The following is a 227286-nucleotide window of genomic DNA, read 5'->3' as shown; positions in this document are numbered from 1 at the left end:
GTCGTGGTCAACAACTCCACCTCCGACGACCAGCGCCGCTCGGACTCCAACTGGGGTGCCTGCACCGATCTGTTCGCCCCCGGCACCGGCATCGTCTCGGCGTGGAACTCCGGCGACAGCGACAGCCACACCCTGACCGGGACCTCGATGGCCGCGCCGCACGTCGCCGGGGCCGCCGCGCTCTACCTCTCCGCCCACCCGCGGGCGACCCCCGCCCAGGTCCAGGACGCCCTGGTCAGGTCCGCCACCGCCGGGAAGATCGGCAAGGCCGGCACCGACACCCCCAACCGGCTGCTCTACGTCGGAGGCCTGGGCGACAACCCCACCCCGTGACCGCCGAGCTCCGGCGGGCGAGGCCGCCGCCGGGTCCGCCGCGACCCCCAGTGCCCCTGCCGATCCCCACCCAGGAGACAGACATGTCCACCGGAACCCCCGGACGCCCCCGCACCACCCGGACGAAGAAGACCGTGCTCGCCGCCGCCCTGGCGGCCACCGTCGGCGCCACCCTGACCGCCCTCGACACCGGCTCGGCCTCGGCCGCGGCGACCCTGCCGAGGCCGGACCACATCGTCGTGGTGATGATGGAGAACCACGCGTACAAGCAGATCATCGGCAGCAGCAGCGCGCCGTACCTGAACTCGCTCGCCAAGGGCGGCGCCGTCCTCAAGGCCTCCTACGGCATCACCCACCCCAGCCAGCCGAACTACTTCGCCGTCTTCTCCGGCAGCACCCAGGGCATCACCGGCGACGGCTGCTACAGCGTCGGCTCGATGTCCGCCCCCAACCTGGCCTCCGAGCTGATCGCGGCGGGCCGGACCTGGGGCAGCTACAACGAGTCGCTGCCCAGCGAGGGCTCCACCACCTGCAAGAGCGGCAAGTACGCGCAGAAGCACAACCCCTGGTTCGCGTTCAAGAACGTGCCGACCGGATCCGGGCACACCTTCGCGCAGTTCCCGAGCGACTACGGCAAGCTGCCCACGGTCTCCTTCGTCGTCCCCAACCTCTGCAACGACATGCACGACTGCAGCGTGGGCACCGGCGACAGCTGGATCAAGAACAACCTCGCCGGGTACGCCGACTGGGCCAGGACGCACAACAGCCTCCTCGTCGTCACCTACGACGAGGACGACCGCAACAGCGGCAACCAGATCCCCACCGTGCTGTACGGGCAGCCGGTCAAGGCCGGAACCGCGCCGACCGCCAAGTACAACCACTACGACATGCTCCGCACCCTGGAGGACCTCGCCGCGGTCGGCAAGCACGCCGGAAAGGCCGCCGACGCCACCGACATCGCCGGCATCTGGAACTGACCGTGTACATCGCGGACAGCCGACTCCCCGCGGCGTCCGCCGCCGCCCCGGCCCCAGGGCCGGGGCGGTCCGCGCGGATCGCCCCCACCGTGCTGGCCCTCGGCACGGTCAGCCTGATCACCGACGTCTCCTCCGAGATGGTCACCGCCGTCCTGCCGCTGTACCTGGTCACCGTTCTCGGGGTCTCCCCGCTCGGGTTCGGCCTGCTGGACGGCGTCTTCAACGGCGCCTCCGCCACCCTGCGGATGCTCGGCGGCCTGCTCGGCGACCGCGGCGGCGGCCGCCACAAGGCCGTGGCCACCGTCGGCTACGGCCTCTCCGCACTCTGCCGACCGGCGCTCCTGCTGGTCCGCACCGCGCCACTGATCGGCCTCGTCCTCGCCGTCGACCGGGTCGGCAAGGGACTGCGGACCGCACCCCGCGACGCCATGATCTCCCTCGCCGCGCCGCCCGAACGGCGCGGCCGGGCGTTCGGGGTGCACCGGGCCATGGACACCGCCGGAGCGCTGACCGGCCCGCTGCTCGCCTTCCTCGTCCTGCGCAGCGCACCCGGCGGCTACCACGCCGTCTTCACCGTCAGCTCGTACGTCGCGGCGCTCGGCGTGCTCGTGCTGGTCCTGCTCGTCCCCGGGCGCAGCCTGCGCTCCGCGCCGCCCGTCCCCGGCGGGCGACCGCGCCCGGGTGAGCTGCTCCGGCTGCCGGCCCTGCGCCGGATCACCGGGTGCGCCACCCTGCTCGGGCTCGCCACGGTCAGCGACTCCTTCGTCTACCTGCTGCTGCAGCGGCGGCTGGAGCTGCCCACGGCCTGGTTCCCGCTGCTGCCGCTGGGCACCGCCGGCGTCTACCTGCTGCTCGCCGTCCCGTTCGGCGCGATCGCCGATCGGATCGGCCGCCGGCGGATGTTCGTACTCGGACACGTCGCGCTGCTCGCCGGCTACGGCCTGCTGCTGGCCCGGCCGGGCAGCGGTGCGCCGCTCGCCGCCGCGGTCCTCGTCCTGCACGGGCTCTTCTACGCCGCGACCGACGGCGTCCTCGCCGCCGCCGCGGCGGAAGCGGTGCCCGAACGACGGCGCGGCGCCGGACTCGCCCTGGTCGGCACCGGCCAGGCCGCCGGCCGGTTCGCCTGCTCGGTCGCGGTCGGCGCGCTCTGGACGCGCTGGGGCGACACGGTCGCGCTGGCCGTGATGACCGCGGTCCTGGCCGCCGCGGTCGCCGCCGCCGCCCACCTGCCGGCCCCGGCGAAGGAGGGTCCCGCATGACGCCCCGCCGCCGTCTGGCCCTCCTGCTCACCGCCGTCGCCGTCCTCGTCGCAGCCGGCACCTGGACCGTCCTGCACGCCGCCGCCGAGGCCCGGGGCGGCCACCGGACGGGCGCCGCGCCGCCGGCCAGGACGGGGACCGTCACCCTCGGACCGCACCCCGACGGAGCGCGACTGGTCTTCCGCAGCATGACGTGGGGACCCCAGCGGGACCGGCTCGCCGCCGTCCCGCTCGACGCTCCCGGGAGCACCCGGACCGTGGCCGCGCCGGTCTGCCTGCGCTTCCACGCGGCCGCCGGCACCGGGATCTGCCTGCAGGCCGTGCACGGAGTCCTGGAGGACCACTACCGGGCGGTGGTCCTCGACGCCGACCTGAACGAACAGCGCCACTACGACCTCGCCGGCATCCCCACCCGGGCCCGGGTGTCGCCCTCGGGACGCCTGGTCGCCTGGACGGTGTTCGTCGGCGGCGACTCGTACGCGGGGACGGACTTCTCCACCCGCACCACGATCCTGGACACCCGCACCTGGACCGTGCAGGACAACCTGGAGACCTACACCGTCACGCTCGAAGGGCACCCGTACCGGGCCGCCGACACCAACGTCTGGGGCGTCACCTTCGCCGACGACCGGCACTTCTACGCCACCCTGGCCGGCGGCGGTCGGACCTGGCTGGTCGCCGGGGACGCCGTCGGACACACCCTCACCACCCTGCACGGCAACGTCGAATGCCCGTCCCTGTCACCCGACGGAACCCGGATCGCCTACAAGAAGCGCGTCCCCGGGCTGCCCGACGACGCCCCCTGGCGGCTCTACGTCCTCGATCTGGCGACCCTGGCGGAGACCCCGACCGCCGAGGAACGCACCATGGACGACCAGGCGCTGTGGCTGGACGACCGGACGCTCGCCTACGCGCTCCCCGGTGACGAGGGAAGCGACCTGTGGCGCGTCCCCGCCGACGGTACCGGGAGCCCGGCGCTGCTCGCCGCCGCCGCGCTCGCCCCCGCCGTCGTCCGGTGAGGACACGGTGGGTGGTGACGCCCCGGCGGGTCGGTCGTCGTTCAGTCGCCGGACGGCGGGAGCGGCTCGGCGTGCATCGGCGTGCGCGGGGTCTGGTGGCCGCCGGTGGCGAGCATCCGCACCTCGCCGCGGTCGCTGATCTCTGCCCGGACGATGCCGGAGGCGTCCGCGTAGACCGGGTGACCGCCAGGTCCGGTCGCGCCGGTGGGCTCCACCACGACCACGTCCTGCTTGGCGTGGCCGCCGGGCTCGCCCGGGAAGGTGAGTGCGAAACGTCGGGCCATCACGAGCCTCCTTGTCGGCCTCGGTCCCATCGTAGGCGTACCGGGGCGGACCGGCCGGGAGGAGCGGGCGCGCGGCGGGGCGGGACGGGGGCGGAGCCGGTGGCCTCCGGTCGTGCCGGTCGTGGCCGTCAGGGCAGCAGGCGCAGGTGCTGCGGGGCGATCGCCAGGTGGACGGTCTGGCCCCAGGTGAGGTGCAGGGCGTCGGACTCGATGCCGTCACCGAACGCCACCAGGTGGTCGGACTCCACGGTGAGCGCGAGCCGGTCACCACCGGTGAGCAGCCCCTGGACGTGGGTGGTGCCGGTGACCGGCGAGGGCCACGCCTCGCGGACGAACCAGCTGAGAGCCGGGGTCGTCGGGTCGGGCAGGGCCAGCCGGCTGCCCCGCTCCAGCCAGGTGGAGCGGCACCAGCCGGTCGCGCCGGTGCCGGTGCCGACCAGCACCCCCGAGGACGCCTGGGGCTCGTCCGCGCCGCCCGGCGGGGAGAGCCGGTAGCGGGCCGTCTGGTGGCCGCTCTGGCCGAAGTAGATCTCGTTGAGCGCCAGCAGCCGCTGGGTGTCGTCCGCCACCGCCTCGACCATGGTGCGTTCCTCCAGCCGGGCGTCCGCGCCGGGCGAGGCCGCCGCACGCAGCAGCGCGGCGGCCCGCTCGGGCCGGTGGCGGACCAGCACGCCGGCGTTGCGGCCCGGATCGGCGTCCACCCCGATCACCGGCTGCCCGGTGAGGTACTTGGCGGTGTTGGCGACCAGCCCGTCCTGGCCGACCACCACGACGACGTCCTCCGGCCCGAAGAGGAAGCGGTCGAGGTCGGAGCGCTCCACCCGGGTGCGGCGCCAGTCGAGCGGGATCGCCGCGGCCACCTCGGCCAGCGCGGCGTGCGTCCGGTGGTGGCGCTGCTCCGTCTCGGCGAGCGAGCGGCCGCGGGAGTTCAGGAAGAACTCGGCCTGGCCGCGCGAACCGTGGTGGGCCAGCAGCTCCTCGTACTCGGTGCGGCGGTGGACCAGCACCACCCGGGGCGCGAGGCTCACCGCTGCTCCCCGGCGGCGGGCGCGGCGCCGAGCCGGCCGAGCAGGCCGGTGAGGACGTCCGGGGTGAGGGTGATGCTGTCGATCCGGGGCAGGTGCTCGGCCAGCCGGATCAGGGCCAGTGCCTGGAGGACCTCCGGGCCCGCGGTGCGGTGCGCCTCCAGCCAGGCGGCCTCGGTGGCGGCCTTCGCCTCGCCGAGCGCGCGGTCGGCCTCGGCCTTGGCGGCGGCGAGCAGCCGGGCGGCGTCCGCCTCGGCGGTGGCGAGGCGGGTGCGGCGGGCCGCCTCGGCCTCGGCGCGGACCGCGTCGGCGGCCGCGTTCTGCTCCGCCTCGTGGCGTGCGTTGGCACCCTGCTGGTCGACCAACTGCTCCTCACGACGGGCGAGTTCGATGCGGTTGGCGAGCTCGTTCTCGGCGATGGCACGCTCCCGCTCGACCGCGAGGGCGCGGCGCTCGTAGGTCGCGCGGTCGGCCTCCTGCTGGACCAGCTCGCGGGCCGGGGTGCGCAGCGCGCGCTCCATCTCGGCCTCCGGGCGGACCGAGGTGACGCGGACGGCGATCACCGCGACGCCGATCTCGGCGAGCCGGGGCTCGGCGGCCAGCCCCTCGGAGACCCGGGCGCGGACGGCGGTGACGCCGTCCACCAGGGCGGTGGCCAGCGGGGTGCGGGCGATCAGCTCCAGCGCGTGCTGCTGGGCGGTCTCGGTGAGCAGCGTGCCGAGCTGGTCGAGCGGCTCGCCGCGCCACACGCCGGTGTCCGGGTCGATGCCGAAGTCCAGGCGGGTGGCGGCCGTCGTGGGGTCGCTGATCCGGTAGGTGACGGTCGCCTGGACGGTGAGGTCCTGGAAGTCGGCGGTGCTCGCGTGGAACAGCATCGCCAACTCGCGGTCGTCCGCCGGGATCTCCGAGATGGCGGAGGTGAGCGGGCGGAACCAGAAGGTCAGTCCGGTGCCCTCGTGGGCGAGTTGGCCGCGCCGGAGGTGGCGGACGTGGGCGGTGGGTGCGGCGCGCAGGTGGCGGAAGCCGAAGCGGCGGGTGATGTCGGCCATCGGGACTCCTCTTTTCGTCGCTATGACGATAAGTGGCCGCAGTGGTTCTCGTCAAGAGGACGATAAGGAAGATGTGGGGATCGACTCCGGAGAGGGTGGGGGCCGACGGTGCGGGTGGGGGAGGAGGGGCCCGGTTGCGGCGCTCCGGGGGTGGGACCTTCTGTGCGGGTGTCGACCCGGAGGCGGTGGGGACGGATCGGGATGTTCCGGCGGCCGGGGGGTGCCACTCAGGGTGGGGGCATGTCGAACCCTCCCGGCGACGGTGGCGAGTACGCGGACATCCTGGTCGTGATCGGACACCCGTTCGGCGATGTCGAGTGCCCGCTCGCGCGGTGGACCGCCACGGGCCCGGGAGCTCGCCCGTACGTGGCGCCCTGTCGGGCCCGGTCGCGGACGACGGGCGAGGAACTCCCGCTCACCGTGGTGCCGTTGCAGTACCGCAACACCCCGGAGGCCCGCCGGGCCATCCGGGCGGGCCTCCTGCCGAACCCCTGGCCGGGGAGGTGGACTCCGCCGGACGGCCCGGAGTGACTCCCTGTCGCGCGGGGGCTGGATCCGGCCGTTCGGGTCAGGCCTTGCGGGCGCGGGCCGTCTCGGCGAGGGCGGCCAGGTCGTGGTCGGCGCGGCCGTCGGCGATCGCGTGCCGGAGGGACTCGCGGAGGACCTCGGCGAAGGGGAGGGCGACGTCGGAGGCGGTGGCCGTGTCGAGCGCGAGGGTGACGTCCTTGAGGCCGAGGGCGAGCCGGAAACCTGCCGGCTCGTACCGCCGTTCGGCGATCAGGGCGCCGTAGCCGGAGTAGACCGGGCCGGGGAAGACGGTGTTGGTGACCACGTCGAGCAGGTCGGTGGCGGGGATGCCGTTGGCCTCGGCGAGGGCGGTGGCCTCGGAGAAGGCCTCGATGGCGGAGGTCAGCATGAAGTTGGTGCAGATCTTGGCGACGTTCGCGGCCTCCGGGCGGTCTCCGAGGTGCCAGGTGCGCTGCCCCATGGCCTCGAACAGCGGGGCGGCCAGGTCGAGGTCCGAAGTGGAGCCCGCCGCGAGGATGTTGAGCCGGCCGGCGGCGGCGACGTCGCTGCGGCCGAGGACGGGCGCGGCGAGGTAGCCGACCCCGTGCCGGGCGTGGAGCTCGGCGGCGCGGCGGGCCAGGTCGGGGGAGACGGTCGCCATGTTGACGTGGACCGCGGCCGTCGCGGCGGCGAGCAGCTCGTCGTGGAGCAGCAGGTCCGCCACGGCCCGGTCGTCGGCGAGCATCGAGACCACGGCGTCGCAGGCGAAGGCGTCCGCGGGGGAGTCGGCCCGCCCGGCGCCGTCCGCGACCAGGGCCTCGACGGGCTCGGGCGAGCGGTTCCAGACGGTCAGGGTGTGGCCGGCGGACAGCAACTGACGGGCCATGCCGCGGCCCATGGCGCCGAGGCCGACGAATCCGACGTGCACGGTGACGCTCCCGGTGGTGGAAATGGTACGGGCACCGATCAGCCTACGGCGTCGGGCGCGAGGGGCGAGGATGGACGGCATGAGTCTTGTGGTGAGGACCGTGCACACCGCCGACCTGACGCCCGGCGAGCGGGCCGAGGCGCGGCGCCTGATGGAGGACGTCTTCGAGGGCGGGCTGACGCCCGAGGACTGGGACCACTGCCTCGGCGGGCTGCACGTGCTCGGCCGGGAGGGCGGGGAACTGGTCGGCCACGCCGCGCTGGTGCAGCGGCACCTCGGGTACGACGGCCGGGTGCTGCGGGCCGGTTACGTCGAGGGCCTGGGAGTGCGGGCGGACCGGCGGCGGCGCGGGTACGCGGGAGTGCTGATGGCCGAGGCCGAGCGGGTGATCGACGCGGCGTACGACCTGGGCGCGCTCGGGGCGAGCGAGGACGGGATGCCGTTCTACCGGCAGCGCGGCTGGCTGCCGTGGACCGGGCCGACCTCGGCGCTCACCCCCGGCGGGGTGGTGCGGACCGAGGAGGAGGACGGCTGGATCCTGGTCCGGCCGGGAGCGGTGGCGCTGGACACTGCGGGCGGGGCGCTGACGGTGTACGACTGGCGGGACGGGGACGTCTGGTGACGGCCCGTCGGAACTCAGGATGTTCGCCGTCGGCGGAATTATAGGTCGTGTGCACGTCAGAACGGGTGTGGTGCCGGATCGGGTGACCCCGGCCGGGTCCGAGGCCCGGACCCGGTCCAACCGGGGCTGTTCAGCGGCACGTTGACCCCGTTAGGTTCGCCGCGACCGAAGTGGACCCAGAGGAGGGTGCATGCGCAGGACGCTCGGATGGCTGCTGTCGCTCGTGGTGCTGATCGGCACCGTGGGCGCGGCCGGCTCCACGGCACAAGCGGCCACCGCCGCGCAGTCGGCCGCCGCGGTGGACATCAAGGACCGGATCCTCGGCATTCCCGGGATGAGCCTGGTCGAGGAGAAGCCGTACCCCGGTTACCGCTTCTTCGTACTGAATTTCGAGCAGCCGGTCGACCACCGGCAGCCGTGGAGGGGCACCTTCCAGCAGCGCCTGACCCTGCTACACAAGGACGTGTCGCGTCCGACGGTGTTCTACACCTCCGGCTACAACGTCAACACCAGCCCCCGGCGCAGTGAGCCGACGACGATCGTCGACGGCAACCAGGTGTCGCTGGAGTACCGCTTCTTCACGCCCTCGCGGCCCGATCCGGCCCACTGGGACGACCTGACGATCTGGCAGGCCGCGGCCGACCAGCACCGTCTCTTCACGGCCCTGAAGCGGATCTACGGCAAGAACTGGCTCGCCACCGGCGGCAGCAAGGGCGGCATGACCGCGACGTACTACGAGCGCTTCTTCCCGCGTGACATGGACGGCGTCGTCGCCTACGTGGCACCCAACGACGTCGTGAACAAGGAGGACTCGGCCTACGACCGGTTCTTCGCCACCGTCGGCACCAAGGAGTGCCGCGACCGCCTGAACGCCGTGCAGCGCGAGGCGCTCGTGCGCCGCGAGCCGCTGGAGGCGAAGTACGCGGCGGCCGCCGCCGAGAACGGCTGGACCTTCGGCACCGTCGGCAGCCTCGACAAGGCCTACGAAGCCGTCGTGCTCGACTACGTGTGGGCCTTCTGGCAGTACAGCCTGCTCGCCGACTGCGCGACGATCCCCGCCGCCGCCACCGCGAGCGACCAGGAGATCTGGGACACGGTCGACGCGATCTCCGGGTTCTCCGCCTACACCGACCAGGGCGTGGAGGCCTTCACGCCGTACTACTACCAGGCGGGCACGCAGCTCGGTTCGCCCGACATCGAGCAGCCGCACCTGGCCGGCCTGAGCCGCTACGGCTACCAGCCGCCGCGCAGCTTCGTGCCCCGCGACATCCCGATGACCTTCCAGCCCGCGGCCATGCGGGACGTGGACACCTGGGTGCGGAACAACGCGGACCGGATGCTGTTCGTCTACGGGCAGAACGACCCGTGGGGCGCCGAGCCGTTCCGCCTCGGCCGCGGGGCGCACGACAGCTACGTGATGATCGCGCCGGGCGCCAACCACGGGGCGAGGGTCGCCGGACTCGTCGACGGCGAGCGGGCGCTGGCCACCGCGAGGATCCAGCAGTGGGCCGGGGTCGCCCCCGCCTCCGTGCCCTCCCTCACGGGTGGCGCGACGCCGACGGCACAGCCGCTCGCCGCGCCGGACGCCGTGCTCGACCAGGTCGACCTGAGGCGAGAGCCGCAGCTCCGGCCGTAGTCCGCGGGGCCGGCGCCCGCGTCGCCGGTGCGAGGAGCGGGGTCTTCCGGGTCCGTCGGCGACGACGGTCCGGGGGCCCCGGCCCCGGCCCCGGCCCGGCCCCGCCCGGCCCTCAGGCCGAGGCGACCGGGGTGTCGGGCCGGTCGGAAGCGGCTCGCGCCGGGCGCGGCAGGCGGCCGAGGGCGGCCGCGGTGCGCCGGTCGGCGGCGGCGTCGAGGCGGGCGGCGGTGCCCCGCAGCAGGTGACGGGCCTCGCCGGCGGCGAGGGCGAGCAGGCCGGGCAGCAGGTCGGTGGAGCGGGCGGCGACCCAGCGGGTGCCCCGGGTGGCCATCCACCACAGGTCGGCGGCCGCGCCCGGCGCGGTGGTGGTGACCGGGCCGACCGGCGGACCGACCGGGTGGCCGGCGGCGGCGAGCAGGGCGTGGAACTCGGCGGCGATCAGCCGGTGGCCGGTGGCACTGGGATGCAGGCGGTCCACGCTGAGCAGGGCGCGCTCGCGGTGCCAGGGGAGGTCGGCGAGGTGCAGGTGGATCGCCCCGTGGCGGGTGGAGAGCTCGTGCACCACGGCGTTGACGGCGCGCATCCGGCGGGCCAGCGGCCGGGAGAGCAGCGCGGGCAGGCCGAGCAGCCGCCCCGGGTCGGGCAGGCACCCGGTCAGCACCACGGCCCCGGCGGCGGTGAGCGAGGAGAGCGCGGCGTCGAGGTGGCGGGCCGTCAGGTCGAGGTCGAAGGAGGCGCGCAGGGTGTCGTTGCCGCCGATCAGCACGGCGGCGACGTCCGGGCGCAGGGCGAGCGCGGCGGGGACCTGGCCGACCAGCAGGTCGCGGCTGAGCGCGCCGCTGGTGGCGAGGTTGCGGAACTCCACCGGCCCGGGGGAGAGCGCCGGGGCGAGCATGGTCGCCCAGCCGCGCCAGCCCGAGGGGACCGGGTCGCCGATCCCCTCGGTGAGCGAGTCGCCGAGGGCCGCGAAGCGGACCGCCGTCATCGCTGCTCCCCGGCGGCGGGGGCGGGAATGGCGGGGCGGGGCGCGGTGGCTCCGGGTGCGGGTGCGGGCACGGTGGTGAGGCGAGGCGGGGCGTCGTGCGCGGCGAGGAAGGCGGCGGTGGCCGCCGCCCAGCCGAACGTCTCGGCACGGGCCCGGGCGGCGGTGCGCCGACCGCTCTCCGGCCGCTTCAGCAACTCCCGTACCGCGCGGGCGAATCCGGGCCCGTCGTCGGACGCGGCCAGGCCGCCGTCGCCGATCACCTGCGGCAGGGCGGAGGAGCGGCTGACCGCCACCGGGGTGCCGCAGGCCAGGGTCTCCAGCGCGGCCAGGCCGAAGGTCTCCACCGGCCCGGGCGCGATCACCGCGTCCGCGGTGGCCAGCAGCGCGGCGACCTCGGACCGGTCGGCGAGGTGGCCCAGGAACCTTACCGGGAGCCGCAGTTGCCGGGCCCGGTGCTCCAGGCGGCGGCGCAGCGGGCCGGTGCCGGCGACGGCGAGGACGGCCGGGATCCGGTAGCGGCGGCGCAGTTCGGCGAGCGCCTCCAGGGCGCGTTCGGGCTTCTTCTCGCCGGAGAGGCGGGAGCACATGACCAGGAGCACCTGGCCCGGTTCGGCGAGGCGGGCGCGCAGCTCCGGGTCGTACCGGTCGGGGTGCATCACGTCCAGGTCGACGCCGAGCGGGGCGTGCACCAGGTTGGTCGCGGCGATCCGGCGGAACTCCTCGGCGGCCCAGTCGGTGGTGCACAGCACGGTGTCGTACGCGGCGGCCGTGCGGGTGTTGAGGCGGTCGGCGATCCGGCGGGCGAGCAGCGGGGGCAGGCCGTTGGCGCCCAGGACGCCGGTCGCGGACTCGTGGGAGACCATCATCGCGCGGACGCCCCGCTCCCGGGCCCAGTGCCCGGTCCAGCGCAGGGTGGTGCGGTCGGAGACCTCCAGCCGGTCGGGCAGCAGGTCGGCGAGGACGCGGGCGACCCGGCGGCGGTCGGTGAGCACCCGGTAGCCGCCGCTCGCCGGGACGCGGCGGCCGGGCAGGGTGATCACCCGGCCCTGTTCGGTCCACTCGTCGCGGTGCTCGGGGCCGGGGACGATCAGGGTCGGCTGGTGGCCGGCGGCCAGGTAGCCGGCGCCGAGGTGGCGCAGGGCGGTGCGGAGGCCGCCCGAGACCGGGGTGACGAAGTTCGCCACCCGGACGATGCGCAGCGGTCTGCTCACGCCGGCTGCTCCTCGGCGAGCGGGGGGAGGGCCGAGACGGGGGCGGGGATGGGGTCGGAGGGAAGGGAGGAGGCGGTGCGAGAGGGAGGAATGGCCGGCGAGGCGGGCGAGGGAACGGCGGCGGGGACGGCAGCGGGGGCGGTGTCGGCGAGCGGTGCGGGGGAGGCGGCGGACCCGGCGGTGCGCGGGGCGGGGATCGCGGGGACGCAGGCGGTGGCCACGGGGGCGCCGGCTGCGGCGAGGACGTCGTGGTAGTGCTGGATCAGCTGGTCGCCGACGGCCTCCCAGGTGCGGTCGGTGACGTCGGCGCGGCCGGCGGCGCCGTACTCGGCGCGCAGCTCGGGGTCGGCGGCGAGGGCGGCGACGGCGTGGGCGACGGCGGCTCCGTCGCGGGGTGCGACCAGCAGGCCGGTGCGGTGGTGGCCGACCAGGTCGAGCGGGCCGCCGACGGCGGGGGCGACCACGGGCAGGCCGCTGGCCATCGCCTCCTGGATGGTCTGGCAGAAGGTCTCCAGCGGGCCGGTGTGCACGAAGACGTCCAGCGAGGCGTACAGCCGGGCGAGTTCCTCGCCGGTGCGGCGGCCGAGGAAGAGCGCGCCGGGCATCGCGGAGCGCAGCGCGGGGCCGCTCGGGCCGTCGCCGATCACGACGACCCGGACGCCGGGGAGGCGGGAGGCCTCGGCGAGCAGGTCGACGCGCTTCTCGGGGGCGAGCCGGCCGACGTAGCCGACCAGGACCTCGCCGCCGGGGGCGAGGCTGCGGCGCAGGGCCTCGTCGCGGCCGGAGGGGTGGAAGCGGGCGGAGTCGACGCCGCGGGCCCACAGCCGGACGTCGGGGACGCCGTGCGCGGTGAGGTCCTGTGCGGCGGGGGTGGAGGGGGCGAGGGTGCGGGCGGCGGAGCGGTGCACCGAGCGGATCCGCTGCCAGGCGAGGGCGGAGCCGACGCCGCTGCCGAACCGGTACGCCTGGGCGTAGCCCGCGAGGTCGGTCTGGTAGACGGCGACGGTGGGCAGGCCGAGGCGCTCGGTGATCCGTGCGGCCCGGGCGCCGAGGACGAACGGGCTGGCGAGGTGGACGATGTCCGGCCGGTGCTCGGTGATCGCGGCGGCCAGCGTGCGGCTGGGCAGGGCGATCCGCACCTGCGGGTAGCGGGGCATCGGTACGGAGGGGATCCGCACCACGGGCAGCGGGGTCTCGTGGGGCCCGAAGGAGTGCGGCGGGCAGTGGGCGCCACGGGCCGGGGCCGGGGTGATCACCAGCGGCTGGTGACCCCGGCGGACGAGGTGTTCGGCGGCCCGCAGCACGCTGTGGGCCACGCCGTTGACCTCGGGCGGGAAGGATTCGGTGACGATGGCGACTCGCATGCCAACGTTGTTGCCGCAGCGGGCGTGCGGCCAGCCAAGGGGACCTTTCGCGCAGGCGAACGTCTGCCAGCCATTTCGCACACGGGTCTGGGGTGGCCCGGCGATTCGCGCACGAGGGCTGCTCGTTCTGCGCGAAAGTGCTCGAAAGTGTGCTTGATCGAGCACTTGACGGCAGGATCGCGCGCTGGTGCGATGTGTACCGCTCAAGCTGACTGCCCATCGGAATCCGCAGCCCTCCGAGGAGGAACCCCCGCATGCGATCCGTCCTGCCGCGACCCGGCAGCCCCGGTTTCCGCCACACCGCCACGAGTCTGGCCGTCCTGCTGGTGGCGGCCGTCTTCGCCGTCCTCGGCCCGGTCCCGACCGCCGGCGCCACCACGGCCGGAAACGTCTCTGGCGTCACCCGCTCCGGCGACACCTTCACGGTCACCACCACCGGCAAGCCCACCGCCCGGATCACCATGGCCCGGGCCGACATCTTCCGGATCTGGCTCTCGCCGGACGGCACCTTCACCAACGACCCGGCCGGCTCCGACCTGGCGGTCAAGACCTCGTTCGGCACCGTCGGCGCCACCCTGACCGACGCCGGCGCGTACTGGCGGATCGGCACCTCCGCGATCAGCCTGCGGATCAACAAGGCGCCGCTGACCTTCGCGCTCTACCGGGCCGACGACACCACCCTGGTCTGGGCCGAGTCCCAGCCCACCAGTTGGACCAACCAGCAGACCACCCAGTACCTGGCGCGCGGCGCGGACGAGCAGTTCTACGGCACCGGCCTGCACCTCGGCGAGTGGGCGCTGCGCGACAAGACCGTGCCGGTCGCCGTCTCCAACCAGTGGACCGAGGGCACCAACGCCAGCCCGGCGCCCTTCTACATGTCCACCAACGGCTACGGCGTGATGCGCAACACCTGGGCCGCCGGCTCGTACAACTTCGGTGCCCCCACGGCGCTGACGCACAACGAGAGCCGCTTCGACGCCTGGTACTTCGCCGGGAACTCGCTCAAGGACGTGCTGAACGGCTACACCGACGTCAGTGGAAAGCCGTTCCTCGCCCCCATCTGGGGGCTGGAGTTGGGCAACGCGGACTGCTTCAACGCCTCCAACCCGACCTATCAGGGCGACCACAACCGGCTGCGCCACCAGACCACGCCGGACGTGGTCGGCTACGCGACGGACGCCCGCAACGCGGACATGCCGTCCGGCTGGTTCCTGCCCAACGACGGCTACGGCTGCGGGTACACCGACCTGCCGAGCGCGGTGAGCGGGCTGAAGACGAAGGGCTTCAACACCGGCCTGTGGACCTCGACCGGCCTGTCGAGCATCAACTGGGAGGTGGGGAGCGCCGGTTCGCGCGCGGTGAAGACCGACGTGGCGTGGATCGGTGGCGGCTACAAGACCGCCTTCACCGGCGTCCAGCAGGCCGTGAACGGCATCGAGAACAACTCGGACGCGCGCCGCTTCGTCTGGACCGTGGACGGCTGGGCCGGCACCCAGCGCAACGCCGTGGTGTGGACCGGTGACACCAGCGGGACGTGGGACGCGATGCGCTGGCACGTGCCGTCGATCGCGGGTGCGGGCCTGTCGGGCCTCAACTACGCCTCCGGCGACATCGACGGCATCTTCGGAGGCAGTCCGCAGACCTACGTCCGCGACCTGCAGTGGAAGGCCTTCACCCCGGCGTTCATGACGATGTCCGGGTGGGGTCCGACCAACCCCTCGACGGGTTACAGCGACAAGGAGCCGTGGCGGTTCGCGGACCCGTACCTGTCGATCAACCGCAAGTACCTGCAGCTGAAGATGCGGCTGATGCCGTACATGTACACCATGAGCAAGACCGCCACCGACACCGGCGTGCCCGCCACCCGGGCGATGGTGCTGGAGTACCCGAACGACCCGGTGGCGCGCGGCAACCAGACCAGCGGTCAGTTCATGGCCGGCGACTCCTTCCTGGTCGCGCCGGTGGTCAGCGACACGGCGGTGAAGGACGGCATCTACCTGCCGGCCGGCAACTGGACCGACTACTGGACCGGCAAGGTCTACGCCGGTCCGGGCTGGCTGAACGGGTACGCGGCGCCGCTCGACACCCTGCCGCTGTTCGTCAAGGCCGGTGCGATCGTGCCGATGTGGCCGCAGATGAACTACACCGGTGAGAAGCCGGTCTCCACGCTGACGTACGACGTGTACGCGCGCGGCAACTCCTCGTTCAGCCTGTACGAGGACGACGGCCTCACCCGGGCCTACCAGACCGGCTCGTCCGCCCGGCAGCAGGTGGACGTCACCGCGCCGGCCGCCGGCAGCGGCGACGTGGTGGTGTCGGTCGGCGCCAGCACCGGCAGCTACACCGGCAAGCCGGCCGCGCGCGGCTACGAGTTCAGCGTGCACAGCGCCGCCGCGCCGAGCGCGGTGCGGGTCGGCGGCAGCACGCTGCCCGCGCTGAGCGGCAAGGCGGCGTACGACGCGGCGAGCACCGGCTGGTACTTCGACGCGGCCGACCGCGGCGGCGTGGTGTGGGTGAAGGCCGGCAGCCAGTCCGGCGCGTTCACGGTCACCCTGAACGGGGTCACCGTGCCGGCCGGCACCGCGATCCCGCAGACGAGCGGCCCGATCGCGCAGAGCGCCTGGAAGCTGGTCTACGCCGACAGCCAGGAGACCGTGGGCGAGAACGGCGCCGCCGCCAACGCCTTCGACGGCAACAGCGGCACCATCTGGCACACCAAGTGGTACAACGGCGCCGCCGCGCTGCCGCACGAGATCCAGATCGACCTCGGCGCGCGCTACGACGTCGACAGCATGACCTACCTGCCCCGGCAGGACGGCGGTGTGAACGGTCGGATCGGCCAGTACGAGGTGTACGTCTCCGACTCCACCACGAGCTGGGGGACACCGGTCGCCACCGGCACCTTCGCGGATACCGCCGCGGCGAAGAAGGTCGCGTTCACCGCCAAGAGCGGGCGTTACCTGCGGCTGCGGGCGCTGACCGAGGCCGGCAACCGCGGGCCGTGGACCAGCGTCGCGGAGATCACCGCGACCGGGCGGCCCACGCCGTAGCCGGTGCACCGAGATGGTGCCGCCGGGGTCCGGCCGCCCGTGTCACGGGCGGCCGGACCCCGGCGCCGTCGTGTGGCGAGAGCGCCCGCGGTGGCTAGGTTGGGGACATGGCAGCAGCTGAGGTGGCGGAGCGGGAGGGGCGCTGGCGGAACGCCGGCCTGGCCCTGCGGGCCGCGGCGCACGACCCCAAGCACCTCCCGGAGTACCTCGCGCTGCTCGCCGTCCGGGCGGAGGGTCCGCTGGCGAAGGCCGAGGCCGAGGACCGGGACGTCGCCGAGGTGATGAAGCGGGGCATCCGGGTCACCGTCGCCGAGGGCTCGATGATCGGCGGGCCGTTCATCCTGCTGGTCCCGGTGGCGTTCTGCGCCTCGCTGCTCGCGCAGTTGCGGATGGTGCTGGAGCTGGCCGCGCTCTCCGGGGCCGACCCGGAGGACGAGGCGCGGGCCGCGGAGCTGCTGGTGCTGCAGGGCGTCTACCCCGACGAGGACGCGGCCCGGGCCGGCCTGGTCGGCATCACCCTGCCGGAGGAGGACCCGGAGGAAGCGGAGGGCGAGCAGCCCAAGGTGTCGATGGGACTGCTGCGGCGGATGGCCTACCTGCTGGGGCTGCTCGGGGTGGACGACCCCGGCAAGGGCCGGGTGCGGCGGGCCTTCGGGTGGCTGGGGATCGGCATCCTGCTGCTGATCGGGTTCGTGCTGCCGATGGTGTGGATCCCCGCGATGGGGTACTTCACCCTGCAGGCCACCCAGTCGATGGGGCACCGGGCGCAAGCCTATTACGGGCACCCCGAGACGCGCGGGCAGGGACGGGGGAAGGCGTACTGGCGGCCCGGCGCGGTGGCGCTGGCGACCCGGACGCTGATCGCGGCGATCCTGCCGGCGATCGCCTTCCTGGCGGTGATCACGGCGGGGATCGACCTGGTCGGCAGCCGGTGGGGCACGGCACTGGTGATCGCGGCGGCCGTCGGCATCGCGTGGGAGCTGCGGCGGGTCGTCCACCGCTGGTCGAAGTCGAAGCCGAAGTCGAAGAAGGACCCGAAGCGGGAGCCGAAGGAGCCGGAGGAGGCGCCGAAGGAGTAGCCGGAGGAATGACGGCGGATCGCCGGACAGCAGGGCCCGGCCGCCCGCACCGCCCACGTCCTCGACGGCACCCCCGCCGACCTGGGCACCAGGGAGTGGCGCGCGCTCAGGGCGGTCTGAGGCCGGGCGGCGCCGGCCGGGGCGTCAGGAAGCCGAGTCGGAGCCGCGGCCGGGGCCGGGCGGGGCTCCGGTGAGGTGGCGCAGGCCGGTCAGGGTGAGGTCGAGGGCGGCGAGGAACTGCTGCTTGTCGTCGTGGCCGTCGAACTCGTCGACGATGTCGTGAAGGAAGGGGTACTCCGCGGCGTCGAGGGTGCGCCAGGTGTCGGCGTAGCGGCCGAGGTACTCGTCCCGCTCGACCATGCCGTCGAGCACGGCCTCGGGGGGCTCCTCCTGGCCGAGGCCGACGGCGCTGCTGACGAGGACGCCGGCGATGGCCGTCACGGCGTGGAAGCGCTGCAGCGGGGTGAGCGGGAGCCGGAGGAGCTGCTGCCCCAGGACCTCGTAGATCCGCAGGGAGTTGCCCGGGGCGTCGATGTTGCGCATGAAGCGCGAGCCGAGCCAGGGGCGGTCCACGACCGCGTCGAACAGGGTGGCGGCCATCGTCCGCAGGTTGTCGACCGGGTCGCCGTCGCCGTCGCCGGTCCGGCGTTCGATCTCGGTCAGCACGCCGCCGAGGACGTGGTCGACGGCGCGGTCGAGCAGGTCGTCCCGGCTCGACACGTACCAGTAGATGCTGCCGACGCCGGTGCCGAGCCGGCTCGCGAGGGCCCGGAGGGTGAGGGCGGGTTCGCCCGACTCGTCCAGCAGGGCCACGGCGGCGGTGAGGACGGTCTCCATGGAGTGCGAGGCGCGCCGGCGTTCCCGGGACGGACGGTCGGCGGGGCGCGAACGCGGACGTGTCATGCCCAACATCCAATCACATTTGCAGAATTATCGAACCTGGTTCTAGTGTAGAACACAGTTCGATAATCCGCTGTGCTCCCGCCCCGAGAGGAGGCCGCCATGACCGGCACCGGTACCGTCACCGCCACTGCCGCCGCACCCGCGGCACCGCGCACCTACCCGTCGCTCCGCGCGGCATGGATCCCGCTGGCCGCGCTCTGCCTGGCCTTCTTCGTCGAGATGGTCGACAACACGCTGCTGTCGATCGCGCTCCCCACCATCGGCCGGGACCTCGGCGGCGGCACCACCGCGCTGCAGTGGGTCACCGGCGCGTACTCGCTGACCTTCGGCGGCCTGCTGCTGACCGCCGGATCGATCGCCGACCGGTTCGGCCGCCGGCGCGTGCTGCTGATCGGCCTCGCCCTGTTCGGGCTGCTGAGCCTGTGCGTCGTCGCGGTCACCGGCGCCGGGCAGTTGATCGCCCTGCGGGCCGGACTCGGCATCGCCGCCGCGGCGATGGCGCCCATCACCAACTCGCTGGTCTTCCGCCTCTTCGACGACCAGGCGCTGCGGATGCGGGCGATGACCGTGATGATCGTCGTCGGCATGTCCGGCTTCGTCCTCGGCCCGCTGCTGGGCGGCACCGCCCTGGCCCACGTGAGCTGGCAGTGGCTGCTGCTGGTCAACGCCCCGGTCGCGCTGATCGCGGCGATCGGCGTGCGCCTCGGCGTGTCGCCCGACCGGCCCGAGGACCTCACCCGCGACCGGCTCGACCTGCCGGGCGCCGTGCTGAGCGTCGCCGCCATCGGCCTCGCCTGCTACTCGCTCACCAGCGGGGTCGACCACGGCTGGCTCTCCGTCCCCACGGTGGCCTCGGTGCTCGGTGCCCTCGCCGCGGGCACCGCCTTCGTGTGGCACGAGCGGCGCACCCCCTCGCCCATGCTGGACCTGGGGTTCTTCTCCGACGGCACGGTCCGCGGCGCCGCGATCGCGCAGATCGGCACGGCCATCGCGATGGCCGCCGTGATGTTCGGCCTGATCCTGCACTTCCAGTACGCCTACGGCTGGAGCCCGGTCCGGGCCGGACTGGCGAACCTCCCGATCATCGTCACCATGCTCGCCGCGACACCGCTCTCCGAAGGGCTCGCGAAGCGCTTCGGCCACCGGGTCGCCTGCCTGGTCGGCGCGGCCTGCCTGTCCGGCGCGCTGGCCGGCCTCGCCTGGGGCGTCTCGCACGGGTACCTCGCGATCGCGCTCTGCATGGTCGTGATGACCATCGGGCTGCGCACCGTCATGACGATCTGCGCGATCGCCCTGGTCGAGGCGGTGCCGAGCAACCGCACCTCGATCGGCACCGCCCTCAACGACACCGCGCAGGAGGTCGGCAGCAGCGTCGGCACGGCCGTGGTCGGCACCCTGATCGCCGTCCTGGTCACCACCCGGCTGCCCGCCGGCACCTGGGACGGCGGCCTGGTGACCTCGTTCTTCCACGGGGAGCGGATCACCTACGCCGTGCTCGCGGTGGTCGTCGGACTGGTCACGGCCGGCGGCGCGCTCACCCTGACCGACTCCCGCAGCACGGACGAGCACCCGGCCGAGGCCGATTAGCGGCGGGTGAAGGTGTCCTGGCCGACCATGGTGGACTCCCAGCTGTCGGGGGCGTCCGCGGAGCGGGTGAGCAGCCAGCCGGCGGTGATCCGCTCCTGGTCGCCGGCCCGGTACTCGCCGCTCCAGGAGGTGACCGAGCCGGCGTCGGCGTCCTCGTTGCGCCAGGCGACAGTCCAGCCGATCGCGGTGCCCCGGCCGGCCTCGCGCAGCGGGTCGAACCGGCCGACCAGCGGGTACGTGCCGGCGGCCCGGCCGAGGGCCGAGGTGTAGGTCCCGGTGACGCCTCCGGACGGGTCGGTCTCCAGGTGCATGTGCGAGCCCTGCTCGCTGTACCAGTCGCCGGCGATGCCCACGGGTCTCCTCCTGGGTTCGGTGCGGGTTCGGTGTCGTTTCCGGGAACCACTGTGCCGGTTCGGGGCGCCCGCGTGGGGGCGGCGCGCGGTCGGGGACAATGGACCGTCGACCACGAGAGGGAGTGCGCGTACCGTGTCCGAGAACCGCGAGGCCAGGCGGCTCGATCTGTTGTCCGACTGCGGAAGCTGCTTCGGGCTGTGCTGCGTGGCGCTGCCGTTCGCCCGCTCGGCGGACTTCGCGGTGAACAAGGACGCCGGCAAGCCCTGCGGCAACCTCGGCCAGGACTTCCGCTGCGGCATCCACCCGCAGCTGCGGGAGAAGGGCTTCACCGGCTGCACGGTCTTCGACTGCTTCGGCGCCGGCCAGAAGGTCTCCCAGGTGACCTTCGGCGGCACCTCCTGGCGGGAGGCGCCGCAGAGCGCCCCGCTGATGTTCGAGGTGTTCCCGGTGGTCCGGCAGCTGCACGAGCTGCTCTGGTACCTGGACGAGGCGCTCGGGCTGGCCGCCGCGCGCAAGGTCCACGGTGAGCTGCGCCGCGCCCAGGACGAGGTGGACCGGCTGGCGGGGGGCAGCGCCGAGGAGCTCGCCCGGGCGGACGTCGGCGAGGTCCGGGCGCGGGTCAGCGAGCTGCTGCTGAAGGCCAGTGAGCTGGCCCGGGCCGCCGTGCCCGGCAAGAAGCGCAACCACCGCGGCGCCGACCTGATCGGCGCCCGGCTGCGCGGGGCCGACCTGCGCGGGGCGAACCTGCGCGGGGCGTACCTGATCGCGGCCGACCTCGCCGGCGCCGACCTGCGGCTGGCCGACGTGGTCGGCGCGGACTTCCGCGACGCCGACCTGCGCGGGGCCGACCTGACCGGCGCGCTCTTCCTCACCCAGGCGCAGCTCAACGCCGCGCGCGGTGACGCCGCCACCCGCCTCCCGGACCACTTGGCGCGTCCCGCGCACTGGTGACCCGCGGGGGGTGAAGGGGGCGCGCGGTGTCCTTTCGCGCGCCACCCGGCGCACGGGGGCGCTAATTCGCGGCGATCAAGTCCGGTGGGGCGTATGGTCATGAACTTCCCGATGGGGACAGGAGGTTCACCTGCGATGGGACTGTTCAAGGACACACCGCCCAGCGAGCACCCCGACTACACCCAGCTGCGGTTCATGGCGGCCGGCTCGCCGTCCTGGTGGAAGCAGAACCGGCACAAGGTGCTGGCCGTCGGCGGGCTGCTGGTCGGCTTCTGGCTGGCCGGCCACCACGACGCGGCGCCGGACACCGGCGTCCCGGCCGCGACCTGCAACGCGGTTCGCTAGCAAGACAGTTGCGCAGCCGGCCGGTGCTGTTCCGGCTGCTCGACCAGCCGCGCACGGTGTGGACGCCGGCGCGGCGCAGCGGGACCGAGCCCGGCCGCCTCGCGGCGATCGGCACCCGGCTGGAGGGGGCGCCGGTGGACGCCGTACCGGCCGGGCTGCACGCCGAACTCGCGGAGGCGCGGCTGGTCGCCCGGCACGGTGCGACGCCGTGGTGGCTGCCGCCCCTGCCGCCGCTGCCGCACCCGGTCCGGCGCCGGCCGTTCGGCTCCGAGGAGCTCCGAGTCGGCGCCGGACCGGGACGTCACGCGGCGGTGCGGAGGGCGGCCAGGGTCTCCTCCAGCGCCGCCTCGGCATCGCCGCGCGGACGGTTGAACGGCAGCCGGGAGAGCGCCGCGCCCATCGCACACGTGTTGCTGACCGCCGAGAACACCAGACCCGCGCCGACCGCCGCACCCAGCCGGCGCAGACCCGGCACGGCCCGGTCGCCGAGGACCGCGAGCACCACCAGCGCACCGGCCGCGAAGCGTACCTGCCGGTCCATCGCCCACACGGCGCGGGCACCCGGCGTACGGGCCAGGGCCTTGCCCGCCGACGCCCAGGCGGAGGTGCCGCCCTCCACCGAGCGGGCCTCGACGCCGGCCGCCGCGAGTTGCGCGCAGGCGGTGGCGGCGCGGGCGCCGGAGGCGCAGACCACGGCGATCGGCCGCCGCGCGGCGGCCCCGCGCAGCGTCGGGAGCGCACGTTCCAGGCGGTCCAGCGGGATGTTCAGGGCACCGGGGATGTGACCGGCCGCGTACTCGGCCGGGGTGCGGACGTCGATCACGGTGGCGCCGGTCAGCTGGGTGACGGTCAGGAAGGAGGACACGGGGGGCCTTTCGGGGAGCTACCGGGGTACCGGTGGCTGGGAGAGGGGTCAGAGGACGGCGTCGGCGAGCATCAGGGCGGCGACGGCCAGCAGGGCGGACGCGAACACCCGCTGCAGGGCGCGGCCGGAGACCTTGGCGGCCAGCCGCTTGCCGTCCCACGCGCCGAGTACGGCGGCCGCCGCGAACGGGCCGACCACCGCCCACGGCACGTCGCCGGCCGCGCCGAGCCGCGGGACGAGCGCGGCGAGGGAGTTGGCGGCGATCACCAGCAGGCTGGTGCCGGTGGCCTCCGCCATGGAGAGCGCCAGGCCGGAGACCAGTGCAGGCACGGCCAGGAAGCCGCCGCCGACACCGAGCAGCCCGGTGGTCAGGCCGAGCCCGGCGCCGGTCAGCGCCGTCCGCCCCCGGCCTGGCGTGCCGGAACGGGCGGAGGTGGGACGCGGCTCGGACACGTCGGCCGCTGCCGCTGCCGCTGCCAGTCGTGCTGTGTCGGACGCCGCCGTGCGGGTCGGTCGGGCGGGGTTCGCAGGGGTGTCGGAGGCGTCGGTGCGCGCCGTCTGCGACGTCGCTGCGGGGGCTGTGCCGGTGGCCGGCTCGGCGAGCGGGGCGAGGCCCGGCGCCGGGGCGGCCCCGGCGGGGGCCGTCGCGTGGTCCGGCCGGGCGATGCCGGGGGCGGCGTGCGGGGCGTCGCTGCGCGCGGTGTCCGACGTCGCTGCGCGGGTGGCGGCACCGGCCGGTACAGGCTGGAGCTGCCGGGGTGCGGGCGCCGGTGTGCCGGGGGCTGTCGCGTTGCGGGCCGCCGGGGTGCGGGTCGCCGAGGTGCGGGTCGCCGGTTTGCGGGTCGCGGCGAGCATGCGCCAGGCGGCGAGGGCCGCGAGGGCGGCGAAGGCGGCGGTGAGCAGGGCGGCGGGGGCGTGACCGGAGAGGGTGCCGCCGAGGGCGGCGGCGGGGAGTCCGGTGGCGGTGAAGAGGGCGCCGGTGCGCCAGCGGACGCGGCCGGCACGGGCGTGGGCGAGGAGACCGGACGCCGCGGTGGCGGCGACGATCAGCAGGCCGGCGGTGGCGGCGGTGGCCGGTCCGACGCCGAGCAGGTAGATCAGGGCCGGGACGGCCAGCATGCTGCCGCCGCCGCCCAGTCCGCCGAGCGCGAGGCCGACCACCGCGCCGGCGGCGAGCGCCAGCAGGACGGCTGTCATGTCGCGGGCCCGCAGGGACAGCCGGTGCCGGAGTGCGTGGGCAGGCCGGCCTGCCGCCAGGCGCGCATGCCGCCGGTGACGTCGAGCACGTCGATGCCGTGCGCGGCGAGGAGCCCGGCGGCGACCAGGGACCGGTTGCCGGAGCGGCAGATCGCCAGCACGGTTCGCCGTCGCGGGAGCCGGGTGCGGGGGGTGAGCTGTCCGAGGGGCAGCAGCAGGGCGCCGGGGGCGTGCTCGCGGGCGTACTCCTCGGGTTCGCGGACGTCGAGCAGGAGGGCGTGGCCGCCCTGGGCGAGCCGGTGGGCCTCGGCGGGGGTGATCCCGCCGGGGCCGGTCGGGGGACCGGACCGGGACATGGGGGCTCCTGGTGGTTCGGGTGGTTCCGGGTGGTTCGGGTGTCGATCCCCCGTGGTCCGGTGTCCCGGGGGAGGCTCGGGAAGATACCGGTGGGGGTATATCGTTGGGCCGAGCATATACCCCCACCGGTATCGGACGACGAGGCCGGACGCATCACACCGAGACGAGGACGCCGTGTACTTCGCCCAGCACTACCTGGACTGCCTCTCCCAGGCCTCCTACCTGATCGCCGACGAGACCACCGGACGGGCCGTCGTCGTCGACCCGCGCCGCGACGTGGACGAGTACCTGGCCGACGCCGAGGCGCGCGGCTTCACCGTCGAAGGCGTGATCAACACGCACTTCCACGCCGACTTCCTGGCCGGCCACCTCGAACTCGCCGCCCGCACCGGCGCCTGGATCGGCTACGGGCGGCGCGCCGAGACCGAGTACCCGATCCGCCGGCTCGCCGACGGCGAGCGGATCGGCCTCGGCGAGGTGACCCTGGAGATCCTCGACACACCCGGCCACACCCCCGAGTCGATCAGCATCCTGGTCCGCGAGCGGGCCGCCGACCCCGTCCCGTACGGGGTGCTCACCGGCGACGCGCTGTTCGTCGGCGACGTCGGCCGCCCCGACCTGCTGGCCTCGGTCGGCGTCACGGCGGACGAACTCGGCCGGATGCTGTACGACAGCGTGCAGCGGCGGCTGATGGCGCTGCCGGACGCCGTCCGGGTCTTCCCCGCGCACGGCGCCGGCTCCGCCTGCGGCAAGAACCTCTCCGCCGAGCTGTCCTCGACCATCGGCGAGCAGCGGCGCACCAATTACGCCTGCGCGCCGATGGACGAGGACGCGTTCGTGGCCATCGTCACCGCCGGCCAACCCGCCGCACCCGGCTACTTCGGCTACGACGCCGACCTGAACCGGCGCGAGCGCTCCCTGTTCGACGCCGGCGCCGCCCGGGCGGGGGCGCTGACGGCGCAGGAGTTCCTGGCCGCGCGGGACGGCGGCGCGGTACTCGTCGACGCCCGCGATCCGCAGGCGTTCGCCGCCGGCCACCTGCGCGGCGCTCTGAACGTCCCCGCCGACGGCCGGTTCGCCGAGCAGGCGGGCACCGTGCTGGACCCGGCCGCGACCCTGCTGGTGCTGGCCCCCGAGGGCCGCGAGCCGGAGACCGTCACCCGGCTGGCCCGGATCGGCTTCGACCGGGTCGCCGGGTACGCCGCCGACGCCGAGGCGGTGCTGCGGGCGGCCGGCGGCGAGGTGCGGCCCGCGCCGCGCGTCACCGTCGCCGAGCTGCGCAGCGGTCTCGACCGCGCGGAGGACCGGCCGGTGGTGGTCGACGTCCGCGGCGAGGGGGAGCGGGCGCAGGGCCGGATCGAGGGCTCGCTGCACCTGCCGCTGGCCGAACTCCCGCGCCGGCTGGCCGAGATCCCGGCCGACCGGCCGGTGGTGGTGCACTGCGCCGGCGGGCACCGCTCCTCGATCGCGGCGAGCCTGCTGCGCCACCACGGACGCGCCGACGTGGCCGACCTGCTGGGCGGCTACGGGGCGTGGGAAGCGGCGGGCGGCCGTTGAGGGAATCGTCCGGGACGGGCCTCGGTTGATACCCGTACGGGTATGTCCCGGATCAGGTGAGGAGAGAAGCGATGCAGGTGGACGAGGAGGCGGTCGGCCCGGTGCTCAACCGGCTGCGGCGGGCCCAGGGCCAGCTGGCCGGTGTGATCGCGATGATCGAGGCCGGCCGGGACTGCAAGGACGTGGTCACCCAGCTCGCCGCGGTCTCCCGCGCCCTGGACCGGGCCGGCTTCAAGATCGTCGCGAGCGGGATGCGGCAGTGCCTCGCCGAGGCGGAGCAGGGCGGCGCCCCGATGAGCGAGGCCGAACTCGAGAAGCTCTTCCTGGCTCTCGCCTGAGGCCTCCTGCTCGGCTCCTGCGCCACGCACCTGCCGGGACCACGCAGCCGAAGACGGCAGTGTCGGTGCCGCCCTCCAGGTGGGGGAGCACCCGGCGCAGGTCCCCGTCGACCGAGGTGGTCGCCTTGACGGCGATCAGTCCTTCAGCGCTTCAGGGCGCGGTAGTGGCGGGCGAGTCGGGTGAGGCGGGCGGGGTCGGCGGTGGAGTTGAGCTCGTGGACCAGGTCGTCGGGGCAGAGCTGGTAGTGCTCGCCCCAGTAGCGGCGGACCTTGTTGTCCCAGATGCGGTAGCCACCGGGCACGCCGCGGGCGACGTAGCGGCGGCGGCTCATCGGCGGGGCCGCGTGCGGGGGGAACGCATGGCGGTCAGTATGGCGGGACTGCCCCTGGGTGCCCAGCGAATTCGGCGGCGTTCAGGCCAGGGTGAGGAAGAGCTTCTCGAGTTCCGCCTCGGTCATGGGCGGGGTGCCGGCGTCGGCGTTGGCCAGGCACTGGCGCATGCCGCTGGCCAGGATCTTGAATCCGGCGCGGTCCAATGCCCTTGAGACGGCGGCGAGTTGGGTGACCACGTCCTTGCAGTCCCGGCCGGCCTCGATCATCGCGATCACGCCGGCCAGCTGGCCCTGGGCGCGGCGCAGCCGGTTGAGCACCGCGCCGACCGCCTCCTCGTCGACCTGCATGGCCTTGTCCCTCCTCGCGTCACGCTCCGGATTCAGATCATACGTGAGGGGGTATTCGCCCCGACCGGCCGCGGGGCCCCGCCGTCCGGGCCGGGGCGGCGCGGTGCGGGGACCGGGGGGTGCGACTCGGCGCAGGTCCGGCCGGCCGGTCCGGTCGGGAAGCGCTGGGCGTCCACGGCGGCCTGGGCGGCGGTCGCGAGCGAGCGGCGGTCCGGGTGGGTGCCGCCGGGGATCGGCGGGCACAGCTCCAGTTCGGCTTCCAGTCCGCGTACCGCGGCGACCCGCCAGAGCGAGGGGAGCAGCCCGTCCTCGCCGACGAAGGCGGGCGCGGTGGTCTCCCGGCCGTCGGCGAGCCGGTAGGTGATGACCATCGGCTGCACCGCGGCGCCGGACCGGACGGCCGCCTCGAACAGTGCCGGCCGGAACCGTCCGCCGTACCGGCCGCACCAGGTGGAGCCCTCGGGGAAGACCACCACCCGTTCGCCCGCGGTCAGCGCCGCCGCGACCTCGGCGACCGTGCGGGGCAGGGCCCGCAGCCGGTCGCGGTCGATGTAGACGGTGCCGCCCCAGGCGGTGACCGGTCCGAGCAGCGGCCAGCGGCCGACCTCGGTCTTGGCCAGCATCCGGCCGGGCCGCACCGCGGCGACCAGCAGGATGTCCAGCCAGGAGATGTGGTTGGCGACCATCAGCGCGGCCCCGGACGCCGGGGGCACGCGGCCCGCCCGGACCCGGATGCCGAGTGCGCCCAGCAGCAGCCGCGCCCAGCTCCGCACCAGCCGTTCCACCGGCAGCGGCGGCAGCGGGCGGCGCCAGACGCGGACCACCGGCGCCGCCGCGATGCCCAGCAGCAGGACGGTCAGCAGCGCGACGAGGCGCAGCACCCGCCGGGGTGCCGCGACGGTCGGCCCGGCGGCCGCCCCGGCGACGCACCCGCCGGGTGTGCACGGGGCGGTCGGCAGCCAGGCGCTCACGGCGCCGGCGTCCCTGCGGCGGTGTCGCCGACGGTGCCGACGGTCGCGGCGGCGGACAGGAAGTGCCGCAGGTAGCGCGGGTCGGTGCGCTCCAGGGAGAGCAGCACGTACAGGTCGGCGACGTCGAAGTCCGGGTCGTGGGCGGGCTCGCCGCACACCCAGGCGCCGAGCCGCAGGTAGCCGCGGAGCAGGGCGGGCACCGGGGTGCGCCCGGCGCGGGCGATGCCGGTCGGGTCCCACGGGCGGTGCGGGGTGACCCGGTACTCCTCGGGCGCCAGGTACTTGGCGGAGACCGCGTCCCACACTCCGGCGGCGGTGGCGCCGCCGTCCGCGAGCGGGACGGAGCAGCAGCCGGCGATCCAGGTGTTGCCGGTGTCGGTCAGGTAGCGGGCGATGCCGCCCCACATCAGGTTGATCACCGCGCCGTTGCCGCGGTGCTCGAGCCGGATGCAGGAACGGCCGACCTCGACCAGTCCGCTGCGCAGGCCCGCGAGGCGGGTCAGGTCGAACTCGGTGTCGGAGTAGAGGCGGCCGGCGCGGACGGCCTGCTCCGGACGCAGCAGCCGGTAGGTGCCGACGACCTCCTCGGTCTCCCGGTCGCGGACCAGCAGGTGGTCGCAGAACGCGTCGAACGCGTCGACGTCCAGGCCCGGGACGGGGGTGTCCAGCACCGCGCCCATCTCCTCGGCGAACACCTGGTGGCGCAGCCGCTGGGCCGCGCGCACGTCGTCCTCGTCGCGGGCCAGCGAGACGGTGTACCCGGAGATCGGCCGGTCGGCGGCCGGGCGGTCGGCGGCGCGCGCCGGGCGGGCGCCGGGCTGCGCGGGGATCCGCGCGGCGGGGGCGGCGCCAGTGGTGGGGGCGGCGGTCCCCGCCGGATCGACGGGACGTACGGTGGGGCGGGCGGGCGCAGTGGTCATGGCGGACTCTCCGTGATCGGACGGCGGGCTCGGTGGACCTCGATGGACCCCGGTGGAAGCGGGCGGACGGCGCGAACCTGACGCGGGAACCGGCCGCGGGGACCGCCCGGATCGGGCCGGTGTGCGGGCCGGGCGGTTCGCGTCCCCCGTATGTCTCCCCGATCCGGCTGGAATCGAGATGGCCGCCCGAGGGATTTCGGATGTGCACCCGCTGAATGGCAGGAAGTGCCCTCCGGGCCGTCCGCGCAGGCCCGAGTGATCCGGTCAACCTCCGGTCACCTGGCGGTCGTTGGCGCTTCCACCGGTGGACATCGGGGCCTGTCACCGTTCCCCGCATGCCGAACTGGGCCCTGACTGCCGAGCCGCGCTGGTGCCGATGGTCGGGGCTGGCGGGTTCGCTCGCGCTGGCCGCCGGCGGCCAGCGCTCCGGCGCCCTCCCGCGAGGCCCGGGCGCCTCCCTGGACGGGCCGCCGTACCTCGGCGGAGGGGTGGCGCTCACCTGGTTCGGGGTCGCCCTGCTCACCGCTGCCTGGCTGCTGCTCGGCCGCTCGGTCGCCTCCGGCCGTACCCCGCCGGTCGCCTCCGGCCGTACCCCGTCGGTCGGTTGGCTGTGCGCCACGCTGGCCTGCTGGGCCGCGCCGCTGCTGCTCGCCCCGCCGCTGTTCAGCCGCGACGTCTACAGCTACCTCGCCCAGGGCGCGCTGCTGGACGCCGGACTCGACGTCTACACCCACGGCCCGGCCGACCTCGGCGGCCCCGAGGCCGACCAGGTCCCCGAGGTGTGGCGGCACACCCCCACGCCGTACGGGCCGCTGTTCCTGCTGCTGGCCCGGGCCGCGCACGGCTGGGCGGGCAGCGATCCGGTCGTCGGGCCGATCGCGCTGCGGGCGACCGCGCTCGTCGGCACGCTCGCCCTGGTGGCGCTGCTGCCCCGGCTCGCCCGGGCCTGCCGGGTGGCGCCGCAGACCGCGCTGTGGCTCGGCGCGCTCAACCCGCTGCTGCTGCTCCACCTGGTCGCCGGCGCCCACAACGAGGCGCTGCTGCTGCCGCTGCTGCTCGGCGGGCTGCTCGCCGCCCGCCGCTCGCCGGTGCTCGGCGCCGTCCTGGTCACCCTGGCCGCCCTGGTGAAGGTCCCGGCGGTGCTCGCGCTGCCGGCGGTGTGGTGGCTGGGCCACGGGCGCACCGGCCGGCGCGGCGGGCTGCTGGCCGGCGCCGACGCCGCGTTCGCCGTCCTGGTGGCGGCGGTCGCCACCACGGTGCTGGTGACCGCGGTCAGCGGCACCGGTTTCGGCTGGCTGGACGCGCTCGGCACCCCCGCCTCGGCGGGCAGCTGGTCGCCGGTGACCGCCGTCGGCCGGCTGGTCGCCCGCGGCTTCGCCGAACCGGACCGGGTGGTCACCGTCGCCCGCTGGGCCGGCTCGGCGGTGGCCGCGGCGGTCTGCGCGGTGCTCGCCCACCGGGTGGGGACGGGCCGGCTCGGAGCCGTGCACGCCACCGGCCTCGCGCTCGCCGCGGTGGTCGTCCTCGGACCGGCCGTCCGGCCCTGGTACGCCCTGTGGGCGGTGCCGCTGCTCGCCGCGGCGGCCGGCGGCACGGTCCGGATCCGGTGGTGGACCGCGGGCGCCTGCGCGGCGCTGGCGTTCAGCGTCTTCCCCGACGGCTGGACCCCCGGCGGCCGGGCACTCGGGCTGGCCGCCGCCGGGGTGGTGACCGCCCTGCTGGTGGCCGCCGGCGCGGTGCTGCGACCGGACCGCGCCGTCGCCGACGTGAAGCAGCCCGTCGACGTGGAGCAGCCCGTCAAGGTGGAGCAGGCCGTCGGGATGCCGCTGGTCCGGGCCGCCGGGCGGGCCGCCCGTTGAGGATCGCACCCACCACCACCGCCGGCCGGATCACCACCCTGGCCGCCGCCGTCACCGCGACCGCCGTGGTCCTCGCGGTCATCCCGGGCCACCGCGGCTGGTTCGACGTCGGCGTCTACTACGGCACCGTGCACCACTGGCAGCAGACCGGCGCGATCTACGACTACCTGCGGCCCGGCACCGTCTACGGCTTCACCTACCCGCCGTTCGCCGCGTTCTGCATGCTGCCGATGCTGCTGCTCGGCTGGCACCCGGCCGTCGCGGTCAGCGTCGCGCTCAGCACGGTCGCCACCGCCCTGCTGCTGTACTGGACGGTCGACCCGATCGCCCGCCGCCAGGGCTGGAACCGCTGGTACGCCTTCGGTCTGAGCGCCTGCCTGTGCGCCCTGCTCAACCCGGTCCGCGACACCGTCAGCTTCGGCCAGGTCAACCTGCTGCTGGTGGCCCTGGTGCTCGCCGACTGGAAGCTGGCGCAGGGACGGTGGAGCCGGTGCGCCGGCATCGGGATCGGGCTGGCCGCCGCGTTCAAGCTGACCCCCGCGCTGTTCATCGGGTACCTGCTGCTCACCCGGCGGCGCGCCGCCGGGGTGGCGCTGCTGGTGGCCGTGGCCGCGACCGCCGTGGGCCACCTCGCGGCGCCGCGCGAGTCCGGCGCGTTCTGGACCCGGGCGCTGTGGGACACCGACCGGGTCGGCGCCTTCGGCTACATCTCCAACCAGTCGCTGCAGGGCGGCATCGCCCGCCTCGGCCCCGAACTGCCCGGCCGGGCCATCTGGTTGGCGTCCTCGCTGGTGGTACTGGCGGTCTGGGCGTACCGGGTGCGGCTCGCCCACCGGGCCGGCGACCGGCTCGCCGGGTACGCGCTCACCGGCACCGCCTGCTGCCTGGTCAGCCCGATCACCTGGGTGCACCACCTGGTCTGGCTGCTGCCCGCCCTGGTGGTCCTCGCCGACACCGGCCTGCGAAGCCCGCAACGGGCCAGGCGCCGAAGGCTGTTGACCGCCTTCTGGACGGCCCAGGCGGTGCTGTGCAGCGGTGTGGTCTGGCTCTGGTGGAACGTCCCGGGGCACGGGATCGGTGTCCTGCTCGGCGGCAACGCCTACCTGCTGATCGCACTCGCGCTGCTGGTCGGCATGCCGATCCGCGGCCGGACCGGGGAGCCGGCGGTCGTGTCCGCCGGGGAAGCGGTGGACGCGGTGGCCGGCGCCGGAGGCGGCGCGGCGCCGGCGGCGGTACCCGAACCCGTCGGCGTCCCGGCGCGGCGCTGAAGGGGAACCGGAACCCGTGACCGCCGGGCGGGCCGCCGACAGCCCCGGACAACGCGCGGGCGCGCGACGGCGTTTCGCGCCCGCCAGGCGGGTACGAGCGGCGGAGGCGGCGTGGGACTGCGGGACCGCCGGGGGAGTGGGAGGGAGTCGGGCATGACGCACCACAGCATCTTCGCAACGGCCGGGAGGTGGGGCCGGTGACGGTCGAACTCTTCCCGTCCTCCCTGCCGGTGGCCAGCGTGCTCGCCCGCAAGGAGAGCGGACGCGAATGGCTGGCCCGACTGCCCGCGCTGGTCGCCGAATTACGGGACCGCTGGCAGCTCGTGCTCAAGGAGCCCTACCACGGCGGAAGTTGCTCCTGGGTCGCACCCGCCCGGCTGCCCGACGGGCGCGACGCGGTGCTCAAGGTCGCCTGGCCGCACCGCGAGGCCGCCGGCGAGGCCGAGGCGTTGCGCCTGTGGGACGGCCGCGGCGCCGTCCGCCTGCTGCGCGAGGACGCCGCCAACTCCGCGATGCTGCTGGAACTCTGCGAACCCGGCGGCACCCTCGACGCCGCCCGCGGCATTCCCGCCGAACGCCGCCTGCTGGCCGGGGCCGAACTGCTGGACACCCTGTGGCGCACCCCCGTGCCGCCGCACACCGCCCTCGAACCGCTGGCCGTCGTCGCGGGCGAGCGGGCCGCCCTGGCCGAGCTGCGGATGGCCCGCCTGCGGTCCGCCACCGACGGCGGGCCGCACGGCGCCCAGCCGGTGGACGCCGGGCTCGACGGCGGTCTGGTGGCGTACGGGGTGCGGCTGATGCGCGAACTGCCCGCGAGCGCCGCCCGACAGGTCGTGCTGCACGGCGACTTCAATCCCGGCAACGTGGTGGCCGCCCGGCGCCGTCCCTGGCTCGCGATCGACGCCAAACCGCTGATCGGCGACCCGGCGTACGACCCGTGGCCGCTGATCGAGCAGGTCGACGACCCCTTCGACCACGGCTCCTCCTCCCGGGTCCTCGGGCGCCGGCTCGCGCTGGTCGCCGACACCCTCGGCGAGCAGCCGCAGCGGCTCGCCGCCTGGGCCGTCGCCCGCCGGGTCGAGACCGCCCTGCAGGCCGCCGCGCGCGGCGAACTCCCGGCCGCCCGCGCGATCCTGGGCGAGGCCCGGCTGCTCGCCGACCACAGCGAGCGGTGAGTCCGGCCGCGCCGGTCAGGGGAGGAGGTCGAGCCAGCGGGTGTACCAGGTGTGGAAGTCCGGGCCGGGGGTGAGGCCGGCCCACACCTGGTCGTCGTGCCAGACCTGGCCGGCGCACGGACCGTTCACCACCAGCCGGGCGTAGTCGCCACCGCCGTAGTCGGTGATCACCAGGGCGCCCGGCGGGCACAGCGTCTCGCGGGGCGGACGGGGCACGGCGGCACGGTACGGGAAGGGCGCGGCGAGGAAGCCGGGACGCAGGCAGTCCACGCGCTCGCCGTACAGCGCCTCCTCCTCGTCCTCCGGAAGCTGCTCGAGGCCGAGCACGCCGAAACCGGGCCCGGCGCCGCCGTCGCCGACCTCGATGAGGAAGGCCCGGTAGGACGGCGGGAGCCGCACGCCGTGGCGTTGCTCGAAGGCGCGCACCTCGGGCTCGCCCAGCGCGGGGCGGAGCACGTCCCCCAGGTGGCCCTCGCGGCCGCGGAAGCCGTCGGGGGCGCCCGCCGCCGCGCGGGCGGCGAGGGCGGCGTGGACGGCGGGGCCGTTCCAGTTGCTGGGCGAGGGATCCATCGCGGTGCGTGCTCCGGTCGGTGCTGGACGTCGTGGGGCCGATCCGGGTGGGCAGGCCCCCGGGCGGGGGTGGGGACAGCCACCCCCGGAGTCCGGGGGGCGGCCGGATGGGGCGGGCGGCGACAGGAGCCTAGCGTCGTCGGTATGACGATGCATGCGCACGGACTCCTCCGCTCGGTCACGGCAACTCTCGTGGCAGCGGCCGCGGTCGGCGTGCTGGCCGGGGTCTCCCCGGCCGCCGCCCACCGGCCCGACCGCGGCGAGGTCCTCTCGGTGGTCCCGGTCTCCGACCTGACCACGGCCCAGACCGCGGCGTTCGTCGGCGGGATGGGCGTCGACACCGCCGGGGTCGAGTACGGCGTGCGGGGCTACCGGATCACCTACCGCACCATCGCCCCCGACCGCACGCCCACCACCGCCACCGGCCTGCTGGTCCTGCCCAAGGACGGCCGGCACGGCCGCCTCGACCTGGTCGCCGACACCCACGGCACCATGGTCAACCGGGCCTACGCGCCCTCCGTGGGCGAGGACTTCGGCCGGCTCTCGCCCTACCTCCAGGCCTCCGCCGGCCGGGCCGTCGCCGCCCCCGACTACCTGGGCCTCGGCCAAGGGCCCGGCCGCCACCCCTACATGGACACCGCGTCCTCCGTATCCGCCTCGCTCGACCTGCTGCGCGCCGCCCGCACCGCCGCGCGCGGCCTCGGCCGCCCGCTGACCGGCGACGTCTACGCCACCGGCTTCTCCCAGGGCGGCCAGGTCGCCGCCGCCCTCGCGAAGGAGCTCGACCGCGGCGCCGACCGCGCCTTCCGCCTCAAGGCGCTGGCCCCGGTCTCCGGTCCGTACGACGTCGAGCACGCCGAGATGGCCGGACTGCTCGACGGCAGCGTCAACCCGATCAGCGGCGTCTTCTACCTGTCCTACTGGCTCACCGCGCAGAACCGCCTGCACCCCATCTACAAGGACCCGGCCGAGGTGTTCGAGCCGCCCTACGCGGCAGTGGTGGAAGGACTCTTCGACGGCGGGCACCAGGAGGAGGAGATCGTCGCCGCCCTGGCTCCCGACGTGCGGTCGCTGCTCACGCCCGCGTTCCACGAGCGGCTCGTCCACCCGGACGGCGCGCTGCTCGACGCGATCCGCAGCAATGACGGCACCTGCGACTGGAAGCCCCGGGTGCCCGTCCGGCTGTACACCGCCTCCGGCGACACCGACGTGGTGATCGCCAACTCTCGTTCCTGCGCGGCCCGGTTCGCCGCCCACGGGGTCCAGGTCCCGGTGGTCGACCAGGGCGCGACGGACCACTTCGGTGCCTTCCGGGCCTCCGGCCCGCAGGTCGTGGAGTTCTTCGACTCGGTCGCCCGCGGCAACCGCTAGCACCGCGGATCCCCGGCTCCTCACGGGGGTGGGAGCCGGGGATCCGGGTGGGGGCGTGTGCGGGCCTAGTTGACGTGGACGAGGGGGCTGCCGGGCTGGGTGGTGTCGGCGACCGGACCGTACGTCGCGGAGAAGTAGCCGTCGGCCGGGCAGAGACCCGAGCCGCCGCTCTTGGCGAAGTGGGCGTTGCTGAAGGACAGCGTGTGGTTGGCGTTGTCGGCGGCGCCGGTGAAGGCGCCGCTGAGCTGGTAGCTGCAGGTGAGGGTGCCGAACCAGCTGTTCAGCACCGCGGTCGCCTGCACCGCGCCGGCCGTGCCCGCCGTGATGGTGACCGGGTTGCCGGGGGTGTCGGCGACGCTGATCGCGTACGGCAGGTGGTCGACGGTGAGGCTCTTCACCGAGGTCACGCCGGTGACGTTGCTGGTGCAGGAGGAGAAGGTCTGCCCGGTGAGGGACTCGGTGGCGGTGCCGGGGGCGGCCGGGTTGGTCACCGCGCGGGCGGTGAACTGGGAGACCGCGCAGGTCACGCCGGTGGTGCTGGTGGCGGAGGAGTAGAAGGTGGCGCGGGCGCCGGCGGCGAGCGGGGCGCTGAGCACGTCGCCGGGGGCGACGGCCGTGCCGCCGGCGCCGCCGGTGGTGAGCACGCTGGTGGCGGCCAGGCCGGTGGGGGCGGTCGGGCCGGTGGGGGCGGCGGCCGAGGCGGGGACGGCGCCGAGGACGAGCGGGGCGACGGCGGCGGACAGGGCGAGGGCACGGCGCAGGCGCATGGGAAAGCCTCTTTCTCGGTGAGGGTGGACGAGAAGGTGAACTTTCGCTGCTCCCCGGCGAGCTGGGGCGCTCGGGAAGGGCTCTGCTTTCGGTTGTAGGTCAGTGGCGGTACACCGTCAAGGTGTTCCGCGAGACTTGCTGACAAGGTGTCAGCAATGGGCCCGGCTCAGTGCCGGGAGAGCCGGCGCGTACGCGCACACCGCCCCCGCCGCGGCCCGGGACCGCTCACGAGGCGCTGCCGTACTTCGCCGCGTACTCGCGGGCCAGCCCCAGCAGTCCGGACTCCATCCACTCCGCGGCGACCAGCGTCTCGGCCAGCCGCGTGCGGTCGAGCGTCGCCGCGTGGAACAGGGTGCCGACGGTCACCGCGTGCGCGGGCCGGTGCACGACCGCGATCGGGTCGCCCGCGCGGACCTCGCCCTCCTCGAGCACCCGCAGCAGCGCGCCCGGCCGCCCGGCCCGGGTGAAGCGCTTGACCCAGCCCTGCTCGGCCAGGAAGCCCTGGAACGTCCGGCACGGGATCCGGCCGCCGGTCACCTCGACCAGTACGCCGCCGACCTGCCAGCGTTCGCCGATCAGCGCGTTGGTGACGTCCACGCCCTCGGTGGTGAGGTTCTCGCCGAAGGAGCCGGCGGCGAAGGCGCGGCCCGCCTCGTCCTCCCAGAAGTCCAGGTCCTCGCGGGCGTAGGCGTACGCGGCCCGGTCGGGCCCGCCGTGGAAGCGCAGGTCGCAGACGTCGTCCCCGGCGACCCCGCTCGCCCCGACCCCCTTCGGGCCGGGCCGGGACAGCCGCACCGGACCGTCGACGGGCCGCTTGTCGACACCCGTGGTGCCCGACGGGGCGTCGGTGTACTCGACCGGGACGGCCTTGCCGACGTTCACGCTCAGCAGCTTCATGGGCCACACCGTACTCGACCCGTCCGCCCCCGCCCCGGCCCGGGCTCAGCCCTCCGGCGGCCGGACGGCGTCGCGCAGGGCGCGCGGCGCGACCAGGCAGTACGCGTCGACCAGCAGGTCCTCGACCTGCGGCCAGTCCACGGCCGGGACGTCCAGGTACACGCCGACCCAGCCGCGGTGGCCGACGTACGGCGGCCGGAAGTAGCGCTCGGGCCCGGTGGCGACCAGGTGCTCCTGCACACCCGCCGGGGCGGCCGCCCAGATCGCCACCCGGTCGTCGTGGTGGTGGTCGGCGCCCATGGCGAAGAGCTTCTTGCCGCGGACGAACCAGCCGGGTTCGCCGTGGCTCGGCCGCTCCTCCACCTCCGGCAGCCCGAGGCAGACCGCCCGGACCCGCTCCACCCCGTCCACCGTCACCGCTCCCCTCCGCACCCGGTACCCGCCATCCGCCACGGCCATCCTGCCACCGCCCGGCCGCCCCTGACCGGCGCGACGCACCACCCCGCCGCGGGTCGGCGGCGGACCTCAGCGGTCGGCCGCCCGCGCCGCCCGCGCAGCCAGTTCGGCGCCGGCCGCGTGCAGCCAGCGGGCCGGGTCGGTGCGGGCGGCGTGCGCGGAGCCGGCCAGCGCGGTGAGGGTGAGCGCCGCACCGGGTTCGGCGGACTCGCCCGCGACCACGGCCGCCCGCACTCCGTGCCGGCCGGCCCGGGTCAGGACCTCGCCGACCGCCTTGCCGCGCAGGCTGGTCGCGTCGAACCGGCCCTCCCCGGTCACCACCAGGTCCGCCCCGGCGAGCGCGGCGTCCAGGCCGAGCAGGTCGGCCACGGCGGCCGCCCCGGGCGCGATCGCCGCACCCCAGGCCGCCGCCAGCCCGTACCCGGTGCCGCCGGCCGCGCCCGCGCCCGGCTGCTCGGGATCGCCGCCGAGCAGGTCGGCGAGCCGGGCCAGGCCGCGGTCGAGCAGGTCGACCTGCGCCGGATCGGCGCCCTTCTGCGGACCGTAGACGGCCGCTGCGCCGTCCGGCCCGAGCAGCGGGTTGGTGACGTCGGTGAGCAGCAGGACGCCGCCCGCCGGAGCGGGCCGCAGGGCGCCCCGGTCGACGCGGGCCGCGGCGGTGAGGGAGGAGCCGCCGTCCGGCAGGTCGCGGCCGTCGGCGTCGGTGAGGCGCAGGCCGAGCGCGCTCAGCAACCCGGCGCCGCCGTCGGTGGACGCGGATCCGCCGAGGGTGACGATCAGCCGGCGGGCGCCGGCGTCGAGCGCGGCGGCGACCGTCTCGCCGGTGCCCCGGGTGGTGGCGGTGAGCGGCGCGGGCCGGGCCATCAGCGGCAGCCCGCTGGCGACGGCCAGTTCGACCAGTGCGGTGCCGTCCGGCAGCAGCGCGTACCGGCCGGTGACCGGTCGGCCGTCCGGCCCGGTGCAGCCCGGCACCTCGTGCAGGACGGCGCCGGGCGTGGCCGCCGCGACGGCGGCGAGGGTGCCCTCGCCGCCGTCGGCCATCGGACGCGCCAGCAGCTCGTCGCCCGGCCGGACGGAACGCCAGCCGTCGGCGAGGGCGCGCGCGGCGTCCGGGGCGTCGATGGTGCCCTTGAACGAGTCCGGGGCGAGCACCACTCTCATCGGCGGACCACGTGGGCGAGGTGTCGGCTCTTCATGGTCTCCAGGGTCTCGCGTCCGGGGGCGTCCCACACCCGCTGGTTGAAGATCTCCACCTCCACCCAGCCGTCGTACCCGGCCCCGGCGACCAGGTCGGTGAGCCGGCCGAAGTCGATGTGGCCGTCGCCCACGTGCCCGCGGCCGAGCAACGGGTCGGCGGGCAGCGGCAGCGTCCAGTCGCAGACCTGGTACGCGGCGATCCGGCCGCCGGCGCCGGCGCGGGCGATCTGCGCGGCCAACTCCGGATCCCACCAGACGTGGTAGCTGTCCACCACAACGCCGACCCGGTCCGCCGGATGCGGCTCGGCGAGGTCCAGGGCCTGGCCGAGGGTGGAGACCACCGCGCGGTCCGCGCAGAACATCGGGTGCAGCGGCTCGATCGCCAGCCGGACGCCGAAGTCACCCGCGTGCGGTGCGAGTTCACCGATCAGGTCGGCCACCTGTGCGCGGGCCCCGACCAGGTCTCGGCTGCCCTCCGGCAGACCGCCGACGACCAGCACCAGGGTGTCGGTGCCCAGTTCGGCCGCCTCCTCGATCGCCTGCAGGTTGTCGGCGAGCGCGGCCCGCCGGGCCGCCGGGCCGGCGGCGGTCAGGAAACCGCCCCGGCACAGGCTGCTGACCGCAAGGCCCGCGTCCCGGCACAGCTTCGCCGACCGGGCCAGGCCGGTCTCGGCGACCTTGTCCCGCCACAGCCCGATCGCCGGGACGCCGGCTTCCGCACAGCCCCGGACGGCCTCCGGCAGCGACCAGCCCTTGGTGCTGATCTGGTTCAGCGACAGCCGGTCCTCGTACGTGGGAAGGGAGTTCACGCCGCCACCCCCGCCAGCGCGAGGTACTTCCGCATCCGGTCCACCGCCAGCTCCGGATCGGGGAGCACCCCGGCCGCGTCCGCCAGCCGGAACAGCTCCACCAGGTGCGGCACCGAGCGGCCGCTCTGCGCGCCCGCCACCATGGTGAAGTGCTCCTGGTGCCCGGCCAGCCAGGCCAGGAAGACGATGCCGGTCTTGTAGTGGAAGGTCGGCGCCGCGAACAGGTGCCGGGCCAGCGGCAGGGTCGGCGCGAACAGCTCTTCGTAGCGTTCGAGTTCGCCCGCGTCCAGGGCGTGCAGCGCGGCCGCCGCGACGCCCGCGATCGGGTCGAACACGCCCAACAGGGCGTCGCTGTAGCCCAGTTCGTCACCCCGGATCAGCTCCGGGTAGTGGAAGTCGTCGCCGGTGTACAGCCGCACCCCCGCGGGCAGTGCCCGGCGCAGCGCCACCTCCCGGTCCGCGTCCAGCAGCGAGACCTTGATGCCGTCGATCCGCTCCGCGTGGTCCTTGATCAGGGTCAGCACCGTGTCGGTCGCGAGGTCCAGGTCCGCCGACCCCCAGTAGCCCGCCAGCGCCGGGTCGAACATCTCGCCCAGCCAGTGCAGCACCACCGGCCGCTCGGCCTCCGCGATCAGCTCGCCGTACACCCGCAGGTAGTCCTCCGGGCCGCGGGCCGTCGCGGCCAGCGCCCGGCTCGCCATCAGGATCGGCTGCGCCCCGGCCGCCTGCACCACGGCCAGCTGTTCGCGGTACGCGCCCAGCACCCGGTCGAGGCCACTCGCCGGGCCGGTCAGCTGGTCGGTGCCGACGCCGCAGGCCAGCCGACCGCCGACGGCGCGGGCCTCCGCGCCGGAACGGGTGATCAGCTCGCGGGTCGCAGCCCAGTCCAGGCCCATGCCGCGCTGCGCGGTGTCCATCGCGTCCGCGACGCCCAGGCCCAGTGCCCACAGGTGGTGCCGGAAGGCGAGGGTGGCGTCCCAGTCGACGACCGCCGGCGCGCCCGGGGCGTTGGCGCCGAGCGGATCGGCGACCACGTGCGCCGCCGCGAAGGCGGTCCGGGAGGTCGGCGGGCGGTGGGCGGGGGAGAGGGCGGCGGGTTCCCGGAGGGTGAGCCGGCCGCTGCCGGGGAGGGTGATCGAGGGCATCATCGTGCTTTCCGTCGGTCGGTCGGGTCGGCCGCGCGGCGGCCGGGTCGGCAGGTGGTCGGTCGGGTCGGCTACGGGGCAGCCGGGTGGCCGGTCGGGTCGGGCGGGTGGTCGGCCGGGCTCAGAGGGTCAGCTCGGGGACGTCCAGGCGGCGGCCCTCGCGGGCCGAGCGCAGGCCCAACTCGGCGAGCTGCACGCCCTTGGCGCCCTCCAGCAGGTCCCAGCGGTACGGCGCGTCGCTGACCACGTGCCGCAGGAACAGCTCCCACTGCACCTTGAAGCCGTTGTCGAACTCGCCGTTGTCCGGCACCTGCTGCCACTGCGCGCGGAACGGCTCGGTGGCCGGCAGGTCCGGGTTCCACACCGGCTTCGGGGTCGAGGCCCGGTGCTGGATCCGGCAGTTGCGCAGACCCGCCACCGCGCTGCCCTCGGTCCCGTCGACCTGGAACTCGACCAACTCGTCGCGGTCCACCCGCACCGCCCAGGAGGAGTTGATCTGCGCGGTGATCCCGCCCTCCAGCTCGAACACGCCGTACGCCGCGTCGTCGGCGGTCGCCGCGTAGGGCTCGCCCCGCTCGTCGACCCGCTGCGGGATGTGCGTCGCCGCGTGCGCGTACACCGAGCGGACCGGCGCGACGATCCCGTCCAGCACGTACCGCCAGTGCGGGAACATGTCGAGGATCATGCCGCCGCCGTCCTCGGCCCGGTAGTTCCACGAGGGGCGCTGCGCGTCCTGCCAGTCGCCCTCGAACACCCAGTAGCCGAACTCGCCGCGCACGGACAGGATCCGGCCGAAGAAGCCGCCGTCGACCAGGCGCTTGAGCTTCAGCAGGCCCGGGAGGAAGAGCTTGTCCTGGACGGCGCCGCTGCGCACCCCGGCCTCGCGGGCCAGCCGGGCCAGCTCCAGCGCGCCCTCCAGCGACTCGGCGGTGGGCTTCTCGGTGTAGACGTGCTTGCCGGCGGCGATCGCCGCCTTGATCGCCTGCTCACGGGCCGGGGTGACCTGGGAGTCGAAGTAGATCTCGGCGAGCGGGTGGGCGAGGGCCTCGTCGAGCGAGGTGGTCCAGTGGGTCAGGCCGTGGCGGTCGGCCAGCTCCTTGAGCTTGTCGGCGCTGCGGCCGACCAGGATCGGCTCCGGCCAGAGCGTCCCGCCGCCGTCCAGCGGGAGGCCGCCCTGCTCGCGGATGGCGAGGATCGAGCGCACCAGGTGCTGGCGGTAGCCCATCCGGCCGGTGACGCCGTTCATCACGATGCCGATCACCCTGCGGGTCATGGGGCTGGTTCCTTCCGTCGGTCCTTGGAAAACTAGGGTGGAAAGCGCTTTCCACAACTGAGGCTAAGGCCCTCGCCGGGCCGGGTCAAGGCCCCCGAGCAGGGCGGTACGCTCGGGCGGTACGCATTCCGGGACGGAAGGAGCACCACCCGTGGCGGTCACCCTCGGCGACGTCGCCCGGCACGCGGGCGTCTCGCTCGCCACGGCCTCGCGCGTCCTCAACGGCTCCGCCCGGACCGTCACCGAAGAGCTCTCCGCCAAGGTCCGCGCCAGCGCCGACGCCCTCGGCTACCTCCCCAACGCCCCCGCGCAGGCCCTCGCCCGCGCCACCGGCGCCACCATCGGCGTCCTCCTCCACGACGTCGCCGACCCCTACTTCGGCGCCATCGCCCGCGGCGTCGGCGACGCCGCCGCCCGTGCCGGCCTGCTCTCCCTCGTCACCAGCACCGACGGCGACCCCGAGCGCGAACTCCACGCCATCCGGATGCTGCACGCCCAGCGCGTCCGCGCCATCGTCCTGGCCGGCTCCGGCTACACCGACCCCGATGCCGGACGCCGCATCGACGAGGCCCTCGCCGCCTACCGCGACCAGGGCGGCATCGTCACCGCCATCACCGACCACGGGCCCGGGTACGGCACCGTGCTCCCCGACAACCGGGGCGGCGCGGCCGAGTTGACGACCGCCCTGCTCGGCCTCGGGCACCGGCGGATCGCCGTCGTGACCGGACCGGAGCGGATGCGGGTCGCGCAGGAGCGCCTGGAGGGGGTGCTGGAAGCCGCCGCCGCGGCTGGGCTCGGCGGGGAGGAAGTCCTGGTCGAGAGGGCCGAGTTCACCCGCGACGGCGGTCGCGCGGCGGTCGCGCGGATCCTCGACCGGGCGGACCGGGCGGACCGGGCGGGCGGGGCGGGTGTCCGTCCGAGCGTGGTCGTCGCGCTGTCCGACATCTGCGCGGCGGGCGTCCTCGCCGAGCTGCGCGAGCGCGGCATCGCGGTGCCCGAGGAGATCTCGGTGGCCGGCTTCGACGACATCCCGCTCGCCACCGACCTGGCGCCCGCGCTCAGCACCGTCCGCCTGCCGCTCGCCGACATGGGCGCCGAGGCCGTCCGCCTCGCCCTCGACCCCGCCGCCGGATCCGGCGATGGTCGGCAGGTCCTGGTCGCCGCCGAGGTCGTGCTCCGGGCCAGCACCGCGCAGGCACCGTAAGGGAGTTCGGCCAGAGGCGCGGGCCTAGCTGTCGGCGTAGCCGCCGGCCTCCCAGACCATCGCGCGGAACTCCGGCAGGGTGAGCGCCCGGGACTCCCGGCCCCGCTCGGCGCGGAAGTGGACGCAGCCGCAGCGCCGGCAGTACCAGCCCTGGGACCAGAGCCGCTCGGCGTTCTCACGGCCCGCGAGGAGCCGCCGGCGGTCCGAGCTGAGCACGCTCGCGCGGAGCAGGACGACGACCGCGGCCACCAGCGCCAGACCCGAGATCCAGCCGAGGAAGGCGTAGTCCGGGCGCGTCGACTCCACGATCGGCCAGGAGCCGTACAGGGACGGGGCGCCGACCGGGTCGTGGCTGAACCAGTGGCCGGCGGCGGCGCCCCAGATGAAGCTCACGACGGACACCACCATCAGGAAGACCCCGGCTGCGAGGGTGCCCTGGGTGGGCTCGACCAAGGACTTCGGCACCGGCGAGAGCGCCCACGACAGTGAGGTGGTGACGGAGCGCGTGACCGTCTGTTCGGGTTCCCCCGAGCGGGCCGGCGTGGTGACGCGGACGCTGTCCCGTCCGGCGTGGTAGACGGCCGGTACGCCCGTCACCTGGTCCGACAACCCGCACTGGGGGCACGGCTGCAGGACGGGCGGTACGGTGTCTTCGAACCCTGACATGGAGCCCCCCGGAAGTGTTCCACCACTCGGTCGCTCCATGCTGGCAGACCCTCCCGCACCGGCAGGAGGGACTTGAGCGAAGCCTGAGGATCAGGCCGCGGGGGCGCCCGCCGCGCCGACGCAGGCCTCGTTGCCCTCGGGGTCGGAGAGGATCCACAGGCCCGGGGCGTCGGTGTCGTCCAGCAGGCGTCCGCCGGCGGCGAGGGCGGCGGCGATCCGGGCCTCGGCCCGGTCGTACGGCAGCCAGAGGTCGACGTGGACCCGGTTGCGCTGCGGGCGGGGCTCATCCATCTGCTGGAAGAAGAACGGGCCGCCGCGGCGCCGCGGGTCGACCAGGTCCTCCGGGCTGCCGGCCCGGTCCGTGTAGCCGAGCAGGGCGCTCCAGAACGCCACGACCGCGGGCATGTCGAGCGCGTCCAGGGTGACCTGGACCGTCTGCACGCCGGACGGGTCGGGTGTCAGCCCGTGCGCGGCGGCGAGCGCGGAGATCCGGCGGGCGAGGTCGACGATCTCCTCAGTCAGGCCGAAGAAGGTGTCGGTGAGCGTGATCAGCCGGACGGTGACGCCGTCGGACCGCAGGTCGACATCGGGGGAGGTGCCGGCGGGGCCGGTGAGGTCGAGGCCCGCGAGCGCGTGGACGAAGCGGGCGCCCGCCGCGAAGCCGTCGGTGCGGAAGTGCGCGCAGGCGCCGTCGCCGAGCACGCGCCAGTCCTCGGTGCCGCCGGCCCGGTGGAAGGCGAGCGGCCGGATGCGCTGGACGGCGGCGGTCTGCTGAGGGTCGGTCATCCGTGCACGGTAGCGGACGGCACCGACAACCCCGGCGGTCAGGTGGCGAGCAGGCGCCAGGTGGTGAGGGCGAGGCGGGCGCGGGTCAGCCCGGTGGGGTCGGTGAGGTCGAGGCCGAGCGTGCGGCCGATCTGGTCGATGCGGCGGGCGATGCTGCTGTGGTGGAGGTGGAGCTGCTCGGCGGCACGGCGGAGCGAGCCGGTGGCGCAGTAGGCGTCCAGGGTGTCGAGGTCGTCGGGGCAGGTCGCGAGGCGGGTGACGGCGGCGACGTCGGGGTTGGCGCGGGCGGTGTCCGGCGGGATCTCGGCGAGCAGCGCGAGGGCGCCCAACTCGCTGTGCTCGACGACTGGTCGGCGTTCGGTCGTGAAGCGGAGCGCGGTGCGCGCCCGGCGCCAGGCGAGGTCGGGGCTGCCTGCCGTTCCGAGGCCGGCGCGGACACCGGCCGGGAAACCGGCCGGGTCGACGGCGGTGGCGAGCAGGACGCCGGTGTCGGCGAGCGACGCGGCCTTCACCGGCCGGCCCGGGCAGATCAGCGCGCCGATCCGGGCGAGGGACAGCGGCGGCCGGTCGGCGGCGGGGTCCGGGTCGGACGGCGCCGCGCCCGACGGCCGGTGGGGGCCGGCGTCGGCGGCCGGGGCCGGGAGCCGGACGGCGGCGACGTGGACCGGCCGGTCGGCGGGGAAGCCGAGCAGGCGCAGCGCACGGGCGCGGGCGGTGTCCTCGGTGTCGGCGCTGACGGCGAGTTCGACGAGTGCGGGGTCGGCCATCGTGGTGCGGGCCGGGCCGTACCGTTCGACGGTGGCCGCGACGGCGAGGGCGAGCCGGTCGAGGACGACGTCGTCGAGCTGGCCGGGCGGGCCCGGGCGTTCGAGCCAGACGGTGCCCAGCTGCTCCTCGTCGAGGGTGATCGCCGCGCTGCTGGACGGCGCGGGCGCCGGCCCGGCGGCGGGGGTGCCGTCGGGCGCGGAGCGGATGTCCCGGCCGGTGCCGTGCAGGCGGATGCCGGCGGTGCACTCGGCGAGTCCGGCGGTGGCGCGGGCGAGCGCCGCGAGGTCGACCCGGTGGCGCATCAGCGTGTCGTAGAACGCGACGACGCGGATCGCGCCGCCCACGTACGGGTCGAGTCCGGACAGTCGTACGGCCAGTGCCTCCATGCAAGCAGCGTAGAAGGAGCGGGCGGTCGGCGGGTGCGCCGAACGGCGCGGCCGCGGCGGCGGATGCGCGACGTCCGGCGGACGACGGGCCGGGGGCGGCCCCGCAGGATGGTGGCCATGGACCCCGAACTCGAAGCATTCGTCCCGTTCCTGCCGCACACCGACCTCTCCGACCCGGTCACCGCGCGCGAGGTGTTCGCCGAACGCGCCGCCGCCCGGCCCGTACCCGACCTGAGCGACCTGGAGATCGAGGACCGCACCGTGCCCGCCGACCCGGACGTGCCGGTGCGGATCTACCGTCCGCACGGTGCCCGCGGCGCCGTGGTGTGGATGCACGGCGGCGGCTTCGTCTTCGGCGACGTGGAGACGGAACATCCGTGGGCCGCCCGGCTCGCCCAGGGCTCCGGCGCCGTCGTGGTGTCGGTCGGCTACCGCCGGGCGCCCGAGAACCCGTACCCCGCCGCCCTGGACGACGTGTACGCCGTCCTCGGCTGGCTCGCCGGGCACGCCGCCGACCTGGGCATCGACCCGGACCGGATCGCGGTCGGCGGCCACAGCGCCGGCGCCAACCTGGCCGCCGGGACGGCGCTGCGCGCCCGTGACCAGCAGGGCCCGGCGATCCGCTTCCAGCTCCTCAACGAGCCCGGCCTGGACGACCGGCAGGACACCTGGTCGCAGCGGAACTTCACCGACACCCCGTGGCAGAACCGCGAGAAGGTCACCCTCGCCTGGCGCCACTACCTCGCGGGCCGCTCCGCCACGCCGTACGCGGCTCCGGCCCGCGAGGAGGACCTGTCCGGTCTGCCGCCCGCCTACCTCGCGGCGGCCGAGTTCGACCCGCTGCGGGACGAGATCATCGGCTACGCGCTGCGCCTGCTCCGGGCGGGCGTCCCGGTCGAACTGCACCAGTGGCCGGGGACGTTCCACGGCTCGCAGGCGATCATGTCGGCGGCGGTCTCGCAGCGGCAGATCGCCGAGCTCTGTGCCGCCCTGCGCCGCGCCGTCACGGACTGACGTCACGGACTGGCGGTGTGGCGCAGGGCGGCGCGGCACCTCCCGCGGCTCCGGGAGGTCAGCGGACGAAGGCGCGGCGGGCCCGCCAGGTGGTGTGCTCGCGGGAAATGCTCTCCTCGGCGTCGGCCGACAGCTTGGCCCAGCTCTCCTCCGCGTCCGAGGAGTTGAGGTCCAGGGTGGAGAGCCGGCCGGAGATGATCAGCAGTTCACTGGCGGCCAGCAGGTAGGCGGTGGCCAGCGGACGCAGCTGCTGGAGCTGGGTCCAGGCGATCACCGCGGTCGCCGCGGCGGCGAAGGCGGCGAAGACCGGGACGGGCAGGGCGGTGGCCGCGTCGGCGATCGCGGCGGCGGTGCCCAGGATCGTCAGCGCGCCGACCACCAGGCTCCAGTAGGCGGACTGGGACTCGCACGCTTCGGCCCGGGCCCGGTACCAGACCCGCTGCTCGTCCACCCTGGCGCTCAGGTAGCGGGCGCGGCGGGTGGCCAGCGGGGCGCCCCGCAGCTCGCGCATGCCGTCGCTGACCCCGGGCTGAGTCCCGGGCGGGATGGTGTCCGGGTTCTGATCGAGCAGGTGCTCGATGTGTGCGACGTGCTGCAGGTAGCGCTCCTCCGCCTCCGCCGAGTCGGCTGGGCCTTCGAACGGGTGGGCGCGCACCGCGTACTTCCAGGCCAGCGTCTTGAACGACTCGGCGGCGGCCCGGGCCTCGTGCCAGCGGGCCTGGGGATTGGCGCTGCGCAGCCGGAACCAGAACCAGCCGGCGCCGAGGAAGGCGGCGGCGGCGAGCAGCGGGGTGCCGCGCCAGGGCACGGAGCCGATCACGGCGGCCGCGACCAGCAGCAGGAGCTGCCAGCGGTACCAGCGGACGGCCAACTGCCGTCCCTGCAACGAGACCTGGTCGGCCGCCCAGTACTGCTCGGGCAGGATCCGCGTCTCGTCGTCGGGTGAGTTCTCTCGCACCATCGGCTGTGGCCCCCTCCACTCCGGCGCTTCCGACGCAGTCTTCCCCCGCCGGGCCGGCCGCGAACCCCGGAGCGGCACTGAACTCCCTTCCCCCGGCGGTGCGGTGGAACGGGCCGCCCGCGGGGTGGGGGTCCCGCGGGCGGCCGGTGGGTGGGGGTCAGGCGAGCTGCCAGGTCTGGAGGGCGGAGCCGGTTGCGGTCTGCTGGGTGACCGCGGCGCCGTCGGTGGTGGAGGCGGTGGTGAGGAGCAGGGTGCTCTTCTTGTTGGTGACGGTGTAGCCGTTGCCGGTGGAGGCGAGCTGCCAGTGCTGGCTGTCGCTGCCGGTGCAGGTGGCCTGGACGACGGCGGCTCCGGCGGTGGTGGAGCCGGCGGCGACGTCGGCGCAGAGGTGGGAGGCGCCGTTGGTGAGGGTGTAGCTGCCGTCGGTGTTGAGGGCGAGCTGCCACTGCTGGTTGGGCCCGCCGTGCGGGGTCCAGGTGATCAGCTGGGTGCCGGAGGTGGTGGTGGAGGCGGGGTCGTCGAGCGCCTTGCCGCTTGCGGTGAGGGTGTGGGTGCCGCTGAGTCCGCCGCCCGCGTAGACCTCGAACTCGTAGAGGGAGTAGCCGTAGGTGGTGCCGCGCTTGGTGCCGTACATCCGGATGTAGCGGCCGGAGCCGGTGAGACCGGTGAGGTCCTGGGTGCCGCCGGTGCCGGTGGTGGTGGAGTAGATGGTGCGCCAGGTGGTGGCGTCGTCGGAGAGCTGGATCTGGAAGGCCTTGGCGTAGGCGGCTTCCCAGCGGAGCACGACCCGGCCGACGGTCTGGGTGGAGCCGAGGTCGACCTGGATCCACTGCGGGTCGCTGTAGGCGCTGGACCAGCGGGTGGCGCCGTCGCCGTCGGTGGCGGAGGTGGCGGGGAAGTTCGGTGTCTCGGTGCTGGAGGCAGTGGTGGGCTTGTTGCGGGCGAGGTTGCCGGGCTGGGAGAGCCCGGGCCAGGCCGGGTTGTGGCCGACGGCGGTGACGATCGGGGTGAACGCGGCGTAGGTGGTGGCGGGCTTGGGGGAGCCCCAGGTCTGCTGGGCGAGGCCGCGCAGGGGGTACATGATGCCGGCGGCTATCTGGTCCTCGGTCTCGGCGGTCGGGTTGTCGCACCAGACGTGGATCAGTGAGCCGGTGTTCTTCGTCCCGTCGGTGAGGGTGTTGCCGCCCTGGAAGAGGTCCGGGGTCCAGGTCTCGTACATCCACTTGGTGTCGGGCTTGGCGCCGCCGAGCACGTAGTAGGTGGGTGTCCAGGAGTCGTTGGCGACGGTGTGCCCGGCGTTCACCAACTGCTGGGGCGTAAGGCCGTAGTTGTACCAGTACTCGACCAGGATGTCGGCGTTGGGCGTGACGGTGCCGTCGCCGGCCTTGATGCCGTCGTTCCACATCCGGGTGGTCTTGCCGGCCGCCCGGACCAGTGCGTCGGACCAGTTGACGAAGCCGTAGTAGGTGTCCTTGGCGGTGGCGTTCGCCCCGTAGGTGGCCCGGGCGTAGGTGAGGAGCTGCGGGTACTGGTTGTAGTCCGTGACGTACTCGTCGGCGCCGATGTGCCAGTACGGCGCGGGGAAGAGCGGCAGGTACTCGTTGACCAGGTCCTTGATCAGCGCGTACGTGCCGGGCAGTGAGAGGTCGATGAACTCGGCGCTGGCGGTGCCGGAGCTGTTCTTCAGCTTGAGCTCGGGGTGGGCGGCCAGGACCGCGTTCATGTGCCCGGGGGTGTCGATCTCCGGGACGATGGTGACGTGGTACTTCTGCCCGAGCGCGACCAGGTCGGCGATGTCCTGCTTGGAGTAGTGGTCGGCGGAGACGACCTCGGGGTGGGTGGAGCTCTCCAGGCGGAAGCCGAAGGTGTCGGAGAGGTGGAAGTGGAAGTAGTTGAGCTTGAGGTAGGCCAGCTCCTTGATGTGCTGCTTCACCCAGTCGACGGTGAAGAACTTCCGGCCCTGGTCGATCATCAGGCCGCGCTCGGCCTTGGTCGGTTGGTCCACGGCCGTACCGGCCGGCACGGTGGCGGACTGGTGCAGCAGTTGGAGGACGGTGCGGGTGCCGTAGAAGGCACCGGTGTCGGTGGCCGCACTGATCGCGATGCTCGCACCGACGGTCATCCGGTAGCCCTCGGCGGGCAGTGAGCCGTCGCCGAGGGTGAGGGCGATGTCCCCGGCGGTGGCGGTTCCGGTGACCACGCTCACCGTTCGGCCCTCCAGAGCGCCCAGGTCGTCGGCTAAGGTGGCGGCCTCGTCGGCGAGTTGGGCGCCGTAGGCGGGGTCGACGACGACCCGGCTGCTCGTGGTGAAGGTGTACGAGCCGGTGCCGGCCGTCCACTGGCGCAGGGCGGGAACGGTCTGCGGCGCACCGGTCGCGGCCCCCGCCGGTGGCGCGGCGAGCGCGGGCAGCAGCAGGGCGGCCGCGGTGCAGAGGGTGGCGAGCAGCAGTCTGAACAGGCGCATGGATGCCCCTGGGTGTGTGAGGGAGGGGGAGTGGCCGCCCCCGTTGGTATGGACCTGTCACTGAATCGGCAGAACTGCGCACCAGTGCAGCTCAGTTGGAGGTGCGTGTCAATAGGTGCTCGCGAAAGCCGGTATTCGAGCAGGATCGAGCGCGCCCGATTGTCCGCTGTTGCGGAAAATAGGTCTGGACCATTGCATAAATAGGTATAGACCACTCAATGGTTTCGAGTGGAATGCGACTGCCGGACGGGGTTCCGACCTCGGGATTCCGTAAGTAAAGGTTCCTGACAGTCGGTCATTTCACAAGCTCCATTTAAGGTCTAGACCTATTGACAGGTCTGGACCACTGGAGTTGAGTACACCGCGGGTTCCCTGCCCGTCCTGCCCTGCCCTGCCCGCCCTTTCCCCCACAAGGAGTGGCACATGAACAAGCAGAAGACCGCCGCGCTGCTGTCCGGAGCGCTCGCCGCCGCCGGCCTGGCGGTCATGGTGCCCAGCACCTCGACCGCGGCCGCGGCCTGCGCGGCGCCGTACGCGGCGTCGCAGGTGTACACCGGCGGCATGTCCGCCTCGTACAACGGCCACAACTGGAACGCCAAGTGGTGGACCCAGGGCGAGACCCCGAGTACCGGCGGCTCCGGTGTCTGGGCCGACCAGGGTGCCTGTGGCGGGGGCGGCACCACGCCGAGCCCGAGCGGCACGACGCAGGCCTGCAACCACCCGGTGTGGGTGGCCGGCACCAACTACACCACCGGCTCGATCGTGAAGTACGCGCCCAACGGCCAGTACTACATCGCCACCCACGACAACCCGGGCTACGACCCGACCATCTCCACCTGGTACTGGAGCCCGTACACCTGCACCGGCACGGGCACGCCCAGCCCCAGCCCGAGCACCACCACCCCCAACCCGAGCGGGTTCGTGGTCTCCGAGGCCCAGTTCAACCAGATGTTCCCGAACCGGAACTCCTTCTACACGTACTCCGGCCTGGTCGCGGCCCTGAGCGCCTACCCGGCGTTCGCCAACACCGGCTCGGACACGGTGAAGAAGCAGGAGGCCGCGGCGTTCCTCGCCAACGTCAACCACGAGACCGGCGGGCTGGTCTACATCGTCGAGCAGAACACCGCCAACTACCCGCACTACTGCGACACCTCGCAGCCGTACGGGTGCCCGGCCGGCCAGGCCGCGTACTACGGGCGCGGCCCGATCCAGCTCAGCTGGAACTTCAACTACAAGGCTGCCGGCGACGCGCTCGGCATCAACCTGCTGAACAACCCGAACCTGGTGCAGACCGACGCCGCCGTCGCCTGGAAGACCGGCATCTGGTACTGGATGACCCAGAACGGACCCGGCACCATGACCCCGCACAACGCGATGGTCAACGGCGCGGGCTTCGGCGAGACCATCCGCTCCATCAACGGCTCGATCGAGTGCAACGGCGGCAACCCCGCCCAGGTGCAGAGCCGGATCAACTCCTACACCTCCTTCACCTCCATCCTCGGCGTCCCCACCGGGTCCAACCTGAGCTGCTGACCGACGGACGCAGTCGGATCAGCCCCTCGCCGCGCCCACCTCGCCCACCCGCCCAGCAGTCGGCGGGCGAGGTGGGCGCGGCCTTTCCATTTGCTGCCGGATCCGGTGCAACCCCGCCTGCGTCCCGTGCGTGGGACGGGTGGATGCAGGGGGCGTCCGATCGAGCGGACGGAGCGGCACACGGGATGACCGACGAGGAGTACAGCGCGTTCTACCTGTCCTCGTTCTCCCCACTGGTACGGCAGTTGTTCGCCATGACGGGGGATTTCAGCGAGGCGCAGGACGCTGTCCAGGAGGCGTTCGTCCGGGGCTGGGGCAGGCGCGCCCGGTTCTCGCCGGACGACGGGCCGCCCGAGGCCTGGATCCGTACGGTCGCCTGGCGGCTGGCCGTCAGCCGGTGGCGGCGTGCGCGTCGGGGCCGGACCCTGGAGCGGGAGCGCCTGCAGGCCCTCCCGCAGGAGGCGGCCGGGCCGGGGCCCGAGCACACCGCCCTGGTGGCGGCGCTGCGCAGGCTCCCGGCGGCGCAGCGACAGGCCGTCGTGCTGTTCCACCTGTGCGACCTGAGCCTCCAGCAGATCGCCGAGGAGACCGGGGCGGCGGTCGGCACCGTCAAGGCCCGCCTCTCGCGCGGGCGTGCCGCGCTCGCCGAGCACCTGCGCGACGAACCGGAGACGGACGGCACCCTGCGGAACACCGCGGAAAGGACGAACCACTGTGTCTGAGCCGGAGGGCCGCCAGCGGTCCGAGCAGGACGACCGGATCGCCTCGGCGCTGCGCGGGCTGTACGCGCAGACGCCCGCGGTGTCGCCGCTGCCGTACGCGACCGTGCGCCGTCGGGCGGTGGGCCGGCGGCGCAGGCGGCGGGCGGTGGCGGTGCTGGCGGTGGCCGCGGCGGTGTGCGGGGTCGGCGTGCTCGGCCCGGGAGCCTTCCTGCCCGGACGTCACGGCGTCGCCGCGCCCGCCGTCACCGGGCCGGCGCCCGCGCCGAGTCCGACCACCGGCGGGGGCCCGTCGGCCTCGCCGAGGGAGGTGGCCGGCTACGTGGACCTCGCCGCGCACACGGTCCGCGTCCAGTCCGGGACCACCACCCTGCGGACCCTGCCGGCGACCGCGGGCCGCCGCGAGTCCCCGACGCCGACGGGCTCCCTGCGGGTGGCGGACAAGTACGCGTCACTGCGCACCACCAGCAGTTCCGGACCGACGCTGCAGCCCTCCCAAGGGAGTGAGTTCGACCTGACCCTGCCCTGGTGCGTGCGGCTGGTGGGCGAGGACGGCCACTCGACCTACGTGTGCGGCCTGAGCTTCGGCCCGACCACCTTCGGCCACGAGAACGTCACCCGCGGGGTCGTCGGGCTGAGCGTCGAGGACGCCCGCTGGTTCTTCGACACCGTGCAGGTCGGAGACCCCGTCCAGGTCGCGAACCCCGAACCGCCCGGACCCGGCAGCACACCCGGGTGAGGTGGCGCGGAGCGGCCGCCGCGGACGGCCGTCAGGACGGGCCGGCGGCCGTGACCGGGCGCTCCTGGGAGCGCACCGTCCAGGCGACGGCCGACAGCAGCAGGACACCCGGCGCGATCCCCGACACCGCCGCGACCGCGGCGTGCGGGGCGTCCGCCCCGGCCAGCGCCAGGCCCGCCGCGCCGCAGACGGTCAGCGCGGCGGCCAGCACGTGCACCGCCGGCATCCGCCACGCCACCGCGAGGCCGAAGAAGTGCAGTCCCACGACCAGGGCGATCCAGCCGACCGCCGCCTCCGGGACGTGGAGCACCCGGGCGAGGACGAAGAGGCCGCCCGCCCCGACGAGCACCTCGGCGGCCACCGCCAGCCGGTACCCGCGTCCGAACGTCTGGTCCGACGTACCGTCAGGCTCGGTCGGAGCAGCGCCCTTTCGTCTCATGCCGGTGAACAGCTTCAGGAAGACGAGGATCGCGAGAACGCGCAGCGGGACGGCGACCGCGGTCGGGAATGCCCCGGCGTTCGCGAGGACGAAGACGAGCCCGAAGACGGCGCCGATGAGTCGGCCTATCTGGTTCTTGTGCACGGCGCAGACTCTCATCCCGGATGATCATCGCGCAAAGGGGTAACAAGGCGGCTTCTGACCGTACGTGACCTGACCCGGCGTCCTCCGGAACGGGTGACGGGGGCGACGGGCTGACGCGGCGTCGGCCCGGAGGGGAGCGGGGGTCGCCCGGGCGCCGTCCGTACGATGGGGCGGTGACTGCCACCGACGCGACCTCCGCCCCGTCCGCGCCCGCCGCCGCGCCGAACGCGCCCGCCGATCCGGTCGCGGCGCTGACCGCCGACCCCCACGCCGGCTTCGCGGCCCTGCGGGAGAGCGGCCCGGTGCACCGGGTGACCGGCCCGGACGGCCTGCCGGTCTGGCTGGTCACCCGCTACGCCGACGTCCGGCAGGTGCTCGCCGACCCGGCGTTCGCCCTCGACAAGCGGCACGCAGCCCCGGGCAACTACCGGGGCTTCGCGCTGCCGCCCGCGCTCGACGCCAACCTCCTCAACATGGACCCGCCCGACCACACCCGGATCCGTCGCCTGGTCGCCCGGGCGTTCACCCCGCGCCGGATCGCCGACCTGCGCGGACCGATCGAGCGGCTCGCCGACTCCCTGCTCGACGCGATCGCCCCGCTCGGCCGGGCCGACCTGATCACCGCGTACGCCGCCCCGCTGCCGATCACCGTCATCTGCGACCTGCTGGGCGTCCCCGCCGACGCCCGGCACGACTTCCGCGCCTGGACCGACGCCCTGATCGCCCCCGACCCGGAACGCCCGCAGGACGCCCGGGCGGCGGTCGGCGCGATGCTCGCCTTCTTCACCCAGTTGATCACCCGCAAGCGCGAGCAGCCCGGTGACGACCTGCTGTCGGCGCTGATCGCCGTCCGCGACGAGCAGGACCGCCTCGGCGAGGACGAACTCACCTCGCTCGCCTTCCTCATCCTCTTCGCCGGGTACGAGAACACCGTCCACCTGATCGGCAACGCCGTCCTCGCCCTGCTCGACCACCCGGAACAGCTCGCCACCCTGCGCGCGGATCCGTCGCTGATCGCGGGCGCCGTCGAGGAGTTCGCCCGCTTCGACGGGCCCGCGCCGCTCGCCATCCGCCGCTTCGCCCGCGAGGACGTCACGGTCGGCGGCGTCACCGTGCCGGCCGGCGAGACCGTCCTGGCGGCCCTGGCCTCCGCCAACCGCGACCCCCGGCAGTTCGCCGAACCCGACCGCCTCGACCTGCGCCGCGCCGACAACCAGCACCTCGCACTCGGCCACGGCATCCACTACTGCCTCGGCGCCCCGCTCGCCCGCATGGAGACCGAGATCGCGCTGTCCGCCCTGCTGCGCCGCTTCCCGGCCCTCGCACTCGACCAGGAGGCCGGCACCCTGCGCCACCGTCCGTCCCTGCGCGCCCGCGGCCTGCTGGCACTCCCGGTCCGCTACTGACGTCGGCGCAGCTCCCGGCAGCCGGGGCGTACGTCGGGCGTACGTCGGGCGTACGTCGGGGGGCAGCGAATTGAACACGTTCAAATAGTGTGCCATCCTGGCCTCCGTGGAGGGGGCGTGATGGTGGTGCCGCGATGGGTGTGGCCGTGCGTGCTGGGGTGGGTCGGACTGGTCGGGGCGGGCCCGTGGGTCCTGCGCGGGGCGTGGACCGGCCCGGACGGCGGGCCGGTGATGGAGTACGTGGCGTGCGTGGCGGTCTCGGCCTTCGTCGTGGGAGTGGCGCTCGGGCGCGTCCGTGCGTGGGTGCCCGCCATGGCGGCAGGGGGACTCTGCGTCCTCGCCGTGCCGGTGACCTCCGGTGCGTTCGTCGGGCCGGTCGGGGAGTTCGGCGACGAGGCGGTGTTCCTGTTCGGGGTCCTGTTGATGCTCGGGCTGGTGGTCCAGCTCCCGCTGCTGATCGGGCTGTGCTTCGGATCGCTCGTCGGTTCGCTGGCCGAGTCGGGCTGAGTGCTCCGCGCGAGGCTCACCAACGGGCGCCGCTGTCACGTCACTTGGCGGTACCCGGGGGAGGGGCGGGAGTTCACCCGGGTCCGTGAGGATGGCCGGTCATGAGCAACCTCAGTCGCCGCATCTTCATCCTTGGCGGGCTCACCACCGCGGGCGCCGCCGCGCTCCAACTCGGCTTGCCGGGCCGGTCGTCGGCCGCCGCCGTCACTCCCTTCCCCTTCACGCTGGGCGTCGCCTCCGGGGAACCGGACGAGAGCAGCGTGGTGCTGTGGACGCGCCTGGCTCCCACGCCGACCAACGCGGACGGCCAGGGCGGCATGCCCAACGCCGACGTGGCCGTCGACTGGCAGGTGTCGACCGACCAGGGCTTCGCCACCCTGGTCTCCTCCGGCACGGTCACCGCGCGGTACGCCCAGGCCCACTCGGTGCACGTGCTGGCCGGCGGGCTCGCCCCGGACGCGGAGTACTACTACCGGTTCCGCGCCCAGGGGTTCATCTCCCCGGTGGGCCGGACCCGCACCGCGCCCGCGCCGACCACGGTCGGGCGTGACTTCACGATGGCCTTCGCCTCGTGCGCCCACTACGAGAGCGGCTACTACACCGCCTACCGGCGGATGGCCGACGACCGCCCCGACCTGGTCCTGCACCTGGGCGACTACATCTACGAGGGCGGCGCCGGCACCGGCGGCGTGCGCCAGCACCTGGGCGGCGAGATCGTGTCGCTGGCCGACTACCGCCGCCGCTACGCGCTCTACCGCAGCGACCCGGATCTGCAGGCGGCGCACGCGATCGCGCCGTGGCTGGTGGTGCCGGACGACCACGAGGTGGAGAACAACTACGCCGGCACGGTCCGCGCCGACAGCAGCCCCGTGCTGACGGCGGCCCAGTGGACGGCGCGGCGCACCGCCGCGTACCAGGCGTACTTCGAGAACATGCCGCTGCGGGCCGCCGCGACGCCGTCCGGCAACAGCATCCAGCTCTACCGCCGGGTCCGCTGGGGCACCCTCGCCACCTTCCACATGCTCGACACCCGCCAGTTCCGTGACGACCAGGCGTGCGGTGACGGCACGAAGGTCTGCGCCGACGCCGACCTGGCGAACCGCTCGATCACCGGCGCGGCCCAGGAGGCGTGGCTGCTCGACGGGCTGGGCCGGCGCCTGGGCACCTGGGACCTGATCGGCCAGCAGGTGTTCTTCGCCCGCAACGTGAACTCCGCCGGCGCGATGAACATGGACGCCTGGGACGGGTACCGGGCCAGCCGGGCGCGGATCCAGCAGGGCATCGTCGACCGGGGCGTCCGCAACCCGGTCGTCCTCACCGGCGACGTGCACGCGTCCTGGGGCAACGACCTCAAGGCCGACTACGCCGACCCGAACTCGGCGACGATCGGCTCCGAGCTGGTCTGCACCTCGATCACCAGCGGCGGCAACGGAACCGCCACCACGACGGTCCCCAACGGGTCGCTCAACCCGCACCTGCGCTTCTACTCCAACCGGCGCGGCTACGTCCGCACGCACATCACGCCCTCGCAGATCACCGCCGACTTCCGCTCGGTGGCGACGGTGACCGAGCACGGCGCGGCGGCGACCACCGCCAGGACCTTCGTCATCCACGACGGACAGCCGGGGTTGGCCGATGCGTAAGCTCACTGTGTTCGGCGCGGCCGTCGCCGCCCTCGCCGCGGTCCTCGCCGGGGTCGCCCCGGCCTCGGCGGCCGGCCCCACGTCCTGGGAGACCGTCAACAGCACCGCCACCGGTGACCAGGACACCTCCTCGATCGCGGCCAACCGGCTCGGCGACGTCGCCGTGGTCTGGGAGGACGACCGCGACTCCACCGACCCGGGCGACGACGCGCACAGCGACGTCCGGGTGCGGACGTACCACAACGGCGTCCCCGCCTACGAGACGAAGCTCTCGGCCGGCGGGACAGCCGGCACGTCCTGGCGGCACCTCCAACCCGACGTGGGGCTCGACGACCGGGGCAACGCCGTCGTCGTGTGGGCGGAGGACCCGGACGGCAACGGCTACTACAACATCGCCTACCGCGTGCTCTCTCCCACCGGCGCCGTGCTCGGCTCCGGCCAGGCGAACGCGAGCCCCGACGGCCAGCAGATCCACCCCCGCGTCGCGGTCGACCCGGACGGTGCGCCGGGCAGCACCACCGCGGTCGCGTTCTCCGTGGTGTGGGAGGACATCCAGGGCGCCGCGGCGGCCACCGTCAAGGCCGCCGGGTTCACCGGGACCACGACGAAGGCCTACGAGGTCACCGTCAACGCGACCGGCGGGGCCCACCACGATCCCGACGTCGCGACCTCCGCCTCGGGCGACGCCGTCGTCGTCTGGGCCGAGGACACCGACAACAACGGCTACTACCAGATCGGCCTGGCGAGCCTGGCCAAGGCGAACGGTGCGGTGGTGCTCACCCGCCGCAGCGCCAACAGCCTCGGCGGCGGCCAGCAGCAGCGTCCGGCGGTGGCCGCCGACTTCAACGGCGACTTCGCGGTGGCCTGGGAGTCCGACCACACCGGCACCCGCGGCGTCTGGGCCCGGTCGTTCACCGCGACCGGCACCGCCGGATCCGCCGAGGTCGAGATCTCCGGCGGCACCGGTGCCGGCAACCCCGGCGTCGGCATCGACGACCAGCGGCACGCCGTGGTGGGCTGGAGCGTCGCCGGCACCGACCCGGCGGTCCGGGCCCGGGGCCTCAACCCCGACGGCACCTTCACCGGCCGGCTGCCGTCCCAGTCCGTCAGCCAGGTCACGGCCGGGCGGCAGGAGCAGGTCGCGGTGGCCTCCTCCCCGTTCGGCGGCCTCGCGATCTCGTACACCGACGACAACGACGGCAACGGCTTCGACCAGGTGCTGATGGGTACGGGCGCGACGAACTCCGACTGGTGACCGTCCTCCGGTCCGCGCGGACGTTCGCCGGACCGCCCCGGGCGGGAGAGCCGACGGGCTCCCCGTCCGGGCGGGGCCGGCTGCCCTGCACTCGTGTGAAACCCGGACGGGCGGGCGTGTTCGACGGGTCGGAATGAGTAGTACATGCCGTATTCGTGACGATATGACACAACGTTGGCACCTTCTCGCCGCCGCGCTCTCGGCGCCGCTGCTCGCCGCCACCCTCGCCGCGCCCGCGCACGCGGCGCCCGCCGCGCACAACCGGGTCGTCGTGCCCGGCACCCATCCCGTCTGGGCCTCGCCCTCGGCCGACGAGGGGGCGGTGGAGGCCTCCGCGCCCGTCACCGTCCGGATCTACCTGGCCGGGCGGGACCGGGCCGGGCTGGACGCCTTCGCCCAGGACGTCTCCGACCCGCACTCCGCGCAGTACCGGCACTTCCTGACGCCCGAGCAGCTGAAGGAACGCTTCGGGACGAGCCCGGAGCAGGTGGCGTCGGTCCGTGCCTGGCTGGCCTCGACCGGGCTGACGGTCACCTCGGACACCGAGCACTACCTGGTGGCCAACGGCACCGCCGAGCAGGCCCAGGCCGCGTTCGCCGTCCAGCTGCACTCCTTCCGCCGGGGCAACCAGACCTACCGGGCACCGGTCGGCGAGGCCACCGTCCCGGAGGCGGTGGCCGGCTCCGTCCTCGCCGTGTACGGGCTCAACACCGCGCCGCACAAGGTCCGGCACGGCGCCGGATCCTCCCGCCCGGCGGCGAAGGGCGCCGTCGCACCGCAGGACACCCTGCCCGGACCGGCCCCCGCCTTCGTCAACTCCGGCCCGTTCTCCGACTACTACGGCTCCAACCCGGCCACCGGCACCCCGGCCGCGTACGGCTCGGTGCAGCCGTACGCCATCCGGGGGTACGACGGCGCGCACCTGCGCTCGGCGTACGGCGCGACCGCCTCCGGCCTGACCGGCCGCGGCGTCACCGTCGCCGTCGTCGACGCGTACGACTCGCCGACGCTCGGCGACGACGTCACCGCGTACGCGGCGGCCCACGGCGACGCCCCGTACGGCAAGGACCAGCTGCTGCGCAACGACCCGCTGCTGTGGACCCACACCCAGGCCCCCAGCGACACCGACCCCGGCGGCTGCGACGCCCAGGGCTGGTACGGCGAGCAGACGCTCGACGTGGAGGCGGTGCACGCCGTCGCACCGGAGGCGGACATCCGGTACGTCGGCGCGACCTCCTGCTACGACCCGGACATGATCGACGCGCTGCAGCGGATCGTCGACGTCCGGCTCGCCGACATCGTCAGCAACTCCTGGGGCGAGGTCGAGGGCGACAGCGACCCGGCCCTCGACCCGGTCTACGGGCAGATCTTCCGCTGCGGCGCTGCCGAGGGCATCGGCTTCTACTTCTCCAGCGGCGACTCCGGCGACAACGAGGCCCGCACCGGCACGAAGCAGACCGACATGCCGGCCTCGCTCGACTACGTCACCGCCGTCGGCGGCACCTCGCTCGGCCTCGACCAGAACGCCGGGTACGCCTTCGAGACCGGCTGGGGCACCCTCAAGGCAGCCCTGTCGGCGGACGGGCAGAGCTGGGTGGACTTCCCCGGCGCCTTCACCAGCGGCGCCGGCGGCGGGACCAGCGCCCGGGTCGCCCAGCCGCGCTACCAGCGGCACGTCGTACCGAAGGCGCTGTCCGGGGCCAAGGGCGGCCGCAACCGGGTCGTCCCCGACATCGCGGCGGTCGCCGACCCGAACACCGGCTTCCTGGTCGGCCAGACCCAGACCTTCCCCGACGGCACCGCCCAGTACAGCGAGTACCGGATCGGCGGCACCAGCCTCGCCGCCCCGGTCGTCGCCGCGCTCCAGGCGCTCGCCCAGCAGGCCGCGGGCGCACCGCTCGGCTTCGCCAACCCGGCCATCTACGACCGCTACGGCACCGGCGCCTACCACGACGTCACCGACCACCCCTTCGGCCCCGGCACCGAACTCGCCGAGGTCCGCGTGGACTTCGTGAACGGCGTGGACGCCGCCGACGGCACCGCGACCTCGCTGCGCACCCTCGGCAAGGACTCCTCGCTGCACGCGGTCCAGGGCTACGACGACGTCACCGGCGTCGGCACCCCGACCGCCGACTACCTCGCCTCCTACCGGCACTGACCCCACAGCCGGCCGGTGCCCGCCCCCTGCGCGTCGTCGAGTGGCGGCAGGGCGGCGGGCACCGGCGATGTCCTGCTCCACCCGGGCGTTGCCGGTGCGGGCCGCTGCACGCCCTCCGTGCGGGCCGCTACACGCCCTCGGGCCGGGGCCCGGGCTCGCCCACGTACAGCCCCACCTGGGCGGTCTGGCTGCGCAGCTCCGTCACCAGGCTCTCCAGGTCGGGGGTCACCAGGTCCTCGCCGTCCGGCCCTCCGGGGGCGGGCGGCAGGGGGCGGATGTAGTCGCGGACCAGCACGAGCAGCTCGGTCAGGTGCTCCACCATCGAGGGGCCGATCACGTCCGCCGTCTGCCGCAGCTGGCTGGCGATGATCAGGACGGCCATCAGCGCGTCCTCCTCGGCCACGACGTCACGGGCTGGCGGTGCGTACGGCTCGACGTCCTGCTTGGTGCCGGACTGGAGGAGGGAAGTCATCAGCCACGTGAGGCGGCTCTGTCGCGTACTCTCGCTCATCCTCCTACCACACCACGGGGAGGAGGCGGTCGGGCGCCAGGCGCGCCCGGCCCCTGCGGATGCTCACCGGACCTTCCGGGTTGTCAGGCCGTATTCGGAACGGCTCCGTGGCTGGGAACGCCTCCTGCGGCTCCGGCCGGACCGCCTCGTCGATGTTCGCGCACCGACACGGACGCGCCGTGACACCTCCGCGGAGCGGTCGGTTGCCCGAGCGACGCGTTGGGTCGGGGCCGTCCAGCGCAGAGGGGAGCCCCGTGGGCAAGGTGGTCCTGTATGCCTCGGTGCCGGTCGACGGCGCCGAGGCGGCCGTGGCCGCGGCGCAGGAGCTCGCGGGAGACCGCATCGTCGAGGTCGCCGCCGGCGACGTCGGTGGCCAGGTGCTCGCCGCGGGCCTGGTCGACGAGGTGCGCATGGACGTCGTACCCGTCGTGTTCGGGTCCGGCAGGCGCTTCTTCGGGTCGGTCCACGCGCAGCACCTGCTGGACGATCCCGACGTGGTGATCCAGGGCGACCGGGTGCTTCACCTGCGCTGCCGGGTGCGCCGCTGACCGATCCGGGCTGAGCGGTGGCCCCTGGACGCTCAGGCGTCCCGCGCGGGGAGCTCCGAGAGGGCGGTGTCCCGCACGATGCGGTCCACCGTGTCGTGCAGGGCGCTGTCGCTGCCGATGACGGTCTCGATGCCGCCCGGCAGCAGGTCGTGCGCCCGGTACCAGTCGCGCAGCTCCCGCTCGGTGACGGCCGCCCGGTATGCGGCGTCGGCCTTGGAGGCGTGCCGGGACAGCGTCTCTGCGATGGGGATGTCCAGGTAGTAGCAGCGGGTGACGCCGCGGTGGTCGCCGACCAGGCGGGTGAGCATCTCGCCGTAGTGGTCGGCGTACAGGATGCCTTCGACGACGACGTGGTAGCCGGCGTCCAGCGCGTACCGCGCGACGGTGTCGATCAGGCCGATGTCCGCGCCGCCCGGGCGGTCCCGCTCGCGCAGGACGACGCGGCGGAGGTTGTCCTGCGCGACCACGGCCAGGCCCCGCTCGAACCGTTCCCGGACACCTGCCGCCACCGACGACTTCCCCGACGCCGAGTTTCCCCGGACGATGACCAGCCGGGTCTCCGCGCTCCCCGTGGGGGTGCCGGTCGGCGGGATCGCGGGGGCGCTCATGCGGGCCGTCCCGGTTCCACGCCTGCAACCAGCTTCTGGGGCAAGGTGCTTGTCCTCCACGACGAGCCTGACAGGGGTGCCCCGGCGTAGGCCGTGAGCCCCTGTTGCACCGCTTCGTCGCGGTGCTCGCCACACGATCCGGTGAACCGCCCGGGTGGGCGGGTCAGAGCAGCGCCGCCAGTTCGCCCCGCGAGGCGATCCCGAGCTTGGGGTACGCCTTGTAGAGGTGGTGCCCCACCGTCCGGGGGCTCAGGAACAGCTGGGCCGCGATGTCGCGGTTGGTCAGGCCCTGCGCGGCGAGCCGGACGATCTGCTGTTCCTGCGGCGTCAGGACGGACAGCGCCGACCGCTCCTCGACCGGCGCCGGTGCGGCGGAACCGGTCGCCGTGAGCTCGCCCCGCGCCCGGTCGGCCCAGGGCCGGACACCGAGCCGTTCGAAGACCTCCAGCGCCGCCCGCAAGTGCGGCCGGGCGTCGGTGCGTCGGCGCTCGCGGCGCAGCCACTCGCCGTACAGCAGCGCCGTCCGGGCCTGCTCGAAGGGGCGGCGGCCCTGGTGCAGCCCGAGCGCCGCCAGGTACGCGGCCTCGGCGAACTCGTCCGGCCCGAGCAGCGCCTCGCAGCGCAGCCGCAGCGCCTGTGCCCAGGGCTGGCCGCTGGCGGCGGCCCACCGCGCGAACCGCTCGTACGGCTCGCCCGCGCGCTCCGGCGCCCCCAGGCGGACGGCCGCCTCGACCAGGTCCGGCACGGCCCGGGTCGCCCCGACGTGGTGCCGGTACGGGCCGGTGGCCAGGGCATGGAGGCGGTCGAGGGCCTCGGCGGCGCGGCCCTGTCCGAGGTCGAGCAGGCCGAGCGCCCACTGCGCCCACGGTTCGCCCGCCGCCGGCGCCGCCGACCGCGGGGCGGAGCCCGCCGGTGCGGTGCTGCCGAGTGCGGTCGCGACCAGGTCGGCGCAGGCCGGGCCGTCACCGGCCAGCGCCGCCAGGCAGGCGAGCAGTGCGCTGAGCTGGCTGACCCACTGGTGCTGGCCGGTGTCCCGGGCGAACGCCAGTGCCTCGCCGGCGGTCACCTGCGCGTCGCGGTGGCGGCCGTGGAACAGCTCCGCCTCGGCGAGGAAGAACTGCAGCGTGGGCAGCACCCCGACGGCGCCACCGGTACGGGCTTCGGCGATCAGTTCGCCGGCGAGTTCGAGTGTCTCGTCGTCGCGGCCCAGCACCAGTGTCGCGCCGCACAGTTGGACCAGGTCGGCGGGCGTCTCGGCGCCCGCCCGACGGGCCGCCGCGGCCGCGTCCCGGGCGGCCGGGGCCGGCGGCGCGGGGCGGCCGAAGGCGGGCAGGACCGCCGCGGGCAGGTACCGGGCGAGCGGGGTCAGCGGGTCGTCCGCCGCCAGCGGGAGCGCCGCCAGTCGGTCGAGGACGGCGACCACCGGCTCCTCGCCCACGTACCAGGCCGCGTGGAACGCCTGCAGCAGCATCCGGGCCGCGTACGGGGCCGCGATGTCCGTGGCGGCGGCCTCCAGCAGCAGCCGGTGGGCCGCGGGGTAGGAGCCGCGCCAGAAGTGCGCGGTCGCCCGGACGTGGTCGAGCAGGGCGTGCACGTCGGTGCGGTCGGTGCGCGCCGCGGCCCGGTCGGCGAGCGCCTCGGCCTGCGCCAACCGGCCCTCCGCGGTGGCGGCCTCGGCGGCCAGGACCAGGCGGCGGGTCGCGGCGTCCCGGTCGGGGGTCAGGCGGGCGGCCCGCTCGTACGCGGCGGCGCTGCCCGGACCGCCCCGGGCCGCCGACCGGACCGCGGTGCGCTCCAGGGCGTCGGCGAGGTCGGCGTCCGGGCCGGTGGCGGCCAGGGCCAGGTGCCAGGTCCGGCGGTCGCCGTCCTCCAGTGCCTCGCCGATCGCCCGGTGGGCCGCCAACCGTTGCTGGAGCGGGGCACGTTGGAGGATCGCCGCGCGCAGCAGCGGATGCCGGAAGGCCAGCCGGCCCTCCACCGTGGTCGTGACCAGTCCCGCCTGCTCGGCCGGCGCCAGCTGCCCGGCGTCCGCACCGAGCGCGGCGGCGGCGGACAGCACCACGTCCAACTCGCCCTGCTCCTCGGCGGCGGCGACCAGCAGCAGGGTCTGGCAGGCCGGCGGGAGGACGGTGACCTGGCCGTGGAACGCCAGCAGCAGCCGGCTGGTCAGCGGAAGCCCGTCGGGGGCTTGCGACTCGCTCTCGGCCGCCACCGCGAGCGGCAGCTCGCAGAGCGCCAGTGGATTGCCCGCGGCCTCGGCCAACAGTCTTTTGCGCAGGGCGCCTTCGTCGGCGGGCGGTGCACCGCCCGGGTCCTCGCCTGCCGACTGCATGCCGGCGCGTCCGCCCCTGGCCTGCCGCTCGGCGTCGAGCCGGGCGTCCGCCGACCGCGTGCCGGCGCGTCCGCCCCCGGTCTGCCGCTCGGCGTCGAGCCCGTCGTCCGCCGACCGCGTGCCCCCGAGCCCGTCTCCGGCCGGCCGTTCGCCGCGCGGGCCTTCGTCCGCCCGGACGAGGCCCGGGGCGGTGTTCCCGCCGCGCAGGCGGGCGTCGAGCAGTCGCCCGGCCGCCTCCTTGTCGAGGGCCTCGAGCCGCAGCTCGGGGAGCCCCGCCGCCACTGGCGGCTGCGGCCCGCCACCTGCCGGTCCGGCGTCCCGGACGGCGAGCAGCAGCACCACGCCCTCCGCCTGGAGCCGTCGGGCGGCCAGCAGGACCGCGTCCAGCGATGCCCGGTCGAGCCACTGCACGTCGTCCAGGACGCACAACAGGGGCTGCTCCGAGGCGAGTTCGGCGAGCAGCCCGAGCGTCGCAAGACCGGTGAGCAGCCGGTCGGCCGCGCCGACCGCCCCGGTGGCCGCCGTCTCGCCGGGCTCCTCGGTCAGGCCGAACGCCCGCTCCAGGGAACGCCGTTGGGGACCGGGCAGGGCGGACAGCCGGTCCAGCTCCGCGCCGAACAGCAGGCTGAGCCCGGCGAAGGGCAGTTCCGCCTCGTACTCGATGCCGGCCGCCCGGATCACCCGGAACGACTCTCCCGCCGCCGCGACCGCGGCGTCGAGCAGCGCCGACTTGCCGATGCCCGGCTCCCCGCGCAGCACCAGGACCCCGCTGCGGCCGCCCCTCGCCCCGTCGAGCAGCCCGTCCACGGCGGCCTGCTCCCGTTCCCTCCCGTACAGCATCCTCCGACCCTACCCGCCGGGCCCGCCGTGGGCCGCGGGGTGCGTACGTACACCCCTACCTATGCGTGACCGATTCGGTCGCCGGCGCCCGTCCCTACCTTGGTGAGCAGCGGGAACGACCCGCGGAACTGCCCAGCAGGACAAGGGAGAACACCATGAACGCGATCCAGTCGACCGACCTCCGCCAGCTCGCCGAGCGCTACATCGCCACCTGGAACGAGACCGACCCCACCGCCCGCCGCAAGCTGGTCGACGAGCTGTGGGCGGAGGACGGCCGGTACACCGACCCGCTGGCCGCGGTGGTCGGCCGCGAGGCGATCGACGCGCTGCTCGGCGCTGCCCAGGGCCAGTTCCCCGGGCTGGAGTTCACCCTCGGGCCGGTCGACGCGCACCACGACATCGCCCGCTTCACCTGGAACCTCGGCCCGGCCGGCGCCGAGCCGCTGGTGATCGGGTTCGACGTGCTGGTCGCCGACGAGGACGGCCGGATCGCCTCGGTCCACGGCTTCCTCGACCTCGTTCCGGGCGCCTGAGCCGCCCGCCGTCCGGGGCGGGCCCGCGTGAAGGGCCCGCCCCTCCCTTGCCGAACCCCGTCGCCGCCGCCGGCGGCCGATCCGCCCGAGGAGACACAGACGTTGAGCACCGACCTGCAGAGCCGCCCCACCTCGGCCGCCGCCGACGGGCCGGCCCACGAGGCGCCCAGGGGCCTGCTGCCCGTGGTCCTGGCCGCCACCTTCATGACCTCCCTCGACGTCTTCGTCGTCAACGTGGCGCTGCCGTCGCTCCAGGCGGACCTCGGAGCCGGGCCCGCCGCCGTCCAGTGGGTGATCGCCGGGTTCGCCCTCGCGCTGGCGGTCGGGCTGGTCACCGCCGCCCGGCTCGGGGACCGCTACGGGCGGCGCCGGACGTTCGAGCTCGGCCTCGCCCTGTTCACCTTCGCCTCGGCGGGCTGCGGCCTCGCCCCGACCGCGGCCGCGCTGGTCGGCGCCCGGGTGCTCCAGGGCCTGGCGGCGGCACTGATGGGCCCGCAGGTCCTGACCATCCTGCGGACCGCGTACTCCGGCGCGGCCCAGGCCCGGGCGTTCGCTATGTACGGGCTGACCATGGGAGTCGGTGCGGTGTTCGGGCAGCTCATCGGCGGTGTCCTGATCCGCGCCGACCTGTTCGGCCTGGACTGGCGCAGCTGCTTCCTGATCAACCTGCCGATCGGGCTCGCCGCCCTCGCGGCGGTCCGCCGCTGCCTCCCGGAGTCCCGCGCTCCGCAGCCGCCCGGCCTCGACCCGGTCGGCGTGCTGCTCTCCACCATCGGTCTGACCGGCCTGGTCCTCCCGCTGATCCAGGGTCGCGAGCAGGGCTGGCCGCTGTGGACCTTCCTGCTCCTGATCGCCTCCGCCGCCCTGCTGGCCGGCTTCGTCGTCCACCAGCACCGGTCCGGAGCCACCGGCTCCCCGCTGGTCGACACCCGACTCTTCCGCGGCCGGACCTTCGCCGTCGGCATGGCCGCGCAGCTCGTCTTCTGGCTCGGGCAGGCCTCCTTCTTCCTGGTCCTCGCCCTGCACCTCCAGCTCGGGCGCGGCCTGGACGCCCTCGGCGCCGGGCTGGTGTTCACCGCGATCGGGCTTGGCTACCTGCTGACCTCCACCACCGCCGACCGTGTCTTCGCCCGTCTCGGCCACCGGGCCGTCACCCTCGGCGCGCTGCTGATGGCCGCCGGTCTCGGGCTCCTGGTCCTCGCCGTCGAGGCCGGGGGGCCGACCGGCTCCGTGTGGTGGCTCGCGCCGGGCCTGTTCGTGGACGGCCTCGGCATGGGCCTGGTGATCGCCCCGCTGACCTCGGTCGTCCTGGCCGGCGTCGCACCCCGGCTCGCGGGCTCGGCGGCCGGCGTGCTCGCGACGGTCCAGCAGGTCGCCGGCGCGCTCGGCGTCGCCCTGATCGGCCTCGTCCACTACGCCGCCGACACCCCTGCCGCCGCCTTCACCCACAGCCTCGCGGCGCTCGCGGCGCTCGAACTGCTCCTCGCCGCGCTCCTGCGCCTGCTGCCCCGCAGCGCTTGACCGCGCCTACCCCCCGTACGAAGTCCGCGCACGCGAACCCTGCGCACGCCGCGTACGAACCTCGCGCACGCCGCCTACGAACCCCGGGCCACTCCCTCGGCCCGGGGTTCCGCCGTGCTCGGAGTGGCCTGTTCTACGCCGCCGGGTGGCGCACCACGAGCAGCGCCTCCACGTCACCCGACGGTGCCTCGTAGAGGTGCGGCACGTCCGCCGCCCAACTGCCGTGCTCGCCGGGACCGATCAGCTCGGGGGCGGCCACCGGGCCGACCCGTGCGGTGCCCGCCAGCACGATGATCCGCTCGGTCGTCCCGGCCGTGTGCGCGGCGGACTCCTGCGCCGCGCCGGCCCGGATCCGTACCCGGTAGGTCTCCGTCACCGCGTCCGCGTCCTCGAAGCGCTCCAGCAGCACCGCGTCCACCGTGCGGCCGGAGACTGCGGGTCCGGCGACCGCGGCCTGCAGGGCCGGGCCGTGCAGTGCCGTGCTGAGCGGCACCCCCAGAGCCGTCGTGAGGGCGTAGAGCGTCTCCAGCGTGGGGTTGCGCCGGCCGGCCTCCAACTCGGAGAGCGTGCCCTTGCCGACCTCGGCACGGCGGGCCAGTTCGGAGAGCGACATCCCGCGCGCCGCGCGCAGTTCCCGCAGTCGGGCGCCGACCCGAACGGCCAGTTCCACCGCTCATCTCCTCCTTCGCGCGGCCGCCGGAATCCGGTTGATCCGTCGGCTCACAGCCCCTATCGTTCCACATACGGAACGCGTTCCATAGACAGAACGGCTGGAGGCACCCCTGTGGCACCCGAGCAACTCCCCACCCGCGCCCGGCTCGTCGCCGATGCCCTCGCCGACGCAGGCGCCACCGGCCGGGTGCGCGAACTGGCGGACGCCGTCCGCACCGCCGCCGCGGCCGCGGAGGCGCTCGGCTGCGAGGTCGGCGCGATCGCCAACAGCCTGGTCTTCCTCTCCGACGGCGAACCGGTCCTCGTCCTCACCAGCGGCCGCCACCGCGTGGACACCGCGGCGCTCGCCGCCCGCTGGGAGCGCGGCGAACTCCGGCGCGCCACCCCGGAGCAGGTCCGCGAGGCGACCGGGCAGGTGATCGGCGGCGTAGCCCCGGTCGGCCACCCCAAGCCCCTCCCGACCGTGGTCGACGAGGCGCTGACCGACTACCCGCAGGTCTGGGCCGCCGCGGGCACGCCGCACACCGTCTTCCCGACCACCGCCGCCGAACTCCTCCGCCTCACCGGCGGCTCGCTGCTCCCGGTCGGCCCGTGAACGCCGGCCCCGCCCGCCGGGAGGCGGCGGCCCTGGCCGGCCAGGTCGCCCTGGTCACCGGCGGCTCCGCCGGCCTCGGGCGGGCCATCGCCCAGGGCCTGGCCGCCGCCGGCTGCACCGTCACCGTCGCCGGCCGGTCCCCGACCACCTGCCGGCAGGCCGCAGCGGAGATCGCCGCCCGCACGCCCGGCGCCACCGTCGAGGGCCGGGCCTGCGACGTCACCGACGAGGACGGACTGCACGCCCTGGTCCGGCAGATCACGGACACCCACGGCCGCCTCGACGTGCTGGTGACCAGCGCCGGCGTCCAGGCCCGCGGCGAGCTCGCCGACCTCGACGCCGCCACCCTGCGCCGCTGCCTGGAGGTCAACGTCGTCGGCACCTTCCTCGCCTGCCAGGCCGCCGTACCGGTGATGCGCGCGGCGGGGTACGGCCGGATCGTCACCCTGGCCAGCGCCCTCGGCCTGGTCGGCGCGGCGGGCCGGGCCGGCTACGCGGCGAGCAAGGGCGCGGTGGTCCAGCTCACTCGCAGTCTCGCCGTCGAACTCGCGGGCACCGGGATCTGCGTCAACGCCCTCGCGCCCGGCCCGTTCCGCACCCCGCTGAACGACGGCATGGACGACGACCCGCGCGTCCGCGCCTTCCTCGACCACCAGGTCCCGATGGGGCGCTGGGCCGACCCGGGCGAACTGGTCGGCGCCGCCCTGCTGCTGGCGAGCCCGGCGGCCTCCTACCTGACCGGCGCCGTCCTCCCGGTCGACGGCGGCTGGACGGCCCACTAAGGCGTGTCTGACAAATGATCATCTGGCTGGTTCGCGGAGCCAGAGGATCAGGGAGGCCAGGACGACTCCGGCTCGGTAGCGGTCGGCGAGTTTGTCGTACCTGGTCGCGATCGCGCGGAACTGCTTGAGGCGGGCGAAGCATCGTTCGACCACGTTGCGGTCGCGGTAGATCTCCTTGTCGAAGGCGGGTGGTCGGCCGCCGAGGCGCCCTCGGCGTCGGCGGTTGGCCGCCTGGTCGCGGCGCTCGGGGATCGTGGCGGCGATGCCCCGGCGTCGCAGCAGGTGGCGAATGGCCCTGCTGGAGTAGGCCTTGTCTCCCAGCACGCGCTGCGGTGTCGTGCGCGGACGGCCCGTGGCTGCCCGCGGGATGCGGATCCCGTCGAGGACGTCGGCGAACGCGGTGGCGTCGTTGACGTTGCCCGGGGTGAGCACGATCGACAGCGGCAGGCCCCGGCCGTCGACGGCGAGGTGGACCTTGGTGGTCAGCCCGCCTCGGGACCGGCCGAGGGCCTGGCGCGTCTGCGAGCGGCCCGGATCTTCCAGTTCGTCCCCGTCTGCATCCCCTTTTTGCGGGCGCCGGCGGCGTGCTGGTGGGCGCGGTTGACCGTGGAGTCGACGGCGACGGTCCATTCGACCCGGCCCACCGCGTCGTCGTGGACCTGGACGTGTTCCAGGAGTTTCGCCCAGGTGCCGTCCGCCTCCCAGCGGGCGAACCTCTCGTAGACGGTTTGCCATGGGCCGTACCGATCCGGGAGGTCGCGCCAGGGTGCTCCGGTCCGGAGCCGCCACAGCACGCCGTTGACCACCTGCCGGTGATCGCGCCATGGACGGCCACGCCCGTCCACCTGCGGCAACAAGGGCTCTATTCGCTCCCATGCCGCGTCCGTCAGCTCGCCTCGACCTGCCACAAGATCAATTATCAGACACGCCTTAGGAGCGTGGGTCAGTAACGAGCAAGCGGCCCCGCTCCCGTGACCGGCGGATCGGCTGCGGCTGCCCCGGCCGGGCCTGTGCGGGGCTCTGGCAGGGGTCTGCCGACCGGGTGTCCGGCGGGCGGGGATCGTGACGTGGCCGGGGAGCTCGGCCGGGTCGGCCGGCCGGGGCGTCGCCCCCTGTGGTTCCGGCTTGGCGGAGGATCTTGCGGAGGTTGTGGCAGGCGGCGAGCAGGCGCCACTCGCCGCGGGCGCCGTCTTCGCCGCGCAGGAGGAGCTTGCGGCCGTTCTGGCAGGTCATGATCTGTCCGAAGACGGGTTCGACGATGGCCTTGCGGCGGCTGTAGGCCTTCCGGCCGGGCCTGGTTCGCAGTTTGTGGGCCATGCGCTCCTTCAAAGTCGCGTCTTTGGGATGCGTCCGCGTGGTGCGGGTGGGACCTGTTCGGCGTGGGCGAGTCGACCGGTGGCCATGAACGTGTCTGCGCCGAAGGCGAGTCGGCGGTCCCGCGCGGCTTCGAGGTTGGTCTCGGAGCAGTAGCCGGCGTCGACCAGGGCCTGTTTCGGGTGGCTTCTGGTGTTCGCGTGGGACTGGTCGAGCATCGTGGTGTAGTTCAGCGCGTCGGAGGCGTTGGTCGTCACGTCGGCGGCGGTGATGACCTGGTTGGCCTCGTCGCCGACGGCTTGGGCGCTGTAGGCCTGGGTGTAGGCGCCGTCGCTGTTCTTCATGATCCGCGAGTGGGGGTCGGTGCAGTCGGCCAGGACCTGGGAGAGGTCGAGCACCTCGTCGACCAGGTCAGCGGCGAACCGGGCGGGGTGGCCCCCGGGCAGCCAGTCGTCCAGCGACGGCGGCAGCAGCGGGACCTGACGCGGGTGAAACGCGCGGGTGGCCCGCTGCTGAGACACGTTCCCGTCTCACTCAGGCGCTGAACGGCGGGGTCAGGCCGTACCGCGCGATGACGTCGGGCAGCCAGTCGGGTTGCCCGAACTGGAGCCCGTACTTGGCGGCGAGCGCGGGTATCGCGTCCTCGGTCGGCGGAGGCCCGTCGGCAAGCATCTCGGCCATTTCGCGGAAGCAGTGCTCGAAGCCGGCCGGACTGATGACCTCGATCATCCGGGCCGGGACGGGACCGGCGTTCCACATCGTGTGCAGTTCCCCGCGAGGCTTGGTGATGTAGCCGCCGGCACCCAGGACAACTTCGCGGTCGCCGGACCGGAAGCCGATCTCGCCCTCGGTGACGATCGAGTATTCGTCCTCCCTGGTGTGCAGGTGCGGCGGCACCAGCGCTCCGACCGGGAAGGGGTGTTCGACGACGGAGACGGCGCCGTTGGTGTCCGCGCCCCAGAGTTTGAAGGCGACCCCGATCGGGCCGAGGTCGCCCTCACGGCCCTCACCGGGGCGGACGACGGTGAGTGGCGGGACCGGCGGCTCTGTCATGGCGATCACTCCTCCGCACAATTTGGAGATACACTGGTGTTCTCCTAAAAAGTCTCCGCCTCGGATCGCAGGGCGTCAACAGGTGAGTGAACAGCAGCGTTCATCGAAAGCGCGTGGCTACGAGATGCGCAAACGCGCCGAGGACATGGGGCGTACGCGACAGCGCATCGTCGAGGCCGCCGTGCATCTGCACGGCACCGCGGGCCCGGCGGCGACGAGCATCGCGGCGATTGCCGAGCGTGCCGGGGTCACCCGGTTGACCGTCTACCGGCACTTCCCCGACGAGACCGCGCTGTTCCAGGCGTGCTCGGGGCACTGGCTGTCGCAGCAGCAGTTGCCCCAACCCGAGATGTGGGGCATGATCGGGGATCCAGTCGAACGGCTGGCGGCCGGACTCGCCGACCTCTACCGCTTCTACCGCGCGGGCGAGCAGATGCTGACGCTGGTCAGCCGAGACCTGCACGCGGCGCCCGACTCGATTCGCGAGGCCTGGGAGGCAAGGAACAGGCGCTACGTCGAGCTGCTGGCCGACGCGTGGCCGGCGGCGGGTGAGCCCACCCGCCGGGCGGTGATCGGCCATGCAGCGGCATTCTCGACCTGGTGTTCGCTCTGCCGGGAGCAGGGCCTGACGGACCGCGAGGCGGTCGAGGTCATGGTCACGCTGGTGGGAGCGGTAGGTGGCTGACCCGGTCACAAAAGCGCAGCGGCCGGCTCGTTACTGACCCACGCTCCCAGCCACCGGACCCGCGCTCGTCATGCCGGTCCAGGACGGCTCGGCGGGCGGATGTCAGTGCGGCGCCGGTTGCGGGTCCAGCGCGTTGGCGACACTGCAGCCGCCCTCTCCGGGCATCCGCTGCATCCGGGAGGGTGCCCAGACGTCGGTGGCGCCGGGGCTCACGCGAGCCAGGAGGCAGTCCTGCGGGTCGAAGCCGTTGCCCTTGACGGCCAGGAGGACGCCGACCCGTCCGCCGTCCGCCTTCACCTCGGTCCGGATCGCCGGGTCCAGGTCCAGGGCGTCGAGCGCACGGCGCACCTCGGCCTCGTCCACCCGGCCGCCCTCCGGTACCCGGGGGAGCTTCGCGCGCAGTTCCTCGTCCGGCAGCCGGGGCGGTGCGGGTGGCGGGGCGAAGGACAGCGGAGGGCCGTCCGGGCAGTCCACGTCACCGGGCTCCTCGCCCCACTCCGATCTCGGCGACACCCGGAAGGAGAAGCAGCGCCGCACGGTGGCCTCCTCGGGTTCGAACGCCCCGCTGGTCGCCGACCCGGACGTGCGGACGACCACGCCGATGCCGTCCCCGTCGTGCGTCGAGGTGCCCGTCAGCCGCAGGACCTCCACCCCGTCCATGCCGGCGGCGATGCGGCCGACCTCCTCCGCCGTGCGCGGCTGCTGGCCGTAGAGCCGCTGCGCCACCTTCCTGGCCGCCTCCCGGGCGGCGTACGTCGCCTTGCCCTCGGCGGACGGCGCGATCCCGCAGCCGACGGCGAACACCAGCAGCGGGGCGAGCAGGAGCAGTCGGCGCGTCATGGGTCCAGCCTTCCCGGCACCGCGCCCGGCGGGCATCGGCCCGCGTACTCAGGTCGGCACGGGTGCCTGAGTACGCGTACTCAGACGGTGCCCTCCGCTTCCAGGACCACCAGGGCGAGGCGGGGAGGGGCGCGTACTCCTCCGGGAGTAGGCGCGCCCGGTCCGGTGGGGTGACGACCGGGGTCGGGGGCGGCGGCTAGCCTTCGCGGCATGACCGATGTTCCCCCGCCGTGGCGGCCGCCGTGGGTCCGGGCGGCCAAGGCCGGGTGGCCGGTGGCCGCGTCCGTGGTGGTCGGCGTGGTGCAGGTGGTGGGGACGTCCGTCGCCTCCCGGCACCAGACCGGGCGGGAGCCGCTGGACGCCTTCGCCGTCGCGTTGCTGCTGCTGGGCCCGGCGCTGCTGGTGTTCCGCCGGCGGCGGCCGGTGGCGGTGCTGGTCGGCACCACCGCCGTCACCGGGGTGTACCTGGTGGCCGGTTACCCGTACGGGCCGATGTTCCTCAGCATGGTGGTGGCGTTCGTGGTCGCCGTGCAGGCCGGGCACCGGCGGGCCGCCTGGGCCTGCGCCGGGGTGTTCTACCTGGTGCACCTGCTGGTCAGCTACGTGCTGCCCGCGTCGTGGCGGCGGCCGCCCGACGGGCGGACGTTCTCCGGCTGGCAGGAGCTGGGCGTCACCGCGTGGCTGCTGCTGGTCTTCGCGGCCGCCGAGCTGATCCGCTTCCGACGCGAGCAGATGGCCGCCGTCCGGGCCGCCGAGGCGGAGTCGGAGCGGCGGCGCGCCGACGAGGAACGGCTGCGGATGGCGCGCGAACTGCACGACATCCTCGCCCACTCGATCTCGCTGATCCACGTCCAGGCGGGCGTCGCGCTGGAACTGATGGACACCCGGCCCGAGCAGGCCCGCACCGCCCTGACCACCATCAAGGCAGCCAGCAAGGAGGCGCTCGGCGAGGTCCGCGAGGTCCTCGGGACGCTGCGCACGCCCGGGTCCGCCGCGCCGCGCTCGCCCGCGCCCGGGCTCGACCGGCTGGACGAACTGGCCGCCCAGGCCGGTCACGCCGGGCTCGCGGTGACGATCCGGGCCGAGGGCACCCCGTACGAGCTGCCGGCGGCCCGCGGGCTGGCGGCGTTCCGGGTGGTGCAGGAGGCCCTGACCAACGTGCTGCGGCACTCGGCGGCCCGCCGCGCGGAGGTCCTGCTCCAGTGGCGGGCCGACGGCCTGGTCGTCCAGGTCGAGGACCCCGGCCCGGCCGGCGGCACCGACGCGGGCGGCACCGGCACGGGCCTGGTCGGCATGCGGGAGCGGGTCACCTCGCTGGGCGGCACGGTGGAGGCGGGCCCCAGCGGCGATGCGGGCTTCCGGGTCCGGGCCCGGCTGCCGCGGAACGCACGCTGACCGGCCGCGGCGAGGCGACGGCCTAGGGTGGGGGGATGAGCGTGCGGGTGGTCCTGGCGGACGATCAGTTGCTGGTGCGGGCCGGGTTCCGGGCGTTGCTCGACGCGCAGCCGGACGTCGAAGTGGTCGGCGAGGCGGACGACGGGGAGCGTGCGATCGCGCTGGCACGGGAGCTGCGGCCGGACGTGGTCCTGATGGACATCCGGATGCCCCGGATGGACGGCCTGGAGGCGACCCGGTTGATCGGGGCGGACCCGGAACTCGCGGAGGTCCGGGTGGTGGTGCTGACCACCTTCGAACTGGACGAGTACGTGTTCGAGGCGCTGCGGTCGGGCGCGGCCGGGTTCCTGGTGAAGGACACCGAGCCGGGTGACCTGGTGCGGGCCGTGCGGGTCGCGGCCTCGGGCGACGCGCTGCTGCCCCCGGGGGTGACCCGGCGGCTGATCGGGGAGTTCGCGGCGCGTTCGAAGGCCCCGGAGACGGCCGGCCGGCTGGAGGTGCTGACCGACCGGGAGCGGGAGGTGGTGGCGCTGGTGGGCCTGGGGCTGTCGAACGAGGACATCGCCCGCCGCCTGGTGGTCAGCCCGCTGACGGCGAAGACGCACGTGAGCCGGGCGATGGTGAAGCTCGGCGCGCGCGACCGTGCCCAGCTGGTGGTGGCCGCCTACGAGGCGGGGCTGGTCCGCCCGGGCTGGCTGGGCTGAGGGCCGACGCGGGGCGGACCGTACTCCCGGAAGCCGATGGGCGGCGGGCCGTACTCCCGAGAGCCGGCGCGCGGCGGACCGTACTCCCCGCGGAGTAGCCGAGGTGCCGCTGCCGGTACGACGCGCGGCGGGGGTGGGCGGCGGGAGGCTCGGAGCGTGACCGGAACAGCCGGTCGGCCCCGCTTCCCACCGAGGAGATGGACCCCATGCACACCCTGCTCGCCCACGCCGCCGACGGCTCCTGGCCCGGCCCGTGGATCCTGCTGGTCCCGCTGTTCTGGCTCTCGGCGGTCCTCCTCGTGGTGCTGGTGGTGCGCCGCGTCCTGTGGCGGCGCGGCGGCTGCGGGTACGGCTGGGGGTACGGCCGCGGCGCGGACTCGCCGCTCGCCGCGCTCGGCCGCCGGTACGCCGACGGAGAGATCGACGCCGACGAGTACCGGGCCCGCCGGGCCGTCCTGACCGAGCGCCACGACCTCCGCGGCGGTGCCAAGTGACGACCGTGGTCGGACTGCGGGCCGCCGCGCGGGTCGAGGACGCGGTGAAGACGTACGGCCTGGGCGACACCAGGGTGCGCGCGCTGGACCACGTCACCGTGGAGTTCCCGGTGGCGCGGTTCACCGCCATCATGGGGCCGTCCGGCTCCGGCAAGTCCACCCTGATGCACTGCGCCGCCGGACTCGACACCCTCACCGCCGGCAGTGCCTGGATCGGCGACACCGAGCTCGGCACGCTGAACGACCGGCGACTGACGGTCCTGCGGAGGGAGAAGGTCGGCTTCGTCTTCCAGGCGTTCAACCTGGTCCCGACGCTGACCGTCCGGGAGAACATCACCCTGCCGCTCGACCTGGCCGGTGCCGACGGCGACCAGGAGTGGATCGACGCGCTGATCGACGTGGTCGGACTCGGCGACCGGCTCGCCCACCGGCCGAGCCAGCTCTCCGGCGGGCAGCAGCAGCGCGTCGCCGTCGCCCGCGCCCTGGCCGGCCGCCCCCAGGTCGTGTTCGCCGACGAACCCACCGGCAACCTCGACTCCCGCAGCGGCGCCGAAGTCCTCGGCCTGCTGCGGGACTCCGTCGACACCATGGGCCAGGCCGTCGTCATGGTCACCCACGACCCGGTCGCCGCCGGCTACGCCGACGAGGTGCTGTTCCTGGCCGACGGGCGACTCGTCGGCTCGATGACCGAACCCACCGCCGACCGCGTCCTCGACCGGATGAAGGCCCTGGACGCCAGGACCGCCGACGGGATCTCCGACGGGACCGCCGCCAGGACCTCCAGCGAGGGCGCGGACGGGGGCGAGCGACGATGAACGCCGCCCTGCGGATCAGCCTGCGCTCGCTGCTCGCCCACCGCCGACGGCTCGCCGGGACGTTCCTGTCCATCCTGCTCGGCGTCAGCTTCCTGACCGGCACCATGGTCCTCGGCGACACCCTGCGGGCCAACTTCGACACCCTCTTCGCCGACGCCAACGCCGGCACCGACGCGGTCGTCCGCAGCGCCGACGTGCTGGCGGCGCCCAACGTCCCCGGCGGCGTCCGGGCACCCGTCGACGCGGCGCTCGCCGACCGGCTGCGCACCGTACCGGGCGTGGCCGCCGCCGAGCCCTCGGTGCAGGGCGCCGGCCAGCTCGTCGGCGCCAACGGCGAGGCGGTCGGCGGGAAGGGCCCGCCGACGTTCGCCGGCAACTGGATCGCCGACAGGAAGCTCAACCCCTACCGGCTCGCCGAGGGCCGCGCCCCCGCCGCGCCCGGCGAAGCCGTGATCAACCGCGGCGCGGCCGAGGCGGGCGGACTGCACGTCGGCGACACCGCCGTGCTGCGGGTGCCCGACCCGGTCCGGATCACCGTCGTCGGCATCGCCACCTTCGGCGCCGACGCCGACGGCATGGGCCCCAGCACGTTCACCGCGCTCACCCTGGGCGACGCGCAGAAGTACCTCACCCCCAAGGGCGAGGGGCAGGCCAGCACCGTTCGGCTACGGGCCGACGACGGTGTGTCGCAACGACAGCTCATCGACCGGGTACGCCCGTTGCTGCCGGACGGGGTCGAAGCACTGACCGGACAGGCCGCCACCGCCGAGTCCACGGCGGACGTCTCGGGCCGGTTCCTGTCGATGTTCACCACCCTGCTGCTGGTGTTCGCCGGCATCGCCCTGCTCGTGGCGACCTTCACCATCCACAACACCTTCGCCATCGTGGTCGCCCAGCGGACCCGCGAGAACGCCCTGCTGCGCGCGCTCGGCGCGAGCCGGCGCCAGGTCGTCGGCTCCACGCTCGGCGAGGCCCTCGGCGTCGGCCTGCTCGCCTCCGCCGCCGGACTGCTCGGCGGACTCGGCGTGGCCGCCGGACTCAAGGCACTCTTCTCGGCGCTCGGCTTCTCGCTGCCCACCGGCGGCACGGTGCTGCACACCGCCTCCGTCCTGCTGCCGCTCGCGGTCGGCACGGTGGTCGCGGTCGGCTCCGCGCTGCTGCCCGCTGTCCGGGCCGGGCGCACCGCGCCGCTCGCCGCGCTGCGGGAGACCGCGGTCGACACCGCGGCGAGCGGTCGGGCCGGCGGGGTGCGCTGGGTGCTCGGCGCGCTGCTGGTCGCCGGTGGAGTGCCGGTGACCGTGCTCGGCGCGACGGACGGCCCGTCCCTGCCGCTGACGGTCGCCGGCGCGGTGGCAGTCCTCGCCGGATTCGTCGTGCTCGGCCCGGTGGCGGCCTCCTTCGCCGTCCGGACGGCCGGTGCGCCCCTGCCTCGGCTGCGCGGCGTGACCGGCGCGCTGGCGCGGAGGAACGCCGCCCGCAACCCCCGGCGGACCGCCGCCACCGCGACCGCGCTGATGGTCGGCGTCGCCGTGGTCACGCTGTTCACCGTGTTCGGCGCCTCCATCAAGGCGAGCATGGATCGGACCGTCGACCAGTCCTTCGCCGGCGACCTGGCCGTCACCGCCCCGGCGGCGGGCGCCGGCGGCAGCGGGGTCTCGCCGAAGCTCGCGGACGCCATCGCCGCCCTGCCCGAGGTCCGGCAGAGCGTGGGCCTGGGCCGCGGCGTCGCCCGGATCGACGGGCACGGAAGGCAGTTGGACATCGCCGACCCGACCCGGCTCGCCGGAGTGGTCGACCTCGGCCGCGTCGACGGCTCCCTCGCCGGGCTCGGCACGGACGGCCTCGCGGTCTCCCGCACGGCGGCCGGGGCGAACGGCTGGACGGTCGGGTCGACCGTCCAGGTCGCCTTCGCGGACGGCGGCGCACAGTTCACCGTACGGGCGCTGTACGAAGGCGGCGGCATCGCCGGGGACTACCTGATGACCCGGCAGGCCTGGGCCCCGCACCGCGTCCAGGACAGCGACACCATGGTCGCCGTCGCCCTGCGGCCCGGCACCACCCCCGCCGACGGCAAGGCGGCCGTCGAACGCGTCGCCGACGCGTACGGCAACCCGGCCGTGCAGACCCGCGACGAGTACGCGGCCGGCGCCGCCGCAGGCGTCGACATGATGCTCTCCATCGTCTACGCGCTGCTCGCGCTCGCCGTCCTCATCGCCCTGCTCGGCATCGCCAACACCCTGACCCTCGCCGTCCACGAGCGGACCAGGGAACTCGGACTGCTCCGGGCCGTCGGCCAGACCCGGGGGCAGCTCCGGGCCATGGTGCGATGGGAATCGGTCCTGGTCGCCGCCTTCGGCACGGTCGGCGGCCTCGCCCTCGGCGCCTTCCTCGGCTGGGCCCTCACCCGGGCCTCCGACACCGACGGCACCGGCACCTTCGCCGTCCCGCCGCTGCAACTCGCGCTCGTCCTGGCCGCCGGACTCCTCGCCGGAGCCCTCGCGGGCCTGCGCCCGGCAGGACGCGCGGCACGCTTGGACATCCTCCGGGCGATCGCGGCGGACTGACGGGGCGGGGCACCGGGGCCGGCCGACAGGACGTGCGGAGAACCGCTCGAGAACGGAAGGCCGCTCCACCGGCCCCGGGCTCTCCGCCGGCAGCAGCCCAAATACCTCGGCTCGACCACACAGGCGTTGGCCGCTCGACTCGCGCCGATCAGCGCGAGTCGAGCGGCACCTGGTGCAGTCCCGCGAGCGCGGGGTTGCTCCTGCCTTCGGACGGAGGTGTGTCAACTGGGTCGCAAAGCCCGATGCGCCGGTCCTGTCGTGCACGGTCGCCGCGACCCGCGCGCGGCGGTCAGCCGGTGTCGGCCCGCAGGGCGTCGAGGAGGTCGCTGTCGTCGAGCTCCACCCAGCCGGAGAAGTCCGCCGAGGTGTACGCGCCCATCGGCCCGTCCGTGCCGTTCGACCACCGGCCCCGCCGCCATCCGAAGGCGACCTCGCCCGGTTCCGCCGGGCTGGAGAACCCGCCCGGTGCCCGCCCGACGTAGACCACCACGAAGATGCCGAGCCCGGTCGGGGCGCCGCCCGCCAGGTGCCGGTACACCTTGCCCGCCTTGAAGAAGTCCTCCATCGACCGCCTTCCCGCACACCTGCCCCCACCAGCCATGATGCCCCCACGCCCACCCCCCGGCCACGCGGTGCGGTCGGCAGTCCTGACGGAGCCGGCTTCGTCAGCCGTCCTCGTAGTCCCGGTCGGCAGCCGCCCGCTGGGTCAGGTCATCAGCCCATGCCTGCGTCCACCCACGCAGTTCTTCGATTTCGGCTTCGGTGAGTCCGTAGGCGGTGAACTCCTCGTCATCGATCCACTCGGCGCCCATCAGCCGTGCTCGCAGCTCGCCGAGGTCCAGGCCGTCGCGGACACGGCGTCCGTACTCCTCCAGGTCAGCTCGGGTGAAACGGTGAGCAGCGGCGCGAACGTCGATGAGATCACGCGCGAAGCCGCGATCGGCGAGCGCGCGCATCTTGGTTCCCACGACGTCCTCGACCGCGAGTACCGGACCTGTTCCAGGTGGACGACCGGTCGCCAGAGCACTTCCTTGAGGACGTCGACCTCGCACGCCTCGCCGCTGGACGGATCACTGGCCACCAGACGCCCCGACAGGGGAACAACCTCGACCTGGCGTACCTGCCAGCCGCGTTCGACCAGCCCAGTGATCAGTGCGGAGACGATATCGGCCATGGCGGCCGGATGGTCGGTTGCCACGTCGAGGTCCTGGCTGAGCCGGTCGGCCAGCCCGTGGGCCTCACGCGGCTGCCGATTGCGCGGCTGCTGCGAGCTCGCCGAAAGCGGACTCCCACACGTCCCTGACTGCCGGCCCGACCAGAGTTCGGAGCACCGGCCACTGGGCGACGAGTGTGCCTGCGTCCAGGAACCGGACGAGGTCCTCCCGCATTCCCTCGGCCAAGACGATCCGATACAGCCCCATGCGCAGCCGCGGCTTCTCCAGATTGAACGCGCGAAGTCCCGACCAGGCGAGGTGCAGCGGCAGTTCGACCGTTCCGCTCACGGGGCCGGACAACTCGTCAAGGGCATCCGGCAGGCGCGCCGCGAGTTGCGCCCTGCGGCCGTCGGTCAGGTCGGAGGACTCCATGGCTGTGATCATCCCCTGTGAGGAGCCGGTCCGTACTCACCTGCAGCGCACGCCAGGACCGGCGCTGTGGCTCGAGGCGGGTGAGGTGCGCTTGAACGGTCAGGGGCGGGGGTCGCCGGCGAGGTGGGCGTGGAGGTGCTGGTCGTGCCAGCCGTCGGCGTGGTGGAGGGCGCTGCGCATGGTGCCCTCCAGGGGGTAGCCGGTCCTGGTGGCGACGCGGCAGGAGGCGGGGTTGGCGACGGAGTGGCAGAGCCGGAGGCGGTGGAGGCCGAGGTCGTCGAGGGCCCAGGCGGTGGCGCGGCGGACGGCGTCGGTGACGATGCCGCCGCCGCGGGCGGCGGGGAGGGCCCAGTAGACGATCTCGGCGGTGCCGGCGGCCAGGTCGATGTCGGTCCAGCCGATCAGTCCGATGGCGTGGTGGCCGTCGGCGATCGCCCACAGGGCGGCGCTCTCCTCGTGCCAGCGGCGGTGCATCCGGGCGATCCGGCGTTCGGCGTCGGCGAGGTCGGGGACCGAGAACAGGTTCCAGTGGCGGATCGCGGAGTCGTTCCCGGCGGCGAGCAGGGCCGGGGCGTCGTGCGGGGCCCAGGGGCGCAGGACCAGGTCGCGGCCGGGCAGGGGGAGGACGGGCTGGTCCCCGCCGGCCATGGTGCCGGCGGGGACGACGGGTGGTGGGGCGGCGGGGTCGGTGATCATCCGCGCATCGTGCCACAGCGGGGGGCGAGGTTTCAGCGGCGGCTGGTGCTGTTGAAGAGCGAGCGGGACCAGAGGTAGCCGACCAGGGCGATGCCGGCGCACCAGGCGAGGGAGATCCAGCCGCTGTTGCCGATCGGGGTGCCGGAGAGGAGGCCGCGCAGGGTCTCGGTCATCGGTGTGAACGGCTGGTTCTCGGCGAACCAGCGCAGGCCGGGGGCCATGGACGCGGCCGGGACGAACGCCGAGCCGAGGAAGGGCAGGAACTGGATGAGCAGGGGCTTGTTGCTCGCGGACTCGACGGTCTTGGAGATCAGGCCGAGGGCGACGGACAGCCAGGTGACCGCGAAGGCGACGGCCGCGAGCAGGCCGGTGGCGGCGAGCCATTCGAGCGGGGTGGCGCCGGAGCGGAAGCCGACCGCGAGGGCGACGCCGATCACCGGGACCATGCACACCATGGTCTGGATGACGCTGCCGAGGACGTGGCCGGTCATGAACGAGGAGCGGGTGATGTTCATGGTGCGGAAGCGGTTGATGATGCCCTCGGTCATGTCCTGGCAGACCGCGATCGAGGTGGACATGGATCCGGCGGCCACGCCCATGATGACGATGCCGGGCGTGAGGTAGGTGACGTAGGTGCCGCGGCCGCCGCCCATGCCTGCGCCGATCGCGTCGCCGAAGGCGAAGGCGAAGAGCAGCAGCATCAGGATCGGCATCATGGCGCTGCCGAAGCCGACGGCCGGGTAGCGGACGGCGTGCTTGATGTTGCGCCGCAGCATGGTCCGGGAGTCGTGGACGGCGTGGGCGAGGGTGCTCATCGCTGGGGCTCCTCGGTGGGGGCGGTCTGCGGGGTGGTGGGCTGTGCGGCGTGCTGCGGGGCGGTGGTGCCGTGGCCGGTGAGGGCGAGGAAGACGTCGTCGAGGTCGGGGGTGTGCACGGAGAGGTCGGCGGCCCGGATGCCGGCGGCGTCGAGGCGGTCGATGAGGGTGCGCAGCGCGTCGAGTCCGCCGTCGCCGGGGATCCGCAGGGCGAGGTTCTCCTCGTCGCGGGTGGCGGCGGGGAAGGCCGCGGCGGCGCGCTCGTACTCGGTGGAGTGGGTGAAGCGCAGCCGGACGTGGCTGCCGGGGATCTGGGCCTTCAGCTCGCCGGCGGTGCCCTCGGCGACGATCCGGCCGCCGTCGAGGACGGCGATCCGGTCGGCGAGCTGGTCGGCCTCCTCCAGGTACTGGGTGGTGAGGAAGACGGTGGTGCCGCCGGCGACCAGGGTGCGGACGGTGTCCCACATGGTGCGGCGGCTGCGGGGGTCGAGTCCGGTGGTCGGTTCGTCGAGGAAGATCACCTGGGGGTCGCCGACCAGGGTCATGGCGAGGTCGAGGCGGCGTCGCATGCCGCCGGAGAAGGTGGCGGCCCGGTTCCTGGCGACGTCGGCGATCTCGAAGCGTTCGAGCAACTCCCTGGTGCGGGACCGTCCTTCGCGCTTGCCGAGGCGGAGCAGGTCGGCCATCAGGAGCAGGTTCTCCTCGGCGCTGAGGAGGTTGTCGAGTGCGGCGAACTGTCCGGTGACGCCGATCGCGGAGCGGACCCCGTCCGGGTCGGTGGCCAGGTCGTGGCCGGCGATCTGGGCCTGGCCGCCGTCGGCGGCGATCAAGGTGGAGAGGATCTGGACGGTGGTGGTCTTGCCGGCGCCGTTCGGGCCGAGCAGGGCGAACACGGTCCCGGCCGGGATCCGCAGGTCGATGCCGTCGAGGACGACCTTGTCCCCGTACGACTTGCGCAGGCCGACGGCGGTGACCGCGGCGGGGGCGGGGTTGCCGGTGCCGGGCGGGCCCTGGTGGGGCTGGCGTGGCGTGGGCATGACAGATGAAGGCATGTGGCCCTCCCGTTCGAAGGCGGCGGAGGTGGGCTGACGGAGGTGAACCGGCGGAGGTGAACCGGCGGCGGTGAACCGGCGGCGGTGAGCCGGAGGCGGTGGGGGAGGTGCGGGGCGGGCGGGGTCAGGCGCGGGCGCGGCGGACGTCGATGTTGCCGTAGCGCGTCCGGGCGCGGACCTTGACGGTGTCCTCGCCCTGCTCCGGCGCGCCGGCCCCGGTGAGCGAGTTGCGGACCTGCCCCTGCCCGGAGCTGACGTCCAGCCAGGCCGCGGTCCCGGCCCGGACGCCGACCTCGATCGAGCCGTACGAGGTCTCCAGCTGGACCTCGCCGCGCGCGACCTCGTCGACCCGCAGTGCGCCGTGCGCGGTCGTCGCGACCACCGATGCCCCCGCCCGGCCGACGGTGATGTCGCCGTTCGCGCCGCTCACCCGCAGCTCGCCGGTGACGGCGCCGATCGAGGTGGAGCCGTGCGAGTTCTTCAGCACCGCCGGGCCGTCGACGGCGCCGACCCGCAGGCTGCCGGAGCTGGTGGTGATCTCCGCCAGGCCCTCGACCCGGTCGACCGTGATCGAGCCGTGCGAGGCGGTGAGGTGCAGCGGCCCGGTCGTCTCGAGCCGGGCGTCGCCTGCCGAGGTCTTCACCCGGACCTCGCCGAGCCGGCCCTCGCCGATCACCTGCGTCCAGGAGCCGGTGACCTCGACCTGCGAGGCGGCCGGCAGTTCGACCGTCACGTCGACCGTGCCGGTGCGGCCGATCAGGTTGCGCTGCCGGGGCGTGCGCACCGTCAGCACCCCGCCGGCGAAGGTGACCTCGGTCTGTTCGGCGGTCCGTACGTCCCGGTCCTGCTTCGGGTCGCGCGGCCGTACGTCGACCACCGTGTCGAACCGGTCGGCGGCGGTGAGGCGGATCGAACCGGCCGCCACCACGGCGGTGACCGAGATCGGCTCGGGAGTGTCGAAAGAAGGCATGGCTGTACCGTCCTCGTGGTCCGTGTGGTCCTGGAAATCGTCCCGGCGCGGGACGTGACGTGAAGTGAAGAGAGGCGGGGGCGCGGGGCCCGGTGGGCTAGCGCACCCAGCCGGTGAAGCTCTGGCCGACGGTGTTGATCCGCTCCGCCGGCCGCGGCTGCGTGCCGTCGACCGCGGCGGACACGGCGCGCACCAGCCACGCGTTGACCGACAGGCCCTCGCGACTCGCGGCCTCCTCGGCGCGCGCCTTCAGCTGGGCGGGCAGCCGCAGGTTGACCCGGGCGGTGCCGCCCTCGTCGCTGTCGGCGTACGCCTTGGCCGTCTCCACGGGCGGGGCGGCCTCCTCGGCGGCGCCGGTGCCCGCGGGCGGCAGCGTCACCACGAAGTCCGGGTCCAGCCCGCGCAGCCGCACGTCGACCGAACCGGGTGCCAGCTCGCGGGTGATCTCCGCCATCGCGGCCGAGAGCACGTTCAGCATGGTCAGCCGGGTCGCCGACTCCAGCGGGGCGGTGAGCCGCTCGGCCAGCCGGCGGGCGTCGTCCCCGCCGGCCTCGGCGGCCACCGCGAGTTCGCGGCGGAGGTTGTCGACATACGGGGTGAGGTCCATGACGCCATCATGGCACCACAATGGCGCCATGTGCAAGAGTGGGTGGCGTCATGCAGGGTGCCAGTGTGGCGCCTACCGGCCTGAGCTGCGGAAACGTCGTGATGGATGGTGGTGGCGCGGGCGTGTCGTGGTCCGATCCGGGGCCTGGGCAGCGCCGCGTGGCACCACGTGGCGTCGAGTGGCGCCACCTGTGTGCCATGGGGTTGCGGAGCCGCTGCGCCTCCGGCGTGGCCGGGCCGGGTACGCGGAACGGCGGATGCCCGAGGCGATCCTCGGGCATCCGCCGTTCGGTACTGCCGTTCGCTGCTGCCGACCGGGTCAGGCGGTCGGGTCAGGCGGTCGGGAGGTGGGCGGCGACGAGGTCGGCGAACTCGTCGGGGGTGAGGATCTGGATGTCGAGCTCGGTCGCCTTCTTGTACTTGCTGCTGGTGGTGTCCCCGGCGACCAGGAGGCTGGTCTTCTTGGAGACGGACGAGGAGGCCTTGCCACCGGCGCGCTCGACGAGCTCGTTCATCTCGTTGCGGGAGAGCGCGGCGAGCGGGCCGGTCATGGCGCCGGTGACGACGACGACCTTGCCCGTGAGGGCGCCGGCCGGGGGCTGTCCGGCCCCGCCGTCGGAACCCTCGGCCACGTCGGCGGCGGGGGACGCCACCTCGGTCACGGCGGTGCCGACGTCCTGGGCGGCCAGCTTGTCCAGCAGCGGGGCGAGCTCGGCCAGCTCGGCGGCGATGACGCGGGCCTTCTCGGTGCCGATGCCGTCGACCTGCGCCAGGGTCTCGGCGTCGGCGGCGCGGATGGCGGCCATCGACCCGAAGTGGGCGGCGATCCGGCGGGACATGGTGCGGCCGGTGCCGCGCACGCCCAGGGCGCAGAACACCCGGTTGAGCGGCTGGCGCCGGGCCGTCTCGAGGGCGGCGAGCAGGTTGTCGGTGCTGGTGTCGCCCATCCGTTCCAGGGCGAGCAGTTGCTCGCGGGTGAGCGCGAAGAGGTCGGCGATGTCGTGGACCAGGCCCGCGTCGACCAGCTGGGCGGCGCGGGTGCCGCCGAGGCCCTCGATGTCGAGCTGGTCGCGGCCCGCGGCGTACACCACGGCCGCCAGCACCTGGCAGTTGCGGCCGCGGACGCAGCGCCAGCGCTGCTCGCTGGAGTCGATCGCGTCGCCGCAGCGCGGGCAGGCCTCGGGGAAGGCGATCGGGGTCTCGGCGCCGGTGCGCTGGTCGACGAGCGGCGCCTCGACGCGCGGGATGACGTCGCCCGCGCGGTAGACGAACACCTGGTCGCCGATCATCAGGCCGCGGCGGGTGATGTCGGCCGGGTTGTGGAGCGTGGCGTAGGTGACGGTGACGCCGTCGATCACGACCGGCTCGAGGACGGCGCGCGGCGCGATGATGCCGGTGCGGCCGACGTTCCACTCGACGTCGAGCAGGCGGGTGACCTTGTGCTCGGCGGCCAGCTTGCGGGCCACCGCCCAGCGCGGCGCGCGCGAGCCCGAACCGGCGTCGTGCTGGTCGGTGGCGGAGTCGGCCTTCACCACGACGCCGTCGATGCCGAAGGGGAGGGCGGCGCGCAGGGCGGCGATCTCGTCGATGCGCTGCTGCGCCTGCTCCAGCGTCCCGCAGCGCAGCGGGTGGGCCGCGGTGGTGGCGGCGGTGTTGGCGCCGAGCGCGCCGAGCCGCTCCAGCAGGGCGCTGTGGGCGAGGTCGTCGCCGAGGCCGATGGCGTCGTACGCGAAGAAGGTGAGCTCGACGCGGTACGCCCGGTCCTTGGCGCGCAGGGTGCCGGCGGCCCCGCTGCGCGGGTGCGCGAACGGGGTGTGGCCGTGCTCGGTGCGGACCTCGTTGGCGCGGTCGAACTGCTCGGTGGTCAGCAGCACTTCGCCGCGCAGCTCGACGTCGAGCGGCTCGGTGAGGGTGGCGGGCAGGCCGAGGACGGCGTCGGCGGAGTGCGAGATGTCCTCGCCGGCGAGGCCGTCGCCGCGGGTCAGGATCTGCCGCAGCCGGCCCCCGCTGTAGCGGGCGGCGACCGCGAGGCCGTCGAGCTTGGGCTCCACGCACCAGCCGTCGACCGGGCGGCCGATCCGGCGCTCCAGGCCGGCCGCCCACTCGGTGAGCTCCTCGGCGCTGAACACGTTGTCCAGCGAGAGCATCGGCACCGAGTGCGGCACGTCGCCGCCGACCGCGCCACCGGCGACCTTCCCCGTCGGGGAGTCGGGCAGCACCTGGTCGGGGTTGGCCTCCTCGTACGTCGCGATGGCGCGCACCAGGGCGTCGTACTCGTCGTCGCCGAGCGGCGTGCTGCCGTCGGTGTAGTACGCGGCGGCCGCCTGGACGGCGGTCGCGACGGCGCCGGCGTAATCGGCGGGGGAGAGCTCTGCGGCGATGTCCTTCATGGTCACCATCATCCCGACCCGCACTGACATCCGGGCCGACGGCACGTTCCCTTCCCGGCGGCGTCTGGACTCGCCGCCCGATCGGTTGGATCATCCGACCATGGGGACGGACGAGATCATGACCGACGAGCAGCTCGACGAGATCGAGGAGCGTGCGGCGAGGGCCACACCCGGACCGTGGGTGCCGGTGCTGGAGACCCGGGGTGCCACCGGTGGGGGGAGTTGCCTCCTGGTGGATCCGGTTGGGACCGGGGTGGACGACGAGATCTACTGGACGAGGTTCATCGGCCAGCGGGAAGTCCGCAGCCCCGACGCGCAGTTGGACGCCGACCTGGACTTCGTCGCCGGCGCCCGCGAGGACGTCCCGCGACTGCTGGCCGAGGTGCGGCGGCTGAGGGCCGCGCTCCGCTGACGGGGGAGGCGGGGGATGTTCGAGCTGCTGCCGGGGACGGGGCTCGGCCTGCCGCGGGGCGCGGGGGTGGTGCGGTTCGGCGCGTCCGAGCGGGCGGCGCAGTGGGCCGTGGCGACGCTGGCGGACGTGCGGGAGGGGTGGGTCTGCGGGGCGGGGTGGGCGTTCGGCGCACGGTACGAGGGCGTGGAGCTGCACGCGTACGGCGACACCGCCGACCGGCTGGGCCGCACCGGGCGTGACCGGGGCGGCTTCGCGGGCGTGGAGCTGCGCCGCTGCCCGGCGGTGCCCGTTGGGCCGGCCGCCGTGCCGGTGGTGCTGCGCGGCATCGACGTGTTCGGGTACCCGGCGGCCGAGGTGCTGGACGCGCTGGGCCCGGACCCGCACCCGGCCGTCCGGTGGCACGCGGAGCGCTCCCCGGGCGGGTATCTGACGGCCGTGCGGCTCCTCGCGGACCGGTGATCCAGCCGCGGAGCGTGATCACGGCCGGGAAGGTCAGGCCCGGGACGCGCCGAGGAACCGCAGCACGGCCAGGACGCGGCGGTGGTCCACGTCGACCACGGGCAGGTCGAGCTTGGGAAAGATGTTGTTGATGTGCTTCGCCACGGCGCTCTCACTGACCACCAGTGCCTGCGCGATGCCGGCATTGGAGCGCCCCTCGGCCATCAGGCCGAGCACCTCCCGTTCGCGGGGGGTCAGCCGGGCGAGCGGGTCGCTGTCGCGCCGCAACAGCAACTGGGCGACGACCTGCGGGTCCAGGGCCGTGCCCCCGTCCGCCACCCGCCGGACCGCCGCCACGAAGTCGGCGACATCGGCTACCCGCTGCTTGAGCAGGTAGCCCACACCACTGGTGTTCGCCGAGAGCAGGTCAGCCGCGTACCGCTCCTCCACGTACTGCGACAGCAGCACCACCGCCGTCCCCGGCCGGCGCCGGCGGATCTCCATCGCCGCTCGCACCCCCTCGTCGGTGAAGCCGGGCGGCATCCGGACGTCGATCAGGGCGAGTTCGGGCCGGTGCTCCGCCACCGCCGCCAACAGCCCCTCCGCATCGCCGGCTTCGGCGACGACCTGGAACCCGCCCATCTCCAGGACCTTGATCAGGCCGACCCGCAACAGCACCGAGTCCTCGGCGATCACCGCGCGCACGGCAGCTCCGCGGTGATGGTGGTGGGACCCCCAACGGGGCTGCTGACGTGGAAGACCCCGTCGAGGGAGCCGACCCGCTTGGCCAGCCCGGTCAGGCCCGTGCCGGCGGCGTCGGCACCGCCCAGCCCGTCGTCGGTGACGCGCACCCGCAGCACCTCGCCGACCTGATGGACAGTGACCTCCGCACGCATCGCGTCGGCGTGCTTCGTCGCGTTGGTCAGCGCCTCCGAGATCACGAAGTACGCGACCGACTCCACGCCGGGTGCCACCCGCTCCTCCAGATCGACCCGCAGCCGCACCGGCAGGGGCGTGCGGGCAGCCAGCCCGGACAACGCCGCGTCCAGACCTCGGTCCTCGAGCACCGCCGGGTGCAGCCCCCGCACCAGGTCGTTGAGTTCGGCGATCGCCTCCTTCGCCTCCAGGTGCGCTCTCGCGATCACCTCGCGGGCATCACTCGGCAGGTCCGGGCGGGTGGCCATGGCCAGACCCAGGTTGACCGCGAGGGACACCAACCGCTGCTGGGTGCCGTCGTGCAGGTCGCGCTCGATCCGGCGGCGCTCCGCGTCGACGGCCTCGATCAAGTCGGTCCGGCTCACGGCCAGCTGATCGACCCGCTCCTGGAGCCGCTGCGCCCGGCTGGGCCCGAGCAGGCCCGACGCCAGCCGCGCCTCGGCCCGGGCCACTGCCCGCGCGGCCCAGGGCAGGGCGCACAGGAGGAGGAGCCCGACCGCTGTGTACGCCGGCAGCTGGGTCAGGCAGCCGAACCAGCCCTGGCGGATCCCGGTCGGCAGCGCCCACGACCAGGCGTAGGCGATGACGCCCGCCGAACCCGCCGCCGCCACCGCGAGTACCGACAGCTCCAGCAGCGCGAGCAGCGGGCCCAGCAGGAGGTGGTAGCCGATCCTGCGCCAAGGCCGCGTCGCCGCGAGCCACCGGACGGTCGAGGCCCACGTCCGTCGTTCCGGCGCGGCGGGGGCGGGCCGGGGGACGTCCACACCGATGAGCACCCGGTAGCGGACCCGCTGAACGGCCGTCAGCACCGGGGCGCCGAGCAGGACCAGGGCGGCCGACACGGAAACCGTCAAGAGCCAGTTCCCCGTCCTGGCGGTGGTCGCCGCCGCCCAGGCCCACACGGGCACCAGCGCCAGGTGCGGAAGCACACCGGCGGCAAGGAAGCCGGTGTCCCGCTGCGTCCGGAGGACCGTGCGTCGCAGTCCAGCTGGAATCGTCATGGCACGACGCTAGGGCACCGCAGGAGGACGACGCCATGAACCCTGCACCCGACCTCATGGTGAACCCAGCACCACCTGTAGACCTTGATCGCGGCCTGTGGGCGGACCCCGTCCGGACCCCGTCCGGACCCCGTCCGGACCCCGTCCGGACGTCCTTCGAGATGCCCTCGCACTGCCGTCGAGCACCGGTTCGCTGAAGTCGGCCGGCTGGGGATCGGGGTCCACGGCCGGAGTGCTAGGGGCTCCGCAGCTCCGCGTGGCCGAGGATCTCCTCGACGGCGGGGCGGGCCAGGTCGGCGTCGGCGGGGACGAGGGCGAGGCGGGTGCGGCGTTCGAGGACGTCGGCGGCGTCGAGGGCGCCTTCGTGGGTGAGGGCGTACTCGATCTCGGCGCGGGTGACGTCGAGGCCGTCGGCGAGGGGGTCGAGCGGGCGGGCGACGGTGGCGGTGGCGAGGACGTCGCCGGCGGCGCCGCCGTGGCGGGCGAGCAGGGAGGCGGGGAGGGCCGGGTCGGCGGGGAGGCTCGCGGGGTGGGCGGGCGCGCCGACGAGGGGGAGCCGGGCGGTGCGGCACGGCCCGGCGGTGAGGGAGCGCAGGCGGACCGCGGTGTCGACGGCGTCCTGGGCCATCCGCCGGTAGGTGGTGAGTTTGCCGCCGACGACGGTGATGACGCCGGTGGGGGATTCGAGTACGGCGTGGCGGCGGGAGAGGTCGGCGGTGGCGCCGTCGCCGGTGTCGATGAGGGGGCGCAGCCCGGCGAAGGCGCCGCGGACGTCGGCCCGGGTGAGGGCCGTCCGCAGGGCGGTGTTGACGGTGGCGAGCAGGAACTCGATCTCGCCGTCGGTGGGTTCGGGGACGTCGGGGACCGGCCCGGGGGCGGCCTCGTCGGTGAGGCCGAGGACGACGCGGCCGAGCTGCTGGGGGAGGGCGAAGACGAAGCGGCTGGTGGAGCCGGGCACGGGGACGGTGAGCGCGGCGGTGGGGTGGCCGAGGGCGGCGGCGTCGAAGACCAGGTGGGTGCCGCGGCTGGGGCGCAGCCGGATGGCGGGGTCGACGTCGCCGGCCCAGACGCCGGTGGCGTTGAGGACGGCGCGGGCGGTGACGGTGACGCTCTCGCCGGTGAGGGTGTCGGTGAGGGTGGCGGCGGTGCCGGTGACGTCGGTGGCGCGGACCCGGGTGAGGACGCGGGCACCGTGCTGGGCGGCGGTGCGGGCGAGGGCGACCACCAGCCGTGCGTCGTCGACGAGTTGGCCGTCGTGGGCGACGAGTGCGCCGCCGAGGCCCTCGGTGCGGACGGCGGGGACGAGGCGGGCGGTCTCGGCGGCGTCGATGCGGCGGACGCGGGGGAGGAGCCGGGCGGGGGTGCGGGCGCTGATCCGCAGGGCGTCGCCGGCGAGGAACCCGAGGTGGACGAGGGCGGCCTGGCCGCGGCCCACCGAGGGGAGCAGCGGGACGAGTTGGGGCAGCGCGCGGATCAGGTGGGGGGCGGTGCGGGTCATCAGGATGCCGCGTTCGACGGCGCTCTCGTGGGCGACGCCGATGCGGCCGGAGGCGAGGTAGCGCAGGCCGCCGTGGACGAGTTTGGAGCTCCAGCGGCTGGTGCCGAAGGCGAGGTCGTGGGCTTCGACGAGGACGGTGCGCAGGCCACGGGAGGCGGCGTCGAGCGCGGCGCCGGCGCCGGTCACCCCGCCGCCGACGACCAGGACGTCGACGGGGGCGCCGTCGCCGAGGGCGGCGAGGTCGGCGGCCCGGCGGCGGGCGTTGAGCGCGGTGCTGGCGGTGGGGGTCACGGCGCGAGGTATCCGTTCAGTGCGGTGGCCAGTTCGCGGCGCCAGGCGTGCTCGGGGAGCAGGGTGGCGACCATGCGGTGGGACTGGACGGTGGACTGGGCGATGAGCAGGACCATGGCGGCGAGTTCGGTGGGTTCGCCCGGGCGGATGGAGCCGTGCCGCTGGCCGGCCTCGATGCCGGTGCGCAGGGTGTCGAGGAGGCGGTGCTGGCTGGTGCCGAGCCGGTCGACGACGTACTCGAAGAGGGTGTCGGAGTCGGAGTGGAGCAGGGCGCCGAGCAGGGGGTGGTCGCGGAGCCGGACGGCGACCTCGACGACGGTGGCGGTGAAGGACTCGCGGTCGTCGCCGGCGGGCACCACGTCCTGGTAGGAGGCGGCGATCTCGCGGGTCAGGAGGGCGCCGATGACGGCGCGGACGTCGGGCCAGCGGCGGTAGACCGTGGGGCGGCTGACGCCGGCCCGCCGGGCGATCTCGGACAGCTGGGTGCGCTGGACGCCGAGCTGGAGGATCAGTTCGGCGGCGGCGTCCAGGATCGCGTCGTCGGTGCTGCGCGGCTCATCGTTACGACTTGACATGATGCGTAATACTGTAACGCATGGCACCTGAGACCACGCAAACCGGCCGCGCCGCCCTTCCGCTCCCCCCGATGAAGTGGGACGCGTGGGGCGACCCCGAGCTCGCCAAGCCGCTGTCCGACGACATCAAGGGCCTGCTGGCCGCCGCCCTCGGCGTCAGCGGCGGCGACGGCGAGCGGCTGACGGCCGACCAGGTGGTCCTCACCCCCTCGCGGCTCGCGAAGGAGGACGCCGAGGCGCTGGCCGCGGCCGTCGGCGCCGAGTGGCTGTCCACCGCGGACGCCGACCGGCTGCCCCGGGCCGGCGGCAAGTCCACCCCCGACCTGCTGCGCCGCCGCAGCCGCGACGCGCAGGACGCGCCGGACGCCGTGCTGCTGCCCGGCACCGAGGAGGAGATCGCCGCCGTCCTCGCGCTGTGCGCCGAGCGCCGGATCGCGGTCGTCCCGTTCGGCGGCGGCACCAGCGTGGTCGGCGGCGTGGACCCCGAGCGCGGCCCGTTCACCGCCGTTCTCTCGCTCGACCTGCGCCGCTTCGACCGGCTGCACGAGCTGGACGAGGTCTCCGGCGAGGCCGTCCTCGGCGCCGGCGTGACCGGCCCGCGCGCCGAGGAACTGCTCGGCGAACGCGGCTGGGAGCTCGGCCACTTCCCGCAGAGCTTCCGGTACGCGACCATCGGCGGCTTCGCCGCCACCCGCTCCTCCGGCCAGGACTCGGCCGGCCACGGCCGCTTCGACGACATGGTCTCCGGCCTGCGCGTGGTCACCCCCGCCGGCACCCTGGACCTCGGCCGCGCCCCGGCCTCCGCCGCCGGTCCCGACCTGCGCGAGCTCTTCCTCGGCTCCGAGGGCGTGCTGGGCATCATCACCGCCGTCCGCCTGCGGGTCCACCGCAAGCCCGAGTCCACGGTGTACGGCGCCTGGAGCTTCCCCGACTTCGCGACCGGCGCCGCCGCGCTGCGCGCCGTCGAGCAGCAGGGCACCGGCCCGACCGTGATCCGGCTCTCCGACGAGGCGGAGACCGCGATCAACCTGGCGATGACCGACAAGATCGGCGGCACCACGGTCACCGGCGGCTGCCTGGCCGTCACCCTCTTCGAGGGCGCCGCCGAGCACACCGTCTTCCGGGACGAGGCGACCGCCGCCGTGCTGGCCGCCGCCGGCGGCACCCCGCTCGGCCCCGACCCGGCCACCGCCTGGGAGCACGGCCGCTTCAACGCCCCGTACCTGCGCGACGCGCTGCTGGACGCGGGCGCCCTCTGCGAGACCCTGGAGACCGCCACCGGCTGGGCCAACCTGCCCGTGCTGAAGGCGGCCGTCACCGAGGCGCTGCAGTCCGCGCTGCGCGAGAGCGGCACCGAGTCGCTGGTGATGTGCCACATCTCGCACGTCTACCCGACCGGCGCCTCGCTGTACTTCACCGTGGTGGCCGCCCAGCGCGGCGACGCGCTCGCCCAGTGGGCCGGCGCCAAGCGGGCCGCCTGCGACGCGATCATGGCGAACGGCGGCACCATCACCCACCACCACGCGGTCGGCGCCGACCACCGGCCGTGGCTGGAGCAGGAGATCGGCGAGCTCGGCGTGCGCATCCTGCGCGCCGTCAAGGAGACCGTGGACCCGGCCGGGATCCTCAACCCCGGCAAGCTCATCCCTTGAGACCCCACGGACCCGGCAACCACGCAGGGGAGAGCGGAAGTTGGCGACGGACATGAACCAGCGGACGATCGGACGGGTGGTCCTGCTGTCCAACCCGGCGGCCGGAGGCGGGCACGCCGAGCGGGCGGCGGCGCGGGCCGCCGCCCGGTTGCGGGCGGGCGGCGTCCAGGTGCTCAACATCTCCGGGGCCGACCCGCAGGACGCCCTGCGGCTGGCCCGGGAGACGGTGGCCCGCGGTGTCGAGCAGGGCGGGGTGGACGCGCTGGTGGCGGTCGGCGGTGACGGCATGGTGCACCTGGCCGTGCAGGCGCTGGCGGGCAGCGGGATCCCGCTCGGCCTGATCCCGGCCGGCACCGGCAACGACCTGGCCCGCGAGTACGGGCTGCCGCTCGGCGACCCGGAGGCGGCCGCCGACGTGGTCGCCGAGGGGAAGGTCCGCACGGTCGACCTGGGCCGGGTCGAGGACGCCGACGGCGCGGTGCGGTACTTCGCCACCGTGCTGGCGGTCGGCTTCGACTCGCTGGTCAGCGACCGGGTCAACCGGCTGAGCTGGCCGCGCGGCCGGATGCGCTACAACCTGGCGATCCTGGTCGAGTTGGCGAACCTGCGGCCCCTGCCGTTCAGGCTGGTGCTGGACGGCGAGACGGTGCTGGTCCGCGACCTGACCCTGGCGGCGGTCGGCAACACCCGGAGCTACGGCGGCGGGATGTCGATCTGTCCGGGCGCCGACCCCGGTGACGGCCGGTTCGATCTGACCCTGGTCGGTGCGATGAAGCGGTCCAAGCTGGTCCGCTTCTTCCCGACGGTTTTCAAGGGCACCCACGTCCGGCACCAGGAGGTGGACGTCCGGCGGGCGTCCACCGTGCGGATCGAGTCCCCCGGCATCACGGCGTACGCGGACGGCGAGTTCGTCGCCCCGCTACCGGTGGACGTGGAGGTGGCCCGGCGCGCCCTGGGAGTGCTGGTCCCTTGAGCGCACCGGGCCGGTAGGGCAACGGTCCCCGGGGGGGCGTCAGGAACCGTTGGCCAGCTCGGAGACCGCGTCCTCGTGGCGCGGCTTCCAGCCGAGGCGGTCGCGGGCGGCCTGCCCGCTCACCGCCTGGTCGAGGGCGAGGGCGTCGGCGAACAGCGCGCCCACCGCGGCCGCCGCCTCCTCCAGCGGCCACAGGGCCGGCGCGGTGACCACGCCCGCCGCGCGGCCTGCGGCGCCCGCCAGCTCGCGGACCGGGACGGCCGCCTGGGTCACGCCGTGCCAGAGCGAACCGGCCTCGGCCCGCTCCGCCGCCAGCGTGAACAGCTCCGCCAGGTCGTCCACCTGGACCATCGGCCAGCGCACGCCCTCGGCGCCGGTGTACTTCGGCTCGCCGTGCTCGCGGGCCAGGTTGCCCAGCAGCGCGGGGATGCCGCCGCCGCGTCCGAACACGATGCCCGGCCGGATCACCACCGCGCGCACCCCGTCGGTGGCGGTGGCCAGCACCTGCTGCTCGATCTCGGGCCGGTAGCCGACGATCGGCAGCGGGTTGACCGGCGCGTCCTCGCCGACCGGCTCCACGCCGGTGGCGCCGAGCACCCAGACGCCGCTGGTGTACACGAAGGCGCGGTCGGTGCCGCGCAGCGGGGCGGTCAGCGCGTCGATCGCCGCCGCGTCCACCGCCTGGTCGCCGCTGGGCACGCCCGCGTGGATCACCGCGTCGATGTCCGCGGTGACCGCCGCGCCGAGCGCTGCTGGGTCGGTCAGGTCGGCAACCCGCTTCTCGTACGGAAGTTCGCCCTTGCCGGCCGCGTCGCGGACGAGCGCGACGACCTCGTGGCCGGTCCGGGTGAGGTTCTCGGCAATGGCGGATCCGATGTAGCCGGTCGCGCCGATGAGCAGGATCTTCACAGTAGCCCCCACGTGAATCGCGGATCGAACATTTCGATGTCGAAACTATAGGCAGACCCTGTCGCGAGAGTCAAATATTTCGACGTGGAAATGTTAGACTGCAGGTCATGAGCGACCTTGACCTGCAGCGCGACGGAGTCGACGCGATCATCCAGCAGTGGAACACCGTCAGACCCGACCTCGACGTCACCCCCATGGCCGTCGTCGGCCGGCTCTCCCGGGCGTCCCGTCTCCTCGAACGGAGCGTGAAGGACACCCTCAGTGCTCAGGGCGTCGAACCCTGGGAGTTCGACGTCCTCGCCACCCTCCTGCGATCCGGCCCGCCCCACGTCCTCAGCGCCGGCGCCCTCAGCAGCGCCGCCATGGTCAGCTCCGCCGCCCTCACCAACCGGATCGACCGGCTCGTCGAGAAGGGCCTCGTCGACCGCGCCCTCGACCCCGACCACCGGCGCCGGATGCTCATCTCCCTCACCGAGCAGGGCCTGCGCCTCGTCAACGAGGCCGCCGACCACCACCTCGCTAACGAACGCACCCAGCTCGCCGGCCTCACCGACGACGAACAGCAGCAACTCGCGACCCTGCTGCGCCGCCTCCTGGTCTCCCTCGGCGACGAGGCGTAGCACCCCGGGCCGCACACCCTCCGGGGGAGTCGGGAACTCGCTTGCGGGGTGGCCGGGGCTGCGGTGCAATCGGGCGATCGTGTGGGAGGGGTGGAAGGTGGGAGGGGCCATGGGTGGGACGACGGCGTTGGACTCCGTGTTGCGGCAGGCGTCCGCGGTGCGGGTGGGCCCGGTGAGCGGGGATGCCGAGCTGCGGGTGGAGCTGGCGGATTCGGCAGAGGCGGCTCGGCTCAGGGCGGCCATGGCGGTGGACTCGATTCCCGACTCGTACTGCATGTGCCTGGGCGACGTGCGCTTCGAACTCCTGGACCGGGACGGCGGACAGCTGGACTCGGTCGTCCTGCACCACGGGTCGGCGCTGCGCTGGTCGGGGTGGGAGGGCGACGCCGTGCTCGCCGACGGCCGGCTGCTGCTGGGCTGGCTGGCCGGGCACGGCATGCCCGGGCCGCTCGAGCAGTTCGAGGCCGAGCGGCGGGCGGGCGAGAAGCGCCGCGCGCAGCGTCGAGAGTGGCTGGCCGCGATGCCGGCGGGGCTCGACGGGTTCGCCGACCGGATCCTCGGCGCTTCCCCTTTCGACCTGGCCGGCGAGGCCGAGCTGTGCGACGAGCTCGTGGCCCGGCTGCGCGAGGAGCTCCCCGACCCGGTGGAGCGGGCGCTGGCCCTGCTGGCCTGGTTCGGCGCCGGCAGCGGGCGCTGCTCCGGCCACCCCTCGTACGAGGGCATGCCGGGCAAGGTGCTCGCAGCGATGCCGATCACCGACCTGCTGTCAGCCCTCGCCGACCCGCGCGCCGACGAGCGCCACGTTGCGGGAGCCGTTCGGCACCTGGTCGGCTGGAAGTCCCGCCCGGACCAGGAGCGGGACGTCGCAGCCCTTCCGGACGGGCTGCGCGCACGCCTCCTGGCCCACGCCCGCCGGTCCGGCGACACCGACAAGCAGTCCCGCGCGGAGGGCTGGCTGGCGCCCGGGCGCAGCTGAGCGGGCGCCTTGGCGGGCGGGGGTGGACGGGGCGGGGGGCTCAGAGGTGGCGGGCCAGGAAGTCGCGGATCAGGGCGGCGATCTCCGGGCCGTGGGTCTCCAGGGCGAAGTGGCCGGCGTCGAGGAGGTGGATCTCGGCGTCGGGGAGGTCGCGGGCGAAGGCGGTCGCGCCGTCCGGGCCGAAGATCTCGTCGTTGCGCCCCCAGGCGACCAGTGTCGGCGGCCGGTGGGTGCGGAAGTACTCCTGGAAGGCGGGGTAGCCGACCAGGTTGAACTGGTAGTCCCAGAACAACTGGAGCTGGATCTCCCGGTTGCCGGGCCGGTCCAGCCCCGCCTGGTCGAGGGTCCAGGTGTCGGGGGAGAGGCGGTCGAGCCGGTCGGCGGGCACCCCGTGGGTGTACTGCCGGCGGGTGGCGTCGGCGGTCAGCAGCTCCCGGACGGCCCCCTCGTTGGCCGCCCGGTCCTTCGCGTGGGCGAACAGCACGTCCCAGAAGGAGGTGAAGCCCTCCAGGTACGCGTTGCCGCTCTGGCTGATCAGCGCGGTGACCCGCTCGGGGTGCTTCGCCGCGATCCGCAGGCCGATCGGCGCGCCGTAGTCCTGGAGGTAGAGGGCGAAGCGGTCGACGCCGAGGGTGTCGAGCAGCGCCAGGGTGTACTCGGTGAGGGTGTCGAAGCTGTAGGGGAACTCCTCGACCGGCGGGGTGTCGGACTGCCCGAAGCCCAGGTGGTCGGGGGCGATCAGGTGGTACGCGTCGGCGAGGTCGCGCAGCAGGTTGCGGAACATCGACGAGCTGCTGGGGAAGCCGTGCAACAGGACCAGGGTCGGGGCGGCCGGGTCGCCGGCCTCCCGGTAGAAGACCGACCGGCCGTTGACCTCGACGGTGCGGTGCCGGACCTCGGTGGACGCGCTGGTGGCGGACATGGCGGTGACTCCTCGGGTGTTGGGTGCCGGGTGAGTGGTGCCGGGTGAGTGGTCCCGTGGGTGTTCCGGGATGCGTGGGGCCCGGCCGGGCCCGGTCGGTCAGAGCCGGGTGGGGACGCCCGGGGTCAGGCGGCGCAGCCGGCCGGCCAGGTCGGGTGCGGCGAACGCCTCGGCGATCCGGGCCGGGTCCTCGGCCAGGTGCTCCCAGGACTCGTAGTGGACCGGGACGACGGTGCGGGCGCGGAGCGTGCGGGCCAGTTCGGCGCCCTCGGCGGCGCTGAGCGAGAAGCGCCGGTCGCCGGTGGACGGGAAGTGCGCGTCGCCCAGGTGCAGGAAGGCGGTGTCGATCGTGAAGCGCTCGCCGATCTCGGCCAGCTCCTCGTGCCGGACGGTGTCGCCGGAGAGGTAGAGGGTGCCGCCGTCGTGCTCGATCACGAAGCCGGTGACGGCCCCGGTGGCCTGCTCGGTGCCGGCGGGTCCGTGCCGGGCGGGGGTCGCGGTGACGGTGACGGTGGTCGTGCCGACGGTGATCCGCCGGCTCTCCCAGGGCGCCAGGCCGACGGCTGAGCCGCCGAGGCGTCCGGCGGCCTCGGGCGTGGTGAGGACGGTCGCGGCCTGGGCGAGCACCCGGCGGCCGGAGGCGTCCAGGTTGTCGTGGTGCTGGTCGTGCGAGAGCAGCACCAGGTGGATCGGCGGCAGGTCGTCGGCGGTGAGCGCCGGTCCGGTGAGGCGGCGCAGCGGCCGGGCCGCCGGGTAGTCGGCAGGGCCGGGGTCGAGCGCCGGGTCCGTGAGGACCGTGAGGTCGCCGATCCGGAGCAGGACGGTGGCGGTGCCGACGTGGGTGGCGGTGACGGTGGTCATGACGAAAAAACTAAACGGATCAGTTCATTGTGTCAACGGAACGGTTCAGTCTTGACAGTGAACTGTTCGGTGTAGTTCATTCGATCCATGACTTCTGAAGCAGGGACCGCAGCCGCCCGCCGGGTCGAGCGCGTCGTCAGCCCGTTCCACACCTACGAGGGCGCCGGGTTCCCCGTCCGCCGGCCCTTCCCGACCGGAGAACTCCCCTTCCTCGACCCGTTCCTGATGGTCGACCAGGTCGGCCCGGTCGACCTCGCCCCCGGCGAGGCCAAGGGCGCGCCCCCGCACCCGCACCGCGGGTTCGCGACCATCCAGTACGTGATCGCCGGCGACATCGCCAACGCCGACTCGCGCGGCCACCGCGCCGTCGTCCGGGCCGGCGGCGTCCAGTGGCTCACCGCGGGCTCCGGGATCGTCCACGAGGCCCTGCCCACCGAGGAGTTCCTCGCCGCGGGCGGCCGGCAGCACCTGCTGCAGATCTGGGTCAACCTGCCCGCCCGGCACAAGTGGACCGAACCCGCCAGCCGGAACGCCGACGCCGCCGACCTGCCCGTCGTCACCACCCCCGACGGCGCCCACCTCACCGTCATCGCGGGCACCACCCACGGCGCGAGGGGCCCGTTCGCGTCCGTCACCCCCGTGCTCGTCGTGCACGCCCGCCTCGCCGCCGGCGGCCGCGCCGCCTTCACCGCACCCGCCGGACACAACGCCGCCGTGTACGCGATGACCGGCGCCGCCCGCGTCGGCGACGTCCCGCTGCCCGACGGACACCTCGCCGCCCTCGACCGGGACGGCGAACGGTTCAACGTCCACGCCGACGGCGGACCGGCCGAGGTCCTGGTCCTCGCCGGCGAACCGATCGGCGAACCCGTCGCGCGCAGCGGCCCGTTCGTGATGAACACCGCCGCCGAACTCCGCCAGGCGGAGAAGGACTTCGCCCTCGGCCGGATGGGACGGATGGACGGGTGAGCGTCCCGGCGCGCACGGCGGGTGCCGCCGCAGGTCCGGCGCCCGCCGCCGTTGCCGACCGAACGGTTCAGTTCATACACTGGCGCCCAGACGCAGCGACCCCGGAGGACCACCCCATGCCAGCCGGCACCGGCCAGGACCCGACCGACGAGTACGGCATCCCGATCATCCCCGACCCGGCCGACGCCGCCTCCCGCAAGCGCCGGGCGATCATCGACGCCGCCCTCGCCGAATTCCTGGCGGAGGGCTACTCGGCGGCCTCCATGGACGCCATCACCGCCAAGTCCGGCGTCTCCAAGGCCACCATCTACAAGCACTTCGGCAGCAAGGAGCGCCTCTTCCTCGCCGTCGTCGGCGGCCTCCTCCCCAGGACGTACGCCGACCTCGCACCCGCCGGCGCCACCATCGCCGCCGCACCCGACGTCCGCACCGGACTGGTCCGGCACGCGAGCGAGTTGGCCCGCATCCTGCTCCGGCCCGAGATCATGTCGCTGCGCCGCCTCGTCATCGGCGAGATCGACCGCTTCCCGCAGCTCGGCCAACTCTGGTACCGCGTCACCTACGACATGAACAACGGCCCGCTGATCGAGGCCCTCACCGAACTCACCGCCGCCGGCGCGCTGCACGTCCCCGACCCCGAACTCGCCGTCCAGCAGCTCGTCGCCGCCACCGTCGGCATCCCCCAGCTCGTCCAGACCTTCGCCCCCGCCACCGAACCCGACGCCACCGCCCTCACCGCCACCATCGAGTCCGGCGTCGACCTCTTCCTCGCCCGCTACGCCGCCCGGTCCTGACCGGCCACGACCCGAGGCGGATCGGACATGCGGGACGAGTGGGACGAGCTGTTCGTGGGGATCGACGCCGTGGCCGAGTTGCCCCGCCTGGAACGGGAGTGGCTCTGCGGCCTGGGCGCCCACCCGTCACCCGACGTGGTGACGCGCCTGGTCGGTCGGGTGCGCCACCTGCCGGCGTACCCGCTCCCGGCGGAGGCCGTGGACGCGGTCATCGCCCACCCCGACTGGCGACTTCGGGCGGACCTCGCGGAGCACCAACGCGGGATGAGCCTCGCGCAGTGATTGCGGCTGATCGCCACCGAACCGACCGGGGTGCGCCGACGCAGACTTCAGCACATGGCCGGCTGGCACTGCCCCCGCCCGTCCGGGGGAGAGCTCGAACGCTGGGCCGCGGACCGGGATCCGCAGGTGCGCCTGCAGGCCCTGTGGTTCCGGCGCCCGCCCGCGTCGGTGGTCGCGGCGTTGGCCGGCGACCCCGATCCGCAGGTACGTGCGGCGGTCTGCGAGCAGGCCTGGCCGCACCTGGACGCGGAGCGGCGGGCCGCACTGTCGACCGACCCGTCACCGGACGTCCGGGGCGCCGCCGACAGGCAGGCCGGGCGGGAGCGCCCGATGTCCCGGTCGGAGTACGACGCCCTCGATCCGGCCGAGCAAGGGCGGGCGCGGAGCCACCGGCACCTCGACGACGACCTCGCCCGACACCTGCTCGACGATCCCGAGTACGCGCCGCGCGCCACCCTCGCCGGGAACCCCTGGCTGAGCCCGGAGCTGGTGGCCGAACTCGCCGAGGACGACGACTACCGCGTCCGCGACCGGGTCGCCGTGCGCCCCGACGCCACGGAGGAACTGCGCGCGCGGATCACCTCCCGGGTTCCCGAGTACCACTCCTACTACCGGGTGGAGTGGGTCGAGGACCTCCATGACGACCCCGAGGCGATGCGGCGCCTGGCCCGCTCCGCGAGCGTCGCCGTCCGGCGTTCGGTGGCGCGCGCCCGCCTGCTCCCGCCGGACGTGCTGGACCTGCTGGCCCGCGACCCGGACAGCGGTGTGCGCTCCAACCTCGCCTCCCACAACGAGCACGCGCCGGCCGAGGTGCTGCTGGAAGCCGCCGTGGAGTGGACCTGGCCCGGACCGGTGCTGCGCCGCCCCGACTTCCCCCGCGACGCCCTCATCGGATTCGCCGACCACCCGGACCCGATGCGGCGCCGACTCGCTCCGGACGCCCCCGGTGCCACCGCCGAGCTGGTGGAACGCCTCGCCGACGACCCCGACGGGCGGGTCCGGCTGCGGGCGGCCGCCGATCCGCGGCTGTCGCCCGCCACCGCCCTGCGGCTGCTCGCCGGCACGGAACAGGAGTACCGGGCGTTCCACGACCGCCCCGGGCGGGCGGTGCCCGAGACGCACTCGCTCCGTGAGGCGGTCATCGGGAATCCCCGGCTGCCGGTCGCCGCGCTCGTCGGCCTCCTCCGCGATCCGCACTCGGCCCGGGACGCGGCGGCCAACCCGGCCGTCCCGGCGGCCGTGGCGCACCGGATGATCGACCTGGCCTGCGGCGAGGGCTGAGCCGCAGGGCGGCCGATCAGCCTTCCAGGGTCGCCAGGGTGTCGGTGAGCCAGGCGAGTTCGGCCTCGGTGGTGGCGCGGGCGATGCGGAGGATGCCGCTGCGGAAGGGGTCTGCGACGTCCTCGGCACGCAGGGGGCGGCCGTCCTCGTAGAAGAAGCTGGCGGGTTCGTGGAGGAAGGCGAGCCGGCGGCGGAGGACGGCGGCCTGTTCGGCGGGGTGGTCGAGGTGGCGCAGGAAGGCGAGGACGGTGAACCAGCGGTTCTCGTCGCTGATGTCCAACTGCTCGGGCTCGCGCAGGTGGTGGAGGAGCGCGTCGCGTCCGGCCGGGGTGAGGTGGAGGGTGTGGCGGGGGGCGGCGGCGCTGCCGGGTTCGGTTTCGCGGACGAGCAGGCCGTCGGACTCGAGGCGCTTGATCGCGGGGTAGAGGGTGCCGTCGCTGATGGGCCGGACGTGTCCGGTGAGGGCGGCGAGGTGGCGGCGCAGCTCGTAGCCGTGCAGCGGCTGGTCGTGGAGGAACCCGAGGATCGCGAGCTTGAGCATGCGGTCATGCTGTCAGATCCGCGCCGACCATATATCGGAACCGGTATACCTCGGATTCGAGGTATGATTGCGGCGCAGAGGACGAGACCGCGACCGAAGGAGAGTCGGCCATGCGCCATGCCCCCGTGACCCCGAACGGCGATCTGATCCGCTGGATCGAGATCCCCGGCAGCGGGCCGTGCACCCGCCTGTACCTGCACGGGCTCGGCGCGAGCTCGCCGGTGTACTGGGCGGCCGCGGCGGCCCATCCGCTGCTGGCCGGGCACCGTTCGCTGCTGCTGGACCTGCTGGGCTTCGGCATCAGCGACCGCCCCACCGACTTCGGCTACACGCTGGAGGAGCACGCCGACGCGGTGGCCCTCGCCCTGGAGTCGGCCGGGGTGGAGGGTGCGGAGGTGGTCGCGCACAGCCTGGGCGGCGCGGTGGCGATCCTGCTGGCGGCGCGTCATCCGAGGCTGGTGTCGCGGCTGGTGCTGGTGGACTCGGTGCTGGACCCGGCGCCGCCGGTGCTCACGCCGGGCAGCTCCGGGATCGCCAGCTACACCGAGGAGGAGTTCCTGGCGCACGGCTGGGCGCGGACCGAGGAACGGGTCGGGCCGACCTGGTGGGCGACGATGCGGCTGGCGGGCCGGGTGGCGCTCCACCGCACCACCGTGCACCGCGGCCGCGGGACGGTGCCCGGGCTGCGGGAGCAGCTGTCGGGGCTGTCCGTGCCGCGGACGTTCCTGCACCCCGAGGCGGACGGCGCGCCGGCGGGCGCGGCGGAGCTGGCGGCCGCGGGAGTGGTGATCCGGGCGGTGCCGGACTGCGGCCACAACATCATGTTCGACAACCCCGAGGCCTTCGCCCGCGCCACCGCCGAGGCCCTGGGCGGCCGGTGACGGCGGGGGCGGGCCGGATCCGGGCTCGGGGGCCGTCAGGCGGGGACGGCCCCGGGCGTGCCGAAGTCGCGCAGGGCCTCGTCGACGATCTCGTTGAGCCGGGCGTGGTGGGCGCCGCGCCAGTAGACCTGGGCGCAGGCGGTGCACTGGGCGAAGGCGTCGTACGCGTGCTGGGTGCCGTCCAGCAGCTGCCGGTGCACCGCCTCCTTGGCGGCCGGACGGAGCGTTCCGTTGCAGGCCGTGCACCTGGTCCACGGGGCGAGCGGTGGCGCGAACCGGGAGAGGACGTCCCTGAGCTGGTCGGCGGGGCGGTGGCTGTAGACGTAGGCGCCCGCCCAGAGCTCGCGTCGGCGCAGCAGACCGCGGTCGCGGGAGAGCAGCACGCGCTGCTCGGCTGCCGAGCGGGCGGCCAGGGCGGCGTCCCCGATGTCCGGGTTCTCGTACGCCGCGTCGATGCCGAGCAGCCGCAGCCTGCGGGTGAGGGTCCCGAGGTGGACGTCGAGCAGGAAGCGGGTCGGGCCGGCGACGGGCTGGGGCCTGGCCACGCTCCGCACCTCGATCTCCTCGCTGCCGCGGGGGACGTGCGAGGTGTCGGCCGGCCGGCCGTCGACGAGCAGCGTGCCGACCTCGGTGAGCGGGACTCCGAGGGACTCCACGACGTGGCCGAGCGTCGAGGCGCCGTCGGTGCGCACCGCGGACCGCCCCGTCCGCCGCGCCGAGGCGACGAAGAGGTGCAGCTCGGGAGCGAAGCTGATCCAGATCTCCGGTCTCTCCACGGGGCCAGCATGCCAGCGCGCGGCGGGCCGCGGCCAACGGTTTCCGCCCCTCCACCGGAGGCCCGCTCGGGCGGCGGAGGCCCCCGCCGCCGGAGGCCCGCTTGGCGGCGGAGGCCTGCTCGGGCGGCGGCGGAGGGCGCCGGTCAGTCGGTGAGGGTGTCGACGCCCGGGACGACCACGCCGAACAGGTCGGCGACGGTGGTCAGCGCCGCGGCCTGGAGTGCGGCGGCGGAGACCGTGCTGCCGTCGGGGGCGGTGAGCGGGCGGGTGGCGGTGGCGTCGGCGACCACGGTGGGTCGGTAGCCGCGGACGAACGCGCCCTGCGCGGTGAACTGGACGCACATGTGGGTCATGAACCCGGCCAGCACCAGTTCGGGGCCGGCGCCGAGGTCCTTCAGGGTCTCCTCCAGGGAGGTGGCGTGGAAGGCGTCGGGGGTCTGCTTGACGACCACCGGCTCGCCGTCCAGCGGTGCGACCTCGGTGCTGATCGCCCCGATCTCGGCGCGGACGTCGTACGGGGTGCCCTCGCCGCCGTCGTTGACCACGTGCACGACGGGGATGCCGGCGGTGCGGGCGGCGGCGAGCAGGCGGGCCCCGGCGGCGAGGGCGGCCTCGGCGCCGTCGAGGGCCATCACGCCCCCGCGGTAGGTGTTCTGGTAGTCGATCAGGACCAGTGTGGCGTCGGCGAGGCGCGGCGGGCGGTTGTCGAGGCCGCTGAGGTCGCGCAGGGTGGTGGAGACGGTCATGGTCGGGTGCTCCTCGGTGGGTTTTCGGGCACGGCGGAGCCGCGGGTGCGGCCCGTGCCGCGGGGAGGGGGAGTGTCAGGGGTTGGTGCGGAAGCGCCGCCGGTACGCGGCGGGAGTGGTGGCGAGCTGCTTGCGCAGCGCGCGGTGCAGGGTCTCCACCGAGCCGAGGCCGCAGGCGGCGGCGACCCGGTCGAGCGGCAGGTCGGTGCCCTCCAGCAGGCGGCGGGCGGCCTCGACCCGGGAGGCCTCGACGTACGCGGCGGGCGTGCAGCCGGTCTCCTGGCGGAAGACCCGGGCGAAGTGCCTTTCGCTCAGGCTCATCCGGCCGGCCAGGGCGGTGGCGGAGAGGTCGTCCTCCGGGTGGTCGGCGATGTGGCGGCGCAGCTCGTCGATGTCCCGCCGGGTGGCGGGCGGGGTGCTGAGCGGGACGGAGAACTGGCTCTGCCCGCCCTGCCGCTTGAGGTACATCACCAGCTGCCGGGCGACGCCGAGGGCGACCTCCTCGCCGTGGTCGTCGGCGACCAGGGCGAGGGCGAGGTCCATGCAGGCGCTGATGCCCGCACCGGTCCAGACGTTGCCGGAGCGGACGAAGATCGGGTCGGGGTCGACCGTCACCTCCGGGTGGTCGGCGGCGAGTTGGGCGGCGGTGGACCAGTGGGTGGTGGCGGTGCGGCCGTCCAGCAGTCCGGCGGCGGCGAGCAGGTGCGCGCCGACGCAGACCGAGGCGACCCGGCGGGCCCGCGGGGCGGCGGTCCGCAGCCAGGCGACCACCTCGGGGTCGATCCGGGCGACCGGTCCGTCGGGGTGCGGGTCGACGGCGCCGGGGACGAGCAGGGTGTCCAGCACGCCGTCGACCTGGTCGAAGGTGAGGTCGGGGAGCAGCCGGACGCCCGCCGAGGTGGTGACCGGGCCGGCGTCCGGGCCGGCCAGCCGGACCTCGTAGCCCGCGCGGCCGCCGGTCTCCCGGTTGGCCAGCGCGAAGACCTCGGCGGGGCCGGTGACATCGAGCAGGTCGACGTCGGGGAAGACCGCGATGACGACGCGGCGGGTGGTTGGCATGCGTCCATCCTCGCCGCGGGGCGGGGTGGCCGCAATGACGGCTTCCTGTCACATCCGGACACGGCGGCCCGCCGTACGGAATCATGATCGAATGGACACGCGATTCATCGGTATCGGCGAAGTGAGCGACGTTCCGTCCGTGGCCGTCGTGGTGGACGTCATGCGGGCCTACACCGTGGCTGCCTGGGCGTTCGCCCGGGGCGCGGAGAGGATCGTCCTGGCGGAGTCGCTGGACGACGCGCGGGCGCTCAAGGAGCGCCACCCGGACTGGGTGGCGCTCAAGGACGGGCCGCCCACGCCCGGCTTCGACGCCGTCAACTCGCCGGCCCTGCTGCGCACGGTCGACCTCCGCGGACGGACCGTCGTGCAGAAGACCACGGCCGGGACGGTCGGCGCCCTCGCGGTCAGGGAGGCGGGGCTGGTGCTGTGCGCGGGCTTCGTGGTGGCGGGGGCGACGGCGGAGCTGCTGCGCGAACGCGGGTGCGGGGACGTCACCTTCGTGGTGACCGGCGAGGACGGGCGGGCCGAGGAGGACCTCGCCTGCGCCCAGTACATCGCCGCGCTCGCCGCCGCCGGGGACGGACCGGACGTCGCCGGGGACGGACCGGACGCCGCCGGGTTCCTGCGCCGCGCCGCCGACTCACGGGCCGCCGCCGAGCTGGCGCAGGGCGTGCGCGAGGGGGCGCACCCGGACGACGTGGCGCTCTGCCTGGAGCTCGACCGGTTCCCGTTCGCCCTGGTGGCGTCCCAAGAGGACGGGCTGACGGTGCTGCGCCCGACCGCACCTCCGGCCGGCGGCGAGCGGGCCTGAGTACGGGTACGCATGACGCCCCGGAGGGGCCGCCGCACGATAGTCGCCGGCGGCCGGCGGAGCGGGCGCGGGGAGCGGGGGGCGTGGCGGGCACGGGGGTGACCCCGACGCCGCCGGGCGGGTGCCCGGCGGCGTCCGCGGGTCATTCGAGCCGGCGGACCGACAGGGCGGCGGCGTAGCCGGCGGGTACCAGGATGTCACGGATGTGCCAGCCGGGCGGGGCCGGTCCCGGTTCGGGGCCGGTGCCCAGGTAGTCCAGGCCGGGACTGCGGGACAGCCCGGTGCCCAGGCCCTTGAGGTACGCCTCCTTCCGGACCCAGGCGCGGGCCACCGCGGCGGGTCGGTCCTCGTCCAGCATGGCCATCAGTTCGGCGGCCTCCGCCGGGTGCAGCATGGCCTGGACGTCGTGGGTGGCCTGCCGGCTGGGCACCTGCTCGACGTCCACGCCCACCGGGGAGGTGGCCAGCGCGACCATCACCAGGTCGCCGCTGTGCGAGAGCGAGAAGTGCACGCCGTTGCCGCGCAGGACCGGACGTCCGTGCGGTCCGCCGCAGCCCGTGCAGGGCTCGCGGGTCAGGGGCAGGGTGGCGGCGTCCATGCCGAGGTGGGAGCCCAGCAGCCCGCGCAGCACGGCGTGCGCCAGCACGTACGCCTCGCGGTCGGACTCCCGGCGGAACGCGTGGGCGCGCTGCCGCTCCTCCGCGTCGAGCACCTCGGTGGCGTGGCGCAGGGCGTGTTCGTCGTGCCCGCGTGCCGTCGCCAGATAGACCGCCAGCGGCCCGGTGAGGCTGCGCTCGGGCGGTGAGCGCAGCTCGGCCTGGATCCGCCGCACGTCCACCGCGGTGGGGACGTACAGCGACTGCGATGTCATCACGGACTCGTGTCCTCCGATCGGGCGGGGCGTGGTGCGTACGGCGTCCCGGCCGGTCAGGCGCCCGCGGCCGCGAGGCGGCGGCGCAGGCTGAGCGGCCGCATGTCGGTCCACACCACCTCGATGTGGTCCAGGCACGCCTGGCGGGTGCCGGCCGTGCCCTCGGCGTGCCAGCCGGCCGGCAGGTCGCGGTCCGCCCGCCAGATCGAGTACTGCTCCTCGTCGTTGAGTACGACCTGGTACTGGGTCTCGTCGGTGTCGCTCATCGGGGCGTCCTCCTCGTGGTCGCCGGGTGCTCGCTCGGTCGAGGGCCAGCGTGCCGCCTGCGGACGGCCCCGCCACAGGGACGGAGCGGCGGATGCGGCCCGCGCATCTCGCTGCCGGTTCTTCTCTGCCGGGCCGGGGCGGGCGACCGGCAGTGTGCTGAAGCGTCGGACCGGGGCGCAACCCGCCGCCGGACCCGCCGAACCCCCTGTCCCTGGAAGGAGTTCCGCCCATGTCGGACGTCCCGGAGAGCGTCGTGCTGCCAGCCGGGGGGTGGCGGCTGTGGGAGCACTTCGCGCTGCGCGGCCCCGGCTTCCCCGCCGAGGGCGTGCTGCGCATGGCACCCGCCCACCTCGCCCTGGAAGCCGACAAGTTCGGCCCCGACGACAGGCTCGCCGGCCCGGACTGGCAGGCCTTCACCGAGGCCTACGACACCGCCGCCGTGGAGACCGCCCGCCGCCTGCAGGAGATCGCCGCGACGCCCCGCTTCCGGGCCGCCATCGCCTGGCAGAACCCGGCCGTGCTGCGCACCGGCATCGCGCCGTTCCTCGCCTGGGAGCCGACCGCCGCCGGCCGGACCAGCATGCCGCGCCAGCGCGAGGAGCTGGTCGCGCACTACTGGCAGCGGTTCTGCGTGAAGAACGACACCATCGGCTTCTTCGGCCCGGTCGGCTGGGGCCGCTGGGACACCTCCGGGCATGGCGTGACCGTCGACCCGGGCACCGGCTTCCTCGCCGACTCCCGCGTGTACTTCGCCAGTTGGGCGATCGACGCACTGGCCGCCGTGCTCGCCGAGGACCCGGAGCTGATGGCCTGGATCCCGCCGGTGCGGGTCTCCTTCGTCGGCGTGGTCGACGGCGCCGTCCGGCTGCCCGGCCGCAAGCCGCAGGAGATCGACCCGTTCGACCGCGCGGTGCTCGACCTGTGCGACGGCACCCGCACGGTGACCGCCATCGGCGAGGAACTGGGCATCGGCCCGGCCGAGGCCGAGGAGGCCGTCCGCCGGCTGGTCGGCAGGCGCTGGGCGCACTGGCGCCTGGACGTGCCCGCGAGCACCTACCCGGAGCGCGAGCTGCGCACCATCCTGGAGCGGATCGGCGACACCGAGGTGCGCGAGCGGGCGCTGGCCAAGCTGGCCGTCCTGGAGCGCGGCCGCGACGCCGTGCAGGCCGCCGGCACCGACGCCGAGGCGCTCACCACCGCGATCGCCGCCCTGGAGGCGGACTTCGCCGAGACCACCCAGGCCGACGCGCAGCGCGCCAAGGGCGCCCGTACCGCCCCCTGCCGCGGCCTGGTCTACAGCGACAGCCGCCGCGCCGCCACCGCCACCGCGGGCAGCGCCCTGCTCGCCGAACTCACCCCGCTGCAGCAGTGCCTGACCTCCGCCCGGTGGCTCACCAACCGCTTCGCGGCGCAGGTCACCGAGCGGGTGCGGGCCGTGTACCGGCGCCTGGCCGAGCAGGGCCGGGTCGACCTCGGCACGCTCTGGCTGGAGTGCCTGCCCTCGCCGTACCCGCAGGCCAAGGCCGACCTGGACGCCATCCAGGACGAGCTGCGCGCCAAGTGGGCGCGGATCCTGGAGCTGCCCGAGGACGCCCGCCGGGTCCGGGTCTCCTCCGCCGACATCGCCGAGCGGGTCCGCGATGAGTTCGAGGAGCCCGGCGCCGGCTGGTCGCTGGCCCGCTACTTCAGCCCCGACGTGCTGCTCCTCGCCGACGGCCCGGAGGCCGTGGCGCGCGGCGAGTTCGAGCTGGTGCTCGGCGAGATGCACTCCGCGCTGAACACCATGGGCGCCTCGCTCTTCGTCCACCAGCACCCCGACCGGGACGAGCTGATCGCCGAGACCGCCAAGGACTTCCCCGGCCCGCGGCTGCTGCCGATGCTCCCCAAGGAGCTGCCGCTCAAGTGGTCCACCCGCAGCCGGCCCTCGCTCGACCGGCCCGAGGACTACGTGGTCGCCCTGGTCGACCAGACCGGCGACCCGTATCGGCCGCGCACCGTGCTCAGCGCCGACGTCACCGTCGAGGAACGGGACGGCGACCTGGTCGCGGTACTGCCCGACGGCGCGGTCTTCCCGCTGCTCGACGTGTACGCCAACACCCTGACCCAGAAGGTGATGGACCGCTTCACCATCCGCCCGCGCGGCGACCACACGCCCCGGATCACCATCGACACCACCGTCGTCGCCCGCGAGACCTGGACCCTGCCGGTCGACTCCTTCGCCTTCGCCGAGGAGAAGACCGAGGCCGGCCGCTTCGTCCGGGCCCGCCAGTGGCAGCGCGAACTCGACCTGCCGCGCTTCGTCTTCGTCGTCTCCCCGGCCGAACCCCGGCCGTTCTACGTCGACTTCGACAGCCCCGTCTACATCACCATCCTCGCCAAGGCGCTGCGCCGCCTCGCCCGCAAGGACCCGGACGCCAAGGTCAAGGTCAGCGAGATGCTGCCCACCCCCGAGCAGGCCTGGCTCACCGACGAGCACGGCGCCACCTACACCTCCGAACTGCGCTTCGTGGCGGTCGACCGCACGGTGGGGGAGCGGTGATGCGCACCTTCGTCGACGAGCTGCTCGCGCACGGGCGCAGCACCCCCGGACGGGTCGCCCTCAGCACCCCCGAGGGAGACGTCGGGTACGGCGAACTCGCCGACCGGATCGAGGCGTTGACCGCCCGGCTGGTCGAACGCGGGGCCGGCGCCGAGCGGGTCTGCGCGATCGCCGTGGACCGCGGCGCGGACGCCGTGGTCGCGATGGCGGCCGTGCTGCGCGCCGGGGCCGCCTTCCTCACCCTGGACGTCGAGCAGCCCCCCGCCAGGCTGGCCGCCCTGGTCGCCAGCGGCGGCGCCGAACTCCTGCTCACCACAGAGGATCTGGCGGGCCGCCTCGACCTCCCGGTCCCCGGCGAACCGCTGCTGATCGGCCACGGGCCGGGCGAGCACCCGCGGAGCGCCGCGCGGCCTGTCGGCGGCGAGGGCCCCTTCGACGCCGCCCCGGCCTCACCGCGTGCCGCGATCGCGCCCGACGCGCTGGCGTACGTCAGCCACACCTCCGGGACCACCGGGGAGCCCAGCGCCGTCCTGGTGGAGCACCGCGGCCTCGACTCCTACCTGCGCTTCGTCGCCCGCGACTACGGCCTCGGCGCCGACACCGTCGCCCTGCAGGTCGCCCCGCTCGGCTACGACGCCTCGATCCGGGACACCTTCGCCCCGCTGCTGGCGGGCGGACGCCTGGTGCTGGTGCCGCGCTCGCGGCTGCTGCGCCCGGAGGGCTTCGCCGCCGCCGTCCGCGAGCACGGCGTGAACACCCTGCTCAGCGTCACCCCGTCGTTCCTGACCCACCTGGCCGCCCAGCCGAACGCCGGCGAACTGTTCGCCGGCATCCGGCTGGCCGTCTCCAGCGGCGAGTCGCTGCGCCCCTTCCTGACCGCCGGCGGCCGCCCGCTGATCGACGGCTCGCTGGTCAACCAGTACGGCCCGACCGAGTGCACCATGACCTCCACCCGGCACCCGGTGCCGACCGTGCCGGAGCTCGGCGCGGACGTGGTCGGCCGCCCGATCGACGGCGTGGTGGTCCGCCTGCTCGACCCGGACCTGGCGCCGGTCGCCGACGGCGAGGCGGGCGAGGTGTACATCGGCGGCGTGGGCGTGGCCCGCGGCTACCGGGGCCGGCCCGCCCGGACCGCCGAACGCTTCGTCCCGGACCCGCTCGGCCCGCCCGGCGCCCGGCTCTACCGCACCGGCGACCTGGCCGCGGCCGGCCCGGACGGCCTGCGCTACCTGGGCCGGATCGACCGCCAGGTGAAGATCCGCGGCTACCGGGTCGACCCGGCCGAGGTGGAGTCCGCGCTGCTCACCCACCAGGACGTCACCGGCGCGGTGGTGACCGCCGCCACCGACCCGCAGGGCCGGGTGTACCTGGTCGCGCACGTCACCGGCGACCTGGAGGAGGTCAAGGACGCGGCGCTGCGCACCCACCTGGGCCGCACCCTGCCGCCGTACCTGATGCCGCGCCGCTTCGACCGGCTCGCCGAACTGCCCACCAACCGCAGCGGCAAGGCCGACCGGCGGGCGCTCGCCGAGGCGGGAGGGGCCCGGTGACCGCCCGGCTCGCCCAGCTCGACCACCTCGCCGAGGAGACCGGCCTGCGGCCGCACGACGTCACCGCCGCCGCGATCCGGATCGCCCGGCACATCCGCCGCACCCCCGTGCTGGACGTGCTGCCCGGTGTCCTGCTGAAGGCCGAACACCTGCAGCACAGCGGCTCGTTCAAGCTGCGCGGCGCCACCAACGCGGTGCTCGCACTCGGCGCCCGGCGGATCGTCACCGGCTCCTCCGGCAACCACGGCATCGCGCTGGCCGGCCTGGCCGGCCGGCTCGGCCTGGACCTCACCGTGGTCCTCGCCGCGGGCGCCAGCCCGCAGAAGGCGGCGCTGATCGAGGCGCTCGGCGCCCGGACCGTCACCGTCACCGGCGGCGTCGCCGAACGGGAGGTCCACGCCCGGGAGCTGGCGGAGCGGACCGGCGCCGTCCTGGTGCCCTCCTCCGACCACCCGCTGGTGGTCGCCGGACAGGGCACGGTGGGCCGCGAGATCCTCGCCGACGTGCCCGACGCGGACACCGTGTACGTGCCCACCGGCGGCGGCGGACTGCTCGCCGGAGTGTGCCTGGCCGCCACCGGCCGCCCCGTCCGGGTGGTCGGCGTGGAACCCGCCACCACCCCGCGCTACGCCCGCTCCCTGGCCGCCGGCCGCCCGCTGCGGCTGCCGCCGAGCGCCACCGTCGCCGACGGGCTGCGCGGGCAGCAGCCCGGCACCGTGACCTACCCGATCGTCCGCGACCGGGTCGACGCGCTGATCGCCGTCACCGACGCCGAGATCCTGGCCGCCGTCGACCTGCTCGCCCGGCACGGCGTCGAGGCCGAACCCAGCGGCGCCGTCGCCCTCGCCGGAGCGCTCCGGGCCGGACCGACCGGGCGCGCCGTCGCCGTGGTCTCCGGCGGCAACACCGCCTCCGCCCTTCGCACCGCCACCGCCCGGCAGTCGCCGGGCCCGCGCAAGCACCCCGTCCCGACCTCCTGAGGAGTCCTCATGACCACCACCGCCCGCTCCACCGCCGACCTGCTGGTCTCCATCTACCGCGACGTCCTCGGCATCGACGACCTCGACCGGGACGCCGACTTCTACGCCGCCGGCGGCGACTCGCTGAGCGCCTTCCAGATCATCGGCCGGCTGCACGAGGAGCTCGGCGTCGAGCTGCCGGTCTCCCTGGTCTTCGCCTACCCGACGCCCGCCGACCTCGCCGAGGTCGTCGACACCGACTTCGCCGACGCCTGAGGCCCGAGGGAGACCTGCCGTGACCGACACCTACCTGCCCGGCGGGCGCTGGCGGCTGTGGGAGCAGTTCGCCCTGCGCGGACCCGGCTTCCCCGCCGACGGGGTGCTGCGCCTGGCCCCCACCGGACTCGCCGAGGCCGCCGACAAGTTCGAGGCCGGTGAACAGCTCACCGGCGAGCGCTGGACCGCGTTCGCCGAACTGTACGCCGACGCCGCCGTGGAGAGCGCCCACGTCCTGCAGGACATCGCCCGCACCCCCGCCTTCCGCGAGGCGGTCGCCTGGCAGAACCGGCCGGTGCTGGCCTCCGGCATCGCCCCGTTCCTCAACTGGACGCCCAGTGCCGCCGGCCGGACCAGCATGCCGCGCCAGCGCGAGGAGCTGGTCGCGCACTACTGGCAGCGGTTCTGCGTGAAGAACGACACCATCGGCTTCTTCGGCCCGGTCGGCTGGGGCCGCTGGGACGGCTCCGCACACGGGGTGAGCGTCGACCCGGGCACCGGCCTGACCGCCGACTCCACCGTCTACTGGGCGAGTTGGGCGATCGACGCGCTGGCCGCCCGGCTCGGCGAGGACCCGGCCGCCCGGCCCTGGGTGGCGCCCCGCCGGGTGCCGTTCGTCCGGCTCGACGGCCTGCTGGTCACCGTCCCCGGGCGCAGGCCCCAGACCGTCGGCGCCGAGGCGGCCGCCGTACTGGCCCGCTGCGACGGCGTCCGCACCGCGCACCGGCTGGCCGAGGAGCTGCCGGGCGTGGACGTCCCGGCCGTCCTCGACGAGCTGGTGGCCAAGCGCTGGGCGCAGTGGCGGCTGGAGATCCCGGCCTCCACCCACCCCGAGCGCGACCTGCGGGCCTGGCTCGGCCAGGTCGGCGACCCGGCGCTGCGCGAGCGCGGCACCGACGCGCTGGACGCCCTGGAGCGCGGCCGGGCGGCGGTCGCCGCGGCGAGCGGCGCCGAGCAGGTGGTCGAGGCGCTGGTCGCGCTGGAGGCCGAGTTCACCGCGCTCACCGAGACCGCCGCCGTGCGGGAGAAGTCCGCCGGCACCGCGCCCTGCCGGGCCGTGGTGTACGCCGACACCCGCCGCTCCGCCACCGCGCACCTGGGCACCGCCGTCCGCGACGCCCTCGCCCCGCTGGAGCCGCTGCTCAGCAGCGCCGGCTGGCTCACCGGCCGGCTCGCCGAGGCGGTCATGGCAGGCGCCCGCGGGGTCTACGAGCAGCTGGCCGCGCAGGGGCCGGTCGACCTGGCGAGCTTCTGGTTCGCCTGCATGCCGGTGCTGCACGGCGACGCCCGGCGGGCGGCCGGGCAGCTGCAGCGCGCCTTCCAGGAGCACTGGCAGGCCATCCTGCGGCCGCGACCCGGCGCTCGACGGGTACAGCTGACGCTCGATCAGGTGGCGGGCGAGGCGGCCGCCAGGTTCGCCGGGCCGGGCGGCGGCTGGACGGCCGCCCGGTACCTGTCACCGGACGTGATGATCGCCGCCGAGGGCGCGGAGGCGATCGGCCGCGGCGCCTTCCACCTGGTCCTCGGCGAACTGCACCTCGCGTCCAACACGCTCGGCGCCTCGCTCTTCGTCCACCAGCACCCCGACCGGGCCGAACTGGACGCGCTCACCGGCCGCGACCACCCCGGGCCCCGGCTGCTGCCGCTGCTGCCCAAGGAGCACCGATCCCGGCTCTCCGCCCGGGTCAAGTACGCGCTCACCCGCCCCGAGGACTACCAGGTCGCCCTGGTGGACTTCACCGCCGACCCCGGCCGGCCGCGCAGCGTGCGCAGCGCCGACGTGGCCGTGGTCGAGCGCGACGGCGAACTGCGGGTGGTGCTGCCCGACGGCGCCGGGTTCCCCGCGGTGGACGTGTTCTCGCACGTGCTGACCACGCTGGCGATGGACCTGTTCCAGGTCCTCCCGGAGGCCGACCACACCCCCCGGGTGACCGTGGACCGGCTGGTGGTCGCCCGCGAGCAGTGGCGCCTGCCGGCCGCGGGGGCGGCCTTCGCTGTGGAGAAGGACGAGGCCCGCCGCTACGTCCGGGCCCGCCGCTGGCGGGAGGAGCACGGCCTGCCCCGGTACGTGTTCGTGGTCTCGCCGACCGAACCCCGGCCGTTCTACGTGGACTTCGACAGCCCGGTGTACGTCAACATCCTCGCCAAGGCACTGCGCCGGCTCGCCGGCAAGGACCCCGAGGGGCGGATCACCGTCACCGAGATGCTGCCCAGCCCCGAACAGGTCTGGCTGACCGACGACGAGGGCGCCGCCTACACCTCCGAGCTGCGCTTCGTCGCCGTCGACGAGCACTGACCCACCCCGCCCGACCCACGCGGCGGGCCGGCCCCGGAACACCCCCGGGCCGGCCCGCCGCGTCGGCGTGTGCCCGCGCGGGGACGGATGCGCAACGAGGCCCTGCGCGCAGGGCTGCGTCTTCTTCTCTGGGGCCGCCCGCCCGCGACCGGCAGTCTGCTGGAAAACACCGCATGGAGGCCCACAGTGACAGCAGGCGCAGCCCCCGGAGGGGCGAGGCACGGTGACACCCCGAAGGTTTCGTTCGCGCAGCGGCGGCTGTGGTTCCTGGACCAGCTCGCCCAGGACTCGGCCGGATCGCTCCTCCCGCTCGCCCTGGCGATCAGCGGCCCGCTGGACGCGGACGCCCTGGAGCGGGCGCTGGTCGGCGTCGTCGACCGGCACGAGGTGCTGCGCACCCGGTACGCCGCCGTCGGCGGCGAGCCCGTCCCGGTGCTGGACGCGCCCGGCGGCGCCGTCCTGGAGCGCACCGCGGCGGCGAGCGCCGAGGAGCTGTTCGCCCGGGAGCTGGCCCGGCCGCTGGACCTGGCCGCCGAGTACCCGATCCGGATGGTGCTGGCGCGCCTCGGGCAGGACGAGCACCTGCTGCTGGTGACGGTCCACCACATCGCGATTGACGGCTGGTCCTGGGACGTGCTGCTGCGCGAACTGGCCGCCGGCTACCGCGGCGAGCAGGTCGCGGCGCCCGCCGTCCAGTACGCCGAGGTGGCGGCCGCCCAGCACGAGCGCCTGAGCGGCGACCGCCTGGAGCGCCTGATGGCGTACTGGCGCAGGCGCCTGACCGGTGTCGCCCCGCTGGCCCTGCCGACCGACCGGCCGCGGCCGCGGTTCTGGGACGGCGCCGGCGACGTGGTCCGCTTCCGGCTGCCCGCCGAGCTGGTCGCCGAGGTCGACGGCTTCGCCCGCGGGCGCCGCGCCACCCGCTACATGGTGCTGCTGGCGGTCTACCAGGCGCTGCTGGCCCGGCACAGCGGGCAGAGCGACATCGCGGTCTGCTCGACCCTCGCGGACCGGGGCCGCCCGGACACCGCGGATGTGATCGGCCCGTTCGTCAACACCATCGTGCTGCGCGGCGACCACTCCGGGGCGCCGTCCTTCGACGCCCTGCTGCAGCGGGTCCGCGCCGACGTGCTGGCCGACCTCTCGCACGCCGAGGCGCCGTTCGACCAGGTGGTGCAGGCGGTCGGCGGCGAGCGCGACCTGTCCCGCCACCCGCTGGCCCAGGCCTCGTTCACCCTGCTCAACTCGGCGATCAAGCCGATCGACCTGCCCGGCCTGGACGCCCGGCTGGTCCACCCGCCGCTGACCGGCACCGCGCTGGACGTCTTCCTTGACCTCAGCCTGTGCGCCGACGGCAGCGTCATCGCCCTGCTGCAGTTCGCCACCGCGCTGTTCGACCGCGCCACCATGGAGACCTTCGGCGCCTCCTACGTCGAGCTGCTGCGCGCCGTCCTGGCCGAGCCCGAGCAGCCGGTGCGCGAGCTCGCCCGCCGCGTCGTGCCGCAGCTCGGCAGCCGGCCCGCCGAGGAGTGGGCGACCGCCGCGGACCGCCCGGCCGGCCCGGTCGCACCGCTGGCCTTCACCGGCGCGCCCGCCGACACCGCCCTGGTCTGCGGCGAGCAGCGGGTCACGTACGCCGAACTGGACGGCATGACCGGCGGACTGGCCGCCGCGCTGACCGCCGCCGGGGTCGGCCCGGGCCGCGCGGTCGGCGTGCTGGTGCGGCGCGGCACCTGGTCGGTCGCCGCGCTCGGCGCGATCTGGCGGGCGGGCGGCGTGTACGTCCCGCTCGACCCCGAACTGCCCACGCAGCGCCTGCGGTTCATGGCCGAGGAGGCCGAGCTGGCCTGCCTGGTCGCCGACGGCGCGACCGAGGGGCTGGCCGCCCTGCTCGGCCCGGCGGTGGTCCGCGCCGACACCGTGCGGCCCGACCCGGACGGCCCCCGGCACACCGCCGACCCGGGCGACCTGGCCCACGTCATCTTCACCTCCGGCTCCACCGGCCGGCCCAAGGCCGTCGGTGTCGAGCACCGGGCGCTCGCCTCGCACGTGGCCGCGGCCCGCGCCCGCTTCGGCGTCACCTCCCGGGACCGGGTGCTGGCCTTCGCCTCCTTCTCCTTCGACGCCTCGCTCGACCAGCTGCTGCCCGCGCTGACCTGCGGCGCCCGGGTGGTGATCCGCCCCGACGAGCCGTGGCTGCCCACCCAGGTGCCCGAGGTGGTCGCCCGGCACGGCATCACCGTGGTCAACGTCCCGCCGACCTACTGGACCGAGCTGGCCTTCGCCCTGGACCGCCGCTCCGCCGCCGCCCTGGCGGGCCTGCGGCTGCTGATCCTGGGCGGCGAGGCCGTGCCGGTCGGCGCGCTGAACGCCTGGCGGGCGGCCGTCCCGCACGTGCGGGTGGTCAACGCGTACGGGCCGACCGAGACCACCGTCACCGCCACCACCCACGAGGTCGACGGCCCGGTGGAGGACCGGCTGCCGATCGGCCGCCCGCTGGGCGCCCGCCGGGTCCGGGTGGTCGACGAGCAGGACGAGCCGGCCCCGGTCGGCGTCCCCGGGGAGCTGCTGATCGGCGGCGACGAGGTCGCCCGCGGCTACCTCGGCCGGCCCGCGCTGACCGCCGAACGCTTCACCCCCGACCCGGACGGCACCGGCACCCGCCTCTACCGCACCGGCGACCTGGTCCGCTGGCTGCCCGGCGGCGACCTGGAGTACCTGGGCCGCCGCGACGACCAGGTCAAGCTGCGCGGCTTCCGGATCGAACTCGGCGAGGTCGAGGCCGTGCTGCGCGAGCACCCCGGCGTCACCGCCGCCGCCGTGAAGGTCGACGGCCGCACCGGGCAGAGCCTCGCCGGGTACGTGGTCGCCGACGCCTTCGACCCGGTCGCGCTGCGCGCCTGGTGCGCCGAGCGCCTGCCGCACTACGCGGTGCCCTCCGACTACGTCCGCCTGGACGCGCTGCCGGTCTCCACCTCCGGCAAGCTCGACCGGAACGCCCTGCCCGACGCCCGGCCCGACCGGGCCGCCAGCGGCGCCGAGTACACCCCGCCGCGCGACGAGACCGAGCGGGTGGTCGCGGAGATCTGGGCCGAGGTGCTCGGCACCGAGCGGATCGGCATCGACGACAGCTTCTTCGAGCTCGGCGGCCACTCGCTGCTCGCCACCATGGCGGTCTCCCGGGTCGCCGAACGCCTCGGCCGCGAGGTCGAGCTGCGCACCATCTTCGAGAACCCGCGGATCCGCGCCTTCGCCCCGGCCGTGGCCGCCGCCCGCAAGTCGGCCGGCGGGGCCGTCGTCCCGGTCGACCGCAGCGGACCGCTGCCGCTCTCCTTCGCCCAGGAGCGCCTGTGGTTCCTGGACCGCACCTCCAACGCCGGCGACGAGTACGTCCTCTGGTACGCCTGGCGGATCCGCGGCGGCCTCGACCGCGCCGCCTGGCAGCGGGCCCTGGACACCGTCACCGCCCGGCACGAGGTGCTGCGCACCGCGCTGGTCGAGGTGGACGGCAGGCCCGCCCAGCAGGTCTGCGACACCACCGCCGTCCCGCTGGAGTGGCAGTCCGCCCCGGCCGCCGGCACCGAGGCCGAGCGGCTGGCCGCGGTGCGGACCGCCGCGCAGGCCCTGGCCACCCGGCGCTTCGCCCTGGACCGCCCGCCGCTGCTGCGCTCGGGCGTCTGGGAGCTCGCCGGGGACGACCACGTCGCGGTGGTCTCCTTCCACCACGTCGCCACCGACGGCTGGTCCAAGGACGTCTTCCTGGCCGAGCTGTCCGCCGCCTACCTGGGCGGCCCGGCGCAGCCCGAACCCGCCCTGCAGTACGGCGACTTCGCCGTCTGGCAGCGCGAGCGCGCGGAGAGCGGCGGGCTGGAGGCCCAGCTCGACCACTGGGAGCGGGCACTGGCCGGCGTCCCGGTGCTGGAGCTGCCCACCGACCGCCCGCGCCCGGCCGCCTGGACCGGCCGCGGCGCCGCGGTCGAGGTCGACTTCCCCGCCGGGCTCGGCGACCGGGTCGAGGAGTTCGCCCGGGAGCGGGGCGCCACCCGGTTCATGGTGCTGCTGGCCGCCGCCCAGCTGGTGCTGGCCCGCTGGAGCGGCCAGGGCGACCTGGCCGTCGGCACCCCGGTGGCCGGCCGCGGCCGCACCGAACTGGAGCGGCTGATCGGCTTCTTCGTCAACACCGTGGTGATCCGCACCGACCTCACCGGCGGTCCCGGCTTCGCCGGCCTGCTGGAACGGGTGCGCGGCGACGTGCTGGCCGCCTTCGACCACCAGGACGTGCCGTTCGAGAAGGTGGTCGAGCGGCTGCGGCCCGAGCGCGACCTCGCCCGCAACCCGCTGTTCCAGGTGATGGTCGACGTCCAGGAGAGCGCCGGCGGCGCCTCGGCGATCCCCGGCCTGGACGCCTCGAACTTCGAACTCCCCTGGGGTTCTGCCAAGTTCGACCTGACCGCGACCTTCCTGCGGTCGCCCGGCCGGTTCGCGCTGAACGTCGAGTACGCCACCGACCTGTTCGAGGCCGCCACCGTCACCCGCTTCGCCGAGCAGGTCGGCCGGGTGCTGGCCGCCGTCCTCGCCGACCCGGACCGCCCGGTCGACCGGATCGACCTGCTGGACGCCGCCGAACGCGCCGAACTGCTCGCCACCGCCGGCGCCGACGCCCCGCCCGCCCCGCTCTTCGCCCCCGCCGGCGAGCCCGACGCGACCGCCCTGGTCTGCGGCGACGAGCAGGTCACCTACGCCGAACTCGACGCGCTGACCGGCGGCCTGGCCGCGGCGCTGGCCGCCGCGGGCGCCGCGCCCGGCAGCGCGGTCGGCGTCTGCCTCGGCCGCGGCATCCGCTCGGTCGCCGCGATGCTCGCGGTCTGGCGGACGGGCGCGATGTACGTCCCGCTCGACCCCCAGCTGCCGGTGGAGCGGCTGCGCTTCATGGTCGAGGAGTCGGGCGTCGCCTGCCTCGCCGTGGACGCCGCCACCGCCGCCGACCTCGCCCCGCTCGGCCTGCCGCAGGTCCGTGCCGAGCAGGTCGCCCCCGACGCCGACGGCCCGCGCCACACCCGCGACCCGTACGACCTGGCCTACACCATCTTCACCTCCGGCTCCACCGGCCGGCCCAAGGCGGTGGGCGTCGAGCACCACGGCCTGGCCGCCCATGTGGCCACCGCCCGCGGCCAGTTCGCGCTGACCGCCGCGGACCGGGTGCTGACCTTCGCCTCGCTCTCCTTCGACGCCTCGCTGGAGCAGATCCTGCCCGCGCTCTCCTGCGGCGCCCGGGTGGTGATCCGGCCCGACGAGATCTGGTCGGTCGAGCAACTCGCCGCCGTCGTGCGGGCCGAGGGCGTCACCGTGATGGAGTTGACCCCTTCGTACTGGGAGGAGCTGGTCGCCCGGCTGGACGTGCTCGCCCCGCAGCTGGCCGGCCTGCGGCTGCTGGTCACCGGCGGCGAGGTGCTGCCGCCCGGCCCGCTGGAGCGCTGGTTCGCGCAGCTGCCCGGGGTGCCGGTGGTCAACACCTACGGCCCGACCGAGTCCGTGATCTCCGCGACCGCCCACCGGGTCACCGGCCCGCAGACCGGCCGGGTGCCGATCGGCCGGCCGCTCGGCTCCCGCCGCGCCTACGTGGTCGACCGGTACGGCGACCTCGCCCCGATCGGCATCCCCGGCGAACTGATGGTCAGCGAACCCGAGTTGGCCCGAGGCTACCTGGGCCGCCCGGCGCTCACCGCCGAGCGCTTCGTGCCGGACCCGTTCGGCGGCACCGGCGGCCGGCTCTACCGCACCGGCGACATCGTGCGCCGACTCGCCTCCGGCGTCCTGGAGTTCGTCGGCCGCGGCGACGACCAGGTGAAGATCCGCGGCTTCCGGGTCGAGCCCGGCGAGGCCGAGGCGGTGCTGCGCCGGCACCCCGGGGTCACCGCGGCCGCCGTCCTGGTCCGCGACCTGCGGGGCGAACGCGCCCTGGTCGGCTACGTCGCCGGCGGCGGACTGAACACCGACGCCCTCGCCGCGCACTGCCGGGCCCACCTGCCCGGCTACCTGGTGCCGAGCGCCTTCGTCCTGCTCGACGCGCTGCCGCGCACCGTCCAGGGCAAGCTCGACACCGCCGCCCTGCCGGCCCCCGAGGCCCCGGCGAAGGCCGAGTTCCTGGCCCCGCGCACCCCCACCGAGACGGTGACCGCCCAGGTCTGGGCCGAGGTGCTGGGCGTGGCCAGGGTCGGCGTCCACGACGACTTCTTCGCCCTCGGCGGGCACTCGCTGCGCGCGGTCGCCGCCGCCTCCCGGCTGCGGGCCGCCTTCGACTGCCCCATCGAGGTACGCACCCTCTTCGAGCACCCCACCGTCGAGCTACTGGCCGCCGAGATCGAGCGCCAGCTGGTGGAACTGATCTCCGCGATGAGCGACGACGAGATCGACCTCTCCCTCGACTACCAGGACTGATTGGACGGTTGACGACATGACCACTTCCGAGACCACGCCCGAACGGGGCGCCCGGGCCACCCTGTCGCCCGCCGCCCGCAAGCTCCTGGAGCAGCGCCTGCGCGGCCTGACCGCCGCCGCGCCCGCCGGGATCCCGCGGCTCGACCCGCGCCCCGAGCGCGTCCCGCTGTCCGCCGCCCAGCAGCGGCTGTACTTCCTCGACCAGCTGGCCCCCGGCACCGCCACCTACCTGATGCCCGCCGCCTGGCGGCTCACCGGCCCGCTCGACACCGCCGCGCTGGCCGGCGCGGTCACCGACCTGGTGGCCCGGCACGAGCAGCTGCGGGTGACCTTCCCGGCCGTCGACGGCGTGCCCGCCCAGCTGGTCCACCCGGCCGGCGCGGCCCTCACCGTGCTCGACCTGCCGGCCGGCGCCGACCTCGCCGGGGCCGTCCGCGAGCTGGCCACCCGCCCGTTCGACCTGGCCGCCGAGACCGCCTTCCGGGCTGCCCTGGTCCGGGCCGGCGCGGACGACCACGTGCTGGTGCTCGCCATGCACCACATCGTCTCCGACGGCTGGTCGCTCGACCTGCTGGTCCGCGACCTGCGCGAGCTCTACCGGGCCCGCAGCGAGGCCACCGCCGCCGTGCTGCCCGAGCTGCCGATCGACTACACCGACTACGCGGTCTGGCAGCGCGCCGCCGACGAGTCCGCCGACCTGGAGTACTGGCGGGGCCGGCTGACCGGCCTCACCCCGCTGGAGCTGCCCACCGACCGGGCCCGCCCGGCCGTGCCGAGCGGCGTCGGCGCCGTGCACCGCACCGACCTGCCCGCCGGACTCTGCTCCGCCATCACCGCGTTGGAGACCACGCCGTACATGACGGTGATGGCCGCCTTCCAGGCCGCGCTGGCCTTCCACAGCGGCCAGGACGACATCGCGATCGGCACCGTGGTGGCCAACCGCGAACGGGCCGAGACCGAGCAGCTGGCCGGCTTCTTCGTCAACACCCTGGTGATGCGCGCCGACCTGTCCGACGACCCGACCCCGCGCGGCCTGCTGGCCCGCACCCGGGAGCACGTCCTCGGTGCCCTGGCCCACCAGGGCCTGCCGTTCGAGCGCGTGGTGGACGAGCTCAGCCCCGAGCGCGACCTGGCCCGCAACCCGCTCTTCGAGGTGCTGTTCACCCACGCGGTCGTCGGGCGCGGCGGCTTCGCGCTCGGCGCCGCCGAGGCGACCGCCTTCCCGATCGCGCTGACCACCGCCAAGTTCGACCTCCAACTGGAACTGCGCGAGGACGAGGGCCGCCTCACCCTGCTGTACGTCTACCGGCCGGAGCTCTTCGACGCCCCGACGATCGCCCGGCTCGCCGAGCACACCACCGCCCTGCTCACCGCCTTCACCACCGCCCCGGACGCGCCGCTGTCCACCGTCGACCCGCTGACCGCCGCCGAGCGCGCCCTGCTGCTGGGCCCCGACGGCCCGGCGAACGCGCTCGCCGTGGCGGACACCGTGCCGCGCACCGCCGCCGCCCGTCTCGCCGAGCAGATCGCCCGCACCCCGCACGCGGTCGCCGTCAGCGGCGGCGGCCGCACCCTCACCTACGCCGAACTCGACACCGCCGCCTCCGCGTTGGCCGCCCGACTGCGCGCCCGCGGGGTCGGCCGCGAGGACCTGGTCGGCGTCTGCCTCGACCGCGGCGTCGACCTCGCGGTCGCCCTGCTCGGCGTCTGGCGCGCCGGCGCCGCGTACCTTCCGCTGGACCCAGCCCACCCCAGGGCCCGCCGCGAGTACACCGTCACCGACGCGGGCGTCCGCTGGGTGGTGGTCGACGGCACCGGCGCCGCCGCCGTCGAGGGCCTGCCGGTCGAGATCCTCGCGCTGACCGACGAGGAGCAGGTCGAGCCCGGCCCGGACGCGGCGCCCGCCGCCGGGGACCTGGCGTACGTCATCTACACCTCGGGCTCCACCGGCAACCCCAAGGGCGTCGAGCTCACCCACGCCAACCTGGCCTGGCTGCTGGCCGCCGCCGACCACCACTTCGACTTCGGCCCCGCCGACGTGTGGACCCTGGTGCACTCCCCGGCGTTCGACTTCTCGGTCTGGGAGCTGTGGGGCCCGCTGACCAGCGGCGGCCGGGTGGTGGTGCTCACCTCCGACGAGGTCCGCGACCCCGCCGCGATCGAGCGCGTCCTGCGAGAGGAGCGGGTGACCGTCCTCAACCAGACCCCGGCCGCGTTCAAGGGCCTGCGCGCCCACCTCGCCCAGCAGGGCACCGACTTCGCCGACCTGGCGCTGCGCACCGTGGTCTTCGGCGGCGACGCCTTCGACGTCCGCGACTACGCCGACTGGTTCGCCGCGCCGGAGGGCAAGCCCGCGCTGGTCAACATGTACGGCATCACCGAGACCACCGTGCACGTCACCTACCGGCTGATCACCGCCGCCGACGTGGCCGCCGGCGTCCGCTCGCCGATCGGCCGCCCGCTGGCCGGCCAGCACGGGTACGTCCTCGACCGGCACGGCCGGCTCGTCCCGCCCGGCACCGTCGGCGAACTGTACGTGGCCGGCGGGGGAGTGGCACGCGGCTACCGCAACCGCCCCGACCTGACCGCCGAGCGCTTCCCGGTGAAGCCGCTGGGCGGCCGGACGTACCGCACCGGCGACCTGGTCCGGGTCGAGCCGGACGGCGAGCTGTCCTACGTCGGCCGCGCCGACCACCAGGTGAAGATCCGCGGCTACCGGATCGAGCCCGGCGAGATCGAGACCGCGCTGCGCGCCCTGTCCGGCGTCCGCGACGCCGCCGTGGTCGCCCGCACCGAGGGCGCCGGCACCGCCCGCCTGGTCGCCCACCTGGTGCTCAGCGAGGGCCGCCCGCTGGACGCCGCCGAACTGCGCGACCGGCTGCGGCTCACCCTGCCCGAGTACATGGTGCCCGCGCTGTTCGTCCGCCACCCGAAGCTGCCGATCACCGCCAACGGCAAGGTCGACCGCAAGGCGCTCACCCGGGTCGCCGGCACCGACACCGCCGCCACCGGCTACGAGCCGCCGGCCGGTGCCACCGAGATCGCGCTCGCCCGGATCTGGGCGGAGGTGCTGGGCACCGAACGGGTCAGCCGCACCGCCAACTTCTTCGACCTCGGCGGCGACTCCATCCTCGCCCTGCGGGTGGTGGGCCTGGCCCGCACCGCCAACCTGGCGATCACCGTCGCCGACCTGTTCCGCTCCCGCAGCCTCGGCGACCTCGCCCAGTACGCCACCGAGGCCACCGACGCGCCCGCGCCGGTCGCCCCGTTCTCCCAGCTCGACCCGGCCGACGCCGCGCGCCTGCCGCAGGGCCTGGAGGACGCCTACCCGCTGACCATGCTGCAGGCCGGCATGCTGCACGAGATGCTCGCCGACCCGCGGCGCGGCGCCTACCACAACGTCACCGACCTGAAGGTCTCCGTCCCCGAGGGCTTCGACCTGACGGCCTTCCAGGCCGCCGTGGACGCGGTGCTGCGTGCCCACCCGATCCTGCGCTCCTCGATCGACCTGGTGAACTACCGCGAGCCGCTGCAACTGGTCCATCGCGAGGCGTCCTGCCCGCTCGGCTACACCGACCTGCGCGGCCTGCCCCGCGAGACCCAGCGGGCGGTGCTCCGCGGCTACGTCGACTCCGAGTTCGACCACCGCTTCGACCTGGCGGCCGCCCCGCTGATCCGGATCCACCTGCACCACCTCACCGACACCGACCTGCGCCTGGTCCTCACCGACTGCCACGTGGTGCTCGACGGGTGGAGCCTCACCTCGCTGATCGCCGACCTGCTCGACCTGCACCGCCAGGCCGTCACCCGGCGCCGCACCCCCGAGCTGCCGCCGGCCCCGCCGTTCGCCGAGTACGTGGCCCTGGAGCGCGCCGCCCTCAACAGCCCCGAGGCGCTGGACTACTGGCGCGGAGCGCTGTCCGAGCTGCGCCCGGTCCGCTTCCCCCGCCGCGGCGCCGCCATCGAGGGCACCCCGGTATACGAGGCGCGCCGCGCCTACCCGGCCGAGCCGATCGGACGCCTCGCCCAGCTGGCCGGCGTGCCGCGCCGCACCGTGCTGGTCGCCGCCTTCCACCACACCATGAGCCTGTTCGCCGAGCGCGACGCCGACGCGGCCGGCCACTCGATCGGCCTGGTCACCAACGGCCGCCCCGAGGTGCCGGGCGCCGACCGGATGCGCGGACTGTTCCTGAACACCGTGCCGTTCGGCGTGGCCCGGCCGAGGGGCAGCTGGCTGGACTACCTGCGGGAGGTCTTCGCCGCCGAGCAGGAGATGCTGCCGCACCGCCGGATGCCGATGGCGAAGATGGCCGCGCTGCGCCCGGGCGAGCCCAACCTGGTCGAGGCGATCTTCAACTTCGTCAACTTCCACCGCCTCTCCCACGACACCTGGGACGAGTCGCTGGAGATCGCCCGCACCATGTTCCCGCTGCTGGTCAACGCCAGCGTCAACGGCTTCACCCTGGACGCGGACCCCGAGTACGTCTCCCCGGCCACCGCCGAGCAGCTCGCCGACGTGTTCTGCGGCGTGATCGCCGCCATGGTCGAGCACCCCGAGCACCCGGTCACCCGGCCCGCACTCACCGGCGAGGCCCGCACCACCGCCCTGAAGGAGTGGGGCAGCGGACCGGAGCTCGCCACCGACCCGACCATGTTCCACCAGCGGATCGCCGCGCACGCCGCCGCCACCCCCGACGCGGTCGCCGTCGAGCACGGCGACCGGCGCCTGACCTACGCCGAGCTGGACGACCAGGCCGAGCGGCTCGCCGCCCGCCTGCGCGCCCTGGGCGTCGGCCCGGAGACCGTGGTCGGCATCTGCGTGGACCGCGGCCCGGACTGGGTGCGCGCCGCGTACGGCGTGCTCAAGTCCGGCGGCGCCTTCGTCCCGCTCGACCCGCAGCACCCCACCGAGCGCCTGGCGTTCATGGCCTCCGACAGCGGCATGCGGGTGCTGCTCACCCAGACCCCGCTGGCCGGCGCCGTCCCCTTCGACGGCCCGACGCTGCACCTCGACGACCCGCGGCTGTGGACCGGCACCGACGAGCCGGTGCCCGGGCCCGGCCCGGACCAGGACACCCTGGCGTACATCATCTACACCTCCGGCTCCACCGGCACCCCCAAGGGCGTGGCCATCCCGCAGCGCGGCCTGACCAACATGCTGGAGGGCCAGCGCGACCTGGTGCGGCCCACCGCCGAGGACCGGGTGCTGCAGTTCGCCTCCTTCGGCTTCGACGCCTCGATCCTCGAACTGACCTGGTCGCTCGGCAACGGCGGCCGCCTGGTCACCGCTCCCAAGGACGCGCTGCGTCCCGGCCCCGACCTGGCCGCCACCCTGATCGACCACGGCGTGACCGCCGCGATGCTGCCGCCCAGCGCCCTCGCGGTGCTCGGCGAGGACCGCTTCCCGGCCCTGCGGGTGCTCCAGGTCGCCGGCGAGGCCTGCCCGGCCGAACTCGCCGACACCTGGTCGCGCGGCCGCCGCTTCCACAACGTGTACGGCCTCACCGAGACCTCCGTCTGGTCGGTCGCCGCCGAACTCGTCCCCGGCGGGGGCCGCCCGCCGATCGGCAGGCCGATCCGCAACACCACCCTGCTGGTGCTCGACGACGACCTGCAGCCCGTCCCGGTCGGCGTCCCCGGCGAGCTGTGCATCGGCGGCGAGGCCGTCGGCCGCGGCTACCTCGGCCGGCCGGCGCTCACCGCCGCCACCTACGTGCCCGACCCGCACGGCGCCCCCGGCTCCCGGATCTGCCGCACCGGCGACCTCGGCACCCACCGCCCCGACGGCGACGCCGAATGGCTCGGCCGCAAGGACACCCAGGTCAAGCTGCGCGGCTTCCGGATCGAACTCGGCGAGATCGAGCACAAGTTGCGCGCCCTCCCGGAGACCGGCCAGGCCGTCGTGCTGCACCGCACCGACCTGCCCGGCGGCGAGCCCGCCCTGGTCGCGTACGTGGTGCCGGCCGCCGGGGAGCGCTCCGTCGAGCACTACACCCGGGCGCTGCGCGCCACCATGCCCGCGTACATGGTCCCGGCCCGGTTCGTCTTCCTGGACGAGATGCCGGTCAATCGCAGCGGAAAGATCGACAAGCGGGCGCTGCCGCTGCCCTCGGCCGACCGCGACCACGCCACCGCGTACACCGCGCCGGGCAGCGCCGCCGAGAAGGTGCTCGCCGAGATCTGGCGAGAGGTGCTGGGCCTGTCCCTGGTCGGCGTGCACGACGACTTCTTCCGGATCGGCGGCAGCTCGCTCTCCACCGTCCGGGTCTCCGCGATGGCCGCCGAGCGCGGCCTCACGGTCACCGTCCGGGACCTGATCGAGTGCCCGACCATCGCCCAACTCGCCGAGCGCGCACTGGAGTTCTCCGACGGATCGGAGCCGGCCGCGATCACCTCCGAGGTCCGGCTGCGCACCGGCGAGGGCGCCCCGCTGTGGTGCGTCCACCCCAGCGGCGGCAGCGCCGCCTGGTTCGTCCCGCTGGTCCGGGAGCTGCGGCCGGGCCGACCGGTGCACGCCTTCCAGGCCCGCGGCCTGCTCGGCGGCGTCGACCCCTCCACCATCACCGGCATCGCCGCCAACTACACCGCCGAACTCGCCGACCACGGCTCGACCGGCCCGCACGAGCTGCTCGGCTGGTCCATGGGCGCCAACATCGCCCTGGAGATGGCCACCCAGCTGCACGAGGCCGGCCACACCGTCGACCCGCTGGTCCTGGTGGAGCCCTACCTGCCCAACCCGGCCGCCGCCGCCCGGCTGGCCGCCGTCGGCCGCGAGATGCGCGAGGCCATGGTGCTCCGCGACCGGCTGCGCACCCTCCCCGAAGGACCCGAACGCGACCGCACCGCAGCCGAGTTGACCGCCCAGCTGCTGGGCGCCGGGATGAGCCCGAGCGAGGCCGCGCTGGTCGGCAACGCCCCGATCGAGGTCTGGCACTCGCTGCTCACCGCCCTCTCCGACTACCGGGTCCGCCCCTACCCCGGCCACATCCACCTGGTCGTCGGCACCCTCGCCGCCGGACTCCCGGCCGGCGAGCCGATGCCCGGACTCGACGTCGACTTCGAGACCTACGTCGCCCGCTGGCGCGAACTCGCCCGGGACGGACTGACCCTGCACATCAGCGAGGGCGACCACCTGTCCATGCTCGCCGACCCGCTGGTGGGCCACCTCGCCCGCCTGGTCGACACGATCGCCACGGAGGCCCGGCGATGACCACGCTCACCGCTCCCGCCCGCTTCGAAGAGCGCTACCTGCTCGACCCGCAGCTCAACGCCGACCCCTACCCGTACCTCAACGCCCTGCGCGAGCACAGCCCGGTGCACTGGAGCCCGATGCACCGCGCCTGGCTGGTCACCGGCTACGACCAGGTGATGCAGTGCCTGCGCGACCCCGCGGTCTCCGCCGACCGGGTCCGCCCGCTGATGGACGCCGTCCCGCAGGGCGCCCGCGACGACGCCGAACGGGCCTTCGGCATCCTCTCCCGCTGGATGGTCTTCAACGACGCCCCCGACCACCGCCGGCTGCGCCAGGTCTTCCAGGAGCAGTTCGCCGCCCGCGCGATCGCCCGCTACCGCACCTTCACCGAACGGGCCACCGGCGCCATGCTCGCCCGCAAGGCCGCCCCCGGCCGCGGCGGCGACCTGTGGACCGACATCGCCAAGCCGCTCCCCGCCCTGGTCTTCTCCCGCTGGCTCGGCGTCAACGCCGCCCACGGGCCGTCCTTCTGGTACTGGAACGCCAAGGTCGCCGACCTGGTCCTCGGCACCGCCCAGGACGAGGCCGAGTACCGCACCTCGCTCCAGTCGCTGTGCAGCCTGGAGGACTACCTCGGCAACCTGGTCGCCGAACGCACCGCCGACCCCAAGGACGACCTGATCAGCTCCGTGCTGGCCGGCGGCCGGATCGGCGACACGGTGAGCGTCGAGGAGTTCACCGGGATGCTCACCCAGATGGCCTTCGCCGGCGGCGAGACCACCAGCAACCTGATCGCCAACACCGTCCTCGCCCTGCTCCGCGACCCCGCGCTGATGGCCGAGGTCCGCGAGGACCCCGCGTTGGTGAACACCGTGGTCGAGGAGACGCTGCGGCTCGACGGCCCGTCCAAGATGTCCATCCGCAGCGCCGCCCGCGACTTCGAGCTCGACGGGCAGGCCGTGCGGGCCGGCGACCGGATCTTCCTGGTCACCGCCGCCGCCAACCGCGACCCCGGCCGCTTCCCCGACCCCGACCGGTACGACCTGCACCGCGAGGGCTCCACCCACCTCGGCTTCGGCTTCGGCGCGCACTTCTGCATCGGCGCCGCCCTCGCCCGGCTGGTGGCCGGCGTGGTGGTCGGCGTCCTGGTCCGCGACTACCCCGGGCTCGCCCTCGACACCCCGCACCTCGGCTGGCAGAACTCCCTGCTCAACCGCAGCCTCACCGCCCTCCCGGTCCGCTACTGACCGCACCGCCACGGGCGGGCCCCACTCCGGGGCCCGCCCCCTTCCCGTACGGAAAGGACCGACGATGGCGACCACCACCGTCACCGCACCCGCGCCGCCCCGCCTGTGGACCCCCGCCCGCAACCGCAACTTCCGGCTGCTGTGGGCCGGCCAGTCGCTCTCCCTGCTCGGCGACGGCTTCAGCGTCATCGCCTTCTCCTGGATCACCCTCTCGCTCACCCACTCCACCCTCAACCTCGGGTACGTCCTCACCTTCCAGGCCGTCCCGCGCGCCCTGCTCACCCTGGTCGGCGGCTCGCTCGGCGACCGCTGGTCGCCCCGCGCGCTGATGGTCGCCTCCAGCTGGGCCCGGGCCGGCCTGATGGCCGCCGTCGGCGTCGCCGGACTCACCGGCTCGCTCACCGTCTGGCTGCTGTGCGCCGCCGCGGCCGCCTTCGGCACCGTCGACGCCTTCTTCCAGCCCGCCCGGGTCTCCGTCCTGCCCTCGGTCGTCGACAAGGAGATCCTCACCCAGGCCAACGCCCTGCTCGGCACCGGCACCCGGATCTCCGCCGTCCTCGGCCCGGCGGTCGGCGGCCTGGTCGTCGCGCTGTCCGACGCCCCCGTCGCCTTCCTGGTCGACGGCGTCTGCTTCGCGCTCTGCGGCCTGTGCGTCTCGCTCATCCCCGCCGCCGTGCGCAAGCCCGCGCCCGCCGGTGGCGGTACGTCCGACGGGCCCTCGCTCGGCGCCCGGATCCGCGAGGGCATCCGCTACACCTGGGACGACCCGCGGCTGCGCACCGTCGTCCTCCTCGACACCGCCGTCAACTTCTGTTACGCGGGCCCGTTCACCGTCGGCTTCGCCACCCTCGCCAACTCCGCCCTGCACGGCGGCTCGACCACCCTCGGCCTGCTCAACGGCGCGCTCGCCGGCGGTGCCATGCTCGGCACCCTGGTCGGCGGCCTGCTCGGCGGACGCCCCCGGGTCGGCCTGCTGGTCGCCGCGCTGGCCGGCTGGCTCGCCGTCGGCATGGGCACCCTCGGCCTGCTCGCCAACACCCCGGCCGCCGTGCTCACCGTCCTCGCCATGGGCTTCGGCATCGGCTTCCAGGGCGTCTTCGGCCTCAGCTGGATCCAGCGCAACATCCCCAAGGACATCCTCAGCCGCGTCATCTCGGTCGACATGGTCCTCGGCTACGCCGCCGCCCCGCTCTCCCTGATCACCTGCGGCGCGCTCGCCAAGGTCTCCACCGCCGCGATGTTCACCTTCACCGCCGCCGTCCTCGCCGTCACCGCGCTGGTCGTGCTCTCCTCCCGCCCGGTGCGGGAGATGCGCTGACCCTCCGTGCGTCGGTCCGGCTCCGGGAGGAGCCGGAGGCCGGCGACGGGTTCAGTGCTCGCAGAGGGAGAACTCGCGTTCGTAGAGCTGCTCGTTGTGCTCGTCCACGAAGAACTTCCTCTCCCGCATGAGCTCCTCGCGGTACGTCCTGGCCTCCTCCAGCGTCATGGTCGTGGTGTCGGCCCAGGGCTGCTGCGGCGGTACGTCGGAGGTCGAGACGATCCGCTGCGTCGGGTCGACCAGGAAGAACGCGAGGATCTTGCGGTGGCCCGGGCGGGTCGGGTCCGCGAGGCGGAAGCCGTCCACGCGGTGCTGGAGGACGTTGGGGAAGGCCAGGCAGCGGCCTTCCGGGGTGGGTACCGCACCCAGCACCTGGTTCAGGGCGCCCTCGTCCTCTATGCCGTACACCTCGCGCAGCCCGGGGCCGTCGTTCTGTTCGTAGTGCGGGTCGTCGAGGGCGGCGCGGAAGCCCAGCCGGCTCTCGGTGATGTTCTCGCTGTCCCAGTAGTAGATGCCGGTCGAGACGATGCGCTCGTTCAGCATGCCCTCGACGTGCCAGGAACCGCCGGCGTACTCGGGCCGGTCCGGCGTGAGGTGGACGGTGGCCAGCTTGACGACGACCTGCAGGCGGCGGCCGCGCAGGTCGACGCGGGCGGAGGCGTCGGGCAGGGCGGGCGGGCTGAAATCCGGGGCGTCCGGGACGACCGGGTGGCGGTTGTCGAACCACTCCTCGTACGCCTCCTCCCAGGCGGCGCGGGCCTCGCAGTAGGCGTCGTTGTCCGGGTAGGACGACTGGTGGGGGTACTCCGGCTCGGAGTCGTACCAGTTGTAGGGGTCGGCCTCGATCCGCAGGGGCCGCGGGTGCCGCAGATCGGTGAGGACGTTCTCGAACAGCGGGCGCAGGCGCGCGAACACGTCCGGGAGTACGGACTCCAGCGCGCGGTGCTCCTCGGGGTGGACGTTGTTGACGTACGAGCGGAAGGAGACGGCTCCGTCCTCGCTGACGTCGACGTCCGTGGGCAGCCACTGGAACCGCTCCGAGAACTCGTACTTCGCGTAGTGGTTCGTCGGGTTCTGCCACGCCTGCTCGGGACCGCCGCTCGCCTCCCTCACCAGACAGAACAGGGAGGGATGGACGAGGTCCAGCACCTGCCCGTCGGACCCGGGGTGCCAGTCCCGCGCCGCTTCGGGCACCTCCTCCAGGACCCGGACCGCCTCGCGCAGCCGGGTCCTGAGCTGCTCGTCGACGAGGGTGTCCGACTGCCAGACGCCGTCGACCGCGGAGACCTCGATGCCGGTGCGGGTGTCCCGCAGGGCGGCGTAGTGCCCCAGCTCGGCGAGGACGTAGCGCACCTGAGCCTCGGTCATGCCCTGCGCCACCGCCTCCCGGGTCCACCGGGCCGCGACGTCGGCGTCGTCCATCTTGTCGAACCACCCGGGTTTGGCGCGCAGGTGCGAACTGCACTGCATCATCTGCAGCTCCCGCAACGTCCGGGGCGTCGTGAACGCCGGGGAACGGGTGCTCTGGAAGGGAAGCGGGAAGGCGGACGAGCCGGTCACTACGGATGATCCTCACGGTCGGTGTGCGGTGCCGGGAAGGATAGCGGGGGGCGCCGACACCCCGCGGCGGCCCCGGTCCGCGCGCCCGCTAGGGTCGCCGGATGACGCTCACCGAGACGCTGGTCGTTGCGACAGCAGCCGCCACCGTGCCCGCCGGGCTGCTGCTCGGGCCGCGGTTGCTGCGCCGCCCGGCCGCGCCCCGGGCGGGCCGGACGGTGGCGCCGGAACTCGTCCTCGCAGCGGTGATCGCGCTGATCTACCTCAACCAACTGTTCTGTGCGGCCTACCTGCTCCGGGTCCACGGCGGCGACACCACGTTCGTCACCCGCTACCTGCCGACCGGCTGGTTCGCCCAGCCGACCGGCAACCCCCTGGTCCGCGCCCTCGCCGACCACCTGCCCGCGCCGGACCTGTTCGCGCCGACCGTGCTGCGCGTCCAGGCGTTCCTGGAGCTGCCGTTCGTCCTGTTCGCGTACGCCACCGTACTGCGCAGGCTCAGCCCCGCGCTCTATCGGACCGTCCTCGGCTCCCGCCCGCTGGTGTGGTCGACCGCGCTCGGGTACACCGCGGTCTTCGGCGTCGTCGAGTGGGGCCTGTACAACCCGTGGACGGCGCAGGACCTGGTCCTGCGGACGGTCTCGGCCCTGGTCACCGCACCGGTGCTGACCGCCCTGGCGCGCCGCGAACCGGGCCCCGACCGGCCGCTCGGCACCCTGGGACTGCTGCGCTTCACCGCCGCCCTCTGGGCCGTCGGACAGCTGGTGATGGCGGTCTACGACACCGCCCTGCTCTACAACCTCCGCCACCTGGCCGGCCGTTGGGACGAACTGCTGCTCGCCGCGCTGCTCCTGGCGGCCACCGTCCGGTGGCAGCCCACCGACGCGCCTGACGGTTCCGGCACCCTCGCGCTCCAAGAGGTGCTGCGCCGCTTCCTGGTGCTCTTCCTGGCACCGGCGCTGCCGATCCGCTACGGCCTGGAGTTCGGCATCCCGTGGGTGGCGGCGCTCGGCGCGCTGCTGGTGGCAGCGGTGGCGCTGGCCGACCGGCAGGTCCGCGACGGCCGCCTGCCGCTCCTGCTCGCCGCGGCCGTGGGCCTGGTGTCCGCCTACCTGGCGGCGAAGGCGCTCACCGACACCTACTACGAGAGCGGCCTGCTGCGCGCGATGGCCGCGCTCCTGCTGGCGTCCACGCTGGTCTGCGCCGCCGCCGACCGCCTGGCCGCGCGTCGGCGCAGTCCGGCCGGCGCAGCGGGCTGAGCCACCGTCATGGCCCACGGAACCCGCGCCCGATTGGACCAGTCGAACACCCGGTCGATCGCCTAGCGTCGGTCGGGTGACCACAGTGGACTTCTACTTCGACCCGATCTGCCCGTTCGCCTGGATCACCTCGCGGTGGATCCTGGAGGTCGAGCGGCACCGCGAACTCGACCTGAACTTCCGGGTGATGAGCCTGTCCGTGCTCAACGAGGGCCGCGAGGGCCTGCCCGAGCGCTACCGCCGCCTGCTGGATACCGGCTGGGGGCCGGTGCGGGTGTGCATCGCCGCCGCCCAGCACCACGGCGACGGCGTCCTGCGCGAGCTGTACACCGCCCTCGGCACCCGCCTGCACAACCAGGACCGGGCCGCCGACGACACCCTGATCCGCGAGGCCCTCACCGCCGTCGGCCTGCCCGCCGACCTCGCCGAGGCCGCCCGCACCACCGACTACGACGACGCCCTGCGCAAGAGCCACCACGAGGGCATGGACCCGGTCGGCGAAGAGGTCGGCACCCCCACCATCCACATCGACGGCACCGCCTTCTTCGGCCCCGTCCTCACCGCGATACCCCGCGGCGAGGAGGCCGTCCGCGTCTTCGACGGCGTCCGCCTGCTGGCCGGCTACCCGAACTTCTTCGAACTCAAGCGCACCCGCACCGGCGGCCTGGACTTCAGCTAGCTCACAACCCGGGGTAGTAGCCCAGCTGGTACGTCGACAGGTCGGAGACGGCCAGCTGGCCCGCCCCCTGGCAGATCGGGCAGACGCGCCGCGCGAAGCAGGCGCGGCAGCGCTCGCGTCCGTGCGGCTCGGCCGGTACCCAGCCGCGCCCACCGCAGCAGTCGCAGGCACCGAGACCATCGCACTCGTAGCAGAGCACGAACCCCGGTGTGACGGTCTCCGGCGTCCGGACCGGCTCCGGCCACCGGAACTCCTCCGCCTCGCGCAGCGCCACGGCCGGCGTCCGCCCGCTGTAGAGCACGCCCGGGCCGCCGTCGCCCGACCGCACCTCGATCCGCACACCGCCGGGATGGAGAGCGGTGACGACGCACCTGCGCGCCGCCGGGGCGATCTCCTCCGCCGGTCCGGTGACCTCCCAGCCGGCCGAGCCGAGCAGGCGGGCGCCCCGGGCGACGGCGTCGTGGGCGCCGACCCCTTCGGGACGTTCACCGCGGAACACGGTCGAGTAGCCGTGGGCCGGCGGCTCGTGCCAGTCGACGACCTCCGGCTCGTCGAGGAACAGCAGGCCCAGGTCGGCGCCGGGGGTCACCTCCTCGATCAGCTCGACGAGCTGCGCCCGCAGGACGCACCCGTACCGCTCCAACTCCTCGCGCGCCCCCGGTACTTCTCCCATGGGTGGCCTCCTTCCCCGGCCCGGCCGCGCGAACCCCGCCCGGGCCGGACGGGCCTCAGGCCGGCGGCCCGGCGGGGGCGAGGAGGGTGTGCAGGGAGCGGTTGTGGCGGCGCAGCCAGGCCCGGTACGCGGGGTTGACGCTGGCCAGGTCCAGATAGGCGTGGCAGAGGTCGACCCAGAGGCCGTCGAGTGCCGGGCCGCGGACCGTGTCGGGGCGCCAGGTGAGCAGCAGCCGGACGGCGAGCGGGTCGCCGTGGACGGGGCGCAGGACGGTGCCCGGGCCGGGCGGTGAAGTGGGCTGGCAGGGACGGACGGCCTCGCCGGAGGCGACGAGTTCGGCGGCGGTGGCGTTGTCCCGGACCTGGACGACCCGCGGGTCGAGTCCGGCCTCGGCGAAGACCCGGCGCAGCGCGGCGTACTCGTGGTCGGCGGTCGGGTCGACCATCCAGGTGTCGTGGGCGAGGTCGGCGAGGCTGACGACCGGGCGGCCGGCGGCGGGGTGGGTCTCGGCGAGGGCGACGAACTGCGGCTCGCGGGCGACCAGGACGCGCTGCTCGGTGCCGGCCGGCACGTGCAGCGGGAAGCCCTCGCTCTCGTGGACGAAGGCGATGTCGAGCTGTTCGGCGGCGACCAGGTGGAGCAGCGCGATCGCCGAGATGTCGATGTGGATGGTGGTGTCGGTCTCCGGGAGCCGGTCGTGGATGCGGCGCAGCCAGGCGGCGACGGCGCGGCTGCCGACGCTGCCGATCCGCAGTCGGCGGCGGCCGGGTCCGGCGGCCTCGGCGCGGGCGGCGGCGACGAGGGCGTCCATTTCTGTGATCACGGGTCTGGCCCGCGAGAGCACCGAGTGGCCGAGGACGGTGGGGCGGCTGCCGGTCTGTTCGCGGGTGAACAGCCGTCCGCCGATGGTCCGTTCGATCCGGTGCAGCTGGGTGGTGAGCGAGGGCTGGGTCATGCCGAGCCGACGGGCGGCCTTCCGGACGCTGCCGGTGTCCGCGATCGCGCACAGCACCCGCAGGTGTCGGACGTCGAGCTCCATCACGGGAGCATAGCCAGACGCCCATCGCCTGCCAAGAGCATGTCAAGGAATGCCAACTGTTCGTCAACCCCGGGCCAAAGGAAGGGTATTGCACCGAGCTATCCCCGGTTGCCATCTCCGCGACCCGTCCGCCCTGCCCCAAGCTCGGTGCAACAACTCGTCACCGTGTCCCGGACGGTCTCCCCACGGCCCCGGGACCCGCGAATGGAGTCCCCACATGAACCGCTCCATGACCGTGCTCGCCGCCGCCCTCGGACTGGTCCTCGCGGCCGGCACCGCCGCGGTACCCGCCGCCGCGGCCACCACCCAGGGCTACACCCCCTCCGCCGGCATCGCCGCCAACTCCACGGAGGACGCCAACAACAAGGCGTTCTACGAGGCCGTGATGAAGTCGGCGAAGGCCAAGCAGGCCGCCAACCCCTTCCTGCTGGCCGTCACCGTCACCTACGACGCCAGCCAGGCGCCGACCTTCCGCACCGTCATCTCGCAGAGCGCGCAGATCTGGAACTCCTCGGTCACCAAGGTCCAGCTCCGCTCCGGCACCAACGCCGACTTCCGCTACTACGAGGGCAACGACTCCCGCGGCTCCTACGCCTCCACCGACGGCCACGGCCGCGGCTACATCTTCCTCGACTACGCGCAGAACCGGCAGTACAGCTCGCTGCGCGTCACCGCCCACGAGACCGGCCACGTGCTCGGCCTGCCCGACCACTACACCGGCCCGTGCAGCGAACTGATGTCCGGCGGCGGCCCCGGCACCTCCTGCACCAACCCCTACCCGAACACCACCGAGCGGAACCGGGTCAACAACCTCTGGGCGAACGGCCTCGCGATCGCCGGCTGACCCCCGCCCACCCATGAGGCCGGCCCCGTCCCCGAGCCGGGCCGGCCGTTCCCCGCACCACCCGACCCCCGCCGACCACCCCGGACGGCGGGGGTCCTGCGCTCCACCCGGACTCCCCGGCGGGGCCCGGTCAGCGGCCGTAGCGGCGTTCGCGCTGTCCGAAGGAGCGGAGGGCGCGCAGGAGGTCGACGCGGCGGAAGGCGGGCCAGTAGACGTCGACCCAGTACATCTCGGCGTACGCGGACTGCCAGAGCAGGAAGCCGGACAGCCGCTGCTCGCCGGAGGTGCGGATGATCAGGTCGGCCTGGTCGGAGGCGTCGGAGTAGAGGTTGGCGCTGATGTGCTCGACGTCGAGGGTGTCGGCGAGGTCGGCGGGGTCGCCCCCGGCGGCGATGTGGTGGCGGAGCGCGGCGCGGACGGCGTCGACGATCTCGCGGCGCCCGCCGTAGCCGACGGCGACGTCGACGCGCAGGCCGTGGCGGTCGGTGGTGCACGCGGCGTCCTGCTTCATGGCGGCGGCGAGGTCGCCGGGGAGCAGGTCGAGGGAGCCGATCAGGTGGACGCGCCAGGGGCGGCCGGGGAGGGCGAGGCCGGCGACGGTGTCCTGGATGATGCCGAGGAGGGGGCCGAGCTGTTCGGCGGGGCGGCCGAGGTTGTCGTCGGAGAGCATGAAGAGGGTGACGTGCTCGACGCCGGCGTCCGCGCACCAGGTGAGGAACTCCTCGACCTTGGCGCCGCCGACCCGGTAGCCCTCGACCACGTCGCGGTGGCCGGCGGCCCTGGCCCAGCGCCGGTTGCCGTCGAGCATGATGCCGACGTTCTTGGGGCGGGGCAGCCCGTCGAGGCCGCGGATGACCCGCCGCTCGTACACCGGCAGCAGCAGGTTGCGCACCCACGCGGGTAGCAGCGGCATCGCCCCTCCAGGAACGGTCCGGGATCACCAGAAGAGGCCGACCTTACCAATGCGCCGCCCCACCGGCGTTTCGCGGATGGGAAGTTCACCTCTCCGGAGGAGGCGCTAGGGTGTCAGCCCGACGGGGGCATTCGCCGACGAACCGCCTGGGAGAACTCCACCATGACCACTGCCCCGATCGACGGCGTCGACGCCGACGGCGACGAGACCGACCGGGAGGCCGTCGAGCACGAGCAGGCCGAGATACGGGAGTTCGTCAAGCGGCTGAGCGCGGACGACATCAGGTCCGGCAACTGGTTCACCAAGCTGGTGGCGCAGGCGCTGGGCGCCTACACCCGGAAGGTGAACTGGCAGTACTTCCAGGAGCGGTACGCGGGTGTCCCGGCGGATGTGATCGTCGATCAGCGGATCAAGATGGCGGCCCGGTACGCCGCGATCGAGGGCGGGCTCTCCGCCGGGGCGTACACGGCGGCGGTTGCCGCCACGATCGGAAGTGCCGGTGGCGCCTCGCCGGCGACGGTCCCGGCCGCCGTGGCGACGCTGATGGTCGACGTCGCGTACATCAGTCAGCTCCAGCTCCGCCTGGCCCACGACATCGCGGTCCTCTACCGCGTTCCGCCGGACCTCGACGATCCCGAGGACCTGTGGAAGATGCTGCGCGTCGCTTTCACGATCAAGAGCGGTGAGGCGGCCCGCGCGGGCGTGGTCAAGGTGGTCCCCGGCCTGACCAGGCAGTTGATCAAGCGCTTCTACGCGAAGTCGGTGCTGTCCGCCGCGAAGGGGCTGCCGTACGTCGGGAAGTACCTGCTGCAGCGCAGCGTCATCAAGGTGGGCATCCCGCTGGTCGGTGTTCCGCTCTCGGTGGTGCTGAACCGCTGGACGACCCTGCTCGCGGGGCGGCACGCGCAGGCCGTCTTCCGGAACGAGGCGCGGGTGGTCGAACTCGCGGAGCGGCTGACCGCCCGGACCGAGCACCCGAACGCGATGCTGTGGGTGGCGTGGCTGGTCATCGCGGCGGACCAGGAGAAGTCCGACGACGAGGCGCTGCTGGTCCGGCACCTGGTGCGGTTGGCCCGGGAGCGGCACGGGGTGGTGGACGAGGGGCTCGCGAACGTGGTGGAGCTCGACCCCGCCGAGGTGTGGCGCCGACTGGACGCCGAGACGGGGGATCTGGACCATCTCCTGGAGGTGGCGGAGCAGGTGGCGGCCGTGGACGGCGCCCCCACCAAGCGCGAGGAGGCCGTCCTCGCCGAACTCCGCGCGCGGCTCAGCCTCCGAACGACGCGCTGAGGGCGCAGAGGGCGGCCCGGTTGGCGACGCCGGTCTTGGTGATCAGGGCGGCGATGTGCTTCTCCACGGTGCGCGGCGAGATGTAGAGCCGTTCGGCGATGTCCCGGTTGCCGAGCCTCTCGGCGAGGACGACGAACACCTCGTGCTCGCGGACGGTGACGCCCTGGGCCCGCAGCTCCTCGGGGATCCGGCTGGTGCCGGTGCGGTGCTGGTGGACGGGGGCGCCGAGGCGGCGCAGCGCGGCGCGGCAGGCGCCGGTGACGGCGGGTACTTCCTGCTGGTGGAAGTGGTGTTCGGCGCGGCGGAGCCAGGCGACCGGGTCGCCCCAGCCGTCGGTGTGGGCGGCGTCGGCGACCAGGCGCAGGCCGAGGTGGAGGGCGGTGGGATAGGGCTCGGCGAGCCGGAGGGCGGCGTCGACGGCGGTGGCAGCGGCGTCGGGTCTGCCTTCGCGGCCGAGCAGGACGGCGTCGGCGAGCAGGGTGAACTGCCGGTTCCAGCGCATCCGTCCGGAGGCGGTGTCGGTGGTGAGGGCGTGCCGGGCGCGGTCGGCCTCGCCGGAGAGGACGTCGAGGAGCAGTCGCAGGCCGTGCGAGCCGGCCAGGTGGTAGGTGGAGGGATTGTCGCGTTCCAGGTCGGCGAGGATGCGCAGTTCGCGGTCGGCGAGGGCGCGGTCCTCCTCCATCAGGGCGCAGAAGGTGCGGGCGAGGCCGAGGGCGAGGGGTTCCTCCTGGGAGCCGTGGCCGTCCCATTCGGCGAAGGAGGCGAGGGCCTGTTCCATGCCGGTGCGGTCGCCGAGGTGGGCGGCGCAGGTGGCGCGGGCCATCAGCACGTACCGGACGGCGGGGGCCAGGCGCAGGCGGCGGACGGTGGCGAGGCACTCCTCGGCGTTGTCGCGGGCGGTGGTGAACTCGCCGCGCAGGACGGAGTCGAGGATCATGATGCCGTCGATGGTGTAGACGACGGTCGCGGATCCCAGCCGGAGCGCCTCGTCCCTCGCACCGAGGAGTCCGTCGCGGTCGCCGTCGAGGAGCCAGGCGTTGCCGCCGATCCTGGTCGCGGCGTACATCCGGCGCAGCGGCAGCTGGTGGCGTTCGGCGGTGGTCATGGCGCGTTCGAGCATGCCGTGGGCCTCGCCGGGGTCGCGTTCGCGGGCGACGGTGGCGAGGAGTTCCCAGGCCTGGCAGGCGACGGTGGGCAGGTCGTGGCGTTCGGCGGCCTCGGCGGCGGAGCGGGCGAGCTTCTCGGCCTGCTGGGTGCGGTCGGCGCCGGGGGTGTCGAGGGCGAGGTAGGCGGCGGCGACGTCGACCGAGGCGGCGACGGCCTCGTCGGGGTCGGGGGCGAGGACTTCGCGGGCCCGGTCGATCTGCCGGTTGCCGTCGGCCCAGCGTCCGGCGGTGTGGGCGACCTTGGCGAGGCGGGTGTGCAGGGCGGCGAGGCGGGCGGAGCCGAGTCCGGCGCCGCCGAGGGCGTGGAGCTGCTCGGCGAGGGCGAACGCCCGCGCGAAGTCGCCGGATTCGGCGAGGGCGGGCAGCAGGGATTCCAGCACCTCGGCGCGCGGGGCGGGGTCGGAGCAGCCGGTGAGCAGGGATTCGGCGCGGTCGAGCAGGGTGACGGCGGAGCCGATGGCGCCGTCGGCGAGGGCCCGGCGCCCGGCCTCGGCGAAGAGCCGGCCGGCTTCGGCGTGGTCGCCGGCCTCGGAGCGGAGTTCGGCGACCAGTGGGCACCAGGCGTCGGGGAGTTCGGGGTGGAGCTGCTGGACGGCGTCGGCGGCGCGCCCGGCGAGGTCGGCCCGGGCACCGGGGGTGAGCTGGGTGAACAGCGCCTCCACGGTGAGGGAGTGTCGGAAGGCGTACCAGTCGGGGGAGGGCTCGTCGGGGACGACGAGTTGGGCGGCGACGCCGGCGTGCAGGTGGCTGAGCAGGCTGCGGTCGTCGATCCCGGTCATCTTCTGCAGCACGGTGAGTGGGAAGCGGCGGCCGAGCACGGCGGCGGCGGAGAGCAGGGTGAGGCCCTGCGGCCCGAGCCGGTCGATCCGCCGCAGGATGCCGCGGGCGAGGGTGCTGGAGACGTCGGCGCGCAGGTCGCCGACGACCCGCCAGCCGTCCGTGCCCTGGACCAGCGCCCCGCCGCTGATCATCGACTGCAGCAGCTCCTCCACCAGGAAGGGGCTGCCCGCGCTGTCGTCCCAGAGCCGGGCCAGCGCGTCCTCGGGCACCTGCGCCGGCTCGGTGCCGAGCTGGGCGGCGACCATGTCGCGGACCTGCGGCCGGGTCAGCGGCGGCAGGTCGACCACGGCGCCGACGCCGCGCCGCCGGGCGGCGGAGGCGAGGTCGAGGGCGTCGCAGAACTCGGTGCGGATGGTGGCCAGCAGCAGGACGGGCGTGTACTCGAGGTTGTCGACGAGGTACTCGACGACCGCGAGGGTCTCGGGGTCGGCGTCGTGCAGGTCCTCCAGCAGCAGGAGCAGGCCGCGGTCCTTGGCGGCGCCGATGAGCAGGCGCAGCACGGCCTCGCCGAGGATGACCATCGAACTGTTCTCGTGCTCGCCGGTGTTCCAGTCGGGTATGAGCCGGCCGAGCACGGTGCGGTACGGGCCGAGCGCGGAGTCGTCGACGGGTTCGCCGCCGCGGAAGAGCGACATCAGCGCTTCGGTGAGTGGCCGGAACGGGACGGTCGGGCCGGTGGTGGAGCTCCGTCCGCGCAGTACCCGCATGTCGGCGTCGAAGGCGGTGCCGACCGCCTCGGCGGCCAGCCGGGACTTGCCGATCCCCGCCTCGCCGACCAGGAACACCACGCCGCCGCGACGCTTCCTGGCGTCGGCCAATGCCCCTTGGAGGTGGCTCAGCTGCAGGTCACGGCCGACCACGTACGGGGCATGGGAACGCATGAGCGCATGCTAGTTGACATTCTTTCGACAGGCCACAAGGCCTTTACGCCAGGTGCTCGTAGGCTTCACATCCGGCCACACCTGGATGCCCGGCACCACGTCGGGACTCACATCTGCGGCATGGAGACCGAGGTGTCGACCTGGCTGAGGGTGATCACGATGCCGCTGGTGAGGACCAGGCCGGCCAGCACCCGGGCGCGGGCGCACATCCGGTTGCGGCCGCCGAGGGTGATGCCGCCCGCCGGGTCCTGCTCGCGGACCTCGACGGCCTCCTCGGCCTCGACGGCGGCGGCGACGGAGGTGACGGCGGCGGTGGTGTTCTTCATGGCAGGTGGTTCCCTTCTGACGGTTCGCGGTGTGGTGTGCGGAGGGTGGTTCAGAGGGAGAGCGTGAGGACGGACGGCACCCGCTCGGGGAAGCCGAGGCGGAGCAGGCCGTAGCCGATCCCGGCCAGGCCGCCGAGCAGCCCGGGGGAGGGGACGTTTTCCGGGGTGCCGCAGCGGGGGCCCTGCTGTTCGACCAGTGCGAGCAGCTCCCCGGCGCGGTGGTTCAGCGCCTCGCGGGCGCCGGTGCGGCCCCGTTCGGCGAGGACGGTGAGCGACTCGAGCTCGCCGAGCGCTCCCTGACGCAGGCTCAGGTCCGCGCAGGCGGCCGCGCCGGGCAGGGTGTCGCCGAGTGCGCCGGAGCCGAGCGCGTCGACCGCGGCGAGCTGCACCCCGGGCCGGCCGGCGTACCAGCCGGTGCCGGGTGCCGCCCGCAGCGCCCGGCGCAGCAGCGAGGCGCCGACCTGGGCGTGCGCGGAGCCGGCCGAGCCGTCGGCGGTGCCGTGGCGCAGCAGCGCCCAGCCGATGCCGGCGCCGCCGCGGGCGAACCCGGGTGCGGCGGAGTGCCGTTCGGCGACGGCGAGGAGCCGTTCGGCGAGCCGGTCGGCGAGTTCGCCGGCCGGGGCCCAGCCGGTGGCCCGGTGGGCGAGGCGGACGGCGGTCAGCGCGCCGGCCAGACCGTCGGCGAGACAGGCGTGCGCACCCTCCTCGGTGACCGTCTCGGCGGCGTACGCCAGGGCGGTGAGTGCGTCCGGCAGGCAGCCGCGCAGCTCCTCGTCGCCGAGCAGGTCGGTGAGGCGCAGCAGCGCGTAGACGATGCCGCCGAGCCCGTCGAGGGCGCCGGGGCCGACGGCCGCGGCCAGTTCGGGGTCGGCGACCAGGGCGGAGAGCAGCGCGGGCAGCGGCCGGACGGCCTGCCGGGCGAGCGCGGTGTACCGCTCCGCGCCGGAGACCGCGCCGAGCTGGGCGAGGAAGAGCGCGACCCCGCAGTAGCCCTCGGCGAGGCCCGCGCCCATCGGCAGGACCGCCCAGTGCTCGCCGGCGACCCGCTCCAGGCCCAGCCAGTTGACCCGCCCGTCGCCGGGCACGGCCCGGGCGGCCAGCTCGTCGCCGATCCCGCAGGCGGCGCTGAGCAGCCGGGACGGCTCCGGTACCACGGCCGGCACCGGGCGCGCGGCGAGCGCCGAACGGGGCGCGGTGAGCGGCGCGTTGGCGGCGGCGACGGCCAGCGTCGCGGAGATCACCCACTCCTGGTCGAAGCGGTCCAGCTCGTCCATGGCGGCGACCTTGGCCCGCACCGTCGCCAGGCTCGACCCGGCCTGCAGGCCGGCCAGCCGGACCTCCCGCGAGGTCAGCACGTCGGCCCGGTCGGGCCGGTGGAAGAAGACCGGGACGTCGCCGCGCCACAGGTCGGCGGTCTCGTGCTCGATCAGCCGCTGCCGGGCCGGGTCGCCGACCGACTCGGTCCACAGGACGGCGAAGACCGAGTCCCGGGCGAGCGCGTCGCGCAGCAGGTCGGGGTGGGTGGACTCCTCCAGCAGCGCCGCGTACAGCCGGGTGGGCCGGGCGATCAGCCGCGCCGGGGCGGTCGCCCACTGCGCCAGCAGCCCGTCCTCGCCGAGCAGTTCGCCGCGGTGCGCGCAGATCGCGTCGTAGCCGGCCCGGAAGCCCTCGTACAGGGCGGCCCGGTGGTCGGCGTACGGCGCCCGGCCCTGCGGCAGCGGCTGGTTGCGGGCGCCCTCGCTCGGCGCCGGGCCGCGGACCGCGCGCATCCGGTCGGTGCCGGCGTCCAGCCAGCGCAGCACGTCGCTCGGGTAGCTGCCGTCGGTGGCCCGGCCGAGCGCCGAGATGTCCAGCGCGCCGTGCTCGCCGATCAGCAGGTGCGGCAGCAGGCAGGTGCGGTGCACGGAGGCGGCGAGCGCCCGGGCGGCCGGGTCGTCGCCCGCGGTGGTCGCGGTCGGCAGGCCGGAGTGGAACAGCGTCTCGGCGTCCACCAGGACCGGCTGGTCGGCGCAGGCGATCAGGTTCTCGTAGTGCATGTCGGCGCCGTCGACCGCGTACAGCAGGGCCAGCAGCGCGCCCTGGCGCCGGTAGAAGGCGTCCGCCTGGTCGGTGCTCTCGCAGTAGCGGTGCTCGATGAACTCCAGCCAGCCGTAGCCGGTGCCGCGCACCGAGCGCGGGGTGCGCAGGCCGAGTCCGGGCACCTGGGCGTCGAGCCACGCCGCGGCCCGGTCGAGCACCTCGTGCTGCTCCACCGAGCGGGGCTTGTACACGGCGCGGCCGGCCGCGAAGTGCAGCACCGCGACCGCGCGGCCACCCTGGTGGGTGTCGCCGAGCGCCAGTTCCAGGCCGGTCAGCGGGCCCGGGTCGCGGCCCTCGAAGAGGCCCTCGACCAGCGCCTGGCGGTCGGCCTGCAGCCGCTCGGCCAGCTCCACCAAGGCCTCGGCGGCGTCGGTGGCGCTCTGCCCGAGCATCCGGCCGAGCACCGGGTAGCGGGTGAAGAGCCGGGCGAGGCCCGCGGCGGTGCCGGTCCGCGCCACGAAGGAGGCGAACCGCTCCCGGCCGTCGGCGCCGGTCAGGCGGCCCGCGGTGCGGGCCAGGTGCAGCTCCTTGACCAGCGTCCGGGCCGCCTGGCGGGCCAGCTGTCCGCCGAGTCGGCGCTCGAACGCCGCCAGGACCACCTCGCACTCCGCCTGCGGCAGCGTCAGCTTCGCGGCGACCTCCGCGGCCGCGGTGTCCACCAGCGGGCGCAGCGCCGCGACGAACACCTCGGCGCCCTCGCCGGTCACCTCGGCGCGCTCGATCCGCGTCGGGGCCCCGGCCACCGCCTTCTCCACGTACTCGGCCCAGCTCGGCCGCACCGTGCGGGCCGCCAGGCGCTCCGGGAGCTCGTCGCCGAGCGCGGACGCCAGCTCCTCGCCCAGGCCCAGGCTGGCCAGCCGGGCGGCGAAGCCCGCCAGGTCCCCGGCGGACCACGGTGCGGTCCGGGGGGCCGGGACGGCGGCCGCGGCGGCCGGGCGGCCCGGGGCGGCGAGGCGCTCACGGAGCGTCAGGCCGCGGGCCCACCACCAGCGCGGCAGCGCCTGGGGCTCGTCTGCGAGGAGTACGCGTTCGGTCACGAGAAGAAAGGTCCCAGGACCGCCCCCACCCCCACATGGGGGCTCGACCCCCATATTCTCCCCACCCCGCCCACCCCCTGGGTAGGACATGGGGGAACCGGCCCCCACCTGCACCGGAGCACCCCGCACAGCGGCCCGCCGACCGTCCCGCCGCCGGGCGGATCCCCACCCGGCCCCCCTATCGCCCTGCCCCGGCGCGGCCGGTCCCCACCCGGGGCCCGCAGCCCCCGCCCGACCCCCGTTCCGTACGGGGGGCCGGCGTTCGCACAAACGTGGGGGTCGTCCCCCGATGCCCGCTCCCGTGCCCCGGTCGCAGTCTGGTGCCACCACCCCCCGCCAGCCCCGCCGGAACCGAACGGCCGGGCTGTACACCACCGGAGGAGAGACCGTGGGACAACCCGTACCCGTGAGCGTCGTCGCACCCGACCCGGTCCTGGAAGCCGGCACCACCAGCACCCTCGCCGCCTGCCCGGACGTGGCCGTGACCCTGCCGGGTGAGCAGCCGGCCGTCGTGGTCATGCTGGTCGACCGCTTCGCCCGCGCCGAGCTGGACATGCTGCACGCCGCCCGGGACACCGCGAGCCGCCCCGCCGTGGTGCTGGTCGCCGGCGAGCTGAACCCGGCGGAGGCGCTGCACGCCCTCGCAGCGGGCGCCCGCGGCCTGCTGCGCCGCCGCGACGCGGACGGCCAGCGGCTGGCCCGCGCGGTGTGCGCCGCGGCGCGCGGTGACTGCACGGTCCCCCCGGACCTCCTCGACCAGCTGCTGGAGCACTCCGCCGCGGCCCGCGCGGTCGGCGACCTCCCCGGCCCGTGGGCCGCCGCGGGCCTGTCCGACCGGGAGCGCAGCGTGCTGCAGATGGTCGCCGACGGCCACGAGACCAGCGAGATCGCCCGCTGCCTCGCCTACTCCCAGCGGACCGTGACGACGATCGTCCACGACATCACCCAGCGGTTCCGCCTGCGCAACCGCGCCCACGCGGTGGCCTACGCGCTGCGGGCGGGTCTGCTGTGACCGTCCTCGCCGAAGCCCCCGTCACCACCGCCGCCGCACCCGGCATCCACCTGGTCGTCGGCCCGGGCGGCGCCCGGATCGCCCACCTGCTGCACCGCACCGGTCTGGTCCCCGCCGCGGAGGGCGAGCAGGAGACGGTGAAGGTCGCCGTCGCCGCCCGGATCGAGGACGCCGTCCGGGTCGGCGCCGCCGTCGGCCGCCCGCTGCTGGTGATCTGCGACACCGTCACCCCCGTCGGTGTCCGGCTCGCCCTGCAGGCGGGGGTGGCCGCCGTGCTGCGCTCCGCCGAGCTGACCCCCGAGCGGCTCGCCGCCGCGCTGCGGGCGGCCCGGCACGGCGACGGCCGGATCCCGTACGCCACCCTCTCCCAGTTGCTGGCCGGTGCCGGCGGCGACGAGCGGCCGCCCGCGCTGACGGCCCGCCAGACCGAGGTGCTGGACCTGATGGCGGAGGGCCACGGCAACGCGGTGATCGCCCGCGCCCTCAGCTGCTCCGAGCACACCGTCAAGAACGTGATCTACGAGCTGATGGCCCGGCTCCAGGTGCGCAACCGCGCCCACGCCGTGGCCCACGCCGTCCGCTGCGGCCTGGTCTGAACCCGGCCCGACCGCACCGCACCCGTCCCGTCCATCCCACAGGAGCCCCCGTGAACCCGACCGCGGCGACCCCGCGCACCTTCCGCCCCCGCCGGTACCTGATGTGCCGACCCGAGTACTTCGAGGTCAGCTACGCGATCAACCCCTGGATGGACCCGGACAAGCCGGTCGACACCGACCTGGCCGTCCTCCAGTGGGAGCGGCTCGCCGCCCGGTACCGCGCCCTCGGCCACACCGTGGAGCTGATCGACCCGATCCCGGGCCTGCCCGACATGGTGTACGCCGCCAACGGCGCCACCGTGGTCGGCGGCCGCGTGCTCGGGGCCCGCTTCCGCAACGCCGAGCGGGCCGCCGAAGGGCCCGCGTACCTGCGCTGGTTCCGCGAGCACGGGTACGCCGAGACCCTCGACCCCGAGCACGTCAACGAGGGCGAGGGCGACTTCCTCACCACCGCCTCCTGGCTCCTGGCCGGCCGGGGCTTTCGCAGCAGCGCCGCGAGCCACCGCGAGGCGGAGGCCTTCCTCGGCCGCCCGGTGCTCTCCCTCGACCTGGTCGACCCCCGCTACTACCACCTGGACACCGCGCTGGCCGTCCTGGACGGCGACGAGATCATGTACAACCCGGCGGCCTTCGCCCCGCACAGCCTCGACCTGCTGCGCCGCCACTTCCCCGGCGCCCTGCTCGCCACCCCGGCCGAGGCCGAGGTCTTCGGCCTCAACGCGGTCAGCGACGGCCTGCACGTCTTCCTCCCCGAGGCGGCCCACACCCTCGCCGGGCAGCTCGCCGCCCGCGGCTTCCGCCCGGAGCCGGTCGACCTCTCGGAACTCCTCAAGGGCGGCGGCAGCGTCAAGTGCTGCACCCTCGAACTCCGCGACTGAGTCGGGCGGACCGTCGGGCGGGCGCGGGCGACCCGGCGGTGGCAGCATCGGACCATGGCCGGCTGGTACGCACGCGAGATCCTGGACCCGGGGAAGCAGCCACTGCTGGTGATGCTGGTGGCGTTCATCGTGACGTTCCTGTTCATCCGCTTCAGCGTGCGGATGATCCGGGCCGAGGTCTCCTGGTGGCCGAAGAACGTCGAGTCCTCCGGGGGCCTGCACATCCACCACGTGGTGTTCGGCACGGTGTTCGCGATCATCGCGGGGATCGGGCTGGCCTCGGAGACGGGCGGGCACCGACCGTGGGCGGAGATCTTCGCCGGGCTGTTCGGCGTGGGGATCGCGCTGGTCCTGGACGAGTTCGCGCTGATCCTCCGACTGGAGGACGTGTACTGGTCGGAGGCCGGGCGCCTGTCGGTGGACGCTGTGGTGCTCGGGGCTGCCGCGATGGGGCTGCTGGTGCTCGGCGCGGCTCCGTTCGGCGTCACCGACGCCTCCTCGGACGGACAGCCGGTGTCGGACTGGGAGTACGTCGTGGTGGTGCTGATCAACGGGGGCTTCTCGCTGGTGGCACTGTCCAAGGGAAAGGTGTTCACCGGGCTCCTGGGCCTGCTGGTGCCGGTGTTCGCGGTGGTCGGCGCCCTGCGACTGGCCCGTCCCGGGTCGCCGTGGGCGCACCGGCGCTATCCGGAGGGAAGCACGAAGGCCCGGCGGGCGCAGCGGCGCGAAGAGCGGGGCGGCTGGGTCCGCCGGTTGCGGGTGAGGGCGTACGACGCGATCGCGGGCAAGCCCTCCCGGCCGTGAACCGGCTCCCCGCGCCGGCCGTCCCGCTGGGCCGAACCGGTGATCCTTCCCACCGGAGGCCCGCCGTCCGGCGTGCGGGGCGCCGGGGTGCCGCTGAGGCTGGGAGCACGCGGCCCGCCCCGGGCCGCCGTGAAGGAGGCGTCCATGAGTGTCGCTGACGTGCCGGCCGATCGGCCCGGGAGTACGTCCACCGGGTCGCAGGCCCGTGCCGCCCGCGCCGTCGCCACTCCCAAGATGACCTGGCTGACGCTGGCTCTGATGACGACCAGTTCGGTGGCCAGTCTTCGCGCCTCGCCCACGATGGCCGTGTACGGCCTGGCGTGCGTGTTCCTCTACGTCGTGCCCGCGATCGTCTTCCTGCTGCCGACCGCGCTGGTCTCCGCCGAGCTCGCCTCCGGCTGGAGCGGCGGCGTCTACAACTGGGTGGCCCAGGGCCTGTCGAAGCCGCTGGGCTTCCTCGCCGTGTGGTGCCAGTTCGCGATGACGATCTTCTACTACCCGAGCCTGCTCGCCTACGTGGCCTCGACGATCGCGTACGTGATCAACCCGGCGCTGGCCAACAACGGCGTCTACACCGCCATCGTGATCATGGTGTGCTACTGGACCGGTGTCTGGATCTCCTCGCGGGGCACCAGCGCGGTCGCCGGCCTCGCCTCCTGGGGCCTGGTCATCGGCACCCTGATCCCCGGCACGCTGCTGGTCGTGCTCGGCATGGTCTTCCTCGGCCAGGGCAACCCCTCCGCCGCACCGATGAACGCCGACCACATCCTCCCGGCCTGGACGGGCCTGGCCAGCCTGGTGCTGATCGTCAACAACTTCCTCAGCTACTCCGGCATGGAGATGAACGCCGTCCACGTCTCCTCGCTGAGGAACCCGGCCAAGGAGTTCCCCAAGTCGATGTTCCTGGCGATGGGCCTGGTCCTGCTGATCTTCATCCTGCCCGCGCTGGCGATCAGCTGGGTCGTCCCGGCCGACCAGCTGAGCCTGACCGCCGGCGTGATGCAGGCCTTCGACGCCTTCTTCCAGTACTTCCACATCGGCTGGCTGACCCCGCTGATCGCGGTCGGCCTGGTGGCCGCCTCGCTCGGCGGCATGCTGACCTGGCTGGCCGGCCCCTCCAAGGGCCTGCTGCTGATCTCCCGCCAGGAGGGCTACCTGCCGCCCTACCTGCAGAAGCTCAACGGCCACGGCATCCAGCAGAACCTGCTGGTCACCCAGGGCATCGTGACCAGCCTGATCGCCCTGCTGTACGCGCTGATCCCCAACGTCTCCAGCGCCTACTGGATCCTCTCGGTGATCACCACCCAGGTGTACCTGATCGTCTACCTGCTGATGTTCGTCGCCGCGATCCGGCTGCGCCGACTGCAGCCCGACCACCCGCGCGGCTACCGCGCCCCGGGCCTGGTGGTGCTGTGCGTGGTCGGCCTGCTGGCCTCGGCGGCCGCGATGATCATCGGCTTCGTGCCGTCCTCCCAGTTCGGCGGCGGCAGCGTCTGGGGCTACGTCGCGATCGTCGGCGGCGGCCTGCTGATCCTCGGCCTGATCATCCCCTTCACCTTCCTGAAGCTGAGCAAGCCCGAGTGGCGGCAGCCCGGTGCCGCCGACACCGAGGAGGCGGCCGCATGAGTCGCACGATGATGGCCTCGCAGCACCGCTGGATCTACATCGGCTCGATCGTGCTGCTGGTCGCGATGGTGGTGGTCGGCCTGCTGACGTACACCCAGCAGAAGCAGACCAACGAGGCCGCGCGGAAGGCCGGGCAGCTGGCCGACGAGCTCACCGCGCAGGGCTACCCGCACCCGGACGAGGGCCAGATCGCCCGCACCCTGGGCACCGACGGCGGCGCGGTCTGCGAGAACCCGGCGGGCGCGCTGAAGACCGGCCTGCAGAAGGTCAACATGTCCAACGGCGCGGCCGGCCCCGGCCAGCGGCCGATCATCGCCAACGCCCGCACCGTCGAGGCGGAGGCGATCGTGCTGAACGTCTACTGCCCGGAGGAACTGGTCGAGTTCAACCAGAAGGTCGACGACTACAAGACCGCCAAGACCGTCGAGAACCCCTGAGCCGAACCCCCGGGAGCACTCCGCAATGACCGACGAACTCGCCCGCAGGATCGCCGACCTGATGCCCCTGGCCAAGGCGGACCTGACGGAACTCGTCTCCATCCCCTCCGTCGCCGACCCCCGCCAGTACCCGCCGGAGAAGTGCCGCGAGGCCGCCCAGTGGGTGGCCGACGCGTTCACCGCGGTCGGGCTGCGCGACGTCCACCTCGCCGAGACGCCGGACGGCAGCCACGCCGTGCTCGGCCACCGCCCGCCGCCGCCCGGCGCGCCGACCGTGCTGCTGTACGCGCACTACGACGTGCAGCCGCCGCTCGACGACCAGGCGTGGACCACCCCGCCCTTCCAGCTGACCGAGCGCGACGGCCGCTGGTACGGCCGCGGCGCCGCGGACTGCAAGGGCAACATCGTCATGCACCTCACCGCGCTGCGCGCCCTCGGCGACGACCTGCCGGTCGGCCTGAAGCTGGTCGTCGAGGGCTCCGAGGAGCAGGGCACCGGCGGCCTGGAGGCCTACGTCTCCTCGCACGCCGACGAGTTGCACGCCGACGCGCTGCTGATCTGCGACACCGGCAACGCCGCGGTCGGCGTGCCCACCGCCACCACCTCGCTGCGCGGCGTGGTGAACGTGGTGGTCACCGTCACCACGCTCAAGGGCGACGTGCACTCCGGCATGTTCGGCGGCCCGGCCCCCGACGCGCTGGCCGCGCTGATCCGCGCCCTGGACTCGCTGCGCGGCCCGGACGGCTCCACCCGGATCGACGGCCTCGACGGCGACGGCAGCTGGGACGGCGTCGGCTACGACGAGCAGCAGTTCCGCACCGACGCAGGCGTGCTGGACGGCGCCGAACTGCCCGGCGGCGGCAGCGTCGCCGACCGGCTGTGGGCCCGGCCCGCGGTCACCGTGCTCGGCATCGACTGCGCGCCGGTGGTCGGCTCGGCCGCCGCAGTCCCGGCCACCGCCCGGGCCCGGGTCAGCCTGCGGATCCCGCCCGGCACCGACCCCGGCGCCGCCCGCGACGCCCTGGTGGCCCACCTGCGGGCCGCCGTGCCGTGGGGCGCGAAGGTGGAGATCGCGCCGGAGCAGTCCGGCGCGCCGTTCCGGGCCGCCACCGACGGCCGGGCCTACGCCGCGCTCGACAAGGCCGCCCAGGAGGTCTACGGCAAGCCGCTGGCCTACCTCGGCCAGGGCGGCTCGATCCCGCTGTGCAACGTGCTCGCCTCCACCTACCCGGGGACGGAGATCATCCTGATGGGCGTCGAGGAGCCCGCCTGCCTGATCCACGCACCCAACGAGAGCGTCGACCCGCGCGAGATCGAGCACATGGCGCACGTCGAGGCCCTCTTCCTGCGCCACTACGCCGCCGCCCGGCGCTGAGAGGGGACCGACGCATGCCGCAGCCCTTCACCACCCAGGACTTCGCCGCCCGGATGACCCGCGCCGCCGACGCCGCCGCGGCGGCCGGCCTCGCCGGCCTGCTCGTCGCCCCGGGCCCCGACCTGGCCTACTTCACCGGCTACCAGCCGACCGCCATCACCGAACGGCTCACCACCCTGCTGCTCACCCCCGGCCGCGAACCGGTCCTGGTGGTGCCCAAGCTGGAACGCCCCGACGCCGAACGGGCCACCGGCGCCGGCGCCGTCCGACTCTCCGACTGGAGCGACGGCGAGGACCCGTACGCGACCGTCGCCCCGCTGCTGGAGGACGGCCGGTACGGGATCTCCGACAACGCCTGGGCGATGCACCTGCTCGGCCTGCAGGGCGCCCGGCCCGGCACCGGCTACACCTCGCTCACCCGCTCGCTGCCGATGCTGCGCGCGGTCAAGGACGCCGACGAGCTGACCCGGCTGGCCGCCGCCGGGGCGGCCGCCGACGCCGCGTACGGGGAGATCCTCACGGTGCGCTTCGCCGGGCGCACCGAACGGGAGGTGGCCGCCGACCTGGCCGCGCTGCTGCTCGAACACGGGCACAGCCAGGTCGACTTCACCGTGGTCGGCTCCGGCCCGAACGGCGCCGACCCGCACCACGAGGCCGACGACCGGGTGATCCGTCAGGGCGACACCGTCGTCCTCGACTTCGGCGGCCTCAAGGACGGCTACGGCTCCGACACCACCCGCACCGTGCACGTCGGCGACGACGTGCCCGAGGAGGTCCGCCGGGTGCACGACGTCGTCCGGCAGGCCCAGCAGGCCGCCTTCGAGGCCGTCCGCCCCGGCATCGCCTGCCAGGAGGTCGACCGCGTGGCCCGCGCGGTGATCACCGAGGCCGGGTACGGCGAGTACTTCATCCACCGCGTCGGCCACGGCATCGGCCTGACCACCCACGAACCGCCCTACATGGTGGAGGGCGAGGAGCAGCCGCTGGTGCCCGGCATGTGCTTCTCGATCGAGCCGGGCATCTACCTGCCCGGCCGGTTCGGCGTCCGGATCGAGGACATCGTCACCGTCACCGGCGACGGCGGCCGCCGCTTCAACTCCACCCCGCACGAACTCGCGGTGGTGCACTAGTCCCGGCCACCCGCGATGATCACCCCCGCCGAGGCGGCGGCCGCGCTCCGCCGGCTGCTCAAGGACCCGGCCGCCGTCCTCACCCTCCGGGCGACGGCGGCCGCCACCCTGTCGTACGCCGTCGCCCTGCAGCTCAGCGCCGAACCGGCGCCGCTGACCGCACCGCTGACCGCGCTGCTGGTCGTCCAGGTCACCCTGTACTCCACGCTCACCACCGGCATCCGCCGGGTCAACTCGGTGGTCGTCGGCGTGCTGATCGCGATCGGCTTCAGCTCGGTGATGGGGCTGTCCTGGTGGAGCCTCGGGCTGATCATCCTGGCCTCGCTGACGGTCGGCCAGTTCATCCGGGTCGGCGAGTTCGTCAACGAGGTCGCGATCAGCGCGATGCTCGTCCTCGGCGTCACCCGGCTCGCCACCCAGGCCTGGGACCGGGTGGTGGAGACCCTGATCGGCGCCGTCGTCGGCCTGCTGTTCAACCTGGTCTTCGCGCCGCCGGTCTGGGTCGACACCGCGGGCGAGTCCATCGAGGGCCTGGCCCGCCGCGCCCGCCACCTGCTGCTCGACATCGCCGACCAGCTCGCCGGACCCGTCCCGGTCGAACGCGCCGCCGAACGCCTGCACGAGGCCCGCCGGCTCGACCAGGCCATCGCCGAGGTCGACGCCGCCCTCCGCCAGGCCGAGGACAGCCTGCGGCTCAACCCCCGCATCAGCGAGGGCCTGCTCTCCCGGACCGTGCTGCGCACCGGCCTGGACACCCTGGAGATCTGCGTCGTGGTGATCCGGGTGATCGCCCGCTCCCTCACCGACCTGGCCAAACGCCGCGGCTCCGGCGGCCGGCTCTTCGACCCCGACGTCAGCGCCGCCCTGGAGGACCTGCTCGACCACCTCGGCGGCGCCCTGGTCAGCTTCGCCGTCCTGGTCACCACCCAGGTGGCCACCAACGCCGAGGAGGCCGAACGGCGCCTCGCCTCCGAACTCACCGCCGCCTGGCACAGCCGCGAACGGGTCGCCCACCTGCTGCTGCTCCGCGTCCAGGAACACCCGGAGGCCTGGCAGCTGCACGGCTCCCTGCTCGCCGAGGTCGACCGCATCCTCGACGAGCTCGACCTCGACCACCGCTCCCGCCGCCTGATGGAGGAGCTCGACAAGGCCTCCGTCAGCCAGCGCGAGCGCTTCACCCGCCTCGGCCGGCTGCGCCGCTTCGCCCGCGGCGACGACTGACCCCGCCCGGTCCCGCGGCCGCGTCCGGCACGGCACGGCGGTCGGCCCAGGTCGCCCGGTGGGTCCGGCTCGGTCCGCCCGGTCAGCCCGGGTCGCCCGGTGAGTCCAGCCCGGTCAGCGCGTCCGGCCGGTCGCCGCCGGCCTCCGCGACCACCTCGGCCGGGGTCTGCCGCCGGCGGACGGTCGCGAACCGCACCCCGCCGCCCGCCGTGGAGAACCCGTGCACCGCCGGCCGGGCGATGCTGTTGTAGCCCCACGGGGCCGAGGTGTAGTAGCCGCCGGTGTCCTCCAGCACCACCAGGTCGCCCGGCTCGATCCGGGGCAGGGTGCGGCCCCGCGCCACCAGGTCGCCGGCGAAGCAGCACGGCCCGGCCACGTCCTGCGGCTCCTCGCCGCTCAGCCGCCGGACGCCGTCCGGGCGGTGCACCGACACCCGCAGCGGCCAGGCGTCCGGCATGAACACCGTCCGGGTCGCCAGGTGCGCCCCCGCGTGGGTCAGCGCGATCCGGCGGCCGCCGACCACCTTGGTGTACTCCACCCGGGCCGCCGTGAAGCCGTTCTTCGCCACCAGCGAGCGCCCGAACTCCGTCACCAGCCCGTACCGCCCGTCGAACAGCCCCGGCACCGCCGCGCCCAGCTCCGCCACGTACTCGGCGTAGGTGGGCCGCACCTGCTCGTCCTGGAAGTTGACGGGCAGCCCGCCGCCCAGGTCGAGCGTGGACACCTGCTGCCGGCCGGCCCGCTCGTTCACCTCCTCGGCCAGCTCCCAGGCCTCCCGGACGCCCGCCGCGATCAGGTCCAGCGGGCAGCCCTGCGATCCGACGTGGACGTGGATCCGGGACAGCCACGGGTGCCGCTCGAACGCCGCCACCACCCGCTTGCGGGCGCCCGGATCGCGCAGCGGCACCCCGAACTTGGAGTGCTCGGAGGCGGTGCTCATCGCCCCGATCGACCCCACGCCGACCTGCGGGTTGACCCGCAGCCCCAGCACCGAGCGGGTGCTCGCGTCCTCCACCAGCTCGGCGATCCGGGCCAGCTCCTGGAGATTGTCCGCGTTGACGGCCACCCCCAGGTCGAGCGCCTGCGCCAGCTCCCCGGCGCTCTTGGCGGGGGAGTCCAGCACGATCCGCCCGACCGGCACCCCGGCCGCCAGCGCGATCGCCAACTCCCCGGGGCTGGCCACCTCGCAGCCCATCCCCGCGTCCGCCAGCAGCCGCAGCAGCGGCACCAGCGGCGCCGCCTTCACCGCGAAGGTGTGCAGCACCGGCGCCGCGCCGAACGCCGTCCGCAGCTCGCCGACGCTCTCGCGCACCCCGTCCACGTCCAGGAACCCGGCCGCCACCTGCTCCGCGCCGAGCAGCCCGGCCGCGACCGCCGCCGCCAGCACCCGCTCGCGCCGACCGGCGTCCATCCGCCGGTACTCACCCGTCTCCACAACCGCCTCCCCAGCCGTCGCACCCAGCCTGCCCCATCCGGCCGCGCCGGGGGAGAGGGCCTAGCGGCGCTCAGCCCGCCAGCGGGACCGACGCCTCCGGGCTGAGCAGGCTGAACGTCACGCTCTCCTGGAGGTACAGGCTCACCGTCTCGGCGTCGTGGCTCAGGTACCCGATCGACAGGTCCTGCCCCAGGTGCAGCGTGAAGTCCCCACCCCGGGTGGACAGCACGCAGCCGCCCTCCAGCGCCGGCGCCCAGATGATCGGCCCGTCCAGCACCCGCGCGATGTGCTGGCGCACCGGGTAGCCGTGGTCCGAGGTCTCGTTGACCGCCGTGTACGCCTCCGCGCCCAGCAGCAGCGCGTACGGCCCGTCGACGTCGGCCAGCCGCAGGGTGGTGAGAGCCCGGCTGACCGCGTCCGGGTACTCGGTGACGTCCGCCGGGAGCGCCAGCGGCTCCGCCGAGGAACCGGCCCGCAGGCCCTCGATGCCGGCCTCCACCCAGCCCTCGAAGACGATCCGGTCCTCGGTCAGCGCCATCGCCCGGGCCGCGTCCTTCGCCGGCTGCCAGTCGCTGTCCCCGGAACCGCGCTCCACGGAGTCGACCGCCTCCCGGGACAGCGTGAACGGGTGCCGCAGCTCCATCGCCGCCCGCACCTGGTGCACCCGCGCGCTCACCCCCGGCGCGGGCCGGCCCGCCGGGCGCAGGTGGCCGGTGCCCGCCGCGGCGAACGTCGGCCCGTGCGGACCGTCCAGGTCCACCACCCGGCGGCCGGCCAGGTGCAGGGTGAAGGTGGAACGCACCTCGTCCTCCAGCTCCTGCCAGGCGGCGGCGCTGATCGGGGCGAGCTTGCGGTGCAGGTTGTCCATGGGTCACTCGGCCTTCGTCGAGGTGGGCACGGGCTTGGGCACGGGCTTGAGGCTGCCGATCCGCAGCGAGGAGTCGAGGGGGACGTCGGCGGCCGTCCGCCGGACGGCGTTCCCGGTACCCGGCGCGGGCGGCAGCTCGTCCAGGAACCCGGCCGGCGGGACGGCGAACAGCGAACCCGTCACGGCCGTGGAGAAGTCCAGGATCCGGTCGTGCGGCGCCCCGTCCGTCCCCAGGAACATGTTGCGCAGCATCTGCTCGGTCACCTCGGGCGTGCGGCAGTAGCCGATGAAGTAGGTGCCGAAACGGCCGTCCGCGACCGAGCCGAACGGCATGTTGGCGCGCAGGATCTGCCGCTCCTCGCCGTCCGCGTCGAGCACCTGGTTGACCGCCACGTGCGAGTCCGGGCGCTGCACGCCGTCGGGCAGCTCGATGTCCTCCAGCTTGGTGCGGCCCACCACGTGCTGCTGCTCCTCGACGGTGAGCCCGTCCCAGGCGTCCAGGTCGTGCAGGTACTTCTGCACCACCACGTAGCTGCCGCCCGCGAACTCCGGATCCTCCTCGCCGATCAGCGCCGCCTCGGCGGCCGCGCGCCCGAGCGGGTTCTCCGTGCCGTCCACGAAGCCCAGCAGGTCCCGCTGGTCGAAGTAGGTGAACCCGTGCGTCTCGTCCACCACCCGCGCCGCCCCCGCCAGGCGCCGCGTCACGATCGCCGCCAGCTCGAAGCACAGGTCCAGGCGCTGCGCGCGGATGTGCAGCAGCACGTCGCCCAGCGTCGCCGGCGCGGTGTGCCGGGCGCCGCGCAGCTCGCGGAACGGGTGCAGCTCCGCCGGGCGCGGCCCGGCGAACAGCCGGTCCCACGCCGTCGAACCGATCCCGGTCACGCAGCTCAGGTCCTCCCCGGGCTTGCGGAACCCCAGCGAGCGCACCAGCCCCGCCAGGTCGCCCAGCGCCTCCCGGACGGCCCCCTCCCCGCCCGGCTCCACCGTCAGCACCACGAAGACCGCCGCCCGGGTGGTCCCGCTGATCACCTTCTGCGGCTCCGGCCGCACGTCCTCCCCGCTCACCCGCTGCCTCCCGCCGCTCCACCACCCCGCCCGACCGACGGCCACGTCCACCCTTTCCCGCGCGCCGCCGCCACGCTCGAACGACCGCCCCGATCCGTCCGGACTTTCACCCGCTCGGCCCACCCCGGCGGACCGTCACCCGTCCGACGGCGCGTCGCCGGAGCGGAGGACGGGGCGCTGCTGGCTACGCTCGGCCGTGTGATCGGCGGGGTCCACCTGGAAGCGCAGTGGCGCAAGGAAGCGCTGCGCACCAACCTGTGGGTCGTCCCCAGCGTCGAGGTGCTGCTCGCCGTCCTGCTCTTCGTGGCCACCTGGCAGGTCGACCGGGCCGACTACCGGGGCGACATCACCCTGCCGCCCTGGGTGATCAGCGGCACCGCCGACGCGGCCCGGCAGATCCTCGCCGCCATCGCCGCCGCCCTGATCACCGTGGTCGGCGTGGTCTTCTCCATCATGATCGTGACGCTGACGCTGGCCTCCACCCAGTTCGGCCCGCGGATGATGCGCACCTTCATCCGCGACCGCACCACCCAGCTCACCCTCGGCACCTTCGTCGGCACCTTCGTGTACGCCGTCCTCGCCCTGGTCTCGATCGGCCCGGTCGACGACGGCGAGTTCGTCCCCCACCTCTCGATCACCGTCTGCATGGTGCTGGTCCTGGTCGACCTCGCGGTCCTGATCTATTTCATCCACCACATCGCGACCTCCATCCAACTGCCCCGCGTCATCGCCGGCATCGCCGCCGAACTCTCCGCCGCCATCGAAGCGGGCGCCGCCGAACCCCGGCGCACCGCAGCACCGGACCAGGGCCCCGACGCCGCCGAACTGCACGGCCGCCTCGACGCCGCGGGCGCCGCCGTCGCCGCCCCCGCGAGCGGCTACCTCCAGTTCGTCCGGCACCGCACCCTGGTCCGGATGGCCGCCGACCTCGGCGCCGTGATCCGCCTGGAACACCGCCCCGGCCACTTCCTCGTCCAGGGCCACCGGATGGCCACCGTCTGGCCCGCCGAAGCCGCCCCCGCCGTCGCCCGCAGCTTCGCCCGCGCCCACGTCACCGGCCCGACCCGGTCCCTCGCCCAGGACATCGCCTTCGCCGTCGACCAGCTCGTCGAGATCGGCATCCGGGCCCTGTCCACCGCCGTCAACGACACCTTCACCACGCTGACCTGCGTCGACTGGCTGGGCGAGGGCCTGTGCCGGATCGCCGAGCACTGGGACCCCGACCCCGTCCACCGCGACGCCGGCGGCCACATCCGCGTCCTCACCGTCCCCGTCAGCTACGAACGGCTCGTCCAACGCGCCTTCGAGAAGATCCGCCAGACCGCCACCGGGATGCCCGCCGTCCTCATCCGGCAGCTCGACGCGCTGTCCGCGATCATGGCCGCCACCCGGGCCGAGGAGCAGCGCGCCGTCCTGCTCGACCAGGCCGCCATGATCGACCGCCTCGCCCGCGACACCGTCCCCGAACCCGCCGACCGCGAGGACATCCACCGCGCCTACCTCGCCGTCCTCGCGGCGCACAGCGCGGTAAGCCAGTCACTCTGACACCTCGTCCAACGGGTGAACGGTGACGGTTCGTTCCCGATCCGGATGTGATCTTTAGCTCCGCCCGAAGAGCTGGTGGAGCGCTGCTCGACTGCCTCATGCTCCATCACCTGAGCGATCGGCAGATCAGAGGAGTGCGGTGCGTACAGCAGGCGGTGCGGGGACGTGGAAGCTCGGCGACCTGGAGGTGAACCGGGTCGGGTACGGGGCGATGCGGCTGACCGGCAACGGGATGATGGGGAACTCGGACGGCACGCCGATCGGCCGGGACGCGGCGGTGCGGCTGCTGCTCGGCGCGTTCGAGCAGGGCGTCGACCACGTCGACACGGCGTCGTTCTACTTCTCGCCGCTGCGCTCCGCGAACGAGCTGATCAACCGGGCGCTCACCGCCTGGACGGGCGAGGTCGCCGTCGTGACGAAGGTCGGCCCGTGGCGGGACCCGTCCGGTGCGTGGCACGCCATGGGCCGCCCCGACCAGTTGCGCGGGCAGGTCGAGGAGAACCTGCGCCAGCTCGGCCGCGACCACCTGGACGTGGTGAACCTGCGTCGCAACGGCCCCGGCGTGGAGTCGGTCGCCGAGCACTTCGGCGCGCTCGCCGACCTGCGCGAGGCCGGGCTGATCCGGCACCTGGGCCTGTCCAACGTTCGCCCGGAGCACGTCGAGGAGGCCCGGACGATCGCGCCTGTGGTGTGCGTGCAGAACTCGTACGGCCTGGACTGGCGCAACGCGGACGACCTCGGCCTGGTGGACCTGTGCGGGGAGTGGGGCATCGCGTTCGTCCCGTTCTTCGCGGTCTCGGGCCTGCGCCGCGAGGGCGCCGTGGCCGGCGAGCAGGACGCCCGCGTCCTCGCAGTCGCCCGCGCGCACGGGGCGTCCCCGGCTCAGGTCCGGCTCGCCTGGACCCTGCACCGCGGGCCGCACGTCCTCGCCATCCCGGGCACCACCAGCCCGGCCCACCTCGCCGAGAACATCGCCGCCGGCGCGCTCCGCCTGACCGAGGAGGAACTCGCCCTCCTCGACCGGCCGGGACCGGATCGCACCAGATAGCCGATCTCGGCGATGTCGGCCGCCCGGTCCGCGAGCCGGACGTCCGGATTGAGGGCGGCGACCACCTTCTGCGTCAACGGCTGCCAGCTGTACACGGGCCGGATCGCCGCCGGGTCCGGCTCCATCGCGTAGTACTCCGCCGCGAATTCCCGGTACGCCTCGGCCGCGCCCGCGCCGCCGTGCGGAGTCGGCCGTCTCCCGCCTCGGGCAGCGAGTTCAACAGTCCGGGCCGGGGCACGGCGGGTGAGGAACGCAACGGGCTGACCGGTGACTCGGGTGAGCCGGTCTCGCCGCAGCCGCTCCTCCAGCGGGCCTACCACCGTAGGTCTCGGTGCGCACCCGGGCCCCGGCGGTGCGCACGTCCTCGGCGAGGAACCGCGGACAGGAGGGGTGGACGGCCTTGTACGCGTCGCGGTCCACCCGCACCGCGCCGCCCGGTGGGGGAGCGCCGCGTGCACCAGGTCCGCGACGACCGTCTTGCCGCTGCCGGCCTACCCGGCCATGAACACCACCACCGGTCGCTCCTGCGGCACCGCCCGGCCCAGCGCGGCGGGCAGGATCTCCTCGGCGAGGATGCGCGCACCGTCGCCGACGGGAAGCCGCCTTCCCGAGCCTTCCGGCAGTGGCACCTACGCCTCCAGACGGGGGTCGTCGATGTCGACGGTGACGATCCCCGGCGGGTACAGCTCCTGGCGGGCCGTCAGGACCAGGTGCTGCATCGGGCGCGCCGGGGTCGGCAGGCTCGCGGCGATGGCGTGCGCCAGGTCCGGGCCGCCGTAGCCGTCGCGGACCATGGTCGCCACCAGCACCGCCGTACTCGCGTCCAACGCCTCGAACTCCAGCGAGGGCAGCGCCAGGACCGCGTTCGCGGCCCCCTCGTCCTTGATCTCCGCCTCGACCATGCACAGCACCGGCACCAGCAGGTGCTGGAACGGGCTGTGCAGCGCGGCGTCCACGATCCGGTGCAGGCGCTCATGGCCGGCCGCCAGCGCCGCCAGGGCGCTCGAATCCAGAATGATCACGCGCTGCGCCGCGGGGCGAGCTTGGCGCGGGTGTCGGCCGCGGCGACGTCGTAGATGCGCTGCAGCAGGTCCGGGCCCCGGTCGAGCTCCGAGTCCGTGAGCGTCATCCCGAAGTGCTCCCGGAGCAGCCGTCGGCCCTCGGCGACGCGCTCGGCGATCTGCTCCTGGGTGGGCTGCTGCTCCACCAGCAGGGCCACCTGGGCGCCGATCGTGGTGCCGCGGGCCGCCGCGAGGGCGGCCAGCCGGTCACGTGTATCAGGGGAAACCTTGATCGTCGCATCAGCCATACCGGCATCGTACACCGCTGGTGTACGAGTGGTGTACCGCAATCGGGATTGATCGGCACGGCCCTTCACGGCCTCGGTTCAGCGCTACGTCGGGGCGGGCCTGAGTTGGCTGGGGGTGAGGTCCCCTCTGCGAGCGATCTTGGGTTGATGACGGTACCGGCCGAATTCGGGGCGGGTCTGGTCGAGGAGGATCTCGACAACGACGTCCGGCTCGACGGGCAGGCGCGCAACGGGTGTACTGCCGGGCAGGCCCCGACGGTGCTGGGGAGCTCGGCGGGGGCGTGGCCGGCAGGGCGAAGCGGCGGGTCGAGTTCGGCGCGCAGCGCGGGGGTGAGGGGAGGCTGACGCCGACCGCGCCGCCGGCCGCCCTGGTCGGGCTGGGCGAGGGCCGCAGCCTGCTGGTTCGGGCTGGCGGTGGTGGTGATGCCGGTGACGATCGCGTCAGTGGGATGGCGTCCACGCCACTTCTGCCAGCCGGTCGCCTCCCGCCAGATGGAATACCTCCGGCAGCGGGTCGGCCGGCCCCGGCCAGGGCGCGGGCGGTGAGAAGCTGCACAGGTTGACAGGTGACTCGTGGTAGCAGGCCGGGGCGTAGACCCGGTCGCCGTGAGGACTGCTGCGTGCCCCACCCCGTGCTCGTTCCGATCGCCCAGGGCCCGAATACCATCGCGAAAGCAGGGCGGCCAGGGCGTGCTTCAGAAGCGTCGCCAGCCATCGATGTCATCGTCCGCCATGAGGCCATGCATGGTCTGACACGCCGACAGGCACCAGTGCTGTGTTCCGATCACGGATCGAACGGCAGGCGTTGGGCACGGGGGCTGGGGCGGCTTTGCTGGAAGCGCTGATCACGACCGTTACCGGAGCGGCCTCGGCAACCGTGGGAGTACTGGTGGGCGGGATCGTCACCAGACGGGGCCAGGACCACCAGTGGTCGCGCGATCAGCAGCTGGCTGCATACCAAGAACTCCTCCGCCACTACGCCAAGTTCACGATGGTGATCAAGCGCGCGCACGCCGACCGTCGCGGCTGGGACTACGACTGGGCCGAGTGGAGCGCCGTTCTGACCAAGGTCAGCCTGATCGCTCCCGCGGAGGTCGCGGGAGAGGTCAGCAGCTTCGGCCAGTCGGTCGATCGCTTCTTGGATCGCGTCGCGCGAGAAGTCGATACGGTCCGTACGCCACTCGGTGAAGCGGAGTTCCGGGAGGCCGGCGCCGAAGTGGCTCAGGCACAGGTACGACTGGTCAATGCGATGCGGCGGTCGCTGGGAGGTGGGCGGAAGGCGCTGACCTTCTGGATCGGAGGGTCGCACGCCGGCCCGGAGAATCGCGGATCGTTGTAGCGATCACAGCCACTCGTTGATGACGGCGACGGGGGACTGTGGCCTCGTAGCGGACAGCCTGCTCGTCGTGCCTCGTGGCTGCCGCCCGGTGACGCTTGAGGCGGTGGATCCCCCCACTCGACTGCATGTCGCTCGCGGTAGTCGGCCTTGTCGAATCCTATTGCAAGGTCGTTGATCCGATCTGGCTGCGGCGCAGCGGCGCCCTCGACGCCGCTGCGCCGCGACAGGCCCGGCAGAGCTCCGCCAAGCCCCGTGCTGGCGGGACCTGCACCGGGTCACCTACGTCAGCCGGGTGCTCCCGCCCGTCCCGCCGCCACCCGGCAGGCACTCGCCGCCGAACTGCCCGAACTCCCCCGCACGCCGTCGAGATCATCGACTACCTCGGCCGGTACTTCGGCATCGACAACTCACCCCCCCCGCCCGGCCCTGCGGCTGCCCCGACCGGCCGGTTGCGGTCAGTCGGCCGTGGGCTCGCCGAACCAGGTGGGGAGGTGGGTGAGGAGGTCCTGCTGGTCGTCGCCGGCCCAGGCGACGTGGCCGTCGGGGCGCAGCAGGACGGCGGGGGCGCCGAGCCGGTCGGCGAGGTCGGCGGGGCAGGGGAGGTGGTCGACGCGGTCGGCCCAGCCGGCGGGGGAGAGGGCGCCGGTGGTGTCGAGGAGCAGGCCGCGGCCGGTGTGGAGGTGCTCGTAGAGGCGGTCCTGCTTGAGCGGGAGGTCGCGCAGGCGGCGGCCGACGAGCGGGTTGTCGTCGCCGAGGTCGTAGCGGACGCCGATCGCGGTGATCTTCTCGATCAGGTGGCGGTTGACGTCCTCGAACTCCATGAGCTCGGCGAGCAGCCGCCGGACCGCCTGGGCGCCGGGGTCGGTGGAGAGGAGCTGCATCTGGGCGCGGGTGTTGTCGAGGACGTCGGCGCCGACCGGGTGCCGCTCGTCGTGGTAGCTGTCGAGCAGGCCGGCGGGGGCCCAGCCGTTGATCTCGGCGGCGAGCTTCCAGCCGAGGTTGAAGGCGTCCTGGAGACCGAGGTTGAGGCCCTGGCCGCCGGTCGGCGGGTGGATGTGGGCGGCGTCTCCGGCGAGCAGGACGCGGCCGTCGCGGTAGCGCTCGGCCTGCCGGGTGGCGTCGCCGAAGCGGGAGAGCCAGCGCGGCGAGTGCACGCCGAAGTCGGTGCCGGCGACGGCCCGCAGCCGGTCCTTGACCTCGTCGAGGGTCGGCGGGACGGTGCGGTCCGCGGCGAGGCCGCCGGCGGGGACGACGACGCGGTACACCCCGCCGGGCATCGGGCCGAGGCCGAACAGCAGTTGGGTGCGCCGGACCTCCGTGACGACCTCGGTGACGGTCTCCGGCGGGACGCCGACCTGCATCTCGCCGATCAGCGTCTCGACCCGGGTGTCCAAGCCGGGGAAGGCGATGCCGGTGAGCTTGCGGACGGTGCTGCGCCCGCCGTCGCAGCCGACCAGGTACCGCGCGCGGAGCGTTGTGCCGTCGGCGAGTCCGGCGGTGACGCCGTCCGCGTCCTGGTCGAGGCCGACGAGTTCGACGCCGCGTCGCAGGTCGGCACCGAGGGCGAGGGCGTGTTCGGTGAGCAGCTGCTCGGTGACGCGCTGCGGGATGCCGAGGACGTACCCGTGCGCGGTGTCCAGGTCCTCGGGCCAGGACTTGGCGATGGCGGCGAAGAACCCGCCGACCCGGTACTGCGTGCCGCGGGCCAGGAACTCCTCCAGCAGGCCGCGCTGGTCGAGCAGCTCGATGCTGCGCACGTGCAGGCCGAGCGCGCGCGAGTGGATCGGCGGTTCCGCCGCCTTCTCGAGGACGACCGCCTCCACGCCCTGCAGGCGCAGCTCGGCGGCGAGCATCAGGCCGGTGGGTCCGCCGCCGACCACGATGACGTCATGCATGGATTTCCCCGATTCCCCGTAAGTCATTCCGTTCGGACGTTTCCGCAGGTCGCGGGTCCGAGGTTGGCAATTCTGCGGCAGGGGTGGGGCCTTGCCGCAAGGCCCCCCATGCGCTATATCTTGATAGTGGCAGGGAGTACTCATTCACTCCTTGCCGCTGTTGTTTTTACGGGCGCCCCCGCCGGCGGCGGAAATAGTGCACGGTGAGCAGTCCCAGCAGCGGACCCCAGGCGGCGAGCGGCCAGTACGCGGCGTAGAAGACGGCGGACTGCCAGCCGTCCAGGTAGGGGCCGGGGTCCGACTCGCCGGTGATCCGGTGGCCGGTGCTGATCATCGCCATCGAGTACGGCCACAGCAGCGTGTTGAACGCGGCACCGAGCCCGGCCGGGAGGGCCGCCGCGAGGACCGGGACCGGGCGGCCGCCGAGGCCGGGGATCCACCGCGGCCACACCTCGCCCCACTCGCTGACCAGGCCGATCGCCAGGAACGCCAGCCCCTCGGCGACCACGCTCAGCGCGATCACGTACCACCACTCGGCACCGAACCAGGGCGGCGGCGGATGACCGTCGGTGGGCGCGTGCATCAGCGGCAGCCGCAGGTCGACGGAGAGGACGCGCCACAGGCCGGAGGGCAGCACGACGAGCGGCGTCGCGTACGCCGCCCACCGTGCCCAGCGGGGTACGCCTGCGGCCGGTCGGCCATGGAATCGGGTGATCAGGGCGGAAGTTGACATGGCGTCGGCTCCAGTCGAGGGACGTGTTCGGACCCGACCAACGTCGCAGCGGGCCGGGCGGGCGGGCATCCGTCCCGAGTCCCGGGCGGGGTCACCCTCCCGGAGGAGCGGGATCGGCCCGAGGGACGAGGCCGGCGCCGCGCCGCGCAGAGGTCTGGACCAACTGTGGTTAGGCTGCGGCGCATGGACATCGTGATCCCGCTCTTCGACAACTTCGAGCCGCTCGACGCGATCGGGCCGTACGAGATCCTCGGGTACGTCCCGGGAGCGACCGTGCGCTTCGTCACCGATCAACCCGGCCTGGTGAAGGACGTGTTCGGCAACATGCCGGTGCACGTGCCGACCCGCTATTCGGAGGTCGAGCGCTGCGACGTGCTGCTGGTGCCGGGCGGCGGCAGCCATCGGACGATGGTGGAGGACCCCGATTTCCTCGCCTGGGTGCGCCGGATCCACGCCACCACCCGGTTCACCACCTCGGTCTGCACGGGCGGGGTGGTGCTCGGCGCCGCGGGGCTGCTCGACGGGCTGCACGCCACCACCCACTACGCGGCGGCGCCCGAACTCGAGTCCTTCGGCGCGGTGTACACCGCCGAGCGGGTGATCCGGAACGACCGGGTGATCACCTCGGCCGGGGTGTCCTCCGGCATCGACATGGCCGTGCAGTTGGCGGCGCTGCTCTCCGACGACGTCACCGCGCAGGCGATCCAGCTGTACACCGAGTACGACCCGCAGCCGCCGTTCGACACCGGCTCGCTCGCCAAGGCCCCCGACGAGGTGGTGGAGCGCACCCGCGGCCTGCGCTGACGCCGCCGCACCCCGTGTCCGGAGCAGCCCCTATGCTGACGGGAGTTGTCGGCCGTCCCGGCGGCGCGGGGGCGGCGGACGGCAGCGAGAGGGGGGTGTCGTGGAGGCACTGGGGGCCGGGGATCCCCGGCAGATCGGCGAGTACCGGCTGCTGCGCAGGCTCGGCGCCGGCGGCATGGGCCAGGTGTACCTGGGCCGGACCGCCGGTGGCCGCACGGTCGCGGTGAAGACGGTGCACGCGCACTTCGCGGCCGACCCGGAGTTCCGGGTGCGCTTCCGGCAGGAGGTCGCGGCGGCCCGCCGGGTCGGCGGCCGGTGGACGGCGCCGGTGCTGGACGCCGACACCGAGAGCGAACGCCCCTGGGTGGCCACCGGCTACGTCGCCGGACCCTCGCTGACCTCGGCCGTGCGGGACTTCGGCCCGCTGCCCGCCGCCGCGGTCCGCTCGCTCGGCGCCGGCCTGGCGGAGGCGCTGGCGGCGGTGCACGGCAAGGGTCTGGTCCACCGGGACGTCAAGCCGTCGAACGTGCTGCTCGCCCTGGACGGGCCCCGGCTGATCGACTTCGGCATCGCCCGGGCGCTGGACGCCACCGTGCTCACCCGGACCGGACACGTGGTCGGCTCGCCCGGCTTCCTCTCGCCCGAGCAGGCCGGCGGCCTCGCGGCCGGCCCGGCGTCGGACGTCTTCTCGCTCGGCGCGGTGCTCGCCTTCGCCGCCACCGGCACGGCACCCTTCGGCGCGGCGCAGAGCACGCCCGTGCTGCTCTACCGCGTGGTGCACGAGCAGCCTGACCTGGACGCGCTGGCGGCCGTCGACCCGCAGCTGCGGGACGCCGTCGCCGCCTGCCTCGCCAAGGACCCGGCACAGCGGCCCTCGCCCGATGACCTGGTCGGACTCCTGGCCGCCGACGACCGGGGCGCCGCCGGACGGCTGGACAGCCGCGACTGGCTGCCCCCGACGGTCTCCGGCGCGCTCGCCCGCCTGGCGGTGGACCTGCTCGACCTGGACACCGAGCCCGCCGGTGACCCGGCCCTCCTGTCACCGCAGCCGCAGCACGCCCCACCGCCGACACCCGGTACCGGATCTGCGCCGGCACCCGGAGCCGTCGCGACGGCCGGAACCACGACGGCGGGCAGTGCCGTCCCGGTCGCCGGTAGCGCCCCGACCCCGACGGTGACCAGCGCCCCGACGCCGCCGGCCCACGTCCCGACGCCGACGGCGAGCAACGTCCCGGCGCAGGCGGCGACGGGTGGCACGGCACCGACCGCGAGCAGTGTCCCGGGATCCGCGTCCGCTGCCGCTGCGATTCCGGCCGTGGCCGCGACACCCGTCGTCGGTGCGGTCCCCGCCGCAGCCGGCGCGCCCACGGTCGGTGGCCTGCCGACGCCGCCCCCGGTGCCCGCCGCGTACCCGGCGCACGTGCCGCAGCCCCTGCCGGGCTTCGGCCCGCCGGTCGCCTTCGGCCCCCCGGTGGAGGGCACGACGGCGACCACGGCCCTGCGCCCCGCGCGCTCGCGGACCGCCGGTCTGGTGATCGCCGCCGTCGTCGCGGCCTCCGTCACGGGCGGGGCGGTCTACCTGGCCACCCGCCCCGACGGCTCGGCCGACAACGGCAAGCCGACCACGCCGGGCACCGCGGCCTCGGCGCCCGCGTCCTCGCCCCCCGCGTCGGAATCCCCGTCCCCGTCCGCCGCGGCGGACGCGAGCACGGTGCCGGCCGGGTTCCTGGGCACCTGGCAGGGCCGCCTCGGCAGCCCGCAGCTGGGCAGCGGTACGGCTGACTTCAAGATCACCATCACGCAGGGCCGCAAGGGCGAGGCGGTGGCGGCGATCCGCAACAACACCGGGCCGGGCACCGGCTACTGCGACGCGACCGCCGAGCTGGTGTCGTCCGCCGCCGACCGGGTGGTGCTCAAGACCCGCCCGATGAGCATCCTGACCGGTTGCGTGGCCAACCCGTACGACCAGGTGTACACCCGCAACGGCGACGGCAGCCTGCACCTGGCGGTCGACAGCTTCAGCGGCGACCTCGCGAAGGTCGGCTGACCCCCGCCGCCCCGCCGGTCACTCCTGCTCGGCGGGCGCGGGTGCGGGCTCCGGCGCGGACGGTGGCGGGTGGGAGAGCGGGCTGGGCCACCACATCCACCGCCCGATGTCGACGGTCAGCGCGGTGACCAGGATCGAGCGCACCACCAGCGCGTCGATCAGCACGCCCAGCGCGACGGCGAAGCCGATCTCGGCGAACCCGACGATCGGCAGCGTGCCGAGCACGGCGAAGGTGCTGGCCAGGATCAGCCCGGCGGAGGTGATCACGCCGCCGGTCGCCGCCAGGCCGATCACCGCGCCGCGCCGGGTGCCGTGGTGTCCGGCCTCCTCGCGGATGCGGGTCATCAGGAAGATGTTGTAGTCGATGCCGAGCGCCACCAGGAACACGAAGACGAACAGCGGGAACGCCTGGTCCTCCCCGCTGAAGTGGAAGACGTGCTCGAAGAAGAACGCGCTGATGCCGAGCGCCGCCGCGTACGAGAGCACCACGGTGGCGATCAGCACCAGCGGCGCCACGACCGCGCGCAGCAGCGCGGCGAGGATCAGCGTGACCACGACCAGGACCAGCGGGATGATCACGCGGTTGTCGTGCGCGGCGGCCCGGCCGGCGTCCAGGACGACGGCGGTGCTGCCGCCCACCTTGGCGTCGGCCCCGGGGACGGCGTGCGCGGCATCGCGGACCCGGTCGACGGTGGCCTTGGCCTGGTCGCTGTCGGGCGGATCGGTCATGGTGGCCTGGAAGAACGCCTGGCCGGACTTCTCCACCGGCGGACTGGTCGCGGAGATCCCTTCCGTGGCGCCGACCGCCTGCCGCACCTCGGCGACCTGTCCGGCGGCGCTGACCACCGACAGCGGCGCGCCGGTGCCGCCGGGGAAGTGCGCGGCGAGCACCTGCTGGCCGGCCACCGAGTCCGGCTTGCCGGTGAAGGTGCCGGCGGTGGTCAGTCCGGTGGCGTTGAGCGAGATCAGGCCGAGCGTGCAGACGGCCAGCGCGAGCGCTGTGCCCGTCCAGACCCGGCGCGGGCGGCGGGCGATCCAGCCGCCGATGTGCGCCCAGCGGCCCGTCCGGGTGGGTTCCGCCGTCCCGTAGTCGGGCTTGACCGGCCAGAACACCCACCGGCCGACGGCCACCAGCAGGGCCGGCAGCAGCGTCAGCATGGCGACGAGCGCGACCAGCACGCCGATCGCGCAGACCGGTCCGAGGCCGCTGGTGGAGTTCATCTCGGCGACGGTCAGGCAGAGCATCGAGGCGACGACGGTCGCCGAACTGGCGAGGATCGCCGGCCCGGCCCGGTGCAGGGCCAGCGCCATCGCCTCGTGCCGGTCCTCGTGACGCCGCAGCTCCTCGCGGTAACGGGCGGTGATCAGCAGGGCGTAGTCGGTGCCCGCGCCGAGCACCAGGACGATCAGGATGCCGGCGCTCTGCGCGTTGACGGTGAGCCCGGCGTGCTCGGCGAACAGGTAGATCAGCGCCTCGGAGACGATCAGCGCGACGCCCGCCGCGCCGAGCGGCAGCAGCCACAGCACCGGGCTGCGGTAGGTCAGCAGCAGCAGGACCACCACCACCGCGACGGTCGCGAACAGCAGCGTCGAGTCGATGCCCGCGAAGGCCTCCGACTCGTCGGCGCCGACGCCCGCCGGGCCGGTGACGTGCGTGGTCAGACCGGGGACGTCGCCGGCGGTGGCGGTGGCGCGCATGCTGTCCACGGCCGGGCGGAGGTTGTTCCAGCCGGTCGACCCCAGCTCGACGGGCACGACGGTCTGCATCGCCTTGCCGTCCTCGGACTGCACCGGGCCGACCACCGGGCCGACCACGTGCGGGGCGCCGGCGAACGCGGCGGCGTCCTGCACGGCCTTGGCGTGGTCCTCGACCGTGATGCCGCTGTCCCGCTGGTACACCACCACCGCCTGCGCGGTGTCCACCGGCTGGAAGGAACGCTGTTCGACCAGCACCTGCGTCGACTCGGCGTTGCCGGGCAGCCAGCTGGACGCCTCGTTGTCCTCGGCGTCGTTCAGCTTTCCCGCGAGTGGACCCGCCACCAGGATCAGCAGCAGCCACAGCGCGAGCACCACCCACTTGCTGCGCCGCCCGCACGGCAGCGCCGCCAACCGCCTGGTCGGACTCATGGTGTGCGTCCCTCGGTGTGCCGGGTCCGGCGGGCCGCGCCCGCCCGGACAAACCCGCCTCCCAGGATCCCACCGCATCCGGACGCCGTCAGTTCGAGGCGGCTGTACGGGTGTTCCGGTGCGCCTGTTCCCGCACGCCCGGTTCAGCTGCCGAGCAGGCCGCTGAGGTCGTAGCCGAGGCCTGCGAGCACCGGCAGTGCACCGAGGTCGGTGATCGCGCCGACCGGGATGCTGTAACCCTGGTTGACCTGTGGCTCCGCTACCGCGGGCGAGGAGAGGACCAGGGCGAGGGCGGCCGCGGCGAGGGCGGCGGGAAGCAGCTTCATGCCCCCATCAACGAGCACGGTGCGGCGAGGGGACGGGTAGGACACCGAGATTCCCGCGTGGCCCGACCGTGATCGTCGGCCACCAGAATCGTTCCCATGCAGAACGAGGGGGGACGGGCTGTCGCCGTAGGCGCTGCCCTGCGGTGGGTGGGGAATCCGGGCACGGTCGCGGCCGTGCTGGTGCTGGCGCTCAACGACCACGTCGGGAAGCGGGCGTGGCCGGGGGCGGTGACCGGCAAGCTGAGCGACGTGGCGTGGATGCTGGTGGCGCCGCCGGTGGTGGCCCTGCTGCTGACGCCGCTGCTGCGGCTGCGCGGCAACTGGCCCGCCGCGGTCGGCATCGGCGCCACAGCCGTGACGTTCGCGCTGGCGAAGACGAGCACCGCCGGGGCCGACCTCGCGTCACAGGCCTGGTCCCTGACCGGCGTACCCAGCCGGACCACCGGCGACCCGACCGACCTCCTGGCCCTGCCGGCGCTCGCCCTCGCCTGGCTGCTCTGGCGGGCGAGCCGACGCCCCTGGCGCGGCTGGCAGGCGCTCGCGCTGATCGCCGTCCCGGCAGCGGTGGTCGCGATGGTGGCGACCACGCCCGCCCAGGAGATGTCCGGGCTGCAGACGGCGAACGGCCGACCGGTGCTGCACGTCAACAGCTACGAGTGGACCAGCCCGGACGGCGGTCTGACCTGGACGCCGGAGACCGGGCACACCGGGGCGCCGGACGTCTCCGACCCCGGCTTCACGACGAAGGACGGCCGCTGCGTACCCGCGGAGCCGCTGATCTGTTACCGCGTGCGGGACTTGGCCGCGCCGGTGGAGGTCAGCCAGGACGGCCGCAGCACCTGGCAGCCGGCCTTCACCCCGTCCTGGGTCCCGGTGCCGTCGCCCTCGCCGTCCCTGACTCCCGGCTCCGCGGCGCCCGCAACCGGGGCCGGTTACTTCCCCGGTCAACTGGTGGTGGTGGCTCTGCCGGGCGGTGGGCACGGAGTGATCGTCCACCTCGGGCAGCACGACCTGGTGGTCCGGACGGCCGACGGCCGGTGGACGACGGTGGCCATGCCGACACCTCCCGCGAGACCCGCAGTGGACACGGGCGTACGGCCGTTCCTCCTGGGACTGCCGGTCGCGCTGGCGGTCGGCTGGGCCACGGCCTTCGCCGGCCTGGGGGCCCGTACCCTTCCGTACGTCCCCGCCGTGCGGCGGCGGAACTTCGCGCTCGGCCTGGCGATCCGTCAGGTGGTCGTTCTGGACTGGGTTCTTTTCGCAGCCTGGCTCTGCGGCGCAGGGACCGGCTGGGTCGTGTCGGGTTGGCTGGCCGCCGGGTTCGTGTCGCTGCTCGTGCTCCCGCTGGCGACCCTGCTCCCGCCCGGCTTGCGGGAGAGCGCCGGACGCCCGGGGGCGCTCGTCCCCGGTCTCGCCGTGCTGACCGGCTGCGCGGCGATGGTCCCGTACCTCTGGTGGTCGATCTTCACCTCCACCGAGTGGTCGAGGATCTCCTGGCTCGCACTGTACGTGGCCGTGGTCGGCTCGGTGCTTGCTGCGCTGGTGGGTTGGAACCAGCGCCGACCGGCCCTGGACCGACACTGACGGATCGTCCGGGACACCGGCGTCTTCCGGTCGCGACCGTGGTCCGCCAGACTCGTTCCCATGCGGAACGAGGGGGAGCGGGCCGTCGCGGTGGGGGCTGCCCTGCGGTGGGTGGGGAATCCGGGCACGGTTGCGGCTGTGCTGGTGCTGGCGCTCAACGACCATGTGGGGAAGCGGGCGTGGCCGGGGGCGGTGACCGGCAAGCTGAGCGATGTGGCGTGGATGCTGGTGGCGCCGCCGGTGCTGGCGCTGCTGCTGACGCCGGTGCTGCGGCTGCGCGGCAACTGGCCCGCGGTGGTCGGCATCGGTGGGACGGCGGTCGCCTTCGCGCTGGCCAAGTCCGGCCCGGCGGGCGGCGAAATCACCTCGCGGATCTGGTCGTTGAGCGGTGTCCCGAGCCGGATCAAGGGAGACCCGACCGACCTGGTGGTGCTGCCCGCGCTCCTCGCGGCCTGGTGGCTGTGGCGGGCAAGCCTGCGGCCGTGGCGCGGCTGGCAGGCGCTCGCGCTGATCGCCGTCCCCGGTGCGGTGGCGGCGATGGTGGCGACCTCGGCGACCGACCCCGGGCTGATGCTGTGGAGCGACGACGGCCGGCCGATGCTGCAGACCTCCCAGGCCCTGTGGACCAGCGCGGACGGCGGACACACCTGGACCGTCGTGAAGCCGACCGTGGCCGACCGCCTGCCCGGCGACGGCGGACCGTCGGCGGCGCAAGGACGCTGCGCGCCCGACCAGCCGCTGCGCTGCTACCGGCTGGCCTCCACCCGTTCCCCGGTGGAGACCAGCCAGGACGGCGGGCACACCTGGACGCCGGCCTTCACCCCTGAGCGGCTCGGGGACCACGGGCCGGACACGGCGGACGCTTCCGGAGAGCTGGTGGTCGTGGGCCTGCCGGGCGGCGGCCACGCCGTGATCGTGAACTACCACTGGTCCGGACTGGCGGTCATGGCGGCGGACGGGCTCTGGACCGAACGGCGCCAGCCGGAGGTCCCGCCGGAGCAGTGGGAGTGGACACCCGGACGCGCCCTGCCGGTCGCCGCCGCGGTCATGTGGTCGGTGCTCTTCGCCGGCCTGTCCGTCCGCATGGTGCGCACCGCGCCCGCGCGCAGGCGTCTGCCGCTCGCCCTGCTGCTGGCGCTCCGCCAGGCGGCCGCCCTCGGTGCGGTGTTCCTGACCGCCCGGCTCTGCGGCCTCGACGCGGTGTGGTCCATGCCCGGCTGGGTGCCGGCGGCCGTCCTCGCAGTCCTGGTGTTCCCCACGATCCTGCAGCTGTGGCCCCGCGAGCGCGAGGAGCTCGGCCGGCTCCCGTCGCAGGTCCCGTTGGTCGTGATCGCGACGCTCGCCGGTTTCGCCGTCCTGCCGCTGTACACGCTCCAGTCGCTGGGCGGCGGCCCGAGCGCCTGGTCGCTGGCGTCCACGGCCGCGATGTACGTCGCGGCGGCCGGCACGCTGTTCGGCGGCGGGGCCGGCATGGTCGCCGTCATGAACCCGTGGATGACCAACACCGTGCCACGCCCAAGCCCCGCCGGGCCGACCGCGGACTCAGGCACGGCATGATGACCGTCCGCCACGACCAGCCGGTCCCCCTGGCCGCCGTCTTCGGCCACCTCACCGCGTGAGCCGGCTGTCGCAGCCCCGAGCCATAATCCGGACGTGGATCTGAGAGCAGAGCTGATGCCCCCGCTGGTGAGCCGGGCGAGGCTGGACGAGGTCTGCGGCGACATCCTCAGGATCGCCGACCTGGTCCGCCTCCGGGACGCCGGCGCCGATCAGGAGATCCGGGCCTTCAACGCGCGGACGGGTCATGACTGCTCGGCTCTCGACTTCGTCGAGTACGAGGGCAGCCGGGACCTCGCCGCGTTCGCCCTGGAGGTTGCCCGGCCGGCGTGGCCGAGGGTCGCGGACATCAGCACGGACGAGCTCGTCGAGATCGTTCGCAGGATCCTCGACGGCGACCCGGAGACGGACTACTACCTCCGGCTGCTCGGAGCCAACGTGGTGCATCCCCGGGGCGGGGGTCTGATCTTCCATCCGCCGGCCGGGTTGCGGGGCGCCTCGGCGGAACTGATCGTCGCGGAGGCACTCGGGTACCGGCCCTTCGCTCTGTGAGGCGCGGCCGGTTCGCGGACCTGGCATGTTCGCGGCCGAAAAACCGCAGGTCACAGGTCTATCCGCAGTGGGTGGGTGGGGTCTAGCATTCCCGGCACGGCGGCCTCACCACGGTGCTCCGGGCCGCCGTGCAGAGCAGCCGCGCCTTGCCCCCGGCGCTGCTGGCCTCCCACCGGCCGGGCCCCGGGAGCACCCCCGTTGCTTCCGGGGCCCGGCTGACTGCGACTCAGCGGCAGCTGCGGGTGGTCCGCGCGGCGCCCGGTGTGGACGGCACGCTCGTCGGCCGGTAGCTGGAGGAGCCGCCGGGAGCTTGGGACGCCTGGTTCGACGGCAGACCGCCGGACACTCCTCCGGTCGAGGACCCGCCGGTGATGCCGCCGCTGCTCGTGCCGGTCGTGCCGCTGGTGCCGGTCGTACCCGAGGTGCCCGTGCTGCCGCCGGTGGTGGTCTTGGTGCCGCTGCCTCCAGTGGTCGTGCTCCTGCTGCCGGTACTGCCCCCGCTCGTGCTGCTCCGGCCGCCGCTGCCGCCGGTGGTCTTGCCGGCGTATCCGCTGCCGACGGCGGCGAGGGTCAGCCCCGTCCCTCCGTCGCTCTGCCGGCTGCACCGCTTGGACTCGCCCGAGCAGCCGGTCAGTGTCGCGAACACCAGCGCGGCGCCCACCACCGCGATCGGAACGGTCGATCTCATGAATTCCCCCCGTGACCTCGGATCGTCTGCTCACAGGGACGCCGGGGCCGGGCGGTCGGTTCGCAGGTGGGAGAGCCGCGGCCACCCGATCGGATCACCCCGCGCGCAGCGTACACGCACCGTCACTAGCGTGCGGATCAGTCGACTGATCGGAGAGGGCAGGTGCCAGACACACCGCCAGACACACCGTCAAGTGGAGGCGGCCGTTCGACGGCTGTTCGGGCGTCCGTGGTGGCCACCGGGGCGAGCGTGCTGCTCCTGGTGGCCATCGTGCTGGGCAGCAGGGGCTTGCGCGACTTCGACTCCGCGCTCGTCCCGTACGCGGTCGCCACCGTCTTCCTGACCTTCGGCGTGGTCTACCGCTACACCGTCTGGGTGTCGGCGCCGGCGGCCCGGCGGCTGTTCAAGGAGGGCTGGCGGGCGGCGCTGTCCTGGGAGAACCTGAAGCACTCGCCGACCGCGCTGCCGAAGATGATCGCCACGTACCTCGGCTTCCAGAAGTTCCTGGGCGCCCGCTCGCACGCCCGCTGGGCCGCTCACCAGCTGATCTTCTGGGGCTGCCTGCTGGCCGCCGCGATCACCTTCCCGCTGACCTGGGGCTGGTTCACCTTCACCGCCGACAGCGCCACCGGGCCCGGGTACGAGATGCGGCTGTGGGGCGTCAAGCTGTTCGGCTTCGACTCCGAGTCGTTCTTCGGCTGGGTGCTGTACCACGGGCTGGACCTGGCCGCGGTGATGGTGATCGGCGGCGCCGGCTACTTCCTGTGGCGGCGGATGCGCGACCGGGAGGCCATGACCGGGCAGCGCTTCGGCTACGACTTCGTCCCGCTGCTCGCGCTGCTGACCATCTCGGTGACCGGCCTGCTGCTGACCTTCTCGGAGATCTACCTGCACGGCGGGGGCTACGAGTTCCTGTCGATCCTGCACATGGCGTCGGTCGTGCTGACGCTGGTCTACCTGCCGTTCGGCAAGTTCTTCCACATCGTGCAGCGCCCGGCCGCGGTCGGGATGCAGCTGTTCAAGTACACCTCGCGGAAGAAGGACGACCCGACGGGCGAGGTGTTCGCCTGCAAGCGGTGCGGCCAGCCGGTGGACACGGTGGCGTACGTGGAGAACCTGCGCGGCACGATGCGGGACCTGAAGCTCGGCTTCGACGAGTGGGCCGAGTACTGCCCGCGCTGCAAGCGGGTCCTGCGTGGCGGCGCCTACCTGTCCAGTGTGAAGCGGGGGTTCAAGTGAGCGCGGAGCGCGTACCGCTCGATCCGTCGATCGCGCCGTCCGGCACCCGGAAGTTCCGGGACGCGGGCGGCCTGCCCGCGGCGGGCTGGCGGGCGGACCAGACCGAGCAGACGCTGGTGCCCACGCACTGCTGCTTCTGCGGCGTGCAGTGCGGGATGTACCTGCGGGTGGACACCCACGGCAAGGTGTTCGGCGTCGAGCCGCGCAACCACGACATCAACCGGATGCGGCTGTGCCCGAAGGGCATCAACGCCTACCAGCAGGTCAACCACCCGGACCGGCTGGTCACGCCGCTGATGCGGCGCAGCCGGGACGAGCCCTTCCGGTCGGTGACCTGGGAGGAGGCGCTGTCGTACACGGTGGAGCAGATCCGGCGGATCCAGTCCGAGCACGGGCGGGACGCGTTCGGGATGCTCGGCGGGGCGAGCCTGTTCTCGGAGAAGACGTACCTGGTGGGGAAGTTCGCCCGGGTCGCGCTGAAGACCCGGCACGTGGACTACAACGGCCGGCTGTGCATGGTGAGCGCGGCGGGCGCCAACAAGCTGGCGTTCGGCATCGACCGGGCGGCGAACCCGTTCTCGGACATCCTGCAGACCGAGTGCCTGCTGATCGCCGGTTCCAACGTCGGCGAGTGCTTCCCGGTGATGACCCAGTACGTGTGGGGCGCGCGGGACCGGGGCGCGAGCCTGATCGTGGTCGACCCGCGGGAGACCGCGATCGCCCGGACCGCCGACATCCACGTGGCGCTGAAGTCCGGGACGGACGCGGCGTTCTTCAACGCGGTGCTGAACGTGATCGTGGAAGAGGGTCTGACCGACGAGGCGTTCCTGGAGGCGCACACCACCGGCTGGGCGGAGGTGAAGCAGACGGTCAAGGAGTACACCCCGGCGCGGGCCGCGGAGATCTGCGGCATCCCGGCGGAGCAGATCGTGCAGGTGGCCCGGACGTTCGGGCGGGCCCGGCGGGCGATGGCCTGGCACGCGCGGGGGATCGAGCACCACACGCAGGGCGTGGAGAACTGCCTGACCGTCATCAACCTGTGCACCGCCACCGGCAACCTGGGCCGTCCGGGCGCCGGGTACGGCACCATCACCGGCCAGGGCAACGGGCAGGGCGGCCGCGAGCACGGCCAGAAGGCGGACCTGCTGCCGGGCGGGCGCTCGATCAACGATCCGGCGCACCGGCGGCAGATCTCCGCGATCTGGGGCATCGCCGAGGAGGAGCTGCCGCAGGCCGGCACCTCGATGATGGAGATGGTCTGGCAGATGCAGCGCGGCGAGATCCGCGGCCTGCTCGGCGTCTGCAACAATCCCTTCGTCTCGCTGCCCAACTACGCGGTGGTGAAGTCGGGTTACGACGAGCTGGAGTTCCACGCGCAGTTCGACTTCTTCCTCTCCGAGACGGCCGCCAACGCGCACGTGGTCTTCCCGGTCACCACCTGGGCCGAGGACGAGGGCGTGATGGCCAACGCCGAGGCCCGGGTGGTCAAGCACAACAAGGCGCAGGAGCCGCCGGCCGGGGTGCACACCGACACCTGGGTGCTGTGCGAGCTGGCGCGCCGCCTCGGGGTGGGCGAGAAGTTCGCCTTCGAGGGGTCGAAGGAGGTCTTCGACGAGCTGCGCCGGGCCTCGGCCGGCACGGTGATCGACTACTACGGCATCACCTACGAGCGGCTGGAGGAGACCGGCGGCATCGCCTGGCCCTGCCCGAGCCCGGACCACCCGGGGACGCCGCGGCTGTTCGAGGACGGGACGACGGCGCACCCGGACGGCAAGGTGCACATGCAGGTGGTGGAGTGGCACCCGCCGGCCGACCCGTACGACGACGAGTACCCGATGACGCTGACCACCGGACGGACGGTGGCGCACTTCCTGTCCGGCAACCAGACCCGGCGCCTCGGCGCGCTGGTCGAGCAGACGCCCCGGCCGTGGGTCGAGGTGCACCCCTCGCACGGCTTCCGCACCGGCGACCCGGTGCGGGTGACCACCCGGCGCGGGACGTCGGTGCTGCCGGCGCTGGTGACCGAGGCGATCCGGGCGGACCACGTGTTCGTGCCCTACCACTGGCCGTACCCGGTCGCCGCCAACGAGCTGACCGTCGACGCGCTGGACCCGCGCTCGAAGATCCCCGAGTACAAGGTCTGCGCGGTGCGGATCGAGCGCGCCGAGGCCGTTGACGAGGTGCCAGCGCCGCCCACCCCGCCCGGCCGCGAGGCCTACCCGGAGGCCCAGGTCTCCCGCACCGACCCGCTGCCGCCGACCTCCCCGCAGGGCCGCGGCACCGCCGAGAGGGGCTGACCGGATGCTCGGACGCACCGTCTTCATCGACCCCGGCCGCTGCATCGGCTGCCAGGCCTGCGTCTCGGCCTGCCGGGAGTGCGACTCGCACCGCGGCAAGTCCATGATCCACCTGGACTACCCGGACGAGGGCCGCTCGGTGGCCTCGCTGCCGACGGTCTGCATGCACTGCGAGGACCCGGTCGCGCCGTGCGCCGAGGTCTGCCCGGCGGAGGCGATCCTGATCACCGCCGACGGCGTGGTGCAGGAGGCCGACCCGACCCGCTGCATCGGCTGCGCGAACTGCGTCAACGCCTGCCCGTTCGGCGTACCGAAGATCGATCTGGAGGCCAAGCTCCAGATGAAGTGCAACCTCTGCTACGACCGGACCAGCTACGGGCTGGCTCCGATGTGCGCGACGGTCTGCCCGACCGGCGCGCTGTTCTACGGGACGCTCGAGGAGCTGCAGGCCGAGCGGCCCGGCGTGGACGTCTCCACGCTGTTCGCCTTCGGCGACGTCACGGTCTCCACCGGCGTCGCGATGGTGGTGCCCGCCGAGCGGCAGCAGCCGGTCCCCGGCGGGCTGCTGAACCTGATCGAGGTCAACGGGCAGCCCACGCCCGGGAACGGAGCCACGCTGTGACCACCCTGCCGCCCGCCGGCCCCACCGAGGAGGAGCAGGCCGTGCTGCGCGACCGGATCAGCGCCGACTCGCTGACCACCCGGCGCGACTACCTGCGGATCGTGGCGACCGTCTCCGGCGGGCTGGTGGTCGGCTCGACCGTGGTCTCCGCCGGGGTGCTGCACCGCCACGGGGACGGCTCCGCGCCGCCGTTGAAGGTCGCCGACCAGCTGGGCAGCGGCGAGGCGGTGACCTTCAACTACCCGGGCGAGAACGACCGGGCGATGGCGATCAAGCTGGCGGACGGCTCGGTGGTCGGCTACTCGACCGTCTGCACCCACCTGGCCTGCGGCGTGCTGTGGCGCAAGGGCAGGGGGGAGGAGGGCGAGCTGTACTGCCCGTGCCACGAGGGCGTGTTCAGTGCGCGGACCGGCGAGGTGACGGCCGGGCCGCCGCCCCGTCCGCTGCCCAAGGTGATCATGGTGGAGGACGCCGCGGGCGCGGTCTGGGCGATCGGCACCGCCCGCTCCGGCGAGGGCGTGGAGGCCGGGCTCTGCCGCGGTCTGCGCGACCGCGACCCCGCGCTGGCCGAGGCGGCCGGCTGCCCGAAGGACGGCTCCTGATGACGCTCCCCGAGGGGCACTACCCCGAGAACTACCACCCGGGCAGCGACGAGCCCCGGCTCAACCGGCCGGTGCCGGAGCGCTACCCGCAGATCCGGGCGACCAGCGGCTACGGCGACCCGCGGGTCACCGGCACCGGTCCGGGCCCCGGCGCCGGGACCGAGCAGCAACCCGAGCGCTCGGCGATCCTCACCGCCCGCGTGGTGCTGGCGATCACCGTGGTGATCGGCCAGCTGTGGGCGCTGACGGTGGCCACCAACGCCTGGATGCAGGGCAACACCACCACCGCCTGGTGGTGCACCGGCTTCTCGGCGGCGTCCTTCCTGGTCGTCCTGCTGGCCTGGCGGGCCTCCCCGCACGACCGCTGAGGCGGCCCGGTCAGGCCTGGACCCGTGCGACCACCGCCCTGGTGAGCGGGCTGAGCTGCTCGACCAGCTTGTCGAAGTCGGCGGTCCGCCCGTCGGACCACTGGGCCATCCCGACGAGCAGGGCGCTCCCGTTGAGGGCGAATTCCTGCACCAGGCCGCTGTCGGCGGGCAGCTGCCGCAGCCCGGACTCCTTCGGCGGGAGCTGCACCGCGACCTCGTAGTCCGTCGGGTCCCTGGCGAGAAAGGTCATCAGGTCGAGGGCGTCCAGCGGATCCTTCAGGGTGAACAGCGCCAGGTTGTACTGGTTGCCGTCGGCGTCCCGGTACAGGGCGACGTCCACCCCGAGGCAGCCGTGGCTCTGGGCGATCTTCCCGGCCAGGACCGTTGCCACGGTGTCCGCCCCGGTGCAGACCGGGTCCGCCTTGCCGGCGACCAGGGTGTATCCCTGGACCTGCTGCGGGAAGACCGACAGCGGCACGGCCGCCGTCGCCTGGGCGTACGCGCCGGAGGCCGTCGGCGACGCAGTCCCTCTGGCCGGCGACGCCGTCGAGGCGGCCGGCGCGGGGGATCCGGTGGCCGCGGGGCTGGGACTGGCCGAGGCGGAGGCCGCCGGCGGTGCGGCGGTGGGACGGTGCTCGGCTCCCGGCCCGATCAGGTACCCCGCCGCACCGGTCACCAGCACGAAGGCGACCATCGTCGGCACCAGCCAGGAGCGCCGACGCCGCTCGGACTGTTTGGGCTGCTGGGGCGGCTGCGCCCGTTCCGCCGCGCTGGGCTCGTGCTGTGCGTTGTTCTTCTCAAACTCCCTGACGAACTCATCCCACAGCGCGTCACTGGACTCATGTTCGGTCACGGACGGAACCCTAGTGATCATCCGTCCGCGCGGGAAGTGGCGGGATTCTCCGGATGCGGTGTCCGTTTTGTGGTGATAACAATCTTTTCGACCCATTGTGAAGGGAGCTCTCGGTGGACGACTATCCGCTGCTCAACCTGTTCTGGACCATGCTGTGGTTCTTCCTGTGGATCCTGTGGTTCTTCCTGCTCTTCAAGATCATCACGGACATCTTCCGCAGCAACGACATGGGCGGCTGGGGCAAGGCCGGCTGGATCATCTTCGTGATCATCCTGCCGTTCCTCGGTGTGTTCGTGTACCTGATCGCCCGCGGCAAGTCGATGGGTGAGCGCGACCTCGCCCAGATGCAGCAGAACGAGGCCGCCTTCAAGAGGTACGTCCAGGACGCCGCGGGCAGCAGTGGCGGCGCGGGCGGGGTCAGTCACGCCGACGAGCTGGCCAAGCTGGCCGACCTCAGGACCAGTGGTGCCATCAGCGAGGAGGAGTTCCAGAAGGCCAAGGCCAAGCTGCTGGCCTGAGCACGCACGCCTGGACACGGAAGGAATGAGGACCGACGGGGGTGGCCGAGCCGCAGCTGACGCCGGAGGCGTTCGACCGGGCGATCGTGGTGATCGCGCTGACGGCCGGACCCGGCCACCGGTTGGTCTACGTCAACGAGGCCTTCCGTGACCTCTTCGGCGACCGGCCCCTCGGCGGGCCGGTCGCCGAGGTGTTCGCCGACGAAGGGGCCGAGGGCCTGGTCGACACGCTCGACCAGGTCCTCGCCGACTCCACCGCCCGCCAGGTCACCGCCCACCGCACGGTCGCCTCGCCCGGCGCCAGCGGGCCCGACGACCACCGGCACTTCGTCTACTCCTGCTCGCCGGCCGCCTCCCGCTACGGCCCCGGCGTGCTGATCGCCGCGATCGACACCACCGCCCAGGTGCACTCCGCGCGGCAGGCCGAGCTGCTCGCCCTGGAACGGCTGCACGCCCTCCAGCGGTACGAGGCGCTGGTCTCGGCGGTTTCGCAGATGGTCTGGCTCGCCCAGCCGGACGGCACGCTCACCGAACTCGTCCCCGGCTGGCAGGAGCTCACCGGCCAGACCCTCGACCAGTCCGCCTCGCGCGGCTGGTTGGAGGCCGTCCACCCGCGCGACCGGGACCGGCTGACCGCCCTGTGGTCCCGTGCCCACCGCGAACAGCCGCCACTGGTCGAGTACACCTTCCGGGTGCGGACCGACGGCGGCGGCTACCGGCACGTCCGCTCCCGAGCAGTCCCGATCGTCCGGGACGGCGAGCTGGTCGAATGGATCGGCACCACCACGGACGTCGAGGACCGGTGGCGGCGCCGGCTGCGCGAGCGCCTGCTCGCCCGGGCCGGCGGGGTCACCGACGTCGAGGGGCCCGAGGACGCCTTCGCCGCGCTCGCCGCCGCCGTCGTCCCCGAACTCACCGACGCCTGCGCCGTCTACCTGCTCTCCGGCGCCTCCGGGGAAGAGCTCACCGGCGTCCGGGTCGCCTCCGTCGCCCGGCCCGGACTGCCGCCGCTGCCGCCGATCCGCCGCCAGTCCTACCGGCTCGGCGCCAAGTCCCGGCTCGCGGTCGCCCAGCGACGGCCCAAGCTGCTGACCTTCCCGGCCGGACAGGTGCCCGACGGCGCCGTCCCCTCGATCTCCGCCGAATGGCTCAACGAGGCCCGCGCCACCAGCCTCACCCTGCTGCCGATCGAGGTCGACGGCACCGTGGTCGCGCTCGCCGCGGCCGCCCGCTGCGAGGACTCCGAGCCGCCCTGCGAGGCCGACATCGAGCTGCTGCACGAGGTCCTGCAGCGCGCCCAGACCCCGCTGCACCAGGCCCTGGAACTCCAGCGGACCCGGCACGCCGCGCTCGTCCTGCAGCGGGCACTGCTCACCGAGCCGCCCGCCGTAGAGGGCGCCGAACTCGCCACCCGCTACCAGCCCGGCAGCCGCACCGCCGAGGTCGGCGGCGACTGGTACGACGCCTTCCCGCTGCCCGACGGATCGCTCGCGCTGACCATCGGCGACGTCGCCGGTCACGACCTGGCCGCCGCCACCACCATGGGCCAGCTGCGCTCGATGCTCCGCTCGGTGGCCTACAACCGCACCCACCTGGAGACGCCCGCGCACACCCTGGCCGAACTGGACGCGGCCGCCGACGGGCTGGGAGTGGCCTCCTTCGCCACCGCCGTCCACGTGCACCTGGTGCGCGGCGCGGACGGCGGCTGGACGGCGGCCTGGTCGAACGCCGGGCACCCGCCGCCGCTGCTGGTCCCCGCCGAGGGCGAACCCCGGCTGCTGGCGGGGGAGGAGGCCGACGTGCCGCTGTGCGTGGCGCCCGGCGAGCCCCGGATGACCCACCGTCACCCGATCGGCGCGGGTGACACCCTGATCCTCTACACCGACGGCCTGGTCGAGGTGCCCGGCGAGCACCTGTCGGAGGGCATCGCCCGGATGAGCGGCGCGGCCGCCGAGGCCCGCCGCCTGCCGGTCGGCGAGCTCTGCGACCGGCTGCTGGCCCGGGTCGTCGAGATCCGCGACGACATCGCGCTGATCGCCTTCCGGCCGCGCTGAGGCGGCAGGCCGGGCTGCGGGGCGGCCGGTTCAGGCGATCCGGCGGCGGAAGTGGGCGAGCAGGGCGTCGAGGGCGAGCTCGAAGGCCCGGTCGGCGCGCTCCGGGGCGATGGCGGCGAGGGCGGCGGCCAGCCGGGGCGCGTCGGTGTCCTCCGGGATCTCCCACGTCACCTCGGGGGCGGCCAGGTCGAGCACCGAGTCAGAACGCCGTGGTGTCCAGGGCAAGGCCGAACGGTTCGGGCAGGTGGATCGGGGTGCCGAACGAGTGGGGGCCGTCCACGACGGCGTAGCCGAGGTCGTGAGGCTCGGAGAACAGGGTGCAGGTGCGGTTCTGCCGGTCGGCGATCAGGTAGAGCGGGGCGCCGTACTGGGCGTAGCGCTTGCGCTTGGTGACGCGGTCGGTGTCGCCGTTGGACTCGGAGGTGACCTCGACGATCAGCAGGGTCTGGTCGGGGGTGAGGGCGCCGGCGCCGGCGGCGAGGTCTTCGGGGATGACGGCGAGGTCGGGCATGTACCAGTTCGGGGAACCGGGCAGGTCGAGGTTGCCCGAGCCGGTGATGCATCCGAGCTCGTCGACGCGGGCGTCGATCTGGCGGCGGATCCTCGCGGCGACCTTTTCGTGGTCCCACATGGGTGACACCAGGACGATCCGCCCCTCGATGACCTGGGCCCATCGGTGGTCGATGAGCTGCACGGCGTACTTCAGCGCGGCTTCGTGGTTCACATCCGCGTATGCGATGGGCTCTGCGCTCACCGTCCGCCTCCGTCCACATCCGCCTGCGGGCCGCGGGCCCCGTGAACCCGCACCCCTACGGTAGCGGCGCCGACCCGGTCGGTGAAACAGCCGGCCCGAGGCTCACCCCCGGGCGTGGGGCGCGGGCACGCGGTCAGACCGTCGGCGCGGCCTTCGCAGATGCCCTCGGCGGAGCCGCTCCACGCCGTGCCGGCAGCGGCGAGCCGGCCTCCGCGTGAGGCACGGTGATGGACCGCTGAACCGGCGCGGCCGGCAGCAACCTGGTCTCGATGACCCCGAAGCGGCCGGCCAGGCCGGACGTCGGCTCCACCTGCCTCGTGTGCGGCGGCCCCACCGGGTTCGTCTCCCGGTGGGGCCGCTCGCTTGTGCCGCCGCTGGTGCTACGGGCGGGACTGCGGGGCGTTGGCCGCAGTGAGACCCGGGTCGGTCAGGGCGACCGGGGCGAGGATCTCGTCCATCCGGGCCAGCAGGGCCGGCTCCAGCTTCACGCCGGAGGCCTTCACGTTCTCCGCGACCTGCTCGGGGCGGGAGGCCCCGATGATGGCCGAGGAGACGTTCGGGTTCTGCAGCACCCAGGCGACGGCGAGCTGCGCCAGGCTCAGCCCGGCCTCGTCCGCCAGCGGGCGCAGCTGCTGCACCCGCTCCAGCACCTCGGGCTGCAGCCAGCGCGAGACGAAGGCCGAGCCGCGCTCGTCGGTGGCCCGGGAGCCGGCCGGCGGCTCGGCGCCGGGCAGGTACTTGCCGGTCAGCACGCCCTGCGCGATCGGCGACCAGACCACCTGGCCGATGCCCAGCTCCTCGCAGGCCGGCACCACCTCGGCCTCGATCACCCGCCACAGCGCGCTGTACTGCGGCTGGCTGGAGACGAACGGGATGCGCAGCTCGCGGGCCAGCGCGTGACCGGCCCGGATCTGCTCGGCCGTCCACTCCGAGACGCCGATGTAGTGCGCCTTGCCGGAGTGGACCACGTCGGCGAAGGCCTCCATGGTCTCCTCCAGCGGAGTGAGGGTGTCGTAGCGGTGCGCCTGGTAGACGTCCACGTAGTCGGTCTGCAGGCGGCGCAGCGAGCCGTTGATCGACTCCATGATGTGCTTGCGGCTCAGGCCCCGGTCGTTGCGGCCCGGGCCGGTCGGCCAGTACACCTTGGTGAGGATCTCCAGCCCCTCGCGCCGCTCGCCCTTGAGGGCCCGGCCGAGCACCGACTCGGCGCGGGTCTCGGCGTACACGTCGGCGGTGTCGAAGGTGGTGATGCCCGCGTCCAGCGCGGCGCGGATGCACGCGGCGGCGGTCTCCTCCTCGACCTGCGAGCCGTGGGTGAGCCAGTTGCCGTACGCGATCTCACTGACGATCAGGCCGCTGCGGCCGAGGTGGCGGAACTCCATGCGTCTGTCTTCCTCACTGGTCGGTGCCGGACCCTCCGTACGCTACGCGCTCGGGGTCAGCAGCGGGCGAGCAGCTCGCAGTCTTCCCAGCGGGTCTGGGTGGACGGGCTGTCGGCGCTCTGCTGCGGGGCGGCGCTGCGGGCGCCGGGGGCCTGCTGGAGCTGCTTCGGCGCGGCGGGCGCGGTGGACGGCGCGGCGGGGTGGCCGGCGGCCAGGCGGACGGCGACCGCGTCGATCAGCGGGCGCGGGCTGGTGCCGGCGAAGTTGTTGACCATCACGGTGAAGACCAGCTTGCGGCCGTCGGGCGCGGTGGCGTAGCCGGTGAGGTTGTCCACGCCGCCCATCGAGCCGCTCTTGGCGTGCACGTTGTCCTGCGCGGCGGTGCCGCGCATCCGGGCGGTGAGGGTGCCGCCGACCATCCGGGCCGAGTTGCCGGCCACCGGAAGCGCCGCGTACCAGGCGTCGAACCAGGGCTTGGTGGAGGCCAGCTGCATCAGACCGGCCATCTTCGCCGGGGTGACCAGGTCGTAGCGGGACAGGCCCGAGCCGTCGACCTGGCGGCCGGCCGGCAGTTCCAGGCCGTTGGCCTTGAGGAAGGCGCGGACCTGGGTGATGCCGGCGGACCAGCTGCCGGTGCCGCCCTTGACCTTGCCGGTCTCCTTCAGCAGGTGCTCGGCGATGCCGTTGTTGCTGAGCTTGAGCATCGGGGTGATCAACTCGCCGATGGTGGCGGAGTCGTGACTGGCCAGCACCTGGGACTGCTCGCTGCCGGTGGCGGCGGCGGTGGGCTGGACGACGCGCACGCCGTGCTTGGCGAGCGCGCCGGCGAAGACCGCGCCGGTGTAGGCGGCCGGGTTCTCGACGGTGGTCCAGTAGGTGGCGGGGGCGGAGCCGGCGGCGATCGAGCCGGAGGCCGCGAGCACGTTGGCGCCGCGCTTGCGCTCCACGCCGGCGGTGGTGCCGCTGCCCGCGGCGCCGGTGGTGACCTGGCCGCTGACGGTCAGCGGGGTCTCGGCCGGGTTGAAGGTGATCTTCGCGGGCTGGCCGGCCTCGCCGGGGGTGACGATCACCTGGGCGGCGCCCATGGTGTACTCGGCGTCCGGCGCGAGGGTCAGCGCGGAGATCTGCGGGCTGTAGCTGTAGGGCTCGTCGTCCCAGGCCCAGCCGGGGCCGAGCGGGGTCGACTCGTAGCGGGTGGCGTCGGTCAGCAGCCGGCCGGTGACCACGGTGATGCCGGCGTCCGCGACCTTGGCGGCGAGCGCGTCCAGGTCCTGCGGGCGCAGGCTCGGGTCGCCGCCGCCGCGCAGCACCAGGTCGCCGAAGAGGGCGCTGCCGCGCTGGGTGCCGACGGTGCGGACCTCGGTGGTGAAGCGGTGGTCGGCGCCGAGCAGGTCGAGCGCGGCGGCGGTGGTGACCGTCTTCAGGGTGGACGCCGGGGTGAGCAGGGCGTCGGGCTGGCGCTGGTACACCGGCTTGCCGGTGGCCGCGTCGAGCACCACGACGCCCGCCTGGGCGTTGGCCAGGCGGGCGTCGGAGAGGATCGCGTCCAGGTCGCCCGCCAGGGTCGGGTCGGCCGGGGTGGGGCTGTCGGCGTGCGCCGAGCCGACCAGCAGGGTGGCGGCCAGCGAGAGGGCGACGAGCGGCAGGGCCCGGCGCACGGGGCGCCGGGCGAGGTGCGCGGTCAAGAAGTACTCCTGTGTGAGACGACGGTCCGTCACACACATGCACGCGTCAAGCGATCAACAGGTTGCACGCGAATCTGTCAGAACTGCGTGGTGACGGTCACACCGCTGAAGTCGGTGACCGCGTAGAGGCTGACGTAGCGGTAGCCGGCCGTCGGGTTGGTGACGGTGATCGACTGGGTGGTGCTGCCGGCGTTGGTCGAGGAGGCGGTGAACGCGCTCGGCGAGGCCCAGGTGCTGTTGTTGTAGTACAGCCCCACGGTGCCGGTGCCGCCGGAGGTGGTGACCTTCAGGGTGGTGGTGCCGGCCGGCAGGTAGACGTACAGGTAGTCGGTGTTGCCGGCGGTGCGGGCGCGGCCGGTGCGGGAGCAGTTCTGGCCCATCGCGTCGGTGCGCTGGTCGGTGCAGGTCGGCAGGGTGGCCGGCGGCGCGGTGACGGTGACGCCGAGCGGCGTGGTGGCGATCCGGCCGTTGCTGTCGGTGGTGGTCAGCGCGACGGTGTAGGTGCCGGCGGCCGCGTAGGAGTGGCTGGGGTTGCGCTCGTCGGAGGAGCTGCCGTCGCCGAACGTCCAGTGCCAGCCGGTGATCTGGCCGCCGCCGGTCTGCACCGAGCGGTCGGTGAGGGTCACGGTGTTGGCGCTGATGGAGGCGTTGAACAGCGAGGTGGGGCCGGTGGCGTAGCAGGCGCCGCCGTTGCAGGCGGTCAGCCAGGCGTCGAAGTCGGCGTCGTAGGAGGTGCCGACGCCGTTGTAGACGGCGTACCCGCCGGCGTAGTCACCGGTGCGGAAGCGGGCGAGCATGGTGGCGACGTCGTTCGGGTGCTTCTCCAGCATGTACCGGACGGCGAGGTAGCCCCACGGGTAGACCCGGGTGGAGTCGGAGTTGCCGTAGGTGTTCTGGAAGATGGTGGAGAGCTTGTAGGTGTGCTTGCCCGCCTCCGCCATCGCGTCGGTGTCGGTCGCGCCGCGGTAGGTGTAGGACAGGTACTCGGCGACGCCCTCGATCCACCAGATGTTGGGGACGGAGGTCTGGGTGCCGAAGTTGCCCTTCATGTCGTAGATGCCGTCGAGGTAGTGGGTGTACTCGTGGTTGAGGTTCCACACCCGCGCGGTGTCGGTGTTGTTCCACGACTTGCGGTACATCACGGTCACGGCCTGGCTGTTCGGGTCGGTGGCGTCCATGACGGTCTGCCCGCCGTTGTCCGTGGAGTTGCCGTAGATCGCCCAGGAGTACGTGGTGTAGTCGGTCTTGTTGGCGAAGATGCCGAAGGTGACCGTCTTGGCGTACTGGTTCGGGACGGGGCCGTTGTCCTTGACCACGGTGTGGAAGGCGGCGTCCTCGCCGCGCAGGCTGGCGCAGACGGCGGCCAGCTCGGCGGCCGTCAGGTCCTGCGTCTGCAGGGTGCGGTTGTCGCAGACCAGCTGGTTGGGCAGGACGGCGGCGGTCAGCTTCGCCGGCAGGTTGCAGGTGCCGTAGTACGAGCAGTTGGCGCCGTTGTAGTAGTTCGCCTGGTAGGCGGTGTGCACGTACAGCGAGCCGGTGGCGCCCAGGATCGGGGCGCCGTCCAGCACCTGCTTGACCAGCGGCTTGGCGGCCGTCTCCACGGCGCCGCCGTCGCCGGCGATCCGGGCCAGGTCGTTGCCGGCGTTGGTGACCAGCACCTCGTTGGGGCCGCCCAGCAGGTCCTTGTGGTTGGTGATGAAGGCCGCGAGCGCGGGGATCAGGCTGGTGTCAGCGCCGAGGGCGCTGACGAAGGACGGGTTCCAGTTGGCCCGCCAGAGCGGGAAGCGCAGCACCGAGTTGACCGCGCTCACCATCTTCGGGAACGCGTTGTAGGTGTTGTCGTAGCCGTTCAGCACCTGCTTGTAGACGTTCAGGTACTGGCCCTGGATGTTGGCGCTGTCGGTGAGGGTCAGCACCTCCTTGAGCACGTCGCCGTTGGCGTCGTTGACGTCCTTCCACCGGGCGCCGGCGAAGAACGCGTCCAGCCCGGCCTTGACGGCGTCGGTCAGCGTGGCGTCGTAACCGCCCACGGTGGAGGCGTTGTTGGACTGGATGTAGTAGCCGGCCCGGAGGAACAGCACCAGCTGCAGGAAGTTGCCGCTGTTGTTGCCTGCGTAGGAGGAGGCCTGCGCCTTGAAGGCGTTCGCCACGGCCAGCATCTGGGACTGCTTGAAGACGCCCGCGGTGTCCGCGCCGGTGACGTTGAACAGCGAGTTGACGCAGTCGAGGGTCGAGGCCTGGACGAAGGAGACCAGGGCGGCGCCGGTCCGGGAGGAGAAGTCCGCCGGGGTGCAGGAGGCCGCGACGGCGGCCTCGGCCGCCGCGCCGAGCTTGGCGGACGGCGCCTGCTTCGGCGCGGGCACGGCGGCGGGGGCGCCGGAGGTGGCGGCGGGCTCGCCCAGCAGGGACTGGCTGAGCAGCGCGGCCGGGATCGGGGCGCTGGGCGGGGCCAGGGCCTCGGAGAGGGTCGGGACGCCTCCCAAGCCGGCCGGCTTCGGGGCGGCGGCGGGGGCCGACGTGGAGCTTCCGGGGGTTTTGGGTGCGGCGGACGCCGCAGCCGGCAGGAGCACGGCGGTGGTGGCGCAACACGCGACGACCGCGGCCGCCAGCGAGGAGAGGGGTATGCGCAGGCGCACGGGCAAGTCCTTCTGGAGTGGGGGTGAGTGGGAGCTCACGCAGCATCAGACGGAGCACGGGGGTGTGCTGCGCAGAGCATCCTGACACCGAATCCAGCGCAGAACAATGTCACAGGTCATATGACATTGCACGGTACAGGTCATCACCCGGGCTGAGGGGGCGATCTGTCAGCTGCGCGGCAGCCGGTACTTGCCGGCCGCCCACAACCGGAAGTGCGGCGACTGCGCGATCAGCTCCCGGTACGCGTACGAGGCCGCGCCGAACAGCGCCCCGGCCAGCTCCTCGTCGACCCGCTCACGGCTCCACACCAGCACGTACCGGCACCACAGGGGAGTGCCGACCAGCGGGCGCACCACCACCCCCGGGGCCGGCCGGATGGTCGCCTGCACCACCGACACCCCCAGCCCGCAGGCGATCATCGACTGCAGGTGCTGCTGGTCGCCGAGGAACTCGTGCACCGCCACCGGGGAGAACCCGGACGCCCGGCAGGCCGCCTCGAACACCCCCGGCCAGCCCGCCCCGTCGTCCGGCGTCACGAACCAAGCGCAGTCCGCCAGGTCCGCCAGGTCCACCTCCGCCTGCCGCGCCGCCGGATGGTCGGCGGCCAGCGCCACGAAACCGGGCTCGGTGACGATCCCGCGGTGCGCCAGCGCCGCCGAGTGCCGCAGCTCCGCCCCCGGGTAGTCCGCCGCCAGGCCCACCTCGGCCTCGCCCCGCTCGATCAGCTCGACGATCCGCGTCGACGCGTACACGCTGCTCACCAGCGGTGACAGGCCGGGCACCACGGCCCGGGCCCGGGCCAGCATGCCCGGCAGGATCGGCGTGTTGGTCGAGGCCAGCCGGAAGGTCCGGCCCGCGCCGTCGCCCGCCACCGGCGACAGCTGCCCCAGCGCGTCGACCCGGGCGACCACGTCCCGTACCTGTTCGATCACCCGCGCCCCCAGCGCGGTCGGGCGGACCCCGCTGCTCCCGCGCTCGAACAGCGGACCGCCGAACTGCGCCTCCAGCCGCTTCAGCTGCCCGCTGACCGACGGCTGCGAGAAGTTCGTCGCCACCGCCGCCCGGCCCAGACTGCCGGAGTCCGCGATGACCAGGAGCATCCGCAGCAACCGAAGTTCGATGTCCAAGGCCGATCCCCCCGCCGATCCGTACGTGGCCGCCACCCTAGGAGATCCACCGGACGGCGCACGACAACGGAAACCGCCTGCCCGATCGGCGACCCGTCGGTGATCCGGTCCCGAGATGCCCGGGGGGCGGACAGATGCGAAGGTGGGAGGGACGGGTGGAGGTGAGGGGTTGCTGGACGCTGACCGGGACGAGGTCTCCGCCGCCGTGCTCGAAGCGCTGTTCGCGCAGTCACCGCAGGGGATGTTCCTCTTCGACGAAGAGCTGCGGGTGGTCCGCTACAACAGCACCGGCCGCGGCGTCCGGGGCGTCCCGCCCGACCGGATCCTCGGCCACACGGTCGCCGACTTCGCCCCCGGCTTCGCCACCGGGGAGCTCGACAAGCTCGCCCGCGAGGTGCTGCGCGACGGCGTCCGGGTGCGCGAGCTGCTGGTCCGCGGCTACGTCCCCGGCCGGCCCGAGCACGAGATGGCCGTCGCGGTGTCGATGTACCGGATCCGGCTCGACAACGGACAGGTCTTCGGCCTCGCCTCCGTCGAGGACGTCACCGAGCGGCAGGCCGCCATCCGCCGGCTCGACGTCCTGCACGCCGCCCACCGGCGGATCGGCGCCTCGCTGGACGCCCCCGGCATCGCCGCCGAGCTCGCCGCCGTCGCCGTCCCCGCACTTGCCGACGCCATCACCGTCGACCTGCTCGACGAGCCGATGCGCGGCCTGCCCGCCCGCCACGGCCCGGTCGAGGCCGACGCACCGCTGCGCCGCGCCGCGTTCCGCTCCCTCGACGGCGACACCGGACCGATAGGCCCCGGCGAGCTCAGCACCTTCCCCGTGTCCACCCCGTTCACCCGCAGCCTCGACGACGCCCGGCCCCGGCTGATCACCCACCTCGACCCGTCCGAACCGTGGCTGGACACCGACCCCGAACGGCTGCGCCCGCTGCTCGCCACCGGCATCCACACGGTGATCGTCGTCCCGCTCACCGTCCAGGACACCCTGCTCGGCGTGGTCGGCCTCTACCGCTACCGGCACCCCGAGCCGTTCGACAAGGACGACCTGCAGCTCGCCACCGAGGTCGCCGCCCGCGCCGCGCTCTCCATCGACCAGGCCCGCAGCTACGCCCGCGAGCGCAACATCGCCACCACCCTGCAGCGCCACCTGCTGCCCCGCGAGCCGCAGCGGCTCTCCGCCGTCGACGCCGCCCACCTCTACCTGCCCGGCGCGGTCGGCAGCGGCGGCGACTGGTACGACGTCATCCCGCTCTCCGGCACCCGGGTCGGCCTCGCCATCGGCGCGGTCACCGGCGACGGCATCGAGGCGGCCGCCACCATGGGCCAGCTGCGCACCGCGCTGCGCACCCTCGCCGTCCTCGACCTGACGCCCGAGGAGCTGCTGGTCCGGCTGGACGAGACCGCGCGGGTGCTCGCCGTGGAGCAGGACCGCCGCCGACGGGCCGGCGGCCGGGGCGTCGCCTCCTGCCTGTACCTGGTCTACGACCCGGTCGAGCGCACCTGCGTCGGCGCCTCGGCCGGCCACCCCGGCCCGCTGATCGTCGGGCCGGACGGGGAGCAGGTCCCGTACCCGATCGTGACGGGGGAGCCGCTCGGCCTCGGCGACGGCTGCTACGAAACCGCCACCCTCGAACTCGCCGAGGGCAGCGTGCTGGCGCTGCACACCGACGGCCTGACCTCCGCCGTCCGGGGCAGCGACCCGCTCGGGCGGCTCGCCCGGCTGCTCGCCCGCCCGGAGCGCGAACCGCGCGCCCTCGCCGACGACATCGCGTACGGCCTGCTGTCCGGACGGCAGCGCGACGACGTCCTGCTGCTGGTCGCCCGGACCCGGGCGCTGGCCGAGGACCGGGTCGCCGCCTGGAGCTTCCCCGGCGACCCGGCGGTGGTCGCCACCGCGCGGCGGCTGGTCGAGCACAAGCTCGCCGAGTGGGGGCTGGCCGAGCTGGAGTTCGCGACCGATCTGATCGTCAGCGAGTTGGTCACCAACGCGGTGCGGTACGGTGCCGCGCCGATCCGGCTGCGGATGATCCGCGACCGGGAGCTGATCTGCGAGGTCTCCGACAGCAGCAGTTCCGCCCCCCATCTGCGGCGCGCCCGCAGCACCGACGAGGGCGGACGCGGCCTGTTCATCGTCGGTCAGCTGGCCGATCGCTGGGGCACCCGCTTCTCCCGGCGGGGCAAGACCATCTGGGCCGAGCAGCCGGTCGAGCCGGCGGAGCAGGGTGAAGGGGCGGCGCTCCCCGAGTGATCCGGGCGCCGGGCGCGGGAAATGGTACGTGCGCGCTCCGACGATTTTACGAAGTGTCCGGTGCGGCCTTGTGGCCCCGGCGCGCCAGGTAACACACTGTTAACCAAATCGGCACAACATACTTTCCGAGGTTGCCTTTGCCTTGGCTTGACCCTTGTTTTACATTGACTTGACTAACCGTCAGGTCAACGGAGGGACCCCCTCGATGGATCCACTGATCGACCGTGCCCGAGCCTTCCCGCAGCGCGCGGAGGCGGGCGGCCGACACCTCACCGCACTCGCCGGGGGCCAGTCCCCGCAGGCGCTCTTCATCACCTGCTCCGACTCGCGGGTCGTCCCGGCGCTGATCACCGGCGCCGACCCCGGCGACCTCTTCGAGCTGCGCACCGCCGGGAACATCGTCCCCGAGTACCGTCCTGACGCACCGTCAGGAGAGGCCGCCACCATCGAGTATGCCGTAGAGGTCCTCGAGGTGCGCGACCTGGTCGTCTGCGGCCACTCGCACTGCGGCGCCGTCGGCGCCGTCGTCCGCGGAGACGACCTCAGCGTGGTGCCCGCCGTCCGCGACTGGCTCAGCACCGCCGCCGACCCCGGCGCCCTGCGCGCCGACGCCACCGACGTCTTCGACCCGACCGTCGCCGGTCCGGTGCAGCGCCACGTGCTCGCCCAGCTCGAACGGCTGCGCGGCTACCCCGGCATCGCCGCACGCCTGGCGGACGGTCGGCTCAGACTCCACGGCTGGTTCTACGAGATCCACACCGGCCTGGTGCTCTCGCACCGCGCCGACAGCGGCCTCTTCCTGCCGCTGTAACCCGCCGCCGTCCGCCTTCTTCTGAAAAACCGAGGACCCGATGACTCGTCGTCCCGCCCTTCGGCTTTCCGCGTACCGAACGGTACTCCGCACCGACCTCCCCTCCTCGCTGGTCGTCTTCCTGGTCGCCCTCCCGCTCTGCGTGGGCGTCTCCGTCGCCTCCGGCGCCCCCGCCGAACTCGGCCTGGTCACCGGCATCGTCGGCGGACTGGTCACCGGCCTGCTGCCCGGCAGCAGCCTGCAGGTCTCCGGCCCCGCCGCCGGACTCACCGTCCTGGTGTTCGGCGCCGTCCAGGAGCACGGCCTGGCCGCCCTCGGTGTCATCACCGCGGCTGCGGGGCTACTTCAACTGGCCATGGGGGCCTTGAAGTTGGGCCGACTGTTCAGAGCCATATCGCTGTCCGTGGTGCAGGGCATGCTGGCCGGCATCGGCCTGGTCCTGATCGCCGGACAGCTCTACGCCGCCGCCGGAGCCAAGGCCCCCGCCGAGGGGGTCGCCAAACTGCTCGGCACCCCCCGGCTGATCCTCGACACCCTGACCGGCGGCGGATCCGCCCTCGCCGCGGCCGCCGTCGGCACCGGCACCGTCGCCCTGCTCGTTCTCTGGCGCAGACTCCCCGCCCGCGTCCGGGTGATCCCCGCCCCGCTCGGCGCCGTCGGCATCGCCGTCCTCGCCACCGCCCTGCTCGACCTGCCGATCGGCCGCGTCGAGGTGGAAGGCCTGGCCGGTGTGATCCACCTGCCCGGCATGGCGGAGATCGGCGCGCTCGGCAGCACCGCGATGCTCGGCACCGTGCTCGCGTTCGCCCTGATCGCCTCCGCCGAGAGCCTGTTCAGCGCTGCCGCCGTCGACCGCCTGCACGACGGCCCGCGCACCGACTACGACCGGGAACTGCTCGCCCAGGGCGTCGGCAACACCGTCTGCGGTGTGCTCGGCGCCCTGCCGATGACCGCCGTCATCGTCCGCAGCGCCGCCAACGTCCAGGCCGGGGCCAGGACCAAGGCCTCCCGCGTGCTGCACGGCCTGTGGCTGCTGCTCTTCGTGGTCCTGCTGCCCGACGCGCTCGGCGCCATCCCGCTCGCCGCGCTGGCCGGCGTGCTGATCCACGCCGGTGCCAAGCTGGTGCCCGTCAAGGAGTTGGTGCCGCTCTGGCGCGCCCAGCGCGGCGAGGCCGTCATCCTGGCCGCCACCGCCGTCGGCATCGTCGTCACCAACCTGCTCGAAGGCGTGCTGCTCGGACTGCTGCTCGCCGTCCTGAAGTCCGCCTGGGACACCTCGCAGCTCCAGGTCACCGTCGGCGAACGCCCCGACGGCTCCATGCTGGTCCGGCTCACCGGCACCGCCACCTTCCTGCGGCTGCCCAGGCTGCTGGAGACGCTGGAACAGCTGCCCGCCGACCGGTGCGTCTGCCTCGACCTGACCGGCGTGCGCTACCTCGACCGGGCCTGCCGCAGCGCGCTGCAGACCTGGCAGGAGCGCCACGACCGGGGCAGCGAGGTGGAGTTGCTCGGCGTGCCGTCCCTGGCGGCGGTCTAGCCGGGGCCGTGGTTCGTGGTTCCGGGGCCCGTGGTCGCGTCGTGCGGCTGCGGGTCCTTCCGGCGTTGCGGCGGACCGCAGGTCAGAGGTCCGACTCGTCGATCCACTCCAGGGTGGCGACCAGGTTCGGGGACTTGTCGGCCTCGGCAGCGACCAGCAGGGCGAAGTCCCGGCAGTCGGCCACCGTCTGCTCCCACGGGAGCCGGCGGTCGACCTCCCAGCTCAGATCGGGGCCCTTGGTCCAGTACCGGTGGCCGTTCGGGTCCGCGCGCCAGAACTGGACGCAGAGGATCGCCTGCCGGTGAGCGGCGAACTCCGCAACGACCTCGGCGAGGTCGGCGGTCGGCCAGGTGAGTTCACTCGGGCTCCGCAGGAGCTCAGCGGCCCGTGCGGGGAGCACCGCCTGCCGGGCACCGAGGTCGGTGAGGGCCTGGCGCAGGGCCACACCCTCGCTGCAGGAGGGGTCGTCGCCGCTCTGCCGGAACCGATCGAAGGCGCTTCGAACGGCGGGTGCCGCGCGGATGACGCCGAGCGAGGCCAGCGCCTCGGCCGACCAACTGCGCACCACGTCGCTCTCGCTCCCCAGCAGGGCGATCAGCACATCGGCCGGGCGCGGGTCGTCGAACGCGTTGAACACCTCGATCGCGCACAGCTGCCCGAACGGCGCGAGGTGGGGCGTTGCCGCGATGACCGCGTCCAGCACGGCCGGTCCCCGGGCGATCAGGGCGTGCTGGGCGTCCTCGGCGGTCTCGGTGCTGTCCGAGTCGAGCTCGGCGACGAGGCTGGCGAGGGTGCTGTCCATGGGCAAGCAGTCTTGCCGGGGCCGGCCGGGCGGCGCGAGGGGATTTCCACGAGGTGCGCAGAACCGGTGACGGCCGGCACCGGGGCGGCTGTAACGTAGCGTGTCCCGCGGATCGACAGAGGGTGGGGGTGGGGCTGCGTGGCGGGGGGTGCGGCGAAGCCCGGGTCCGTCTTCGTCGGGGTGATCGAGGCCGTCGCGGAGGACGTGCTGGCGGTCGGGGCGGGCGGGTACAGCTACGCGGTCGACTACGACCGGGCGGGGATCGGCGCTCCGCTGTGCCCGCGGCAGGTCGTGCGGTTCGTGCTGACGGGCGACCGGACCGGGCGGCTGCTGCCGCTGCCGGACCGGGCCGCGTGGCAAGCGTTCGCGGATGCGCTGCCCCCCGACCGGTCGGTGGCGGGGAGCGTCGTGGGCATGCACCGCGGTCACCTGCTGGTGCAGGTCGGGCCGCTGTACGGCCGGCTGCCCGCGTCGGCCGGGGCCCGAACGTCCGTGCTGAGCAGCCGGGTTCCGGTCGTGGTCGGGCGCCTGGACGGCGCGACCGGGTTGGTGGAACTCGCCCTCGCTGCCCGGGCCGACCTCGTGGAGATGGCCCTGCGGCAGGAACTCGCCGACTCCCTCGCCGAGCGGGAACGGCTGTCCGCGGAGGTCGTGCGGCTTGAGAGCCCACCCAACGGCGGCGAGTACCGGGCGGCCACCCTGAAGGAGGCGCGGGTGAGGCTGCGCTACGCCGAGACCGCGACCGCGCTGGCGCAGCAGGCGATCGACCAGTACCTGGGCGGCAGGGCCCGGGGGGCCCCCGCGGAGCCCGGGCGGCCGTCGGCTGTGGCGGGCGCGGTGGCTGCGGGGGGCGCGGATGCCGGGGGTGGTGGCGCCGGGGGTGGCGGTGCGGGCTCGGGGGGCGGCGGGCCGTACGAGCCGGAGGACTACGCGGCGGCGGCCGGGCTGATCAGCATGGGGTTGGCGGAGATGTTCCTGCTGGTCGGGCCGCCGCCGACGCAGTCATGGGGACGGACACCGGACGGGCCGGGAGGCCTCGGAGGCAGTAGTGACGACAGCCCGGTCGGGGCCGGACAGGGAGGGGCGGGCCGTGGCTGAGCCGGAGGGCGAGGTCATGCTCGGCTCGGTGGAGCTGGAGCTGGCGCACAAGATCGCGCGGGAGTGGGCCGACGTCCCGGCGAGCCACCTCGCGGCGGCGTTCGCCGCGATGGAGCCGCAGTTGCAGCGCACCCACGAGTACCGGATGCGCCAGGCCGACCACGAGCACAAGCAGCGGCTGCTGGAGCTGAAGGATGCCGACCGGCAGTACGAGCTGGAGCTCGCCAGGTCGCGGGAGCGGCTCGACCGGACGGAGAAGGCCCACCGGCAGCACCTGGTCGGGGTCGCGGCGGGTGCGGCGGTGAGCCTGTCGTGCATCGGCGGGGCGATCTGGTTCGGGGCGGCGGGCCACTACTGGCCGATGGCGATCCTGGTCGGGCCGGTGCTGATCGCGCTGACAAAGATGTTCGTGCTGCGACGGAGCGAGCCAGGCGACGTGGGGACGATCGCGTCGGCGGTGAACCGGCTGGTCGGGCGGGCGCCGGTGCAGGCCGACCCCGGCGCGGGCGGGACGACGGGTGCGGTGTAGCGCGCCGGATCGATCAAATTCCCTTTCTTGAGCGGAAGCTGACGAAGCGTCATAGCCGCGACATGGCGGGCGCGCGTGCGGCGGCGGGGTTCGGCGTCGCAGCGGGTGCCGGCGGCGTGGGAGGAGGTGGCGCGGCGGCGGACGGTGGGCCGATCGGCGGGTAGGTCGAAGTGCGAGTGGGGTTGAGTCGCCCTCGTTCGGCTCGGACCGCTCGGCCTCCGGCCCGTCCGGTCTCGGGCGGCGCGGAGGGGGTGACGCGGGCGGAGCGGGCGGACTGGTGCGTCTGCCGTCCTCCGGGTCCTTGCCGTCGGTGCGGGGCTGCTCCGACATGGTGGTCCCCTCGCTTCAACGGTCGTCGGTGTGCTGCACGGGCCGGCGGGCGGCGGGATCGGTGACGGGATGTCACCGGGGTTGTGGGCCATGGGGAGGACAGTGGGCACGAGGTGGGCGGGGATGGGCGCGTTGTGTGGGGGAGGAGGGGATGGGTCGGGGACGATCGAGGTGCGGCGGGCGCGCGGCGGGTGCGCCGGAGCGGGTGGCAGGAGTAGCGGATGGCGATCGGGCGGCGGGGGTTCCTGGGGGCGCTGGGTGCGGGTGGGGCGCTGGCACTGGCCGGGGGCCGGGAGGCGGTGGCGTACGGGGGCGTGCCGCGGCCCGGGGTGGAGGCGTGGCCCGGGCGGGGCCGCCGGGCGGCGGTGCCGCCGGACTGGGCGGCGCTGCGGCAGCGGCTGGGGGAGCGGTTGGTGATGCCGGGCGACCCGGACTACCCGGTGCAGCGGCTCGGGTTCAACGAGCTGCACGACGACCAGTACCCGGCGGCGGTGGCGCGGTGCGCCTCGGCCGGGGACGTCCAGGCGTGCCTGGAGGTGGCCCGCGGGCACGGGATCCCGATCGCGGCGCGCAGCGGCGGGCACAACTACCTCGGGTACAGCGTGCCGGACGGCGGTCTGGTGATGGACCTGCGGCTGATGGCCGACATCGAGGTGCGGCCGGACGGCACGGCGGTGGTGGGCGCCGGGGCACGGCTGATCGAGGTGTACGCGGCACTGGCGGCGGCCGGGCGGCTGATGCCGGCGGGGTCGTGCCCGACGGTGGGCGTGAGCGGGCTGACACTGGGCGGCGGGATCGGGGTGCTCGCCCGGAAGTACGGGCTGACCTGCGACCGGGTGGCCGGGGCGCGGGTGGTGACGGCGGACGCGTGCCTGCGGGACGCGTGCGAGAGCAGCGAGCCGGACCTGTACTGGGCGCTGCGCGGCGGGGGCGGCGGCAACTTCGGCGTGGTCACCGAGTTCGAGTTCCGGACCGAGCCGGCGCCGGTGCTCACCGTCGCGTCGCTCACCTTCCCGCGCGGCTCGGTCGCGGACGTGCTCGGCGCGTGGCAGCCGTGGGTGGCGATGGCGCCGTTCGAGATGTGGGCGAGCTGCCAGGTGTCGGGAGGCACGCCGCCGGGCGCGAAGGTGGTCGCCTGCTGGGTGGGCGACAAGACGGGCGCCGACGCGCAGCTGGACCGGCTGGTCGCGGCGGCCGGAGTGCAGCCGGCCACCCGCAGCGTACGGGAGCTGGACTACCTGAACGCCATGAAGTACATGGCCGGGTGCTTCACCGACACCGTCGAGCAGTGCCACCCGGTCTGGGAGGGCGGGGTGCTGCAGCGGACGGGCTTCGTCGCCGGATCGCAGATGATCGGCCGGCCGCTGGACGCCGCGGGCGTGGACGCGCTGGCGACCGGGCGCCCCGGAGTGGACCTGCTGTTCGACTCGCTCGGCGGCGCGGTCGCCGAGCTCGCACCGGACGCGACCGCGTTCCCGCACCGGACGGCCTCGGCGAGCGTGCAGATCTACATCGGCACGACGGCGGCCGGGGAGGAGACCGCGACGGAGACGGTCGACGCGGTCCGCGAGGGACTGGTGCGGCTCGGCACCTCCGGCGCGTACGTGAACTACCTGGACGCCGACCAGCCGGACTGGGGACGCGAGTACTACGGCCTGAACCTGCCGCGCCTCAAGCACGTCGCCCGGCAGTACGACCCCGACGGCGTCTTCGCCTTCCCGCGGTCGGTCGCCTCCGCGTGAGGCCGACGAGGGAAAATCCGCTGGCATGACGGGCGTTCGGGCGGCGACACTGCACCGGTGAGCGCTCCGACGTCGTCGCCCAGAGCGCTCCCCGTGCCGGTCCAGGATCCCCGGGCGTGGGGAGTGGCGCTCGACTTCGCGGACATGCGAGCGCTGGTGGCCGACCTGGTGATGCCGAGCGGCGCGTCGATGTACGTCATGAGCGGGCTGGAGACCGCCCGAGAACTCCTCAGGTACTCCTTCTACCGGTACGAGTTCGCGACGGTCGCCGTCACACATTCCCTGGTCGCGCTGGAGCAGGTGCTCGCCGAGCGCCTGGCCGTCGACGCACCGCTGCAGGACCTCATCGGGCGGGCCGCCGCCGCGGGACTCCTCCCGGGCGACCTGGCTGCCGAGCTCGACCGCGGCCGACTCCTGCGGGACAGGGTCGCGCGGGGCGCCGCGACCAGCGGTGCTCTCCGTCCGGAGGGCGCCGTCGTCAGGGTGCGGGCCGTCTTCGACGCCGTCGCGCTGCTCCTGCGGCCGCTGCCGGCGGCCGCCGACGGGGGCGGAGCCCGAGCTGGTGATCGGCTCGCGGTGCTGTGGGAGGAACACCTGCGGGCGCCGTTCCCCGAGAGCTTCCGCGGTACGGACATCGACGGGGTGGACCTGATCCTGCTGGACGCCGACGTCGCGGGACTCGTCCGGCGCGAGCTCGGCGGAGGGCTCGACGGCGACGGCGTCGCCGTCCTCTGGGCGTGCATCGCGCACCTGGAGAGGATCGTGCCGCTGATCGACGAGGAGTACTGCGCCTCCTACTGCGCGAGGCTTCGCACGGCGGCCTGCCTCGCGGCAAGGCGCCACCTCCCCGCCGCGAGTTGATCCCGGACGTTGCGCTCAACGGCCCGGATCGTGCCGGACGTAGTCCAGGTGCGCCGTGCCGGTCTCGATGCGGTTCCCGTCGAGACCGTCCCGGGCGGGGCGTGGGCGCGAACCGGGTACGGTGCGTGGGGAGGGGACGAGGTGTTCCCTTCGAGTGGCGAAGGGTCCGCACCGTGGTTGAGTCGAGCAGCGCCGGCGGCGTCGAGTTCCTGGTCATCGGTGAGTGCGTCGCCGACGTGGTGCGCGCGCCGAGGGAGGCGGACCGGCCGCATGCGGGCGGGAGCCCGGCGAACGTGGCGTTCGGGCTGGCACGGCTCGGGCGGCGGGTGGCGCTGCTGACGCAGGTGGGGGAGGACGCGATGGGGGCGCTGATCGGGGCGCACCTGCGCGGGGCCGGGGTCGAGGTGCTGACGGACGGTCAGGCGGTGGACACACCGGTGGCGGTGGTCACGGTCGACGGGCACGGCAAGGCGTCGTACGCGTTCGCGATCGGCTGGAGCCTGCGCCGGCCGGCTGTGCTGCCGGGCGCGCCGCGGGTGCACCTGGGGTCGATCGCCGCGGTCGTGGAGCCGGGCGGGGCGGTGGCGCGCGGGTTGCTGCGGGAGCTGCGGGCGGCGGGGGCGAGCGTGTCGTACGACCCGAACGTGCGGCCCGCGCTGTTCGGGGAGCGGGCGGCCGGGGTGGCCGCGGTGGAGGAGTGCGTGGCGCTGAGCGACGTGGTGAAGGCCAGCGACGAGGACCTGGAGTGGCTGTACCCGGGCGTCCCGGTGCGGGAGAGCGCGGCCCGGTGGCTGGCGTCGGGTCCGCGCACGGTGATCGTGACCCGGGGCGCGGAGGGGGCGTTCGCGCTGACCGCGGAGGGCGAGGTCCGGGCGGCGGCCGTGCCGGCCGAGGTGGTGGACACGGTCGGCGCCGGGGACTCGTTCATGGCGGCGGTGCTGGACGCGCTGGCGGACGGCGCGGACGTGGGAACGGCGATGGCGGCGGCCTCCGAGGCCGCCGCCGTCACCGTCTCCAGGGCCGGCGCCAACCCGCCGACCGCGGAGGAACTCGCGGCCCGTCGCTGAGCGGCGGGCCGCCGCGTCAGTGCGCGGCGAGCAGGTCGAGGGTGTCGACCACGCGGTTGGAGAAGCCCCACTCGTTGTCGTACCAGGCGACGACCTTGACGTGCTTGCCGTCGACCCGGGTGAGCTCGGAGTCGAAGATCGAGGAGTGCGGGTTGCCGGTGATGTCCGCGGAGACCAGCGGGTCGTCGGAGTACTCCAGGACGCCGGCCAGCGGGCCCTCGGCGGCGGCGCGGTAGGCGGCCAGGATCTCCTCGCGGGTGACCTCGCGGGAGACCGTGGTGTTCAGCTCGACGATCGAGCCGACCGGCACGGGCACGCGGATCGAGTCGCCGGAGAGCTTGCCGTCCAGGTTCGGCAGGACCAGGCCGATCGCCTTCGCGGCGCCGGTGGTGGTCGGCACGATGTTCACGCCGGCGGCGCGGGCACGGCGCGGGTCGCGGTGCGGGCCGTCCTGGAGGTTCTGCTCCTGGGTGTAGGCGTGCACGGTGGTCATGAAGCCGTGCTCGATGCCGGCCAGCTGGTCGAGGACCGCGGCCAGCGGGGCGAGCGCGTTGGTGGTGCAGGAGGCGTTGGAGACGACGGTGTGCACCTCCGGGTCGTACGCGTCGGTGTTCACGCCGTAGGCGAGCGTCACGTCGGCGCCGTCGGACGGCGCGCTGACCAGGACCTTCTTCGCACCGGCGTCGAGGTGGGCGCGGGCGGCGGACGCGGCGGTGAACCGGCCGGTCGCCTCCAGCACGATGTCCACACCGAGCTCGGCCCACGGCAGGTTGGCCGGGTCGCGCTCGGCCAGCACCTTGATCCGGCGGCCGTCGACCACCAGGGTGTCGCCCTCGACCTCCACCGGGCGGCCCAGGCGGCCGGAGGTGGTGTCGTACTTCAGCAGACGGGCGAGCGCCTTGGGCTCGGTGAGGTCGTTGACCGCGACGATCTCCAGCTTGCTGTCGCGCTCGATGAGGGCCCGCACGACGTTGCGTCCGATGCGACCGAATCCGTTGACGGCGATGCGAGTCATGGGTGGTGTCTCCCGTTTCCGTTCCTTTGCGTTGCCACCAGCCTCGCTCGTCGGAGGCGTCCGTGGCATGGGCGGGAGTGCCACGGTTCGAAAGGATCTCGCCAGATCGGTCGGGGGCGACCGGACGACTCCGGAGACCCCCGACCGCAGGTGAGCTACCGGTGGGCGGAGAGCTGGGTCAGGGCGAGGTCGAGCGCGTCCGCGAAGAAGTCCGCGGCCGCGGCGTCGATGCACAGCGGCGGCTTGATCTTCAGGATGTTCAGGTGGTCGCCGGTCGGCTGGACGACCACGCCGAGGTCGAGCATCCGGTCGCAGAGCTCGGCGGTCTCCTCGGTCGCGGGCTCCAGGGTGGTGCGGTCGCGGACCAGTTCGAGGCCGAGGTAGAGCCCCGAGCCGTGCACCGCGCCGACGATCCCGTGCCGGTCGCCGAGGGCGGTGAGGCGTTCCTTGAGCTGCCCGCCCGTGCGCACCGCGTTGTCCTGCAGGTCCTCGTCGCGCAGGGCGTCGAGGACGGTCAGGCCGGCGACGCTGGAGACCGGGCTGCCGCCGGTGGAGGAGAAGAAGTACCCCTGGTCGCGGTAGCGCTCGGCGACGGCCCGGGAGGTGATCACCGCGCCGAGCGGGTGGCCGTTGCCCATGGCCTTGGCCACGCAGACGATGTCGGGGACGACGCCCTGTTCCTCGAAGCCCCAGAACCACTCGCCGAGCCGCCCGTACCCGACCTGGATCTCGTCCGCGACGGCCAGGCCGCCGTGCCGGCGCACGGCGGCGTACAGCTGCTCCAGGTACCCGGCGGGCAGCGGCACGCCGCCCGCGTTCCCGTAGTAGCTCTCGCTGACGAAGGCGCCCGGCGGCCGGCCGGATGCTGCCAGCTCCTCGACCAGCCGCACCGCCTCCGGCGCGTAGCGGGCCGCCTCCTCGCCCCGGTGGCGACCGCGGTAGGAGTTCGGCGAGTCCACGGTGTGCACCCAACTCGGGCGGGTGGAGAGCGCGTTGGGATTGTCCTGGAGCGAGGTGGAGACGGCGTCGGAGGCGTACGTCCAGCCGTGGTACGCCTCGCGTAGGGCGACCACGTCGTGCTGCCCGGTCGCGCCGATCGCCAGGCGGATGCCCAGGTCCACCGCCTCGGAGCCCGAGTTGACCAGGAAGACGGTGTCCAGCGGGTCCGGCAGCAGCGCGGCCAGCCGCTCGGTGAACTCCACCACCGAGCCGTAGTGGAAACGGGAGTTGGTGTTCAGCCGGCGCAACTGCCGGGTCACCGCGCGCTCGACGCCCGGGTGGGCGTGGCCGAGCGGCGTGACGTTGTTGACGATGTCGAGGTACGAGCGGCCCTCGGTCGACACCAGGTGGTGGCGCCAACCGCGTTCGATCCGCGGCGGCTCGGCGTAGTAGTGCCCCTGGACGGTGGCGAAGGAGGCGCGGCGCCGGGCCAGCAGGTCCGGACGGCCGTCGGAGTCGGGGGCGGCGTCGGAGGCGGGCAGGCCGATCAGCGGGGACGGGTCGGCGGTGAGGGCCAGCCAGCCGGCCGCGTACTCCGGGCGGACCAGCGCGGGGACGGCCGGTGCTCCGGCGGCCCGCAGCGCGATGCGCAGCCGGCTCCCGGCGGGCAGGGTGGCGACCGGGTCGCCCGGGTGCAGTGCGGTGCCGGCGGCGGGGTGCGGGGAGACCGCGGCGGGGAGGGCGATCTCCAGCACCAGGGCGTCGCAGCGGAGTTCCGCGCGGCCCGGCGCCGAGACCAGCAGCTCACCGGCGCAGGGGGCGTGGAGCTCGACGGCGGGCCCGGTCCACAGGTCGATGCCGGTGGCCACGGTGGCGGGGGAGGAGAGGGAGAGCGCCGGGGCGGCGGTGAGCCGGGCCTCCGCGTACCGGGTGGCCACGGCGGTGGCGCCGCCGGAGAGCGCGGCGGCGGCGAGCCGGTCCTCGGTACCGGGCTCCAGCCAGGCGCCGCGGTCCATGGCCTCGGACTCGGCCGACAGGTCGAGCAGGTCGACGCCTGCGGGATCGAGACCGGCCAGCAGCGGGTGGTGGGCGGCGAGGTGCGGGGCCCGCGCACGGGTGTCGACGGCGCGGGTGCCGGTGGCGGGAGGGTCGGCCGGACCGGGGACGCAGGGGACCGCGAGGGCGTCGGGGATGTCGGCGGCGGAGGGGTCGTGGCTGCTGCGGGCGCTCGGGACCGCCGCTGCGGCCGGTGCGGGCGCGTCCAGGCCGAGGGCGTCGAGGACCAGTGCGGTCATGACGGCGGAGGGCACGGCGGTGGCCTGCTCGAAGATCCGCCACTCGCGCTCCAGCGCGGCCCGGACGTACGCGTTGTCGGCGTCCACGGCGGCCTGGTGGCGGCCACTGGCGACCAGCCCGGCGGCGCGCAGCACGGTCAGCGGCCACACGGCGGCGGCCTCGGCGGCGGAGAGCGGGCGGACCCGGTGGAAGGCGCGCACCGCGGGCAGGACGTGGTGCGGCTCCATGCCGCTGTGGTGCAGCATCGAGGAGAGGCAGACGGCCAGCTCGGAGACCGCCCAGCTGGTGGTCAGATCGCCGAAGTCGATGACGCCGTCGGGCAGCGGCAGCGGGCTGCCGGGGTCGCGGACCAGGTTGTCGTCGGTCAGGTCCAGGTGGACGGCCTGCACCGGGAGCCGGTCGGCGAGCTCGGAGACCTCGGCCCAGGCGGTGCCGGTGGCGGTCAGGACGGCCGCGCGGCGCTCGGGCTCCGTGACGTGCTCCAGGAGCCGGGCGACCACCTGGTCCGTGTAGCGCAGGTCCCACTGGAGGACGCGGTCCAGGCCGGGGTGGCGGAAGTCGCGCAGCGCAGCGCCGACCCGGCCGGCGATCCGGCCCATCGCGGCGACCGTCCCGGGGGAGAGGTGGCGGGGGCCGGAGAGCGCGCCGCCGGGCAGGAAGCGCAGCAGGCGGGCGGTGACCGGGCCGTCCCCGGTGTCGACGACGACGCTGCGGCGCGTTCCGTCGGGGCCGCGCAGGACGGTGGCCACCCGGAGGTCCGGGTGGGCGGCGGCGAGCAGGTCGGCCGCGCTGTCCTGGGCGTCGATCTCGGTCGCGGTGAACGCGGGGTTGGCGACCTTGAGGACGGCGACGGGTGTGCCGTCCGCCCCGCGCAGCAGGAAGTTGGCGTCCTGCTGGCTGCCCAGCTCCTCGGCGTGGATCCGCAGCCCGAAGTGCTCGGCGGTCAGGTCGCGCGCCCGCTCCGGGCTGATCCGGGGTGCGGGGAGGGCGCCGTGGGCGAAGAAGTCGAGGGTGGTGGGCTGGCTGTGGTACATGCCGGGATCCTGGATCGCTCGGTGGGGAGGGTCTGCCGGTCGGCGGGTGTCACTGCACGTCCTGCGGGGTCACTGGACGTCCCACATGAAGCGGTGGGTGTGGATCCCGAAGTACGGGAAGCTCTCCACCGCCGTGACGCCCTCGATCGGGCGGACCACGTCGTTGATGAAGGCCAGCAGGTCGTGCGGGCGCCGGCAGACCGCCTCGGCGAAGAGGTCGAAGCTGCCGGAGGTGAGTACGGAGTAGACGATCTCCTCGTGGCGGGCGAGCTCGTCCGCCACCGTGCGCGGGTCGCCGTCCACGCGCAGGCCCAGCAGGCCCATCGCCTGGCCGCCCATCGCCATCGGATCGGTGACGCCGACGACCTGCACCACCTTGGTGTCGATCAGCCGTTGCAGCCGCTGCCGGGCGGCCGAGGGGGAGAGACCGACCTTGGGGCCGAGGTCGGCGTAGGGGATCCGTCCATCGGTCTGCAGCTCGCGCAGGATCGCGCGGTCGACATCGTCCATGGCGCAACGCTAGCGCGCATTCGAGCGGATGGCGAGACTTTGACGCTCGAATCGATTGCCGGAGCGATCGTATCGAGCGTCTCCCTGCGTCACTCGCCCCGGGTGAAGGTGCGTCGGTACTCGGTGGGTGTGGTGCCCAGGATGCGGTGGAAGTGCAGGCGCAGGTTGGTCCCCGTGCCGAGGCCCACGTCCGCGGCGATCTGTTCGACGCTGCGCTCGGAGCGCTCCAACAGCTCGCGGGCCAGGTCGATCCGGGCGCGCATCACCCACTGCATCGGCGTGTAGCCGGTGTCCTCGACGAAGCGGCGGGAGAAGGTGCGCGGGGAGACCGCGGCGTGCCGGGCCAGGTGCTCCAGGGTGAGCGGCTCGCCGAGGCGGTGCAGCGCCCACTCGCGGGTCGCGGCGAAGCGCTCGCCGACCGCCTCCGGCACGCTGCGCGGCACGTACTGCGCCTGACCGCCGCTGCGGTACGGGGCGGCGACCAGGCGGCGGGCGGCGTGGTTGGACGCCGCCACCCCGAGGTCGCGGCGCAGGATGTGCAGGCACAGGTCGATGCCGGAGGCGGCGCCGGCCGAGGTGAGCACCGTGCCCTCGTCGACGAAGAGCACGTTCTCGTCCACGTTGATCGCCGGGTACCGGGCGGCCAGCGCCCGGGTGTAGTGCCAGTGCGTGGTCGCCCGGCGGCCGTCCAGCAGGCCGGTCGCGGCGAGCGCGAACGCGCCGGTGGAGATCGCGGCCATGCGGGCCCCGCGCTCATGGGCGGTGATCAGCGCCTCGACGACGGCCGGCGGCGGGTCGTCGCGGTCGGGGAAGCGGTAGCCGGGGACGAAGACGACGTCCGCCCAGGCGAGCGCCTCCAGGCCGTGCGCCACGTGGTACGACAGGCCGTCGCCGCCCGCCACCAGGCCCGGCGCCGCGCCGCACACCCGCACCTCGTACGGCATGCTCGCGCGGGTGGTGAACACCTGCGCGGGGATCCCGACGTCCAGCGGCTTCGCCCCGTCCAGGACCAGGACGGCCACCCGGTGCAGCCGTTCCGCCGCGCGCATCTCCCCACCTCACGTCCTGTCGGTTCCGGCCCCACCGTACGCCTCGGGACGCGGGCGATCAGGGTGCGCCGTCCGTGCCGGCCTGCTCGATCTGCTGGATCAGGCGCTTGAGCTGGGCGACCTCCTCGCGCAGCGCACGGTCGCCCGCGGGGGTGAGGGAGAGCCAGGTGCGGGCGCGCCTGCCCTCGTAGCCCTTCTCGATCTCCACCAGACCGGCCTTCTCCAGGACGGACAGGTGCTGGCTGAGGTTGCCGGCGGTCAGGCCGAGCGTGGTGCGCAGGAAGCCGAACTCCACGCGGCGGGCCTGGTGCGCGACGGTGAGGATGCCGAGCCGCACGCGCTGGTGGACCACGTCGTCCAGCCCGTTGACGGGGTGCTGCTCGTGCTCGGGTGCGGTGCTCATCGGGCGGTGCGCCGTCCGTTCCGCTCGGCCAGGCCGAAGCCGAGGGCCCCCAGCAGGAGCAGGACGCCGGGTACGCCGTAGCGGGGCAGGGCCGACCACGGCGAGGTGGCCCCGATGCCCGCCCAGCCGGAGGAGAGGGGCACCAGTTCGACCGCCAGGCAGAGCGCGGCGAGCAGGAGGAGGGCGGGGCTGCGCTCCACCCGGGCCAGGACGAGGAGCGGGATCCCGACCGTCAGGGCGTTCCCCGTGAGCCGTTCCAGGAAGAGCGTCGACCCGGCGTCCGGGTCGAGGTGGAGACCCCAGAAGTCGAGCGGAGTACCGGGCTGGGGGATCCCGTGACGGGTGACCCACAACGAGGTGGCGGCGACCAGCCCGACCAGGGCGATCCCGGTGACCACGTACGGGCGGACCCGGGTGCCGACGCCGCGACGGCGGGCCCGGCGGAGGTAGAACACCGCCGTCGCGACGTACACCGCGGCGAATCCGACCGGCCAGTAGACCGGGGAGCCCTGGGAGGCCAGGGTGCAGCTGCCCCCTCCCGGGCAGGGCACCGACTCCAGGTGGAAAGTGAGGCGGCCGACCAGGACGCCGCCCAGCGTGAGCACGCCGAGCAGCAGGAGCGGGAACCAGGTGCCGCGCTGGGCGGCCCGGACCCGGCGGGTCAAGTCGCCGAGCTCGGACAGGACTTCGCGAGGCGCGCCCGAAGGCATCGATGCGTCTGTCATGCAGTCAGCTTTGCATCACAAACCATTCGGGGCAAGGGGCGGTACGGGCGGGGGCCGTCGACTACGCTGCGGTGGTGACCATCCTCGACCGCAGCCGCTGCGCCCTCGTCCTGATCGACCTGATGGAGCGGATCGCCGCCCTCCCGCTCGAACCGCGCAGCGGGGACGCGGTGGTGGCGGCATCGGCGGAGCTGGCCCGACGGTTCCGGGCGGCGGGCGCGCCCGTGATCGCGGTCCGGGTGGAACGGCCCGGCGTCGCCGAACAGCCGCCCGGCAGCGGGCTGGTGGCGGAGATCGCCGAACTCGCCGACGCGGTCGTGGTCAAGCGGACCATCGGCGCGTTCTACGGCACGGAGCTCGACGGACTGCTGCGCGCCCGGGGCGTGGAGACGGTGGTGCTGACGGGCATCGCCACCAACCTCGGCGTGGAGTCGACGGCCCGGGCGGCCGCCGACCACGGCTACGAACTGGTCTTCCCCGAGGACGCCCTCGCCGGGCTGACCGCCGCCGAGCACGAGGCGGCCGTCGCGCTCGACCTGCCGCGCTTCGGGTCGGTGGTCACCAGCGCGGAGATCGAGCTCGGCTGACCGCGGAGCCGACAGCCGGGATCCCCGCACCGCCGGTCGCCGAGCAACTGTCAGGCCCTCAGTTCCCAGTCCTGGGGGAGGTCGACCGTGAGGAGGTCCTCGACCTCGGGAGGCGGGAACGCGGGCCACGTCCTCGACACTCCGTGGCGACGGTTCAGACGGCGGTCGAGGAAGCGCTGCACCCGGGTGAGCCCGCGGGCGGCCTCTGCCGGAGTGAGGCGACCGTCCGCGAGAGCCAGCGCGTACTCGTCCAGGTCGAGCAGGCGGTAGGGCTGGTCGGGCGGGCCGACGACGACGTCGATCCACATGTCCCGCGTCTCCACCACGCCGCTGCCGACGCCGCCCCACTCGACGCCGATGAGGTCGCAGTACCACCAACCCCGCTGTTCGGGAGGGAAGATCACCGGCTGGTCGATCTGCAGGTGCTCGTCCAGCAGGACGAAAGTGCGTTGGACGTGGTCGATGCCGTCCGCGTGGAAGCCCCAGGTGTACGCGACGACGCTGCCGCGCCGGATCCCGGCGGCCGTCAGCCTGCCGTCGCGGATGACGGTCACGTGTTCGTCCGGTGCCACGGTGCACACCGTACCCGCGGGACGGGCGCAGGGCGGTGCGGTCTCCTGCTCCTGCGGCCGTCATCCGGATGGACGGCCCGGCGGGCGCCTGCGCGCAGGTCCCAGGGTTCGGCCCCGCGGCGGGGGGCGGGGTGACGCATTCGTGCCGAGCCGGCCGGGCACCCCGGCGTCCGCGAGCGCAGGGAACCTCCGTTCGTGCGCCGGGTTCCGGGGCCGTCCGGCCGACTCCGCAGCTGACGGTTCTGCTCGGTGGTCGCTGCTTCGTCGGCGCCGACGGCCTCGGGAACCTCCATGGGCACCGGCTGTTCCGGGGGGCCTCGAGCTCAGAGGCGTTCGAAGCCCCGGCGGAGTTCCCAGTCGGTGACGGCGGCGTCGTGGGCGGCGAGTTCGGTCCGTCCGGCGTGGGTGTAGTGCTGGACGACGTCCTTGCCGAACGCCTCGGTGGCGGCGGCGCTGTTCTCGAACAGGGCGACCGCGTCGCGCAGGGTCGTCGGGACGCGGGGCGCGTCGCCGGCGTACGCGTTGCCGGTGAACTCCGGCTCCAGTGCGAGCTGTTGCTCGATGCCGTGGAGTCCGGCGGCGATCAGGGCGGCGACCGCGAGGTACGGGTTGACGTCGCCGCCGGGGACGCGGTTCTCGAAGCGCAGGGACGGGCCGTGGCCGACCACGCGCAGGGCGCAGGTCCGGTTGTCGCGTCCCCAGGCGATGGCGGTCGGTGCGAAGCTGCCGTCGACGTAGCGCTTGTAGGAGTTGATGTTCGGCGCGAGGAGGAGGGAGAACTCGGCGAGGCAGGCGAGCTGTCCGGCGAGGAAGTGCTCCATGGTGCGGGAGAAGCCGTGGGGGCCGTCGCCGGGCATGACGGGCAGGCCGGCTTCGTCACGCAGGCTGAGGTGGATGTGGCAGGAGTTGCCCTCGCGCTCGTTGTACTTGGCCATGAAGGTGAGGCTCTGGCCCTCCTGGGCGGCGATCTCCTTGGCGCCGGTCTTGTAGACGGAGTGGTTGTCGCAGGTGGTGAGCGCGTCGGCGTACTTGAAGGCGATCTCGTGCTGGCCGAGGTTGCACTCGCCCTTGGCGGACTCGACGACGAGCCCGGCGCCGGCCATCTCGTTGCGCAGCCGGCGCAGCAGGGGTTCGATGCGGGCGGTGCCGAGGATGGAGTAGTCGACGTTGTACTGGTTGACCGGCGTGAGCGCCTGGTAGTTCTTCTCCCAGGCCTGCTCGTAGGTGTCGCGGAAGACGATGAATTCGAGTTCGGTGCCCACGTGCGCCGTCCAGCCGTGGCCGGCGAGACGTTCGAGCTGGCGCTTGAGGATCTGGCGGGGGGAGACGGCGACGGGCCGCCCGTCGTGGTGGGCGAGGTCGCACTGGACCATCGCGGTGGCCGGGTGCCAGGGGACCATGCGCAGGGTGGTCAGGTCGGGGACGAAGACCAGGTCGCCGTAGCCGCTGTCCCAGGAGGAGACCTCGTAGCCGTCGACGGTGTTCATGTCGATGTCGACGGCGAGGAGGTAGCCGCAGCCCTCGGCGGCGTGCGGGACGACGTCGCTGAGGAAGTAGGAGGCGGCGACGCGCTTGCCCTGCAGGCGGCCCTGCATGTCGGTGATGGCGAGCACGACGGTGTCGACGGCTCCTTCGGCGATCAGCTCGCGCAGGCGGTCGAGCGTCAGTTCGGCGGAAGGCACTGGGTACTCCGGTTCTGAGTGGCAGGGGGAGCGGCGGGGAGGGAGAACGGCGGCGGCCCGCCGTCCGGCCCGGAGGCTGGTCGGCGGGCCGTCGGTGGGGTCAGCGGCCGACCGGCTCGGGCAGCGGCTGGGCGCCGGCGCGGGCCAGGTTGCGGGGGTGCGAAGGGTTCAGGAACCACTTGCGGGCGGACAGCACCCACCACAGGGCGGCGAAGCCGAGCACCACGGCCACCGCGACCGGCGCGTAGTTGAAGTTCTTCGCGGTGATCGGGTTGACCTGGGGCAGCATGAACAGGACGGTGATCACCGTCACCCACAGCACCGCGACGACGCCGATCGGACGGCTCGCCCGGCCCAGGTGCCACGGGCCGCGCACGAACCGGTCGCCCTGCCGCAGGCGCAGGAAGGTCGGGATGACGTAGGCGATGTACAGGCCGATGGTCGCGATCGAGGTGACGGCCGCGTACGCGGTGGCGTTGATCAGGTACGGCAGGCCGAGGGCGAGCGCGCCGACCACCGCGAGCCACACGGCGTTGGTGGGCGTGCGGGTGTTCGGGTTGATGCGGTGCCAGGTCCGGCTGAAGGGCAGCGCGCCGTCCCGCGAGAAGGCGTAGATCATGCGGGAGTTGGCGGTCACCGAGGCCATGCCGCAGAACAGCTGGGCGCCGATCACGACCAGCAGGAGGGCCTTGCCGCCGGCGTCGCCCAGCGAGTCGATGAACACCTGCGCCGGGGGGACGCCGATCGCGGTGCCGAGCGTGCCGTCCCAGTCCTGGATGGCGAAGGTGAGGCCGACGATCAGCACGAAGCCGGCGATCCAGGAGGTCCAGATCGAGCGGACGATGCCGCGCGGGCCGGCCACCGCGGCGTCGTTGGTCTCCTCGGTCATGTGCGCGGAGGCGTCGTAGCCGGTGAAGGTGTACTGCGCGACCAGGAGGCTGAGCAGGCCCACGTAGAAGCCGCTCTTGAAGCCGGTGTTGTTGACGAAGTGGCCGAACACGAAGGAGGCGGACTGATGGTGGTCCGGGACGACCGCCAGCAGGCCGACGATCACCAGCACGCCCACGACGTGCCACCAGACGCTGACGCTGTTGAGCACGGCCACCAGGCGCACGCCGAAGGTGTTCAGCACGCCGTGCAGCAGCAGGACGCCGGCGAAGATCGACATGGTGTGCTCGGGCGTCACCGCGAACTCGAACTGCAGGTCCAGGTACGCGTTGAGGAAGGTCGCGGCGCCGAAGTCGATGCCCGCCGTCACGGCGACCTGGCCCAGGACGTTGAACCACCCGGTGAACCACGCCCACGCGGCGGCCGACTTCGGCGGCGCCATCTCCTTGGCCCAGAAGTACAGGCCGGCCGAGGTCGGGTAGGAGGAACACACCTCCGCCATCGCCAGACCGACGAACAGCGTCATCGCGCCGACCAGCACCCAGCCCCAGGTGAGCATCGCCGGGCCGCCGGTGTTCAGACCGAACCCGTACAGCGTCAGGCAGCCCGACAGGATCGAGATGATGGTGAAGGACACCGCGAAGTTGGAGAAGCCGGACATCCGGCGGGCCAGCACCTGGGTGTAGCCGAGCTGGGCGAGGCGTTCCTCGTCCGACAGGTGGTCGGGTTCCAGAGGCATGAGCGGGGGTCCTCTCGGGGGGAGGGCAGCGCTGAGCACTGAGCGACGGGGAAGGGGGAAGGGGAAGCGGTACGGGCGGACCGGGCCTGGCGGGCGGCGGGCCCGCGGCCGGGCTACCCGCGGCGGCGGCTCCGGGTCGCGTTCCTGGCGCGCTCCTTGTGCGTCCGGAACAGCTGCTCGGCTTCACCGCAGTACGCCCAGGGGAGCTGGGCGGCATAGGGGCCGATCTCCTCGAACACCTCGTGGGCCTCGCGGTGGCGACCGGCGAACGAGAGCGCGTGGGCGAGGTAGTTGGCGTCGTCCATGAAGTTGGCGTGCGGCGTCGGCGATCTGCGCAGCCACCAGCGGTCCAGCACCCGGTCGATGTCGGGGCACTGCATCCACGGGTGGATGGCCGACCCGGTGGAGCGCTGCGCCTGCCGGAAGCGGTAGTGCTCGGCCTGCGCCACCAGCAGCAGGACGATCAGCGGGCTGCCGTCCGGCACGCTGTGCACCTGGTCGCGCGCCCAGTCGAACATCACCGTGGTCGACCCGTGCTTGCGCGGCATCAGGTAGGCCATCACCTCGTGGTAGCCCTCGCGGTTGAGCGGGTCGCGGCGGCGGACCTCGCCCCACAGCTCCAGCAGGGTCTTCCAGTCCGGGGTGAGCGTGCGGACCACGGCCATCATCACGAGCCAGGGGGACGGGTCGCCGGGCGCCGCGTCGGCCGCGGCCAGGCAGCTGCGCCAGACGTCGTCGAGCACCGCGTCGTCGGACTGGCCCGACACGATGGCCCGAAGTGCCTTGACGTGGGCCAGCATCGCCAGCGCGTCCGGATTGGTCGGCTCGGCGGACGCCCAGGTGTCGGCCCAGCGCAGCCGGACCCCGTTGCGGGCCAGGATCTGCAGGCGGAACACCCGGCGGTCCCAGTCACGCCCGGTGGCCGCGATCAGATCCCGCGGGCCGTCCCAACGCCCCATCAGGGCGTCCTCGCAGACCGTGCGCAGGGCCTGGTCGTCCCGGGCGGGATGGTTGTCCAGCAGCGCCTCGTCGCGCCAGCTCCACCTAGGCACGAGGATCCAGTGCTTCGGGCGTGGTCGTGATCACGAGAGGTGTTCTCCGTCTGGCGTCTGGCAGGTACACGGGCGGGATGGATACGCGGAGTCAGTGTTCGGTCGCTCTGCGGGAAGAACACAACCAGAGGCACAAGCGTTCGCAATAGGGCTCACAGGGGGCACACTCGATCACTTCGGCGCTCCGGAGGCTCAGTTGGACCTTAAGGTTTAGTAAGGAAGCCCTCACGGACGGTCAAATTCGCTTACAGTCCCGGCACATGGTGAGTGACGAGGACAGCACGGTCAGTACGCGCACGCCCAACCGGCGGCTCAGTGCGCTCATCGACCAGGCCGGGCTGTCGAACAAGCAGCTCGCACGCGCCGTCCGCGAGACCGCAGCCCGCTACGGCACCAACGCCCGCTGCACCCACACCAGCGTCCAGCGCTGGCGGGACGGCCGGCGCAGCCGAGCCGTGCCGCCGGCACTGATCGCCGAGACGCTCTCGCTGGCCCTCGGCCGCGCGGTGACCCCGGCCGACATCGGCATGCCCGCCGAAGGCCGTCCGCGCTCGCCCATGGACACCGCTTTCATCGAGGCCCCCGAGGAACTCGCCGCCGCGGCCTGCCGGTTGTGGGAGGCCGACCTCGACCGGTCCGACCTGGTCCACGCCGAGCTGCCGATCGGCCTGCTCTCCGGGCCGGCACTGCACTGGCTGCTGGCGGAGGAGGCGCCACCGCTCGCGGTACCGGCACCCGGCCCCGTTCCCAGTTCCGTTCCCGGTCCCGGCCTGGAGGTCACCCAGGCCGACCTCGGCCGGCTCCGGGCCACCCTCCACGCGTTCGAACCGATCATGGCGCGCCACGGCGGGGCCGTCGCCCACCGCCCGGTCGTCCAGTACCTGCTCAGTGACCTCGGCCGACTGCTGACCGGCAGCTACACCGAGCAGGTCGGCCGCTCGCTGTTCGGCATCGCGACACAGGGCCTGCTGCTCGCCGGCACCTGCGCCCACGAATCCGGACTGTCCGGCCTCGGCCGCCGCTACCACCTGCTCGCCCTCTTCTTCGCCCACCAGGCCGACGCCCGGGCCCTGGGAGGGCGCGCGCTCGTCGCACTCGCCGGCTCCTGCCCCGCCCCCGCCGACCAGCCGGCCGTCCTCGACCTGCTGCGCGCGGCCGCGCTCGGCACCCGTTCGGAGGCCGCCCCGGTCCGCGTCGCCGTGCACACCGCCGAAGCCTGGGCCCACGCGGTCCTCCGCGACGCCGCAGCCGCCGACCGGGCGCTCGCCCAGGCCCGCCGGGCCGCCGAGGCCGACGGGGGCGTGGCCGGTAAGGGCGGAGCGGACGACTGCGCAGCGGGCGCCGGTGCCGGGACGGAGAAGGGTGTCGTCGTCGGGACGGGCGCGTTCGTCGGCGGTGGGGCGGAGGACGCTCCCGCCGGTGACGGCGCCAGGAGCCCGGTGGGAAACGGGTCCGGTGCGCGGCGCGGGAATCCGGCCGGCCGCGCCCGGATCCTCCGCGACATCGCGGAGGCGGAACTCCGCTGCCGGGTCGCCCTCGGAGACCAGGCCGCCGCGCAGCAGTGCGCACAGGAGGTGCTGGCCTCGCTCGGACCGGCGGACGCGGTCCGCACCGTGGTGGTGAACGGCCTGCTCGCCACCGCCCAGCTCCGCAGCGGCCTGACCGAGCAGGCCTGCGACACGGCGGAGCGGGCCCTGTGGCAGTCGGCCGGCCTGCAGTCGGCCGCGGTCGACGGCCGGCTCGACGCCCTGGCGGACGAGCTGGCCGCATTGGAGGACGGCGGACGGCCCGCGATCCTCGCCAAGCTCATCCGCGAACAGCTCCACCACCGCGCGCCCCGCCGGCGCGGCTCCGACCTCTGAGCGCAAGCGCGCCGCAGGCCGGGTGTCCGGCGGACGTGGTGGTGAGGTGGAGCAGGGCGCCGAGGCAGCCGAGGGTGGCCCACGCGATGGCGAGCGGGTGACGGCGGCCCGGCCCAGCGGGTTCGCCGGGAGGGCGAGTGCCCGGGCCGCCAGGCCGGTGCCTGCCGCCACGGTCGCGCCCGGTGTGAGCAACGCGGGGGCTGAGGCCTGGGTGATCCGCCATGGATCGGCCGGTGAACCGGTGCGTGCCCGGGCTCCCCCGACCTTGCCGGCCGTCGACGGTGCGGCGACGGCCGTGCCGGGCGGCGCACCGGGCCGCTGTCCTCGGGCCCGGTGGATCCGCGCACCCGTCCTCCCCGGTCCGGTCGCGCGCAAGGCTGTCGGGCGGGAAGTCGGTGTGGTGTTTGCCACCGGGATGGCCGTATTGGTGGTGAAATGTCACGCGATACGGCTTTCGTACACAGATCAGACGATCTGTGGTGGTTTGATTCGAAGGTGTGGATGGGTTGTAAGTCTTTGAATCGATGGCCGATTCGGATTTTTGCCCAGTGAAGCGAAGGTTTCGTCTTCTGTCCAATCGCCTCGGGGCGCGGAATCAGTGGCGGTTACGGTGCACGCATGGTTCAGCTCGATTCCCGTCCAAGAGCCGGCGCCGAGGTCGCCGCCGGTTCGGACGTCGCCTCCGGTGTCCGGTCCAAGGGCCTCAACAGCAACTCCGTCGGCCTGCTCGGCAACACCGTGATCGGCGTGTCCACGGTCGCGCCGGTGTACTGCCTCACCACGACGCTCGGCACAACGGTGGCTGCGGTGGGCCTGCAGATGCCCGCGCTCTTCCTCGCGGGCTTCCTGCCGATGCTGCTGGTGGCGTTCGCCTACCGGGAGCTGAACAAGGCCATCCCCGACAGCGGCACCTCCTTCACCTGGACGGTGAAGGCGTTCGGCCCGAAGGTCGGCTGGATGTGCGGCTGGGGCCTGGTGATCGCCACCGTCATCGTGCTCTCCAACCTGGCGGGCGTCGCCACCGAGTACCTCTACCTGCTGCTCGGGGAGATCACCCGCAGCGACGCGGTCGCCGCGCTCAACGACAACAAGCCGGTGCACGTCCTCACCTGCCTGGCGCTGATCGCCGTCGCGACGATGATCAGCTACCGGGGGATGACGGCCACCAAGGGCGTGCAGTACGCACTGGTCGGCCTCCAGCTCGCGGTGCTCGGACTGTTCGTGGTGCTGGCGGTCTCGAAGGCGCTCGGCGGCGGCTCGGCCGGGTCGATCGACTTCTCCTGGCAGTGGCTGAACCCGTTCGCCGTCAGCTCCTTCACCGCCTTCACCGCCGGCCTGTCGCTGTCGCTCTTCATGTACTGGGGCTGGGACGCCTGCCTGAGCGCCAACGAGGAGACCGGCGGCAGCGAGAAGACCCCCGGCCGCGCCGCGACCCTGGCCATGGCCGTGCTGGTGGGCTCGTACCTGCTCACCGCGGTCGCCGTCCAGATGTACGCCGGTGTCGGCGGGACCGGCACCGGCCTGGGCAACCCCGAGACCTCGTCCAACGTGCTCGCCGTCCTGGCCGGCCCGGTGATGGGCCCGGTGCTGGGCGTCCTGCTGTTCGTCGCGGTGCTGGCCTCCGCGTCGGCCAGCCTGCAGACCACCTTCATCCCGGTCAGCCGCACCGTCCTGGCGATGAGCGTGTACGAGGCGCTGCCCGCCTCCTTCACCGAGGTCAACGAGCGCTACCGGACCCCCGGCCGGGCGATCGTCACCGCGGGCGTCGGCACCGGCGTGTTCTACACGGTGATGACCATGGTGAGCGAGCACGTCCTCGCCGACACCATCGCCGCGCTGACCCTGATGATCTGCTTCTACTACTCGCTGACCGCGTTCGCCTGCGCCTGGTACTTCCGCCGCGAGCTGCGGCGCTCGGTCAAGGATGCCGTCCTCAAGGGCGTCTTCCCGGTCACCGGCGGTGTCGTCCTCGCGGCGATCTTCGGCAAGAGCCTGGTCGACATGTACGACCCTTCGTACGGCTCCGGCAGCTCGGTGTTCGGCGTCGGCAGCGTCTTCGTCGTCGGCGGCGGACTGCTCGCCCTCGGCCTCGTCGTGATGGCCGTCATGACCCGCCGCAGCCCGGCCTTCTTCCGCGGCGAGATCCTCACCCGCGACACCCCGGCCCTGGTCATCCCCGACTGACGGGCCTCGTGCGCATGCCGCCCCGGGGACCACGTACGGACCCCGGGGCGGTTTCGCGTTCTCAGGCGACCCAGCCGCCGGTCATCGCCTGCACGGCCGAACCGTCCAGGTCCTTCAGCTTCACCCCGGCGAAGGCGCGCGCCGCCTCGGAGGTGAGCACCCGGAAGGCCGGCCGCTCGGCCGCCAGCAGCTCGACCAGCTCGGCCGCCACCTCCTGGGAGGCCTGCGCGTTGGCGAACGCGCCGCGGGTCCGCTCCAGGTAGGCCGACAGAGCGGGGGCGTACGGCCCGGCGAGTTCCAGCGCGTTGTCCGCGAGACCCACGTTCTCGACGAACTCGCTGGCCACCGCGCCCGGCTCCACCACGCTGACTGAGACGCCGACGGTCGCCGCGACCGGTGCGAGCGACTCCATGAAGCCCTCGACTGCGAACTTGGCCGCGCAGTACGCCTCGTTGAACGGCTGGCCGATCACCCCGCCGACGCTGGTCACCGTCACCACCCGGCCGCCGCTCGCCCGCAGCAGCGGCAGCGCCGCCTTGGTGACGTGCAGCACGCCGAAGAAGTTGACCTCCATGACGGCCCGGACGTCGTCCACACCCTCCTGCTCCAGCGTGCCGACGTGCCCCGCGCCGGCGTTGTTGACCAGCGCGTCCAGCCGGTCGAGGCCGCCGAGGCAAGCCTCGACCGACGCCGGGTCGGTGACGTCGAGCGGCCGGACGTCGACGGTGACCCCGGCCTCCTCCGCGGCCGCCAGCAGCGCGCCCGCCTTGCCGGTGTCGCGCATGGTGGCGACCACGTGCCAGCCGCTCCGCGCGGCGGCCACGGCGGTGGCCAGGCCGATGCCGGAGGAGGTGCCGGTGACCAGGACGGTCTTGGTGCTCATGGCGGTGACTCCTGACTGCAGATGCTTATGGTTCATAACCAATGTCTTTCATAACTATGGGGCGAGATATTTCAGCGTGTCAAGCACCTGGGTAGGATGAGCCCCATGTCCAGCCCCACGGATGCGCTCACCACCGAGATCGTCGGCCTCTTCGCCGCCATCAACCGGCGCTACGCCCAGGAGTCCGAGGCCGCCGCCGCGACCCACGACCTCACCCCGCTCCAGGCCAAGGCGCTGCTCGCCGCCGAAGACCCCGTCCCGACCCGCCGCATCGCCGACCGGCTGCACGCCGAACCGTCCAACGTCACCGCGATCGTCGACCGGCTGCAGGCCCGCGGCCTCGTCGAACGCGGCAGCGACCCGGCCGACCGCCGCGTCAAGCGCGTCGCCGCCACCACGGCCGGCCTCGCCGTCGCCGCGGACCTCCGCGCCCGCATGCCCTTCGCCGCAGAGCCGCTGGCGGCCCTCACGGTGCAGCAGCGCGAGTCGCTGCGCGAACTGCTCCAACTGGTCCTGGAGGCGTGACGCGAGCCGCCGGCTCGGGGTGCGTGCGGGCAGGGTTGCCGATCGGTGGTCTCTCAGTCGACCGCTGCGTTCGAGCTGCTCAGAGGCCGGTGGTGTCGAGGTCGAGGTTGAACGGAGCGGGCAACCGGACCGGCGTACCGAAGGGGCGGGGGCCGTCCTCGGTCGCGTAGCCGAGGCGGCCGGGGTCGCTGAACAGCGTTCAGGTGCGGCTCTGCCGGTCGACCAGGAGGTAGAGCGGGGTGCCGTACTGGCCGTAGCGGCGGCGCTTCACGGCCCGGTCGCTGTCCGCGGTCGACGGGGAGGTGACCTCGACGACGAGCAAGGTGTGATGGGGGAGAAGCGCGCCCTCGGTGCTCGCGGCGAGGCCGGCGGGGACGACCGCGAGGCCCGGGACGTACCGGTTGGCGCTGCCGGGGAGGTCGAGGTCGCCGGAGCCGGCGACCAGGCCGAGGGCGGCCAGGCGTGCGGCCAGTCCCCGTCGGAGGGAGGCGATGGCTGCCTCGTGCGCCCAGGACCGGGAGACGGGGGTGGCGACGCCCTCGACGAGTTCGGTCCGGGGTGGGCCGTGGTCATCTGCGGGTCTCCTCGGTGCTGGTCGCGGTCGGGGCCGATGCCGTGTTGTCAACGAGCACCGGCCCCGGGTGGGACGGGTTCCGCGGATCAGGAAGCGGTGGTGGCCTCCAGGGGGCTGAGGGTGGCGGCGCGGTGGGCCGGGAGGGTGGCGGCGAGGGCGCCGATCGCGGGGGCGGCGAGGGCGACGAGCAGGAGGGTGCCCCAGGGGAAGGCGAGGGTGTAGCCGGGGACGGCGCCGTTGGCGAGCGCGCCGACCGACCGGGCGGAGACGAGCCCGGCGGCGAGGCCGAGCAGGGTGCCGAACACGGCGACGGTGACCGCCTCCAGACGTACCGTGCGGCGGACGGTGGCGCGGTCCGTGCCGAGGGCGCGCAGGACGCCGAGCTCGCGGGTGCGTTCGGCGACGGAGACGGCGAGGGTGTTGGCGAGGCCGAGCGCGGAGATCACCGCACCGAGGACGAGCAGCCCGTACATCAGGGTGAGCAGGTCGCCGAGGGTGCCGGCCGCTTCGCGGACCAGCTCGCCGCGGCCCTGGACCTTCAGCAGCGGGTTGTCGCCGACGGCGGTGCGCAACTGCCGGTCGGTGGTGCCGTCGGTGCGGAGCAGGATCCGCTGGACGGAGCCGGGCAGGTAGGCGTCGCGCTGGACGTCGGCGCGGGCGGCGAGGGCGTCCTGGGCGGTGGGGTTGTCCCGGTAGACGGCGACGACGGTGTACGCGGTGGGCTGCCGGTTCTGCCCGAGGGCGGCGGTGACCCGGCTGCCGGTGGTGAGGCCGCTCTCCCGGGCGACGGTGGTGGAGACGGCGATCCGGCCCGGCCCGAGGTCGGCGGTGGAGCCGCTGGTGACATCGAGCGTCATGACGTCCGACAGGCCGTTCGGTTCGACGCCGGAGACGGTGCGGACGTGGCCGCCGATGACGAGGGTGGAGTCGGCGACGGCGGCGGCCGTCCGGACGCCGGGGGTGCCGGCGACGCGGCGGACGGTGTCGGAGTCGATGCCGGTGGTGCGGCTGCCGGTGCTGACCACGTGGTCCGCGCCGAGGCCCGCGGCGGCCTGCCGGTCCAGGGCCCGGCCGGTGGAGTGGCCGACGACGGCGAGGCCGCTGACCAGGGCCGTGCTGATCAGCAACGTGGCGGCCGTGGCGGCGGTGCGCCGCGGGTCGCGCAGCGCGTTCTGCGCGGCGAGGCGACCGGCGATGCCGAGGCGGTCGGTGAGCCGTCCGATCAGGCGGATCACCGGGACGGCGAGCAGCGGAGCCAGGGCGATCAGCGCGGTGACGAGCAGCCCGCAGCCGAGCAGGGCGGTGCGCAGGTTCGCCTCGGACGCGTCCTCGGCGTGGCCGAGCGGAACGAGCAGGCAGGCGGAGAGGACGAGCAGCACGGCACCCGCGAGGGCGCGCAGCCGGTGGCCGGTGGCGGGCGGCTGATGGTCCGTCCGCAGGGCCTCGACCGGTGCGACGCGGGCGGCTCGGCGGGCGGGCAGCCACGCGGCCAGGACGGTGACGCCCACACCCACGGCCAGGGCGGCCGCGACCGGGCGCGGTCCGAGGACGAGCGGGCTGTGCGGCAGCGGGGCGCCGCCGGTGGCGAGCAGGTCGGGCAGGACGGCGGCGATGCCGAGACCCAGCAGGTACCCGGCGGCCGAGGCGAGCAGCCCGGTCAGCGATGCCTCGGCGAGGACCGAGCGGACCACCTGGCCGCGGGTCGCGCCGATCGCGCGGAGCAGGGCGGTCTCCCGGGCGCGCCGGGTGACCAGCATGCTGAAGGTGTTGACGACCAGGAACGAGCCGATGAACAGTGCGACCCCGGCGAACACCAGCGGCATCTTCCGGTACCCGCGCGTCAGGGTGTCGACGTACACCGCCTGCTGGGCGGCTCGGGCGGCGGCGGTGGTGACCTCGGCGCGGTCGGGCGGGAGGAGGGAGCCGATCCGCTGGGCGAGTTCGGTCTCGGAGGTGCCGGGGGTGGCCGACAGGTCGATCGAGGTGTAGCGGCCGGGCGCGGAGAACAGCCGCTGGGCGGTCGCCCGGTCGAACAGGACGAGGGTGCCGCCGGCGGTGACCCGGCTGTCCCGGGTGGTGACGATGCCGACCAGGTGCTTGTGCAGGACCGGGCCGTCCGTGGCGAGGGAGACCGTGTCGCCGAGGCGGAAGCCGCCGGCGTCGGCGGTGCCCCGGTCGACGGCGATCTCGTCGGCGCCGGCGGGGGCACGGCCCTCGGCGGGGCGTCCGGCGTCGGGCGGGTAGGCGGCGGCGAGGTTCGCGCCGGCACGGACGCGGAGCGGTGAGCCGTCGGCCTTGGCGAGGACGGCGGTGCCGTCGACGGCGGGGCGGACGGAGGCGACACCCGGGACGGTCGCGAGGCGGTGCGCGAGCGCGTCGTCGAGGACGCTGTCCGGGCCGGTCGCGTTGACAGTGACCGCGATGCCGGCGAAGTCCCGGGTGGCGGCGGCGCGGTGGGCGGCGGCAGCGGACTCGGCGAACACCAGCGTGCCGGAGACGAACGCGACGCCCAGGCAGACGGCGAGGACGGTCATCAGCAGACGGGACCTGTGAGCGAGGACGTTGCGCAGGGCGACAGTGCGGAGCATGGGCGGCTTTCGGGAGGTGAGGGCGGTCGCGCGGGCGGGTGACGCAGGCAGACGGCGTTGCCGGACGCGTGCGCCGTGGGACCGTCGGGTGGGCAGTCGGCGTGAACCGGCCGTAGGCGGTGGGTGGCGAACGGGGAGTGAGCCGGTCGTGAAGGGCCGGGTCGGACGGGACGTCAGCCGATGGTGCGCATCGCGTCCAGTACCCGGTCCGGGGTGGGAGCGGCGAGCTCGTCGACGACGCGGCCGTCGGAGAGCAGCACCACGCGATCCGCGTAGCCGGCGGCGATCGGGTCGTGGGTCACCATCACCACCGTGCGGCCCAACTCGCGGACCGAGCCCCGGAGGAAGCCGAGGACCTCGGCGCCCGAGCGCGAGTCGAGATTGCCGGTCGGCTCGTCGGCGAAGACCACCGCGGGCTGCGAAACCAGCGCCCGGGCCACCGCGACGCGCTGCTGCTGGCCGCCGGACAGCTGCGCCGGCCGGTGGCCGAGGCGATCGCCGAGCCCGACGACGGCCACCACCCGCTCCAGCCACTGCGGATCCGGACGGCGGCCGGCCAGGGACAGCGGAAGCGTGATGTTCTCCAGCGCGCTGAGCGTCGGGAGGAGGTTGAACGCCTGGAAGACGAAGCCGATCCGTTCGCGGCGCAGCCGGGTGAGCCGGCGGTCGGACAGCGAGCCGAGTTCGGTGGTGCCGATCCGGACCGACCCGGAGGACGGCGTGTCCAGCCCGGCGGCGCAGTGCAGCAGCGTGGACTTCCCGCACCCCGACGGGCCCATGATCGCGGTGAACTCGCCCTCCCGGAACCCGACACTCACCCGGTCGAGAGCGGTCACCTGGGCGTCGCCGCTGCCGTGGACCTTGGTCAGGTCGGTGACGGTGACCGCGAAGGGCGAGGCGGCGGGCAGCGGGAGGGGGACGGCGGTGGTCACGGAGACTCCTCTTCGACAGGTGCGGATACCACTCGAAGGGTGTCGGGGGCGTGTATCGGAACCCCGCGCCGCTGTGTATCGGCCGGGGCTCAGCCGCACATCAGTCGCGCGGCGGCCGTCCCGCACCCGGTGGGACAACCGTCCGGGCAGCCGTTCGGGCCGGACCGGTGGACCGGCGGAGCCTGCCGGGACCGCGCGGTAGGGTCGCGCCGGAGGCGGTCCGGGCGAACGGGCTGCCAGGTCGTACGGGAGACCCGATGATCGGATGGCGCCGGTTCGAGCGGCACGAGGCTGCGCTCGAATACTGGGAGATCCGTCAGGAGGGGATCCGCTGCTTCCTCCGGTGGGGATCCGACCGGAGACCGGTCAAGGGGAGCACGTCGATCCTCGACGACGAGGAGCAGGCGCGGCGGCACGCAGCCCGCAAGATCGACGAACGTCTCCGCAAGGGCTTCCTCGAAGTCGCCCCTCCTCGCGACCCGGCGGAGGCCGATGCCGACACGCCGGTCCTGGATGTCCTCACCAGGGCTGCCGGCCCCCACGCGCCCGCTCCCGAGTACCTGCCGGTCGACGGCTTCGAGCAGGTCTACCGCCGTACGCATGCGCCCGACCACCCGCTGGGCTTCCACGAGTACTGCCTGCTGCGGGAGAACGGGCGCAGCGCGGTCCGCTTCGCCGTGCGAGCGAGCACCCACCGGGCCGAGACGGTGGTTCCCTTCCTCGCATTCCTGGACTCCCGGCGTGACCTGGCCTTCGACGGCAGTTCCCACCACAAGGTGCGCCTCCCCGACCCGGTCGGGCCGTTCGGCCATGCGCTGTTCTGCTCGCCGGCGCTGGGGCGGGCCTACGCGGCCTACCCGGCGGTGGCTGCCCGGGTGGCGACGGCCTTTCCGATCTTCGACTGCGAGATCGGGGACCAGGACCGGGAGGTGCTGGTCGACGCCCGCATCCACGGGCACGGTGCGCTGCCCTACAGCGACTGGGCTCGCGAGCCGCACCCCGTGGTGGACCTCCGCTTCGACGTCCAGCCGTCGTTCTACCGGCGGACACCGACGTTCAAGGTGTTCGGCCCGGTCGACCTCGAGCGGCTCATCGACGCGCTGTCGCAGGCGTCACCGCAGAGCTGGCTGGAGACGAGGTCCTTCCGAGGCGAGATCATGCGCTTCACCCCCGGCGCCGCCCCGCCGTTCGCCGAGGTGATGTCCCTCCTGACCGGCTGGGCGATGCCGCGGTAGTGGTCGCGTCCACCTGCACGACGGTGGCGAGGCTATTCGGGGAGGTGGAGGGTGGCGAGGGCGCCGCCGGTCGGGGCGTTGGTGAGGCGGAGGTCGGCGCCGAGGAGGTCGGCCTGGGCGAGGGCGATGGTGAGGCCGAGGCCGTGGCCGGTGCCGCGGGCGGGGGTGCCGGTGTGGAAGCGGCGCGGGCCGTCGCGCAGCAGGTCGGCGGGGAAACCGGGGCCGTGGTCGCGGACCTCGACGGTGCG

Annotated in this window: 199 protein-coding genes and 5 pseudogenes (2 of these 204 cut by a window edge); 102 read left to right on the top strand and 102 right to left on the bottom strand. The window is 74.2% G+C overall.

Annotated features, from left to right (window positions below; all coding sequences use genetic code 11):
* The 4 genes from ABEB06_RS07605 to ABEB06_RS07590 form a co-directional block, all read left to right on the top strand.
* Positions 1-333, top strand: the end of a protein-coding gene (locus ABEB06_RS07605) for a S8 family peptidase (RefSeq protein WP_345696033.1). 861 nt of this gene lie to the left of the window's left edge; only the last 333 of its 1194 coding nucleotides appear in the window; its start codon lies off the left edge, out of view; the stop codon is at positions 331-333.
* An 83-nt stretch (positions 334-416) separates the two neighbouring features.
* Positions 417-1310, top strand: coding sequence for an alkaline phosphatase family protein (locus ABEB06_RS07600; RefSeq protein WP_345696032.1), 894 nt, complete (start codon positions 417-419; stop codon positions 1308-1310).
* Between the two features lie 2 nt (positions 1311-1312).
* Complete coding sequence (locus ABEB06_RS07595; protein WP_345696031.1) at positions 1313-2569, top strand: MFS transporter; 1257 nt, start codon at positions 1313-1315, stop codon at positions 2567-2569.
* A complete protein-coding gene (locus tag ABEB06_RS07590; RefSeq protein WP_345696030.1) occupies positions 2566-3588 on the top strand; it encodes a TolB family protein in 1023 nt (340 codons plus the stop codon). The genes ABEB06_RS07595 and ABEB06_RS07590 overlap by 4 nt, the downstream gene beginning before the upstream one ends.
* A 41-nt stretch (positions 3589-3629) precedes the next feature.
* Here the strand turns inward: ABEB06_RS07590 and ABEB06_RS07585 are convergent, their stop codons facing one another.
* The 3 genes from ABEB06_RS07585 to ABEB06_RS07575 all read right to left on the bottom strand — a co-directional run bounded on the left by ABEB06_RS07585 (position 3630) and on the right by ABEB06_RS07575 (position 5946).
* Positions 3630-3872, bottom strand: a complete 243-nt coding sequence (locus ABEB06_RS07585) for a DUF6296 family protein (protein WP_345696029.1) — start codon at positions 3870-3872, stop codon at positions 3630-3632.
* A 128-nt stretch (positions 3873-4000) separates the two neighbouring features.
* Positions 4001-4900 (bottom strand): hypothetical protein, encoded by a 900-nt coding sequence (locus tag ABEB06_RS07580; protein WP_345696028.1) that lies wholly within the window; start codon positions 4898-4900, stop codon positions 4001-4003.
* The gene (locus ABEB06_RS07575; protein WP_345696027.1) at positions 4897-5946 is read right to left on the bottom strand and encodes an SPFH domain-containing protein; all 1050 of its coding nucleotides are present in this window, start codon (positions 5944-5946) and stop codon (positions 4897-4899) included. Before ABEB06_RS07575 ends, ABEB06_RS07580 begins: the two co-directional genes overlap by 4 nt.
* A 240-nt stretch (positions 5947-6186) precedes the next feature.
* On the opposite strand from ABEB06_RS07575, the gene ABEB06_RS07570 reads away from it, so the two are divergent.
* Complete coding sequence (locus tag ABEB06_RS07570; RefSeq protein WP_345696026.1) at positions 6187-6477, top strand: hypothetical protein; 291 nt, start codon at positions 6187-6189, stop codon at positions 6475-6477.
* 37 nt (positions 6478-6514) lie between these two features.
* Here ABEB06_RS07570 and ABEB06_RS07565 read toward each other — a convergent pair whose 3' ends face one another.
* Positions 6515-7381 (bottom strand): NAD(P)-dependent oxidoreductase, encoded by an 867-nt coding sequence (locus ABEB06_RS07565; protein WP_345696025.1) that lies wholly within the window; start codon positions 7379-7381, stop codon positions 6515-6517.
* Positions 7382-7460: 79 nt separating this feature from the next.
* Here ABEB06_RS07565 and ABEB06_RS07560 point away from each other — a divergent pair, with 79 nt between their 5' ends.
* Together ABEB06_RS07560 and ABEB06_RS07555 are read left to right on the top strand one after the other, a co-directional pair.
* Positions 7461-8003 carry a GNAT family N-acetyltransferase gene (locus tag ABEB06_RS07560; RefSeq protein WP_345696024.1) on the top strand — a complete coding sequence of 181 codons (543 nt, stop codon included), beginning with the start codon at positions 7461-7463 and terminating at the stop codon, positions 8001-8003.
* Positions 8004-8193: 190 nt separating this feature from the next.
* Positions 8194-9639 (top strand): aminopeptidase, encoded by a 1446-nt coding sequence (locus ABEB06_RS07555; protein ID WP_345696023.1) that lies wholly within the window; start codon positions 8194-8196, stop codon positions 9637-9639.
* 112 nt (positions 9640-9751) lie between these two features.
* Here the strand turns inward: ABEB06_RS07555 and ABEB06_RS07550 are convergent, their stop codons facing one another.
* Genes ABEB06_RS07550 through ABEB06_RS07540 form a run of 3 tightly spaced genes read right to left on the bottom strand, consistent with a single transcriptional unit; the run spans position 9752 to position 13199 of the window.
* Positions 9752-10624 (bottom strand): SGNH/GDSL hydrolase family protein, encoded by an 873-nt coding sequence (locus ABEB06_RS07550; RefSeq protein ID WP_345696022.1) that lies wholly within the window; start codon positions 10622-10624, stop codon positions 9752-9754.
* The gene (locus ABEB06_RS07545; RefSeq protein ID WP_345696021.1) at positions 10621-11835 is read right to left on the bottom strand and encodes a glycosyltransferase; all 1215 of its coding nucleotides are present in this window, start codon (positions 11833-11835) and stop codon (positions 10621-10623) included. Before ABEB06_RS07545 ends, ABEB06_RS07550 begins: the two co-directional genes overlap by 4 nt.
* Positions 11832-13199: a glycosyltransferase family 4 protein gene (locus ABEB06_RS07540; protein ID WP_425559582.1), complete on the bottom strand. Its 1368-nt coding sequence runs from the start codon at positions 13197-13199 to the stop codon at positions 11832-11834. Before ABEB06_RS07540 ends, ABEB06_RS07545 begins: the two co-directional genes overlap by 4 nt.
* Before the next feature lie 254 nt (positions 13200-13453).
* Between ABEB06_RS07540 and ABEB06_RS07535 the strand changes: the two genes are divergently transcribed.
* Both ABEB06_RS07535 and ABEB06_RS07530 read left to right on the top strand, forming a co-directional pair.
* Positions 13454-16249, top strand: a complete 2796-nt coding sequence (locus ABEB06_RS07535; protein ID WP_345696020.1) for a TIM-barrel domain-containing protein — start codon at positions 13454-13456, stop codon at positions 16247-16249.
* Between the two features lie 107 nt (positions 16250-16356).
* Positions 16357-17328: a hypothetical protein gene (locus ABEB06_RS07530; protein ID WP_345696019.1), complete on the top strand. Its 972-nt coding sequence runs from the start codon at positions 16357-16359 to the stop codon at positions 17326-17328.
* A gap of 144 nt (positions 17329-17472) precedes the next feature.
* Here ABEB06_RS07530 and ABEB06_RS07525 read toward each other — a convergent pair whose 3' ends face one another.
* The gene (locus ABEB06_RS07525; protein ID WP_345701762.1) at positions 17473-18165 is read right to left on the bottom strand and encodes a TetR/AcrR family transcriptional regulator; all 693 of its coding nucleotides are present in this window, start codon (positions 18163-18165) and stop codon (positions 17473-17475) included.
* Between the two features lie 165 nt (positions 18166-18330).
* Between ABEB06_RS07525 and ABEB06_RS07520 the strand changes: the two genes are divergently transcribed.
* On the top strand, positions 18331-19818 hold the full coding sequence (locus ABEB06_RS07520) for an MFS transporter (RefSeq protein ID WP_345696018.1): 1488 nt from the start codon (positions 18331-18333) through the stop codon (positions 19816-19818).
* On the opposite strand, the gene ABEB06_RS07515 is transcribed toward ABEB06_RS07520, so the two are convergent.
* Positions 19815-20171, bottom strand: coding sequence for an avidin/streptavidin family protein (locus tag ABEB06_RS07515; RefSeq protein WP_345696017.1), 357 nt, complete (start codon positions 20169-20171; stop codon positions 19815-19817). The genes ABEB06_RS07520 and ABEB06_RS07515 overlap by 4 nt on opposite strands.
* A 133-nt stretch (positions 20172-20304) precedes the next feature.
* On the opposite strand from ABEB06_RS07515, the gene ABEB06_RS07510 reads away from it, so the two are divergent.
* The 3 genes and pseudogenes from ABEB06_RS07510 to ABEB06_RS39310 form a co-directional block, all read left to right on the top strand.
* Positions 20305-21123 (top strand): pentapeptide repeat-containing protein, encoded by an 819-nt coding sequence (locus ABEB06_RS07510; RefSeq protein WP_345696016.1) that lies wholly within the window; start codon positions 20305-20307, stop codon positions 21121-21123.
* Positions 21124-21258: 135 nt separating this feature from the next.
* The gene (locus ABEB06_RS07505; RefSeq protein WP_345696015.1) at positions 21259-21468 is read left to right on the top strand and encodes a hypothetical protein; all 210 of its coding nucleotides are present in this window, start codon (positions 21259-21261) and stop codon (positions 21466-21468) included.
* A 23-nt stretch (positions 21469-21491) separates the two neighbouring features.
* Positions 21492-21677 (top strand): annotated as a pseudogene (locus ABEB06_RS39310) (hypothetical protein); the annotation flags it as partial.
* Between the two features lie 92 nt (positions 21678-21769).
* Here ABEB06_RS39310 and ABEB06_RS07500 read toward each other — a convergent pair.
* The 4 genes and pseudogenes from ABEB06_RS07500 to ABEB06_RS07485 form a co-directional block, all read right to left on the bottom strand.
* Positions 21770-22333: a rhodanese-like domain-containing protein gene (locus ABEB06_RS07500; protein WP_345696014.1), complete on the bottom strand. Its 564-nt coding sequence runs from the start codon at positions 22331-22333 to the stop codon at positions 21770-21772.
* Positions 22334-22381: 48 nt separating this feature from the next.
* Positions 22382-22807 (bottom strand): annotated as a pseudogene (locus ABEB06_RS07495) (TSUP family transporter); the annotation flags it as partial.
* 306 nt (positions 22808-23113) lie between these two features.
* A pseudogene (locus tag ABEB06_RS07490) lies at positions 23114-23530 on the bottom strand (TSUP family transporter); the annotation flags it as partial.
* Complete coding sequence (locus tag ABEB06_RS07485) at positions 23527-23886, bottom strand: rhodanese-like domain-containing protein (RefSeq protein ID WP_345696013.1); 360 nt, start codon at positions 23884-23886, stop codon at positions 23527-23529. The gene ABEB06_RS07485 and the pseudogene ABEB06_RS07490, both read right to left, overlap by 4 nt.
* 175 nt (positions 23887-24061) lie before the next feature.
* On the opposite strand from ABEB06_RS07485, the gene ABEB06_RS07480 reads away from it, so the two are divergent.
* Together ABEB06_RS07480 and ABEB06_RS07475 are read left to right on the top strand one after the other, a co-directional pair.
* A complete protein-coding gene (locus ABEB06_RS07480; RefSeq protein ID WP_345696012.1) occupies positions 24062-25444 on the top strand; it encodes a rhodanese-like domain-containing protein in 1383 nt (460 codons plus the stop codon).
* 71 nt (positions 25445-25515) lie between these two features.
* A complete protein-coding gene (locus ABEB06_RS07475) occupies positions 25516-25782 on the top strand; it encodes a metal-sensitive transcriptional regulator (protein WP_345696011.1) in 267 nt (88 codons plus the stop codon).
* 143 nt (positions 25783-25925) lie between these two features.
* Here ABEB06_RS07475 and ABEB06_RS07470 read toward each other — a convergent pair whose 3' ends face one another.
* The 4 genes from ABEB06_RS07470 to ABEB06_RS07455 all read right to left on the bottom strand — a co-directional run bounded on the left by ABEB06_RS07470 (position 25926) and on the right by ABEB06_RS07455 (position 28353).
* Positions 25926-26114 carry a hypothetical protein gene (locus ABEB06_RS07470; RefSeq protein ID WP_345696010.1) on the bottom strand — a complete coding sequence of 63 codons (189 nt, stop codon included), beginning with the start codon at positions 26112-26114 and terminating at the stop codon, positions 25926-25928.
* 81 nt (positions 26115-26195) lie between these two features.
* A complete protein-coding gene (locus ABEB06_RS07465; RefSeq protein WP_345696009.1) occupies positions 26196-26462 on the bottom strand; it encodes a metal-sensitive transcriptional regulator in 267 nt (88 codons plus the stop codon).
* Positions 26463-26494: 32 nt separating this feature from the next.
* Positions 26495-27433, bottom strand: a complete 939-nt coding sequence (locus ABEB06_RS07460; RefSeq protein ID WP_345696008.1) for a lysophospholipid acyltransferase family protein — start codon at positions 27431-27433, stop codon at positions 26495-26497.
* Positions 27430-28353: a GNAT family N-acetyltransferase gene (locus ABEB06_RS07455; protein ID WP_345696007.1), complete on the bottom strand. Its 924-nt coding sequence runs from the start codon at positions 28351-28353 to the stop codon at positions 27430-27432. Before ABEB06_RS07455 ends, ABEB06_RS07460 begins: the two co-directional genes overlap by 4 nt.
* Before the next feature lie 335 nt (positions 28354-28688).
* Here ABEB06_RS07455 and mptB point away from each other — a divergent pair, with 335 nt between their 5' ends.
* From mptB to ABEB06_RS07440, 3 genes are all read left to right on the top strand, one after another.
* Positions 28689-30212: a polyprenol phosphomannose-dependent alpha 1,6 mannosyltransferase MptB gene (gene mptB, locus ABEB06_RS07450; RefSeq protein ID WP_345696006.1), complete on the top strand. Its 1524-nt coding sequence runs from the start codon at positions 28689-28691 to the stop codon at positions 30210-30212.
* Positions 30209-31480, top strand: a complete 1272-nt coding sequence (locus ABEB06_RS07445) for a glycosyltransferase 87 family protein (protein WP_345696005.1) — start codon at positions 30209-30211, stop codon at positions 31478-31480. The genes mptB and ABEB06_RS07445 overlap by 4 nt, the downstream gene beginning before the upstream one ends.
* Before the next feature lie 197 nt (positions 31481-31677).
* Positions 31678-32655 carry an aminoglycoside phosphotransferase family protein gene (locus ABEB06_RS07440; RefSeq protein ID WP_345696004.1) on the top strand — a complete coding sequence of 326 codons (978 nt, stop codon included), beginning with the start codon at positions 31678-31680 and terminating at the stop codon, positions 32653-32655.
* A gap of 15 nt (positions 32656-32670) precedes the next feature.
* Here the strand turns inward: ABEB06_RS07440 and ABEB06_RS07435 are convergent, their stop codons facing one another.
* Positions 32671-33225, bottom strand: a complete 555-nt coding sequence (locus ABEB06_RS07435; protein WP_345696003.1) for an SMI1/KNR4 family protein — start codon at positions 33223-33225, stop codon at positions 32671-32673.
* A 144-nt stretch (positions 33226-33369) separates the two neighbouring features.
* On the opposite strand from ABEB06_RS07435, the gene ABEB06_RS07430 reads away from it, so the two are divergent.
* A complete protein-coding gene (locus ABEB06_RS07430; RefSeq protein WP_345696002.1) occupies positions 33370-34596 on the top strand; it encodes an alpha/beta hydrolase family protein in 1227 nt (408 codons plus the stop codon).
* A 65-nt stretch (positions 34597-34661) separates the two neighbouring features.
* Here ABEB06_RS07430 and ABEB06_RS07425 read toward each other — a convergent pair whose 3' ends face one another.
* From ABEB06_RS07425 to ABEB06_RS07395, 7 genes are all read right to left on the bottom strand, one after another.
* Positions 34662-35363: a Tat pathway signal sequence domain protein gene (locus tag ABEB06_RS07425; RefSeq protein WP_345696001.1), complete on the bottom strand. Its 702-nt coding sequence runs from the start codon at positions 35361-35363 to the stop codon at positions 34662-34664.
* A 226-nt stretch (positions 35364-35589) separates the two neighbouring features.
* Positions 35590-36261: an MOSC domain-containing protein gene (locus tag ABEB06_RS07420; RefSeq protein WP_345696000.1), complete on the bottom strand. Its 672-nt coding sequence runs from the start codon at positions 36259-36261 to the stop codon at positions 35590-35592.
* A gap of 45 nt (positions 36262-36306) precedes the next feature.
* Complete coding sequence (locus tag ABEB06_RS07415) at positions 36307-36720, bottom strand: MmcQ/YjbR family DNA-binding protein (protein ID WP_345695999.1); 414 nt, start codon at positions 36718-36720, stop codon at positions 36307-36309.
* Positions 36721-36786: 66 nt separating this feature from the next.
* The gene (locus ABEB06_RS07410) at positions 36787-37878 is read right to left on the bottom strand and encodes a glycerate kinase (RefSeq protein WP_345695998.1); all 1092 of its coding nucleotides are present in this window, start codon (positions 37876-37878) and stop codon (positions 36787-36789) included.
* Positions 37875-38723 (bottom strand): sugar phosphate isomerase/epimerase family protein, encoded by an 849-nt coding sequence (locus ABEB06_RS07405; RefSeq protein ID WP_345695997.1) that lies wholly within the window; start codon positions 38721-38723, stop codon positions 37875-37877. The genes ABEB06_RS07410 and ABEB06_RS07405 overlap by 4 nt, the downstream gene beginning before the upstream one ends.
* Positions 38720-39871 (bottom strand): dihydrodipicolinate synthase family protein, encoded by a 1152-nt coding sequence (locus ABEB06_RS07400; protein WP_345695996.1) that lies wholly within the window; start codon positions 39869-39871, stop codon positions 38720-38722. Before ABEB06_RS07400 ends, ABEB06_RS07405 begins: the two co-directional genes overlap by 4 nt.
* A gap of 118 nt (positions 39872-39989) precedes the next feature.
* Complete coding sequence (locus ABEB06_RS07395) at positions 39990-41141, bottom strand: Gfo/Idh/MocA family protein (protein ID WP_345695995.1); 1152 nt, start codon at positions 41139-41141, stop codon at positions 39990-39992.
* 151 nt (positions 41142-41292) lie between these two features.
* On the opposite strand from ABEB06_RS07395, the gene ABEB06_RS07390 reads away from it, so the two are divergent.
* Positions 41293-42345 (top strand): LacI family DNA-binding transcriptional regulator, encoded by a 1053-nt coding sequence (locus tag ABEB06_RS07390; protein ID WP_345695994.1) that lies wholly within the window; start codon positions 41293-41295, stop codon positions 42343-42345.
* A gap of 24 nt (positions 42346-42369) precedes the next feature.
* Here the strand turns inward: ABEB06_RS07390 and ABEB06_RS07385 are convergent, their stop codons facing one another.
* The 3 genes from ABEB06_RS07385 to ABEB06_RS07375 form a co-directional block, all read right to left on the bottom strand.
* On the bottom strand, positions 42370-43011 hold the full coding sequence (locus ABEB06_RS07385; protein WP_345695993.1) for a hypothetical protein: 642 nt from the start codon (positions 43009-43011) through the stop codon (positions 42370-42372).
* A gap of 90 nt (positions 43012-43101) precedes the next feature.
* Positions 43102-43797 (bottom strand): VOC family protein, encoded by a 696-nt coding sequence (locus ABEB06_RS07380; RefSeq protein ID WP_345695992.1) that lies wholly within the window; start codon positions 43795-43797, stop codon positions 43102-43104.
* A 38-nt stretch (positions 43798-43835) separates the two neighbouring features.
* Positions 43836-44951, bottom strand: a complete 1116-nt coding sequence (locus ABEB06_RS07375; RefSeq protein ID WP_345695991.1) for a PucR family transcriptional regulator — start codon at positions 44949-44951, stop codon at positions 43836-43838.
* Positions 44952-45068: 117 nt separating this feature from the next.
* Here ABEB06_RS07375 and ABEB06_RS07370 point away from each other — a divergent pair, with 117 nt between their 5' ends.
* On the top strand, positions 45069-45965 hold the full coding sequence (locus tag ABEB06_RS07370) for an alpha/beta hydrolase (protein WP_345695990.1): 897 nt from the start codon (positions 45069-45071) through the stop codon (positions 45963-45965).
* 58 nt (positions 45966-46023) lie between these two features.
* On the opposite strand, the gene ABEB06_RS07365 is transcribed toward ABEB06_RS07370, so the two are convergent.
* The gene (locus ABEB06_RS07365; RefSeq protein ID WP_345695989.1) at positions 46024-46926 is read right to left on the bottom strand and encodes a DUF4231 domain-containing protein; all 903 of its coding nucleotides are present in this window, start codon (positions 46924-46926) and stop codon (positions 46024-46026) included.
* A 157-nt stretch (positions 46927-47083) separates the two neighbouring features.
* Positions 47084-49390 carry a family 20 glycosylhydrolase gene (locus ABEB06_RS07360; RefSeq protein WP_345695988.1) on the bottom strand — a complete coding sequence of 769 codons (2307 nt, stop codon included), beginning with the start codon at positions 49388-49390 and terminating at the stop codon, positions 47084-47086.
* A gap of 423 nt (positions 49391-49813) precedes the next feature.
* On the opposite strand from ABEB06_RS07360, the gene ABEB06_RS07355 reads away from it, so the two are divergent.
* The 3 genes from ABEB06_RS07355 to ABEB06_RS07345 all read left to right on the top strand — a co-directional run bounded on the left by ABEB06_RS07355 (position 49814) and on the right by ABEB06_RS07345 (position 52381).
* Complete coding sequence (locus ABEB06_RS07355; RefSeq protein ID WP_345695987.1) at positions 49814-50923, top strand: glycoside hydrolase family 19 protein; 1110 nt, start codon at positions 49814-49816, stop codon at positions 50921-50923.
* Between the two features lie 185 nt (positions 50924-51108).
* Positions 51109-51645, top strand: a complete 537-nt coding sequence (locus ABEB06_RS07350; RefSeq protein WP_345695986.1) for a SigE family RNA polymerase sigma factor — start codon at positions 51109-51111, stop codon at positions 51643-51645.
* A complete protein-coding gene (locus ABEB06_RS07345; RefSeq protein ID WP_345695985.1) occupies positions 51638-52381 on the top strand; it encodes a L,D-transpeptidase in 744 nt (247 codons plus the stop codon). The genes ABEB06_RS07350 and ABEB06_RS07345 overlap by 8 nt, the downstream gene beginning before the upstream one ends.
* Positions 52382-52412: 31 nt before the next feature.
* Here ABEB06_RS07345 and ABEB06_RS07340 read toward each other — a convergent pair whose 3' ends face one another.
* Positions 52413-52964, bottom strand: coding sequence for a hypothetical protein (locus ABEB06_RS07340; protein WP_345695984.1), 552 nt, complete (start codon positions 52962-52964; stop codon positions 52413-52415).
* Between the two features lie 251 nt (positions 52965-53215).
* Between ABEB06_RS07340 and ABEB06_RS07335 the strand changes: the two genes are divergently transcribed.
* The 5 genes from ABEB06_RS07335 to ABEB06_RS07315 all read left to right on the top strand — a co-directional run bounded on the left by ABEB06_RS07335 (position 53216) and on the right by ABEB06_RS07315 (position 59933).
* Positions 53216-54370, top strand: coding sequence for a cytochrome P450 family protein (locus ABEB06_RS07335; protein WP_345701761.1), 1155 nt, complete (start codon positions 53216-53218; stop codon positions 54368-54370).
* Between the two features lie 120 nt (positions 54371-54490).
* Positions 54491-54877 carry a hypothetical protein gene (locus ABEB06_RS07330; RefSeq protein ID WP_345695983.1) on the top strand — a complete coding sequence of 129 codons (387 nt, stop codon included), beginning with the start codon at positions 54491-54493 and terminating at the stop codon, positions 54875-54877.
* A gap of 101 nt (positions 54878-54978) precedes the next feature.
* On the top strand, positions 54979-56520 hold the full coding sequence (locus ABEB06_RS07325; protein WP_345695982.1) for an alkaline phosphatase D family protein: 1542 nt from the start codon (positions 54979-54981) through the stop codon (positions 56518-56520).
* On the top strand, positions 56513-57775 hold the full coding sequence (locus ABEB06_RS07320; protein ID WP_345695981.1) for a hypothetical protein: 1263 nt from the start codon (positions 56513-56515) through the stop codon (positions 57773-57775). Before ABEB06_RS07325 ends, ABEB06_RS07320 begins: the two co-directional genes overlap by 8 nt.
* 163 nt (positions 57776-57938) lie before the next feature.
* A complete protein-coding gene (locus ABEB06_RS07315) occupies positions 57939-59933 on the top strand; it encodes a S53 family peptidase (RefSeq protein ID WP_345695980.1) in 1995 nt (664 codons plus the stop codon).
* 127 nt (positions 59934-60060) lie between these two features.
* Here the strand turns inward: ABEB06_RS07315 and ABEB06_RS07310 are convergent, their stop codons facing one another.
* Complete coding sequence (locus tag ABEB06_RS07310; RefSeq protein ID WP_345695979.1) at positions 60061-60405, bottom strand: hypothetical protein; 345 nt, start codon at positions 60403-60405, stop codon at positions 60061-60063.
* A 326-nt stretch (positions 60406-60731) separates the two neighbouring features.
* Between ABEB06_RS07310 and ABEB06_RS07305 the strand changes: the two are divergent.
* Positions 60732-60992: pseudogene (locus ABEB06_RS07305) on the top strand (dihydrofolate reductase family protein); the annotation flags it as partial.
* Positions 60993-61024: 32 nt separating this feature from the next.
* Here ABEB06_RS07305 and ABEB06_RS07300 read toward each other — a convergent pair.
* Both ABEB06_RS07300 and ABEB06_RS07295 read right to left on the bottom strand, forming a co-directional pair.
* Positions 61025-61600, bottom strand: coding sequence for an AAA family ATPase (locus tag ABEB06_RS07300; RefSeq protein WP_345695978.1), 576 nt, complete (start codon positions 61598-61600; stop codon positions 61025-61027).
* A 163-nt stretch (positions 61601-61763) separates the two neighbouring features.
* Complete coding sequence (locus ABEB06_RS07295; protein ID WP_345695977.1) at positions 61764-64772, bottom strand: AAA family ATPase; 3009 nt, start codon at positions 64770-64772, stop codon at positions 61764-61766.
* A gap of 155 nt (positions 64773-64927) precedes the next feature.
* Here ABEB06_RS07295 and ABEB06_RS07290 point away from each other — a divergent pair, with 155 nt between their 5' ends.
* Both ABEB06_RS07290 and ABEB06_RS07285 read left to right on the top strand, forming a co-directional pair.
* Entirely contained in the window at positions 64928-65305 is a 378-nt protein-coding gene (locus tag ABEB06_RS07290; RefSeq protein ID WP_345695976.1) for a nuclear transport factor 2 family protein, read from the top strand.
* A gap of 102 nt (positions 65306-65407) precedes the next feature.
* Positions 65408-66826, top strand: coding sequence for an MFS transporter (locus ABEB06_RS07285; RefSeq protein WP_345695975.1), 1419 nt, complete (start codon positions 65408-65410; stop codon positions 66824-66826).
* A 133-nt stretch (positions 66827-66959) separates the two neighbouring features.
* Here ABEB06_RS07285 and ABEB06_RS07280 read toward each other — a convergent pair whose 3' ends face one another.
* A complete protein-coding gene (locus ABEB06_RS07280) occupies positions 66960-67496 on the bottom strand; it encodes a helix-turn-helix domain-containing protein (protein ID WP_345695974.1) in 537 nt (178 codons plus the stop codon).
* 114 nt (positions 67497-67610) lie between these two features.
* On the opposite strand from ABEB06_RS07280, the gene ABEB06_RS07275 reads away from it, so the two are divergent.
* Together ABEB06_RS07275 and ABEB06_RS07270 are read left to right on the top strand one after the other, a co-directional pair.
* Positions 67611-68093: a YbaK/EbsC family protein gene (locus tag ABEB06_RS07275; RefSeq protein WP_345695973.1), complete on the top strand. Its 483-nt coding sequence runs from the start codon at positions 67611-67613 to the stop codon at positions 68091-68093.
* Entirely contained in the window at positions 68090-68875 is a 786-nt protein-coding gene (locus tag ABEB06_RS07270) for an SDR family NAD(P)-dependent oxidoreductase (protein ID WP_345695972.1), read from the top strand. The genes ABEB06_RS07275 and ABEB06_RS07270 overlap by 4 nt, the downstream gene beginning before the upstream one ends.
* Positions 68876-68893: 18 nt before the next feature.
* Here the strand turns inward: ABEB06_RS07270 and ABEB06_RS07265 are convergent.
* From ABEB06_RS07265 to ABEB06_RS07255, 3 genes and pseudogenes are all read right to left on the bottom strand, one after another.
* Positions 68894-69783, bottom strand: a protein-coding gene (locus tag ABEB06_RS07265; RefSeq protein WP_345695209.1) for an IS5 family transposase whose coding sequence is annotated in 2 segments (ribosomal slippage) — positions 68894-69435 and positions 69435-69783 — 891 coding nt in all. Because the reading frame shifts where the segments join, the coding sequence is not laid out codon by codon here.
* A gap of 202 nt (positions 69784-69985) precedes the next feature.
* Positions 69986-70563 (bottom strand): annotated as a pseudogene (locus tag ABEB06_RS07260) (transposase); the annotation flags it as partial.
* A gap of 160 nt (positions 70564-70723) precedes the next feature.
* Complete coding sequence (locus tag ABEB06_RS07255) at positions 70724-71242, bottom strand: cupin domain-containing protein (protein ID WP_345695971.1); 519 nt, start codon at positions 71240-71242, stop codon at positions 70724-70726.
* An 82-nt stretch (positions 71243-71324) separates the two neighbouring features.
* On the opposite strand from ABEB06_RS07255, the gene ABEB06_RS07250 reads away from it, so the two are divergent.
* Positions 71325-71927 (top strand): TetR/AcrR family transcriptional regulator, encoded by a 603-nt coding sequence (locus tag ABEB06_RS07250; protein WP_345695970.1) that lies wholly within the window; start codon positions 71325-71327, stop codon positions 71925-71927.
* A gap of 102 nt (positions 71928-72029) precedes the next feature.
* Here the strand turns inward: ABEB06_RS07250 and ABEB06_RS07245 are convergent, their stop codons facing one another.
* Positions 72030-72767, bottom strand: a complete 738-nt coding sequence (locus tag ABEB06_RS07245; RefSeq protein ID WP_345695969.1) for a translation initiation factor IF-2 — start codon at positions 72765-72767, stop codon at positions 72030-72032.
* Between the two features lie 210 nt (positions 72768-72977).
* On the opposite strand from ABEB06_RS07245, the gene ABEB06_RS07240 reads away from it, so the two are divergent.
* The 5 genes from ABEB06_RS07240 to ABEB06_RS07220 all read left to right on the top strand — a co-directional run bounded on the left by ABEB06_RS07240 (position 72978) and on the right by ABEB06_RS07220 (position 78739).
* On the top strand, positions 72978-74162 hold the full coding sequence (locus ABEB06_RS07240) for a sensor histidine kinase (RefSeq protein ID WP_345695968.1): 1185 nt from the start codon (positions 72978-72980) through the stop codon (positions 74160-74162).
* A 35-nt stretch (positions 74163-74197) separates the two neighbouring features.
* On the top strand, positions 74198-74866 hold the full coding sequence (locus ABEB06_RS07235; RefSeq protein WP_345695967.1) for a response regulator: 669 nt from the start codon (positions 74198-74200) through the stop codon (positions 74864-74866).
* A gap of 206 nt (positions 74867-75072) precedes the next feature.
* A complete protein-coding gene (locus ABEB06_RS07230) occupies positions 75073-75360 on the top strand; it encodes an SHOCT domain-containing protein (protein ID WP_345695966.1) in 288 nt (95 codons plus the stop codon).
* The gene (locus ABEB06_RS07225) at positions 75357-76175 is read left to right on the top strand and encodes an ABC transporter ATP-binding protein (RefSeq protein ID WP_345695965.1); all 819 of its coding nucleotides are present in this window, start codon (positions 75357-75359) and stop codon (positions 76173-76175) included. The genes ABEB06_RS07230 and ABEB06_RS07225 overlap by 4 nt, the downstream gene beginning before the upstream one ends.
* A complete protein-coding gene (locus tag ABEB06_RS07220) occupies positions 76172-78739 on the top strand; it encodes an ABC transporter permease (protein WP_345695964.1) in 2568 nt (855 codons plus the stop codon). Before ABEB06_RS07225 ends, ABEB06_RS07220 begins: the two co-directional genes overlap by 4 nt.
* 289 nt (positions 78740-79028) lie before the next feature.
* Here the strand turns inward: ABEB06_RS07220 and ABEB06_RS07215 are convergent, their stop codons facing one another.
* From ABEB06_RS07215 to ligA, 9 genes are all read right to left on the bottom strand, one after another.
* Entirely contained in the window at positions 79029-79304 is a 276-nt protein-coding gene (locus ABEB06_RS07215; protein WP_345695963.1) for a hypothetical protein, read from the bottom strand.
* Between the two features lie 100 nt (positions 79305-79404).
* Entirely contained in the window at positions 79405-79707 is a 303-nt protein-coding gene (locus ABEB06_RS07210) for a nucleotidyl transferase AbiEii/AbiGii toxin family protein (protein ID WP_345695962.1), read from the bottom strand.
* Between the two features lie 270 nt (positions 79708-79977).
* On the bottom strand, positions 79978-80325 hold the full coding sequence (locus ABEB06_RS07205) for a transcriptional regulator (protein ID WP_345695961.1): 348 nt from the start codon (positions 80323-80325) through the stop codon (positions 79978-79980).
* 99 nt (positions 80326-80424) lie between these two features.
* Entirely contained in the window at positions 80425-81021 is a 597-nt protein-coding gene (locus ABEB06_RS07200; RefSeq protein ID WP_345695960.1) for a GNAT family N-acetyltransferase, read from the bottom strand.
* A gap of 32 nt (positions 81022-81053) precedes the next feature.
* Positions 81054-81836 (bottom strand): ABC transporter permease, encoded by a 783-nt coding sequence (locus ABEB06_RS07195; RefSeq protein WP_345695959.1) that lies wholly within the window; start codon positions 81834-81836, stop codon positions 81054-81056.
* Positions 81833-82873: an ATP-binding cassette domain-containing protein gene (locus ABEB06_RS07190; RefSeq protein ID WP_345695958.1), complete on the bottom strand. Its 1041-nt coding sequence runs from the start codon at positions 82871-82873 to the stop codon at positions 81833-81835. The genes ABEB06_RS07195 and ABEB06_RS07190 overlap by 4 nt, the downstream gene beginning before the upstream one ends.
* 139 nt (positions 82874-83012) lie before the next feature.
* A complete protein-coding gene (locus ABEB06_RS07185) occupies positions 83013-83858 on the bottom strand; it encodes a DUF4097 family beta strand repeat-containing protein (protein WP_345695957.1) in 846 nt (281 codons plus the stop codon).
* A 97-nt stretch (positions 83859-83955) separates the two neighbouring features.
* Entirely contained in the window at positions 83956-84465 is a 510-nt protein-coding gene (locus ABEB06_RS07180; RefSeq protein WP_345695956.1) for a toxin-antitoxin system HicB family antitoxin, read from the bottom strand.
* A gap of 331 nt (positions 84466-84796) precedes the next feature.
* Complete coding sequence (gene ligA / locus ABEB06_RS07175; protein WP_345701760.1) at positions 84797-86863, bottom strand: NAD-dependent DNA ligase LigA; 2067 nt, start codon at positions 86861-86863, stop codon at positions 84797-84799.
* 91 nt (positions 86864-86954) lie between these two features.
* Here ligA and ABEB06_RS07170 point away from each other — a divergent pair, with 91 nt between their 5' ends.
* Both ABEB06_RS07170 and ABEB06_RS07165 read left to right on the top strand, forming a co-directional pair.
* Positions 86955-87266: a hypothetical protein gene (locus tag ABEB06_RS07170; RefSeq protein ID WP_345695955.1), complete on the top strand. Its 312-nt coding sequence runs from the start codon at positions 86955-86957 to the stop codon at positions 87264-87266.
* Between the two features lie 15 nt (positions 87267-87281).
* Positions 87282-87725 carry a hypothetical protein gene (locus ABEB06_RS07165; protein WP_345695954.1) on the top strand — a complete coding sequence of 148 codons (444 nt, stop codon included), beginning with the start codon at positions 87282-87284 and terminating at the stop codon, positions 87723-87725.
* Between the two features lie 33 nt (positions 87726-87758).
* Here ABEB06_RS07165 and ABEB06_RS07160 read toward each other — a convergent pair whose 3' ends face one another.
* The 4 genes from ABEB06_RS07160 to ABEB06_RS07145 form a co-directional block, all read right to left on the bottom strand.
* Positions 87759-88409, bottom strand: a complete 651-nt coding sequence (locus ABEB06_RS07160; RefSeq protein ID WP_345695952.1) for a response regulator — start codon at positions 88407-88409, stop codon at positions 87759-87761.
* Positions 88397-89641: a sensor histidine kinase gene (locus ABEB06_RS07155; RefSeq protein WP_345695951.1), complete on the bottom strand. Its 1245-nt coding sequence runs from the start codon at positions 89639-89641 to the stop codon at positions 88397-88399. Before ABEB06_RS07155 ends, ABEB06_RS07160 begins: the two co-directional genes overlap by 13 nt.
* A 235-nt stretch (positions 89642-89876) precedes the next feature.
* The gene (locus ABEB06_RS07150) at positions 89877-91430 is read right to left on the bottom strand and encodes a glycerol-3-phosphate dehydrogenase/oxidase (RefSeq protein ID WP_345695950.1); all 1554 of its coding nucleotides are present in this window, start codon (positions 91428-91430) and stop codon (positions 89877-89879) included.
* Positions 91427-92005 carry a TetR/AcrR family transcriptional regulator gene (locus tag ABEB06_RS07145; protein ID WP_345695949.1) on the bottom strand — a complete coding sequence of 193 codons (579 nt, stop codon included), beginning with the start codon at positions 92003-92005 and terminating at the stop codon, positions 91427-91429. Before ABEB06_RS07145 ends, ABEB06_RS07150 begins: the two co-directional genes overlap by 4 nt.
* 71 nt (positions 92006-92076) lie before the next feature.
* Between ABEB06_RS07145 and ABEB06_RS07140 the strand changes: the two genes are divergently transcribed.
* Together ABEB06_RS07140 and ABEB06_RS07135 are read left to right on the top strand one after the other, a co-directional pair.
* Entirely contained in the window at positions 92077-93657 is a 1581-nt protein-coding gene (locus tag ABEB06_RS07140; RefSeq protein ID WP_345695948.1) for an FAD-binding oxidoreductase, read from the top strand.
* Positions 93658-93709: 52 nt separating this feature from the next.
* Entirely contained in the window at positions 93710-94630 is a 921-nt protein-coding gene (locus ABEB06_RS07135; protein WP_425559763.1) for a diacylglycerol kinase, read from the top strand.
* A gap of 39 nt (positions 94631-94669) precedes the next feature.
* On the opposite strand, the gene ABEB06_RS07130 is transcribed toward ABEB06_RS07135, so the two are convergent.
* Complete coding sequence (locus ABEB06_RS07130; protein ID WP_345695946.1) at positions 94670-95539, bottom strand: NAD-dependent epimerase/dehydratase family protein; 870 nt, start codon at positions 95537-95539, stop codon at positions 94670-94672.
* Between the two features lie 107 nt (positions 95540-95646).
* Here ABEB06_RS07130 and ABEB06_RS07125 point away from each other — a divergent pair, with 107 nt between their 5' ends.
* Both ABEB06_RS07125 and ABEB06_RS07120 read left to right on the top strand, forming a co-directional pair.
* Entirely contained in the window at positions 95647-96159 is a 513-nt protein-coding gene (locus tag ABEB06_RS07125; protein WP_345695945.1) for a MarR family winged helix-turn-helix transcriptional regulator, read from the top strand.
* 109 nt (positions 96160-96268) lie between these two features.
* Positions 96269-97135, top strand: a complete 867-nt coding sequence (locus ABEB06_RS07120; protein ID WP_345695944.1) for a hypothetical protein — start codon at positions 96269-96271, stop codon at positions 97133-97135.
* 40 nt (positions 97136-97175) lie between these two features.
* Here ABEB06_RS07120 and ABEB06_RS07115 read toward each other — a convergent pair whose 3' ends face one another.
* On the bottom strand, positions 97176-98057 hold the full coding sequence (locus ABEB06_RS07115; RefSeq protein WP_345695943.1) for an alpha/beta fold hydrolase: 882 nt from the start codon (positions 98055-98057) through the stop codon (positions 97176-97178).
* Between the two features lie 99 nt (positions 98058-98156).
* Positions 98157-98918 carry an MBL fold metallo-hydrolase gene (locus tag ABEB06_RS07110; RefSeq protein ID WP_345695942.1) on the bottom strand — a complete coding sequence of 254 codons (762 nt, stop codon included), beginning with the start codon at positions 98916-98918 and terminating at the stop codon, positions 98157-98159.
* An 87-nt stretch (positions 98919-99005) separates the two neighbouring features.
* Here ABEB06_RS07110 and ABEB06_RS07105 point away from each other — a divergent pair, with 87 nt between their 5' ends.
* From ABEB06_RS07105 to ABEB06_RS07090, 4 genes are all read left to right on the top strand, one after another.
* Complete coding sequence (locus ABEB06_RS07105) at positions 99006-99887, top strand: pirin family protein (protein WP_345695941.1); 882 nt, start codon at positions 99006-99008, stop codon at positions 99885-99887.
* A 116-nt stretch (positions 99888-100003) separates the two neighbouring features.
* Positions 100004-100681 carry a TetR/AcrR family transcriptional regulator gene (locus tag ABEB06_RS07100; RefSeq protein WP_345695940.1) on the top strand — a complete coding sequence of 226 codons (678 nt, stop codon included), beginning with the start codon at positions 100004-100006 and terminating at the stop codon, positions 100679-100681.
* Between the two features lie 27 nt (positions 100682-100708).
* Entirely contained in the window at positions 100709-100963 is a 255-nt protein-coding gene (locus ABEB06_RS07095; protein ID WP_345695939.1) for a hypothetical protein, read from the top strand.
* A gap of 54 nt (positions 100964-101017) precedes the next feature.
* Complete coding sequence (locus ABEB06_RS07090) at positions 101018-102244, top strand: PE-PGRS family protein (protein ID WP_345695938.1); 1227 nt, start codon at positions 101018-101020, stop codon at positions 102242-102244.
* Between the two features lie 16 nt (positions 102245-102260).
* Here ABEB06_RS07090 and ABEB06_RS07085 read toward each other — a convergent pair whose 3' ends face one another.
* Positions 102261-102785, bottom strand: a complete 525-nt coding sequence (locus tag ABEB06_RS07085) for a PadR family transcriptional regulator (protein WP_345695937.1) — start codon at positions 102783-102785, stop codon at positions 102261-102263.
* A 110-nt stretch (positions 102786-102895) separates the two neighbouring features.
* Here ABEB06_RS07085 and ABEB06_RS07080 point away from each other — a divergent pair, with 110 nt between their 5' ends.
* The gene (locus ABEB06_RS07080) at positions 102896-103666 is read left to right on the top strand and encodes an alpha/beta fold hydrolase (protein WP_345695936.1); all 771 of its coding nucleotides are present in this window, start codon (positions 102896-102898) and stop codon (positions 103664-103666) included.
* A gap of 35 nt (positions 103667-103701) precedes the next feature.
* Here ABEB06_RS07080 and ABEB06_RS07075 read toward each other — a convergent pair whose 3' ends face one another.
* The 3 genes from ABEB06_RS07075 to ABEB06_RS07065 all read right to left on the bottom strand — a co-directional run bounded on the left by ABEB06_RS07075 (position 103702) and on the right by ABEB06_RS07065 (position 106247).
* Positions 103702-104442 (bottom strand): Mut7-C RNAse domain-containing protein, encoded by a 741-nt coding sequence (locus tag ABEB06_RS07075; RefSeq protein WP_345695935.1) that lies wholly within the window; start codon positions 104440-104442, stop codon positions 103702-103704.
* Positions 104443-104585: 143 nt separating this feature from the next.
* Complete coding sequence (locus tag ABEB06_RS07070; protein WP_345695934.1) at positions 104586-105188, bottom strand: isochorismatase family protein; 603 nt, start codon at positions 105186-105188, stop codon at positions 104586-104588.
* 75 nt (positions 105189-105263) lie between these two features.
* Positions 105264-106247, bottom strand: coding sequence for a GlxA family transcriptional regulator (locus ABEB06_RS07065; RefSeq protein WP_345695933.1), 984 nt, complete (start codon positions 106245-106247; stop codon positions 105264-105266).
* Positions 106248-106338: 91 nt separating this feature from the next.
* Between ABEB06_RS07065 and ABEB06_RS07060 the strand changes: the two genes are divergently transcribed.
* Positions 106339-107058, top strand: a complete 720-nt coding sequence (locus ABEB06_RS07060; RefSeq protein WP_345695932.1) for a 2-phosphosulfolactate phosphatase — start codon at positions 106339-106341, stop codon at positions 107056-107058.
* Positions 107059-107200: 142 nt separating this feature from the next.
* On the opposite strand, the gene ABEB06_RS07055 is transcribed toward ABEB06_RS07060, so the two are convergent.
* Positions 107201-107929 (bottom strand): 4'-phosphopantetheinyl transferase family protein, encoded by a 729-nt coding sequence (locus ABEB06_RS07055; protein ID WP_345701759.1) that lies wholly within the window; start codon positions 107927-107929, stop codon positions 107201-107203.
* Between the two features lie 56 nt (positions 107930-107985).
* A complete protein-coding gene (locus ABEB06_RS07050; protein ID WP_345695931.1) occupies positions 107986-108195 on the bottom strand; it encodes an MbtH family protein in 210 nt (69 codons plus the stop codon).
* A gap of 230 nt (positions 108196-108425) precedes the next feature.
* Between ABEB06_RS07050 and ABEB06_RS07045 the strand changes: the two genes are divergently transcribed.
* From ABEB06_RS07045 to ABEB06_RS07005, 9 genes are all read left to right on the top strand, one after another.
* Positions 108426-110735 carry a lantibiotic dehydratase gene (locus ABEB06_RS07045; protein WP_345695930.1) on the top strand — a complete coding sequence of 770 codons (2310 nt, stop codon included), beginning with the start codon at positions 108426-108428 and terminating at the stop codon, positions 110733-110735.
* A complete protein-coding gene (locus ABEB06_RS07040) occupies positions 110735-112285 on the top strand; it encodes an amino acid adenylation domain-containing protein (protein ID WP_345695929.1) in 1551 nt (516 codons plus the stop codon). The genes ABEB06_RS07045 and ABEB06_RS07040 overlap by 1 nt, the downstream gene beginning before the upstream one ends.
* The gene (locus ABEB06_RS07035) at positions 112282-113265 is read left to right on the top strand and encodes a threonine ammonia-lyase (protein ID WP_345695928.1); all 984 of its coding nucleotides are present in this window, start codon (positions 112282-112284) and stop codon (positions 113263-113265) included. The genes ABEB06_RS07040 and ABEB06_RS07035 overlap by 4 nt, the downstream gene beginning before the upstream one ends.
* Before the next feature lie 9 nt (positions 113266-113274).
* The gene (locus ABEB06_RS07030; RefSeq protein ID WP_345695927.1) at positions 113275-113520 is read left to right on the top strand and encodes an acyl carrier protein; all 246 of its coding nucleotides are present in this window, start codon (positions 113275-113277) and stop codon (positions 113518-113520) included.
* 19 nt (positions 113521-113539) lie between these two features.
* Entirely contained in the window at positions 113540-115816 is a 2277-nt protein-coding gene (locus ABEB06_RS07025; RefSeq protein WP_345695926.1) for a lantibiotic dehydratase, read from the top strand.
* A 186-nt stretch (positions 115817-116002) separates the two neighbouring features.
* Positions 116003-122254 (top strand): amino acid adenylation domain-containing protein, encoded by a 6252-nt coding sequence (locus ABEB06_RS07020; protein ID WP_345695925.1) that lies wholly within the window; start codon positions 116003-116005, stop codon positions 122252-122254.
* A gap of 16 nt (positions 122255-122270) precedes the next feature.
* The gene (locus ABEB06_RS07015) at positions 122271-129464 is read left to right on the top strand and encodes an amino acid adenylation domain-containing protein (protein ID WP_345695924.1); all 7194 of its coding nucleotides are present in this window, start codon (positions 122271-122273) and stop codon (positions 129462-129464) included.
* Positions 129461-130693 (top strand): cytochrome P450, encoded by a 1233-nt coding sequence (locus ABEB06_RS07010; RefSeq protein ID WP_345695923.1) that lies wholly within the window; start codon positions 129461-129463, stop codon positions 130691-130693. The genes ABEB06_RS07015 and ABEB06_RS07010 overlap by 4 nt, the downstream gene beginning before the upstream one ends.
* Before the next feature lie 64 nt (positions 130694-130757).
* A complete protein-coding gene (locus ABEB06_RS07005; RefSeq protein WP_345695922.1) occupies positions 130758-132011 on the top strand; it encodes an MFS transporter in 1254 nt (417 codons plus the stop codon).
* A gap of 51 nt (positions 132012-132062) precedes the next feature.
* Here the strand turns inward: ABEB06_RS07005 and ABEB06_RS07000 are convergent, their stop codons facing one another.
* Positions 132063-133571, bottom strand: coding sequence for a DUF4246 domain-containing protein (locus ABEB06_RS07000; RefSeq protein WP_345695921.1), 1509 nt, complete (start codon positions 133569-133571; stop codon positions 132063-132065).
* 101 nt (positions 133572-133672) lie between these two features.
* Between ABEB06_RS07000 and ABEB06_RS06995 the strand changes: the two genes are divergently transcribed.
* Together ABEB06_RS06995 and ABEB06_RS06990 are read left to right on the top strand one after the other, a co-directional pair.
* Positions 133673-134827: a hypothetical protein gene (locus ABEB06_RS06995; protein ID WP_345695920.1), complete on the top strand. Its 1155-nt coding sequence runs from the start codon at positions 133673-133675 to the stop codon at positions 134825-134827.
* 76 nt (positions 134828-134903) lie between these two features.
* Positions 134904-135506 carry a mycothiol-dependent nitroreductase Rv2466c family protein gene (locus tag ABEB06_RS06990; RefSeq protein WP_345695919.1) on the top strand — a complete coding sequence of 201 codons (603 nt, stop codon included), beginning with the start codon at positions 134904-134906 and terminating at the stop codon, positions 135504-135506.
* Position 135507: 1 nt separating this feature from the next.
* Here ABEB06_RS06990 and ABEB06_RS06985 read toward each other — a convergent pair whose 3' ends face one another.
* Together ABEB06_RS06985 and ABEB06_RS06980 are read right to left on the bottom strand one after the other, a co-directional pair.
* A complete protein-coding gene (locus ABEB06_RS06985; RefSeq protein WP_345695918.1) occupies positions 135508-136179 on the bottom strand; it encodes a hypothetical protein in 672 nt (223 codons plus the stop codon).
* A gap of 55 nt (positions 136180-136234) precedes the next feature.
* The gene (locus tag ABEB06_RS06980; RefSeq protein WP_345695917.1) at positions 136235-137218 is read right to left on the bottom strand and encodes a LysR family transcriptional regulator; all 984 of its coding nucleotides are present in this window, start codon (positions 137216-137218) and stop codon (positions 136235-136237) included.
* A 217-nt stretch (positions 137219-137435) separates the two neighbouring features.
* On the opposite strand from ABEB06_RS06980, the gene snpA reads away from it, so the two are divergent.
* Complete coding sequence (gene snpA, locus ABEB06_RS06975; protein ID WP_345695916.1) at positions 137436-138062, top strand: snapalysin; 627 nt, start codon at positions 137436-137438, stop codon at positions 138060-138062.
* Positions 138063-138192: 130 nt separating this feature from the next.
* On the opposite strand, the gene ABEB06_RS06970 is transcribed toward snpA, so the two are convergent.
* Complete coding sequence (locus ABEB06_RS06970) at positions 138193-138975, bottom strand: isoprenyl transferase (protein ID WP_345695915.1); 783 nt, start codon at positions 138973-138975, stop codon at positions 138193-138195.
* A 162-nt stretch (positions 138976-139137) separates the two neighbouring features.
* Here ABEB06_RS06970 and ABEB06_RS06965 point away from each other — a divergent pair, with 162 nt between their 5' ends.
* On the top strand, positions 139138-140265 hold the full coding sequence (locus ABEB06_RS06965) for a hypothetical protein (protein ID WP_345695914.1): 1128 nt from the start codon (positions 139138-139140) through the stop codon (positions 140263-140265).
* Here ABEB06_RS06965 and ABEB06_RS06960 read toward each other — a convergent pair.
* From ABEB06_RS06960 to ABEB06_RS06950, 3 genes are all read right to left on the bottom strand, one after another.
* Positions 140243-143152 (bottom strand): helix-turn-helix transcriptional regulator, encoded by a 2910-nt coding sequence (locus ABEB06_RS06960; protein ID WP_345695913.1) that lies wholly within the window; start codon positions 143150-143152, stop codon positions 140243-140245. The two genes, ABEB06_RS06965 and ABEB06_RS06960, sit on opposite strands and share 23 nt — an antisense overlap.
* Positions 143153-143259: 107 nt before the next feature.
* A complete protein-coding gene (locus tag ABEB06_RS06955) occupies positions 143260-143478 on the bottom strand; it encodes a hypothetical protein (protein WP_345695912.1) in 219 nt (72 codons plus the stop codon).
* A 50-nt stretch (positions 143479-143528) separates the two neighbouring features.
* Positions 143529-146594, bottom strand: a complete 3066-nt coding sequence (locus ABEB06_RS06950; RefSeq protein WP_345695911.1) for a type 2 lanthipeptide synthetase LanM family protein — start codon at positions 146592-146594, stop codon at positions 143529-143531.
* A 406-nt stretch (positions 146595-147000) separates the two neighbouring features.
* Here ABEB06_RS06950 and ABEB06_RS06945 point away from each other — a divergent pair, with 406 nt between their 5' ends.
* The 9 genes from ABEB06_RS06945 (at position 147001) to ABEB06_RS06905 (ending at position 155673) form a co-directional block, all read left to right on the top strand.
* Positions 147001-147606, top strand: coding sequence for a LuxR C-terminal-related transcriptional regulator (locus ABEB06_RS06945; RefSeq protein ID WP_345695910.1), 606 nt, complete (start codon positions 147001-147003; stop codon positions 147604-147606).
* Positions 147603-148202, top strand: coding sequence for a helix-turn-helix transcriptional regulator (locus ABEB06_RS06940; RefSeq protein ID WP_345695909.1), 600 nt, complete (start codon positions 147603-147605; stop codon positions 148200-148202). The genes ABEB06_RS06945 and ABEB06_RS06940 overlap by 4 nt, the downstream gene beginning before the upstream one ends.
* 50 nt (positions 148203-148252) lie before the next feature.
* The gene (ddaH, locus tag ABEB06_RS06935) at positions 148253-149080 is read left to right on the top strand and encodes a dimethylargininase (protein ID WP_425559581.1); all 828 of its coding nucleotides are present in this window, start codon (positions 148253-148255) and stop codon (positions 149078-149080) included.
* 54 nt (positions 149081-149134) lie between these two features.
* On the top strand, positions 149135-149884 hold the full coding sequence (locus tag ABEB06_RS06930; RefSeq protein WP_345695908.1) for a hypothetical protein: 750 nt from the start codon (positions 149135-149137) through the stop codon (positions 149882-149884).
* Between the two features lie 144 nt (positions 149885-150028).
* A complete protein-coding gene (gene gadC, locus ABEB06_RS06925; protein WP_345695907.1) occupies positions 150029-151510 on the top strand; it encodes a glutamate/gamma-aminobutyrate antiporter GadC in 1482 nt (493 codons plus the stop codon).
* Positions 151507-151947, top strand: a complete 441-nt coding sequence (locus ABEB06_RS06920; protein ID WP_345695906.1) for a hypothetical protein — start codon at positions 151507-151509, stop codon at positions 151945-151947. Before gadC ends, ABEB06_RS06920 begins: the two co-directional genes overlap by 4 nt.
* Positions 151948-151972: 25 nt before the next feature.
* Positions 151973-153322, top strand: coding sequence for a dipeptidase (locus ABEB06_RS06915; protein ID WP_345695905.1), 1350 nt, complete (start codon positions 151973-151975; stop codon positions 153320-153322).
* A 14-nt stretch (positions 153323-153336) separates the two neighbouring features.
* Positions 153337-154452: a M24 family metallopeptidase gene (locus ABEB06_RS06910; RefSeq protein WP_345695904.1), complete on the top strand. Its 1116-nt coding sequence runs from the start codon at positions 153337-153339 to the stop codon at positions 154450-154452.
* Between the two features lie 15 nt (positions 154453-154467).
* Positions 154468-155673, top strand: coding sequence for an FUSC family protein (locus ABEB06_RS06905; protein ID WP_345695903.1), 1206 nt, complete (start codon positions 154468-154470; stop codon positions 155671-155673).
* 82 nt (positions 155674-155755) lie between these two features.
* Here the strand turns inward: ABEB06_RS06905 and ABEB06_RS06900 are convergent, their stop codons facing one another.
* The 3 genes from ABEB06_RS06900 to ABEB06_RS06890 all read right to left on the bottom strand — a co-directional run bounded on the left by ABEB06_RS06900 (position 155756) and on the right by ABEB06_RS06890 (position 159041).
* Positions 155756-157084, bottom strand: a complete 1329-nt coding sequence (locus ABEB06_RS06900) for a type III PLP-dependent enzyme domain-containing protein (protein ID WP_345701757.1) — start codon at positions 157082-157084, stop codon at positions 155756-155758.
* A 94-nt stretch (positions 157085-157178) separates the two neighbouring features.
* On the bottom strand, positions 157179-157976 hold the full coding sequence (locus ABEB06_RS06895; protein ID WP_345695902.1) for a family 1 encapsulin nanocompartment shell protein: 798 nt from the start codon (positions 157974-157976) through the stop codon (positions 157179-157181).
* Positions 157977-157979: 3 nt separating this feature from the next.
* On the bottom strand, positions 157980-159041 hold the full coding sequence (locus ABEB06_RS06890) for a Dyp-type peroxidase (protein WP_345695901.1): 1062 nt from the start codon (positions 159039-159041) through the stop codon (positions 157980-157982).
* A gap of 198 nt (positions 159042-159239) precedes the next feature.
* Here ABEB06_RS06890 and ABEB06_RS06885 point away from each other — a divergent pair, with 198 nt between their 5' ends.
* Both ABEB06_RS06885 and ABEB06_RS06880 read left to right on the top strand, forming a co-directional pair.
* Positions 159240-160586: a DUF2254 domain-containing protein gene (locus ABEB06_RS06885; protein ID WP_345695900.1), complete on the top strand. Its 1347-nt coding sequence runs from the start codon at positions 159240-159242 to the stop codon at positions 160584-160586.
* A gap of 139 nt (positions 160587-160725) precedes the next feature.
* Complete coding sequence (locus ABEB06_RS06880; protein ID WP_345695899.1) at positions 160726-161634, top strand: aldo/keto reductase; 909 nt, start codon at positions 160726-160728, stop codon at positions 161632-161634.
* A gap of 491 nt (positions 161635-162125) precedes the next feature.
* Here ABEB06_RS06880 and ABEB06_RS06875 read toward each other — a convergent pair whose 3' ends face one another.
* The 3 genes from ABEB06_RS06875 to ABEB06_RS06865 are packed head-to-tail and all read right to left on the bottom strand — an operon-like array spanning position 162126 to position 162943.
* The gene (locus ABEB06_RS06875; protein WP_345695898.1) at positions 162126-162263 is read right to left on the bottom strand and encodes a hypothetical protein; all 138 of its coding nucleotides are present in this window, start codon (positions 162261-162263) and stop codon (positions 162126-162128) included.
* Positions 162264-162656, bottom strand: a complete 393-nt coding sequence (locus ABEB06_RS06870) for a hypothetical protein (protein WP_345695897.1) — start codon at positions 162654-162656, stop codon at positions 162264-162266.
* Positions 162653-162943, bottom strand: a complete 291-nt coding sequence (locus ABEB06_RS06865) for a hypothetical protein (RefSeq protein WP_345695896.1) — start codon at positions 162941-162943, stop codon at positions 162653-162655. The genes ABEB06_RS06870 and ABEB06_RS06865 overlap by 4 nt, the downstream gene beginning before the upstream one ends.
* An 889-nt stretch (positions 162944-163832) precedes the next feature.
* Here ABEB06_RS06865 and ABEB06_RS06860 point away from each other — a divergent pair.
* Positions 163833-164282: a hypothetical protein gene (locus tag ABEB06_RS06860; protein ID WP_345695895.1), complete on the top strand. Its 450-nt coding sequence runs from the start codon at positions 163833-163835 to the stop codon at positions 164280-164282.
* A 455-nt stretch (positions 164283-164737) separates the two neighbouring features.
* On the opposite strand, the gene rox is transcribed toward ABEB06_RS06860, so the two are convergent.
* Positions 164738-166177, bottom strand: a complete 1440-nt coding sequence (gene rox, locus ABEB06_RS06855) for a rifampin monooxygenase (RefSeq protein WP_345695894.1) — start codon at positions 166175-166177, stop codon at positions 164738-164740.
* Between the two features lie 166 nt (positions 166178-166343).
* On the bottom strand, positions 166344-166910 hold the full coding sequence (locus ABEB06_RS06850) for a hypothetical protein (protein ID WP_345695893.1): 567 nt from the start codon (positions 166908-166910) through the stop codon (positions 166344-166346).
* Between the two features lie 183 nt (positions 166911-167093).
* Between ABEB06_RS06850 and ABEB06_RS06845 the strand changes: the two genes are divergently transcribed.
* Positions 167094-167714: a DJ-1/PfpI family protein gene (locus ABEB06_RS06845; RefSeq protein ID WP_345695892.1), complete on the top strand. Its 621-nt coding sequence runs from the start codon at positions 167094-167096 to the stop codon at positions 167712-167714.
* Positions 167715-167814: 100 nt separating this feature from the next.
* Positions 167815-169761, top strand: coding sequence for a serine/threonine-protein kinase (locus ABEB06_RS06840; RefSeq protein WP_345695891.1), 1947 nt, complete (start codon positions 167815-167817; stop codon positions 169759-169761).
* Positions 169762-169779: 18 nt separating this feature from the next.
* On the opposite strand, the gene ABEB06_RS06835 is transcribed toward ABEB06_RS06840, so the two are convergent.
* Positions 169780-171888, bottom strand: a complete 2109-nt coding sequence (locus tag ABEB06_RS06835) for an MMPL family transporter (protein ID WP_345695890.1) — start codon at positions 171886-171888, stop codon at positions 169780-169782.
* A 143-nt stretch (positions 171889-172031) separates the two neighbouring features.
* Positions 172032-172214 (bottom strand): hypothetical protein, encoded by a 183-nt coding sequence (locus ABEB06_RS06830; protein WP_345695889.1) that lies wholly within the window; start codon positions 172212-172214, stop codon positions 172032-172034.
* A gap of 147 nt (positions 172215-172361) precedes the next feature.
* On the opposite strand from ABEB06_RS06830, the gene ABEB06_RS06825 reads away from it, so the two are divergent.
* The 3 genes from ABEB06_RS06825 (at position 172362) to ABEB06_RS06815 (ending at position 175907) form a co-directional block, all read left to right on the top strand.
* Entirely contained in the window at positions 172362-173798 is a 1437-nt protein-coding gene (locus ABEB06_RS06825; RefSeq protein WP_345695888.1) for a hypothetical protein, read from the top strand.
* A gap of 60 nt (positions 173799-173858) precedes the next feature.
* A complete protein-coding gene (locus ABEB06_RS06820) occupies positions 173859-175355 on the top strand; it encodes a hypothetical protein (RefSeq protein ID WP_345695887.1) in 1497 nt (498 codons plus the stop codon).
* Positions 175356-175451: 96 nt separating this feature from the next.
* On the top strand, positions 175452-175907 hold the full coding sequence (locus tag ABEB06_RS06815; protein ID WP_345695886.1) for a hypothetical protein: 456 nt from the start codon (positions 175452-175454) through the stop codon (positions 175905-175907).
* Between the two features lie 226 nt (positions 175908-176133).
* Here the strand turns inward: ABEB06_RS06815 and ABEB06_RS06810 are convergent, their stop codons facing one another.
* A complete protein-coding gene (locus tag ABEB06_RS06810; protein ID WP_345695885.1) occupies positions 176134-176595 on the bottom strand; it encodes a hypothetical protein in 462 nt (153 codons plus the stop codon).
* Between the two features lie 162 nt (positions 176596-176757).
* Between ABEB06_RS06810 and ABEB06_RS06805 the strand changes: the two genes are divergently transcribed.
* Genes ABEB06_RS06805 through ABEB06_RS06785 form a run of 5 tightly spaced genes read left to right on the top strand, consistent with a single transcriptional unit; the run spans position 176758 to position 181723 of the window.
* Positions 176758-177834, top strand: a complete 1077-nt coding sequence (locus ABEB06_RS06805; protein WP_425559580.1) for an MFS transporter — start codon at positions 176758-176760, stop codon at positions 177832-177834.
* The gene (locus tag ABEB06_RS06800; protein WP_345695883.1) at positions 177831-180131 is read left to right on the top strand and encodes a molybdopterin oxidoreductase family protein; all 2301 of its coding nucleotides are present in this window, start codon (positions 177831-177833) and stop codon (positions 180129-180131) included. Before ABEB06_RS06805 ends, ABEB06_RS06800 begins: the two co-directional genes overlap by 4 nt.
* Positions 180132-180135: 4 nt before the next feature.
* Entirely contained in the window at positions 180136-180753 is a 618-nt protein-coding gene (locus tag ABEB06_RS06795) for a 4Fe-4S dicluster domain-containing protein (protein ID WP_345695882.1), read from the top strand.
* A complete protein-coding gene (locus tag ABEB06_RS06790; RefSeq protein WP_345695881.1) occupies positions 180750-181355 on the top strand; it encodes a Rieske 2Fe-2S domain-containing protein in 606 nt (201 codons plus the stop codon). Before ABEB06_RS06795 ends, ABEB06_RS06790 begins: the two co-directional genes overlap by 4 nt.
* The gene (locus tag ABEB06_RS06785; protein WP_345695880.1) at positions 181355-181723 is read left to right on the top strand and encodes a DUF6755 family protein; all 369 of its coding nucleotides are present in this window, start codon (positions 181355-181357) and stop codon (positions 181721-181723) included. The genes ABEB06_RS06790 and ABEB06_RS06785 overlap by 1 nt, the downstream gene beginning before the upstream one ends.
* A 10-nt stretch (positions 181724-181733) precedes the next feature.
* Here ABEB06_RS06785 and ABEB06_RS06780 read toward each other — a convergent pair whose 3' ends face one another.
* Complete coding sequence (locus ABEB06_RS06780) at positions 181734-182576, bottom strand: hypothetical protein (RefSeq protein ID WP_345695879.1); 843 nt, start codon at positions 182574-182576, stop codon at positions 181734-181736.
* 113 nt (positions 182577-182689) lie between these two features.
* Here ABEB06_RS06780 and ABEB06_RS06775 point away from each other — a divergent pair, with 113 nt between their 5' ends.
* Both ABEB06_RS06775 and ABEB06_RS06770 read left to right on the top strand, forming a co-directional pair.
* Positions 182690-183094, top strand: a complete 405-nt coding sequence (locus ABEB06_RS06775) for an SHOCT domain-containing protein (protein ID WP_345695878.1) — start codon at positions 182690-182692, stop codon at positions 183092-183094.
* Between the two features lie 41 nt (positions 183095-183135).
* Positions 183136-185148 (top strand): SpoIIE family protein phosphatase, encoded by a 2013-nt coding sequence (locus ABEB06_RS06770; protein WP_345695877.1) that lies wholly within the window; start codon positions 183136-183138, stop codon positions 185146-185148.
* A gap of 30 nt (positions 185149-185178) precedes the next feature.
* On the opposite strand, the gene ABEB06_RS06765 is transcribed toward ABEB06_RS06770, so the two are convergent.
* The 6 genes from ABEB06_RS06765 to ABEB06_RS06740 all read right to left on the bottom strand — a co-directional run bounded on the left by ABEB06_RS06765 (position 185179) and on the right by ABEB06_RS06740 (position 192733).
* Complete coding sequence (locus ABEB06_RS06765; protein WP_345695876.1) at positions 185179-185343, bottom strand: hypothetical protein; 165 nt, start codon at positions 185341-185343, stop codon at positions 185179-185181.
* A 4-nt stretch (positions 185344-185347) separates the two neighbouring features.
* On the bottom strand, positions 185348-185902 hold the full coding sequence (locus ABEB06_RS06760; protein ID WP_345695875.1) for a Uma2 family endonuclease: 555 nt from the start codon (positions 185900-185902) through the stop codon (positions 185348-185350).
* A 380-nt stretch (positions 185903-186282) separates the two neighbouring features.
* Positions 186283-187284 carry an aldo/keto reductase family protein gene (locus tag ABEB06_RS06755; RefSeq protein ID WP_345695874.1) on the bottom strand — a complete coding sequence of 334 codons (1002 nt, stop codon included), beginning with the start codon at positions 187282-187284 and terminating at the stop codon, positions 186283-186285.
* Positions 187285-187340: 56 nt separating this feature from the next.
* Positions 187341-188969 carry a D-alanyl-D-alanine carboxypeptidase/D-alanyl-D-alanine endopeptidase gene (gene dacB / locus ABEB06_RS06750; RefSeq protein WP_345695873.1) on the bottom strand — a complete coding sequence of 543 codons (1629 nt, stop codon included), beginning with the start codon at positions 188967-188969 and terminating at the stop codon, positions 187341-187343.
* A gap of 77 nt (positions 188970-189046) precedes the next feature.
* A complete protein-coding gene (locus ABEB06_RS06745) occupies positions 189047-191605 on the bottom strand; it encodes a collagenase (protein WP_345695872.1) in 2559 nt (852 codons plus the stop codon).
* Between the two features lie 168 nt (positions 191606-191773).
* A complete protein-coding gene (locus ABEB06_RS06740; protein ID WP_345695871.1) occupies positions 191774-192733 on the bottom strand; it encodes a LysR family transcriptional regulator in 960 nt (319 codons plus the stop codon).
* 169 nt (positions 192734-192902) lie between these two features.
* Between ABEB06_RS06740 and ABEB06_RS06735 the strand changes: the two genes are divergently transcribed.
* The 3 genes from ABEB06_RS06735 (at position 192903) to ABEB06_RS06725 (ending at position 197335) form a co-directional block, all read left to right on the top strand.
* A complete protein-coding gene (locus tag ABEB06_RS06735) occupies positions 192903-194987 on the top strand; it encodes a SpoIIE family protein phosphatase (RefSeq protein ID WP_345695870.1) in 2085 nt (694 codons plus the stop codon).
* A 205-nt stretch (positions 194988-195192) separates the two neighbouring features.
* Positions 195193-195798, top strand: coding sequence for a carbonic anhydrase (locus tag ABEB06_RS06730; protein ID WP_345695869.1), 606 nt, complete (start codon positions 195193-195195; stop codon positions 195796-195798).
* 40 nt (positions 195799-195838) lie between these two features.
* The gene (locus tag ABEB06_RS06725) at positions 195839-197335 is read left to right on the top strand and encodes a SulP family inorganic anion transporter (protein WP_345695868.1); all 1497 of its coding nucleotides are present in this window, start codon (positions 195839-195841) and stop codon (positions 197333-197335) included.
* Between the two features lie 82 nt (positions 197336-197417).
* Here the strand turns inward: ABEB06_RS06725 and ABEB06_RS06720 are convergent, their stop codons facing one another.
* Positions 197418-198137, bottom strand: a complete 720-nt coding sequence (locus ABEB06_RS06720) for a HEAT repeat domain-containing protein (protein ID WP_345695867.1) — start codon at positions 198135-198137, stop codon at positions 197418-197420.
* Between the two features lie 138 nt (positions 198138-198275).
* On the opposite strand from ABEB06_RS06720, the gene ABEB06_RS06715 reads away from it, so the two are divergent.
* From ABEB06_RS06715 to ABEB06_RS06695, 5 genes are all read left to right on the top strand, one after another.
* Positions 198276-199235: a hypothetical protein gene (locus ABEB06_RS06715; RefSeq protein ID WP_345695866.1), complete on the top strand. Its 960-nt coding sequence runs from the start codon at positions 198276-198278 to the stop codon at positions 199233-199235.
* The gene (locus tag ABEB06_RS06710) at positions 199228-199764 is read left to right on the top strand and encodes a hypothetical protein (RefSeq protein ID WP_345695865.1); all 537 of its coding nucleotides are present in this window, start codon (positions 199228-199230) and stop codon (positions 199762-199764) included. The genes ABEB06_RS06715 and ABEB06_RS06710 overlap by 8 nt, the downstream gene beginning before the upstream one ends.
* A 551-nt stretch (positions 199765-200315) precedes the next feature.
* The gene (locus tag ABEB06_RS06705; RefSeq protein ID WP_345695864.1) at positions 200316-201836 is read left to right on the top strand and encodes an FAD-binding oxidoreductase; all 1521 of its coding nucleotides are present in this window, start codon (positions 200316-200318) and stop codon (positions 201834-201836) included.
* Between the two features lie 144 nt (positions 201837-201980).
* Positions 201981-202697, top strand: coding sequence for a hypothetical protein (locus ABEB06_RS06700; protein ID WP_345695863.1), 717 nt, complete (start codon positions 201981-201983; stop codon positions 202695-202697).
* Positions 202698-202870: 173 nt separating this feature from the next.
* Positions 202871-203764 carry a carbohydrate kinase family protein gene (locus ABEB06_RS06695; RefSeq protein WP_345695862.1) on the top strand — a complete coding sequence of 298 codons (894 nt, stop codon included), beginning with the start codon at positions 202871-202873 and terminating at the stop codon, positions 203762-203764.
* A 16-nt stretch (positions 203765-203780) separates the two neighbouring features.
* On the opposite strand, the gene gap is transcribed toward ABEB06_RS06695, so the two are convergent.
* The 6 genes from gap to ABEB06_RS06665 form a co-directional block, all read right to left on the bottom strand.
* Entirely contained in the window at positions 203781-204779 is a 999-nt protein-coding gene (gap, locus tag ABEB06_RS06690; RefSeq protein ID WP_345695861.1) for a type I glyceraldehyde-3-phosphate dehydrogenase, read from the bottom strand.
* 155 nt (positions 204780-204934) lie between these two features.
* Positions 204935-208048, bottom strand: a complete 3114-nt coding sequence (locus ABEB06_RS06685) for an aminotransferase family protein (protein WP_345695860.1) — start codon at positions 208046-208048, stop codon at positions 204935-204937.
* A 69-nt stretch (positions 208049-208117) separates the two neighbouring features.
* Positions 208118-208558: an Lrp/AsnC family transcriptional regulator gene (locus ABEB06_RS06680; RefSeq protein WP_345695859.1), complete on the bottom strand. Its 441-nt coding sequence runs from the start codon at positions 208556-208558 to the stop codon at positions 208118-208120.
* Between the two features lie 89 nt (positions 208559-208647).
* Complete coding sequence (locus tag ABEB06_RS06675; protein ID WP_345695858.1) at positions 208648-209607, bottom strand: GlxA family transcriptional regulator; 960 nt, start codon at positions 209605-209607, stop codon at positions 208648-208650.
* 58 nt (positions 209608-209665) lie between these two features.
* The gene (locus tag ABEB06_RS06670; RefSeq protein ID WP_345695857.1) at positions 209666-210010 is read right to left on the bottom strand and encodes a winged helix-turn-helix domain-containing protein; all 345 of its coding nucleotides are present in this window, start codon (positions 210008-210010) and stop codon (positions 209666-209668) included.
* A complete protein-coding gene (locus ABEB06_RS06665) occupies positions 210007-210735 on the bottom strand; it encodes a hypothetical protein (RefSeq protein ID WP_345695856.1) in 729 nt (242 codons plus the stop codon). Before ABEB06_RS06665 ends, ABEB06_RS06670 begins: the two co-directional genes overlap by 4 nt.
* Positions 210736-210815: 80 nt before the next feature.
* Here ABEB06_RS06665 and ABEB06_RS06660 point away from each other — a divergent pair, with 80 nt between their 5' ends.
* A complete protein-coding gene (locus ABEB06_RS06660; protein ID WP_345701756.1) occupies positions 210816-211322 on the top strand; it encodes an isochorismatase family protein in 507 nt (168 codons plus the stop codon).
* A gap of 50 nt (positions 211323-211372) precedes the next feature.
* Here ABEB06_RS06660 and ABEB06_RS06655 read toward each other — a convergent pair whose 3' ends face one another.
* The 4 genes from ABEB06_RS06655 to ABEB06_RS06640 form a co-directional block, all read right to left on the bottom strand.
* Positions 211373-211894 carry a DUF402 domain-containing protein gene (locus tag ABEB06_RS06655; RefSeq protein WP_345695855.1) on the bottom strand — a complete coding sequence of 174 codons (522 nt, stop codon included), beginning with the start codon at positions 211892-211894 and terminating at the stop codon, positions 211373-211375.
* A gap of 323 nt (positions 211895-212217) precedes the next feature.
* Positions 212218-213576 carry a glutamine synthetase family protein gene (locus ABEB06_RS06650; RefSeq protein ID WP_345695854.1) on the bottom strand — a complete coding sequence of 453 codons (1359 nt, stop codon included), beginning with the start codon at positions 213574-213576 and terminating at the stop codon, positions 212218-212220.
* Between the two features lie 100 nt (positions 213577-213676).
* Positions 213677-215203 carry an amino acid permease gene (locus ABEB06_RS06645; protein WP_345695853.1) on the bottom strand — a complete coding sequence of 509 codons (1527 nt, stop codon included), beginning with the start codon at positions 215201-215203 and terminating at the stop codon, positions 213677-213679.
* A 113-nt stretch (positions 215204-215316) separates the two neighbouring features.
* A complete protein-coding gene (locus ABEB06_RS06640) occupies positions 215317-216255 on the bottom strand; it encodes a hypothetical protein (RefSeq protein ID WP_345695852.1) in 939 nt (312 codons plus the stop codon).
* A gap of 260 nt (positions 216256-216515) precedes the next feature.
* Here ABEB06_RS06640 and ABEB06_RS06635 point away from each other — a divergent pair, with 260 nt between their 5' ends.
* Together ABEB06_RS06635 and ABEB06_RS06630 are read left to right on the top strand one after the other, a co-directional pair.
* Positions 216516-218117, top strand: coding sequence for an NsdA family TPR-like regulatory protein (locus ABEB06_RS06635; protein WP_345695851.1), 1602 nt, complete (start codon positions 216516-216518; stop codon positions 218115-218117).
* A gap of 618 nt (positions 218118-218735) precedes the next feature.
* Complete coding sequence (locus ABEB06_RS06630; protein ID WP_345695850.1) at positions 218736-220301, top strand: APC family permease; 1566 nt, start codon at positions 218736-218738, stop codon at positions 220299-220301.
* Between the two features lie 61 nt (positions 220302-220362).
* Here ABEB06_RS06630 and ABEB06_RS06625 read toward each other — a convergent pair whose 3' ends face one another.
* A complete protein-coding gene (locus tag ABEB06_RS06625) occupies positions 220363-221184 on the bottom strand; it encodes an SDR family NAD(P)-dependent oxidoreductase (RefSeq protein ID WP_345695849.1) in 822 nt (273 codons plus the stop codon).
* Between the two features lie 105 nt (positions 221185-221289).
* On the opposite strand from ABEB06_RS06625, the gene ABEB06_RS06620 reads away from it, so the two are divergent.
* Positions 221290-221709: a MarR family winged helix-turn-helix transcriptional regulator gene (locus tag ABEB06_RS06620; protein WP_345695848.1), complete on the top strand. Its 420-nt coding sequence runs from the start codon at positions 221290-221292 to the stop codon at positions 221707-221709.
* 199 nt (positions 221710-221908) lie between these two features.
* Here ABEB06_RS06620 and ABEB06_RS06615 read toward each other — a convergent pair whose 3' ends face one another.
* From ABEB06_RS06615 to ABEB06_RS06605, 3 genes are all read right to left on the bottom strand, one after another.
* Complete coding sequence (locus ABEB06_RS06615) at positions 221909-222334, bottom strand: Uma2 family endonuclease (RefSeq protein ID WP_345695847.1); 426 nt, start codon at positions 222332-222334, stop codon at positions 221909-221911.
* Positions 222335-222369: 35 nt separating this feature from the next.
* A complete protein-coding gene (locus ABEB06_RS06610; RefSeq protein WP_345695846.1) occupies positions 222370-224871 on the bottom strand; it encodes an ABC transporter permease in 2502 nt (833 codons plus the stop codon).
* 173 nt (positions 224872-225044) lie between these two features.
* Complete coding sequence (locus tag ABEB06_RS06605; protein WP_345701755.1) at positions 225045-225779, bottom strand: ABC transporter ATP-binding protein; 735 nt, start codon at positions 225777-225779, stop codon at positions 225045-225047.
* A 281-nt stretch (positions 225780-226060) separates the two neighbouring features.
* Between ABEB06_RS06605 and ABEB06_RS06600 the strand changes: the two genes are divergently transcribed.
* Positions 226061-227038 (top strand): WGR domain-containing protein, encoded by a 978-nt coding sequence (locus tag ABEB06_RS06600; protein ID WP_345695845.1) that lies wholly within the window; start codon positions 226061-226063, stop codon positions 227036-227038.
* A 32-nt stretch (positions 227039-227070) separates the two neighbouring features.
* Here ABEB06_RS06600 and ABEB06_RS06595 read toward each other — a convergent pair whose 3' ends face one another.
* On the bottom strand, positions 227071-227286 hold the final stretch of the coding sequence (locus ABEB06_RS06595; protein ID WP_345695844.1) for a sensor histidine kinase. Its footprint extends 1017 nt past the window's final position; 216 of the gene's 1233 nt are visible here — the last part of the coding sequence; its start codon lies off the right edge, out of view — the gene reads right to left on this strand; its stop codon occupies positions 227071-227073.

This window comes from Kitasatospora terrestris (assembly GCF_039542905.1).
In the GTDB taxonomy this organism is placed as follows: domain Bacteria; phylum Actinomycetota; class Actinomycetes; order Streptomycetales; family Streptomycetaceae; genus Kitasatospora; species Kitasatospora terrestris.
Note: the sequence above shows the minus strand (reverse complement) of the source record. Positions and strands in the feature narration are given on the sequence as shown.

Coding starts and splice junctions, on each gene's coding strand:
- ABEB06_RS06675 (WP_345695858.1), bottom strand. CDS start 209,607: ATGCGCGCGGCGGAACGGCTGCACCGGGTGGCCGTCCTGGTCCTGGAC.
- ABEB06_RS07005 (WP_345695922.1), top strand. CDS start 130,758: ATGGCGACCACCACCGTCACCGCACCCGCGCCGCCCCGCCTGTGGACC.
- ABEB06_RS07455 (WP_345696007.1), bottom strand. CDS start 28,353: ATGACCACTGCGCCCGCCCGCCCCACCGTACGTCCCGTCGATCCGGCG.
- ABEB06_RS06685 (WP_345695860.1), bottom strand. CDS start 208,048: ATGTACCACAGCCAGCCCACCACCCTCGACTTCTTCGCCCACGGCGCC.
- ABEB06_RS07205 (WP_345695961.1), bottom strand. CDS start 80,325: ATGGAGTCCTCCGACCTGACCGACGGCCGCAGGGCGCAACTCGCGGCG.
- ABEB06_RS07300 (WP_345695978.1), bottom strand. CDS start 61,600: ATGAGCGCCCCCGCGATCCCGCCGACCGGCACCCCCACGGGGAGCGCG.
- ABEB06_RS07220 (WP_345695964.1), top strand. CDS start 76,172: ATGAACGCCGCCCTGCGGATCAGCCTGCGCTCGCTGCTCGCCCACCGC.
- ABEB06_RS07295 (WP_345695977.1), bottom strand. CDS start 64,772: ATGCTGTACGGGAGGGAACGGGAGCAGGCCGCCGTGGACGGGCTGCTC.
- ABEB06_RS07215 (WP_345695963.1), bottom strand. CDS start 79,304: ATGGAGGACTTCTTCAAGGCGGGCAAGGTGTACCGGCACCTGGCGGGC.
- ABEB06_RS06755 (WP_345695874.1), bottom strand. CDS start 187,284: ATGGAGTTCCGCCACCTCGGCCGCAGCGGCCTGATCGTCAGTGAGATC.
- ABEB06_RS06995 (WP_345695920.1), top strand. CDS start 133,673: ATGACGCTCACCGAGACGCTGGTCGTTGCGACAGCAGCCGCCACCGTG.
- ABEB06_RS07325 (WP_345695982.1), top strand. CDS start 54,979: ATGAGCAACCTCAGTCGCCGCATCTTCATCCTTGGCGGGCTCACCACC.
- ABEB06_RS07540 (WP_425559582.1), bottom strand. CDS start 13,199: ATGCGAGTCGCCATCGTCACCGAATCCTTCCCGCCCGAGGTCAACGGC.
- ABEB06_RS06905 (WP_345695903.1), top strand. CDS start 154,468: ATGATCACCCCCGCCGAGGCGGCGGCCGCGCTCCGCCGGCTGCTCAAG.
- ABEB06_RS07400 (WP_345695996.1), bottom strand. CDS start 39,871: ATGATGCCCTCGATCACCCTCCCCGGCAGCGGCCGGCTCACCCTCCGG.
- ABEB06_RS07105 (WP_345695941.1), top strand. CDS start 99,006: ATGACTTCTGAAGCAGGGACCGCAGCCGCCCGCCGGGTCGAGCGCGTC.
- ABEB06_RS07100 (WP_345695940.1), top strand. CDS start 100,004: ATGCCAGCCGGCACCGGCCAGGACCCGACCGACGAGTACGGCATCCCG.
- ABEB06_RS06820 (WP_345695887.1), top strand. CDS start 173,859: ATGCGGAACGAGGGGGAGCGGGCCGTCGCGGTGGGGGCTGCCCTGCGG.
- ABEB06_RS07535 (WP_345696020.1), top strand. CDS start 13,454: ATGCGATCCGTCCTGCCGCGACCCGGCAGCCCCGGTTTCCGCCACACC.
- ABEB06_RS07600 (WP_345696032.1), top strand. CDS start 417: ATGTCCACCGGAACCCCCGGACGCCCCCGCACCACCCGGACGAAGAAG.
- ABEB06_RS07245 (WP_345695969.1), bottom strand. CDS start 72,767: ATGACGCGCCGACTGCTCCTGCTCGCCCCGCTGCTGGTGTTCGCCGTC.
- ABEB06_RS07045 (WP_345695930.1), top strand. CDS start 108,426: ATGTCGGACGTCCCGGAGAGCGTCGTGCTGCCAGCCGGGGGGTGGCGG.
- ABEB06_RS07085 (WP_345695937.1), bottom strand. CDS start 102,785: ATGCTCAAGCTCGCGATCCTCGGGTTCCTCCACGACCAGCCGCTGCAC.
- ABEB06_RS06985 (WP_345695918.1), bottom strand. CDS start 136,179: ATGGGAGAAGTACCGGGGGCGCGCGAGGAGTTGGAGCGGTACGGGTGC.
- ABEB06_RS07425 (WP_345696001.1), bottom strand. CDS start 35,363: ATGCGCCTGCGCCGTGCCCTCGCCCTGTCCGCCGCCGTCGCCCCGCTC.
- ABEB06_RS07125 (WP_345695945.1), top strand. CDS start 95,647: ATGAGCGACCTTGACCTGCAGCGCGACGGAGTCGACGCGATCATCCAG.
- ABEB06_RS07415 (WP_345695999.1), bottom strand. CDS start 36,720: ATGGCCGTGGCGGATGGCGGGTACCGGGTGCGGAGGGGAGCGGTGACG.
- ABEB06_RS07080 (WP_345695936.1), top strand. CDS start 102,896: ATGCGCCATGCCCCCGTGACCCCGAACGGCGATCTGATCCGCTGGATC.
- ABEB06_RS06785 (WP_345695880.1), top strand. CDS start 181,355: ATGACGCTCCCCGAGGGGCACTACCCCGAGAACTACCACCCGGGCAGC.
- ABEB06_RS07520 (WP_345696018.1), top strand. CDS start 18,331: ATGACCGGCACCGGTACCGTCACCGCCACTGCCGCCGCACCCGCGGCA.
- ABEB06_RS07380 (WP_345695992.1), bottom strand. CDS start 43,797: ATGACCGACCCTCAGCAGACCGCCGCCGTCCAGCGCATCCGGCCGCTC.
- ABEB06_RS07320 (WP_345695981.1), top strand. CDS start 56,513: ATGCGTAAGCTCACTGTGTTCGGCGCGGCCGTCGCCGCCCTCGCCGCG.
- ABEB06_RS07420 (WP_345696000.1), bottom strand. CDS start 36,261: ATGAAGCTGCTGAGCGTGAACGTCGGCAAGGCCGTCCCGGTCGAGTAC.
- mptB (WP_345696006.1), top strand. CDS start 28,689: ATGCCGAACTGGGCCCTGACTGCCGAGCCGCGCTGGTGCCGATGGTCG.
- ABEB06_RS07370 (WP_345695990.1), top strand. CDS start 45,069: ATGGACCCCGAACTCGAAGCATTCGTCCCGTTCCTGCCGCACACCGAC.
- ABEB06_RS07410 (WP_345695998.1), bottom strand. CDS start 37,878: ATGAGAGTGGTGCTCGCCCCGGACTCGTTCAAGGGCACCATCGACGCC.
- ABEB06_RS06705 (WP_345695864.1), top strand. CDS start 200,316: ATGGCGATCGGGCGGCGGGGGTTCCTGGGGGCGCTGGGTGCGGGTGGG.
- ABEB06_RS06665 (WP_345695856.1), bottom strand. CDS start 210,735: ATGACAGACGCATCGATGCCTTCGGGCGCGCCTCGCGAAGTCCTGTCC.
- ABEB06_RS07040 (WP_345695929.1), top strand. CDS start 110,735: ATGCGCACCTTCGTCGACGAGCTGCTCGCGCACGGGCGCAGCACCCCC.
- ABEB06_RS07525 (WP_345701762.1), bottom strand. CDS start 18,165: ATGGAGACCGTCCTCACCGCCGCCGTGGCCCTGCTGGACGAGTCGGGC.
- ABEB06_RS07375 (WP_345695991.1), bottom strand. CDS start 44,951: ATGGAGGCACTGGCCGTACGACTGTCCGGACTCGACCCGTACGTGGGC.
- ABEB06_RS07155 (WP_345695951.1), bottom strand. CDS start 89,641: ATGACGATTCCAGCTGGACTGCGACGCACGGTCCTCCGGACGCAGCGG.
- ABEB06_RS07555 (WP_345696023.1), top strand. CDS start 8,194: ATGCGCAGGACGCTCGGATGGCTGCTGTCGCTCGTGGTGCTGATCGGC.
- ABEB06_RS07235 (WP_345695967.1), top strand. CDS start 74,198: ATGAGCGTGCGGGTGGTCCTGGCGGACGATCAGTTGCTGGTGCGGGCC.
- ABEB06_RS06830 (WP_345695889.1), bottom strand. CDS start 172,214: ATGAAGCTGCTTCCCGCCGCCCTCGCCGCGGCCGCCCTCGCCCTGGTC.
- ABEB06_RS06960 (WP_345695913.1), bottom strand. CDS start 143,152: ATGCGTTCCCATGCCCCGTACGTGGTCGGCCGTGACCTGCAGCTGAGC.
- ABEB06_RS06910 (WP_345695904.1), top strand. CDS start 153,337: ATGCCGCAGCCCTTCACCACCCAGGACTTCGCCGCCCGGATGACCCGC.
- ABEB06_RS07070 (WP_345695934.1), bottom strand. CDS start 105,188: ATGACCGTCTCCACCACCCTGCGCGACCTCAGCGGCCTCGACAACCGC.
- ABEB06_RS06720 (WP_345695867.1), bottom strand. CDS start 198,137: ATGGACAGCACCCTCGCCAGCCTCGTCGCCGAGCTCGACTCGGACAGC.
- gadC (WP_345695907.1), top strand. CDS start 150,029: ATGAGTGTCGCTGACGTGCCGGCCGATCGGCCCGGGAGTACGTCCACC.
- ABEB06_RS06600 (WP_345695845.1), top strand. CDS start 226,061: ATGATCGGATGGCGCCGGTTCGAGCGGCACGAGGCTGCGCTCGAATAC.
- ABEB06_RS07115 (WP_345695943.1), bottom strand. CDS start 98,057: ATGTCCGCCACCAGCGCGTCCACCGAGGTCCGGCACCGCACCGTCGAG.
- ABEB06_RS07090 (WP_345695938.1), top strand. CDS start 101,018: ATGGCCGGCTGGCACTGCCCCCGCCCGTCCGGGGGAGAGCTCGAACGC.
- ABEB06_RS07190 (WP_345695958.1), bottom strand. CDS start 82,873: ATGCCCACGCCACGCCAGCCCCACCAGGGCCCGCCCGGCACCGGCAAC.
- ABEB06_RS06620 (WP_345695848.1), top strand. CDS start 221,290: ATGTCCAGCCCCACGGATGCGCTCACCACCGAGATCGTCGGCCTCTTC.
- ABEB06_RS07350 (WP_345695986.1), top strand. CDS start 51,109: ATGACCGACGAGGAGTACAGCGCGTTCTACCTGTCCTCGTTCTCCCCA.
- ABEB06_RS07560 (WP_345696024.1), top strand. CDS start 7,461: ATGAGTCTTGTGGTGAGGACCGTGCACACCGCCGACCTGACGCCCGGC.
- ABEB06_RS07135 (WP_425559763.1), top strand. CDS start 93,710: ATGAACCAGCGGACGATCGGACGGGTGGTCCTGCTGTCCAACCCGGCG.
- ABEB06_RS07140 (WP_345695948.1), top strand. CDS start 92,077: ATGAAGTGGGACGCGTGGGGCGACCCCGAGCTCGCCAAGCCGCTGTCC.
- ABEB06_RS07120 (WP_345695944.1), top strand. CDS start 96,269: ATGGGTGGGACGACGGCGTTGGACTCCGTGTTGCGGCAGGCGTCCGCG.
- ABEB06_RS06700 (WP_345695863.1), top strand. CDS start 201,981: ATGCGAGCGCTGGTGGCCGACCTGGTGATGCCGAGCGGCGCGTCGATG.
- ABEB06_RS06865 (WP_345695896.1), bottom strand. CDS start 162,943: ATGGCTGATGCGACGATCAAGGTTTCCCCTGATACACGTGACCGGCTG.
- ABEB06_RS07310 (WP_345695979.1), bottom strand. CDS start 60,405: ATGACTTCCCTCCTCCAGTCCGGCACCAAGCAGGACGTCGAGCCGTAC.
- ABEB06_RS07470 (WP_345696010.1), bottom strand. CDS start 26,114: ATGAGCCGCCGCCGCTACGTCGCCCGCGGCGTGCCCGGTGGCTACCGC.
- ABEB06_RS06730 (WP_345695869.1), top strand. CDS start 195,193: ATGGATCCACTGATCGACCGTGCCCGAGCCTTCCCGCAGCGCGCGGAG.
- ABEB06_RS07385 (WP_345695993.1), bottom strand. CDS start 43,011: ATGTCAGGGTTCGAAGACACCGTACCGCCCGTCCTGCAGCCGTGCCCC.
- gap (WP_345695861.1), bottom strand. CDS start 204,779: ATGACTCGCATCGCCGTCAACGGATTCGGTCGCATCGGACGCAACGTC.
- ABEB06_RS07110 (WP_345695942.1), bottom strand. CDS start 98,918: ATGACCACCGTCACCGCCACCCACGTCGGCACCGCCACCGTCCTGCTC.
- ABEB06_RS07315 (WP_345695980.1), top strand. CDS start 57,939: ATGACACAACGTTGGCACCTTCTCGCCGCCGCGCTCTCGGCGCCGCTG.
- snpA (WP_345695916.1), top strand. CDS start 137,436: ATGAACCGCTCCATGACCGTGCTCGCCGCCGCCCTCGGACTGGTCCTC.
- ABEB06_RS07030 (WP_345695927.1), top strand. CDS start 113,275: ATGACCACCACCGCCCGCTCCACCGCCGACCTGCTGGTCTCCATCTAC.
- ABEB06_RS07395 (WP_345695995.1), bottom strand. CDS start 41,141: ATGACCCGCAGGGTGATCGGCATCGTGATGAACGGCGTCACCGGCCGG.
- ABEB06_RS07145 (WP_345695949.1), bottom strand. CDS start 92,005: ATGTCAAGTCGTAACGATGAGCCGCGCAGCACCGACGACGCGATCCTG.
- ABEB06_RS07060 (WP_345695932.1), top strand. CDS start 106,339: ATGGACACGCGATTCATCGGTATCGGCGAAGTGAGCGACGTTCCGTCC.
- ABEB06_RS06895 (WP_345695902.1), bottom strand. CDS start 157,976: ATGGACAACCTGCACCGCAAGCTCGCCCCGATCAGCGCCGCCGCCTGG.
- ABEB06_RS07255 (WP_345695971.1), bottom strand. CDS start 71,242: ATGACAGAGCCGCCGGTCCCGCCACTCACCGTCGTCCGCCCCGGTGAG.
- ABEB06_RS06680 (WP_345695859.1), bottom strand. CDS start 208,558: ATGGACGATGTCGACCGCGCGATCCTGCGCGAGCTGCAGACCGATGGA.
- ABEB06_RS07585 (WP_345696029.1), bottom strand. CDS start 3,872: ATGGCCCGACGTTTCGCACTCACCTTCCCGGGCGAGCCCGGCGGCCAC.
- ABEB06_RS07230 (WP_345695966.1), top strand. CDS start 75,073: ATGCACACCCTGCTCGCCCACGCCGCCGACGGCTCCTGGCCCGGCCCG.
- ABEB06_RS07095 (WP_345695939.1), top strand. CDS start 100,709: ATGCGGGACGAGTGGGACGAGCTGTTCGTGGGGATCGACGCCGTGGCC.
- ABEB06_RS07360 (WP_345695988.1), bottom strand. CDS start 49,390: ATGCGCCTGTTCAGACTGCTGCTCGCCACCCTCTGCACCGCGGCCGCC.
- ABEB06_RS07550 (WP_345696022.1), bottom strand. CDS start 10,624: ATGACGGCGGTCCGCTTCGCGGCCCTCGGCGACTCGCTCACCGAGGGG.
- ABEB06_RS07195 (WP_345695959.1), bottom strand. CDS start 81,836: ATGAGCACCCTCGCCCACGCCGTCCACGACTCCCGGACCATGCTGCGG.
- ABEB06_RS07575 (WP_345696027.1), bottom strand. CDS start 5,946: ATGGCCGACATCACCCGCCGCTTCGGCTTCCGCCACCTGCGCGCCGCA.
- ABEB06_RS06810 (WP_345695885.1), bottom strand. CDS start 176,595: ATGAGATCGACCGTTCCGATCGCGGTGGTGGGCGCCGCGCTGGTGTTC.
- ABEB06_RS07365 (WP_345695989.1), bottom strand. CDS start 46,926: ATGGTGCGAGAGAACTCACCCGACGACGAGACGCGGATCCTGCCCGAG.
- ABEB06_RS07330 (WP_345695983.1), top strand. CDS start 54,491: ATGGTGGTGCCGCGATGGGTGTGGCCGTGCGTGCTGGGGTGGGTCGGA.
- ABEB06_RS06965 (WP_345695914.1), top strand. CDS start 139,138: ATGACCACTGCCCCGATCGACGGCGTCGACGCCGACGGCGACGAGACC.
- rox (WP_345695894.1), bottom strand. CDS start 166,177: ATGCATGACGTCATCGTGGTCGGCGGCGGACCCACCGGCCTGATGCTC.
- ABEB06_RS07435 (WP_345696003.1), bottom strand. CDS start 33,225: ATGGATCCCTCGCCCAGCAACTGGAACGGCCCCGCCGTCCACGCCGCC.
- ABEB06_RS07180 (WP_345695956.1), bottom strand. CDS start 84,465: ATGGACCTCACCCCGTATGTCGACAACCTCCGCCGCGAACTCGCGGTG.
- ABEB06_RS07170 (WP_345695955.1), top strand. CDS start 86,955: ATGGGGACGGACGAGATCATGACCGACGAGCAGCTCGACGAGATCGAG.
- ABEB06_RS07240 (WP_345695968.1), top strand. CDS start 72,978: ATGACCGATGTTCCCCCGCCGTGGCGGCCGCCGTGGGTCCGGGCGGCC.
- ABEB06_RS07165 (WP_345695954.1), top strand. CDS start 87,282: ATGTTCGAGCTGCTGCCGGGGACGGGGCTCGGCCTGCCGCGGGGCGCG.
- ABEB06_RS06635 (WP_345695851.1), top strand. CDS start 216,516: ATGGTGAGTGACGAGGACAGCACGGTCAGTACGCGCACGCCCAACCGG.
- ABEB06_RS06845 (WP_345695892.1), top strand. CDS start 167,094: ATGGACATCGTGATCCCGCTCTTCGACAACTTCGAGCCGCTCGACGCG.
- ABEB06_RS06900 (WP_345701757.1), bottom strand. CDS start 157,084: ATGGACGCCGGTCGGCGCGAGCGGGTGCTGGCGGCGGCGGTCGCGGCC.
- ABEB06_RS06980 (WP_345695917.1), bottom strand. CDS start 137,218: ATGGAGCTCGACGTCCGACACCTGCGGGTGCTGTGCGCGATCGCGGAC.
- ABEB06_RS06670 (WP_345695857.1), bottom strand. CDS start 210,010: ATGAGCACCGCACCCGAGCACGAGCAGCACCCCGTCAACGGGCTGGAC.
- ABEB06_RS07430 (WP_345696002.1), top strand. CDS start 33,370: ATGACGATGCATGCGCACGGACTCCTCCGCTCGGTCACGGCAACTCTC.
- ABEB06_RS07485 (WP_345696013.1), bottom strand. CDS start 23,886: ATGTCCCGGTCCGGTCCCCCGACCGGCCCCGGCGGGATCACCCCCGCC.
- ABEB06_RS07065 (WP_345695933.1), bottom strand. CDS start 106,247: ATGCCAACCACCCGCCGCGTCGTCATCGCGGTCTTCCCCGACGTCGAC.
- ABEB06_RS07530 (WP_345696019.1), top strand. CDS start 16,357: ATGGCAGCAGCTGAGGTGGCGGAGCGGGAGGGGCGCTGGCGGAACGCC.
- ABEB06_RS06610 (WP_345695846.1), bottom strand. CDS start 224,871: ATGCTCCGCACTGTCGCCCTGCGCAACGTCCTCGCTCACAGGTCCCGT.
- ABEB06_RS06970 (WP_345695915.1), bottom strand. CDS start 138,975: ATGCCGCTGCTACCCGCGTGGGTGCGCAACCTGCTGCTGCCGGTGTAC.
- ABEB06_RS06725 (WP_345695868.1), top strand. CDS start 195,839: ATGACTCGTCGTCCCGCCCTTCGGCTTTCCGCGTACCGAACGGTACTC.
- ABEB06_RS07570 (WP_345696026.1), top strand. CDS start 6,187: ATGTCGAACCCTCCCGGCGACGGTGGCGAGTACGCGGACATCCTGGTC.
- ABEB06_RS07200 (WP_345695960.1), bottom strand. CDS start 81,021: ATGATCACCGACCCCGCCGCCCCACCACCCGTCGTCCCCGCCGGCACC.
- ABEB06_RS07015 (WP_345695924.1), top strand. CDS start 122,271: ATGACCACTTCCGAGACCACGCCCGAACGGGGCGCCCGGGCCACCCTG.
- ABEB06_RS06795 (WP_345695882.1), top strand. CDS start 180,136: ATGCTCGGACGCACCGTCTTCATCGACCCCGGCCGCTGCATCGGCTGC.
- ABEB06_RS06835 (WP_345695890.1), bottom strand. CDS start 171,888: ATGAGTCCGACCAGGCGGTTGGCGGCGCTGCCGTGCGGGCGGCGCAGC.
- ABEB06_RS07010 (WP_345695923.1), top strand. CDS start 129,461: ATGACCACGCTCACCGCTCCCGCCCGCTTCGAAGAGCGCTACCTGCTC.
- ABEB06_RS06920 (WP_345695906.1), top strand. CDS start 151,507: ATGAGTCGCACGATGATGGCCTCGCAGCACCGCTGGATCTACATCGGC.
- ABEB06_RS06630 (WP_345695850.1), top strand. CDS start 218,736: ATGGTTCAGCTCGATTCCCGTCCAAGAGCCGGCGCCGAGGTCGCCGCC.
- ABEB06_RS07290 (WP_345695976.1), top strand. CDS start 64,928: ATGAACGCGATCCAGTCGACCGACCTCCGCCAGCTCGCCGAGCGCTAC.
- ABEB06_RS07050 (WP_345695931.1), bottom strand. CDS start 108,195: ATGAGCGACACCGACGAGACCCAGTACCAGGTCGTACTCAACGACGAG.
- ABEB06_RS06915 (WP_345695905.1), top strand. CDS start 151,973: ATGACCGACGAACTCGCCCGCAGGATCGCCGACCTGATGCCCCTGGCC.
- ABEB06_RS07465 (WP_345696009.1), bottom strand. CDS start 26,462: ATGCAGGTCGACGAGGAGGCGGTCGGCGCGGTGCTCAACCGGCTGCGC.
- ligA (WP_345701760.1), bottom strand. CDS start 86,863: ATGGTGACCATGAAGGACATCGCCGCAGAGCTCTCCCCCGCCGATTAC.
- ABEB06_RS07355 (WP_345695987.1), top strand. CDS start 49,814: ATGAACAAGCAGAAGACCGCCGCGCTGCTGTCCGGAGCGCTCGCCGCC.
- ABEB06_RS07185 (WP_345695957.1), bottom strand. CDS start 83,858: ATGCCTTCTTTCGACACTCCCGAGCCGATCTCGGTCACCGCCGTGGTG.
- ABEB06_RS07055 (WP_345701759.1), bottom strand. CDS start 107,929: ATGACATCGCAGTCGCTGTACGTCCCCACCGCGGTGGACGTGCGGCGG.
- ABEB06_RS06625 (WP_345695849.1), bottom strand. CDS start 221,184: ATGAGCACCAAGACCGTCCTGGTCACCGGCACCTCCTCCGGCATCGGC.
- ABEB06_RS06955 (WP_345695912.1), bottom strand. CDS start 143,478: ATGAAGAACACCACCGCCGCCGTCACCTCCGTCGCCGCCGCCGTCGAG.
- ABEB06_RS06850 (WP_345695893.1), bottom strand. CDS start 166,910: ATGTCAACTTCCGCCCTGATCACCCGATTCCATGGCCGACCGGCCGCA.
- ABEB06_RS07505 (WP_345696015.1), top strand. CDS start 21,259: ATGGGACTGTTCAAGGACACACCGCCCAGCGAGCACCCCGACTACACC.
- ABEB06_RS07475 (WP_345696011.1), top strand. CDS start 25,516: ATGCAGGTGGACGAGGAGGCGGTCGGCCCGGTGCTCAACCGGCTGCGG.
- ABEB06_RS06930 (WP_345695908.1), top strand. CDS start 149,135: ATGGCCGGCTGGTACGCACGCGAGATCCTGGACCCGGGGAAGCAGCCA.
- ABEB06_RS06645 (WP_345695853.1), bottom strand. CDS start 215,203: ATGCCTCTGGAACCCGACCACCTGTCGGACGAGGAACGCCTCGCCCAG.
- ABEB06_RS07590 (WP_345696030.1), top strand. CDS start 2,566: ATGACGCCCCGCCGCCGTCTGGCCCTCCTGCTCACCGCCGTCGCCGTC.